Below are 166154 nucleotides of genomic sequence, written 5' to 3' on the forward strand. Positions count from 1 at the left end.
CGCCTATTATGCGGCCTTCGTCGCCGTGACAGCGCCGGTCGCTCTTGCGATGGGCAGAAAGGAGCTCCGGTGGCCTGAGGTAACAAGCCTGATCCGAGCGGTTACCCTCCCCGGCATCCTCAACGGAGTCATGGTCGCTACCCACATGGCGGCGATAAACATGACTAACGTTGCCTACATGATCTCCGTCAAGCGCTGCAGTCTGCTGTTCGGCGTCCTCTTCGGCCACATGCTGTTCGGAGAAAAAGGACTGCGGGAAAGATTGGCCGGAGCCGCCCTCATGGTGGCGGGAGCGGCGCTGATCGTCCTCTGGCAGTGACACGTTCCGACGCTTGGTCCGGAACTTTCTACGGTCAGCGGGACATCCAGTTTTTCCTTGCCCCTCCCCGGTAAAAGGTGTATCCAGTTATGCCTCATTTTCAGAAGCAAAGGAGCACCAGCATATGGGCATTCTCTCCAACACCGTCAGCATCTGCCAGTTCCGGGCTATCGGAGAAATACCGGGCCATCAGGAGCTGTTTGAATGGGTTTCGGAACGTCTCTCACGCAACGGCTTCCGGTCCATCGAGGATTCCGCCGAGGAGGTCTCCACCGGATGGGTCCAGGTGGACGACCACAGCGACAGTTCGTTTTCCTCCCCTGCCGCCTTCTGGAGGGACCACTACCTCGTCTTCACCCTGCGCCGCGACCAGCGCCGTATTCCGGCCCCCCTCCTCAAGGCGTACGTAAGGGAAGAGCATGACCAGTTCCTGGCGGCAAACCCGGGGCTCAGGCGAGTGCCGAAACAGAGGCGGGAAGAACTCCTGGAAAAGGTTCGGCTCTCCCTGCTCGTCCGGACCCTCCCTGTCCCCTCCACATTCGACGCGGTCTGGGACACCCGGAGCAACATCGTAACCTTCACGGCCCTCGGCGCGAAACCTGTCGAGATCTTCGAAAACCTGTTCAAGAAGACCTTCGACGGCGTCCGGCTCGTGGCGGTACATCCCTACTCGCGAGCCGCCGACGTGATCGGGGATGAGCTGCTCCCGGCCCTTCAAAAAGCGAATCAGGCCACCACCGACGCAGTGCTCGACCTGATAAAGAGCAATCAGTGGATAGGCAACGACTTTCTCCTCTGGCTCATGTACCGGTCGATGAACGGGACCCCCTCCTGCATGGTTAACCGCCCCGGCCCCGGTGATGCCGGAACCGGCTTCACGGCCTACATCAACGACAGGCTCGTGCTTGTCGGCGGGGGGGAAGAGGGGATGCAGAAGGTGACCGTGGCGGGCCCCCAGGATCATTTCACCGAGGTACGCACCGCGCTGGCGGGCGGAAAAAGGATCAGCGAGGCAACCATCTACCTTGAGCAGGACGAGCACGCGTGGCGCCTGACCCTGAAGGGAGAGCCGTTCCATTTCGCCTCATTCCGGGCTCCTGCGGTGAAAATCGAAAAGGGTGACGATGTGGATGCCGTGAGCGAGCGGGAAGCCGTCTTCTTCGAGAGGATGTACCTGCTGGAGCGGGGACTGCAGCTGTTCGACAGCCTTTATTCCGCGTTCCTGCAGGAACGGCTCGGAGCGGAGTGGCCCGGGCGGGAAGGGGAGATAGGCAACTGGCTTGAGGAGGAACTGCCGCGAAAGTAGCGGAAAAGGGGGAAGGAGCGGCCGTCTCGGAGAAGCCCCGCTCCTTGTCAGGATTTATGCAGGGGGCGGGAGGGTTTCGCGAAGTGCGGCGAGAAGCCGCGAATTCTCTTCCGCCGTCCTTACAGCGATTCTGAAGAACCTGCCGTTGAGGCCTTTGAAATTGCCGCAATCCCGTATCAGTATCCGGGACGCCAGGAGCCGGTCTCGCAGTTCCGCAGCAGATGTGCCGCCGGTTATCTCAACAAGGATGAAGTTTGCCGCGGAATGAAAGGGATTGAGCCCAGGTACGTGTGCAAGCCCCTGCTCCAGAGCAGCCCGTTGCTCCGCCACCAGCGCAAGGGTGTTCGACCGGTATTCTCCATCCCCCAGCGCCGCGAGGCCTGCCGCCTGGGCGAGACTGTTCACGCTCCAAGGTTCACGATGGGACGCGATCCGGCTCACGAGCTTCGCCTCGCCCAGGGCATAACCCAACCGCAAGCCGGGAATTGCGAAGAATTTGGTGAGCGAGCGGAGCGTAATTCCTCCCCCCTCTTCCGCCACAAGCCCCGCCACTGAATCCTTCTCGCAGAAGTCGATGAAGGCTTCGTCGAGAACGAGCAGCGTTCCGGCATCCCGGCAGAGACGCAACACCTCCACAACCTCCGCCCGCGAAAGAAGTTTCCCCGTAGGATTTCCCGGATTGCAAAGGAAAAGAAGATCCCATCCTTCCGCAAGCCGCTCCTCCAGCGCACCCGCCGAAAGAGCGAAACCCTCCTCCCCTTTCAGGAGATGATACCCGACCTCCCACTTCTCCCGTGCCAGGGCGGCCGCATACTCCGCAAAAGCAGGCCCCACAATGAGCGCTCTTCCACCTCCGGCAACACGGGGGAGCAGATAGATCAATTCGGTGGAGCCGTTGCCTACCACCACCTGTTCCGGTGACACCCGGTGAAAGGCCGCCAGCGACTCCCGCAGTTCCACCGCTGAGTCGTCCGGATAATGCACGACACGGTCCAGCGCCGCAAGAACGGCATTCCGCACCAGGGGAGACAAACCCAGGGGGTTTATGCTCGCCGAGAAATCGAGAAGGTCCTCGGGAGCGACTCCGAGTCCTCGGGCAACGGCAAAAACGTTGCCCCCATGGGTAAAATTACCTGCCACGGGCAAATTCCCTCAAAAGCAGTATTTACAGGTGACAGCTACAACCAGTAGCCACCCGACGAGCAGGAGCCCTTCCGCCGCGTACATCAACCGAACGGCCCCGCGGTAGGCCCGCGGTGAAAGCGGAAGGTCCGGGTCTCCGATGGTGGGCTTCGCCACCGGAACACCGCCGTACCGGTTGGTGCCCCCAAGCTGCACCCCGAGGGCGCCTGCGGCGGCAGCCTCCGGAACCCCGCTGTTTGGGGAGGAGTGATTTCTTCCGTCCCGGAACATCATCCTGAGAGCCTGCTTTCCCGAAAGCCCCACCAGCGGTGCCGCCATGACCATCAGGAAACCGGTGATGCGAGCCGGCACATAATTGACGACATCGTCGAAACGGGCGGAAGCCCAACCCAACTTGAGGTACCTCTCGTTCCTGTACCCGACCATCGAGTCTAGGGTGTTCACCGCCTTGTACCCCAGCGCGAGCAACGGCCCCCCTAGCATCAGGAAAATGAGGGGAGCGACGACTCCATCTGAGGTGTTTTCCGCGACGGTCTCCACCAGCGCCCGCCATATCTCCGGCTCCGAGAGATCCTCGGTGTCCCTTCCGACGATGAAGGAGAGGTGGCGGCGCGCTGCAGCCAGGTCCCCGCGCTCAAGAGCCCTGGCGACTAGCTGCGACTCGCTGTGAAGGGACCGGGCGGCTAGACAACTCCACGCAAAGAAAATGGAAAGGGCGACGGCTGCCCATGGATGGACCACCCGCACCGAATTGGTGAGGGCAAAGGCCGTCCCGACCGTCATGGAGACTGTGCCGACAAGGAGAAGAACCCCGGCGAAACGCTCCGGCAGCCTTAATCTCCGCAGCACGCGTTCGAGGAGCTCGACAATTTTTCCGATGTAGACTACCGGATGGGGCATCCACCTGGGATCTCCAATGATGAGATCGAGGAGGACGGCCGCCGTAACGACAAGGATGTCCGGAGCGAACAGAAGCATTACATCCCTCCCATGTCGGGCAGACCGCAGATAGCGAAGAGACGCTCCATATCCAGGTGCCGCTCCAGGTGTTCCGCAAGAAGATCGAAGGAATCGGGTGCGGAACTCCGCGCCTCCTGTACCGGAAGCCCCTTGGCGGCCCTCAGCCGGTTCAGCAGCGACCTGCGGAAGCCTTCGTTTTCGAAGATCCCGTGGAGGTAGGTACCCACAACCCTGTTATCGGGTGATACGGCCCCATCCTCAATGCCGGCCTCACTCCCCGAGCGGGTGGCGATCCTTGCAAAGGGGCGGGCGCCTGCACCGAGGGCAGTATCCCCCATGTGGATCTCGTAGCCGGCCAGGCCAGGCTCCGCGTGCGGGAACGCCTCCAGTCCGGCATCGAGAAGATGCGCAGTCACCTGGTGTGTGGTCTTCTCCGGCAGCATCACCGTCTCCGCATCGAGCAGTCCCAGCCCCCGCGCCTCCCGGATGTTGGATTCCACGCCGTGGGGATCGAGCACACGCCGTCCAAGCATCTGATACCCTCCGCAGATCCCCATGATCGGTCCCCGGAAATCTCTGATGGCGTCGTAGAGCCCCCGTTCCATCAGAAGATAGAGATCCGCTACCGTCGTCTTGCTTCCCGGAAGGATGAGGAGATCGAGCCCTTCCAGTTGCTGCCGTCCCTCAATGTAGCGGACCTCCACGTCGGGCTCCGCATCGAGAGGGTCGAAATCGGTGAAATTGGAGATCCGGGATAGACGGACCACTCCGATGACGAGAGATTGCTTACGGGCCGGGATGGAGACTACCTTCTGCCGCTTCTGAAGCGCCACGCTGTCCTCGTCGGGGATATGGAAGCCGGTGAAGCAGGGAATTACCCCGAGGACGGGTATGCCGGTGCGCCTTTCTACGAAATCGATACCGGAACTGAGGAGGGTGGGATCTCCGCGGAACTTGTTGATGATCACCCCTTGAACGCGAGCCCGCTCCTGAGGGTCAAGCAGCTCCACCGTCCCCACGATCTGGGCGAAGACCCCTCCCCGGTCAATGTCCGCGATCAGTATAACCGGACAGTCCGCCATTTCCGCCACCGCAAGGTTGGCGATGTCATGGGCCTTCAGGTTTATCTCGGCTATGCTTCCCGCCCCTTCTATGACAACGAACCGGTATGTGTTCCTGAGTCTGTCGAAGCTTTCCCGCACTCTGAGGAATGCCTCCGGTTTGTACCTGTTGTACTCGGCCACCGTCATGTGGCGAACCGGCTTCCCCTGGATGATGACCTGGCTCCCGGTGTCCGAGCTTGGCTTGAGAAGAACGGGATTCATGTCGGTATGCGGCGCGAGTCCACACGCCTCCGCCTGAACCGCCTGAGCCCTGCCGATCTCTCCCCCTTCGGGGGTGACGGCCGAGTTGAGCGCCATGTTCTGGGACTTGAAGGGAGCCACCGCAATTCCGCGGTTCTTCAGAATCCGGCAAAACCCGGCGGTAATGACGGATTTACCAACATCCGACGCGGTTCCGCAGAACATGACGGCAGCGCCGGAGGATTGTCCGGGAAGCGGAGCCGTCGTGTCAGCTTTTGCCCCTGAAGCCCCACCCTCGGCGCCGGTTCGATACCCCCGCGGCGTGATTATTCGGCGGCCGGCGTCGAGGTATGTTGAGGAATTGCCGATGATGACGACGGAGAACATGTCTACGTGGCAGGAGAGCATATCCCCCAGATTGGTGACCGTCTTCTCCTCGCCGCTCCGGCAGGCGTTGCGGACAATCCCGACTGGCGTGCCTGCAGCCCGGGTGGAGAGAAGGATGCGCTGCGCTTCTTCCAGATGCCGTACACGTCCCTTGCTCCGCGGGTTGTAAAGCGCGATGACGAAGTCCGCATCTGCCGCCGCCCGCAGCCGCCGTTCAATCAGGTCCCACGGAGTGAGGAGGTCGGAGAGGGAGATGACGGCGAAATCATGCATTAGAGGAGCGCCGAGTACGGCAGCCGCAGCCTGCAGGGCGGAGACCCCCGGAACGACGACGATCTCCGGAGGTGCTCCGTTGAAATCGGGTTCGGCAGCCAGCTCCAGGGCGAGTCCAGCCATACCGTATATACCCGCATCACCGCTCGATACAAGGGCGACCTCTTTCCCTGAAGCCGCAAGCTGGAGGGCCCGACGGCAGCGCTCGACTTCACGTGTCATGCCGGAAGAAACCACATCTTTACCGGACAGGAGGGGCTCAATGAATCCGAGGTAGGTCTGGTACCCGACGACGACCTCGGCGCGGGAAATGGCCTCCCGTGCCTCCAGGGTCATATGATTCAGGCCGCCGGGACCGATGCCGACGACGAAGAGTGTGGACATGAAAACCTCGGGATTAACAGTACTGGGCTATAGGGACAAGCTGGCGAACTAGTTATTCCGTTTCCGCAATGGCCAGAGTAACGTTGCCGCTCTTTACCTTCTTCAGCAGCAGATGGCCACCTTCCGCCGCCAGCAGTGCAGCGGGTTCGGCTACGCCGGCGGCTCCGATGGCATTGATGGCGTGGAGCGACGGGGGGGACGGGATTTCCACCAGATTAAGCTCGCGGCTCTCGTAAAACAGTACCGGCACCTGGTACTTGGCGGCGAAAGCGAGCAGCCCCTCCTCTCCCCGCTTCGCCTCCGCTGTGGCGATGCACCTTACGCTTCTGATCGAAAGAAACAGGCGCTTCAGCTGGCTGCACGCCACCTGCTCGATCTCATCCGCAGAGGTGCCGCTGTTGCAGCCGATTCCGAGGACCAGGTTTCTCGGGCGAAGCACCAGGAGCCGCTCGGTGCGGATCTGTGGAGGAAGGTGCCGGTTCGTGACGAACACGAATCCTTTCGCCCCGCTCTGCAACGCCTCCACGAAAGTCTCGTGGAAAGTGAGGCGCCCCCGTCCGTGAAAGTAGGGGCGAACGGTATCGGAAAGATCGACCACCGCGATCTCCTCCCCGTCGAGAAGGAGAGCGTTGAGGACCTTAACGCGGGAAAGATCGTCGATGTTCCACCCCGCCTCTTTCGCAAGCATGTCGAAGGAGGGGAGGCAGTTGGCGTCGGTGGCGGTGGTAATGACTTCGCGGGCGCCGCTCAGGAACGCACAGCGGCAGGCCAGTTCGTTCGCACCCCCCAGATGCCCGGAGAGGAGCGAGATTGCGAAGCGGCCGGCATCGTCCATAACGACCACCGCCGGATCCCGTTCCTTCCCCTCCAGGAGAGGCGCCACCAGCCTGACGACGATTCCGGTCGCCATGATGAAGACGAAGCCGGAGACCTGCGGCCACAGCCGCGCCACAACCTCGCCAAGCTCGCCGTCGAAGGGGAGGGCACCTTTCCCGGCGGGACCCGCATACCTGCGCAGCACGTGCAGCTCCGCCCCCGGAAGACCTTCCCGGAGCCGCGCCGCCAGATGAGCCCCGTTACGGGTTATGGCGATGACGGCTGTCTTCATCCCGTCCTGCAAGCCCCCCGGCTCCACCGGGTGTCATGTGATGATTCCATCCCGGAAGCCGTGGCTGAACCCCTTGTCGTAGAGGAGTGACCTGGCCTTCATCCCCTCCCGGCGTGCCCGCAGCACTTCCCCCACGAGTATCACCGCCTGCTTCCCGATTCCCGCTCCGGCCGCTTTCTCAGAAATGTCTGAGAGGGTCCCTTCCAGTACCAGCTCGTCCGGCCAGGAAGCGCGGGCGACCACAGCCGCTGGAGTATCTGCCGAATACGCACCCTGAAGGAGTTCTTCGACAACCCGCTCGATCATGGAGACTGAAAGGTATATAACGAGGGTGGCCCCAAGGGCTGCTATTTGGGAAAGGCGCTCCCGCTCCGGCACCGGCGTTCTCCCCTCCATCCGGGTTATCACCACCGTCTGCGAAACCTCAGGCAGGGTCAGCTCCTGCCTGAGCGCCGCCGCTGCCGCAAAGGCGCTCGTCACCCCCGGAACCACGTCGTAGCAGATCCCGAGCCGGTCCAGTTCAGCCATCTGCTCCTGAATGGCTCCGTAGACGGATGGGTCACCGGTATGGAGCCGTACTACCCTCTTTCCGTCCGAAACCGCCTGCGCCAGCACCCGGGTCGTCTCCTCAAGGGTCATCCCTGCAGAGTCGTGCACCTCCGCGTGCGGCGCGTGAACCCGCACGAGTTCCCGGTCCACCAGGCTGCCGGCAAAAACGACCACCTCCGCCTCCCTCAGAAGGCGGGCCCCCTTGACCGTGATCAGCTCGGCATCCCCGGGTCCGGCACCTACGAAATGAACATTTACTGCCTCTGAACGCATGAGCTTCCTTATTGCGCGTGGATTACCGTCTTCCGCACGATCACCATCGACAGGTAATCGAGCTCCTTTCCCACGAGACTCGCCAGATCGAATACGACCTCCTCGGCGCTGGAGCCGACCCGGCGGATGAAGACGCCCCGATCGGCCAGCCCGAGCTCCTTCAGAACTGCATAGAGCCTGTCGAAGACCCGGCTCACTTTCATCAGGACAACGGTGTCGAAGTCTTTCAGGGTCCGGCGCAGTTCCTCATCCTCGTAAGCGGCCGGCAGGATCGCTATCCGCTCGCTTCCCATCCCGAGCGGCACGCCGGAGGCGGCAGCAGCAGCGCCGATACTCGTCACCCCTGGGACTATCTCGACGGGAATGCCCGGATATTTTGCGATAAAGATGCGATAGAGATAGAGAAAGGTGGAATAGAGAAAGGGATCTCCTATGGTGATGAAGGCGACATCCTGACCGCGGGCGATTCGGGCGGCCACCTCCTCCGCAGCCTTCTCCCAGTATGCATCCAGCCCCTCCTGGTCCATGCGCATGGGGAAGACCTGAACGAGCACCTCCTGCCGTGAACGGTCGATGAACTGCTCGACGATGGAGAGGGCATAACTGGACGCCTCGGCGGCGCCCGTGGGACAGCAGATCACCGGCACCTGCCGGATGATCCGCTCAGCCTTGCGGGTCAGCAGGTCAGGGTCGCCGGGGCCGATGCCGACGGCGTAGATTCGGGCAGATGTTATAGCGGGCACAACGGTATCCTTGAAAGCGAGTAACAGGGGAGACTACTCATCTCCCTTAGTGGCAGCAATGACGTAGACCGGGTTATGGGCCTCGAACATCTTGTATTCTGTAAGCCCCCTGGTCCGGGCGATGTTCACGCAGGTGACCTCGACGGTATAGCCATGATCTTCGAGGAATTCGACAGCCTTGGTGAGCGTATCGAGGGTGACGGCATTGATGACTATAATCCCTTCCGGCTTTAGGCGGCGGTCCACCGCCTCGATGATCTCTTCCAGCATGCCCCCCGACCCTCCGATGAACACCCGATCGGGGTCGGGAAGGTCATCTAGCCCCTCCGGAGCGAATGCCTCGATAAGCAGGACATTCCGGGCGACAAACTTCTTGAGGTTGTCACGAATGAAGGAGAGATACTGGGCGTTTTTCTCCAGAGCGAAGATCCGGCCGTTCGGCATGAGGTTGCTGGCCTCGATGGAAACCGAGGCGCTTCCCGCGCCGATGTCCCACATGACGAGGTCGTCCTGCAACTGCAGCTTCGCAAGGGTTATGGCACGCACTTCCTGCTTGGTGATGAGCTTCTTGGCGGTGGCGAACTCGTCGTCCGCGATGCCGATCAGCGGGTACTGCTCAAGGTTCGGCTCCCAAGTCTTGATGAAGATGAGTATGTTGAGCTCGGAAGCAGCGAGGTCCGCCAGTCCGCGCACATCGGTCCTGGTGAACTTTTCGCCCGGCAGCCCCAGGTCCTCGCACAGATAAACATCGTAGCCGTCGGCGCCACGCTTTATCAGCTCCCGGGCTATAACGGCAGGCGTGTTGACGTTGTCCGTCAGGACGGCCGCTTTCTCGGCGGCGATTATCCGGTCGATTGCACCTTTCAGCCCACGGCCGTGGACGGAGACGAAAATTGCATCGTCCCACGGCTCCCTGATCCTGGCAAAGGCGTACTGCACGCTCGTGACGTTTGGGAATATCTCGATCCGGTCCTTTGGAAGGTTACGCATAAGAAACCGCGCGACGCCGAAGAAGTTCGGGTCTCCTGAACCGAGCACCACCACCCGCTTGTCCGTGCCCTTCAGGAAATCGAGCATCGCGGAAAGCTCGCCAAGCACCTGCTTTTCCCCTGCAAAATCGGGAAAGATGTCGAGGTGCCGCTGATGGCCGATGAGGACGTCAGCCTTGCCGATGACCTCCAGCGCCTTGGAGCCGAAACCTTCCCAACCTCTTATTCCGGCACCGACGAGATAGATTTTCTGCATTCGTCCCTCCGTAAACGCGCAGTGCTCCCTGCGTCATGCGAAATATAGCACTTCATCCCGATACCCCGCCATAAAAACCTTGACGGCAAGCCCCGGCGCAAAATGACGGACTGCCTTCAGGGCACGGTGGCAGACAAGCGCGACGAGCCGGGGGTCGTAGCCCGACTCTTCCAGTACCTGGCGCGCCGTATTGGCACTTGTAACCAAGGATCGCAGCTGACCTATCCCCGGCTCCTGCGTAACCCAGTCAGCCAGGGTGCGCAGGTCCAGATCGGACGAACTGACATGGGTCTGTTCATGGCCGCAGGCTATCTTCAGCAGCTTGGCGAACTGACCCGCGAGAACAAGCTGCCTGACCCCCTTGCGCAGACAGGAACGTACCGCATGCCCGACGTGGTCCCCCATCATCACATACGCCTCTTCGGGCAACTGCTCACCTTCTGCTGTAAAATGGTGCTGCACCGCAAGCTCGCTGGATCTCCCGGTGGAGAGGACGACGGTGCCGCTCCCGCAGGCGAGAGCCACGTCGATGGCGGTATCGATGGTGTCGGTCCATGCCTGCGCGGAAATGGGCCGCACAATCCCGGTCGTGCCGAGGATGGAGAGCCCGCCCACGATGCCCAGGCGCTCGTTGAGGGTTTTTTTTGCCCGCTCCGCTCCGTCGGGGATGCTCAGCGAAACCGTCAGGGTCGCCGGAATGCAGCGCATGGCGAAGACTTCCCTGAGGGCGAGATGGATCATGCGGCGGGGGACCGGATTGATGGCCCACTCACCCACGGGAACGGCAAGTCCCGGTTTTGTGACACGCCCGATCCCCTCTCCCCCCTGGATGATGATCCGCCGGGGCGCGAGGAATTCGATATCGACCCGCGCGTGAACTTCGGCTCCATTGGTCACGTCCGGATCGTCTCCGGCGTCCTTCACCACGAAACAGGACGCTCCGCCGGCCTGAAGCTGCTGGCCGTGGAGTGGAAACAGCGCAGTCTCTCCCGTCGGGAGATTGAGCTCGACCTGGTGAACCAGTTCCTGGTCGCGGAGCATCTGCGCGGCCCCCTTCACGGCGGCGGCAGCGCATGCGCCCGTAGTATATCCGTGCCGCAGTTCCCGGTTCGCCATCCGTCAGTCGAGTACTAGCGGCAGGGTAGTCCCGGCTGTGAGAGCGGCCTCGATCAGCGCCTTGTGCTGGTCCTTGCCGAGGTCCTCCTTCCCCGAAATCTCGTCGATCTCGATGCGAACCACAGTTGTCAGCTCCAGCTTTTCCTCCAGGTAAGGACCGTAGCTTCCCTCCGGCTGGTATTTTGCCATGAGGCAGTCGAGCCCCCGCCTGCGCTCTGCTGGATCGGTTACAATAGTGGCCCTGCCGCGAATTATGACGCTCCGGTAGAGATATGAGGCCCGGCAGGGGTTCTCCCCGGTTCCCCTGACGTAGGCAAGCGGCAGGTCCACCTCGAAGCACACCCGGTTGTCGCGCCGGATTTCGTCGAGCTTCTCCCCGTCGTTGGCACAGTGAACATAGATGCGCCATTCCTGGTAGGCAAAATTAAGCGGCTTGATGTTGGGCCACCCGTCCCGCCCGATGGTCCCGAGGTGTCCCACATGGCACCGGTTTAGAAGGTCGAGTATCGGCGCCATGTCAGTGATTCGTTTCTTTATCTTGCGCATAGAAATAACCCCGCCCTTGGTACGATTGAATGCCCCGCTTCGCCGACCTGGGGCTGGGCCTATGTCGGTCGGGTATTGAAGCGATTAACCAGAACTATACCCGCTCCTCCGCCATGATCATGAGCGCGTTCACCACGGCTGCGGCGACATTGGAGCCCCCCTTCCGGCCACGGTTGGTGATGAAGGGGACCTCCGGAAACTCCTCCTCCAGAGCGAGCAGCGCTTCCTTGCTCTCCGCCGCGCCGACGAATCCGACCGGGAGTCCGATTATGAGGTCCGGCCGCACCCCCTCCTCCCGGACCTGGCGGAGCAACTCGAAGAGCGCCGTCGGTGCATTGCCGATGACGAAGATGCCGTTGCCGCTGTCGGCGGTTGCCTTTCGCATGGCGAGAATAGAGCGTGTCACACCTTGCTCCCGCGCCTGCCGCGCCACCTCATGGTCAGCCACGAAACACGCCGCCGGAATCCCGAATTTAGCCAGGCGCGGTTTTGAGATACCTGACAGGGCCATGGTGGTGTCGGTCACGATCCCTCGCCCCTTTTGCAGCGCCTTCACGCCGCGGGAGAGCGCCGTGGAGGAAAAGACCATGCTGCGGGCGTACTCGAAATCAGCCGCGGTATGAATAACCCGCCGGACCACAGGCCACTCGGCAGGAGACCAGGGGTGAGGCCCCACTTCCGCCTCTATGAGCCGGAACGACTCCGCCTCGATCTCTTCCGGCGAAAGGTGAACCGACATCAATGCCACCCAGTTGCCGTCAGCGCCTCGGCCACCCGCTCCACCGCCACTTCCGCGAGTTTGCGATGAACGCCAAGATGCTTTCCCATGGCAAATTTCACTCCCGGATGACGTTTCTTCGCCTCCTCCATTTCCGCGGGCAGGTCTTCCTGCACGTGGGCTCCGACAAACAGGAAGTAGGGCATGAGGAGTATCCGCTCCGCCCCCCTTGCCACGCAGGCATCGACTCCATCCTGGATGCTCGGTAGGTGCTGCTCCCGGAACGACACCTCTACGATGTCGTACTGAGTGATTTCCTGAACCATTGCCGCAATATCCCGGACAGCGTCGTTCGCCTCCGAAATGCGGCTGCCGTGGGCCATCAGCAGTACTGCTGTTTTCATCTGAGCTCCTAAAAAAGATATCTGTCCGAATACAACTAAACGGTTACGGGTGACAACACTACGTACGCCCTAACAGATGTCGCGCGAACTGGGGAATCTGACGACAGAGGATATGGGTGTTTTCATGGCCGCTCCCAAAGAAGAAGCCTAAGGAATCTGCAAGTTTTTTCAGGGTATTACCCGAATATATAGAAACATGACCGTTCCGCGGAGAGATGTAATTCCAGTTCACTCCAATATTCGCCATATCTTGTGGTTGGATTACAGTTGTGAAAAGCGCCATTCCTTCAGGACTCACAAAGGACGTAAGTTCTTCAAACGTCGCTTTTGGGTCTACTGTATGCTCTGCTACTTCAATGCTAATGACCAGATCATATTGCCTACTAGGCCTCGTCAGAAATTCGGCAGAAAAAGGGTCGTAAGTATCAACACACTGGAAGCCATAGGCTTTCATCATCTTGGCGAAAGTACCGTTCCCACCGCCGTAGTCCAAAATACTTAACGATCTGTATTCGCCAAACATCCCCGCGACGTTTTCGGCTGTTCTTGAGGGCCTTATTTGCGCATACTCCGGATCCACCAGGACATAATCTTGATTGTAGATATGGGTTACAAAATCCTTATGACTGAAGTTGTCGAACGCCGTGGTAAATATGAAATCACAATGCGCACATTTGTAATAATAAATAGGTATACCTGATACTGCAAACGGCGCAGCGGTCAGCTCAGAACAATTCTTGCTAAAATCCACAACGCCATACGGACTTGCAGCTCCACCGCAACACTTACAATGGGTAATGTTACTTACAATGGGCTTAAGCATACGAACAACCTTCCTTCACCTTCTACCAGAAGTTTCCTTGCATGCATTTCCGGCAGCTCGCGACTTGCTGTCGGCAATCATGGAAATCTCGCGCCGCGCCTCTCCGATAGTGAGGGGGACACGGTCAAAGGCGATACCATCCTCGTGCTTCAGTCGCCATATCAGCTCCGCAACATGAGGGAGTCTGAGCTTTACGTGCTCCATCTCATAAGGGGTTGTGAATACCTCCTCAGGTCGCCCTCCTCGAACAATCCTTCCCTTACTCAGGATATAGAGCCTGTGGAGGAACACGGGAACAAGATCCACACAATGGGTTGCCATCACGACGGTAACTCCATTTTCCCGGTTAAGCCGCATGAGGAGTTCCATCATTTGGTATTCACCCATGGGGTCAAGGCCTGCAGTGGGCTCATCGAGAAGAAGTATCTCATGTCCCATCGCGAGGAGCCCGGCAATGCAAACTCTTTTCTTCTGGCCGTAGCTGAGATGGTGGATACTCTTTTTGGCAAACTCACCCATCTCCACGGCGGCCAGCGCCCCACCAACCCGCTCATTCACCTCCCCCTCCCCTATACCCATGTTGCGAGGGCCGAAGGCGACATCCTCGTAAATGGTATGGGCAAATAACTGATCGTCCGGGTTCTGGAAGATGAGTCCCATTTTGCGGTAGATATCTTTCGGGTGTAGCTTTCGCACATCCTGGCCGTCAAGGAGCACCTGGCCGTCATATTCCTTTATGAGGCCATCCATGATCTTCAAGAGCGTCGTCTTACCTGAGCCGTTTGATCCAAGAATGGCGGCAAGCTCGCCTTTTTTTATATCAAGACCTATGTCAGAAAGTGCGACGGTTCCATCTGGGTATTGAAAGCTCTTTAAATCGATCGATAGTCTTATCATGGCAGTGAGTTTATCATTGATGGACAGGTTTTACAGGATATCCATCAGGTTTTCCATATAAATCCCATCATCAGCAGGAAGGCACAGCACCACATCACTTCGGCTACCCTGAAGGGCTCGTGCTGCAACAGCGGCAGCTTTCCATCGTATCCCCGTTGCATCATGGCCGTTGTTATAGTCTGGCTGTTGTCGAAAGCCTTGATGACAAGGGAGCCGGCGAGCGTCCCGAAGGAACTGAGGCTTCGCCGGTAACCGGTGTAACCGAGGCGGTTCTTCTGCGCCTGGTAGATCACCATGCCCTCCTCGTAGAAAAGAAACAGGTACCGCCATGCGAAGAGCGCCACCTCGATGAGAACCCTCGGCACCCGCATCCAGGAGAGTGCGGCCATCAGGTCGGTGAAGGAGGTGGTAAGGCCGACCGTCATCACTACCGACACCGCCCCGGCGATCCGGGTGGCGATGAGCGTCCCCTCCCGCAGGCCGTCGGCATGACCGGCAAGGGTTATCCCGAAAAGCGAGAGGGAAAAAAGCGGTTCATGGCCGGAGAAAAGCTTGAGGAGAAGCACCACCAAAGCAATCACCATCGGCTGGAGAAACCGGAGGAGCAGCAGCCGGGAAGGCACGCGTAGACATAGGCATCCGGCAACTCCCAAAGCGCAAACCATGGCGGGAAATACCGGAGTGGGGCAACTCAGAACCATCAAAAGAAGAGCCACTGCACAGAGGAGCTTAAGGCGGGCATCGATTCCGCTCAGCAGGTTGTTGCTCGGCATAGTATCCTGAAGAGCATGACGCATCCGCTACACCTTTCCTCTCTCAGTATCACCGGGAACCGCAGTGCCTTTACGCTCAGATACGAGCATGCGCCAGTAATATCCTCCGGCAAATCCCGCTACGCCTCCAGCCAGCAGAAACAGGAAAAGAAGCATGTCCCCCTGGGCTGCATCGAAGAAAGCGGTCTTTGCCTCTCTGCCATGTTCCAGAGCGATCTTCTCCACCACCGTTTCGTCCACTCCCGGCCATTTTTCCGCTCCCAACGCACTGGCTCCTATCCGGCTCATGGCGCCGGAAAGAATCAGAACCAAAGCTGGCAGCAGGAACAGGTATTTCCGGCTACCCCTGATCAGTTTGCCCTGTTTCTCCTCACGCACTTGCCGTAACCTCCCGGGCATCGATCACCCGCATTTTCACCAGCAGATCAGGGCGCTTCTTCCGGAGGAGCACCACCATTCCCGCTGTCATCGCCCCTTCTAGAACACCGAGGGGAAGCTGGGTCGGTACGAACGCGACGATGATTTTGCCCACCAGCGGCCAGAAGGGTGAGCTGCCCCGAATGCCGGCCGCCAGCTCGATGGAGGTGGTCATGTAGGTGGCCCAGTCGGTGAGGACGCCCGCTGCGAATGCAGCTGCAGCCAAACTCGCACCCATTCCACGAAGCCCCCGGAAGACAAGCCAACCGGTAAAAGAGCCGACCACTCCCATTGAGACTATGTCGGCTCCGAGGGTGGAGAGACCCCCATGGGCAAGGAAGAGCGCCTGGATGAGGAGCGCCACCGCCGTGATCGTGACGCTGACGAGGGGGCCTACAAGAATTGCGGCGATGGCAGTGCCGCATGGATGGGCACAGGTGCCGGCTGTCGGGACGGGAATCGGCATGCAGGAGATGATGAAGACAACTGCTGCCATCAGGCCGACGAGAGGCTTCACCGACAGATCATCCCGGGACAGGACCGTCACCCGCCGTATCCCAAGGGCCACGAAGGGGGCCGCCACCACGAACCAGAGCGCCGCCCAGGGGAGGGGTAGAAGCCCTTCGGCGATATGCATGGCATGGGCGGGAGAGACGGATACCGCCGAAAGGAGAATCCAGAGACACAGTGCCGCAACAAAAGGCCCCGAGCCGGAAAGCTGCTTTCGCCGGATTCTGCTTAGTATGGCAAGTCTACTCCTATAACACATTTTTTCCGCCCGTCTCCTGTCCTCCGTGTCTCCGACGCGGAAGCCTATATCTTGTCCCCGCGCAGGTCCCCGGCAAAAAGCTTTCCTGCGCCGCGTGAAGCACAAAAGTCGCCGCACATGGTGCAGGTGGCCTCGTCCTCAGGGGTCCGGCTGGCACGAATTGCACGTGCATCTTCCGGAAAAAGAGCCAGCTCGAACTGCTTATCCCATTTCAGATCGCGACGCGCCTTCGACATCTCCATGTCCCGCTGCCGTCCTTTTTCCGGGTATTTGTTCATGTCGCCGATATACGCCGCCACCTTCGCCGCCTTTACCCCCTGGCGAACGTCCTCTTCATTGGGAAGCGCCAGGTGCTCGGCGGGGGTGATGTAGCAGATGAGGTCGGCGCCGAAGCGGCTTGACTGGGCGGCGCCTATGGCGGCGGTGATGTGGTCGAACCCTGGAGCGACGTCGGTGGAGATTGGGCCGAGCATGTAATAGGGAGCTCCCCCGCTCATCCGCTTCTGGAGCTGGATATTCCCCTCTATTTCGTCCAGCGGTACGTGCCCGGGGCCCTCCACCAGCATCTGGCACCCCATCTCACGCCCCATTTCCGCCAGCTCGCAGTTGATGAGCAGTTCCTGAATCTGCGCCCTGTCGGAGGAGTCGTGGATGGCACCCGCACGCAAGCCGTTGCCGAGAGAAAGAACGGTATCGTACTTCTTCAAAATGGATACGACGCGGTCGAACTGTTCGTAAAGCGGGTTCTCACGGTTGTTGGCCAGCATCCACCCTACCATGCTTACCCCCCCCTTGGAAACGAGCCCCCCGTAGCGGTACCCCTGCCGCTTCAACCGCTCTACAGTATAGAGGTTGATGCCGCAATGTACGGCCATGAAGGCCATGCCGTCGGCGCACTGCCGCTCGATGAGTTCGAACAGCATCTCCGGGTCGAGCCGGTTCGGGTCGCCGTATTTACGGGCCGCCTCGCAGAATGCCTGGTAAAGGGGCACATTCCCCACCGGCAGATCGACGGCAGCGATGACCTCCCGCCGTACCCGGTCAAGGTCCCCACCCACCGAAAGCTCCATCAGGGTGTCCGCCCCCGATTCCTGAGCAGCCTTGGCTTTCCGCACCTCGGCTTCGTAATCCACGATGTCCGAGGAAGTGCCGATGGAAGCATTCACCTTCGTACGCAGCCCCTTCCCTATGCCCACCGCCCTCGGCTTTCTCCCGTGGTTCCACGGAATGACTATCTTTCCCTCGGCCACCATGCATCGTACATACTCCGGAGCGAGTTCTTCGTAAAAGGCAACGGCCTGCATCTGAGTGGTGATGACACCCTCACGGGCCAACTCGACTTGCGTTTTCATCGGTACTCCTTGAAAAAGAGATAGGAACATATCAGGTTCTTCTGGGAAACTTCCTGCAACTCTCGACAAATGCCGCTGCCATCGCCGGATTGCTGCCGAAATGGAGATGGACGTATGAAGCAAGACAGTTATGACGTAGATAACCTTCGCTGCCCATATCCTCTCCTCTCCGGGAAACCCGGTATGCCTGCCCTACCTCCGGGGGCATGCCCTCCATCTCGGAATAATGGAATTCGTGCCCGCGAGCCTGCATGCCGGCGGGTCCGAGGACCGTTTCCGCCGTCGTAGTTATCTCGCGGTAGCCGAGCGCTTTGCGCTGGGGCAGCATCTTCGTAGTAACGGGATAGATGCCGACGAAATGGCGGACGCCGGAGCTGCCGGTCCTGCGCCGCGGCGCCAGTCCCTCCGGCTCAAGTACCCCTCTGGTCAGGTAGATGAATCCGCCGCATTCGGCATAGACCGGCATTCCCTGCTCGATGGCGGCCCGTACAGCATTTTTCATGGCGAAATTGGCCGCCAGGGGTTCGGCGAAGAGTTCCGGATAACCCCCGGGAAGATAAAGCCCCGCCGCATCCTCAGGAAGTCTGCTGTCGTTTATCGGCGAGAAAGTCTCCAGTTCCGCTCCAGCTTCCCGCAGAAGACGAAGGTTGTCTTCATAGACGAAGCAGAAAGCCGAATCGCGTGCCACCGCAATCGGCACCCTGGCTTCCACGGAGACAACAGGCGCCATTGCCGGCTGTGCACGAGTCGACTCAGCGAGCCGCAGCAGCAGGTCAAGGTCTACCCCCCCTCCGACGAGTCTCGCCAGATTGTGCAGATAGTAGGGAGAGAGAGGATTCTCGTCCACAGTAACGAGCCCCAGGTGCCGGGAGGGGAGGAGAATCTCTTGCTGGCGACCGATGGAGCCGACTATCTCGACGCCGGGACAAGAGGAACGGATTGCTTCCCGCAGAACTCCGGCATGGGCGGCGCTACCCACATGATTGAGAATGACTCCGGCAAGCCGGACATCGGGATCGAATTCAGAGAAGCCTTTGACGAGCGCTGCAAGGCTACGGGCCTGGCCCCGGGCATCGACAACGAGAATCACCGGCACGCCGAGAAGCTTGGCGATCTGAGCCGTGCTCCCCTCATCGGAGTTGCCGCCGATCCCGTCGAAAAGCCCCATCACCCCCTCGATCACCGCCACATCGGCATTTTTCGTGTGGCGTGCGAAAGTTTCCCGCACGAAGTCCGGGCCGCACATCCAGCCGTCGAGGTTGATGGAGGGGCGGCCCGTCACCGCGCGATGGTAGCCTCCGTCAATGAAGTCAGGCCCCACCTTGAAGGGGGCGACAACGAACCCGCGTCTTTTCAGGATTTCGAGGATGCCGAGGGTAACGGTGGTCTTTCCCGAGCCGCTGTGGGGTGCCGCTATGATGAAGGCTTTCATATTGAAATCCTTAAGTGAGTGCCGGATCCAAGGGTGACCCTGGAATGCTGTTCCTAACCGTTCAGAAGCGTCACGACCGTCTTGCCGTCGGCGTAGTAGTCGATGATGTTGAGACAGCAGTAGGTCTGCTCTATGTTGAAGAAGGAAGTCAGCGGCGCACCGATGGCATTGAGGAGGATCACTCGGTTAAGCCCTCCATGACCTACCACTAGCACCTCTTCTCCACGGTGTTGCCGCACGATGCGCTCTACGACCGGCAGTGAGCGAGCCTGAAGATCAAGAAGGTTTTCCCCCTGCGGAACCCTGTAGTTGACGATGTCATTCAGCCGCGCCTGCCACTCCTTCGGGTAACGTTCGATGATGTCTCCCCAGGTCATCCCTTCCCATACCCCGATATTCAGCTCCCTCAGGTCCCGTTCCGCGGTAGGGATGCAACCCAGGTGGGCGCCCAGGATATCGGCGCCTACCCTGCAGCGGGTAAGGTCACTGGAATAGCATGCCGCTACGCGGCTTCCGGCAAAGCGGGGTTTCAGGTCGTGGTACATCGCCACTCCGCGTTCTGAGAGGCAAACGTCGGCATGGCCGTTATAACGTGGGGTGCCTGCACCTTCGACCTCGCCGTGGCGGATCAGGTAGAGTCGGGTTTTCTCCGTCATTTCATTCAGCTCCCATAAATCCTGCCGGCCCACACCAGAATTGCCAACAGGCATAGCATCTCGTTAAATTCACTGACACAGCCGATCACGTCGCCGGTGATGCCTCCGAGCCGCCGGTGAAACCATAATTTTGCAAGCCAGGTGAACAGGTACGACACAATGCTGATGACTATCCCCGCCCCCCCCAGCAGAAGGTACATGATAGAAACTGTAAGGGCGTACGCAATGAATAACTGCGCCGGCCCAGCCCCCCCGACGAAAAGTGCCCCCAGTCCGTCGCTGCGGGCTCGCTGCGCTCCCACCGTGAGCTGGACCTGGCTGTATCGGGCGAGCATTGGAAAACAGAAGAGCGCCTCCCGCCGAACCTCCTGTGGAATGAACGAAAGCGCCTGGTACTTCAGGAGGAGGCCAATGACAAGGCCTACCGCACCTACCGCACCTATAGCCGGGTCTTTCATCACCGCGAGAAACCGTTCACGCCCCCCGCGGGCTGCTAGCCCGTCACAGACGTCCGCCAGCCCATCGAGATGGAGCCCACCCGTGACCGCCGAGAGCAGTGCGATAAGAAGAACGTCTACCACCTCGCCGGGAAACCATGGCTCGATGAGATAGTCGGTCCCCGCAAGGAGAGCCCCTATGGTGAGGCCGGCAAGGGGGAAAAATGCCATAGACCGGCCGAGCTCGTCCTCCTGCCACCGCCGCGGAAAAGGGATGGGAACGATCGTCAGAAACTGTAGGGCGACGAAATAGAGCCGCATGCTCCTCCCTTTGACGTTACTGAAAAAATCATGGGGTTCAAGAATAAACAGATTGTCGCACCCGCAGAAACCCCCACGGATGCGTAGCAGCGCTACGCCGCATCGAAGACGCCAGCGGCGGCGCCTCCGCTCCTAGTATTCCCCTTCCGCCACACCCGCTTCGGCAAATGTAGCCATCTCATTCAAGATCTTGACACCGGATTCTATGAGCCCCATTGCCAGAGCGGCGCCGGTTCCCTCCCCCAGCCGCAGTTGAAGATCGAGGATGGGCGAGACGGCGAGGCGCTCCAGCATGAACCTGTGGCCGATCTCCACCGACTCGTGAGCCGCGAATATGTAATTCCGCACCACCGGATTGAGCTCTGCAGCGATAAGTGCGCCTGCGGTGGAGATGAATCCATCCACCACCACCGGAAGGCGATGAGCGGCGCAGCCCAATACGAGCCCGGCGATGCCTGCTATCTCCAGCCCCCCGACCTTCGAGAGGACATCCAGTGGAGACGTGGGGTCGGGACGATTCATCGCGATCCCCTGCTCGATCACCCGCACCTTGTTTTCCAGCGTCGCATCCGATATGCCGGTCCCGCGATGGGTGACCTCCCGCACAGTGCGCCGGGAGAGAACAGCAATGATTGCCGAGGAGGGGGTCGTGTTGCCGATCCCCATCTCACCGGTGCCGACCATCGCTACACCGTCTTCCTTCGCCTTCCGGGCAAGTTCTATCCCGACTTCGATGGCTGCAACGGCCTCCTCACGGGTCATTGCAGGCTCGCGGGTGAAGTTCCTGGTGCCGCGCGCCACCTTATTTATGATCAATCCGGCTTGCGGAGTGAAATCGAAATCTACACCTACATCCACCACCCTCACCTCCGCCCCGACGTGACGCGCGAGGACATTGACGCCTGCGCCGCCACGAAGGAAGTTCAACACCATCTGCGGCGTCACCTCCTTCGGAAAAGCCGAAACTCCTTCCTCAACGACGCCATGATCCCCCGCAAACGTGAAGATAACCTTCCTGTCCGAGCGGGGGGTCATGGTACCGGTAATGGCGGCAAAGCGCCGTGCGAACTCTTCCAACCTGCCGAGAGAACCCAAAGGCTTTGTTTTGTTATCGAGACGTGCCTGTGCTTCGGCAATCAAAGCCGTATCAACGGGACGAATCGCGGCAAGAGTCTGGTCAAGAAGGTTCATTCATGGCTCCTTGGTGATAATATTCAACATCATCTTATTCTAACCCTTCAGTTTAAGCGGAAGTCCGGAGATGGTCACATATACCTCATCAGCCGCAGCAGCGAGAATCTGGTTCGCTTCGCCGGCGAGGTCTCGGAAGAGACGCGCAAGCCGGTTCTCAGGCACTATTCCCATTCCTACCTCATTGCTAACCAGAATGATGGGGGATGAAACAGCCGAAAGCTCACCCGTCAATTCGTTGACCCTTCCAAGGACAAGGGATGAGTCGTCGGTGTCGAGCAGCAGGTTGGTTAGCCACAAAGTCACGCAATCGAGAAGGAAAGCCTTGAAATAGCCGTCGTGCCCTCTGATTGCCGAGACTACGTCAAGCGGCTCTTCAATCGTCTGCCACATCGGGCCCCGGCGCTCCTGGTGGGCCGCTATCCGGGAAGTCATTTCCTCCCCCTCCCTCCTGCCGGTAGCTATATACCCGAGAGGCTCACCGTACTCCTCGACCAGTTTTTCGGCAAACCGGCTTTTACCGCTACGCGCCCCACCCGTCACAAGAATCAGTTTCCCCATAAAAAAAACCCTGTCTCCTCTGGAGAGACAGGGTTGAAAATCTGCACCGGCAAAACCGGATGGAATTTCGGCCCTCTCTCACGGAGGATCCTCTTCCGGCCGTCCAAGACGGCCTGTTCACCGGCAGGTTTCCTGACTCATGGGTCACTTTACTCGCCGCGCCTTCCCGATGTATTCAGTGGCTTCGTGCGGCTTTCATCACCATTCACAGTTGCGGGACAGCGAAGGATTCGCACCTTCTTCCCTTTTAACTCCCTGGGGAGCACCTGGTGAACTTCATGTAGATTGTAGCGAAACTAGTAACAGAGGAGTACGTAAAAGTCAAAGCCTAATCCGCCGGTACAGCAGCCTCACCTTCATCCTCCGACCGGAAGAGCGTCCCTTCAAGCTCCTGCCATATCCGTTCTTTGCCTTCCTTTGTTAGTGCGGAGAAATAAAGCAGTGAATCCCCAGGCACCCCCATGGCACGGGAGATCACCCCCGCTTGTCGTGCACGCTCGTTTTTTGAAACCTTGTCGCACTTGGTAACGACAATCAGGGCAGGCACGTGATAAGCCTGAAGCCACGCGAGCATCTGCCGGTCCTCGTCACTCGGGACCCTCCGGATGTCGAGAATAAGCACGACCGCACGGAGCAGAGAGCGTCCCGACAGATACCTTTCGATCATCGGGCCCCACTGTGCCTTGATGGCAAAGGGCACTTTGGCGAATCCGTAGCCCGGCAGGTCGACCAGCATGAACTGCTCGTTGACCTCAAAGAAGTTGATGAGTTGGGTCCTGCCGGGAGTCCCGCTGGTGCGGACGAGGTTCTTGCGATTCACGAGCACGTTGATGAGGGAAGACTTTCCAACGTTGGACTTCCCCGCAAACGCTATCTCCGGAAGATCCCCAGGAGGATAGTGGGCCGGTTGCACTGCGCTTTTGACGAATTTCGTGCTCCTGATCTCCACGTAAATCTCCTTGATGTGCAACAACGAATGGGAAACACAACCACAACAAATCGGCAACAATTCTGGACAAACTGTGGGAGCTTTAAACTCCGGCTCCGACGTCTTTTAGTTTTATATAGGAGAACTAAAGATTTGGCAATCGCAGCCGAAAAGAGAGCAGGATGCCGAAGAGGCAAAAGCCACGGGGAAGAGCAATGAACAGGGAACTTGAACAATCCATCATGGCGGCAGGGGATTTGCCTACAATCCCGCTGGTTGCCACTAAAGTCATGGAACTTATCGAAAGCGAAGCCGCCACGGCCGAGGAGCTCGGACGGATCGTCGCTGCCGACCCGGCGGTAGCCGCACGGGTTCTCAAGATATCGAACTCCTCTTTTTACGGGTGCCAAAGGCAGATCCAGTCCCTTTCGGTCGCCATTGTAATTCTCGGCTTTAATACCCTGAAGAGCCTTGTGGTAGCAGCTTCGGTGAAGCAGGTTTACAAGCCCTTCGGGCTTACTGAGAAAATGCTCTGGGAGCATTCCTTCGGAGCTGGCCTCGCCGCGCGGATCATCGCCGCGCATACGCGCCTTGCCAACGAGGAGGAGGCATTTCTGGCCGGCATGTTCCACGACATCGGAAAGATCATCATGAACACGCTCGACCGAGACAAGTTCCATCTCGTAATGCAGCGCTGTTACAACGAGGGAATTCCCTTTGAAGAAGCCGAAACGAGCGTGTATCCCTATCGACATGATGAGTTAGGGTCATGGGTCATCAGGAAATGGAATTTCCCGGAAGTGCTTACCACCGCGGTAATGCAGCACCACCGGATGGAAATCGAGGAAAGCGACCCATATGAGGTGAATCTCACGGCTATTGTAAGCTTAGCCGACCTGTTCTGCCGTCAACTGGGGATAGGTACGAGGGAACCGCTGGAAATCGATCTCACGGCGAGTATACCTGCTAAAATTTTGAAGCTTCACCCTGAGCGGGTTAACCTCCTACTGGAAACCTTTGGAGAGACATTCGAGCAGGACAAGGATTATTTTTCCTAGTTACGGGTTTTTTTCCGACTGGGATCCTTCCGGCGCAACCGACGCAATACGTTCCCTGGCTTCAGCGGATATGGTGACCTTATCTTCCTTCTGGCCACGGCGGAAATTCCGGCCTTTCTTCCGGTCCCGGTCTGGGCTCCCCTGCTCCCTGTGAACCTTCCAGACCCCTCCAATTTTTCCTATGCCGTAATCCATCGAATCCTTACCGCTGCCAGTGGGTTTTGTGCGGTTTAAGCAGAAATCATGCCTGCTTGCGAATAATCAGCCCCTGCAGCGTATCGATTGCTTTCGCGATCTGCAGCATCTCCTCGGATGGGATTTGCCGGATGACCTCCCCCGTTTCCTTTTCTATCACCTTTACAACCGTCTTACCCGTTTCCTTGTCCACCGAAAATTGAAGGGTGCTGGATAGACCCTTGACGAATTCGTTAATTTTCTTAGTCGCATCTTCCAGCTGCTTCTCTTCCTGGGCTGGAGAAAGCTCCCTTATCGCTTTCATCGGAAGCTCGACAGGTACCGCATCCTTTGTTGCCGCCCCGAACGTTGCCTGCTTGGGAGAGACCGGCGACACTTCACCCGGCGCAGGTCCTGGCTGGACAAGCCCCTTGATAGAATCGATGCTCATGACGTAATCCTCCTTTGCAGTGGTCGTGCGTGAGGGTTTTATCGGCAATGTGGTGGGGAAACTTTAAGCTATTTTTCTTCATGTCCGGAGACGTTAAGGCAGAACAAGTGACCCCGGATGTCAAATATCCGACCAATCTCTAATAGGCAATCCTGTGCATTAAGGGTTATGAGGTCAATAATTGCCTTTCCTGGAAAAGGAATTGCGCCTAAAAATTTAGGCATTTAGAAGCTATCACTCAAGTCATTATATTGGCGCACGCACGGAATCCAGACATTACTTCCTGACAAAACAGGAGATTATTGGATGGCACGGCAGTTGCTCATCCGTCCGTTACGCATCTTTTGATCGGGCCATACAAATGCACGTGCAGCAATTTTGGATGGTTATTGCCTCACATCTCATGCGAGCGGCATGTCTTTTCAACGCATTCTTTAGGACCTTTTCTCCCCGAGCCTTGGAGACTCTAGATGAAAGCTAAAGCATATCTTGATGACATAAACAGATTCGATTCTTCACACCTTGATAGATTGAGCATGGTGCGTCTCGATCGAAACGAGCGGGTTACGGCGTGGGAGCCCGAAGCCTGGGAGGCGATTCGGCAAGTAATTACTCCGGAAGTCATTCTGTCGTACCCGGAGTTCGGACCGGTTTACGAAAAAATGGCGGCGCACCTCGATGTAAAGCCGCATAATCTGCTTCTTACCCATGGTTCGGATATCGCCCTTCGCTCAATTTTCGATGTCTACATCAATGCCGGAGATGAAGCAGTAATGGTTACTCCTACCTACGCCATGTATCCGGTATATGCTCAAATCGTTGGAGCCAAGGCAGTCGAAGTCGGTTTTCGAAAAGACTTGTCTCTACCATTTTCGGACATTCGAAATGCGATTACCGAGCGAACGCGGATTGTCTGTCTGCCCAATCCGAATCAGCCAATCGAAAGAGTATTCAATCCAGAAGAAATCGAAGAAGCAGTTCACCTGTCTGAGATGCACGACTTCCTCCTCGTCATCGACGAGGCATACTTTTACTTCCACCCGCATACGTGCGTACCTCTCGCCATGAAGCACGCAAATGTCATCGTAACACGTACGTTTTCAAAAGCTTTTGGTTTGGCCGGAGTACGTGCAGGCCTTATCGTTGCAGACAAAAGCCGTATAGCTGAAATCAAGAAGGTGAAACCAATTTCGGAGATCAACCATGTGGCGGTCAAGTTGATCGAGCTCCTTCTCGACAATATTGATTGGGTTGATCACTACGTCGAGCAGGTAAATGCGGGGCGGGAGGTCGTGCTAAAGCGTGCAGGCGCCATGGGAATTCAAACTCATGGGGAATCAGGAAACTCCATCCTGCTGAAGCTGAACAATGAAGAGCAGGTCAGAAAGATTGTCTCTGGTGCTAAGGAACAGGGTTACCTGATAAAGGGTCCATTTGAATACCCGGCTGATCACCATGTCAGAATCACACTTGGACCGCCGGAAATAATGGAGCGTGTAATGAACATACTAGAAAGGATCTACCAATGATGGAAAATCATCCGGCCTGGAATATAGGCGCCGCGGTTGAGTACTACAAAAATTGCCGGAATCGGCCAGAGGATATTTACGAATCGGAGCGTCAGTTTTTCTTCCCCTTGATAAGGAACAATAATTCCATCCTCGACGTTGGGTGCGCTGCAGGCGGAATTTACAACATCATCCGGGCCGTGAACCCAAACATGAAATATGTCGGCACCGACGTATCCGAAGATATGATTGTGGCCGCACGTACTCTCTTCGCTGAAGGGGACTTTCGGCTTGCTGCAGGGCTCCCTTTCGACTTCCCCGATGATTCGTTTGATGTTGTTCTCGCCCTTGGCGTATTGAACCACGTGCCAGATTACCAGACCTTCATTCGGGAGTGCTTCCGTGTAGCCAGACGATACTGCCTGCTCGACCTTCCCCGACTCGTGCCTCACGAGCACGCTTTCAGCATCGACAGCTCTTACATGATCCTGCACAGCAGGTTTCATGAGTCAGGCAATGAAAGCGTGGCGACAAAAGTGCCATATGTAATAGCTGATGCAGCTGAAGTTCTCAGCTTTTTGCAAACGGAATTTGCTGCGTCTCGAATTCTTGCAAAAGGGTATTTCGGCGCATGCGACCCTTCAGTGACTATGCCTTTCGATAAGGTTTGCTTTACGGTTGCATGCATCGACAAGAACTACGGATCGAGCGACATGGTAGTCGACCTCCCTGGAACTGTCCTGAAACGCCTGGAGGAACAGGGGGTATGCCACACACCCGTTTTCGAAAGGTTGCTGGGATGAATGGATTTATGGGGAAACGGATCTGGATAGTCGGCGGAGGAAGTGGCATCGGAAGAGCCATTGCCCTCCAGATGATCCGTGAGGGCGGCCAGGCCGCTATTTCGGGACGACGCGTCGATGCCCTTCGTGAGACTTTGAAATTGGCAGGAGAATTTGATAACCGACTCATAATAGCACCTTGCGACGCAACCGATCCCTCCTCAGTGGAAGCCACCGCAGATTATGTACGGCAGGCGATGGGGGGAATCGACATTCTTGTAGTATCTGTAGGACGTGCTGTGGCCGGCTCACTGCTTGATACCTCGTTAGAAGACTGGAAGGAGCTCCAGAAGGAACATCTTGATGCTCCTTTTCTTTGTTGCCGGGCGGTAGTAAACGACCTGGCCGACACTATAGATGGCAACATACTTATCATCGGGTCGATTTTCGGACTTCGTGGTTTTACAAACCGTCTTGCGTACACGGCGGTAAAGGGAGGACTCGCCAATTTTGTCCGTTCTCTGGCACTCGATCTGGCAGGGAAAATACGGGTGAACTCCATCTGCCCCGGGTGGGTCCAGACCGAGATGAGCCTGTCGCTCGTTAATGCTACACAGGACCCTGAAGCAACATTGCGACAACGACACGACTGGCATCCAATGGGGCGAGGCGGCACTCCGGAAGAGGTGGCCGAATTCGCCTGTTTCGTCACCTCAGAAAAGGCCAGTTGGATGACCGGCCAGAACCTGGCGCTGGACGGCGGGTTTACAGCGAAATAAGCGGGAAGGGACCGTACATGTCGCCAAGCAATCAGTCATGGTGGAGTCGGTCGGGCAAGTCCCTGCAGGGCCACTTTCTCGGCAACCTCGTCCTTGAAGAGGATTCTCCTGAAGAAATCCGTATCCAGAAAATCCGCCACCTTCTCCTGAATGACAATCAGCAACAGTTATCATTAAGCCGCGCAAGACTGTTTACTGAAGCGTATCGTCAGCACGAGATCGAACCTCCGGTTATTCGCAAGGCGCTGGCATGCGCACATGTCCTGAGGAATATCCCTATTCCGGTCATCGACAACCAGCTGCTCATGGGAACTCCAGCCGCTTTTTACGGAGCGATAGAGGTCGATCCGGAATACTACGCCGGCTGGCTTCTGTCCGGGGTGGAAGGCAATGACGTCACTGAACTTCAATACCTGCCTTTACGGGAATCGATGCGTGTCCATGTTTCCTCGGAAGATCTGAAGGAACTGGAGGATGAAATACTCCCGTACTGGGTGAAACGACATGCGGGAGCACACGTTAGGGCAGAGATGGAGCGCCTGTGGCCTGATGCGCTCGATTACATGTCTACATCCCGGGTATTTCTCCCCAACTTCGGCAAAGGCTTCTCGCATACCATCCTCGACTTCAAAAGTGTACTGGATAAGGGACTGGCCGGCCTCAAAGAAGAAATCCAACAAGCACATAAAAAACTCCTTGGCAGCCTGTCAAGCCACGACGATCTCGAAAAGCTGCACCACTACCAGGCTATGCTCATCTGCGCCGATGGCGCGATCGAGTACGCACAACGGTGTGCGGAGCGCTGCGAAGAGGAAGCCAGGAGCAATCCGGAGCGGGAAGAAGAACTGCGCTTGATGGCGGAGGTATGCCGGAACGTGCCGGTGAATCCAGCCAACTCATGGTGGGAAGTACTCCAGTCGATCCACTTCATGCATATGCTGACATACCTCACTGATGGAGGCGTTTCACATTCGTTCGGCAGGATGGATGTCTACCTCTATCCCTACTACAAGAAATGGGTCGGGGAAGATGATACGTCCCTAAAGCGGGCGCAGGAACTTATCGAGTGCTTTTTCCTGAAGTGCTTCGAGTACCAGCCTGTCCGTGACGCCAAGTCGGCCCGTGGACTGGCAGGCGACCGGAGCAACGACAAAATCACGCTCGGCGGCGTCGATCAAGAAGGTGAGGATGTCACAAATTACCTAAGCTACCGGTTTCTTGAAGCTCTTGCTCACGTACACCTCAAGGAGCCTAACGTCTCTATCCGTGTACACAGAAACAGCCCTGATGAATTTATTGCCAGCGCGCTGGAGGTGCTCCGCCTCGGGGGCGGGCTCCCTCAGTTATTGAACGACGAGACAATCATTCCTGCCCTGCTAGGGAAGACGCGCGTCCGGCTCGAAGATGCCCGTCACTATGCCGATGTCGGATGCACTGAGAATTACACCGACCCGAACAGCAGCCCCGGAGCCGACACTAACGGTCATAGCAATGCCGGGTATTTCAATCTCGCAAGGGTCCTCGAGCTTACGATGTGGAATGGTGTGGACACCAAAACCGGCAAGCAGGCAGGCCCTAAAACAGGAGAACCGACCTGCTTCGGCAAAATGGAGGATGTAGCCGCAGCCTTTACTGTGCAACTTCACCATGCAATTGCCATGAACGTGATGATGAACCACGCCATTGAGTACCATTTCGCCCGCACCTTCCCAAATCCGTATCTCAACCTGATGCATCCCGGACCTCGCGAAAAGGGGATCGACTACGTGGGAGGCGGCTGCCGATACAACTGGATCGGAGCAGCCGGTGTAGGGCTCGCAACTTGTGCAGATTCGCTGATGGCGATCGAGGAACTGATCTTTAACCAGAATGCCTGCTCTTGGGAGCAGCTCCTGCAAGCCTTGCGGCAGAATTGGGAGGGGCATGAAGCTCTCCGAGATAAATCACTGAAGCTTCCACGCTACGGTGCCGGCGGCAAGCGCGCTGAATACTGGGCGCGGTGGCTCGTCAACCGCTTTTGCGACGGCTATGAAAGCCACCGCGCGCTCAGAGGCGATGAAAGTTGCACTTTCGTCGCAGGCTTCTTCTCGATGGGCATATACCTTGTTCTCGGCGAGGATGTCGGGGCAACGCCGGATGGACGGCTTGCCCGGGAGATGCTTGCGGGTTCAACAGGCCCGAGCCTGCTTGCGCAATCGGCCGGTTTCACCGCAACACATGCCGCTGTCGCGGCCCTTGACTCATACCGGCTACCGAATGGGGTGACGTTTAATCAGGTTGTCCCCGCAAGCACTGTAGCCACGGAAAAAGATCTGCACAAATGGGCGGACCTGGTACGGACCTACTTCGACCTAGGAGGAATGTCGGTTCAGTATTCGGTGCTGGATGCTGACGACTTGCAGGCGGCACAAAAGGATCCTCTGCGATATCCAGACCTGATCGTTCGACTTGGCGGTTATAGTGCCAGGTTCGTCGACCTTACACGAGAAATACAGGACGAGTTCATCGCCCGGCTTTGCAACCGATGATCGGCAGGATCTTCAACTACCAGCGGTACTGCATTCATGACGGACCCGGCATCCGCTCGGTTGTATTTTTCTCGGGTTGCACATTGCGCTGCCAATGGTGCTGCAATCCTGAATCATACATGCCGGAATCGCCACAGCACTACGAGGTTTCTCTCGACCAGCTCTTTGACTTGATTCAAGAAGATAAAGCCTTTTACCGGAAGTCACAGGGCGGGGTTACCTTGTCGGGTGGGGAACCTCTTCTCCAGCCTGATTTTGCGGCTGCACTCCTGGAAAAGTGCCGAGACCAAAATATCGGAACTGCCATCGAAACTGCCGGGGACGTGCCGTGGGGTGCTCTGTCAAGAATGGACGGGCTGGTGGACTGGTACCTTTATGATCTCAAGGCCATCGACAATTCAGTGCATTTCTCATGTACCGGCACCGACAATACGCGCATCCTCGCCAACTTTGAGAAACTTTGTGCGAAAGGAGAGCAGGTGATCCTGCGGGTACCGCTTATTCCAGGGATAAACATCCATAGCGCATTTGCTCATAGCATCGGCAGATTCGTCAGTCGACTTTCCGTGCAGGAGATACATCTTCTGCCCTACCATAGAATGGGTGAGGCGAAGTACCGGCAACTAGGGCTGAATTATCCTCTAGAGGGGCTTGGGGATGCCTTGATCGAGCCTGGGGGACGCAACGAATCTGTCGAAGAATTCAAGGTACTGCTTCAGAACTACCACTCCAACATTCTTATCGGAGGATAAATAAAACATGATTGTCACGATGCTGTCAGGACGCAAGGGAAGCAAGGGTGTTCCGAACAAGAACGTTTTCCCGATGCTGGGCCGTCCCCTATTCTGGTATCCACTTCAGGCAGCAAAGCATTCGAAGCATATTGAGCGGATCTTTATTTCGACAGACTCTGATGAAATCTCGGATGCTGGCAGAATAGAGGGCGCCACGGTAATTCAGCGCCCGCCCGAGCTTGCAACGGACGAAGCACTGCTCGAGGACGTTCTTCTTCACGGCTTTCAGCAGGTATCGGACCACCTCGGCGAACCGCCGGAGATGTTCGTCATCCTATTGTGCAACGCAGCAACGATCAGAGCGGAAACCATCGACAGGGCGATCGAAATGCTGCGTGAAAATCCGGATGCAGACTCCGTCGCGACAGTGGCACTGATGAACCAGTATGGGCCGGTGCGGGCAAAGAAGATAGTGAACGGGCTGATGGAGCCGGCAGTGGATATGAGTCAATTCAAGGATCTGTCCTGCGACAGGAAATGCCTCGGCGACATCTTCTTCTGCGATGCCTCGCTTTGGGTCCTCAGGCCACAGTGCATGGACTATTCGCAGGGACAACCCCCGTTCAGGTGGATGGGAAAAAATATCCTTCCTCTTGTGCAACAGGGAGGACTGGACGTCGATGATGAACTCGGGTTGATTCTTACCGAGTACTGGCTGAGAAAAAACGGTTTCAGCGAGACCAGTACGCCATACGGGGCATCTAAATGATAAACGTGAATCCTCTTCCGTTGTACCGAAACCTTTACGGACGAAGCCTTTTTCAGAACCCGGACTCCCGCTTCCAGGAGTATCGCAAAAGGTGGGAGACTCAGCCTCTGGAGTTTGCTTCCGGCGATTTCCCGCTCTTCCTCGATATCGAAGTCACAAATATCTGCAACCTCAGATGTGCCTTCTGCGCAACCACATATTTCGGCCCGGAAGTAAAGCGGCAGCTAATTGACGACGACATCGTCTACCGCGTCCTCGACGAAGGCAAGGCGAAAGGCTTGTACGGTGTCAAGTTCAACGATAGGGGAGAGCCGTTAATTCATCCCCGGCTGGCATCTTATGTGAGGTATGCAAAAGAATGTGGGCTTGTTGACGTCTACTTCAATACGAATGCAATGCTCCTTACGGAAGAACGCTCCGCCGAGCTCATAGATGCAGGCCTTGACCGCATCAGCATTTCCATAGAAGGAGCGACGGCCGAAATATATGAAAAACATCGTCGAGGAGGGATTTTCGATACTGTCGTGGCCAATGTGCGCTCTCTGCATGGCTTGCGCGAGCGCCGCGGTTCGAATTTTCCAAAAATAAGGATTCAAACCGTTGCGCTGCCGGAGGTCGAGGCGGACCTCCAAACCTACATCGACTTCTGGAAGCCTTACTGCGACGAGATTGCCGCCATCGATTTCAAGGAGGAGTCTTCCGAGGAAAAACGGCTGCTGGACTACCCCTTCCCGTGGGCATGCCACCAACTCTGGCAAAGAATGGTCGTCTGGTGCGACGGCACCATTCTCCCATGCAACGAAGATGACCGCGGAATGCTCTCGTTGGGTAATGTAAAAACTACGACCATCGGTGATGCCTGGAACTCGTCAAGCCTGCAGCTGTTACGTAAAAACCATTCCATGGGAAACGCCCATGTAAGCAAACCATGTAACGGTTGTTACCTTCGTGACTCGCAGATAAAGAAAATACGGAGCATGGAAGCATCTTGACCCCCTCCTGAACTTCCGCCTCGCCAACTAACCCCGGTTATTTCTGGTTGAGGTTAGCAATCTGAATACTTTACCTGTGGCAACGGAGACTGAAACGGATATGACTCGATCTTCAATAAAAATCGCCGCCACATCGCCTTCTTTTTCAAAACATAATGCTCTTAGGAAAGAACTACTTGATCAGTTCCCCCAGGCGCTCCTCAATGTGACGGGAAACCGACTCGAAGGTGAAGATCTTTGCGAGTTTATCGGCGATGCGGATGGCGTAATAGTCGGCCTGGAATCCATCGATGACAGAGTGCTGTCTATGCTTCCCCGGCTGAAAATGATTTCTAAATACGGAGTTGGACTCGACAATATCGACTGTGACGCTTGCATCAAGCGTGGCATTCAGATCGGCTGGACTGGCGGCGTGAACCGGCTGTCTGTGGCAGAGATGACTCTCGGGTTCATGCTGGCCCTGTGCCGGAACATATTTGCATCGTCATTCCAACTTAAAAGTGGAACCTGGAACAAGCAAGGAGGACAGCAGCTCAGCGGAAAGACGGTCGGCATAATTGGTGCAGGCTACATCGGCAAGGAAGTCATCAGGCTTCTGAGTCCCTTCAACTGCCGGGTCCTCGTCAACGACATAGTCAACCAGGATGAGTTTTATAGGGAAGCAGGCGTCGTTGAAGCGTCAAAAGAACAGATCTTCCGGAACGCCGACATCGTCACCATCCATACGCCATTGACCTCTGCCACTCGTGCCATGGTGAACCTAGATACCCTGAGAATGATGAAGCAATCGTCGTTTCTCATCAATACGGCCCGGGGACCTATTGTTTGTCCAGAAGATCTGAAGCGGGCACTGCATGAAGGGTTGATAGCCGGAGCCGCAATTGATGTTTATGATGAAGAGCCCCCCAGCGATGAGGAATTGCTGGCCCTACCGAATCTGATCTGTACCCCGCATATCGGAGGGAATGCAGAAGAAGCCGTTCTGGCTATGGGAATGAGCGCCATTTATCACCTACGGGAGTTTTTCTATCATGAAGAAGGCAGTGGTTTTTGGAGGGGCAGGATTTCTGGGTAGCCACGTGGCTGATGCCCTTACCGACGCCGGTTATGGCGTAACCGTTTTCGACATCCGCCCGTCCCCCTGGCTTAGAGAAAACCAGAAGATGATTGTCGGGGATATCCTCGACGCGGAAAAAGTAGCCGAAGCAGTCTCTGGTTGCGAAGTCGTCTACAACTTCGCCGGGATCGCCGACATCGATGAAGCACGCCGACGCCGACTCGACAGCATCAAATGTAACGTTCTTGGGAACGCCTCTATTCTTGAAGCCTGTCACCAAGCTTCCGTCTCCCGCTACATCTTTGCCAGTTCTCTCTATGTCTACAGCAAGTCCGGCTCGTTCTACCGGAGCACGAAACAGGCTTGTGAGCTGTTCATAGAAAACTATCATGACCTCTTCGGAATTCCATATACGATCCTCCGCTACGGGTCGCTCTACGGCCCACGTGCCGATAACGGCAACTTCATCGAGAGCATCCTTAAACAGGCAATAGAAGAAGGGGTAATCGTTCGGGAAGGAAACGGAGAAGAAATCCGCGAGTACATTCATATTTTCGACGCGGCGCGGTTCAGTGTCGACATTTTGGCACCTGAGTTCGCCAACGAGCATGTGATTATCACAGGGAACCAGCAGATGAAGATCAAGGATCTGCTCCAGATGATCCAGGAACTGATGGACAACCGTGTCAAGGTCAAGTACGTCTCACCAAAGCATACCTATCACTACCAGATTACCCCCTATACTTTCGCACCAAAAATCGCACGGCGACTTGTAAGTAAAAGCTACCTGGATCTTGGGCAAGGGATACTTTCAAGCATAGAGCGGATTTACGAGGAATTGAATCCTCCTTCTCCTTCGTACCGAATTGCTGAAAACCTCAGATGACTGACGTGATACTTCTGTCGTGGCCAATCAGGCCAGGAATGCCTGCTTACCCCGGGACCCCCCCTGTAGTGATCAACAATGAAAGATCAATGGCGAACGGGGACTCCTGCAATACCTCCATTGTGACGCTCTCCAGCCACAGCGGCACGCATATCGACTTCCCGCGGCATTTTGACCCTAGGGGAAATACCCTCTCAGACTACAGCGCCGTCGACTTTATATTTCGGTCGCCACTCCTGGTTGACTGCCACAAGGGACCCGGCGAAGGTATCACCGCAGACGACCTGGCAGAGCTGAGAAAGCATCCTGAAACCGATCTTCTCCTTATTCGAACGTGTTTCCAGCGCTTTCGGGACACTGCCCCGGAAGTCTACTGCAGCAACGGACCTTGGCTGACGCCTGGGGCGGCAGGATGGCTGCGTCAGGAATTCTGCTCCCTACGTGCTCTCGGAATTGACTGCATCTCTGTCGCCTCCCCGTTCAAACGCGAAGAAGGAAGAAGGACCCATCGCACCCTCCTCGCCACTTCCGTAAAGATGCCGCTCCTCATCATCGAGGATATGTGCCTGCCCTGCGAATGCCGGAAGCTTAAGTCTGTTATTGTTGCACCCCTTCTTATTTCTGGTGCGGATGGCGCTCCCTGCACGGCATTTGGAGTCACAGGTGATTAAAGCTATTATCTTCGACTTTGACGGCGTGATTCTTGAATCGGTGCACGTGAAGACGAAAGCATTCATCACGCTTTTCAGTAACTACCCCGAGCAGATCGACCAGATTAAGGAGTTCCTCCTGAAAAATGGAGGAATGAACCGTTTCGAAAAGTTTGAAACCATCTACCGGGATATTCTTCAAACTGAGGTGGCTACTGAAGAGATTGAGCTCCTCGGGCAGGAGTTTTCGCAACTTGTATTTGCTGAAGTCACCAACGCACCTTTTGTTCCAGGCGCTAAAGAATTTATCGAAAGCAACAGCAGGAAATATTCCCTCGCTATAGCCTCGGCAACGCCTGAGCCTGAACTAAGACGTATTGTCGAATTAAGGGGGCTGTCACAGTACTTCTCGTCAGTTCTTGGTGCACCGGCCAACAAGGCACAGAACCTTCTCAAGATTCTGTCCCGGCACCAAGTTAAACCCATTGAAGCAATTTTTATCGGGGATTCCCGTGCCGATTACGAAGGAGCTCGCAAGGCCGGCATCCCATTTATCGCACGGGTCGTACCGGGATCAGACGTTTTCGATGGCATCCCCGTCCTTGGAGCCATAGAAGATCTGAAGGGACTTGATGCAATTCTTCGAACTTGTTTATGACACAGCCCCTGTTGCAGAGATCGACAAGAAGACCGCCTGTTTAAGCAGGAGACATGCATGACCAACTGTAAAAATGTTCTTATGTACATGATCGGCAACGGGGTTTTCGGCAACCTTCCTGCTTTGCTCGAAGAAAAACGGAAAGACGAAAGTGACTACTGCATTCTGTTCGTAGACGATTATTTCCGAGAATCCTCAATTCTGCTTCCGCTCAAACTCAACCCGCGGGACAGGATCGTTTTTGTGCCTACGGTGCACGAGCCCAAGACATCCTACATCAACGCCGTTTATGACGAGTTGGTGTCATCCGGCTTATGTTCCCCATGTACAATAGTTGGCATAGGTGGCGGAATTACTTTGGACACAGCCAAGGCCGTTGCCAACCTCCTCACCAATGGTGGCCGCGCTGAACAATATCAGGGTTGGGACTTGGTGAATAAGCCCGCTATATACAAAATCGGAGTTCCTACTATTTCAGGTACAGGCGCTGAGTCAAGCCGAACTTGTGTGATGACCAATGTTACGAGCGGACTTAAGCTCGGCATGAACAGCAACTACACCATCTACGACCAGCTAGTACTCGACCCTCAGCTGACGAAGACTGTCCCCCGCGACCAGTATTTTTACACCGGGATCGACTCGTATATTCACTGTTTCGAGTCGCTGGAAGGAAGGTACCGCAATGTTATTGGAGACGCATTTTCCGACCAGGCCATAAAACTCTGCCGTGACGTGTTCCTCGGTAACGACATGATGAATGACGATAGTCGAGAGAAACTCATGATCGCGTCCTACCTTGGAGGATGCGCCATAGCCCACAGCTTTGTGGGTGTAGTTCATCCCTTCTCCGCCGGCCTCAGCGTGGTCCTGGGCATTCATCACGGGGTAGGCAACTGCATAGTCATGAGAGGAATGCGGGAATTCTATCCAGAGAACTATGAGGAATTCTGGAGGATGGTGCGTACGCAGAAAGTCCATATACCCGAAGGCGTATGCGATGCACTCACTGACGAGGATTATCGTCGGTTATATGAAGCAACCATAATTCATGAAAAACCGCTCTCTAACGCACTGGGAGATAACTACAAAAACATTCTCACATATGAGAAAGTTCGTGAGATCTTCAAGATGCTGTAACGGCAGCTAACGCGTCAACGGATAGCAGTGACTGACAAATCAGGCCCCTTCGCGGGCCCTTTGTAAAAAATGCAAGGACTGATCAATGAGGATACTTCTAGTAGTATATGACAATGAATCGCACATCCATTATTTTCCTATCGGCCTTGGATACATAGCAGGAACATTAAGGGCCCACGGACACGATGTGGTTATATATAACCAAGACGTGCACCATTATCCTGAACGGCACCTGACACAATACCTTGATAAAGAACATTTCGACGTAGTGGGGCTTAACTTTATTGGGGGCTACTATCAGTACAAGAAAGCGCTGAGAATTTCCGAGGCAATAAACCTGTCAAAAAACAGACCGTTCTACATGATCGGAGGTCATGGCCCTTCACCCGAGCCCGCTTTCTTTCTTGAAAAGACAGGTGCGGACGTCGTCGTAATCGGTGAAGGAGAAGAAACAGTCATCGATCTTCTCAACGCCATAGTAGAAAAACGTTCCTTTGCCACTGTAAAAGGCGTCGCTTGGCGTGAAGGCGACAAGGTTGTCGTGAATGAACGCCGACCGCTCATAAAAGATATCGACAGCCTTCCACGCCCTGCATACGATCTTTTTCCCATCGATCACTACAGATTGATGCGTGAGCCCGGAGTAAGCAACATTGACTTCACTATGCAAATGATTTCGGGAAGAGGTTGTCCTTTTACATGCAACTTTTGCTATCGAATGGATGAAGGCTTTCGCCCCCGCAGCAATGAAGCAATTATAGAAGAGATGCAGCTTCTCAGGAAAGACTACGGGATCACTTACATATTCTTCTTCGACGAGCTTCTTATGACCGGAGTAGAACGCATTGAAAACCTTTGTAATGATCTTATTAGTGCAAGATTGAACATTAAATGGAGCTGTAGCGGCAGGTTGAATTTCGCGCGGCCGGACCTACTGAAACTTATGAAGAAAGCCGGGTGCGTGTTCATCAATTATGGCATAGAAGCAATGGACGATCGCATCCTAAAAACAATGAACAAGGCGCTGACGGTAAAGCAGATAGAACAGGGGATCGAGGCCACTCTGGCGGCCGGAATCAGCCCCGGATTCAATATCATCTTCGGCAATATCGGAGAGAACCGCGACACGCTTCGCAGCGGTGTCAACTTTCTTCTGAAGTTTGACGACGGCGCGCAAATGCGAACTATTCGGCCGGTTACACCTTACCCCGGTAGCCCTCTCTATTACCATGCGATTGATAAAGGCTTGATCCTAGACTGCAGAGATTTCTACGAGAACAAACATCTCAATAGCGACCTTCTTACTGTAAATTTCACTGACTTGTCTGATGAAGAATACTATGATGCATTATGTGAAGCGAATCTTACGCTCTTAAAGAATTTTTCTGAGAAGAAATACCAAAGCATGATCACCCAGACTAAACGCTTGTATTATGAGAAAGATGTCTCATTCAGAGGATTTCGTCATACATAAAGCAGCATTAACATAATATCTGCAGAGGACTAGCAATGTCAGAAACTAATAAGTTTAACGTTATGCTTGTAAGCGTTAACGATAGAATGCGTACACTCATACCTCTCAATCTTTCTTATCTTATTGCCGCTCTCAAGCAGGCCGACTTCCATACCTGCGTCTTCGACACATCTTTCTATGTCGAGCAGGAACGACTACAGGATGAGCGGAAAAAGGAGGAAGCGGGCATCTTTATGCCTGTCGATTATGAATCCATTGGTGTGCGACTGAAAACGACGAGCCTTGTTGACGATCTCCTTGAGTTTGTTCGCACTAAACGTCCTAATTTAATCGGATTCACCGTGTTTTCGCAGGCAAAAGATCTAAATTTCCGTTTGGCGTCAGCAATCAAGGAGCGGTTTCCCGAAATACCCATCATCATGGGGGGCATCCACATCAATATTGAGCCGACAGAAGTACTGCAGGAAGCTTTTGTAGACTACATTTGTGTTGGAGAAGGCGACGAAGCAATTGTAGATCTTGCCACAAGACTGGCGACGGGAAAGTCCGTTACGGATTGTCCCAATATCTGGGGTAAAGCAGATGGTGCGATATGGAGAAATCCGCCAAGACCACCATTGGGGATGGATGAGCTCCCGCTGCCCGACTGGGACTCTTTCGATTCGTACCACCTGTACGGCCCTTTCAGGGGAAAGCTCTACAAGATGGGAGTCGTGGAATTTTCGCGCAACTGTCCTTATCGATGCACCTATTGCGGTAACGACATCATGCGGGCGGCTTATCGAGAAGTCAATATACAGCTGAAGTACCGGCACAAATCGCCCAAACGGTGGGTAGAAGAGCTCAAGATAAGAAAAGAAAAGTACGGGATCGAGATGTTCTATGTCGCAGATGGAACATTCCTCGCCGCCCCGGACGCGGTGATAGAAGAACTGGCTGATCTTTATGCTAAGGAGGTGTCTCTCCCATTTTTCTGTGACGCCACTGTTCACTGCATTACTGACAGGAAAGTTGCTGCACTTAAAAAAATGGGTTGTATCTGCGTTCATATGGGAATGGAGTCAGGGAATGAAGCTTATCGAAAAAAATTTCTCGACCGGAGCATGACAAACGAAAAAATCTTGAAGGCCTTCTGGACGGTACGCGATGCCGGCATAGAAACCAGGTCATACAACATAATCGGGCTCCCCAACGAAACCCGTGAAGACATAATGAAGACTATTGAGCTGAACCGGCAGGCAAAAGTTGATTCAGTATCGCTGGCGATCTTCACCCCATATGAAGGAACCAAGCTTCGTCAATTCTGTCTGGATAACGGCCTGCTCGACCCAGACCGGCAACTGGTCGGGGATGCCACAGATCCAATGATTCACAATCCCCTACTCTCGGATCAGGAGCTAGTGGGACTCTATAACACCTTCGCACTCTATGTCAGCGCACCGGAATCCTATTTTCCTCTTATCCGCCAAGCGGAAGAACACACCGCTTTCGCAAATGAACTGCGAAAAAGCATAGCCCAAGCCATCGCTGACCTGCAGTCACCTCAAAACCGTCCGAAGGCTTAGCAGAGGGAGCATTTTTCCTGAGTCGCCGGGCTATCGTGCGGGTAGAGGAGTTTGTTTATGAGCGGATATCACCGTTATGTTTTTGACACAACCGAAAGGAAATTTGTCGGCAACTTCGAACAGATGTACAAGAATGAATCGTCGCAGGGTTACGACTCGTGGCATCAGGAAGACCAGCGGCAGATTCACAGAGTTTTTGATCTTGTGCTGCTTCGGGACTACAACTTTGACACCATCATCGACATAGGCTGTGGCAAAGGTTCCTTTACCCACCAGTTAAAGAAGAAAAATAACCGCGTCATTGGGATCGACATCTCGGAGACGGCGATCCAAACTGCAAGAGAACGCTATCCTGATGTTGAATTTGCAGCCGTGGATCTTGCTGTCCCTTCAAACTTCATTGAAATCAGTGAGAAAATAGTCGGAAATGCGAAAATTGATCTGGTTCTGGCATGTGAAGTGCTGTCGTATATCGAAAACTGGCGTGATCTCGTGGCAGCAGTTGCAGATCGTGCAGAATTCCTGCTTCTCAATCTGTTCATCCCGGAGGATGCTATCGGATTCGTTAAAAGCGAGCAGGAACTTATGTACGAACTGGAAAAGCATTTCGAAGTTATTGAATGGATCACGGTCCGTAACCGCCGCTTCACGCTTTTCTTTGGAAGGAGCAGAAAGTGACGTTCAGAATACCCTTCAGCGGAAGAGCCCATTATTATTCTGATGAAGAAATAGCTGTTGTCATCAATGCAATGCAAACTGCAGATCCTTTGACGCAGGGGCACTTCCGAACTAACTTCGAAAGCTCATTCAGCAGCTATATAGGAGTGGATCACAGCTTCGCCGTATGCAACGCCACTGCAGCCCTGGAAATGGCTGCTCAGCTCTGTCAGTTTGAGGATGGGGATGAAGTTATCATACCTTCCCACACATTCACATCCTCTGCCTATCCCTTCGCTAAATGGGGTGCCAAAATAGTCTGGGCTGACATAGATCTGCAGACACGAGTCGTCACTGCTTCAACGATCGCTGAACGCCTTTCGGAACACACTAAAGCGCTAGTAGTTCCGCACCTATATGGATATTGCGCCGATATGCCTGCAATAATGGACCTCGCAGAAAACAAAGGTCTTATTGTCATAGAGGATGCAGCGCAGTCGCTCGGCACTGAAGTTGATGGTCATAAGTCTGGATCCTTCGGAGATTTAGGCATCTTCTCTTTTCATTCGCACAAGAATATTACGACTCTTGGAGAAGGAGGGATGTTAACTGTAAAGAACAAGTCTTTTGCAGAGATCATCCCGATGCTTCGCCACAATGGCCACTGCGGATTTGGGTTTGATCGCGAAGATTACTGGTTACCTGCAATGGGCAATCTCGATTTTCCCCTTATAAACGGGGCGCCTCTGTGGCCAAGCAATTACTGCCTGGGAGAAGTCGAATGCGCGCTGGGCACAAAACTTCTTGAAAGGCTCGATGCGATCAATGAACAGAAGAGACGTCGAGCCATTGCATTTATAGACAGGATGTCCGATTTCCCTGAACTGAGATTCCACCGAGTAGACAGCCCGCGCCACAACTACCACCTCCTCACCGCAATGTTGACGAACGGGAAGAGGGACGAATTCATAAGAAAGATGGCTGCGGAGAAACAAATTCAGTGCGTGGTGCAGTATTATCCACTGAACCGTTATCCTCTTTACGACAGACTCGGCTTCAGCAAAGCAGATTGCCCTAACGCTGATTTTTTCTTTGACAACATGGTTTCCTTCCCCTTTCATCATTGGCTGTCTGACACAGATGCGACGTATATGATTGACGCCACCTCTGAAATTCTTCGAGCTCTGCGTAAATGAATAACTTCTGCGTTATCATACTGGCTGTTAAAAAGAATGTAGCTTTTGCTGACGACCTCGTAAAAAAGCTTGACGGGATACCTCTCGTACAACGTGCGATAGACAAAGCCAAGTCCGTAACAGAATCTTCACATATTTTTGTAGTTACTGATTCGGAAGAGATCTCCACCATTTCTGACAGAAGTGGTGTCAATTGTTACTATGACAAGCTCCTTAAACTTGACTCTCAGAGCTTGTTGAATTGCCTCAATGTGTTTTTGCTTCAGGTTTCTGCCACATATGAATCAACAATTCTTCTTTCAGCTTACACGCCCCTTGTTGCTGCAGATGACATCATAAATGGTTACGCTAAATTCGTTGAAAGCGGATGCGATGCGCTCGTTACGATCAAACAAGAAGCTATACAAATGTATCGGGCAAGAGGTGTTAATTTATTTAAATTTATTCTTCACTTTAACAAAGAGCCTGTCTTTGTAGAATCTAGAGCTTTTTTTATTATTAAATCAAGGTACATTCTGGATTTTAACGGTCACGATATCACTGTCTATCCATATGTACTCAAAGACAATGGAATCGAAATCACTAACTATACCGATTGGTGGATCTGCGAAAAACTGCTTCGCCGGCGCCGGATCGTATTCCGGGTCATCGGAGATACCGCAGTAGGAATGGGACATATTTTCAGAGCTTTGACACTTGCTCACGAAATTACTGACCATGAGATAGTTTTTGTTTGCGATGAGAGGAGCAGCATTGCCACCAATACTATCGCGGGCTACGACTACCTGGTGAAGACTTTTCCGGAGGAAGAAATAGTTGACCAGATCATAGATCTGCAGCCAGACATGGTAATAAACGATATTTTGAGTACGGATGCGGCGTACATACGTAGGCTCAGGGAGCGTGGGATCAAGGTCGTAAATTTTGAGGATCTCGGAAGCGGTTCGATGCTTTCGGACCTGACGATAAACGAGCTGTATGACAAACCCAACAGCTCTACCAAACCAGTTCGATGGGGACATAACTATTATTTTGTACGGGATGAATTTGCTACTGCCAAAGCCCACAAGTTCAGCAAGGACGTTACCGGTCTGCTTATTACTTTTGGAGGAACGGATCAGAACAACTACACGCTTTCGTCACTTCGCGCAATCCTCGATATCTGCAAGAATGCCAACATCAAGTTATACGTAGTGGTGGGGGGAGGCTACCAGCACGCTCCTGCTCTGCAAGAATTCATCAGGCAGGCGGACTATACGAATATTGAATATACCTCTGCAACCGGTGCTATCTCTAAGATAATGGAAAAGACACAAATAGCCATCACATCCAATGGGCGGACAGTTTTTGAACTTGCGCACATGCATGTTCCTTCCCTGGTAATTGCGCAGCACTCACGCGAGGCAACCCATAGTTTTGCTTGCCACAACCATGGCTTCATCAACCTTGGGTTATACGAAACAGGAACTACGGAAAGGATGTTGACGGAAGCCCTGTCGCGACTGGTCCACGACTCAGATTACCGCAAGGAACTATTTGACAACATCAAACGCTTCAATTTTTCCCAGAACAAGCAGAAGGTAGTAAAGCTCATCCTTGGACTCCTGGAAAAGGCAAAGAGCGATGCGTAACGATTCACCGCAACGCAAGGTGGTAGCTATCGCTCAAGCGAGGATGGGTTCAGCACGCTTACCGAACAAGATGATGCTTCACCTGCATGGTTTTCCGATTGTCGAGTGGGTATACCGTCGGGCATCAAAAGCATCCACCATTGATGCTCTTGTCTTTGCCATCCCCGACACTCCGGCAGATGATGCTTTAGCCATACAACTTTTGCGTGCAGGGGCAACTATATTTCGTGGAAGTGAAAATGATGTTTTGAGCCGGTTTTATTTGGCGGCCATGGAGCATGGTGCAACCGATGTTATGAGGATCTGTTGCGATAATCCACTGGTATCCCCGCTCGAACTGGACAATCTCGTAAACTTCTATTCCAGCGTGCGCTGCGACTACGCTTACAACCATATCCCCCGTGGGAACAGCTACCCCGATGGACTCGGAGCAGAAATCTCTTCATTTGCTGTTCTGGAGACAATGTTCAAAGAAGCCGTCCTGCCATCACACCGCGAACACGTCTTCAATTTTTTGTGGGAGAACCAGGAACGGTTTGTGACGGCAACGTTCAACCCGCCGGACGTCCGACTGCAGCGTCCTGATATCAGGCTAGATGTAGATACCGAAGAGGACTACTGCAGACTGCTACAGATGGACATAACGCCCGAACTCGATGGTGCAGAGATCATGTGCCTTTTTGGAGAGAGACAATGAAAAAAATCCGTGATCTTTTTTCCACTTCCAACAAACCCCACACTCTCGACAGTCCATATGTAATTGCAGAAATCGGTGTCAATCATGAAGGTAACATGGACTTGGCGAAAAGGCTCATAGATGAAGCTCAAGAAGGAGGAGCCGACGCTGTCAAGTTCCAGACGTATAAGGCTGAGACAATTGCATCAGTAAATTCTCCGGCTTATTGGGATACTACTAAGGAACCCACCCCCAACCAGTTTCAGCTTTTCAAGAAGTACGACAAATTCTGGAAGACGGAATTTGAGCAGCTTAAAACCTACTGCACCTGCGCAGGTATCGAATTTATCAGCACTCCTTTCGACGTGGAATCAGCTATGTTCCTGAATGATCTGATGGAGGTTTTTAAAATATCTTCCTCAGACATCACAAACAGGCCTTTTATTGAGCTTATTGGATCCTTCGGAAAGCCAATCATCCTCTCTACTGGTGCATCTTTCCTTTATGAGATTGAAGAAGCCGTTGCCTGGATCGAGCGATCAGGAGTCCCCCTTGCACTCCTTCACTGCATTCTTAACTACCCGACTGACGATGCCAACGCCAATCTTGCAATGATTACCGACCTCAGATTGAAGTTCCCCCGACACATAATTGGATATTCGGACCATACCCTACCAAAAGACATGAAGACGCTCGAGATTGCAGCACTTCTGGGGGCCGTTATCCTGGAAAAACACTTTACACATGACAAGACGCTACCCGGCAATGATCATTACCATGCGATGGATAAGAGTGACCTGAAGCTGTTTCGAGGCAACCTCTCCAGGGTGGCGAAACTCCTCGGGAGCGACCGGAAACATCCTCTTCCGTCAGAAGAGCCTGCACGACAAAATGCCCGAAGGAGCCTAGTAGCCGCCACGGAGATCCCCGCTGGGAAAACAATCGAGCAATCAGATCTGACATGGAAACGACCTGCTTCAGGCGTAAGCCCCCGGCTCCTCTCGGACATTGTCGGCAAAAAAGCTCGCCGCACCATTGTATCGGATGAAATCATCACCTGGTGCACGCTCGAGGAGTAACGGGAGTTACAACCTCTCATCTTGTTTTACATCAGGAGCAAAAAAGATATGTCAGTCAGTAAAGGTGTTTCCGTACTTATAGTGGAAGCTTCTCAGGATATCGATCTCCTGCGGGAGCACTCTGGCCATCTTAAAAATAAGATGTTTCTGGCAATGTCGGCAGAAGCGGATCATGCTTGTCATAGCGAAGGCGTGCCGTATGTAACAGTAGAAGATTTTTATTCAGAGCAGGAACTTTTCAAAGGTGCCAAAGATATGTACCGGCGGCTGGAAGAATTCTGCTCCATATTTGACAGTTACTTCCAAAAGATATTCGTCCACACTCCTTTTGAATTTACCTCAAAGCATTACCGGCACCAAGTCAAGGCCCTCCTTGATTCGCTGTTCTTCAGGTTCTACAGCCTGTCTCATGCTATCGAACAGCTACAACCGAAAGTGGTCGTTTACCTGAAATCCCCCGCTCTCCCCGTCGAGGACGACCTGTATTTTCTCCGGGACTCGTTGACAGCACGAGTCCTCCCATGCCTGGCGAAACAAAAAGGCATACAAGCTATCGAATTTTCACGTAAATCCTTGACGTGCGGACCGGCTGAGAGTCACAAAAAACATCTACAGTCACCTCCTCTTCCAGATCTTGAGAAGCCGACAGTGCTGATTGGCAGCCTCTGGACAAACAGCGAGATTCTAATAGAACTGCAGAGGTGCGGGATTCAGATAGTCGATATCAAACCCTACCTCGATAGCGGCGACATATCTGTGCCAGAACTCGATAAGCTATGTACTAAACTTTGGAAATCTTTATCAGACGATTCAAGATTGACCAGCTTGTTTAACTTTGGCGGCGTGGATCTTTTCTCATCAGTTTCAGATCGCATTTCCCATCTTGTCACGAACCTAGTCAGCCGGCACATCGTATTTCGACTTAAAGCAGACCTTCTTTTCAGCCATTTCAAAAGATCAGTCTTGCTTAGCAACAGCCCCGTCAGCCCGATGGATATTGCAGCCTTTGCTTCCGCACGGGCTAAAGATGTCCCTAGTATCGTGTACCAGCATGGCATCTTTCTCGGAAACCCGGACTACCTCTACGCGGAGACGCAGTTTCCTGACTACTGGCTGAACTACGGTCCAGGAGAAACCCAATTTGCTGAACAGCATGGCTGTATCGGAGAAAATGTAACTGCCCAGCCTGTTATGGTTGGGTGTATCGACTATGACAGACTCGTACAAAGGTATGCTCTCGACAACAAAGAAAAAAGCACGGACAGCTGCACGATCCTGTACCCCCTCGCAACTCTGCACGGTGACTATCGACCGCTGAGAAACCAGAACCAGGCAGACATAAGCTATTGGCGCACCATCAAGGAAACCATTCAGCTATGCTGCAGCTTTCCCTTTGTCACCTTGGTGGTAAAAACTTTTCCGCATGAACATGTACTGAATCCGGTCGCGTTGTGGGTGAAGGAACAGGGTATTACAAATTGTGTGGTAATTGATCAGCCTTGGTTCGCAGAGCTGGCACCTATTGCAGACGTCATCATTACCGACATCGTCTCCTCACCCATGATTCAGGCTACCGCAACACGAAAGCACCTAATAACATATGCCAACCCAGACCATTTTCCCCAAGCATTCCCGGCAGAAGCACTAAGGTTGCTGAGTAAGCGGGCTAGTGTCGCCTACACTAAAGACGATTTTTTTCAGAAAATAAAGGAGACACTGGTAGAGAAGACGTGGCTCTCGACGCCTCCTAACAACAATGAATTCCTCATGGGGCACGGAACATACCTCAACGATGGCCGATCTTCCGAACGTGCGGCAACTTTCATTTCTGAGCTGATACATTCTCCGGCCATTGGAACTGGGGAAACGTACTCGTGTGAAGAATGGCTGACCGACACCCAGAGGCTTTCCTACTCCGATTACTGGAACGATGAAAATATTGAGAAAAGCAAAGAGTGGTGGATTCTTGACGGCAACTTCGAAAAAATGGAGGAGTACCTTCATAGCACCGGGTTGCCAGCTTTGCTGGAAGAAGCGGTCAAAGCAGCAAAGGCTTCTTTCGGAAAGGAGATAACCGGAATCGGCTGTGACCTCGGTGCAGGCAACCTGTGGGCAGAACCCTTTCTATTCAGGCATGGGCAACCGGATAAGGTGTACTGCATCGAGTACTCACGCCACCGATTATTCAAACTCGGACCCGCAGTTCTCTCTCATTACGGCATATCACCGGCAAAGACATCACTTGTCCTGGGCGACTTCCACCAGCTCCATTTTTCTGATGCATCACTCGATTTCCTGTTCCTTTCCCAGGCGTTCCACCATTCTGACAAACCCGAATTGCTCCTCAGCGAGATGCGCCGCGTTCTGAAGCCGGACGGTTTCATCCTGCTCATCGGTGAACACTACCCGCCCGACGAATCCGCAATACAACCATTTCCGGTGGATTCAGTCACCGGTGACCACTACTATACTCTAAAGCAATATTCGGAGATGTTTTCCGCCGCAGGATTCGAGGGATGCAATGTAAGAATCAGAAACTCCGAATTTCAGGCGTTTGTTCTAGTTCCTGCACGCAAACTAGCTCAAAATGCCACAGAGAAGATCACCATTCTTCAGCCTAACGAAGCGGCATGCCCTCTTCCAGGCAACCCGTCGCGCTGGGCCTACCTTGGCACAAACGCACGCTTTGCACTCGAGCTAGAAGCAGGTTGCCTGAAGGATATCCCCCGTATCCAGACGGGCTTAGAGCTCCAGCGATCGGCCGAGCGCGTCAGGCAACCGTTTATCAAATGGCTGGATGATTTAAACAGTGAACGGGGAGGCTCCGTGGCGTGGTGGGCCTCCCAGACATCGTCTAAAAAACCCTACAGTCAGCTATTCCCTTCCCTCTGCTTTCTAGATCTGGCCATTAGGCTCCGGCAGATGTGTCAGGACGAACATCTCCTCCTCGTAGTAGAAAACGTCGGCCTGCGGCGGCAGCTGGAAAAGTTGTGGGGCGGCTCATCCTCGGCAGCTCCATGGGACACCGCTGCAGGGCGAATGGCAATCCAAGCGCATGCACAAGCGGTACACACGCAGCATTACCGCCACAAAGTGGCAGAACTGGAATCTGCAGCCGCGCTACCACCATCAGCCTCTTCACCGGTCGAAATTGCAATTCTCACGTATGTAGATGATGGCGTTCTGGACGAAACCGGCAACCTCCGCGACCGCTACTTTGGTGTACTCCCGCAGTGGCTCAGAGCACAGGGGCAAGATGTAGCCTGGATACCATTCATCTACCAGTGGACAATGACTCCCTGGGAAGAGGCTGTTCGCAGGGTGCGTTCGTGCCCAGACCCTGTCATTTTCATGCATGACTACCTGACACCCGATGATGTAGCCCGAAGCATAACAACGGCAGAGACAGACCTCGTTCCCTGTTGGGACGCTACGTCTCAATCCTGTGCAGGCCTCAGGGTAGAAGAGCTGCTGAAGGAAGAAGAAGTAAGGGCCTGGAGCGGAACCGACGTCCCGTCTCACCTGCTCTTCGTGCCGTTTCTGCGCCGGTTAAAGGAGAAAAACCCGGACATCACCACCTTTATCTACCCTTTTGAAAATCAACCTTGGGAAAAGGTGTTTTGTCTCGCCGTGCGGCAGTTCTTCCCGAGGGCTCGGCTCATCGGCTACCAGCATACGATGGTCCAGAACATGTGGCTACCCTACTTCCCGGAAGCTACAGAATGGACGGCAGGTCTTCTGCCTGACCAGGTGGCATGTGCAGGGGAAGCATCTCGGCAGATTTTCAAAAACAACGGGTTTCCCGAGAAGATGCTGAAAATTGGAGGTGCTCTCCGTTATGCCGGACTTCTAGGCAACTTAGAGAAAAAAGTCACGAAGATTTCAGTTGGAAACCGGATTCTGGCGACCCTACCAATCGGAGAAAATGATTCTGCTGCACTTCTTCACCAGCTCGTCGTAGCATTCGCCAATAATGCGGCAGTTTCGGTCAGGCTCAAGCCACATCCCACCCTCCTGCCACCGGAGCGTATCCACACACTGCTGCCTGGATCTTCATCATTGCCGGATAATTTTGAGGTAGTGACCGGTACGGCGGACGAAGCTCTTGCAGATGCTGATCTGCTCGTTTATTCCAATACCACTACTGCACATGATGCCTTGGGACGCGGTCTCCCACTGATTCACGTCATACCTCAAACCGTCATCTCCCTGGATTCCTGGTCATCACTCATCGACTTGCCCGGTTTCCGCTCCGTCGCAACACCAGAAGAACTGGCAGCTGCTGCTAATGAAGTTCTAAATCTTTCCACCACTGATCGAGATAAACATGCCCGGATGGCCAGAGAAGCGGTCGCTCGTTCATTTTCTAAGATTACGGATGAATGTCTTAGTACGTTCCTTCCCGACACCCCGCCCACCATCTCCGTCATCATCCCCTGCTACAACTACGGCAGATATCTCGGTGACGCAGTCTCCAGCGTCCTAAACCAGACATACCAGAACTTCGAGATCATTATCGTAAATGACGGCAGTCCGGATGATACGAAAGAGGTGGCTGAGAAACTGATCGCTGATAATCCCGGCCATCGGATCACACTGCTGAATCAGGAAAATTCCGGCCAGCCGGCAATCTCGCGTAACAACGGAATCAGGGTCGCAAAGGGTGAATACATCCTCTGCCTTGACGCCGACGACATCATTGCGCCAACCATGCTGGAGGAGTATCTCAATCTGCTGAAGGAGCACCCGGAAATATCTATCGCATACGCGGACTACGAGACATTCGGAGCAACTGAATCAAACATCTGCCACCTGCAGGAATACAACCTGAATGACCTTCTGACGACCAACCACATGATTTATTGTGCTCTTTACCCCCGCAAGGTGTGGGAAGAGGTCGGGGGGTACAAGACCAATGTCAGAGGCTACGAGGACTGGGACTTCTGGATTGCATGCGGTGAGAAGGGCTACTACGCGAAACGGATTGCAAAACCGCTGCTTAGTTACCGCATACACAGTGGAGGGTTGTACAACAACGCTCTGGACCGGCACCAGGAGCTTATGGCCAACATCATCCTCAACCATCCGAGCCTGTACGATCATAAGAGCTGCTCATGGGCCGGCGAGTTTGTGAAGTCAAAAAGAGATGAAAACACAACCTCTACGGCAGCATGTGCCGTCAATCAGAAACCGCTTTCACCCGAAGACGGGATCTGCAGAAACTACCCGCGCAACGTACACTTCCTGCTCAACGACAAGTGCAACGCCAAGTGCGTGTTCTGCGGAGGGGACTACTACCGGAGCAAAAGCGGCAAGGCGATCACTCTTGAAAAGTTCAAGAAGATGGCCAACAACCTGCACCTCGAAAATTTCGCCACCATATGCCTTGCAGGTGCCGGCGACCCCCTTCTGAACCCCGACTTCATGCCTATCGTCCGCTATACAAATCAAAATTATCCGAACGTTGGCATAACGGTCACTACCAACGGCATCGCACTTACGCCGGAACTTTCGGCGGAGATCATGTCGTCTGGCATTTTCCTGGTAAATGTCTCGATCAATGCGGCTACGCGTGCAACCTACCATCGGCTCATGCAGGTGGATCAGTTCGAACGCGTCTGCGCAAATGCCGCCGCTTTTACCGCGCAACGAGAAAAGAGCGGAGCTAGAGCTGCCCTGCAGCTGTCCTGCGCCATCAGCCGGATCAATATCGAGGAGTTGCCGGAGCTTGTAGAACTGGCAAATTCACTTGGCGTCAGACACATCAATCTCATGTACTGCCGGTTTTATCCCAAATCGCTACGTCACCTCAATATCGAGTCTAACGAATACCTGCTCAAAGATGAAGAATCGCTCTTTTTCCACCAGGAACTCTCGGACCGAAAGGTTCTCGAAGCAAAGGAACTTGCGGAACGGTACGGCATCTCCATCACTCACGAGCCGCTTTTCAGAGAAAAGGGGACGCCAAGACCGTGTACATGGACGACTACAGAACTGATGGTTGGCTTCGACGGAGAAGTCTTCCCGTGCGGAGGAGGCGAGCTTCACTTCAAGAAAAAAGTTAGAGATGGAGTTTACCACTTCGGGAATGCTCTTGAAGAACCTCTCGAAACCTTTTGGAACAACGATTTCTATCGAAGACTTCGCATCTCCAGCAAGAGAGCAGACGAGTGCTCGATCGAAGAATGCCGCTTCTGCGCAAACCTGATGCAGCACGACGACGTCCGCTCGCATATCATGGAGTGGAAGGAGTTCGATGCTGAGAGCACCGACCGACGACCGAACACCGCCCCCCCCCTGGTCTCTGTAATCGTTCCGACCTACAACAGACCACACCTGCTCCCTGAAGCTCTGCGAAGCATCCTGGACCAGAAGTATTCGAACATTGAGATTATTGTTGTAAATGACGCCGGAGAGGATGTCGAACGGCTCGTGAGTTCAATAAGCCCAGACATCGTCTATCTGCGTCATGACAGGAATAAAGGTTTGGCCGCAGCTCGCAACACGGGTATCCGGCACGCGCGCGGAAAGTACATCGCATACCTTGACGACGACGACCTCTTCTATCCGGACCATGTCGGAACACTCGTGGAATTTCTGGAGAGAAACAACTCCCAGGTAGCGTATACCGACTCCCAACGCTCTTACCAAATTCTTAGGGATGGTCGGTACGAAGTGGTCAAAAGAGAGCCTGCCTATGGCAAAGACTTCGACTACGACGAAATTATGGTCGACAACTTCATCCCAATCCTATGCGTGATACATGAAAAGTCTTGCATCGGTGTCGCAGGCTACTTCGACGAAAGCCTATGTAGACATGAGGACTGGGATCTCCTGATAAGGCTGTCCCGAAACTTCCGCTTGGATCACATCCCGAAAATAACCTGTGAGTTTTCATACCGCATCGACGGCAGCGGAATGACTCCGGGGACATTTCCGCTGTTCCAAGTCACAAGAAGTGCAATACATGCAAAGTACGACAGCCTTCTGTCTCCGGAACTTCGCAGACGGCAGCGCATCGCGACTTGGCATTTCATGACCGCAGTGCATTCCTTCATAGAAGAACGGGTAAAGCCGCTTCTGCCGCTTTTTCTGCAGGGCAGGGATGCCGAAGGAGAGCAGCAGCTTGCCAAGCTGGAGACAACCGGCGCCACAAAGACACAGCTTCGCTCGGCTCTGGCATTCCTGTTAGGCATGGAAGCCATCCGCAAGAATGATATCGAGGAGGCCGCCCAGCAGTGGGAAACCGCAGCAGCGATCGATCCGATGAATCCAACAGCTGCACGGCATCTGGCCGTGCTTTATGAAAAACTCGGGCGGCAGGCAGAGGCAATTCTTGTATACGAGCGTATCCTCTCCCACGACGATATCGACATAAACTCTCTTCTTTCTATTGCTGATCTCTACAGAAAGGAGGGAAGAACTAGTGAGGCTATAATGTCCTATCGAAAAGTTCTCGAACTGGATCCAGATAACGCTGGAGCTTCGGCGGCATTAGATGAGTTGCCAGGAAGATTTTCCGCCACAGGTACTATGTGTAATGACTCGCCGGACAAACCTCTAGTTTCCATCATCATTCCTCTCTACAACAAGGTGGAGTATACGAAGCAGTGCCTGCAAGCTCTGTCCCTTAACACTGATCCGCACCCCCCATATGAATTGATTATTGTTGATAATGCTTCCTCGGATGGGACTGCTGAATACCTTAGAACACTCTCCGGAGACGTGACAATAGTCGCCAACGTCAAGAACCTCGGTTTTGCGAAGGCTTGCAATCAGGGGGGACGGCTGGCGCAGGGACGCTACGTCGTCTTCCTGAACAATGATACGATTCCACACCCCGGATGGCTTGACGCTCTCGTCCGTGGTGTTGAGCAGGATGGAGCCGATATTGTCGGCGCAAAACTGCTTTACCCAAATGGACGCGTTCAGCATGCAGGGGTAGCCTTCAACGAACAGTCGATCGGCTACCACATCTTTAACGGGTTCCCCGCTAATACTCCGGCGGTCAGTCGGAAACGCTTCATGCAATGCATCACCGGCGCCTGCATGCTTATGCGTCGTGAGCTCTTCTCTGAACTTGGCGGCTTCGATGAGGGGTATGTGAATGGCTTCGAAGATGTTGACCTCTGCCTGCGGGCCGGACAGCGCGGCCGCCGCATCCTATACACCCCAGAGAGCATCCTAATTCATTTCGAGGAAACCAGTGAGGGACGTAAAGACCATGATCAGCCGAATATCAGGCGTTTCCTCAGTCGATGGCAAGGCAAGGTCCGCTGCGACGATATGGATATCTACCAAAGAGAAGGCTTTGGCTGTGAAAAGATGCCGGACGGCCGTATCCGCCTTTTCCCGACTCAACAGGTACAACCTGCAATTAAACAATATTCTGCCGATCAGCCAATAGTTTCTGGTAATCCTTCATTAGGCTCCCCGGCAACGCAACACGAGAAGCAGTCCGCGCTTGCATTAAAGGAAAAGGGACAAATCCAGGAGGCCCTCGAGTCACTTCTGAACATATCCAAAAGTGGGGACACTTCCGTGCTTGCAGACATAGGAGACTGTCTGGCAGCTCTCGGACATAATAACGAAGCAGCAGCGGCGTACGCGGAGGCATGTTCCGTTGACCCTTCTAATGTTCAGGCTTATGTGGGATTGGGAGTAATCGGAATTCTGGGTGAGAGCCTTTCGGAAGCCGAGGATGCTTTTCTGACTGCACTAAAATATGAATCGCGTTCCGTAAAAGCGACGTGCGGACTTGGCCTGGTTCGCACAGCGCAGGGATGCAGGGAGGAGGCTTTCGACCTTTTCATAAAAGTCCTCGATATCGACCCTGAAAATCTTACATCTCTGCACGAACTGGTCAAACTTGCGTATTCCCTAGGGCGTTTTGACCAAGTTGCGCAGTCTCTTGAGCGATATCTTCTATACCATCCAGGTGATACCGACATGCTCTTCTCTTTGGCTGGACTGTACTACAAAGACGGAAATAGAGAAAAAGCCGGCGAGGCAATCGAGCGAATTCTCATCCTCTGCCCTGACTACGAGGGAGCTGAGGAATTTCGCGCAAAGCTTCATGACCATCCGATACCGCCTGTCCATGAGGTAGCAGGGGCAACGGCTGATGACAAACGCAAAAGAAGTCCCAAGACTAGGGCTGAGGATCCGTTGAAGCTGAAAGATGCCGGGAGGTTTGAAGAAGCACTCGTAGCTTTCACTATGGCGCGAACTGAAGGCGACCTTTCAGTACTTACGGATATGGGTGACTGCTGTGCAAACCTTTCCAGATTCGAGGACGCCGCTCAACTCTACAAGCAAGCTCTTCAGGTGAACCGGAAGGACATCCGGCCGCTAGTAGGGCTGGGAGTAACAAGCTTGGTGCAGCAAAAATTAACTAACGCAGTAACATGGTTCAATAAAGCACTTAGAATAGACCCTGACAATGTCAGCGCCCTTTCCGGTTTAGGAATGGTGCGTAATATGCAGAACAAGTCGGCAGAGGCGATTGAGTACTTCAAACGTGCTTTAAACGCGGATGCCGAGAATCTAACCAGCCTTCATGAACTTATCAAAGCAGTTTATGCGACTGAAAAGTACCATGAAGCTCTGCCATATCTTGAACACTACCTTAAGTATCATCCTGCCGACCTCGACCTGCTTTATGCACTAGCGGGACTTCAGTTCAAGGCTGGACGACATTTAGAGGCCATGAACCATATCGAGAAAGTGCTAATGCTCTCCCCTCAGTACGAAGGCGGGCAGGAGCTCTGGGAAAAAATCAGGGAGGCGGCATAGCGGTAACAATCGAGAATACCCTCGACTATACCTGCACACCACATGACCCATTTCGAACGAAACATATCAGCATTAAAACGCCAGAATGCAGCTTTGGCAAAAAAAGTTATAGCGACTTCCCCATCTCCGGACATCATCGTGGAACCGGCTAGGAATGGGGAGGTAACAGCGAAGGTCCAAGACATATACCTTCACTCTTCATACAACCCGTCTCGCGAGGCTGACGAATGGGTTCGGCAGCACTGCTGCAAATCCTTGCCCAATACCCCCATTACCGTCATCGGCTTCGGCCTTGGCCATCACCTGCAGGTATTGGCGCGGCAGGGACAAAAAGGCTGCGTTATAGAGCCGAATTCTGCAATCATCAGAGCGGCGTTCGAAAACACTGACCTAAGCGAGACGATCGGCAAGTTTAGTCTACTGGATGGATCCAAAGATGTAATCTGTCGCCGCTATCATCAGCTCCTGAAAGAAAGAGTAGCTGTTCACCCCGGCTCCGCTCGAGTTAATGAGGCTCTCGCGCGCCTTGGCAAGCATGCCGAAGGTCTGAAAGTAGCAGCGAAAGGTGGCTTACGTATACTGTTGGTGAATCCAATCTACGGGGGTTCCCTCCCGATTGCCCACCACTGCGGGCATGCCCTTCGCAGCCTCGGGCACCACGTCATTCCATTCGACAGCGAACAGCTTGCTGCGGGAATGGAATTCGCCAAAGGGTTCCGCTACAACCAGAGCCGCCGTGCATTTAACACAGGCCTTGCGCAGCTCCTCTCGCAGGCTGTGGAAATACGGGCACGCGAGGTGCGCCCTGACATGATCCTTGCGCTCGCCCAGGCACCTCTGATGCCGGAAACGATGCTTCGGCTCGATGCCCATGGCATCCCCACTGCCTTCTGGTTTGTTGAGGACTACAGGGTTCTGCCTTACTGGAAAGAATCGGCTCCAGCGGCGTCTTGGTTCTTTGGGATCCAGAAAGAAAATATCGCCTCAGAATTATCCAAACTCGGTGTCGCACGTTACTCCTATCTCCCCACATGCGCTGCACCGGAAGTACACCGCCCTCTCGTATTGAAAAAACATGAGCGGGACGAATTCGGAAGCGATGTCTCTTTCGTCGGCGCCGGATACTTCAACCGGCAGATATTTTTCAAAGGATTGACCGATTACAACTTCAAGATATGGGGAAGCGACTGGCCGCTCATCTCGCCACTTACCCCCTGGATCCAGCGGCGTGGGGAAAGGATTGATACAGAAACGTGCGTCAGAATTTTCAACTCCTCCCCAATCAACCTGAATCTTCACTCATCGACAACCTGCGATGGGGTTAATCCTGACGGGGACTTCGTCAATCCCCGCACGTTCGAAATCGCTGCCTGTGGGGCGTTCCAGCTCGTTGATCGGCGCAGCCTTCTTCCCGAGCTTTTCGAGGAAAACGAGATTGAAGTTTTTTCGAGCCTCGTTGAAGCCAGGGACAAGATCGACCGGTACCTCCGCAATGCAAACGCACGGCGAGAAGTCGCAGAAAGGGGACAATTACGGGTTATCGCTGAACATACCTATGAACGTAGAATGGAAGAACTAGTCGCCACCATGGTTGCCGAATTCCCTAATGTTGCGGATCGCGTACTAACACGAATTCAGCGGCGCGAGGAGATTGAGGCGGACCTTGATCGTCATCCGGGACTGCCAGAACTCCTGGCGAAACTTCCGGACAAGCGCTGGTTCGCGTTGGGAAACGTACTGGGCGGAATCGTCACCGGCGAAGGCAAGCTTTCGCGTGCAGAGAAGATATTCCTCATGCTCCAGAATGTTGAAATCACATGGGATAAGATACCAGAATGAAGCGAATTGCAATCCTTGCCATAGCGCGCTACGGTGACATGATCCAGGCCTCACCCCTCCTGCGTCAGCTCAAGCATACTTATCCCAAGGCGGAAATAACTGTAGTGGTGGAAGACCGTTTTTCCGGCATTCTCCCCCTTATGCAAGGGATCGATCGGACGATTATCCTTTCGAAACGGGAGCTCGCCTGGGAGATTGCAACAGGGGACTCCCCCCTGACAGCATACATGCAAATGGATACGTTCGTCCGAAAGCTGGAAGAGCGTTCATACGATCTGGTAGTCAATATAACGTGCTCAGGTCTTTCCGCCTTTCTTGCGTCAGCTATGAAAGCTGCTGAATATTCCGGCTTCTTCGCAGATGATACGGGGCAGCGGGTTATCCGCAACCTCTGGGGGCAATACGTCTTCAGCTGGTTTAATGACCATATTAGGAAGTACAACCCCATCAACCTCGTCGATATCTTTACCCGACTCGGTGGTGTAGTGCCCGATGGAAAACGTGTCGAGCTTGTTCCTACGACAAAGGGAGAAGAAGAAGCCTCCCGAATAATTCAGGAAAAGAGGCTCACCGGAAAACGGCTTGTAGGTCTTCAATTAGGAGCCAGCGAGGAAAACCGGTGCTGGCCCGTGGATCACTTCGCTCGCCTCTCAGACCGTCTCCAAAAGGAACTTGGTGTAACGACCATCCTTTTCGGTGCTCCCAACGAAAAGGAATTGGCGGATAAAGCTCTTGCGGCCATGGAAATCCCTGCCGTGGACGTTGTCGGTGAAACAGGGATCGAATCACTTTTTTCCTTAGTAAGACGCTGCGAGGCTCTCGTTTCCAACGACACCGGCACAATGCACTTTGCAGCCGCGGCCGAAATCCCTGTGGTAATGCTTTGCATCGGCCCTGCATTCTTTCGCTGTACAGGCCCATATGGCGAGGGTCATCTTGCTCTCCAGCCAAACATCCCTTGCTCCCCATGCCCCTATAACCTGGAGTGCGGCGACCCCTTCTGCCGTACAGCCATAACTACTGACTCTGTTTTCAACGCCGCTCGACTTCTTATTGACGAGGGATATGAATTTTCTGTCAGTGATTTTGCGGGTAGTAAACTTTTCAGGAGCAGCTTCGCCTTAGATGGTTATCTAACTTGGGATGACTTATGCGATGCAGATTCTCAATCGGAAAAACTCACGAAGCGACGCGAAAAGATGTGGAAACGCTGCTTCAATGATAATGATCCCGGGATGGCAAAACCCACAGATGCAGTTCTCGGTGAGTTTTACGAGCTTATGCATCAGGGAATAAAAGTCACCTCACAAATCATGTCCACTGCCCGCATAAACCCACTGCAGGTCTCTAAACTTAAAGATCTCGGCGAAAAAGAAGCAGCCGTAGAAGCAGAGGTGAAGCTGATGGGATACAGCCATGAAATTCTGGCTCCTATAACGAGTTTTCTCTCTCTTATGCGCGAGAATATCGTGGCCGGTGAAATTTGCGATGTCGCCGCTGAAACAGCAAATATCTATCGATTAGGAGCTGCACTCTCAGCCAATCTGTAATGCTTGCAGCGCCTTTTTCGCTAAAGCAAATCGCGCATCACACCGAATCTTAAAAATATCAACACTTAAGAGGATCGATGCCATGATAAAACTCACACGACTGGACGGATCCGAGATATTCCTCAATGCAGATCTGATAGAGGTAATAGAGGAAACTCCCGATACCCATCTCACCCTTTCTAACGGCAATCGTTACCTCGTTCTTGAACCTGCAAAGGTCGTAATTGACAAAATAGTCAGGTTCAAGGCCCGTATACTTCTGAAGGCCGGATCGGACCCATCGGTGAAGTATCTAGCCAAGCGACGCAGAAACGACTATAGACCTTTCTGTCGATTGTAGTTTTGGGGCACTAATATTCTAGGGAGCACAAGGTAGAGCATCTATGGATATAGCAACTATAATCGGTCTCATAATGGGTTTCGGCGCAGTAATCGGCGGCCAGATCCTTGAAGGCGGGCATGTCAGCGCCATCATTCAGCCGACCGCTGCAATCATTGTTCTGGGCGGTACATTTGGGGCCACTTTCGTAAGCTTTCCGATGCCGACGATCATCCAGGCAGTCAAGGATGTCAAGAAAGCTCTGTTTCCACCGGCAACGAACCCAGAAATAATAATCAAGGATATGATCGGGTATGCCGCCAAGGCAAGGCGCAACGGGCTTATATCTCTTGAACAGGAAGCACAGACAATCAATGATCGCTTTACCAAGAAAGGCATATCTTTGGTTGTTGACGGAATCGACCCTCAGAAACTGCGTGAAACAATGGAAATAGAACTCGCCTCCTACGAAGAGCATTCTAAAGCAAGCGCTGAAGTCTTCGAGTCTGCCGGCGGTTTCGCTCCGACTATCGGCATTATCGGTGCTGTACTAGGCCTCATTCATGTCATGAATAATCTGTCTGATACTTCCAAACTCGGAGCAGGTATCGCCGTCGCATTCGTAGCAACAATCTATGGACTTATGGTTGCCAACATCCTCTGCATCCCTTTCGGCACCAAGCTTAAACAGAGACTTAAAGCAGAGATACAGCAGAAAGAAATGGTCATTGAAGGGTTGATCTCGATCCAGAATGGCGAGAACCCCCATTTCATCGAGCAGAAACTACGCGCTTACATGCACGATGAAAAGAAGGGTAAGTAGATGGGGAAGAAAAAGAAGGGACACGAGAAGGAACCAAACCACGAGCGTTGGCTGGTTTCGTATGCAGATTTCATAACGCTTCTCTTTGCAGTATTTGTCACCCTGTATGCAATGTCGCAGACGGATAAGAAAAAGGTTGAAGAAGTAATCGCTTCCCTGCGCGAATCCTTCGGCTACAGCAAGACCTCTCCCGCAAGCAAACCGAACGTCATTGACGCCGGAAGCATTAACATAATTCCCAGCCTCGAATCGAGAGTCGCTCCCCCTCCGAAAAAAACCGGAAGAAGCGGAAAAACTCATGCCGAGGAAGTTGATTTCAAGGCAATAAAAGCCGCTATTGAAGCATATCTTTTGAAAAATGGAGCTCAGGAGAAGGTAAGCGTAGAGATTAATCGTCGAGGATTGGTAGTAAGCCTCAAGGAAGCAGGCTTCTTCAACTCAGGAAGTGCAACAGTCCGTCAGGATTCTACTCAACTCCTTGCGAAAGTTGCCGAAGCTCTGAACAACTTTACAAATCCGATACGAGTTGAAGGTCATACGGACAACATGCCGATCAGCTCATACAACTTCCCCTCCAACTGGGAACTTTCCACGGCCCGGGCAACCAATATCGTCCAGTACTTCATCCGGCAATACAACTACGAGCCAGCCAGCATATCCGCCACCGGCTACGGTGAACACCGTCCTGCGGCAGATAACGGCACTTCCGAAGGACGGAGCAAGAACCGGCGCGTTGACATTGTCCTTCTCTCGCACGATGGAGAGCGCGGCGAACCGTAGCCTGCGCAACCAGCATTACTACCTGAAGACTTCCTCAAGGACCTGCTTCATGCGATGCCGATACGTGTGTTCAGTTTTGACCCGGCGGCAGGCCTTTTCCATCATTGACTGCCTCAATAGCGGCTTGCGCCTGTAATATTCCATCCGATGCGTCACATCTTCATGGCTGTCATAAACAGCAATCTCGTCCTCATCGAAGATCTCGAAAAGCGCCTCCTGCCGATCGGTGAGTAAAAACCCGCCGCAAACAGGCACATCGAACACGCGCTGGTTAACGGCCCGCGGCATCTGAAAGCTTGTAACATTTACAGTAATGTCGGAAGATCGATAGACACAAGGCAACTCGTGGAAATAATTAACATCAGGACGGGCATCAATCTTCCCACCGAATATTTTTTGCCATCCCTCCGGGTCACCGAAGAAAACCAGATCGTACGGAAGAAGTTTCTGCAATACTGCAGTCCTGTAGACAGTAGTTGCACCGTGTAGGAGGTAGGCACGCCAGAATAGATTCTGCTCGGGGTCCTTAAACGACTCTCTTCCCGTCGCCAATTCTTCCAGGACCTCAAGCTGTCTTCCCCGACACCCTATCAACCTTGAGATCGCCTGTTCCGCCATATGTTCGGTCTCACCGTTGATCGGAAATTTGGATACCAGCCTGGCAAGGAATCCACTCGCAAGAGAGTTTCCTACAAAAGCAAGAGGCGCTTGGAAAGCCTGCTTTAAAACTGCCGCACCTCCCAGATCCGCATCGGCAGCAAGAGGAAGATACGTTGTGTTAAACCCTCTGGAAGCGGTCTCCGAAATGTAGCTTCTGTCCCACATGAAAATGCTGCATATTTCTTTGGATGGCAGGTGCGAATGAGGGAGAATAAATTCCGGAGAATCGACGAACCAGAATGCTACGGGTAGCTGAAGTTCACTCATGATCCCGGCCATGATCCCCCGCCCATCCATCCCTCGCATATTTACAGAAAAAACAAGATCGGGAGGAGTATCCAGCAGGATTTCACGAAAAGAACGAAGTATTTCCTCCTCACTGCGCCTGTATTCGAATGGAATGACATGATGGCCCAGTGACTGAAACCCTCTTATGCACTCGTTCTCGGCATAATACGCACCGAAAGGAACCAGAATAGTGCGGCACTCTCTGCTACCGCTCCCAAGCCACCAAGCTTTAGATCCACAAGTTGTCACTTTGGCATGAATGCGGGAGTACCAGGTCGGGTTAGCTCTAACAGAAGGAGGATGAGAGACAACGAAAAGATCCCTGGCATCCAAGTCGGCCGGGAGATCTGGAGGAGCACCCGGCTGATCGCCAGATGACGTAACTATATCTACTGTGATTCCGCTGCAGGCGCAGCCATGTGCCGCTAATGCTGCGAGGGAGGGATAAATTTCGACTAGGATGACGCGGACAACTTGAGGGTTTTCATTTAAGGTAAGAGGAATGTGGTATCCGAGCCCTGTACCGAGAAAAACCAGAGTGCTGGCCTTTACCGGTCCCGGGACGAGAGCAGCAGCCTCTGTAACAGGATCGTAAGCTGAATGAAGATAAATTTCTTCAGTAGTCTCACCCAGCACCCGTGCCGTCAGATGCCCCCGCCGCCCTTCAATTATTTCCGCTTCGAACGCTATGCAGGTAGACACAACCCCGTCACCTGCCTGTTGACTTCTTCATTTTGAGTTCGCGGCGTTGCTCATTGAACAGAAAAGAGATAACCTCATCCCTGTCCTTTTCATTGATTAGGTTGAATTTCATCGCTGACATGAATCTATGGTCTTTACCCCAGAAGAGGGTTAGTTCTTGGCAGCGAAGGACTTCAGCGATGACACTAATAGGGCGGGGTATTGCAGCGGGAATGAATAGTAGGAGAGCGACCTGCGTCCCGGGCTTGACGTACCAGGGGATCCGCATGCTTAGCCCACCTCCACTGAGGTTGATTCGACAGGGAAGCACCTCTGAATGTCCGCCCCACCGAACCAGCTTTACCCCTTTTTCATATGGTTGAAGAACGGGAGGAGTTCCTTTTTGTGTATCAGCTCTCAACTCCTGCCACAGAGCTTCTAATGAACGAAAATCCTGATCTTCAGGTACAGTTAGAACAGCCGGAAGCATCACATCGAGACGGAAGTATTCCCTCCGCTGCTGTTCCTTAACCTCGCCGACCAGCTTCAGAGAGATCGACCCACCTCGGTTCAACCCCGACAGCAGTGCCGGCACACGATACAGAACTCCACCCGTCCAGGCAGAAAGAGCGGCTTCTGCCCCTGACTTGATGGCAGCCATTTCCGGAAGTTCTTTATCGTAAAGCTCCAACTCGACGAGATCACCCTGTATACATGCTATAGAAGCTGTTAAATTAAGAAAGTCCTGCTCTGAACGCCGCAACGATACAGAAGCGGACTGAAGCTTTTCAAAAAAATGATTGTAATCAAAGGATTGAATGCTCATTTTCTTCTTCAATGTTGTTATGGCTAATGCTTCGCAAGATTGTTGATTACCTTGTCCCAACAGTTCAGATGATCTGCTAGTTCATACTCAAGGAGATCCGAAAGGAAGACCCAGTCTTTCTTTTGTTGAGCCGTTACTATCGTATTTAGATGTGAATTGAATTCTTCAACGAGCAATGAGAGGGGCTTCATACCTCCAAGCACGGCGTCACTTTTGAGGTCAAGTACCTTCCATATGCAATCCAGCGTTGCTACCAGGAGATCAAGGCCGGTCACCACTTGTAAATACAGATCTTTCGCCTGTTGCTCGTGCCCTGTTCTGAATAGTTTGGCTGTCTCAAGGGTGGCTTGACGGAGCTCGGTCAGATGTGTAATAGCGTCCTTTAGCACTTCATCAACGAGCACAGTATCAGGCGAGGAGGCTTCCACCATGCTACCCACCGTTGCGTTTCGGTCAACCGCTAGCTGATTCATCGGTACTCCTCCTGCTGTTGATTATCTTCGTCACGCGCAAACTGCCTCCACGCTCTCCGACTACGCCTTTCCGTTAACCTGTTGAGGTTCGCTCCTCCTGGGAGGATCATAGCCCTTTCGAAGAGTCCTCCCGTCAGAAATGGCCGTAAAATCCTTTTGCAACACAGCCAACTTTTTGTTGGCGAGAGCCAAAGAAACAGCATCCAATTCCAGGATTCTCTCCGTCAGTTGTTTCTGCTGCTCACGGAAATGATTGATATGCAGTCCATCAACAGTTTTGCCTGTTTCTCCTCGTGAAACCTCTGAAGTGATCATGTCGTCAATTCTTTGAATCTCCTGTACTATTTGTTGACGACGAATCATTACAGCCTCAAGGTCTTCCACCGTCAGAACGTCAAGCTTTTCCAGCAAAAAGGACGCGGCTTCAAGAAGCTGACGGTACAGTTCTTCACCAACCCTAAGAGCAGCTTCTATTTCTTTCCTATTCACAACTGGCTCACATACGCAGCTTGAGAAACCTGCGGTGCCGCTGCAATAGCTTTCTCCTTCTTCCATATATCGATAGCTTCGACCCAAGTATCACGAAGAATGGTCAGAATTCGGATTGCGTTTTCTAGAGGAACTGGAGAATTGTTAATGTTTGCTTCAAGGTATTGATCTATTACATAAATGTACAGTTGCTCGAGGCGTCGGCTTATCTCTCCACCAACCTCATGGTTCAGTGAGTTCATCAGCTCTCCTACGATAGCTTGCCCCTTGCTTATGAATCTCCCTTTCCCCGCTCTGTCACCCTTAGCCATCATTTCCAATGCGATCTTGGAAAAATTCAATGCACCGTCGTAAAGCATCAACATTATTTTCTCAGGGCTAGAGGTACTAACCTGGGTATTCTGGTACTGATTGTAGGGCGTCTGCATCAATTTCTCCTCCAGCTGTCGCGGGTTTTCGGAACAACGTGTATATGCCTACTGCCTGTAAAGAATGTTTAGAAGGCTACTCCCCTGACCCTGCAAGTTGCTAACCAATTTTTCAAGGGCGGAAAATTGCTTCTTCAAATTATCCTCTTTTTGCACCATTCTTAGCTCCATTGCATCTATTTGGTCGTTGATATTTTTAATGGTATCGTTCAAGCCGCGTATTCGGGTTGAAATGAGACCGTTTGCCGTAGAGGTTGGCCCCTCATAAGCATGCGTTAAATTATCAATAACAAGTTTATACTGTTCCGCCACACCATATTCACTTGTTTGAAGACCGCTGACACCCCCGTTTTGGGTAAACAGCTTAACAACATCATCAAAGTTGGAATTCAAAGCTGATGATAGTTGAGTAGAATCCAAGGTGAGAGTTCCATCAACATAGTTTGTCTTGATGCCTATCTCCGCCAGAATAGAATATTTTCCAGTGATACCGGAAACAGGTGTAGTCAAAATATTCTGGAGTTTATCTTTTATAGTTCTAAGCGTAGAGTCTCCAGAAAGTACGCCACCTTTTTTTGTTGACGCGTTATAATCTGTTTGCTTGTCAATTTGTGACATTATGCTGTTATATGAACCGATAAATTCGTTTATTTTTTTTGTTACTCCTGCGATATCGTTACCAATTGAAATATTGGTTGTGGCACCCCCTTCTTTTAGGAGCGTAAAAGTTACACCCGGTATGACATCACTGATAGTGTTGGAAGTTTTTGTAATAGCTACACCATCAACTGAGAAGACAGCAGCGCTCCCTGCCTGATAAGTAGGTCCAGCTTTGATAAAAGATGGATTGACATAAGCTGGACCGTTCGGAGCGACGGGTACTGTTGTCAGTCCTGAGAAATCTACGGCATAATTGCCAGTATCTTTCCCAGTAATTACAAGCCTATACGGGCTGCTTGTGCCGTCATTAAGAACCGATGCTGTTACGTTAGCTCCAGAAGAATTTATGGCCGCCGCGATTCCACTCAGGGAATTCTGTCCTTCTGCAATAGTTACATTTACAGGCAATGCCCCACCGGTAATGACTATAGTCCCGGTATTCAAATTCAAGTCGGTTGCACTGTCATAACCGGTCTTTCCGTTAATGGGAGTATTGTCTGAAACCTGCCGCTCTGACTTCGCAAGGGTCGTCACTACTATGTCATGAGCACCTGTGGCCGCCGTACTTGCTGCAGTCGCCGTCAATACAGTGCCGTCTCCGACAGAGGAGGTTTTTCCAATGAAACTCGTGGGAGTATTCATCCCGGCAACAATAGATTTAAAAGAACTCAACAAACTGTTGATTGTGGTGAAGGCGTCAACCTGCCCTTGGACCTTATCCCGCTTGCTGGCAAGAATCTGTTGCGGCCGGCGCTCCAGCTTCATCAGTTGAGAAATTAGCGTTGTAGTATCGATCCCAGTTGCAAGTCCACCTATGGATAGATCTGCCATGACGTTTCCTCCTTTTGCCGTTTAAGCAAGAATTGCTCCAGTCAAGTTTCGTACTAATCTAAAGTCATTCAAAGCAAAAAGGGGAAGGCAGCAAAGCCTTCCCCTTTTCAAGACAACTTCCAACTACTACCTGAGGAGCGACAATGCTGCCTGCGGCGTCTGGTTTGCCTGTGACAGAATTGCGGTGCCGGCCTGGGTGAGGATCTGGGCCCGTGTCATCGCAGCCGTCTCGGAAGCAACGTCTACGTCACGGATGCGAGACTCCGCTGCGCTCAGATTCTCGACCGATACCTGCAGGTTGTTGATCGTTGACTGCAGGCGGTTCTGAACTGCACCCAGCGTACCACGGATGTTGTTGACGCTGGTTATCGCTGAGTCGATGGATGAAAGAGCTGCTGAAGCAGCGGCGGTGGTTGACCCAGAAACGCTGGCAGTGCCGACACCAATACTGGAAGCACCCGCAGCATTTATGGTCACGGCAATAGTGTCGTTTGTAGTTGCACCCGCCCCGACCTGGAAGGAAACGGCAGTGCCACCCGTAGCTGTAAAGAGGCTGGTGCCGTTGAACTGGGTCGCGCTGGCGATACGGTCGATCTCGTTCTTCAGCTGATTAAACTCGTTGTTGATGTAGCTCCTCTGGTCAGAACTGACGGTTCCGGTTGCTGCCTGGGTAGCGAGCTCACGCATCCTTACGAGAATGTTGCTCACCTCATTCAACGCACCTTCAGCGGTCTGTACGAGAGAGACGCCGTCGTTCGCATTGCGCACCGCCTGGTTCATGGAGCGGATCTGCGAACGCATCCCTTCCGAGATGGCAAGTCCGGCGGCATCGTCGGCGGCGCTATTGATCCGGAGACCTGAAGACAGCCGCTGTAGCGATTTCGAGAGTTGGCTCTGGGTGATGGTCAGGTTTCGCTGTGCATTGAGTGACGGGATGTTAGTGTTAACTGTAAGTGCCATGATCTGATTCCTCCGTGAGTTGTTACAGGGCTTCCTTACCCTGCATGTTGATTGCTACTTCCGCGGGTTTGGCATGAAAGGTTTCGCGCCTCCTTTCTTCCACGTGTGGTTGAGCCAAGTCTCCACGTTAAGGTACGTATCGGCCGGAATGATCTCATACTTAAGGACATTTTCGGGGCAGCTCTGTAGACTCTTTACCCTGAGAATTGTCCTCATCCTCTACTTAATCGAATCAAAAGCCGTCCCCCGTAAAAAAAGGGGGAAGCTAAGCCTCCCCCTCGTTATGGATTAGAGCACCGTACTTCTACCTGAGGAGCGACAATGCTGCCTGCGGCGTCTGGTTTGCCTGTGACAGAATTGCGGTGCCGGCCTGAGTGAGGATCTGGGCCCGTGTCATCGCAGCCGTCTCGGAAGCAACGTCTACGTCACGGATGCGAGACTCCGCTGCGCTCAGATTCTCGACCGATACCTGCAGGTTGTTGATCGTTGACTGCAGGCGGTTCTGAACTGCACCCAGCGTACCACGGATGTTGTTGACGCTGGTTATCGCTGAGTCGATGGATGAAAGAGCTGCTGAAGCAGCGGCGGTGGTTGACCCAGAAACGCTGGCAGTGCCGACACCAATACTGGAAGCACCCGCAGCATTTATGGTCACGGCAATAGTGTCGTTTGTAGTTGCACCCGGACCGACCTGGAACGAAACGGCGGTGCCACCCGTAGTCGTAAAGAGGCTGGTGCCGTTGAACTGGGTCGCGCTGGCGATACGGTCGATTTCGTTCTTCAGCTGGGTAAATTCGTTGTTGATGTAGCTCCTCTGGTCAGAACTGACGGTTCCGGTTGCTGCCTGGGTAGCGAGCTCACGCATCCTTACGAGAATGTTGCTCACCTCATTCAACGCACCTTCAGCGGTCTGTACGAGAGAGACGCCGTCGTTCGCATTGCGCACCGCCTGGTTCATGGAGCGGATCTGCGAACGCATCCCTTCCGAGATGGCAAGTCCGGCGGCATCGTCGGCGGCGCTATTGATCCGGAGACCGGAAGACAGCCGCTGTAGCGATTTCGAGAGTTGGCTCTGGGTGATGGTCAGATTTCGCTGTGCATTGAGTGACGGGATGTTGGTGTTAACGGTAAGTGCCATGGTGAATTCCTCCGTGATGTTTTTTTACAGGGTGTCCTTACCCTGCGTTATAACTACTGCTCGATTTTGGTCTGGTCGGTCCCGCTAAATTTCTGCGCCTCCTTTCTTCCATGTGTGGCAAGAGTCAGGCTGCCGACGTTAAGGTCCGTATCGGAACTTTTCCAGCGCAACTTGAGAAAAAAAACAAAAAAACCTCCGTCCCTAGTGGGAGGAGGTTTTTCACAGCCTTCATGGCACCTTTATCATGCCGCCGAAACAGCCTCCATAGTTTTCCCCCTAGCAGCTATCTGTTCTGCTGCTTCCAGACCTGATCTGTAAAAAAGCGGGTGACGTGTGCTGTAATTTATCCCGTCAAGGACTATCTGCTTTGCCACCATCTTATCAGGATTGAGGGCTATGGGGCCCTGCAGATTCACTGTTATATCCGCAGGATCTGCTGCCATGGTTACCACCGCCAGCAGCAATAACTCCCCACCTTCATGAACCTCCAGGGCAGCCAACTCTTCAGCAGTAAGCTTCACACAGTAACCCTGGTTGAAATCAGAAGGATCGACAACCACAAATGCCAAATCAGGATTGTCCACAGCCTGAAACCAGCAGAAAGGTCCCATGTTCGGTGGAGTCAGTATGATGAAATTAGTTTCTCCGAACCCGAGCACCCCCTCCGGCATGCGGATAAGCTTGCTGTCATCTATATCAAGTTCTCCGAAACGTGTCGTCTTTACCCGCACGAGTTACTCCTTTTTCTTGGTTCCTATGGCACTCACTGCTTTTTCAAGGTCCGCTAGGTTCCACGCAGCTGCGTTGCGATTTTCCTCCTGCACCTTCTGATAAATCTCTTCCCTCAGAATGCGCATTTCCTGCGGAGCTTCGATTCCCAGCCTGACTTGGCCCCCTTTGACTTCTACAACCCTAACAATAATTCGATCCCCAATAGCGATCGACTCACCAAGTTTTCTCGTCAGAATAAGCATGGACGCGCCCTCCCTGGCGCCAAAAAAGCTTTACTACCTTAGGTAATCGAGAAGTGAAACTTGAGATATCTTTGCAGAAGCAGCAATGGCAGCTTCGAATGCAGTCTGTTGCTTTGTGAGATCACTCATCACTTGCATATAATCAACATCCTGCTTGTCCGACATGATTTTCGTAAGGCTGAACTTCATGTCGTCAATTACCTTACGTGCACTTTCAAATCTGTTTATGCGTGCTCCAGCATCTGTCCGAGACGCCAGAATCTGTTCAAGCGAACTTGTTAAATTCGGCAGTTCAGCTCTGGCTGCAGTGGTATTGTTTGCATTCAGAGCGGTTATAATATTGTCGACAGCACCTATGACGTCGGTCCCGGTACTGCCGGGAGGTGTACCTCCCCGCAGTAGATTACCTCCCGAATAATTTATTGGAACAAAAGCACCTCTATCTATCTCAAGCTCGACATTATCGTCAGTTCCCCCAAAATTGCCCGCGGCATCAAAGGGGGGTGTATCATTCATAAACCCGCCAAAGATGTACCTCCCATTCAGCTGCGTGTTTCCGAGCAGAACCAACTGCTCCTTAAGCTGTGTCATCTCTTTGACCGTAGCGGCTCTGGAAGCATCATTGTTTGTACCGTTGGATATCGCGATTGTGAGTTCTTTGACACGGGAAATCACATTACCCATTTCCGACATGGCCCCTTCGGCCATTGTGAGCCAAGACACACCATTGCTGATGTTGCGGTCATACTGTTCACCGGCGGAGATGAGTCCCTTCATATAGAGTATCTGCTGAGCACTGACGGGATCATCCCCGGGAGCACTAACCTTCTGTCCGGTAGAAGCATACTGCTCCAACTTTTCCGTTCGTTGCCTGATGACCTGAAGACTGTTAAGCACCATATTGGCGGTGGTATTCTGGGTTACACGCATGGCTCCTCCTATCGAACAAGACCAAGTACCGTATCCATCATCTCGGCACCGGTGTTAATAACCTTGGCTGCACCTTCGAACGCTTTTTGGTATTTGATCAGATTTGCCAATTCCTCATCAAGGGAGACCCCCGAGTTCGATTCCCTCTGGTTCTCAAGCTGCTTCAGAATTCCAGCGCTCAAGTCCGCTCCGCGTTTCGCTTCCTGCACCGCCACACCTACTTTACCCACCAATGAATTGTAGAAGCCGGACAATGTCATAGTCCCTGCAGACATTGGCAATAATTTATCGTAGAGGCTTGCGATATTCTTCCCGTTTTTGTTGTTGCCCGTCCCTCCCAATGCAGGATCGGCATCTGCGGCAGCTATATCGTTCGCACTCGCAATGCCGAGGGAAATGCCCCCAGGGCCGCTGTAGCCGGCAGGAAAAGCCGCAGAGCTGAAAAAATCCAGACCGGTGGATCCGTTGAGTCCAAAACCGGTAGAATGTAAAGTGTTCACTTCGTTGGAAAGTGTAAAAGCGAGTTCATCAAGGTCATTTAGGAAGCCATTTACAAGGGTATCTCGTACATGCAGCACCCCTCCCATCTCCCCAAGGCTGTTGTTCGCGCCACCGACCACGGAAGTGATGTTGACCGCTGTACTGCCGCCCGGAGACGTAGCATGAATGTCGTAGAAGCTTCCATTGAGTGGATTAGGAACAAGAGAGAATACGGCGGCTTTGTTCCCATCCACCAGCGGCTGCCCTGAAACAAGACTGACATTTATCGTCCCATCCGTCTGCTCGAGATAATTCACTCCTATCTTCTGGGCTAGTTCACGTATAAGTAAATCTCTTCTGTCGCGCAACTCGTTCGCGGAGCCACTTGAAAGTTCTATCTGTTTGATCTGGTCGTTCAGAGAAGCTACCTGCGTCAGCTTGTCGTTAATGTCCGATGTAAGTCCTTCTAGAGTCTGGTTTGCATCACGCTTAACATCACTGAGATAATTATTCAGACGGTGAAAATCTTCTACCACCTGCTGTGCCTGAGACAAGACAGCCTGCCGTTCAGGCTGCCCTTGCGGATTCGCCGTCAGATCCTGCCAACTTTTGAAGAACTTTTGCAGAGATATTCCTAGTCCGTCTGCAGATAGATCGTTGAACAGTTGCTCTACTCTGGTCATGGAAGATAGTTGTGTCTGGTTCTTCCCGAAAGTTGAATTTTCTGATTTTAGCTGTCGCTGTAGGAAATCATCATACGCTCTGCGCACCTCTGCAACATTCACCCCGCTTCCGAGAGGAAAACCTCGTTCCAGTGAAACCGGTGCCGTCTCTAGGACAGTCGTCTGGCGAGAGTATCCTGCGGTATTGACGTTTGTGATATTTTCGCTGGTGACTTCGAGGGCGAGCCGCTGGGCATTGAGTGCGGTCTTTCCAATATCGAGAATGCTGAGAATACTCATTCATATCTCCTTGCGAATGATGCGGGCATTGGCAGTTGCCCCAACCATCTGACCGCCAAAGCCGTAAGTTGCACTCCGGCTAAAGAGGTTCCTGAAGAACTCAAGAGAACGAGAGACGCTATTGAATGCACCCTGCAGAAGTTCACGGTTCCGCGCTACAGTTGAATCAAGATTTTCCTTCAGCTCCAAAATCTTGCGCTGCAGAGCTTGCAGAGACTCACGATGCCCCGACGGTAGCTTTTCCAAGATAACCGACAGCGATGTACTGTCAGTTATCTGCAGCTCTTCCCCCACTTGACGGATGAGCTGGCGGCAAGTGTTGGATGAAGTTTCAAGCTTCACGAACAGCTCCTTCTTCTTTTCTCCTATATCTTCGAGCCGCTCAAGGTCGAGTCCCGCTATGGAAGCTTCCTCCAGTTCAAGAAGCCGGATAAGCTCTTCTATCATTCCTCGCTGTGCCGATAGCTCGGCTACAAGATTAGGTGTTGTTGCACTCATGCTTCCTCCTCGCGGGTTTCACCTCTGACCTGCCTGCTACCGTATCTCTACCCCTTCGGGACGAACCATCCCCTCCCCCTTCTCCTGCCGGACCAAATGGTTCTCAATAGTGGCCGCTACCCCCAATGCACCGCTCTTGGCCGCCGCAGCAGCGAATTCCTGATCGAGAAGCGAACGGTATATCTCCTCTCCCTGGCCCCCTCCGGTCAACGTATCCTTCCCGACAGTGGAGCGCATAGACTTAAGCATCATTCCTACAAACATAGCCTCGAATTCCCTCGCGGCTTTCTTGACGGCAGCGCTTTCCTTATCGGCCACCCTTGCCTCAGGCTTGAGGCGCTGCTGTAGCATTTTTTCGTTGCCCAACACCGGATCTGGCTGAACTCCCGTCAACTGCATCTGTTCACCTCTCTGGTCAAATAACCGTCAATTCTGCCTGAAGGGCTCCAGCTGCCTTTATGGCCTGCATGATCCCGATGAGGTCCCGGGGTGTTACTCCTAAAGCATTCAGTGCGCGCACGACCTCCCCTATTTCCGCCCCCTGTCGCAGAACAGCCAGCCCTCCCGGGCTCTCCGTCACGCTCACAGAGGTCCTTGGCACCACAACCGTCTGCCCCGTGCTCAGTGGTTGAGGCTGTGAAACCTTAGGTGTCTCCTTGATGAACAGCGTCAGATTCCCATGGGATACCGCCACTGTGGAAATTCTGACATTCTCTCCCATGACAATCGTTCCAGTCCTTTCGTTGAGGACAACCTTTGCCAATGTGTCAGGCTGTACCTCGAGACGTTCAAGCTCCGCCACGAATTCTACAGTCCTGCCCTGAAAGGGCGTGGGTATCGTGAGAACTATTGTTCCGGGATCGCTGCAGAAGGCCACTCCCCCCTTGAACTTGTCGTTGATGGCAGCAGCCACCCGGGAAGCCGTTGTAAAATCGGACTGGCGGAGATTCAGTCTAAGCTGGCTCCGATCCGCTAGAATGTTCGGCAGTTCTCGCTCGATGAGCGCCCCTTCCGGCACTCGTCCCGCAGTCGGATGGTTCTTCTGCGCAGAAGCAGCCTGTCCGCCGTAAGAAAAGGAATTCGTCAGGATTCCCCCCTGGGCGACAGCATATACCTGGCCATCAGCGCCCTTCAGAGGTGTCATGAGGAGAGTTCCCCCGGCTATGCTTTTGGAATCCCCCATGGAGGAGACAAGCACATCGAGCTTGCTTCCCTGCTTCGCGAACGGAGGCAGAGTTGCGGTTACCATCACGGCCGCCACATTCTTAACCTTGATTTCCGATCGATTAACCGTGACACCCATCCGCTCAAGGACGTTAACAAGCGACTGGACAGGAAAGCTGGTCTGGTCGCTGTCTCCGGTGCCGTTAAGACCTACGACAAGGCCATATCCGATCAACTGGTTGTCCCTGACACCGTCAAAGCTGGCCAAATCCTTGATGCGTATCGCCATAGCTGAATTGGGCAGGAGCCCCAGGATGCATACGATCAGAAGTTTCTTTAGTAAATGCTTCTGCATGCTCATCTCCTCGCGCAATCTAAAACGGCCAGACCGCGTCGAGTATGTTCATCAGCCACCCCGGCCTCTGGCGGTCGCTGATGATCCCTTTCCCGGTATAGGTAATGCGGGCATCCGCAATTGAAGTCGAATAAACCACATTGTCGAATGTAATATCCCTCGGACGCACCATCCCCTGCAAAAGAATGATCTGCTCCTCGTTATTTACCCGTACATTCCGACGACCTTCGATGAGGAAATTGCCGTTCGGAAGTACGTCTATTACGCGAGCAGTAATAGTAGCGTTAAGGTCTTCTCTTCTCGTAGTTGAGCCTGTTCCGTCGTACGTGGAATCGGTGCTTGCATTGATGAGCCTGCTTAGGTCCATCCAGTTCTTGATGCCGGTCATCTTGGTTTCCAGCCCCAGCAGATTGGGAATACCTGCGGAAACACTTGCACTCCTGCTGGTGCCGGTAGTCGCCTCATTACTCGCACTCGCCTGCTCTGCTATAACCACGGTAAGGCTGTCACCTTTTTTCCGGGCTTTCATATCCTCGGCAATTCCTCCCGATGACGCCTGCCAGATTGAGCCGTCAGCATAGGAACGCCGTGGCGCCTCTATCTCGGCATAATCGGGTGAATCCCTTATATCGCTTCGAGGCGCGGCACATCCAGCGAGGCACAGCAGTACGAGGAAGGCAATTTTACTGGCAGCGTTACTCATGCATGTTCCTTAAAAATCGACTTTCACTGTCTGGGAATCCACCACCCTTGCCTGGATCTCCTTCTGGGACACAAGGTTCTGCACAAGAACCACATCCCCTTCCGCACCGGCGTTCTTCACTCTTCCGGTCGAAGTAAGACGAAGCAGATCATTTTCAAGCAGGATCGTCACAGTCTGTCCACTTTTGACGAGGGGCACCTTTTCGAGGTGTTCCGGGCGCATAGGGGAATTCACGCGTACGGCAGTGCGCACTCGCTTCCCCACCACATCCTCCGGCTGTCGGTACCATTTTCCGTTGACTGCCGCCAGATCCCGCTTTTGAAGCACCACATCCCCTATCCCCAGAACCTCCCCCCTATCGAGAGGACGAGCAGCAACCACCACATCTGCAAGAGCTTCGACTTCGACCGGAAGCTGAAGATTCCGCTCGACCCGCTCGTCAACACGAATGATAAGCGCGAGATTCCCCTTCCCCCACCCTTCCCATTGCCGCGGCGCAATGACCTCGAAGCTCGTCTCCCCTTTGGGAACCCTGACGCCTCCGCCGTATCCGAGTTTCTTTACATTAAGCTCAACGCCTAGATTGGCTGTCCTCTTCCTGAGAAAGTCGGTTACCACCTGCCGGACTTCCCCTTCGGTCACGACAACCGTTTCCCTAGCCGAACAAGGAAGGACCGTCAGCAGAACAAACCCTGCTATGAGCACCAATCTCCTCATAGTTACCTCACCCGCCCCTTATGCCTTAGCGGCGAAGGTTGTTTGCCTGCTGCAGCATGTCGTCAGCAGCCTGGACCGCTTTTGAATTTATTTCATAGGCTCGTTGGCCAACAATCATGTTAACCATCTCTTCGACTACACTCACGTTGCTCATCTCTAGGAATCCTTGACTTATGGTACCAAGGCCGTTCTGGCCGGGAGTGCCGGTAGTGGCATTGCCCGAGGAATCGGAGGGCTGATGGAGATTGTGGCCAAGACTGATCATCCCGGACGGGTTCGAAAAGGTGGCAAGCTGGATGTTGCCAACGGTGGTCGCATTGTTCTGGCCGGCCTGCGTTACCGCTACAGTTCCATCGTTCCCGATGCTGACCTTGGTTGCGTTATTGGGAATGACGATCTCCGGAAGGATTGGGTAACCATCCGAAGTCACCACACGCCCCTGACTGTCCCGCTTTAACGCCCCCGCACGAGAATACGCGGTAGTGCCGTCCGGAAGCTGCACTTGGAAGAACCCGTCCCCCTCGATTGCAAGGTCCAGTTCGTTGCCGGTCTGGTTGATAGCGCCGGGAGTGAAAACTTTTGTCACGGCAGCGGCCTTCGACCCAAGCCCTATCTGGATACCCGATGGAATCTCGGTAGACGTCGTCGAAGGTGCTCCGGTCGTCTTGACGTTCTGGTACATGAGGTCCTGAAAGTCGGCCCTGCTCTTCTTGAAGCCGTTGGTATTGACGTTGGCAAGGTTGTTCGAAACGACATCGATATTGAGCTGCTGTGCCTGCATTCCCGAAGCAGCGGTCCATAATGCTCTGATCATCTGTATCCCTCCTCGCGTTTACGCTTTGTATTTATACCTTGCCTAATTCGTTGGCGGCCTTCGCCGTCATATCGTCATATCCCTTTACAACTTTTTGACATGTTTCAAAGTAACGGTTCGCTTCGATCATGTTTGCCATCTCCAGAACCGTGTTGACATTGGATTCCTCCAGCGCCCCTTGGGCCACCAAGGTTCGAGCCGCCGGTTGCGGCGCAGCCTGGTTTGCAGGTATGAACATCGCATTCCCGATCTTCTGAAGCGCATACGGCTTCGGGAAATCAACCACCTGAAGCATGCCGACCGGCTCTCCGTTCACAACCACGGCGCCTCGTGCATCGATATCGACCTTGCCGATGCCGATATTTATTGGGCCGCCGTTTCCAAGCACTTCATGGCCGTCTATAGTTACCAGCTTTCCACCTGCGTCCCTCTTAAAATTCCCCTGCCTGGTATATGCCCTCCCCTCAGGGGTGTTTATGACAAAAAATCCTTCCCCTTCGAGTGCAAGGTCGAGAGTGTTACCCGTCTGTCGCTGAGGGCCTGCGGAATAATCGGTATAGAAGCGCTCCGCCGAAAGAACCGGTGTGTCGGTCAGCCTCGCCTGCTGACCGCCGTTCAGCAAGCTCTCGAACTGGAGCCGGTCTTTCTTGAACCCTGCAGTGTTGGCGTTGGCCAGATTGTTGGTAACTATCTCAAGACGCCTCATGGCCGAAATGTTGCCGGAGAGAGCTGCATAGAGACCGCTGTTCATGGAACCTCCTATTTATGGTGCTTCATCTTCGTGCGCAGGCGCATGATCGCCTGGCTGTGGAGCTGGCATATCCGCGATTCGGTGAGGCTCAGCACCTCCCCAATCTCCTTCAGGTTCAGCTCCTCGTAGTAATACAGTGTTACGACGATTTTTTCTTTTTCGGGAAGCGTATCTATGGCCTCCGCAAGGATTTCTATCATTTCCTTGGCCATTATCTGCTTCTGGGGGTTCTCTGTCCCCTTGTCCTCAAGCACATCGAGAAGACCGAAGGGGCTGCCATCCTCGTCTTCCCACGAATCGTCCAGACTTACGACGGATAGAAAATGAACTTCTTCGAGCAGACGGAAATAATCTTCCAACTCCATTCCCATTGCGCTGGAGACTTCTTCACTCGTCGGGTGGCGCCCGAGCTTCTGTTCCAGGATGGAGAACTCATGCTCCAGCCTCTTGAACTTCTCTCGCAGAGACCTGGTCAGCCAGTCCTGGGAGCGCAGCTCATCCATTATGGTCCCTCGAATCCGCTGCTCGACAAAAGTCTTGAACTGAACTCCCCGCGTCGGGTCGAAACGCTCTGCCGCAGTGATCAGGCCGATAACTGCCGCACTCATCAAATCTTCTCTGTCCAGGTGAGGAGGAAGTTGTGCGGCGATCCTGCCGACGAGGAACTTCACCAAGGGAAGATGGGAAACTATCAGTTCGTCCCTTTCCGGAAGAGGAACCCGTTGTGTTTCTTGTTCATAAGCTTTGAGAAGGCAATTCATAAGCTCTCCATTCCCAATGCAGGAGCGAATCTCTGCCTGAAGAAAAATTGGATGTTGCCTTTGGGTCTGTTTTCTGCCGAATGTGTGTCCACCTTCCGCGCAAGATTGGCAAAACAACGGGATGCCTTCGCGTCCGGGAAAACCTCGCATACCGCCTTCTGCCGCTTTACCGCCTCCACAAGCTTTTCATCCCAGAGCACGCAGCCCAGGTAGTCAAGGGAGATGTCGAGAAAACGGCTTGTGGCGTTGGAAAGACGTGCGAAAACTTCGAGGGCGTCATTGCTGTCGTGTACCATGTTGACAAGGATCTTGAAGCGGTTCTCGTTGTAGCGGGTCGCCAGAAGCTTGATAAGCACGTAGACATCGGTGATCGAGGTCGGGTCCGGGGACACCACCATGACTATCTCCTGCGCGGCAGTGTTGAAGTAGGTGACATTCTCGGAAATCCCGGCCTCTGTATCGATGATAACGACATCGAGGTTTTCCTCCAGACGGTCCAGTTCATTCAGGAGCCTCAGCCGCTCGTGCTGCCCTAGATTTGTATACTCCTGGATACCGGAACCGGCCGGCACCAGCTTGATGCCCCCCGGTCCCGAGACTATCACCTCATCGAGGCGCATCTCACCTGAAAGGACGTGGTTGAGGGTAGCCGTGGGAGTGAGGCCGAGAAGGACGTCGATATTGCCCACGCCGAGGTCGGCATCAATGATAAGAACCTTTTTTCCCGTCTTCGCGAGGGATATGGCAAGATTGGCGACTACGTTGCTTTTCCCGACCCCCCCCTTTCCGCTCGTAACCGAAATGACCCTGACGCCCTTCCGCTCGTACATTCCTTTCCCCGAAACGGGGCTTTGCTTCCGCTTGTTCGAAGACCTCGCGAGCTTGCGTAGCGAATTGGCCTGATCCGTCTGAAAACCCGTCAAGTTCATTAACCGTTCTCCCTCATTACCAGGTTAGCCAGCTTTCTCGGTGTCGCCACCACGATGTCCTCCGGTACCATCTGGCCGTTGGTAAGGTAGGAAAGGGGGAGCTTGCTCCGCATGTGGGCGTTTATGATCCCTCCAAGGCTCTCGCTCTCGTCGAGCTTAGTGAAGAGGAGCCGCGAGATGGGGAGTATGCCGAACCTTTTCACGATCTCGTAGAGATCCTTGTCCTTTGTGGTCGCCGCCAGGCAGAGGTGGGTCTCAATGGCCGGGCTCGATTCAAGAAAAGCCTTGAGCTCATCAAGCTTCTCCTGGTCCTTGGGGCTTCTGCCCGCAGTGTCTATGAAAATAAGATCCTTATCGGAGTGGCTCTCAATTGCCTTGGTCATCTCCTTGGGGCTTGAGGCTATCTCCAGCGGAACCCCCATTATCTTGGAGTAGGTCTTAAGCTGCTCGAACGCACCCACTCTGAAGTTATCAGTCGTGATGAGTGCGACATTGGCTCCCTTGTTTATAGCGTACATCGCCGCAAGCTTGGCGGTGGTAGTCGTCTTGCCTACACCCGTTGGACCAACGAGAGCGATGACTCGCGGCTTCCCCTTTTTTGTCTTTATAGGCCCAGTGCATTTGACAAGGTTGGCGAAAGCTTCCAGAAGCGAGTAGCGCAGCTCGTCCTTCTCTTCCCCCTGCTCGGCTGCAGGCTTGATGTATTCCAGAAGAATTTCGACTCCTTCCTCCTCGATACCGCACGAGCGGAGCTCTTCAGACAGTTCAGTCAACGAGATGAGGGAATCGTCTTCACGTTGTTCTGCGCTAACCGCAATCTTCTCCTTCGCCTCGTCGCCACGCGGGAAGACATAAGGAGCCGGCGCGGTCTTTTCCCGTGCCACGACAGCATTGAGGAGGAATTTTTTTAACTCTTCCATATCCTCCTTCGGCAGGTTCTTCATCGACACCGGTTTTTCCGCCGCTGGCTCCGCAGGCGCCCGGGCAGCCTGTGCCTGAAAATCGGGCTGCTCCGGCGGCTTGTTCATCAGGTTATCCACCTTTTCCCGCAGCGCTTTCAGCTCCCTCGCGATCGGCCCGAGCATCGAATTCTGGAATTCTTCGCGGGTCGACAGCATCTTCTCCTCCCTCTCCTGATAAGGATTGGGACGTGGAGCCGGTTTGGTTTCGAGTGCCGCCGTCACCTCGAACACCGGCTTCGTGAAGAAGCCGAGGATTCCCGGACGACGCTCCTTTTTGGAAGAAAGGATCATGGCGTCCGCACCCATTTCGACCTTGATCATTTTCAAGGCCTCCGACATATCGCCTGCCTTAAAGGTTCTGACTTGCATTGAGCTCGACTACCCCCAGTGATTGAATTTTGATATGAGGTGGTATCTCGTTGTATGAAAGGACCGTGACGTTCGGCATGAACCGCTCAGCAAGCCGTTTTATGTGCCTGCGTATATTCGGGGATGAAACCATGACGGGGGTGGCTCCGTACTGGTCGAACCTGTCCATAAGCTGCCGTGCGCTGTTCAGTATCCTCTGCGCCATGGCAGGATCTATGGCAAGATAGCTACCCTGCTCCGAGTGCTGGACGGCGTCCCCCACCGTTTCTTCCACATCCCTTGCGAGAGTGACGATATGGAGAGTATCGTCCCGCATCTTGTACTGCTCGATTATGTAACGGCCGAGGTTCTGCCGTACGAACTCAGTCAGCATCTCCGGGTCTTTGGTAACCCCGCCGTAATCCGCAAGGGTTTCCAGTATCGATCGGAGGTCCCGGATAGATACTCCCTCCTTGAGGAGGTTTTTCACTACCCGGAGCACGGTACCCAGATTGAGTAGAGACGGCACCAGCTCTTCCACAACCTTCGGAAATGTCGCCGCTATGTTGTCCAGAAGCTGCTGAAGTTCCTGGCGCCCCACCAGCTCGTGAGCGTGCTTCTTGATGATCTCGCTGATATGGGTCGCCATTATCGTGGTGTTGTCCACAACAGTGTAGCCGTAAAGCTGTGCCTGCTCCCTGTCCGCCGCCTTGATCCAGAGTGCAGGAAGATTGAATACGGGCTCGGTCGTATGAATCCCTTCCACTCTCCCGGTGGTCGCTCCGGAGTCCATCGCCAGATACTGGCCGTTGAGCTCTCCCCCTCCGACCTTAGCGCCTCGGATCAGGAAGTTGTATTCGTTCGGCTTCAACTGAAGGTTGTCATGAATATGGATAGGGGGAACAACGAATCCCATCTGCTGGGCATACTGCTTCCGAATGGAGCGGATACGCTCCAGCAGTTCCCCTTCCTGAGAAGCGTCAACCAAAGGCACGAGACCATAGCCGACCTCCAGCTCCAGAACATCGAGAGGCCGTATCGTGCTCACCTGCTCGGTGGCTTCATCGGCGCTGCGCTGCTCGCCTATATCCTCCTCGTCCACCGTGGAAAGCTTCTCCCTCGACATGCGCCCGACCAGGTACGTAACACCCGAAAGAAGGAAAAAAGCGAAGTGAGGAAGGCCCGGAATCAGGCCGAAGACAAAGAGAACGCCCGATGAGACGTAGAGGGCTTTCGGGTAGTTGAGGACCTGCCCTGACAACTCGTGCCCGAAATTTTTCTCGTCGGCAGAACGGGTGACTATGATACCGGCGGCGGTCGAAATGATAAGCGCGGGAATCTGGGCAACCAGACCCTCACCTATGGTAAGCAGGGTATAATTGGAAAGTGCGGTGTCCAGAGGCATCCCCTTCTGCCACACGCCGATTATAAAGCCGCCGATAATGTTGACGAGTGTGATAAGAATGCCGGCGACGGCATCTCCTCTCACGAACTTGCTCGCACCATCCATGGAACCGTAGAAGTCGGCTTCGCGGCTGACCTTCAGTCGGCGCGCCTTCGCCTCCTTCTCGTTTATCAGCCCACTCGACAGATCGGCATCGATCGCCATCTGCTTCCCGGGCATCGAGTCAAGAGTGAATCTTGCAGCGACCTCGGCAACGCGCCCCGCGCCCTTAGTTATGACGACAAAATTGATGATTACGAGAATGATGAAGATTACCGCGCCTACAACATAGTTCCCGCCTACCACGAACTGTCCGAAAGCCTTGATGACGCTCCCTGCTGCTTCGACCCCCTCATTTCCGTGGAGCAGGATGAGACGTGTCGATGCTATGTTGAGCGACAGCCTGAAAAGCGTAGTTATAAGGAGCACGGACGGAAATACTGAAAAATCGAGGGGCTGGGTGGTGTAGAGGGCTACGAGCAGGACCGCCAGAGAAATGGTTATGTTTGCCGCCAGGAAAATATCAAGAATGAAAGCCGGCAGCGGAATGATCATCAGTGCCAGGATGCCGATAAGCACCAACGCCATGTAGATGTCGGAGTTCTTCCTGAAAGATGTCAGCTCGAGAGCTTCTGCGGCGGAATTTGCCATTGAATCCGGACCTTGAGGATATCTGGGATCTGCAGCACATCTCTTTGTGCAACCGTTGTGCCAGTAAAACCTCGGTCACCGTGGAGCCTTTTGCAGCCAGCTTCGGCAAGATCAAAGGGTGAAAATGAAGGAGTTTCGGGAGAGAAAACCGGAAGGGATATGCTAGAACAGCGTCATTTTGATGATAAGGGGTCAATGCTTTGACAGGCAGGAAAAGCATTCTTGAAGCGGCTAGCGATGACAGTCATCAGGAGGCCGACGTCGCTGCCGGACTAGACTTTCCCTCTGATGCTGTAGACATATGCAAGCACCTCGGCAACCGCCGCATAAAGTGATTCCGGAATCGGCTCCCCTTCCTTTACGGTTGCATAAAGTTCACGGGCGAGAGGACGGTTCTCAACAAGCATCACCTTGTGCTCCCGCGCCATCTCCTTGATCTTCTGGGCCAGAAAATCAATTCCTTTGGCTATGACGACCGGCGCGGCCATGGTCTCCCTGTCATATTTGAGGGCTATTGCATAATGGGTGGGGTTAGTAATGACAACGTCGGCAGTCGGAATGATCTTACTCATCCTGCGGCGGGCCTGCTCGAACTGCATCTGTTTGATCTTTCCCTTGACCTGCGGGTCCCCCTCGGCATGCCTATGCTCGTCCTTGACCTCCTGCTTGGTCATCTTCAGGTTCTCAATGAACCGCCACCTGACGAATGCGAGATCCACAACAGCTAGAATGAGCATGACCCCGCAGGTGTGAAGCACGATCTTGTAGGACAGGTGACTCACGAACTCGACGATCCCCTGAATATCGCGCTCCACGAGGTAAATCACATCGTTCACCTCTTGTTGAAGGATTCGATACGCCACATATCCGACTATCGCGATCTTGACGAACGACTTCAGGACCTGGAATGCGGATTCCTTGTTGAGCAGTTTCTTCATTCCATTGAGGGGGTTCAGTTTCGTAAGATCGAAGGCCAGTTTCTCGGTGGAGAAAATCAGCCCTCCCTGTGAAATGGAGGAGACGATTCCTGCGAGCATGACGATGAGGACAAATGGCCCTAGGACTATCAGAAGAATAAGGAACTGCTTCAGCATGAGGCTGTACGCACCTGCTGAAGTCACTTCGTAGGTCCCGATGTTGGAAAGGATATCGCGGCTCATATTTTTAAGAGTGGAAAACATGAACCCACCGCTGGAATAGAGGGTAACAATGGCGGTGAAAAGCGTGATGGTAGTTGTCATTTCCGCGCTTCGCGGAATGTTCCCCTTCTTCTTCGCCTCATCGAGCCGTCTTGCTGTGGGTTGTTCTGTTTTGGAGTGTTTGTCTTCTGACATGGGCCGAACCTACGTGCCCAGCAGCTTGTAGAGCGCCTTGATGTGCTGCCCTACGCCGCCGAAGGCATTCTGCAGCGTGTGCAGGAAGACGAGGAGGGAGAGTCCGAGAATGAGGAATCCAACCCCGATGTTCAGTGGCATGCTCACCATGAAGATGTTCATTTGTGGAAACGAGCGCGCCATGATTCCCAGCACCACACTCGTCGCAAGGAGCGCCACCATGACCGGAGCCGCAAGCTTTATTCCTAGGATGAAGACATTGCCTACGCTATCGATGATAAAACTGACAAGTTCGCCGCTGATGTGCCACCCCCCGATGGGGATCAACTGGTAGCTCTCCACAATTGAGCGGATGAAGATATGGTGCACCCCCAGCGTCATGAAGAGGAGCATCGCCAGAAGGTTCTGAAAGGCCGCCATGGTGGAGACCTGATGTCCCATTGTCGGATCGAACATCGTTGCGATGGTCAGACCCATCTGCATCCCGATTACCTGTCCGCAGAATTCAACTGCCGTGAAGATCGTTTGCGACACAAGGCCAAGGGCAAGGCCGATCAGTGTTTCGCAGACAACGAGAAGCACGAGGGAGATGGGATCGGTGGGAAGAGTAGTGTTTCCCAGCCGCAATATCGGGTGGAGTGTCAGGGCCATTGCCAGGATGACTGCCATCTTGATCTTAGCCGGAACCGCCTTTCCGCCGAAAAGGGGGATCGCGGTGAATATGCCGGCCATGCGCCCGAGAATGAGTGTGAAGAGCGTAAACTCGTTGAGCGTTGAAAAGGGGAGCGTAAACCCCATGGCGTCAATGCCTCATCGAAGCTATAAAGCTGTAAATTTCACGTGTGAAGTCGCTCATGTAGCTCATCATCCAGGGAAAAAAAATGACCATGGCAACCATGACGGCAACAATCTTCGGCACGAACGCCAGGGTCGCCTCCTGAATTGAGGTCACCGCCTGGAAAATGCTTATCAGCAACCCAACCGTTAAGCTAAAAATGAGTATGGGTGCGGACAATATAAGGGTCGCTTCGAAACTCCTTCGGGCCAGTTGGGCCACCAGTTCGGGAGTCATTGTTACCTCCGGTTACTTAAATACTGTTCAGGAATCAGCCGAAGCTTTTCACGAGAGAGCCGATGACGAGGCCCCAACCATCGACCAGGACGAAGAGAAGTATCTTGAAGGGGAGCGAAATCATCACCGGCGGCAGCATCATCATCCCCATCGACATAAGTACGGATGCGACGACCATGTCCACTACGAGGAAGGGGATAAAAATCAGGAAACCGATCTGGAAAGCTGTGCGCAGCTCCGATATCATGAAGGCGGGGATCAGTGTCAGCGTAGGGATGTCGTCCGCGTTCTTGGGCCGAGGGTGCTTCGACATGCTCAGGAAGAGCGCGATGTCCTTCTCCCGCGTCTGTGTCAGCATGAACTTGCGCGCCGGAGCGACTGCCCGCTTGAGCGCTTCCTCCTGGCTGATCGTCTGAGCCTTGTAAGGCTGCAGGGCCTCCTTATTTATCTGCTGCCAGATAGGGCTCATGATGTAAAAGGTGATAAACAGCGACAGGCCTATGAGTATCTGGTTGGACGGCGCCTGCTGTGTGCCTAGAGCAGTACGGAGAAATGAGAGAACGACCACAATCCTGGTGAAGGAGGTTGTCATGATCAGCAACCCCGGCGCCAGGGAGAGAACCGTCATCAGGAAGAGTATTTGCAGGACTACCGATACGTCTCCAGGCTTGGTCGCTTTGCCGACACCGACACTGACTGTTGGCAGACCGAGAGGCTCTGCCAGCGCCGGCACGGCGGAGAGAACGGCAATGACGCAGAGGAGCACTATGGTGAATGCTCTACCTCTCACAGCTGCGCACCGACTTTTTTTCCAGGCACCTGCTGCGGTTTGAATGCAAACCGCCCCGCAAGCTCCGTCACCCTTTCCTTCATCCCTTCGGGGACGAACTTCGCCAATTCCGGCGTCGAGACTATTTCAATTTCTTCGATCATATCGATCTGCTTGATAAATTGCATTCCTTCTCCCGAGCTGCCGAGGAGGAGATACTCACCACCCACTTCAACCAGCATTAGTGACTTCTTCGGCGCCAGGTAGCGGCTCTCCACGAGGCGGATGTATCTGGCCCCCCCCGGGCTCTGCCCCAGGCGAAGCCACCGGTTGGAGATATAGCAAACTACCAACATCACTCCTATGACGACTGCAAGGGAAGCGATCATCTGGAGAAAGCTCCCTGCGAGACTGAAGCCCTGATCGGCCCTCGCCACGCCGGAAAATACCGGGAGCATCGCCACTGTAAGGAGAATTATGAGGCCCCTGCCGGGTCTGCCCATCACAGGACCTTTTCGACCCGTTCATTGGGGCTGATGATGTCCACGAGACGGATGCCGAACTTCTCGTTCACCACCACCGCTTCCCCGCGAGCGACCAGTTTGGAGTTGACGAACACATCCAGCGGCTCTCCCGCGAGCTTGGTCAGTTCCACCACCGATCCCTGATTGAGCTGGAGCACATCTTTCACAAGCAGTTTTGTTCTCCCCAGCTCCACCGTCAACTGCAGGGGTATATCGAGAATGAAATCGAGGTTTTTCTGCTCGGTGCCGACCTCTTTTATTTCCTCAGCTTCGTTACGCTCGCTCACTGCACGCCTCCCCTGTTCAATACTCCACTGATACGTGCTGCCTTGTTGCCGTTACGCACTCCGGCGATCCCTGAAAACTTGTCCACTCCCGCTACTTTTACCGTCAGTTCGTTCTGGTTCGGCCGATCCTCCAACAGAATGGTGTCGCCAGGCGCGAGGTGGAGGAGTTCCGCCATCGTTATTTTTGCCCTTCCCATCTCAACCGAGACATCGAGAGGGGCTTCCGTCAATTCGGCAGACAGCCGGTACGACCACTGCGGATCTACCGCCAGCAAATCAAAATGGGACCCGCTCTTCAGCTTGTCCCGGATCGGGTCTATTGTCATATAGGGCACGGCAAAGACCATGGTGCCAGTGGTGGCTTCTACCTGAATTTCAAGCGACATCGTTATGACCTGGTATTCCGAGGGAACAATGCTCACCATCCGGGGGTTAACTTCCATCTTCAACAGGTTCATGCGTGTGGCGTGAAGAGGTGCCCAAGCCTTTTCCATATCGGTAAGCATGTCTCTGACTATCTTTTCCATAAGCCGCAGCTCGATGGATGTAAACAGCCTGTTGTTTTGTGGAATATTCGGCTTTCCCGTCCCCCCCAGGATGCTGTCGACGATCGTGAAAACGAGAGTGCTGTCCATTGCGATGAGTGAGGCACCCTTGAGAGGATCGATTTTATAGATCGCCATGCAGACCGGTGAGGGAAGCGTCTGGAGAAAATCCTCGAACTTGAGCACCTTCGCCCCTACCTTCCGGTATTCCACCAGCTTCCGCAGACGCGCCGACATGTTACCGCGGTTGTAGCGGATAAAGCCGTCGTAGATTATGTCCAGATTGGGGACAAAGCCCTTGTTCGGATCGGTGGAGAAGAGATTGTAGTTGGATACTCCTCCTCCCTCCCGCGCCAGCTCCTTTTCCGGGTCGATCTTCCCCTCAAACACAGCCGACAGAAGGGCTTCTATTTCTTCCTTGCTCAGAATGTTTTCCATGGCCATGCCTCTTAACGCACCTGCTGGTTTACTGGACTACGAAATCGGTGAAGTAGACCCTGGTAACCTTACCCGGGGGAAGAATCTTGTTGGCCGCTGTAAGGATCTCGTCACGCAACTGGTTCTTCCCCTGCAGGTCCTGGATGTCCTGCATGGTCTTTGTCGTGAGCAGCACAAGGATTGCGTCACGCAGAGGCGACTGCCTAGCCTCGACTTCCGCTTTGGCTTCAGCGCCGGCTGTCTCGAACTCAACCTTCACCTTCAGGTACCTCATCTCCTGGCCGTCATAAACGTTGACTATAAAGGGTTCAAGCGCATAAATATTTGCAACCACGCCCTTTTCACCCGGCTTTGCCTCACCGTGCCCCGCCTTCGCCTCCGCAGGTTTTTCCTTCTCTTCCCCCTTCTCTCCCTTCCCGCCGGAGAGAAGAACGGCGACCACCACCGCCACGACAACCACCGCTGCTGCGATGATGATGTACAGCTTCATCTTATTGTCGGCAGGCTTGTCGTCCTTGGCCTGATCGTCTTTTGCCATCCCCGCTCCTCCTGTTGTGTGTAGTAATGCGTACCCGTCGGCCATTGCAACGTGAGTGCCAGACCTCACAGCCTCCTGAAACCGCAGGCCAGATGCGGACTCACGTCAATGTGCGTTTGAAATAAAGGTAGAATCGATCCGCGCTATGCGCGGTACTTTTGACAGAATCATCGTTCGCTGAGGGTAAATGCGGTATTTCAGCTCAATGAAAGGTCGATATTTTGACGTTTATATCCAGGAAGAAGAACTGCAGCCTCTTCTGGGAGATACACATATCCGAAAAAAAAACCCCAAGCCGGAGCAGCTTGGGGTTTTTCAGGTTAGCGCACTGATACTCTACCGTTTCAGATTCAGGACCTCCTGCATCATCTCGTCGGTAGTGGTAATGGTTTTTGAGTTGGCCGAATACGCGCGTTGGGTCGTGATCATCTTCACGAACTCTGAAGCCATATCCACGTTGCTCTGCTCCAATGAGTTGGACAGCACCTTGCCGACCCCGGGTGTGCTTGCGCTCGATATCTGCGGCTGTCCGGAGGCAAGTGTCTCCTCGAATAACGAGCCCCCGACCTTGGAGAGACCAATTGGAGCAGTGAAGCTCGCAAGCGCTACCTGGGCGATTTTCTGCAACTGCCCATTGGAGTAGGTACCGCTGACGAAGCCTTTATCATCCACGGTTACTTTGACGAGGCTTCCCTGGTAGTAACCGTCCTGAGTCTGCTGGTTTATGATAGACGCGCTTGCATACTGGGTGGAAGCACCGATTCCCATATCGAAGGTGATCGGCTGCGGAGTCGTTACCCCACCGGGAAATCCTATGTTTTGAGCCGCACCCGCCGCAGGTACCTGGGCCGTCAGCGCACCGGCAGCATTGAACGTGAGGCTGCCGTTGATCTGATTCCCCGGAACTCCATTGACAGTAGTGGCATCGGGAATGATCGTGTGAGTATCCCAGGCGTTGGCACCGGTCTTGCGAAAGTAGGTGGTGGCAGTGTGCGGATTGCCCTGGGAATCGTAGACAGTAAGGCTAGTGGAGAAGTTGGAGGTAGCGACCGGATTTGCCGGATTGAAGGCGGCTGGGACGGTCGCGGTGGAGTCGAGGTTGAAGTTCATCTCAACCGAAGAGGTGAGCCGTGGCGGCGTCGTCGCAAAGTTGGTGAGGTTGATGGGTCCGAGAACGCCGTTGGACTGCCCAGTTGCCGGAATGATGCCAGTCCCGAGCACCTGCATGCCCTCCGGATTCACCAGAATGTTGTCCCTATCAAAGTGGAAAGCGCCGGCCCTGGAGTAGAAGCGCCCTGAAGGGCTCTGCAGCATGAAGAAGGAATCTCCCTGGATGGCAAGGTCGGTACTGCTCTGGGTGCTTTCGAAGGACCCTTGGCTAAAAAGATTCTCCACACCTTGAATCTGCACGCCGCGCCCCACCTGTGATCCTCCCGAGATGGTGCTGGAGAGGACGTCGGAGAATAGCATGCGACCCGACTTGAATCCGGTCGTGTTGACATTGGAGATGTTGTTGCCGATGACGGTCATCGCTTCGCCCTGGGCGGCGAGACCGCTGATGCCTGTGTAAAGCGCTGAAGTAATACCCATGATATGCCTCCTAGCGGACAGCCATATTATCGGCTGCCGGGGTTGTCGGGACGCGTCTGTCGGTCGGCGTCCCCGGGCCCCCTGAGAAGGACCGGCCCGTTAATAATTGTCAGATAACCACCGCAGAATCTATGTTAGTAAAAACATTTCCCTGCATGCTTCCTCTGTCCATTGCAGTAATAACTGTCCGATTCTTGACACTGACCACCAGAGCTGCATCGCCAAGCATGATGAGTGATTCTCTCCCACCCTTCTGTGCGACGCTTTCCACTGCTCCCTGTAGCTGCTTCATATCGGTTTCGCTCAAGCTGATTCCGCGTGCCCGAAGCCGTTCCTGGGCATGCTGGCTGAATTTCACCTCTCCGGCAGGCAACTTCTGGCCGAGAATGTTGGCGAAATCCGGGTTCTGCTCCCCGGGACGCTGCGTTTTCGCATTGGGCTTCTGTGCCTGCCCGATGGTTAACGGTTCGGGAAAAAGGATTTTGTCGATCATGCTACGTCGCTCCTTTCACCGACAACACTGTTGAAAGTGGCACGTCCATCCCGCTCACCGTGAGCATCGGTTCGTCCCCTTCGAGAGTCACGGCCTCAACCCTGCCGGACATGAGCGGCTTTCCGTCAAACTTCTTGTCATCGCTACCTGTTGCAGTGACGGCATAACCGTATGTCCCCGGAGGAACGGCCCTGTTGTTGCCGTCTTTGCCGTCCCAGCTAATGACACCGTCTCCTGCCGGTGTCGTGCCCGCGGTGAGAGTGCGTACGAGCTTCCCGGCGACATCCCGAATCTCGACGAGAACTTTTTTGGCCTGTGCGGGCAGACGGAAGCCCAGAGTCGGGGTATCCCCGGTTTTAAGGCTGAATCCCCCACCTTCTGCGACGACGCTCTTGCCTATAAAGGAAACAGCTGACATTTCCTGTGCTCCATTAGCTGCGGCAAGCAGTTTTCCCAAGTTAGTGTTGGTATTGTAGGACTGTTCCACCTGGGTCAGCTGCGCCAGTTGGCCGATAAACTCCGAGCTGTCCTGAGGCTTGAGCGGATCCTGGTTTTTCAGCTGCGTTACGAACAGCTGAAGGAAGTCGTCCTTGTTCATTCCCGTCGCCTTCTTCATGGCGGCCGCTCCAGCCGTTGCGCTGGTAACTGCTGTTGCATCGTTCACCATCCTGCATCACCTCCCATCGCTATAATCTTAGATCAATCAACGAGCTTCCCCTCGCCTTCCAGTGGGTTGCCACTGTTGGCGCATCGTCCGCTCCGGCAACTCCAGTCGCCGCGTTCAGAGAGGGATAGGAACGCGTCCTGCCGGTACGTTTCCCCTCCCGGAACCCCTGCTCGGGGCCTTGGCCTCCGGTTGAAACAGCGAACCTGTCCATGGTGATGTTTTGGCGGGACAGGGTTTCACGAAGGGTGTCCATGTTCTGCATGAGGGCATCCTTCACCGTCTGGTTCTGCGCGACGATTTCCACCTTGAGCACCTGATCCGCCATCTGCAGCCTGATCTTCAGCTCGCCAAGCTCCGCCGGGCGCAGCTTCAGGGTCACCTCTCCCTGGTCCTTGGTCATCGGTTGGAATTCGAGCTGTTCCTTCACCTGCGCCATGATCTGCTCATGGTCTACCGGTCCCTTCTCCGTCTGGAGCTGCCGTGCCTGTACTTCGGTCACCTTCTGCATCTCTGGAAGCACCGGATGCGCCGTTTGTGCCGGGGTCTCCGGCACCTGTTCCGGCGTGTGTCCGGCCATTCCCACAGCTTCGGGTGCCTTCGTCTCTGTCGCAGGCACTTCCACCGTGATTTCCATAGGAGCGGCACCCTGCCCATCATTACGTAACAGGCCCGAAGCAACCGCCGCCTGATCCCGCTTTACCTCAGGCCCCTGGACCTGTCCGTCCACAGGAGGAAACACCGTGGTGGTGTTGCTCTTGGCCTGTGATGCCGTTACTGCCGCCGAAGGTTCTTTCTGCATGCTGACATCGACCGGCTCCTGGGTCTGCCGACCCTCGATACCGCCCGTTGCTGGTCTGCCGGTTACGACTTTCTCATTTCCTGCCTCCGGCTTGTAATTCGCATGCAGGCTTACCTCTGCCGTTTCGCCTGATTGCTGCGTCGGCTTCTGCTCAAGCATCCTTTCTGCCGGAAGATGAGTATTGGTTTCTATCTCTTCCGGCTGTACAGCGGGTGCTTGGGACATGGCTGTTGAAGCGGCTTGTTGTGCAACCTCACGATGCGTGCCATTAAAAGAAGGCTGGGGTACCCTCTCCCCTGCGACCTCCTGCTTCCCCTGTTTCCGCTCTTGAGCTTCGACAGGCACAGAAAGAATGGATTGCTCCCCTTCAGCGGGAGCGGCTGCAGCAGATACTGTAGTCGCTCCGGTAGCGGTTGACATGGCAGCCACAGCAACGTCCGCCCATACTTCCAAAGGGATGGCTGCCGTTAAAGATTCTTCCGACGACTGCTCATCCTTTACGGGCTCTTCTGCTTGTGACGACCCGTCTGCCGCGAGAATCCCAGCCTCTCCTTTTTCCTGCACCAGCTTCGCAAAGAGGAGATCGAACAGCATCTCTCCCTTCTCCGCAATCCCAGAGCCCACTGCAGGCGCCTGCACTGCATCCTGTCCAGGCAGAACCGGCAATTGCGGCATCATTTGCATCATTATCTCCATTGATTTCACCTCCTTTCCAGTGAATTTGACTCCTGAAAGATTATATAGCTGCGTTATCTAACCTGCAGGTTCTCCTTAACCCACTTGACGACTCTTGGCTGATTAAGGTGCGGGATGAGCTTCACCGCCGTCTTCTGATCCATCCTGTCGAGAAAGTCGATGGCTATATCCTCGTCGAGCTTGTCGACCAGCTTTGCCGACTCTTCCGGCTTCAGCTTCTTGAAGAGCTTGAGCATCTTCGTGTAACGCTCCCCGCTCTTTTCAGCTTCCGTCTTTCTTTTGGCGGAGAGGGAGTCTTCAAGCATTTTTTTGGTGTTATTTATCTCCCTGATCCTTGCATCAAGCTGTTCCGTTAATTTTTTGAGCTCCTGCTCCTTTGCAGCCAGGGCCGCCTCCTTCTCGGCAAGCTGTTGTCGCCGCAGCTCCAACCCCTCCGCCTCATCCTGCGGAGCCTTCTGAGTGGCAGATCTGGAAGCAGTGGCTGGTGTCCTTGCCTGCCCCCCGCCAGCCGGAGCGCCTGCTGCAGCTTCCGACTCCTGGACCTGCGAGGTGCCGTGAACGGAAACCAGCATGTTCCATAAAATTGCCATGCATAGTGCTTTAGATATCTTTTTCATCACTTAGCGCGGTTTCTCTGGATAGCTATTTCATCAAGAAACGCACGCTCCTTCTCCGACAACTCCTGCCGGTGCGCCGTCAGCTTCTTGTCCTTGAAGGCCTCCAGAACCTTTTTATCCTTCGCTGCCTCGAGCAGCGTCTCTCGCTTCTCGGTCACGTTGCGGTCAAGACAATGGAGGTTGTGCCGCTGGAGCTTGATGTCCACGCTCTTCTTGCTTGAAAAGTTGGCGTAGAGCTGCAACTCCGATGCAAGCACCCCCGCCGATTGCTTGCCTGTAAATTCAAGCGCCAGCCGGTCGGCTTCCTCTTCTTCCCGCTTAAGGCGCTCCTCTGCGCGCTTATATTCATTTCTCGCCGCATTGAACTCCAGCTTGCGGACCTTCTCGATTTCCTGCCGAAAATTCAGAATCCTCTCCAGCTCAAATCCTCGCTTCTGCATGAGCTACCTCGCTGTTGCCTTACTGTCGTCCGAAGACTGATTCCAGTCCCGCCACAGCCTGATCGAAACTGACCGCATCGTGCACTCCCTGCCTCTGATAGGCCATCATCTCTTCCATCTTCCCTATGGCCTCATCTATCTTTGGATTGCTTCCAGGCTTGTAGGCACCGATGTTGATAAGGTCTTCCGACTGGCGGTAGGTCGCCATCAGCTCCTTGAACTTTCCGACAAGTTCCTGCTGGCCCTTTTCCGTTACATCCATCATGACTCGGCTGGCACTTGCAAGCACGTCAATCGGTGGATAAATGTTCCGCTCAGCCAGGTCCCGGGACAGCAGGATGTGGCCGTCCAGAATGCTTCTCATGGCATCGGAGATCGGCTCGTTGAAGTCGTCCCCCTCCACGAGCACGGTGTAAAGACCCGTAATGCTCCCCTCACGAAAGTTTCCGGACCGCTCCAGCAGCTTCGGGAGAGCCGCGAAAACCGATGGTGTGTATCCTTTTGTAGTAGGAGGCTCACCTATGGCGAGCCCAACCTCTCTCATGGCCATTGCGAAACGGGTAGCCGAGTCCATCATTAGCAGGACCTTCTTTCCCTGTGCCTGAAAGTACTCCGCAATGGTAGTGGCGATGAACGCGCCTCTCATTCTGACGAGGGGAGGCTGGTCCGAAGTTGCCACGACCACGACCGATTTCTTGAGCCCCTCCTCCTGCAGGTCCTTCTCTATGAATTCGCGAAGTTCCCGGCCACGTTCGCCGATAAGGGCGATGACATTGACGTCGGCCTCTGTATAACGCGCTATCATGCCGAGAAGCGTCGACTTACCCACTCCGGAGCCTGCCATGATCCCGACACGCTGCCCCTCTCCGCAGGTAAGCAGGCCGTTGATTGCGCGGATGCCGAGATCCAGAGGTTTTCTGATGGGGGCACGCTTCATCGGATTGACCGGTGTGGCGTAAATCGGGTACTCCTCGTTGGCTATGACTGGTCCCCGCTCATCAATGGGGGCACCAAGCCCGTTCACCACTCGTCCAAGCAGTCCCGGACCTACCTTTAGTGTCGCCTTTTTCCGGCGCACAGAAATAAGACTCCCCAGCCCTACCCCCCGCAGTTCACCGAGAGGCATGAGGAGGGTCTTGTTATCTCTGAATCCGACAACTTCCGCAGGAATAGGGCTTCCTTCGTGTGGGTGGACTTCGCAAAGGGTCCCCACTGCCGTGTCCGGGCAGTATCCTTCGATGACCAGTCCTACTACCTGCGTCACTTTTCCGAGGAACCGTATCTGCCTGACAGACTCGACACCGGGCATGTACCGGGACAGGTCAACTTTTTGCGTCATCATTCTGACTATCCTCTATGGTCGACGGCACCCCGGGCATCCCCCGCTCTTCCATGAATTTCCGGTAGATTTCTTCCAGTTGAACGTCAATGCGGGCATCTATGGTCCCAGTGACCGTCTCCACCATGCACCCCCCGGAAACGATGCTTTCATCGGGAGTAAGGGTAATGCGGGCATCGCTTCCCGTACCCGAAAGATAGCGCTCCCGGTCAGCGATCACCAGCTGGTAGTCGTTGGGATTCAGGCGAATGTTGATCTTGTCGAGTTCAGTGCATACACCTATGGCCGCTGAAATGATATTGGCGAGTATTTGCGGATCATGACTGATCTCCTGCTGGATGATCTTTCTTGCAACCATGATGGCGAGCTTTAACAGGTCGTCTTCGCTCTCTCGCAGCACCTTTTCGCGCAGGCCGGTAATTGCTGCAATCCCTTCCCGAAGAGATTTGAATACATTGGCGAGCCCACGCTCCGCGGCCTGGCGACCTTCATCCACCCCTCTCTGATAGACCTCCTGCAATCTCTGCTGCAGCTCCTGTTCGACAATTACAGCCATCTCTTCCGACGAAACTGCAGGGTCCGCAGAAAACTGCTCCTGCGCCTCGGGAGCTGGTTCCGGAACCTCACCTGCAGGAGCGAAAAGGAGCGGAATGAAGTCGTCTTCACAGGTTCCTCGGACAGTAGACGTTTCGCTGGAAAGTACCGCGTACATGACACTGCTGATTGCGTGCTCCGCAAGCCGTTCCGACTTGATGACCTTAGACGAGGACATCATCCGCTCCACGGCCTGCCAATACAACCTTCCCTTCCTCTTCCATCTTCCGCACGATCTTGATGATTTCCGTCTGTGCCTTTTCCACGTCAGAGAGCCGTACGGGACCCATCACCTCGATGTCCTCTTTGATCATCTCCGCCGCACGGCTGGAGATGTTGCGGAAGACCTTCTCCCTTACCTCTTCGCTGGACGCTTTTATGGCCAGCGTCAGAGTATCGTTGGAAACCTCGCGCATGATCCCCTGGATCGTGCGGTCGTCGAGCTTGAAGATGTCGTCGAAGGTAAACAGGTGCTTTCTGATTGCCTCGGCAAGAGGCGGGTTCATCACGTCGAGGCTGTCGAGGATGCGCTTCTCCCTGCTCCTGTCCAGGTGGTTGAACATCTCGACGACCTTTTCGACGCCACCGACCTTGAACCGCTGAATCCCTCCCATGGCGGTCAGCTCTTTCCTGATTACATCGTCGATGTCCGAAAGAATCTCTGGTGAAACCTGGTCTACATCTGCAATCCGGATAACGACCTCGGCCTGGAGCTCCTGGGGAAGATGGCTGATGATCTCGCTTGTCTGCTTTGGGCGGAGCTTGGCTACAATAACTGCTATGGTCTGCGGGTGCTCCTGACTCAGAAAGTTGGCGATGGTCTTCGGGTCCATGTTCGCAAGGATGTCTTCCAGATCGCCGAAATTGGAAGTACTCAGCTCCTGTAGGAGCATCTCCGCCTTCTGCGGACCGAGCGCTTTCTCCAGAATCTTCCGAACGAATTCGTCCCCTTGGGAGAAGAATCCGGATTCAGGATTTGTTATCTGTGTGAACTCCTCCACAACCTCCTGTATAACAGGCAGAGTCACGTGGCCAAGATTGGCCATTGCCTGGCTAATCTTCTTGATCTCGCTGTCTTCCATGTGCTGAAAGACCTTGCTCGTAGCTTCAGTCCCCACATATAGAAGGAGGATCGCTGCTTTTTCGGTACCTGTCAGAGTGGAAACATTCACGTTAGATCCATAAGGAGGCTAAATTGTGACTCGAAATGCTGTTCATGCGGCGGCTTCTCTAAGCCTTGTTCTTGCTCTCGATCCAGTTTTTCAGGACCTGCGATGTCTGATAAGGTTCCTGCTTCACCTTCTCAATAAGTTCGAGCTGGTTCACCGACTGGCTAGCAATTTTCGCTTTTTGAGCTGCGAGCATTTTCTGCACCTGCTCTTCCGGCGACTCCAGCGGCTCGAACTGCGGCAGACTTTCAGGCCTCAATGCCTTCAGAAGCGGCCTTACGACGAATAGGAGCAGCGCAAGGAATCCGAGGCCGATCAGGCCGTTTTTCAACAGTGACACGAACACTGGAGCGCTCCACCAGGCAGGAGAGGTTTCACCTACCTCTTCCATCTCCTGGAAGGGGATGTTTGCAACGGTGACCTGATCGCCGCGTTCAGCACTGAATCCGACTGCGCTTTTGACGAGCGCTTCGATCTTCTGCAACTCCTCCCCCGTCCTGGGCTGGTATTTCAGCTTTGCCGCGGTTGCGCCCCCCTTTTGGGCAGCAGGAGCTTCATATTTCCCATCCACGAGGATAGCCACCGAAACTTTGGAAAGCGTTCCAACAGGTTCGATAGTGCGAGCCGTGGAACGGCTAACCTCGTAATTGAGAGTCTCGTCGCTCCGTGAACCGCCACCTGTCATGCCGGAGCCCGGGGCTGTTCTGCCCAGGTTGGTTTGTACTCCCGGCACTCCAGCGGCGACATTGGTCCCGCTATCCTTTTCCTCGCTTCGCTGCTCGCTGCGCACTGCCGCAGAATCTGGGTCGTATCTCTCCTCGTACTTCTCGACCTGCTTGAAATCGAAGGTCGCCGATACCCGTGCAACTGACCTTTCTGCTCCGACAACCTTGTCCAGCAATGACTGCAGGCGCTCTTCCATACTTTTCTCGTAGGCGCGCTGAGTCTCCTGCATTGTGCTCGTCATCTTGCTGGTTGCATCGGAGGGAGAAATCCTGCTCAGAACTTTGCCGCGTCCATCTAGTACGGTGACATGCTCAGGCTCAAGCCCCTCCACCGAAGATGCCGCAAGGTGAACGATCCCCTGTACGTCGTTTTCTCTAAGTGACCGGTTAGCTTTCATCTTTAGAACTATGGAGGCTGTCGCCGGTTTTTCGTTTTCCATAAACAAGGATTTTTCGGGAATGGCAAGATGTACCCTGGCCTGTTCGACCCCGGAAATCTGGGATATGGTTCGTGCGAGTTCCCCCTGAAGAGCTCTCTGATAATTCAGTTTCTGCACGAACTCCGTCATGCCGAAGTTTTTCCGGTCAAAAATTTCGAAGCCTATTCCACCTCCCTGGGGAAGTCCTTCCGAAGCAAGCGAGAGCCGCAGGTCGTAGACCTTGTCAGCAGGCACGAGGACGGCCTTGCCGTCAGACGCAATCTGAAACGGGATCTTCTGTTCCTTCAGTTTTTTGACTATTTCGCCGGCATCTTCACTGGTTAGGTTGGCAAACAGCGGCTTGTAATCCGTCTTGTTGGCAACCATGATCATGACAGCGAAAGCCACGACGGAAAGAGCTACTACTCCGCCAACAATCCAGCGTTTCGCCGGAGGAAGGGCCAAAAATGGTTCAAATAATCTGCTCAGACTCTCCGGCATTGGTCTCCACCATCATACATACGTCACCTGCAAAAGTTCTTGATCAGCACCAGTTGCCTGGAGCTACCGCAATAGCCTCACGATCAAACCGGCATTCTCATTATTTCCTGATAAGCTTCAACCGCTTTGTTGCGAACTTGCGTGAGAAACTGGAAGGATACGCTCGACTTCTCCATGGCTATCATGACCTCGTGGAGACCCTTGGCCTCCCCTGTCATGAGCTTCTGGATGGCACCGTCGGCCTCACGTTGCGCCGAGTTAACTTTGCCTACCATATCACCGAGAAACTTGCTGAAATCCTCGGTCGGAGAAGTTGGCTTTGCTGTCCCCCCGCCGAGTGGCAGAGCCTGTCCGAGTGCTGCGCCTTCTATTTGATTGATCATTCATTTCCTCCATGTACCGTGCGGAACTTTTATAACTACCTGCCCAGTTCGAGTGTTTTCAGCGCCATGTTCTTGGCAGCCTGCGCGGCAGTCACATTCGCCTCGTACGCTCTCGTAGCTGAAATCATGTCGGCCATTTCTTCAATGACATTTACATTCGGAAGTGCAACGTATCCTCGCGCATCCGCATCAGGGTGTGAAGGGTCGTACTGCATCCGCGGTGGATTCTTATCCTCTGTTATCTGCACCACCTCTACGCCTGCAGGCCCCTTACGGTTTGCCCGCCTCAGAGCATCACTGAAAGGTTCGGCAACAGGAGACGCGGAAAACACCACATCTTTCCTTTTGTAAGGCCCGCCTTCGGCCGTTTTGGTAGAATTGGCATTCGCAAGATTGCTGGAAATCAGGTTCATTCGGGTGCGCTCGGCTGTCAAAGCGGAAGAACTGACATCCATTGCGGTAAAGAAATCCATTAGTTACCTCCCTTGATGACCTGCTTGAGCCCTTCGAATTTTTTTGCAAGTATCTGCACCGAAGCGTTGTACATTATCTGGTTCTCCATCAGCTTCGACATCTCGTTCTCAAGTTCGACGGCGTTGCCGTCTCGACCGATGGCCGACGCGGGAGTATCGACCACCGTTCCTTGTACCCCCTGAATATCGTTGGCCCTGCCCTTTAGAGGAATGTGCCGGGGATGAGTTATCGCAGGAGTAGCACCCGCTTTTCCGCCCGCTTTTAATGCCTGCTTAAGTTCACCCTCAAATGAAAGAGTCGACGGCACATATCCTGGTGTCTCCGCGTTGGCAACATTGGCCGAAAGATGATTATGATTTCGGGCTCGCAGGTCCAGGCTCTTCCCGAGAAGATCTACGGTAGTACTGAATATACCTTTCAACGGCATGTCGACTCCTTTCCACCCCATGAACAGCAATTCCTGTACCAGGAGACATTACCCTGTCTTTTCGGTAGCATAGACATGCGGAGACAATAACAGGAGGTGTTTTGTATTTCAGCCACAGTCATTTTTTTGACGTAAGTTGCTGACGTACATTTTTCTCCACCCGTTCCCGCCACTCGACATCTGCCAGGCATTCCCCCGCAAGCTTCTGCCAAACCGGGTCCGAACCCTCCTTGACGCTCTTTTCCCAATAACTTCTGGCTTGGTCATGAAGCCCCGCCTGCTGGCAGAGCTGTCCCAGCTTGTAGAGGAACTGGTCCCGCTGCTCCGGCAGTGCATCTTCTAGCCCCTCACGTAGCCACCTGATGGCGCCTTTTCGATCTCCGGCAGCAACTCTGGACGACGCACAAACATAGTAGGCATCGGCAAGAGTCGGAAATCTGGCACCATCCCCCCTGGTCTCTGAAATGAAGCGTGCCATCGCCTTCTCGGCTCCCGTCCATTTACCCGTATCCGACAAGGCTTTTCCAAGGAAATAATGGCTCTCGGGGGAAATGGCCTTACGATGCTCTCCCAGTAGCGGTGTGAGCTCCGCCACTACCCCGTTCATGTCCTGTTTCCTGTAGCAGAGTCCACCGAGTATTTCTCGTACAGCCGGTGCCGCAACATCCTTGGGAAAGCGATCGAGGAATTCCCGGGATTTGTCTTCTGCCAAGGGATAATCGGAAATAGAAAGAGCATTATCGATGATCCGCCTGAGCATGAACGGCACTCCCACTGCCCATTCGCGGGAACTGAGATCGGAAAAGAGAGAATTTTGATTTTTTATCGTGCCGGCAGTGCGGAAAGCAACGTCGAGCCGTAGGGGAAACTCGGCATCCGTGAAGCATCGGGAGAGGTAATCCTTGTGATCAAGAGCCAGCGCTACGAGTCCTGCCTGGTCCTTGGCTTCATGCAGTTCACGGCCGCGGATGAGTAGAAGTTCTTCCCGCATCGACTTGGCTATATTGGTGAATACGCCCCGCGGGTACCTTTTCTCGTAGCTCACGACGAGGCTCAGGCCATTGTCTGCGGGTCCATAGAGCGACTGAAGTAGTGCAGCTTTGAAAAGCGCCTCTTCACGGATGGAAGCGTCCCCGGCCTCGACCGAAAGCTTCTTGTATTCTTCGAACAGGGATGCGTAGGTGTCGATCGTAACGCCAGGGAAGCGCCTGTCTGCTAACTTAAGCGCGGCGTGGTTGCCCGCTTTTGTTTTCGGAAAATGCTCGTACACAGTGCGATAAATCGCCACCGCCTCCTGATCATGCCCCTGCCTGCTGAGAATGTCGGCAAGACGCACAAGAAGCAAGGGGGCATAGTATTTGTCGGCCACAGAGCATATCATGCGGCCCAGCATCTTCCTGCCGCCGGGAAGATCGCCGCTTCGTACCATGCTGTCCCCGTAGTAGAAACTCATGGATGGATTCTGCTCCATGTATTCCGGCCAGAGCCGTTCCCCCCGCCGGAATGCCTCAAGAGCCTCGGAATACTGCTGAAGCACATAGAGGGCCTCTCCCAGACGGTATGTTGCAAGCGCCCGGACCGGTGTCTCTCGCTCGGTGAAAAAAGAGAAAATCTCCTTCGCCTGAGCTGCATTTCCCTTATAAAGCGCCGCTTCCCCGGCCAGGACCAGGTTGGTCTCCTCCGGAGAGAGCAATGCGAGAAGTGCCCGCCGGTCCGTCGGATGAAAAGGAAGGTTAGCCTTCAGCGGGGGATCGAAGTTGCGGACGAGCTCTCCGGCCCCTTTCCATATGTTCTCCCGGCCGGCAGGAAGCTCCGAGTACGTGCGTGCCGCCACTGCAGGACCCACATCAATCACAACGCGGGTCATCTCAGTGTCCCATATCGTACGGTAGACAGGAGTGCCCTTGGCAGGTATGACCACCCGTACATCCTCACCGCGTGTCGATATCCGAACACCTGCTATGTTTGAATCCGAGTAATGGCGCAGCTTCTTGTGGGGCGAAGAGACGGTGTTCCTGAAAGTCAGACTGATACTTCCCTGCGGAAGCACAGCAAGGCTGTAGTTCGGAACTCTATCGAACTGGAACGAAATGCGGGTATGTCCCGATCGCGGACGAACCACAACTTTCGTGACGGATGCAGGGTCTTCAGCCGCTGCAGTTTGTAGCGGCAGCATCGACAGGCAGAAGGCAAGCGGTAAAAATGTTTTGCCCCTCAAAAAATTAATAATTGGGACCACAGGCATACTTCTTCCTCGCGAGCAGGCAATACTCCAGCCCTCACAACGCAAATGCCATGCCACACATCACGCCATAAAAAGTTTGAAGTTTCAGGAGGTTATATATACAAAAAGGGGGCCGTTACGGATAAGTCAAAATAAGGGCACGCATATGGGGGGTATATTTGACGCTTCAGGCAGCCTTTATCAGCCGTGTCACCTTTGTAACCAGTTCTTCTGCACTGAAAGGTTTCATGATGATATCACGGGCTCCATACTTAAGGGCCTTCAACACCTTGAGCCGCGTCCACTTATGGGCGCACATTATGATAGGAACCGGAGCGTCCTGACATAGTGCATTTATTTTTATGCAAAGAGCAAGATCCTGATCATCGGGGTCAGACACACCTATGACTGCGACTTTTGCCTCATTCTGGCTAAAGATTCCCTTTATGTCTTCCTGTAAGGATCCATCGACAAGCTTTAGCCCTGTACTCGCTAGAAAACTCTTTACATGCTGCCGATCAAGTTCGTCGTCATCCAGTATAATTACCGCAGCTCCACTTTCAGCGGCGGATTCTTCCAGTTCCGATGCGGGAGCAGCTTCCTCTTCAGGGGCTTCTGTTTTGTCAGCCTCCGCCGTCTCCTCCACAACCGGGTCGGGCATCAGGAGGTTCGCAAGGACTATCGGAATCAGAATGTTCAACTGGTCCATCTCCAGCCCGTCCATCTGCAACTGGGAACGAAACATGATGTACTCGCCGGTTGGGATGGGCTCTTCATCCGAAAGCTCGTCAACCCCCGGAATGAATTTCTTCGGGGCCAGCAGCTTGAGGTGAAGCTTGCTCGGAAACTTGGGCTGCAGGACAGAATTGAAGGAGCCGATAACCTGGTTCATGATTTCTCCGAACGCATCGGCATCATCCGGCTCCATAATGGCCAGCTTACGTTTTTCTGAAATACGGGCAGGTGGAATGCCGAGCAGCATGCTGCTCAACAGTATCGCATCTCGCAGCGAGAAAATCATGTAGAGCTGGCCGGGATAGTCTTCCCGCGACTCCACACCCACAGCGAAGATGGCATCTTCCATCCCGGTAAAGAAACTCTGCTTGTTAGTATTTACCGCGTCACAATCACGGATTTCGAGTCCCTGCCCGAGTAGCAGACTGCTCTCTTCACCAGCCTGCTTCATTGCTGCATTCAGAACTTCTTGCAGTTTCCCGACGTCTGCCATGGTGGTCCCGTTATGCTTCCTTCTTTAGTTTGAGCCCGACGAGGAAACGCTCTCCCTCGTTAACGAACGGAACGATTGTACATTCAGATTCCGACATGGCATTTACAGTGTATTCCTCTCCGGAGATTACCGTGGGGATGGAGAGGTTGATGTCGAGACCACCTTTTGAAAGGATCTGCTTGACGTATCCACCGAGCATGTTGGCGATCTCGCCGAGAGCATCGTTGACATCCTCGCCTACTTCTTCCACATCCATTCCCAGCATGTTGGACGTGATCCGCAGGGCAAATGTCTGAGGACAATGGATCGAAAGGATACCGGTGTAGGTACCGGCAAGTCCGACCATGCCGGTTACACTACAATGAAATTTGGTAACAGGTTCTTTAAGGGGATACGAATCCTCCAGGTCCATCATCACCATTGTCCCAAAGACTTCCTTAGTGGCATTGATGATGTATCCAGCGAGTTCATCTTCGTTGATGTCAGCGGAATTCGAGACCGCGGCATTAAGGGTCATCATATCAACCCTCCCAGTTTCTCGTTGAGCTGTTCAGGGGTGAACGGCTTCTTGATGCTGTCACTCGCACCGTTGCTCATTGCCTCCTTGAGGATGTCTTCTCCCCCCTCCGTCGTAATCATCACGATGGGAACCTTGCTTCCATTGGCGCGCACCTGCTTGATGAACTCAAGGCCATCCATGTTCGGCATGTTGATGTCCGACAGGATCAGATCAACTTTGTTGGCACCGAGAGCATTGAGTCCCTCGATCCCGTCTCCCGCTTCGAAAATATCATCGACTGGCAATCCTGCCTGACGGAGCGAGCGGGAGATAATCTTCCTCATGGTCGAGGAATCGTCTACGATCAATACATTTGCCATTGCATCTTCCTCCTTCGTTTTGCTATTTCGATTATCACGCAGCCTTCAGGCGCCGCACCAGCTGCTCAACCTCAACAGTGGCACGGGCCGCACGGCCGGCAAGTTGTTCCACCTCATCCATTCCTGCTGAGGCATCAGTTTCATCTTCGAGACTTTTGAGAGCAAGCTCCAAGGCCAGCAGGTTCGCCTGCTCGACCGTTTCTTCAAGCTCCGCAATGATCTCCTTAAGAACTGCAGCGTCCAATACCTGGCCAGTCATATTCCCTCCCTGGATGTTAACTCTTTCGAGTAGCCGCGGCTCCCTGATTGACGACAGCGGGCAATGCACGTACCGTTCCCGTAGCCTTCAGACAACACCTTTGCCGTTCAGGTATGGTCCATACTTCTTGTCTTCCCCTTGAATGTGCTTTACGAGCCACTCCTTTAGAAAGCTCATGATGTTTTGTGTAAGGGGAGCACTACCGTTCTGCAGGTTCTTCTGTATATCCAGAACCTGCATTACGAGCAGGTTATGCTCCTTCTTGTGGTGTTCGTAATCGGGGTAGTTGTGCAGCTTCATAAGCTTTTCTTCTGTTGCAAAATGGCTACCGGTGTAATCGATGAGCGACTTGAGCACCTCTCCGAGCACCTGGCTTCCTTTACCAACCTTCATTGCATCGTGCAGCGTGTTGATCATCTCAATGAGTTTTTTATGCTGATCGTCTATCTGCTTGATGTTGACACGATAACTGTCGCTCCAGGAAAGTAGGGCCATAACTCCTCCGTACGAATGGGATAGTTCGATCTATCGGCGTTAAATGCCGTTTCTTGAATCAATCAGGCCGCAAGCTTGAAGCGCCCCACAAGCCTCTGCAACTCCGAAGCAAGTCCGGCCAACCTTTCCGCTGCCTGGGCACTGTCTTTGGCACCACGGGAAGTCTCTGAAACGACCTCCGAAATCCGTTGCACGTTCTGACTTATCTCAGCGGTTGTCGCTGTCTGCTGTTCCGCCGCCGTCGCTATCTGGTTAATCTCCATCGTCACCGAGTTTATCTGGTCAAGTATCTCCTGTAGCGCCTCTCCGGATTTAGCCGCATCGCCGGTCCCCTTTTCGACCTCGCGCACACCTTCATCCATGGATGCGACCGCACCCTTTGTCTCCTGCTGAATGGCCTTGATCATCTCTCCGATTTCGCGCGTCGCCTTGGTCGTCCTTTCCGCCAGCGCCCGCACTTCATCGGCCACCACAGCAAAGCCTCTTCCCTGTTCACCGGCTCTGGCAGCTTCGATCGCAGCATTTAGAGCAAGCAGGTTGGTCTGGTCAGCAATGTCTTCTATGGTGCCTATGATCTTGCCTATCTCGTCGGAACGGGCTCCGAGTTGTTCCACCGTTTGCGCCGATTCTTTGACTCTGGCAGCAATCCGGCTCATAACCCGCACTGTCTCCTCCACTACGGCAGTACCTGAAACCGCTTTCTCGTTGGCTTTTTGAGAGGATTCGGCAGCCATCATGCAGTTTTGAGCGACTTCTCCATATGTTGCAGCCATCTCTTCAGTTGCAGTCGCGACCGTTGTTGCCTGCTCGGCTACCGTAGCCGTTCCGGATGCCATATCTTGTGAAACTGCTTGAACCTTTCCCGCCGCAGAAGCTACTTCCTGAGCATTCTCCGCAACCTGCGAGATGATCACCTGCAGTTTCTCTACAAAGGTGTTGAAGGAGTGCGCAAGGTCACCGGCTTCATCATCTCGGTCGATGGGAATACGCCGCGTCAGGTCCCCTTCTCCTGCCGCTATTTCATGGAGATTGTCACGAACCCTTTTCAGGGGACGTGTGATCCCGAGGCTCACCGAAAAAGCCAGAAGAAGCGAGACCGCGCCAAGGAGCAGGGTCGCCAGAACAATACCCCAACGAAGCCGTGCAACACCCGCATGCACGTCATCCACATAGATCCCGCTGCCGATGATCCACCCCCACGGGCGGTAGAGCTTGACGTACGAAATCTTGTCAACCGGTGCATTTTCTCCCGGTTTAGGCCACATGTAGTCGACGAAGCCTTCCCCTTTCGCCTCGCATACCTTCACGAACTCCCGGAAAAGGTATTTACCCTGAGGGTCTTTGTTAGTATTGAGATCTTTGCCGTCCAGCTCCGGTTTGGTGGGATGCATGATCATCCGGGGGGCAAGGTCATTGATCCAAAAATATTCATTGCGCTTGTAACGCAAATCCTTGATGTCAGCGGCGGCCGCTTGCTGGGCCTGCTCCAGGGTAAGTACCCCCGTCTTCACCTTCTCCCCATAGTCCTGGATGATATGGTAGGCGACCTCGACTACTTGTTGCGTCGCCTGCTTCTTTTCCTCCATCAGATACTTTTCGACCAGAGGAAGCAGGTAAAACATCGCAGCGGCAACGATCAGCAAGACGCTGATCAACGTGGTGCTCATGATCTTCTGAAGAATCCCCCAGTTTCTGAACCTTCGAATCTTCATCACATATACCTTCCATAGTAGAATTCGCCCTTAAAGGCGTCACAGCAACAAATCCACTTGAAGGAGAAGCTTCCGGAAAGGCCTTTCCTCGCTCCAAGCGGTATGGAATTATTCAGCTGGAAGAATGACGGTGAAGCGGCTGCCGGTCCCTTCACGACTTTCCACTTCAATGGTGCCACGATGGGCCTCGACGATCGCCTTGCTGATGGCAAGACCAAGACCTGTACCCTTGTAGCCCCGGGCGCTGCTCGCCCGGTAGTACTTGTTAAATACCCGGTGGAGATCTGCCTCGGGAATGCCTATGCCGGTATCGGCTACCGTGACCGCGACAGTTTCACCCCTTCGCTCTGCCGTAAGGGACACGCTTCCTTTGCGGGGAGTGAATTTAATTGCATTTCCTACAAGGTTAGAAAAAACACGTATGATTTGCTTCCGATCCACGCGAACTGCAGGTATATCAGGCTTGATAACGGACGAGAACTGGATCCCCTGAATCTCCGCCTCCCGCGCCAGATCGCGACAGCAGCTGGCGAGAACTGCCTGAAGATCGGAAAATTCCTGATTGACCGAAACGAGTCCGACTTCGAGACGGTAGGCATCAAGAACATCGTCGATCATCCCCAGCAGCCGGTAAGAGTTCCGGTCCAGCTCCTCCAGGCACGACTGGAGAGATTGATCTACCTTGCCTAGCATCTCCCCCTTCATTGCCTGAATGTAACCCATCATGACTGTAAGGGGAGATTTCAGGTCGTGGGCCATCATCGCCACAAACTCCTCTCGCTGGCGGCGCTCGCGCTTCTCCTCGGTAACATCCCTGAACTCCACAAGTTCAGCTGAAACTCCGTTCTCCAGAACCACTTCCGTAGATCTTACGAGCAACAAGGAGCCGTTTACCGCAAGCTCCTGCGGCATCTCCCGACAGTTCTCGCTAAGCACTTTGTAGAGGGGGGTACGCAAGGGAAGCATGTCGACCCGCTTGCCTAGAACCTCCTCCTTGGTCACTTTGAGCAGTCTTTGACCTCTGCTGTTAATGGACCTGATGATACCGTCATCCCCTACAAGAACGACGCCTATGGAGACAAGATCGATAAGATCCTCGGCCCCCATTGCGCCATCCTGATATTCGACAAATTCATGCTGCCATGCAGCCGTCAGAGGTACGTTTCCCATGGTGTAGATTATCGGGGAAGGAAGTTGTGACTTTAGGGTTTTTTGCTGCAGAAAGGGTGCTGTATCGGGACTGGTTCGAAGTAGGCGGAGAGCTGCAGGCTGAGTAGGTATTTTGGGGAGTGTCAGGGGTGGGGGTTGATTTCGAGCATCTTAACCATCTGAGTGATGAGATCGGTACGTAGGGAGTAGCAGACTTTAGCTCCCTCGCGCCTGGCCACCAGCACGCCGTTCTGCTTCATCACCTTGAGGTGCTGGGAAACGATCGCCTGGGGCATCCCGAGACACTCCCATATCTCTTTCACGCATGCGCATTTGTTGTTGGCGAGACCGGCGGCAATACGCAGCCGCACCGGGTGTCCCAGCGTCTTGAAGACCAGCGACATTTCCTTCAGTTTTTTCTCCATGTCCATCCGTTACCTTTCCACCGGGAAACCGTTTCGAAACCAGCCGACGATCCCGTCGCTCATGTTGTAAACTTCACCATACCCTCTGCTTGCGAGAAAACCCGATACGGGAACTGAACGAGAACCGACGGCACAATAAACCAGTATCGGAACGTTTTTCGGCAATTCGGTATAGCGCCGCTCAATGCTGCCTACGGGAATCAGCTTCGCTCCGGCTATTCGAGCCTGGCGGTATTCCTCTGGTGTCCTCACGTCAAGGAGCACGACGTCCGGGCGCTTTGCCGCCAACTGCCTTGCCTGACCCGAAGTAATGTTACGATACGCTGCAGCAAGCGCCGCAGTTGCAGCAAATACTAATAAGATCACTGAAAACGATATAATGCAGTTTTTCACTGTGCCCTTCCCGCTCCCGCTGAACGGCCGACTCCGCACGCAAGAGTATCGGCGTACTATACCAGAAGCTTGATCAAATTTCTAAAGTAAATCCTACCTGGGCCGGATGGAAATGCCCCGGGAATTCACGAGACAATCGAGCCGCAGCGGCAAACCCGGTACAGTGGCTCCCGCAGATTTTCTTTATTCGGTAGCCGTGGAGCCTCTTCACCGTCTCATCCAGCTGGAGAGATGAGCAGAAACCAAGATGTGTGCCCCCCACCACGGCATATATGTCATTCCTCCCCAAGGTGCGGGTGACATGTTCCAGGGTGTTGATGATTCCGGCATGGCAACAGCCGAGCAGAAGAACGATCCCTTTATCGCAGCAAATTACCAGGGATTGATCATCGAGAATATGATCCGGCTCGCATCCAGCTTCGTCACAATAAAGACCGCTGTCGCCATGTTCGAATGAAGTAAGTCGGGGGATGTAGCCGGTCACAAAGATATCGGCACCTATTTCCCGAAATTCCGCCGAAAGATCGAAAACGCACCCCTTCCGTTCCAACTCCTCCTTCTTGTAAGGCATACCAATGGATATCCTCTCCCCCGTATCCTTCACGCGATATCGATCGGTGAAAATTCCCGGATGAGCCGCTACCACTTTTCCCCCGCACTCCGTCAGAAGGGGAAGAAGGCCTCCGGTATGGTCGTAGTGGCCATGGGAAAGAACGACTCTTTGTATAAGGCTCAACGGCCGGTTGAGGCGTCTGGCGTTATGCAGAAGCGTCGCGCCCTGGCCGCAGTCGAACAGAACCGCTTCAGCCTCACTTTCGATCAGCGCCGCGAACCCATGCTCGCCAAGCGTCCCGGATATGGCGCCTACGCTGTTTTCACATAGAATCGTGATACGGCGTTTCATGCCTGCATTCGCTGGCCTGGAAACCTCGGCACTCCTAGCTTTTCCAGAAATGTAATCATCGGGCACCAGTTGCTAAAGCCCGACTGAAAAAGGTTGAGTCCGACGAACGCCGTGAACCACAACCACTTCTCGCTGTGCATGTGTGCGAGGATGAGTGAGATCAGTATGAACCCGCCCGCGATGATCCTCAATAACCTGTCGATATACATGGCCATCTCCCAATGCCGATCCGGCTCATCCTCTCCGCAGCAGTTCCGCCACCTTCCCAGCCACGCTCCCCGTGAGGGAAGGGCATATTTTCTTCCCGCCCGTTGTAATGATCCTGCAACAGGTAGAGCCGTACCGCTCCTTGAACCAAATATGAAGTTCCCTCGTCAGCACGTTTACCTTCTTCTTGTCCCCCCCCAGGACGAGACCGATGGCCATCGTCCCTCCACTCACCGCTCCACATATGCATCCGGAGCCGGAGCCACCCCCGAAACCTGCTGCAAGCCTGACGACGTCTTCCGGCGTCTCCGGTGAAAAGTGGTTGCGGATGGTGTAAAGAACGGCTTCGGCGCAATGCATCTTGCCGGTTCTGAAATAACCTTCCGCGTCAGCTCCCACGCGGGTTGGAAAATCAGTTTCCGCCGTGTCTTCCGTCTCTGCCTTTCTTCGCCACAAGAACATCTTTACTCCTTTACCCCACCGGTGCGGCCTCATGCCGCTGCTTCCACGACTGTACCATATAGTAGAGAATGGGAATAGTCACCCGCGAAAGGGTGGTGGACGCTATTTCGCCAAACATGAGCGCCAGGGCGAGCCCCTGGAAGATCGGGTCGAAGACTATAACGAAGCTTCCCACTATCACTGCCGCTGCCGTTAATAGCATCGGCCTGAAGCGGACCGCTCCGGCATCGATTATCGCTTCGTCCAGGGGCATCCCCTCACGGCGCCGCAACTCGGCGAAGTCGATGAGAATGATCGAGTTGCGCACGATTATCCCTGCGAGAGCAATGAAACCGATCATGCTCGTGGCGGTGAAAAACGCACCGAACAGTGCGTGCCCAGGCAGGATGCCGATGAGCGTAAGCGGGATCGGTACCATTATGACCAGGGGAGTCGTAAAATCGCGGAACCAGGCAACCACCAGTATGTAGATCAACACCATGACCGCCGCGAAGGCAAGCCCCAAGTCGCGAAAGACTTCGTAGGTTATGTGCCATTCACCGTCCCACTTGATCCCGGGGCGATCCTCGCTCCAAGGCTGGACAGCGGCCCGCTGATCGATCCTGTAACCTCCTGGAAGGGGAATCCCGTCGATCTCCTTCTTCATTTTAAGGATCGCATAAACAGGGGCCTCGATCTCTCCGGCAACGTCACCCGTAACATACACGACACTGCGCAGGTTCTTACGGTAAAGACTCTTGTTCTCCTCGCCCCTCACCACCTTCACGAGCTGGGAGAGGGGAACGGGGCCTTTGGCTCCCGGCAGATAGATAGCTGAAAGAGATGCCAGCGACGTCCGCTGCTCCACTGGGAGCCGGATATTCAGGAACACCGGCTCCTTCTCCTTAGGAAGGTGGAGAAGTCCCGCATCCGTCCCGCTTACCGCAAGCCGCACGGCGTCGACCACGTCCCCTGCCGCAATGCCGGAGAGGGCCGCCTTCTCCCGATCTACGGCAAAGGTATATTTTTCCCGGTCCTCCTCCACGTACCAGTCAGTATCCACAACCCCAGGAGTATTTTTGAAAATTTCTCTCGTCTGCCTGGCTATGGAGTGACGGCTCTCCTGATCGGGGCCGTAGACCTCCGCCACAAGAGTCGAAAGGACCGGCGGGCCGGGTGGTATTTCCGCAATCTTGATGCGAGCCCCGTACCGGTCGGCGATAGGTTTCAAATGGACCCGTATGCGTTTCGCGAGGTCGTGGGACTGGTCGCTTCGCTCCTTCTTGTGGACGAAGTTGACCTGAAGGTCGGCGACATGCGGAGCTTGCCTGAGGTAGTAGTGCCGGACGAGCCCGTTGAAGTTGAAGGGAGAGCTGACACCAACGTATGTCTGGAAATTAACCACCTCCGGAACCTTCTGGAGTGCATCCCCGAGTTCTGCTGCTATCTTCGCCGTATCCTCCAGCGGCGTGCCGTCGGGGGCGTCGAGGATCACCTGAAGCTCGTTCTTGTTGTCGAAGGGGAGCATCTTCACCGTTACGAGCCTGAAGTAGAGCATCGAACAGGAAAGAAGGAGAAGTAGCACCACTGCCGTCAGGAACGAGTACCGGAGCCTTCTGCGGTGAATGAGGGCTCCCATCATCTTTCGATAGAAGCGGGTAAGCCTGGAATCTTCCGGTTCCGCGGCATCGTCATGCGATGCCCCCTTCATCAGCCGGTAGGCATAATAAGGAGTGACGATGAACGCTATGAACATCGAAAGCAGCATCGCCGTGCTGGCGCCGATGGGAATGGGACGCATATAGGGGCCCATCAGCCCGCCGACGAACCACATCGGAAGGATCGAGGCGATCACCGCAAAGGTGGCGAGTACCGTGGGATTGCCGATTTCGTCCACTGCACGTATGGCCGCCTCCAGCGGCCTGAACCTGGTGGTGGTGAAGTAGCGGTGAATGTTTTCGACAACGACGATGGCGTCGTCAACCAGTATACCTATGGAGAAAATGAGGGCAAAGAGGGTTATCCGGTTAAGGGTATACCCAATCAGATTGAAGACCAGCATCGTAAGGGCCAGGGTGACCGGAATGGCTATTGCCGCCACTGCGCCGGCCCTCCACCCCATGAAAAGGGTGATGAGGATGGTCACCGAAATAGCCGCGAGAAACATATGGAAGAGGAGCTCGTCGTTCTTCTCCTTGGCAGTCTCTCCGTAGTTCCGGGTTACCGTTACCTGGACCTCCCCCGGGATCACTTTTCCCCTGACGTGCTCCACCCGTTTCAGGAGAGCCTCCGCCACGCGGGTCGCGTTCGCTCCTTTCCGCTTGGCCACCGATATGGTCACAGCCGGATACCGGGCTTCGCCATCTGCAGCCGCAGACAATCCACCCGCTGTATGAGATTTCGCAGCAGGTCCTGTCGAAAAGAAGACATAGTCCTTCGGCTCCTCCGGGCCATCCTCAACGGATGCGACATCGGAAAGATGCACAGGCTTCCCGTCATGGACAGCAACCACGAGCCGTTTCACCGCATCGGCATCAGAAAGAAAATTCCCGGTATCCAGGAGGTAGTCCCGATTGCCGACAGCGACGGAACCCGCAGGAAGAACCTTGTTTCCCTTCTGCAGAGCGCCCACCACCTGGAGGGGGGATAAGCGGTAGGCTGCAAGCCGCCCCGCATCCAGCCGCACCCGGAGCTGACGGGACAGCCCACCTTTGATTTCGGTTTCCGCGACATCCTGCTCCTTTTTCAGCTCGTCGCACAGCTCAGCCGCAACACGGCGCAGTTCATAATGACCATAACGTTCGGACCAGAGGGTGAGGGTAACGATCGGAACGTCGTCGATCGATTTCGGCGACACCATCGGCTCCCCTGCTCCCGGGGGGAGCAGAGTCCGATTGCTCATCACCTTGTTGTAGAGCTTTACGAGCGATTCCTCCATGTTCTGGCCTACCAGAAACCTGACCGTCACGATTCCCATGCCAGGCCTGCTCATGGAGTAGACGTATTCCACCCCCTTTATCTCCCACATCTTCTTCTCGAAGGGGATGACCACCCGCTCCTCGACCTCTTTAGGAGTGCTTCCCGGGAGAGGGAGGTAGATGTCCACCATGGGCACGGAGATCTGTGGTTCCTCCTCCCGCGGAGTAGTCGTCACCGCGTATATTCCGAGGAGAAGCGACGCCGCCACAAGAAGAGGCGTGAGTTTGGAGTCGATGAACGCGCGGGCTATCTTCCCCGCGAACCCTAGGTTCGTCATAGCCTGCTCCTGCCGCTGAACAGGTTTTTCATTGTTGCACCCGGGCGCCTTCCGCCACCTTTTCACCTCCACCGGTGACCACTCTCTCTCCGTGGGCCAATCCGGAAACGATCTCAACCCGGCCTGCCAGCTCACGCCCCGTTTTTACAAGCCGCAGCAAGGCTGAGTTGTCGGTTCCCACGACCCATACATAGGAAAGCATTCCCCGCTCCAGAAGCGCTCCTTTCGGGACGACAATGCCGCTGCTCCTACCCACTGCGATTCTGGCCCTCCCGAACATGCCGGTGCGGAGCCCGTTCCCGGTGATATCTATCTTAACGGTCGCCGTCCTTGTGTCAGGATCGGCCACGGGAGAAACCTCCACCACCCTCCCATGCAACGCATCCCCTACACCGTCCACCGAGACCTCCAGCTCCTGCCCCAACCTCAGCCCCGAAGCAAGGTTGTCGGGAACCGACGCTTCGAGGCGGTAATGCTTCTCCTGCTCTATGGTAACGAGTGGGGTCCCGGGAAAAACCGTTGCGCCCGTTTCGACCGCTTTTGCCGTGACAATGCCGGTCATTGGAGCTGTAATTTTCGAGTACCCGGCTATGGTGCCTGCCGCCCTAGCCTGCTCTCGTGCCTGAGCAAGCCGAGCCTCGGCACGCGAGGCACCCTGCTCCGCTACGTCCCGCTCCGTCAGTCGGGTCTCGTACTCCTGCCGCGTCACTGCCTGCTCAAGGTAGAGTTTTTCGAACCTGCGGAAAGTATCTTCAGCAAGCTTGCGTCGGGCCAAAGCTTCTTTCACTCCCAGACTGGCCTCTTCCACGGCAGCAGCAGCACCTGCTGCACCGGAAGCATTCTCATCTGCCTGTACAGTTACGAGGAGCTTTCCCTTCGAAACGCGTTCCCCTTCCCTGACGTGCACAGCCGTAACAGTACCCGCAACACGGGCAGCAACGGACGCGACGACAGCCGACCTGACGGTACCGGTGGCGGCGAAGAAATCGGTGATCTCCTCCCGACCCACCTGCTGGATGGCTACACCCCGCACCGTCGGAGGTGCTGGCGGAGGAGCATTGTCGTGTTTGCCGCTGCATCCCGAAGAGGTCAGCAATACTGCATAAATGCCCGCCACAGCGGCTCCGGCCGAAAGCCTTTTCACCTCATCACCTCCTGAAGAAAGATCCCAGCGGCCCTGAGAACTTGGGCGGATGCCAGGATCGCACCGTTCTCAGCGTTGACTACCTGGGTCCTCCCCCTGTTAAGGGAGCTCTGTGCATCGAGGAGGTCCGCCATCGTTGCCAAAGAGTTCTCGAACCTGAGGCTCAAGAGCCTGACCGCCTCCTCAGCATCCCGTACCGCATGCCGGGCTACCTCCAGGCGCTGCCTCGCCTCCTCTCGCCGCAAGAGCGCCTCCTCCACCTGGAGGGCAGCTTCCCGTCTCAAATCTTCAAGAGAACACGCCGCGGCATTCCGCAACGCCTTCGCTTTGGAAAGTTCCCGGTAGCGGCGAAACCCGTCGAAAATTTCCCAGCGAAGGGTCAGTCCTGCCGCCCACGAGTCGTTGTCGCGGCCGAAAGGGTAGTCCCGGTCGTTCATCTGGAATGCGGCGTTTGCGTACAGCGTCGGAAGATAGGTTTTAAAAGCGAGATCTACCCCCGCATCCGCCAGCGCGACTGCCGCCTCACCTTCCTTTAAGTCCACCCTCCGGTCCAGTGCCGACTGCAGCAACTCCTCTGCACTCTCGGTGGCGACGGCAAACTCGGCGATATCATGCACATCGACCAAAACCCCGGGCTTTTCCCCCATCAGACGGGCGAGGCCAAGCTTTGCGAGTCTGACGTTGTTTCTTGCCGAAAGCCGTAGCTGCTCCATTTCGGAGAGAAATGTTCGGGCCCTCAGTTCGTCCGACTTCAGTCCAGTTCCGGCAGCGCTCCGCGCTACCGCGACGCGGTAGTGCTCCGAAGCGTTCCGCACCGCATCTTCCGCCGAAGCGGCCAGGGCCTTGGCGAGCCTGATTTCGAGAGCTGCACGGTACGCCGCAAAGACAACATCCTCCCGCCTCCCGGCCAGCTGAAGATCGTGCTGATCAAGTTCCTTATCAGCCAGTTCGACACCACCTGCGATACGCGCATCAAATAGAGGCAATTCCAAGGAGACTCCGGTGCGGAAATCGCCATGAGAAGAGGGATTATTGAGATTGTCGATTATAAAATCCTGCTCGGTGAAACGTCCCTGATCGAGCTTCATCATGAACGTCCGGGTCGGGGCGTTGGAGACGGATCCGCTCTCTTCGATGGCGATGCTCGGGTAGTAGCGGCTGCGCCGGCTGGCCGCTGCATGCTCGGCGGCTGTTCGCCGATGGCCAGCCGACCGAATTACGAGGTTTCGCTCCAGTGCGAGGCTGATAGCCTCACGGAGAGTTACGGTGCGCTCCGCGCTCCACGTAACGGAGGGGGGAACCAGCGCCAAAAATAGAAGAACTGCCGCTGCTGCCTGATTCATCGTCGCCTCTGGCTGACAAATATATAGCGAAAAATATATATATGAGCGTCGCTTGTCAAGCAGTTTAATTATACCTGCTGCAGCACAAGTTGAAACCGCTCCGGAAATTAGGTCCGAGAAACCTTCAGCGGAGCCGTTCCATAGATACATGGAACATTTGACAAAGACATGAACGGCACTTAGACTGGGCAAAACTTCCGGAGGTGGGTATTGCTGAACAAGGAGCAGTGGAAAAAGAGGGCGAAGGAGATTCTTTCTCTGGACAGCCATCCCGGACATATTGCCGCGGGATTCGCGGTGGGTGTCTTCATCAGCTTCACCCCCTTTTTCGGCTTGCACACCCCTATGGCTGTCGCCGCTGCCTTCATCTTCCGCCTCAACAAGCTGACCTGTCTGACCGGCGCCTGGATCAACACCCCCATTACGGTAGTGCCCGTTCTCGGGATAAGCTATAAACTCGGAAGAGTCATGCAGGGTCTTCCTCCAATGGAACTGAAGGTCAGGGGGCTGGAATGGCAATACCTGAAGGGGCATGCCGCCTCCCTCATCCTCGGGTCATCGGTCATCGGGTTCATAGCTGCGATAGCTGGATACTTCGCATGCTACTACATAGTAGTAAGGTTCAGGCAGAAGGATGAGGCGCTTGCGGAGTTGACGCAGGAAATGGAAGAGGTAGGAGAAGAACTGGACGAGAAATAGCGGAAGGAAAAAGGGAGGCAACCGCCTCCCTTTGCTATCTGCCGAGGAGCGGAGCGAGCACGCTGTATGTGATGAAAGCCATCAGCGCGGAAGCCGGAATGGTGAGTACCCATGCCCAAAGAATGCGATACGCCACGTTCCAGTTAACGGCGGTGAGACGTTTGGACAGACCTACGCCGAGAATGGTGGACGTGATAATGTGAGTGGTGCTGACCGGCATTCCTATTGAGGATGCACCGAGAATGACACCCGCCGAGGCTGTCTCTACGCAGAAGCCATGGACCGGCTGGAGCTTTACGAAGTCTTTCCCCACCGTCTTGATGATCCGCCATCCCCCGGCGGCAGTCCCGAGCCCCATTGCAAGCGCGCATGCGAACTTCACCCACATCGGTACCGCAAATACCGGAAGAGCCCCGTAACTTACTAGTGCCATAGTGATGACACCCATCGATTTCTGTGCGTCCGCCGTCCCGTGAGAGAACGCCATGAAGGCCGCCGACATGACCTGCATTTTGCGGAAGTGGTTGTTGAGGGCTCCTGGCGCGTGGTTTCGAAAAGTCCAGAGAAGCAAGACCATTACGGCGAAACCGATTATGGTACCGACTACCGGAGAGAGAACCAGCGCAAGAACGATCTTCTTGAGCCCCGCCCAGTGAAGAGCCGCCACTCCCTTGTGTGCTATCACCGCGCCCATTATGCCGCCGATGATCGCGTGGGAAGATGAAGAGGGAAGACCATAGTACCAGGTTATGAGGTTCCAGATTATGGCACCCATTACACCTGCGAATACGACCATCTGCGTTACGTTGTCCTTGTCGACGATCCCTTTGCCGATAGTGGCAGCTACCTTTGTGGAAACCATGGCGCCGGCAAAGTTCAGAATGGCGGCCATGAAGATGGCGGCCTTGACTGTGAGCGCCCGCGTCGACACGCAGGTGGCGATGGCGTTGGCAGTGTCGTGAAAGCCGTTGATATAGTCGAATACCAGCGCCGCCAGAATGACCAGCACTAGCATCAGAAATGCGGTATCAGGCATTCTTTACCACCACGCTTTCAAGGATGTTAGCCGCGTCCTCGCATTTGTCGGTGGCGCGTTCCAGCGTTTCGTATATCTCTTTCCACTTGATGAGCTGGATCGGGTCCTTCTCTTCGTCAAACAGCCTGCTTATCGCTTCCCGGCAGACCCGGTCGGCTTCGTTCTCGATGGCGTTGACCTCCACGCAGTGCTCGTAGATGTGCTCGAATTTCCCACCCAGGTGCGCAACTGCCTTCTCTACTGCACGGCTACCCTGAAGGATGTGGAAGGCCAGTTCCTTCGCTTCAGGAGTAGGCTTTTCCACGTTGTACATGATGAACCGCTGGGATGAGGCGTCTATAAGGTCGAGAATGTCGTCGAGGGCCGATGCCAGGGCGTAGATGTCCTCGCGGTCCAGAGGTGTAACGAAGCTTTTGTTCAGCTTCTTGATTATCTCATGGGTCAAAGAGTCCCCACGATGCTCCACATCCTTGATCTTGCGCTGGCTTGCCTGCGGGTCATCGTAGTTGTCGAGCATATCCTTGAACAGTTCAGCGCCTTCGATTATGTTGGCCGCCATTTCCTTGAACAGCTGAAAGAATTTTTCTTCCTTCGGGATCAGTCCGAACATGAGTTTCCTCCAAAAACATTGGGGCTATTGAAACCTGTCACTCATAGCACAAATCACCCCTCATTCCCATAAGAAATATTACCCGACAGATCATGAAGGCTCTTGCGATACCCGGTTTTATCTTGATTTAGCTTCATATATCGCATATCTTCCTACCGCATTCTGGCCGGCGCAAGCGGCCCATTCCCGCATCCCCTGAGAGGCTGTATGAACCTCTTCCATGCCGCATTTCTGGGTGCCCTGCAAGGCCTCACCGAGGTCCTCCCAATCAGCAGCTCGGCACACCTGATCCTCGTCCCCTGGCTTCTCCGATGGCCCGCGTCGGGACTGACCTTCGATGTAGCTCTCCACCTCGGAACCTTCATTGCGCTCTCCATATACTTCCGGCGCGACATCGTCGAACTGGTGGGAAATTTTTTCAGGTCCATCCGGGAAAAAAAAGCAGATTCTCCCACTGACCGGCTCCCTTTCTACATTATCGCCGGAACTATCCCCGCCGCAATTGTGGGCAAAGCCCTTGAAGGCCACATTGAGGAAATTTTCCGGAAAAGCCCGGTCCTGATCGCGTGCTTTCTCATCGTATTCGGCCTGATCCTCGCCCTGAGCGACTCCAAAGGCACTAAACGGCTCAGCCTCGAGAGAATCACTCTCAAGGCTGCGATGATTATCGGGATTGCACAGTGCCTGGCGCTCATCCCCGGAGTATCCCGCTCCGGAATCACCATCACCGCTGCGCTCTTCATCGGCTTCAACCGTGAAGCGGCCGCCCGCTTCTCCTTCCTCCTTTCTCTCCCGATCGTTGCAGCCGCGGCATTCCTGGAGCTGGGCGACCTTGTACGCAGCGGCATCCCGGAAGGGGAGACAGGCGGGCTGGTCGTCGGCATGGCATCATCGGCCATCTTCGGCTATATCAGCGTCGCTTTTCTTCTGAATTTCGTTAAACGCAGCTCCCTCTATCCCTTCGTCTGGTATCGAATAGCGGCAGGAACGGCATTGCTACTGTTTCTTACAGCTTCCTGATCTGTGACCGATAAACGTACGGACGAACAATGGGGAGGGATGATGGGAGGAGGAATCAAGAATTGGCCCGAGGAGGAGCGTCCCCGGGAAAAATTCGTCCAGCGGGGTCCCGAGGCACTTACTGACGCTGAATTGCTTGCGCTCATCATAAGAACGGGGGATTCCGTCGGAAAGCGGAGCGCCATCGACCTTGGACGCGCGCTCCTGCAGGAATTCGGCGACCTTCGGACGCTCGCGCTGACCGGCGTCACCGAAATTTGCCGAATTCCTGGAATGGGTACGGCGAAAGCCGTGTCGGTCAAGGCGGCCCTGGAACTGGGGAACCGCTTCGGGTCGAAACGCCTGGAGAGCTTCGAACGCTTCACGGCGCCCTCACAGGTGTTTGAGCACTTTCACCACGAGTTCCGGGACCGGCGGAAAGAGTATTTCCTCGCTCTGCTGCTGGACGGAAAGAACCGCATCATCAAGCGCGTTCAGATATCCGAAGGGTCCCTCAACCAGAGCATCGTCCATCCACGGGAGGTGTTCAATCCAGCCGTACGGGAATCGGCAGCCGCAATCATCCTCGTACACAACCACCCCTCCGGCGACCCGACCCCCAGCAGGGAAGACCTGGACATAACCCGCCGCCTGGCGGAAGCGGGGGAGCTGATGGGAGTAAAGGTGCTTGATCACATCATCATCGGTGACGGAACCTTCATGAGCTTTACTGCACAGGGCATGCTGTAGCAAACCTGGGTGGCACCCAACACTCACGTAAGGAAATTCACCACTATCCCCTTGATGCGGACTATCTTGCCGGTAATGGCAATCCGGTCCTTCTGCTCGCTGACGATAAGCCGGTACAATTCATCCGCCTCCCGATCGATAACCGCTACGAGCTCGTGCTCGTGAGGTGTTATTCCTGAGCTCCTGACCCGCTCCACGCGATAGGCCTGGCTGCTGGCCTTCTTGGCGAAGGAGCTCAGAAGATCGCGAAAAGCGCGGAAGTTGGCGACTGTCGGCTCCCGGTCGAGAGTTACGGCGGCCCGGTCTATTTCCTCCTTCAACTCGTGCAGTTCAAGCCCCACGTCCTGCAGTTCCGCCACCCTTGCACTTAGGCGCGTTGCAAACAGAGATCCGGCATTGTCGGCTCCTCTGGAAGAGGCTTTTGTCTTTTTCTTCTTCTCCACTTCGGTGGAAGGAAGATTGTCGTTGATCCGCATCCCATTCTCCGAACGGCTGCACTTCATCGCTCAAGGCGGTGCAGCCCATGAATATTCGAGCGTAGCTGTCAATGGCCCCAGTATCAGCAGATTCGCGGCAGTTGCTCCCCCGCCAGCATTTCAACAGTTCGCAGCCCCCCGACGGTAGTCCGCATCTGAAGGGTTCCCTCTCCTTTGCCGGTCACCTCGCCTATAACCGCTGCGTCCTTTCCCAGGGGATGGGCGTGCATCCGGGCGAGCACACGCCCGGCTGCTTCAGGAGAAACCAGTGCCAGAAGTTTACCCTCGTTGGCTATATACAGCGGGTCGAGGCCCAGTATGGCGCAGACACCCCGCACCTCCGCGCGAAGCGGTAGCGCCGTTTCCTGCAGGACCATCGACACCCCCGACTGGAGCGCAATCTCCTTCAGGGTGGTAGCCACACCGCCTCTCGTAGGGTCGCGCAGCACGTGAATCGCCGTCGCTTCTTCGAGCATGGTCTCGACAAGGCCATTCAGAGGCGCGCAGTCGCTCTCGATTTCCGTTTCCAGTTCTAGACCCCCCCGTGCCGCCAATATTGCAACGCCGTGATCGCCGATGGTGCCGCTGACGATAATCCTGTCCCCGGGCCTGGCCCTGCTCCCGCTTATCGTCAGATCGTGGCGGAAAGTGCCGATGCCTGAGGTGTTTATGAAAATCCTGTCAGCCTTACCACGCGGAACCACTTTCGTGTCTCCCGTTACGATGGTCACACCGGCCCGCTCGGCTGCCTCCCGCATCGAAGTGAGGATGCGGGCGAGGTCGATCCGGCTGAATCCTTCCTCGATGATCAAGCCGACGCTAAGACAGAGCGGTCGAGCTCCCATCATCGCCAGGTCGTTGACCGTACCGTTGACCGCCAGGGCTCCGATGTTTCCCCCCGGGAAAAAAATCGGGTCGACCACGTAAGAATCGGTGGTGAATGCGAGACGCACCCCTTCATGCCGCACGATGGCCGCGTCGTCTTGGCCCGCGCTTCCCCCTGAGAGAATAGGGATTATCATCTCAGACAGCAGCTGATGGGAAAGCTTCCCCCCGCTTCCATGGCCAAGAAGTATCAGATCGTTGTCCACACGGGCTCCTTGCATAATGCTCCGTAAACTACTCTACCCCCCATACTTGTACGCGGCGGCGCAGCTTCCCTCGGATGAAACCATGCACGCCCCAACGGGCGCTTCGGGGGTGCAGGCAATGCCGAAAAGAGGACATTCTCGGGGGGATGCCTTCCCCTTGAGGATCTCGCCGCAGAGGCATCCCTGAGGCTCCTGAGGCTCACCTACCTCCACCGGCACCGTGCGTTCGGCATCGTAGCGCCGGTAACAATCACGGATTGCAAGCCCGCTGCCGGGAATGGAGCCGATGCCGCGCCAGGCTGCGTCACAGGGGGTAAAGACCTTGGAGATCACATCCCTCGCCTTCCGGTTTCCTTGCCGCCTGACGACCCTGCTGTACTGGATCTCCACCTCGGCACGCCCATCCAGCACCTGGCGGGCGAGCATCTCTACCCCGAGCATGATGTCCAGAGGCTCGAATCCGGTAACGACACAGGGAATTCCCTTCCGTGCCAGTGGAATGAACGCGTCTGCCCCGATGATCGCACTCACATGGGCTGGGCAGATATAGCCGTTGATAGCCAGTTCCGTATCGGATGCCAGAATCTCCATCGGTCCCGGTATTGTCTTGTGGCTGGCAAGGACTGCGTAGTTGCCTAGTCCGAGACGATCTGCTTCGATGATGCTGGCCGCCACGGTGGGTGCCGTAGTTTCGAACCCGACACCCAGAAACACCACCCGGTGCTCAGGATGGCGCCTGGCTAGGGCGACAGCATCCAGAGGTGAATAGACGACCCGTACATCGGCACCCCGGGCCCGCTCCTCCAGAAGGGAGGAAATTGAACCGGGAACCCGCAGCATGTCGCCAAAACTTGCGATTATAGTCCCGGGAAGGCGGCTGCAGGCGATGGCCCTGTCCACATAACCTATATGAGTGACGCAGACGGGGCAGCCGGGACCCGAGACAAGCCGGACCTGCGGAGGGAGCAGAGTCCGCAATCCGAACCTGCCGATAGCCATGGTGTGAGTGCCGCACACTTCCATGAAGGTGAGGGACTTGGCGCTACCGGACAGCAGCCGCTGAAGGCGCGAAGCCACCCCTGCCACGGCGGCCCCGTCACTGAATCCGGCAAGGGGTGCGCTCACGCCCCCTCCCCTCGCAGTGCCTCGCGCAGAAGGTCGAGGGTCTGCCGGGCGTCATCCTCGTCTAGCCGGGATATGGCGAATCCGGCATGGATGATCACATAGTCCCCCACTCGCACCTCCTCGTCCATGAGCATCAGGCTCGCCTGCCGCTTCACCCCGTCGATCTCGGCCACGGCATCCGTGCCGTCAATAGCGACAACTCTCATGGGCACTCCGACGCACATTTAGTTTTCCTCCATCTGGCGGCAAGCAGCCCCCGAGAGACTTGCAAATCTGTCATATGAGCAGCGTATTCCGCAGGTCAATGCTATCAAGCGGATCACGCACAAGTCGAACCGCGAAGATCAGCGCATAGATTGCGGAAAAGACGCGCCACGAGCGGCAATGACGGCTTGGCCGAGTGCGATTCCCCCATCGTTCGGCGGGACGAGCCGGTGAGTGAATACACTGAAATCCTTCTCTTCCAGAAGCCGGCAAAGCCGTTCCGTAAACAGCCGGTTCTGGAATACACCTCCCGAAAGGACGACCCGATGGAGCCTGCTTTTTTCCCGCACCCTGTCGCACATTTCCGCCGCAAGCGCTGCAAGCGTCTCGTGAAAGCGGCGGGCGAGAGTCGCCGGCGGCTCCCCAGCCAAAAGGCCTTCCACAAGTGCAGCAACCGGAAGCACCCCGTCCGCGACCAGTTTATTCTCCCCCGCCTCGATGACATAGGGAAAATTCCAGGTCGCCGGTGCCTGCTCCGCACTTGCTTCAAGCTCCATTGCCGCCTGCCCCTCGAACGTTACCCGGGTACGCAGGCCGAGGAGTGCGGCTACCGCGTCGAACATCCGGCCGCAGCTGGAGGTAAGGGGAGAGTTCAATCCCCCCTCGATCATCCGTTGCAGCACATTGCGCTCCACCGGTCGAAGCTCTCTGATGAAAGGGAGCGGCAGATCCCACATCCGGTTGCCGAAGCACGCATGGCAGTATGAAAGAGCCATCCGCCATGGCTCTTTAACTGCCGCATCTCCTCCGGGCAAGGGAAGCTGGCGCAGGTGACCGGCACGGCTGGCAGATTCATATCCCCCGACGAGAAACTCTCCTCCCCACACCGTGCCATCCGGCCCAAAACCGGTCCCGTCGAAAACGACCCCTATGACATCCCCTTCCAGGCGGTTCTCGGCCATACAGGCGGCCATATGTGCATGATGATGCTGGACCGCCACCCTCGGAACACCCAGAGCCTCGGCAAATCGGGTGGAGAGGTAGTCGGGGTGCATGTCATGTGCGACCAGCTCAGGCTCGACGCCGAGTATTTCCCGAAGGTGCACGTCGGCCTGCTCCAGCGCTGCCAGGGTTGCTGCGTTTTGAAGATCCCCTATATGCTGGCTCAGGAAAGCGGTGCCGCCTCCAGCGAGGCAAAGGGTGGATTTAAGCTCCGCCCCGACCGCGAGTACCCGTTTCTGCATTTCCGGGATGGCGATCCCCCGGGGCGCATACCCCCTGGACCGGCGAAGGAAAAGAGGGGCTCCCTGGAAAACCCGGATGACGGAATCGTCGACACGTGCATGGATGCGGCGATCATGGAGCAGGAAGTAATCGGCGACATCCGCAAGCCGCCCGCGCGCATCGTCATCCGCATATGCCATCGGCTCGTCGCTGAGATTGCCGCTCGTCATGACCAGAGCGGTAAAGTTTCCGCGCAACAGCAGGTAGTGGAGCGGAGCCGACGGGAGCATCACCCCGAAATAGCCGTTAAGCGGGGCCACGTGATGAGAGAGAGCGTGCCCTTTCCTTTTCCGCAGGAGGATAATGGGGCGCTCGTTTCCGAGGATCAGCCGTTCCTCCAACTCCCCCAGCTGTGCGAATTCTCTGACCTCCTCGACCCCCGGAGCCATGAGGGCAAATGGCTTCTCGTCGCGATTCTTGCGCCGCCGCAGTCTCGCGACCGCTTCGTCGTTAGCCGCATCGGCCGCCAGATGATATCCTCCGATACCCTTGACCGCAACGATAGCACCCTCTTTCAGCAGACGGACCGTCTCGGCGAGCGCATCCCCGGGAACCGCCCCCCCCTGCGCCGAAATCAGGCGCAGACTAGGACCGCATGCGGGGCATGCGTTGGGCTGGGCATGGAAACGTCGGTTACCCTGGTCGTTGTATTCGGCGAGACAAGTTTCACACAACCCGAAATCCTTCATGGTCGTGCGGGTGCGGTCGTATGGAACTCCGGTGATTATCGAGTAGCGGGGGCCGCAGTTGGTGCAGTTGATGAACGGGTAACGGTATCGGCGGTCGGAGGGATCAAACAGCTCCCGCAGGCACTCGTCGCACACATCTCCGTCAGCCGCAACCTGTGGATTTCCTTCCCCCCCCGCACTGGCGATGATGGCGAATCCCTTCTCACCGGAGAGCTCCTGCTCATGGAAAGAAATCGAGCCGATAACCGCCAGAGGTGGAGCCTCTTCCCGTATGGCGGCAACGAACAAACCGACTGCGGCTGCCTCCCCTTCGGCTTCGATCTCGACTCCGCCCAGAGTGTTGCGGACCCAGCCGGAGAGTTGGTGCCGCTGCGCAAGGCGATAGATGAACGGGCGAAACCCCACCCCCTGGACGATTCCCCCTACCTCCACCGCCACTCTGCGCCGCAGCAGAACTTCCCGCGAGGGATTACCCATAGAGCCCTTCCGTTTGGGCAATGCGTGTCACCGCCCGCCCCCCCCTTTTTTCGCTCTCTCAATTCCTGCCGATAGCCAGCGGTACCATGAGTCGATCCCCTCGCCACTGGATGCGGAAAGCTCCAGTATTTCCATGCGAGGGTTGACCGAAAGCGCCATGCTCCGGCAGGCTTCAGCATCGAACGCCACGTAGGGAGCCAAGTCTGACTTGGTTATGATCATCAGTTCCGCAGCGCGAAACATTTGCGGATACTTTACAGGCTTGTCCTCCCCCTCGGTTACGCTCAGCATTACCACCTTATGGTGCTCTCCCAGGTCGAACGATGCGGGACACACCAGATTTCCCACATTCTCGATAAAGAGGAGATCGAGCCCCTGCAACGGAAGATCCGCCGCGGCATGGCCAACCATGTGCGCATCCAGGTGGCATCCAGCCCCCGTGTTGACCTGTTTCACAGGGACTCCGGTGGCGGCGATGCGGACGGCATCGTTGTCCGTCTGCTGGTCCCCCTCGATAACCGCGCACCGCACCCGGTCTCTCAGGTCCGACAGCGTCCGCTCCAGCAGGGTCGTCTTGCCCGAGCCGGGAGAGCTGACCAGGTTCAGAACGAATATCCCGTGGGCGGCGAAGCGCTCCCGGTTCGACCTTGCAAAGCGATCATTCTTCGCGAGCAGGTTGGATTCCACCAGAATGCGTTGCTTCCCGTCATGGTGATGGTGCCCGGCTCCTCCATCATGAAGGTTGTGATCCTCTTCGCAGCCGCAGGTGATGCACATCTTACGCTACCTCCAGTTCCCGTACCTGTAATTCTTCTCCCGCGATCAGGGCGATTTCATGGCTGCCGCAAGCGGGGCACGGCTCGTAATAAGCCTTCGCGGGGAATTCAGCTCCGCATGCATCACAGCGGGCGACACCGCAAACCCGCTCGATCAAGAGGCGGGCATCTTCCAGCAGGGTTCCCTTGCTGCAAGCTTCGAAACAGAAGGAAATGGCCTCAGGAAGCACCCCCGACAGCTCACCTATGACGATAGTGACTGAGGTAACCTGCCGGCCACGGGCTTCGGCTTCGCAGATCTCAACCATATTCTGGACGATGGATAGTTCGTGCATGGCCTCTCTTCAAAGCCCACAGCAGATTGCATTAATTATGCCGCAGGTCTGGCGGTATGCCAGTCGGAGTCGTGCGCAGGGGACGGAGGGGCCATCATGAAGGCCGGAAAGAGCCGCGCATAGATCTTGTGCAAGCCAATACGCGCGTGTATAATCGGCCGGTCCAACGGGGAAGGTCAACGCATGAAGCTGAACACAAAACTCGTCATAATCATGCTCTCCCTCCTCATCATCGCCATCCTCATGCTCTTCGTTCTCAACCAGCACAGCCAGAACGAGCTGGTCAACGAGATCCAGGAAAGCTCCACCGAAGTCACCAAAGCCGTACAGATGAGCGTGGAAGATCTGACCTCGGAGGTCGAAGCGGAACCCGCTCGCCTCAAGGAGTACCTCAAGGAAGCGAAGGCAAAGGGAATAAACGAAATCAACATTATCAGCAACGAGGGGGAGATCATAAGCTCCTCCGATCCCGACAAGGTCGGCAAGCGGCGGGAAATCAGAAAGCTGGAAAAAGGGCTAAAGGCCTCCCCGGGCAGTCACGAATCTTCGAAGGTTCACCCGTACGATCTTCTGGTGCCCGTCATCGTTGGTGACGAGCAGCTCGGCTACGTGCAAATAAACCTGCTTCTTGACAACATCCGCAACATTCAGCACAAAAATCTCGTCAATCGCGTCGCCGTGACCTGCCTGGTCTTCATGCTCGGCATCATCCTCACCATCTTTCTCGCACGCAAATACACAGATCCGATACACCGGCTGGCGGAGGGGGTTAAGAGGGTAACGGAAGGAGATCTCTCCGTTACCTTTCCGGCGGGTTCCAAAGATGAGATAGGCGAACTGGCCGAGAGCTTCAACGACATGGTGAGGCAGTTGCGGGAGCGCGAGCACCTGGAAAAACGCCTCTACGAAGCGGAACACCTGTCCAAGGTTGGGCAGCTGGCGTCGGGCATCGCCCACGAAATACGGAATCCGCTCAACTACATCAGCCTAGCCATTGACCACCTCAAGAGCGAAATCGTCCCCATCTGCCCCGAGCGGCAGGGGGAGATCGAGCCTCTCGTGGAGAAGATAAAGGAAGAGGTGCGGCGAGCCAACTACATGGTCGTCAATTTCATGAACTACGGACGGCCGCTCAAGCTCAGGCGCAAGGAGATCATGTACCGGGATCTGATCGACCGGGCGCTTCCCGTGCTGGAAGACAGGCTGGCAGAGCAGCGGATCAGGGTGGTTACACAGGCAGCTCCAGAACTCCCACCGATGCATGTGGACCCCGAACTTCTTCGGAATTGCCTCTTCAACTTTCTCACGAATGCGGCGCAATCGATGCCCGATGGGGGCACCATCACCCTTGGCGCATCCTACGACCCCGACGGGGAGTCATTCCTTCTTACTTTCTCCGATGAAGGGGGAGGGATTCCGCCGGAGGACATCGAAAAAGTATTTCGCCCCTATTTCACGACCAGGGAAGCCGGGATCGGCCTCGGCCTGGCCATCACGGAGCGCATAATCAGGGAGCACGGCGGGGAGATCAGGGTGGAGAGCACCCTTGGAGCGGGGACAGTCTTTACCGTACTATTGCCGCGTGGCGACGGAATTCTGACACAGGAAGAACCGGATGGAATACGGGCCGTGGGACAAATTTGATTCTGGGCGACTTCATCCGGCAAAGACGAAGACGGGCGCTGGGGTATCGATGAACGGAAAAATTCTCGTGGTGGACGATGAAAAAGGGCAGAGAGACATCCTCCACGCCATTCTAAACAAAGCGGGGTATGAAATCGCTGCCGTTCCGGGAGCCCGGGAAGCCCTCCAGCAACTCGATAAGGCAGAGTTCGACATCATCCTCACCGACTTGAAGATGCAGGGGCTGTCGGGAATGGACCTTCTCGACCAGGTGCTCGACCAGAACCCTCACCAGTGCGTGGTCATGATGACAGCTCACGGAACCGTAGACTCGGCAGTCGAGGCCATGAAAAAGGGCGCCTTCGATTACCTGGAAAAGCCGCTGGAGCGGCAGGAGCTCCTTCTCACCCTGCAGAGAGCCATGGAACACGTTCTACTCCTGAGAGAGAACAGGGTGCTTCACAAGCAGCTATCCGAGACCTTGAGCATACCCACCATCATAGGGGACCACCCGAAGATCAAGGAGGTCTTTCGGGTCATCGGCAAGATCGCGCCGACAGGTTCGACGGTGCTCATATCCGGGGAATCGGGCACCGGCAAGGAGCTTGTAGCCCGTGCGATTCACGACCTGAGTCCACGCAAGGAGAGGCAGTTCTTCGCCATCAACTGCGCGGCCATTCCCGAAACCCTCATCGAATCCGAGCTCTTCGGACATGAAAAAGGCGCATTCACCGGCGCCAGCAGCCGCGAACTCGGACTCTTCGAGGCGGCTGACGGAGGCACCCTCTTTCTCGACGAAATCGGAGAGATGAACGTGGCCATGCAGGCGAAGCTCCTGCGGGCCATTCAGCTCAAGGAAGTACGGCGCGTGGGTGGGAAAACGCCGATTCCGGTGGATGTCAGGATCATATCCGCAACTAACAAGGACCTGGAGACGGAAATAAGGCGCGGAACCTTCAGGGAAGACCTCTTCTATCGCCTCAACGTGATCCGGATCAACCTTCCGCCCCTCAGGGAGAGGGGAAGCGATATCGCAACCCTCGCGGAATTCTTCGTCCGGAAATACAGCTCTGAAGCGAGTCTGCCGGTAAAGGGCCTATCGAAAGGCTCCCTCAAGATCCTTATGAACTACAGCTGGCCAGGAAACGTGCGTCAGCTCGAATCGGTGATAGAACGGGGAGTGCTGATGGCCGAAAACGAGCTGATCGAACCGGAAGATCTCCCCGGAGAGGTCCATGGAGACTCGACTTCCGGAGCGAGGATCCGGTTCGACCTCCCACCGGAAGGTATCTCCTTCGAAGAACTGGAGCGGGATCTGATCGTGAAGGCCATGGACCGTTCCGGATGGATCATCAGCAAAGCAGCTCCCCTCCTCGGCATGAGCTACAAGACCCTTCAGTATCGATTGGAAAAGTTCGGCATTCAGAAACCCTAGCGAAGCCACGCGGAAAAAGCCCCGGCTCCTCCCCGGCCGGCAAAAAGCCGACCGATGGTCGAATCTTCTCCTTCTACGGGTACACTTTATATAAACGAATGCCTTTTCGAGAAAATAGATGCGACCCATGCACCCATACCTCATTATTTTGCTTATACTCACAGTCCTCCTGAGCGGCTGCACAAACATGGTACCGCGCAAGAAGCTGCCTCCTCCCCTGACAAACGACCAGTTCGACGACCAGGTCAAGGTCGTGACGATACCTCTACCCGTTTTTGCTTCAAGTCCCAACGAAGGAATCACGTATGGTGCGCTCACGGCATTCCTTCTCCACAACAAGAAGGATGAGGTAAGCACGCTGCTTGCCCCCCAGGTAAACCTGAACAAGAATTTCGGCACGACCTTCAGCCTCTTCGGAGCAGGTTACCCGTCCGCAAGCCGCAGTTGGGAGTTCAATCTTTCACGCTCCACAAATGTAAATGAAGACTACGAACTCAAGCTGCGAGACAAGACGTTCTTCAACGAGAAACTGGAGACGAACCTCTTTGTTTTCGGTTTGACCGACGGCTCTGCCCGCTTTTTCGGTTTTCAGTCCAAGAGCCGCAAGGATGACGAAACCAACTACGGGGACCGCGAATTCGGCGTCAACCTCTCCCTCGGTTACGATCTTGCGAAAAATCTGCAAGTGGTCGCCGGAAACAGGCTCAAAAGCGTATCAATCGTTCCGGGTGCAGTGAAGACTCTCCCATACATACGCGACCGGTTCACCCCCCAGGACGTTCCCGGGCTCGACGGATTCACGGTGCATGCGCAGAGGCTTTCCCTGGTCTACAGCACGCTGGAGCCCCGCGACCTCCCCGAGGACGGCCTCATGGCGCGGGGCACCATCGAAATCAGCTCACCCATGCTTGGAAGCACTGCGGGTTACCGGCATTACGAGGTGGAGGTAAAGAAGTACCTCCCCCACAACAACGGCCGTTTTACCGGCGTGGGCCGGCTCAGCTACAACCAGACCCTCGGCAGCAACGTCCCCTTTCTGGAGCGAAGCATTCTCGGGGGGGAAACCACTCTTCGGGGGTATGGAAGAAACCGTTTCATCGACAGCAGCTACGTCCTCTGCAACCTTGAGGAACGCATCCGGCTCTTCCGCTGGGCTGTCTTCGACGTCACCACCGACTGGGAAATCGCTCCCTTTGTCGACCTGGGTGCAGTCATGGAATCCTTCCCCGAAGTTTCATCCAAATCTTTTGAATTCAACCCCGGGATCGGCTTCCGGGCCGTCGTCCGACCCAACATCGTAGGCCGGGTCGACCTGGGGGTAGGCAAGGAGGGGCCGGCCGTCTTCGTCGGCCTCGGTTACCCTTTCTGATTACCCGTTCAGCAATTAACTACAAAGGAGAGAACATGAAGGTTGTTTGCTTGCTCGGGAGCCCACGCTCCCGGGGGATAAGTGCGACTATAGCCGGCCGTTTCATGGAGACCGCCGCCACGCTCGGCGCCGAAACCCGCAGCTTCGAGCTTAACCGGCTCACGTATCGGGGGTGCCAGGGATGCTACGCCTGCAAGAAGGGCCTCGACCGGTGCGTCCTCACCGACGACCTGGCGGAAGTGCTGGGAGCGGTGCAGGAGGCGGACGTGGTGGTTCTCGCGTCTCCTGTCTATTACGGTGACGTGACCGCACAGTTGAAGGGGTTTATTGACCGGACCTTCTCCTACCTTAAGCCGGACTACATCACAAATACCCAGCCGAGTCGGCTCGGGCCGAAAGAACTGGTCTTCGTTCTGTCGCAGGGACATCCTGACGAGGCCATGTTCGCAGATATATTCCCTCGGTATGAAACATTCTTCAAGTGGATGGGTTTTACGCAGACCCGTCTGATCCGCGCCTGCGGGTACGGACCTTCCACGTCCGATACCGTTCCAGCAGAAATCCTTCAGCAGGCGGAGGAAGCGGCGCGGGAAGTTGTGGGAAGGTAGCAGCCGTGCAACAGGCGCCGTCTGCAAAGGAGAATGAATCTGTCAGCGGGGGATAGAATGCTGGAAGCGGCGATTCGGAAAGAGATAGAAGGTTTCGTGCGGGATAGCCATGAGAATCGCTTCCTGGAGGACGGAGGACCTTTCTTCGCCGAACCACTTGTCGGATTTGCCGCAGCGGACGACCCGCTCTTCCGCGAGTATAAAAACATCATTGGAGCATTTCACCAAACTCCGCAGGATGTAATGGCAAAGGCATTCGGAAATGACGTCCGTGCACAAACCGTCATTGTCTGGGTTCTCCCGGTTGTGCGCACCACCAGCGAGAGCAACGGAAGGGAAGAGCGGTTCCCTTCCAGGGAATGGGCAGTAACCCGTGCGCTGGGGGAGAAGTTCAACAGCGCCCTGAGGCGCCACGTTACCTCCTATCTTGAAGGCCTGGGCCACCGTACCGTGGCGCCCCAGCTTGCCTCAGGGTGGCGGCAGCTCGATGATGAGACCATCGGCCTCGCATCTACATGGTCCGAGCGTCACGCCGCCTACGCCGCCGGACTCGGCACCTTCAGCCTCAACGACGGGTTCATAACCCCGAAAGGCATTTCCCATCGCCTTGGATCAGTCGTCACCACACTCTCTCTCGCGCCGACCCGGCGCATCGCCCCCGATCACCTGCACAACTGCCTCTACTACCGTGAAGGGACCTGCGGAGCCTGCATCGGCCGCTGCCCCATCGGCGCCATCTCCCGAAGCGGTCACGACAAAGGGAAGTGCCGTGGCTACGTCTACGGAACCGTTCCCGAAGCGGTTGGAAGTTGCTATGGCGTCAAGGAAACCGGCTGCGGCCTGTGCCAGACGCGGGTCCCGTGCGAGGGGATGGTGCCGCCGGGGAAGAAACAACATGGCCATTAGAGAAGGTGCATAATTATTCACCTGACCAGAAACGCAAGCATTCTCCAGCGACTCCTGATAGCTATTGTTGGCAATTCTTAAAGGTAATTTTTTGCAGTTAAAAATGCGGGATTAAGGCTAAAAGTAGGGCTTAAAATAACTTTAAATCCTTGCATATTAACTGGTTATCTTGGTCCGACCCTTGGATGGGTGGGCCCTTAAAGGTATTTTTTTGTAGTGAAAAACGCGGCTCTAAGGCCAGAAGTAGGGCTTAAAATACCTATAAATTCTTGCATATTAACCGGTTATCTTGGTCCGACCCTGGGATGGTGATGGTGGATGGGTGGTTCTCATTAATGGCGAACACTGCGACTTCTCCTTGAAACTCCGCGTGGATATGCGGTGACCTTCCCCCTGAAACTCAGGGGGGAAGGTCAATCAATGGTTCTCCGGTCCTTTCCAGCTTTCCATTACACGCGATCTGGCCCAGTTCATAGAATTACTTCCTGACGAAATCCCGGCAGTACAGGATGGGATTGGAAGCTCTTTTTGTAGCAGTCCCAGAAATTGATAGAATCTTTTTTTAATGGCAGCTACCAACGAAAAATTTGGCAAATATCAGATATAGTATTTCTAACTTTTATAGCCGTGTCGCCTGTACCACCAGGAACACCACAGAGTGCGTCAGATACAATCTTAGTGCCTCCTTCGAATAATCTTTCCCCTGCGTCGGATATGGCTCCCCCCAGATCACAAACAACTCTGTCAATCCCGGCAATGAGATCATCACCTGCTGCACCCCAGACCACGGAACCTACCACGAGAGCAAGACCGACACCAGGGACTGCCGCGGCCGCTGCCGCATAGCCTGCTGAAGACAACGCAGAAGCGGCTGCTGTTATTGCCGCGTTATATGCTGCTCCTGTTACCCCTCCCATCAAACCTGTTTTTGTTATTTCAGCAGCAGCCTCCGCGGGGGTCATTGTCCCAGCCGCAATTTCAAAAGAACAGCAGGCTACCGAAACAGCTACACCGAAGGCCGCTCCTGTAACAGCACCAGTTGATGCGGCGTCTACTATCTTTGCCCCTAAGGTTCCATAACCGAGTCCAACTTTACTGGCCAATGCGTCCATGTACTGAACTGGATAGGGCATAGCCTCCAACCTGGCTGGATCAACGCCCTTTTTTATCAATCCTTCTCGCATATCATAAGGAATCACAATCTTATCATTACCATAATCGCCCTTAAGAATGCGCTTTGCAGCCTTATTAATTGCAGCATTATTGCTTAATGCTTTGCATTGAACTGTATGACCACTGGCAGACACGAGGTCAGCGGCGGCATGTCGGTCTGCCGCAGGAGCCCAAACTTCCATGCCTTTCATGGTTTTGATCATCGATGAAGTCGATTCATGGATGAACCCTTTTTGATTTGCACATCCCGAATTCAGTTCCATTGACTTATATACAGCCCAGGATTCTAGTGTCTCGCGAGCAGCTAACGCCTTTGTTACATTATTCTTTTTGGTACTCATTATTGCCCTCCCCCTCCAGATTTGTCTTTCTAATTCCCTTATCGGTCTAGCAAATCGATACCGTAGAAAAGTTTAACCTAACACCTCGGTGCCTGAACAAGGGAGTCAGGAATTTACAAAAAAAGCAGTTTATCCGTCGCCTGCACGAAAAAATGTCTGCCCTATTGTCATAAAGTGGCTTGTCGGTGGGGTTGTCGGTGGGGTCGGACCAAGTCAACCTATTGAACTCACAAATAAATACGCCAAAATGGACTATTTTTTGGGCTTAAACGCATATTTTTGGCATCAAAAACGAACTTCTTATTCTTTGCCACGGCCATTCTTAAAGGTAATTTTTTGCAGTCAAAAATGCGGCTCTAAGGCCAAAAGCAGGGGCTAATACCTTTAAATTCTTGCAACTTGGTCCGATCCTGGGATAGAAAGTCACGGCCGGTAGACCGCCCAGATCGACGGAACCTAAGGGGACGTAGTTGATTTGTTGACTAACTTCTCGATTTGCTCCCAAAGCGGCATCCCTTGTGCTGCTATCTTCCCGCCACGTAATGCTCCACGGCAGACACCGGAACGGGTAATGCCAAGAGCTTTCGCGACCGCCTCTCCGCTGTAGCCAAAGCGCCGAGTGGCAACGTAGCAGATTATGCTTTTGGCCTCCGACAAACCCCCTCCACGTCTGCGTTCACAAAAAATCTCCCGATCGATGCCCGATGCCTCAGCAATTTTTTCTATCAACTGCTCCAATGGCAGGCACGCCTCAAGCTTCTCCGATAGGCCTTTTTCCTGCCTCAACTGCTCCACGAAATCTCCACTGCCAAGTATCCTGTCGTCGTAGGCTGAAATGAAACCCTCTCCTGCCGCTTTAAGGACACGTCGCAGGCCTCCGCCTACAAGTTCTTCTCTTTTCCCGCGCCCGACACCATCGGCCAGGAAAACCTCGTATTTTTGCCTCGCCGACTTCTGCTTCGTCGAGAAGTGCAGTAGCACCTCGTCCATCTTCTGCCCTTGCAGCGCTCTTGTACCCATCAAGACAGCATGACCACTCCAGGGATAGCGTTTCAGCTCTTCAATACTGCCGACCAATCCGGCTCGGAGAGGATTTAAGTGAATATAACGAACCAGTTCAAGAAGATAAGGATCTTCTTCACAGATGATCGATTTGTACCGGTTTTGAAAGAGATGGCCGCTCCGGTGGTGCCTAAGATTGAACATCACCGCATGACCCGTGAGGAGTCGCCGCATAAACTGCCCGAGATTATCTTGGGACGGCCGCAACAACAGGTGAACGTGGTTGGACATTAAGGCCCACGCCAGACATTCCATTCCCATCTGCTCCATCAGTTTCGTGAAGCGATCGACAAAGGATTGTCGGTCTTGGTCATCCAGAAAGATATCTCGACGTTCAACTCCCCTCACTATGACGTGTTGAAGAACGCCGGCTATGTCGAGTCGTGCGGCCCTCGGCATGTATAAACTCTTACCTCCAATCCTACGCTAGTCAACTAATCAACTACGTCCCCTTAGCCGTCACGTCCCCTTAGCCGTCAGGCGATCGCCGTACAATTCCAGGAGCTTCTTTGTTCCCTTTTGACCCGGCTTAAGGCTCAATCGCGATTTCATCGCACTCCCTGAATAAAGCAAAAAACCACCAGCCGCCAACTCAACTCTCTCCAATGAGCACGCACTATATTCTTCCTTCTCGCCAATGTAAAGGCCGTCATCTCGTGTGCCGCCCGTTCGGTACCTACCGGATGAGTTGAAACAACGTAACTAAATTCCCCAAGACAAAAAAAGCCGGGGCAGATTCCATAGTCTGCCCCGGCTCCATCGATACTCTATAAAGCTCCTTCAACTCCCATCGAACGCAATGGCCAAATTTCCTGAACGGACCCTCCACCCTTCATATGCCAACTGCAGCCGAATCCCGCCATCGCATCGATGCCAGCGCGTCCTACACCGCAGGGAAATAAACAGGGACACTCCCCATATTTTTCCAGTTGCCGCCGCGGCCCTTCAGAACCACCCGAAACCGCGTGCCGCGTTTAGAGGGCTGGACTCTCTGTGACATATTCTGTCCAGGTTGTGCGATAACCTCTTCACCATGATCACCCTACCCATCGAACAGCGCCTGGAAATCCTGGCGGACAGCGCCAAGTTCGATGTTTCCTGCTCATCCAGCGGCAGCAATCGCGCCGGCAAAGCGGGTGCCCTCGGCAGTACCGCGGCCAGCGGCATCTGCCATACCTGGACCGCCGATGGCCGCTGCATCTCGCTGCTGAAAATCCTCCTAACAAATGCCTGCATCTACGACTGTGCCTACTGCCTGAACCGCCGCTCCAACGACATCCCCCGCGCCGCCTTCACTGCCAATGAAGTTGTCGACCTGACGATGAACTTTTACCGCCGCAATTATATCGAAGGATTGTTCCTCAGCACCGGCGTTATCCGTTCCGCCGACTACACCATGGAGCAGCTGATCGCCGTGGCGCAGCGGCTGCGGGAGGTGGAACGTTTCAATGGTTATATTCATCTGAAACTGGTTCCGGGGGCGGATCCGCTCCTTATTGCCTTAGCAGGGCGCTATGCCGACCGGGTGAGTATCAATATCGAACTACCCACTCGACGGAGCCTGGCGCTGCTGGCGCCGGACAAACCGCGCGAATCGGTGATCGACCCCATGCGTCAGGTCAGCACCCTGCTGGTCGAGGCACGGGAAGCCCGCACACAATCCCGAAAATCGCCACGCTTCGCTCCGGCCGGCCAGAGCACCCAGCTGATTGTCGGAGCCACGCCGGAGAGCGACCGCGAGATCATCACCCTGACAGAGGGGCTGTACAAAAAGCTGGAACTGAAGCGGGTTTATTACTCGGCCTATATTCCGGGATCAAGCGACCGCCGCCTGCCGGCGCTCCCTACGCCGCCGCTCTTACGTGAACATCGCCTCTATCAGGCCGACTGGCTGCTGCGTTTTTACGGCTTTGCCGCCCACGAACTGCTGGATGAAGCGCGTCCCAATCTGGACATGCGTTTCGATCCGAAAAGCGACTGGGCGTTGCGCCATCTGGAGCTGTTTCCGGTGGAGGTCAATCGGGTCGATTATGAGGTGCTGCTGCGGGTTCCGGGGATCGGCGTCCGCTCCGCCCAGCGCATCGTGCAGGCCCGGCGCGGTGCGCGGCTGGGGGAGATGGAGTTGAAAAAATTGGGGGTCGTGCTGAAACGGGCAAAATATTTTCTGACCGCCGATGGCCGGTATCTGGGGGGCATCAGGCTGGACGGGCCGCGTCTTATGGAGCTAATGCTGGCGCCGACGCGCCGGCCGGCGCGACTGGACCAGCTGGAGCTGTTTGACGCGCTGCCGGATGCGTCCGCACTGACGGGAGAGTTGTGATGAGGGTCTATCGCTACGACGGCAGCTTTGAAGGCTTTATCTGCGCAATTAACGACGCCCTGGAGGCGGGGGAAAGGCAACCGGAGTTTGTGGGGGGTGGCGACCATCTTTCCTTCGGGCTCTTTGCCGGTGAAGTACACCAGGTGGCAACGGTGCGGGAAGCGGCACTGGCATTCCGGAAACGATTTATCGAAGCGGTTTCCCGGGAGGCCTTCGCCACCGCCCGCTATGCTTTTCATAGCCGGAGAACGGGGATTGAACTGCTGGTGTGGCGCTATCTCGTAGCGGGACTTCAGGTGGGAAGGCGTTTGTGCGCGATGCTGGCGGAGGACCCGGTGCATTCGGTCAATCGTATTGCCCGGCATGTGGCGCATGAAGCCCACAAGTACAAAGGGTTTGTGCGCTTTCGTGAAGTTGAGGCCGGTTTTCTGTATGCCCGGATCGAGCCTGAAGCAGACATCCTCGCCTTCATCGCTCCCCACTTCGTCGGGCGCGTCAATGATCGGCCTTGGATGATTCATGATCTCTGCCGTAATCAGGCGGCGCTGTACGATCTGACGTCATGGTGTTTGATACCGGATATCGAACTGACCACCGAACCGGCACTCAGTGCGACCGAACATGACTACGCCGCCCTGTGGCAGAGCTATTTTCAGCGCCTCGCCATCGCAGAGCGGCATAATCCGAAACTGCAGCAGAAGCATGTGCCGATGCGTTTTCGCAAGCATCTGACGGAGTTTTAATCCAGCATCGCCAAACCCCTTGCTTCTCATCTTTCCCCTCGTTATAATCCTGGTATAACAAAAACCAAGGGAGCATCGTATGCGTCGAAAGATTTGCGCCATCGGCAACAGCCGGGGGGTGTCGCTTCCCATCGAAGCGCTGGAGAAGCTGAAACTGGCAGTGGGGTCGGAAGTGGACGTGCAGGTGGACGAGGAGCAAGGCTGCATCGTTATCGAGCCGGTGCGCACTGCTGCCTATCCCGAGGGGGTCGATGCCGAGTTTGCAAACCAGGTGAACGAGTTCATAGAACTGTATCGTCCAGCCCTGAAGAAGCTCGCCGAGTAGGTCGTGACAGAATACCTTTCGCCGCAGCAGATCCTGTTCATTCACTATCGCCTGATCGAAATGACCGGTGGTACCCACGGCATCCGTGACGTCGGTGCCCTCCAATCGGCCGCAGCCCGGCCTCAGGTGACCTTCGACGGCAAGGAGCTGTACCCCGATCTCTTCACAAAAGCAGGGGCGCTGTTCGAATCGCTGGCTAAAAACCACCCTTTTATCGACGGCAACAAAAGAACCGCTGTCAGTTCCGCCGCACTCTTCCTCCGCAAAAACGGCTTTTTCCTCGAAACTACCCAGGACGACCTGTACTCGTTCGCGATCACTATGGCGACAGGTGCTGCCGGGGCACGGGAGGCGGCAGAATGGCTGCATGAAAAGTCGCGGCCCCTCCTGAATGAATGAAAAGGCAAAGAGCTCGCAGTTGCCGCAATGCAAATCGGGTTACTTTTCTATCACATACTCCCGTTGCATGGTGTAAAGCATCCGCAGCAGTTCATACTCGAAGGGAGAACCGGTCTGGCGGTAGCGGAAGGGAACACGGTGCCGCCTGTCCACGGTGGACGTTCCTGAATACGCCGTGGCTGCGCTGCTGTCATCGATCCAGGCGATGGGACCGACGATCCCGAAAGCCGCTGCGTCGGCAACGAGGCCGGTGGTGTCGCGGGCATTGGAGGGCCCCAGGACAGGCAGGACCAGATACGAGCCATCCCCGACACCGTAATGGCCGAGAGTCTGGCCGAAATCTTCCGGTTTGCGATTGAGCCCCCAGCTGCCGGCTGGGTCCCAGAGGCCGGCGATGCCGACCGTGGAGTTGATGACGAAGCGGCTCAGGGTAATGCCGGCATTGGCGAACTTGAGCTGGAACAGGTTGTTGGTGAAGTTGCCCAGCTCGTTGATATTGTCGAGGGCGCTGGATATCCGATCCTCCGCATAATCGGGGAGGATGAACTCGTAGGCGCGCACGACGGGGCGGAAAACATACTCGTCGAAATGATAGTTGAACCGGTACGTGCCCCGGTTGAACCCTTCTATGGAGTCGGGGACGTCGAGCATCGGCGGCTGCCCCCCCTTCACCACCTTTTCATAGGTGCGTAGTGGCGGTGCCGTATCAGGACCCGTTTCGGGAAGAGTACTGCACCCGCACACCTGAAGCAGGACCGACAGAAGTAGAGCCGCTGCGACATTCCGCTGAGAGACCACTCCCATGGTCATTTCTCCTTTCCGGTCAGAAAGCCTGTCATCGAAGAAATCACGTCGGGATGGAACATGTTTCCGATGTGGCCGCCGGTAGGAAAGATTTGCGCGCGGTGGCCGAACACCTCCTGAAGGTAGTCGATGTCCCCAGGCGCGAGGATTATGTCGTCCTCGTTGTGGAGCACACCGATCTTGACCGCGCTCCTAAGGTAAGCCTCGATGGAACGCAGGCTCAGGCGCTCCACAAGGGTTTGCCGCGTCAGGCTCGGGTCGCGCTTCCGGCAGCTGGGAAAGAACCACTCCTCGAAGTAATCGACGAACCTGGTGTTGTACGAGACTACGGCGTAGCGGGTTAGTGAGGTAGTGGCGGTGAGTTGTGCGTTTCTCGGGACGATGTAGCCGCCGCCGTTCATGACGTCCGCGGTGAAAATCATGTTTGCCGCATTCATGCGGAAGGTAAGGCCGATCAGGGCGGCCAGACTCTCCTCGTTAGGGGGAAGCCGTTTGTAGGCCCTGTACATGAATTCGCCGCTGAGCCCACCCGGTTCGACCCTTCTGGTGACGTCGGCGAATTTGACATAGACGCTGCGCAACCATGGCTCGAAGTTTTCCATGCCCCCCGGCACGTTCTCCACCAGCAACCGGTCGAGGATCGAGACCGATTCGTAGAGGCTGACTGGAGGGTTGATCAGCAGGACCTTGCGGAAATTGAATCGTTTCTTTTCTTCATCGATCCTGGCGGCAAAAGCCGCATTGAAGGCGCCGAGGCTGTAGCCGGTGAGGGCGAAGCCGGAAACTTCGATATCGTCCCGAACCTGTTCGTAGGCGAGTTCCATGACGCGGTAAAGGTCGGCCGCATCGCCGAAGGAATCCCCCGGCAGTCCCGACGAGGCGTTCACGACGAAGTCCATATGAGTGGGGGAGGTGAGGGAAATGACATGAAACCCCGCACGGTGGAAAGCCTTCTGGAGCTTCTGCATGCGCGGTGTGCTGTAATTGGAGCCGGTGCCGGCGATGACGAAGATGAGCGGCGCCTTCTGGTCTTGGTATGCAAGGGCGCAGGGTAGGCCATCCTCGTACCAGAAGACCTTCGGGATCTCGCGCCGGGGAAAGGGGCGAACGGTGAATTCCTTTACGGGGACCTTTTCCGGCAGCGTTACTTCGAGCTCTTTCGGCAACTCCATCACGGTCGCCTCGTAAGGATTGACGAAAGGATAGAAGTAGGCCTCCCGTACGGCCTCAGCCGACTGCGGCGCAACGCAGCAGATCATCATCAGGAAAACGGGAGTGAAGAATCGCTTCATGCTTCCTCCAGATCCGGCGCTCGAAAGGTGCTCTGGCGTGACTTCAGTGAAGAAGACCGGCCTCTCTGAAATAACGTGCTGCGCCGGGATGTAGAGGAATCACCTCGGCGTCGGCCGCATCACGGGGAATCATGTCCTGCAGGACCGGATGCTGGCGCCTGAAGAGATCGAAGTTTGTCATGATCTCACGCACGAGACGGTACACGGTTTCCTCATCCAGGTCGGAGCGGGTGAAGAGAACCGACCGGACGCCGAAAGTAGGGACGGATTCCCTGTTCTCCAGGCCGGGATAGAAAGCTGTGGGAACTGCCGTCGGAAGCAGAAGCGGGTTGCTGCCCGTCACCTGCCCGATGACCTCCTTGTCGAGAGGAACCAGCAGCACCTTCCGCGCCCCGGCGGTTGCTTCCGCGATGGAAAGATTTGGATGACCGACTGTGTATATGTATGCGTCGATCTTTCCTTTCTGGAGCAATTCGGAAGCTAGGGCTGCGGACTGCTCGGAAAAGGTCACATCCGTGGGGCTCACCCCCGATAATCCGAGAAGCTTCTCTCCGAATTCGTAACTAGTGGAGCCGGGTGCACCGATGTTCACCCTCTTACCCTTGAGGTCGCCGAGTTTCATGATCCCGCGATCGGCGGCCGCGACCACAGTCACCGATTCCACATGCAGGCCGAGGACTGCACGCAAGCCCCTCCTGGCTCTTCCTTCCCACAACCCCATTCCTTTTGCCGCCTGCTGAAGAATGATGGATTCGCCTATCCCAAACGCGGCTTTTCCCTCCGCAACACTCTCGACATTGGCAACCGAGCCTTCGGATAAGGCTGTGGCAAGGCGCACGCCGTAGTCAGCGCTTCGGCGGTTGAATATCTTTGCCAGGGCGCTGGATACTGCATAGTAGGACCCGGTAGTGTTTCCGGAGACAACGGACAGGGATTGCTGGGTGAAAGCGGAAAGGGGAGCGGGCATCGCAAGAATGATCAGTGCCGCTGGGAGCCAGATAATGCGCATAAACCGGAAAAAAGGGATCATCGGCAAAGTCCTCCCAGGAGTGTAGAATCGGAGGCCGCTCATGCGGCGTACCTGTCCGGATCCAACAGTCTGTAAGAGTGTATCACCCTCTTTTTTACCTGTCTCGGTTGTGGCTGGAGGATTACCTGGAGGTTCGGAAGGATCAACGCTTGTGCGCAGGTAAAGCAGGCTTATCGGAACGTCAGGTACTGCTTCTGGAGGAATCTACAAGGGTGGGCTTTGAGCGGGGTTGCTCCCCTGAACAGCCCCGCTCATTCTACTTCACCCCGCCTCCCAGCACCTTGTAGAGCGTCACCAGGTTGGCGAGCCGTGCTAGGCGGACGCTGATCAGGTTCTGCTGGGCGCCGTAGAGGGTGCGTTGGGAGTCGAGGACACTGAGGTAGCTGTCGACTCCCTTCTCGTAGCGCGCCGTCGAGAGGCGGTGGGTCTCGGCGGTGGCGTCGGTCAGTGACTGCTGGGCCGCCACCTGCTCCTCTATGGTTCCCCGCTGGGCCAATGCGTCGGCTACTTCACGAAACGCGACCTGGATCGCCTTCTCATATTGCGCCACCGCTATCTCCGTATCGACCTCCGCAGCCTTAAGGTTAGCCCTGTTGCGCCCCCCCTCGAAAATCGGCACCGTTACCCTCGGTGCAAAACTCCAGGTAAAGGACCCACCTTTGAAGAGCCCGCTGAGCTCGTCACTGCCGAAGCCGACTGACGACAGCAGGGTGATGCGTGGGAAAAATGCAGCCCTGGCTGCCCCGATGTTGGCATTGGCCCCCTTGAGCACCCCTTCCGCCTGGAGAATGTCGGGACGGGTAAGAAGCACATCCGACGGCAACCCCGGAGTCAGGTCCTTCAGCGCCGTAAGTTTTTCCGAGAGCGCCTGGGGGAGCAGCTCCGCCGGAACCGGCCTGCCCACTACAAGATTAAGCAGGTTTTCGTCCTGGGCTGCCAATGTGGTGAACCGGGCGATGTCCACACGCGCGGCATCCACGCTCGTCCGGGCCTGCTGAAGATCCAGGGCTGATGATATCCCGGCATCGAAACGGCTCTTGGTCAGCTTGTACGATTCCTCCTGGTTCGCCAGGGTCTCCCTTGCGAGCTTCAGGCGCTCGCGGTCGGAAGCCAGCGTGAGGTAGGCCGTGGCAACCTGGGAGACAAGTGCGATCTGCACGCTTCTCCTGGCATGCTCCGTAGCCAGATACTGCTCCAGTGCCTGGTCCTTCAGGCTCCGCACCCTGCCGAAGAGGTCGAGTTCGTAATAGCTCATCCCGAGCCCCACATCGTACTGTTCCACGGTTCGGGCTTCGCCGGTGGCGGAAAGATCTTCGGGGACCCGCTGGAAACCGGCACCGGCGGTTGCAGCTATATTGGGCACCAGGTCGGCACGCCTGATCTGGTACTGGGCCCGGAAACGCTCGATGTTGAGCACCGCGACGCGAAGATCCCGGTTGTTCTCGATTGCAAGGCCGATCAGGTTCTGCAGCTGCGGCTCGATGAAGAACTCCTTCCAGGGAATTTCCGCAAGGGGCTTCTGCTCCGGCTTGACGGCCTCCGCCTTGTAGGCGGGACCGCTCGGCCATGCGGAAGCAACAGGAGTTTCAGGTCGGGTATACTTCGGTGCCATCGTGGAGCACCCCGCCAGCAGCAGGGATGTCACCAGGGAGAGATATACGAGCTTTTTAGTCCTACACATCTCAATGCACCTCCGGGGCATTGGTTGCAGCAACCGGTGCCTTCTTTTTTGCGAAAATACGGGAGACCATCACGAAGAAGAATGGAATGAAGATCAGGTCGATGAAGGTCGCAGAGAGGAGACCTCCGGTTACCGCCGTGCCGATTGCGTTCTGGGCGCCGGCGCCCGCCCCCTTGGTGAGGGCCAGCGGCAGTGTGCCGAAGAAGAAAGCCAGCGACGTCATTATGACTGGACGCAGCCGGATCTTCACCGCCATCAGGGTCGCCTCCACCAGTTCATGCCCCTGATGCAGCTGGTCCTTTATGAACTGGATGATAAGGATCGCGTTCTTGGTTGAAAGTCCAACGGTGGTAAGAAGGCCGATCTGGAGATATATGTCGTTGGGAAGCACCCGCAGGCTCACGGCGGTGACCGCTCCGACGAGACCGAGCGGCAGCATCAGCAGGTTGACGAATGGGATCGTCCAGCTTTCGTACAGGGCCGCCACCGCAAGGAATACGACCAGAAGCGAAATCGCGTAGAGCGCGGGAGCCTGCTTTCCCGCCTGCTTCTCCTCATAGGAGAGGCCCGTCCATTCGTAGCCGATGCCGGGGGGAAGCTTCGCTGCCATCTGTTCCATCTCCCTCATCGCGTCCCCGGTGCTTACCCCCGGCGCCGCCTGCCCCATGATCTGCCTCGACGGAATGCCGTTGTACCTTTCCAGTCGGGGCGAGCTGTATTCCCAGCGGGCTGTGGCGAAGGAGGAGAAGGGTACCATCTCTCCGCGATTGTTGCGGACATACCACTTGCCGATGTCTTCCGGTACCATGCGGTATTTTGCGTCCGCCTGGAGATAAACCCTCTTGACCCGCCCGTTCTCGATGAAGTCGTTGACGTAGGAGCTCCCCCAGGCAGTGGTGAGCACGCTGTTGATGTCCGCCAGCGAGACCCCCTGTGCGCCGGCACGCACATCGTCGATTTCGAGCTTGAACTGCGGTGTGTCGTCCTGTCCGTTGGGGCGGACGGCGATGAGAGCCTTGTTCTGGGACGCCATGCCCAGCAGCTGGTTGCGCGCCTCCATCAGCTTGTCGTGCCCGACGCCTCCGCGGTCCTGCAGCTGGAAGTCGAAACCGTTCGCCTGTCCCAATTCGACAACCGCCGGGGGAGAGAAGGCGAAGGCCATTCCGTCCTTGATCTTGGAGAACGCGCCCATTGCGCGTCCGGCGACTGCAGGTGCCTTAAGATCCGGGGTCTGCCGAAGCTTCCAGTCCTTCAGCTTGATGAAGGCAAGACCCATGTTCTGCCCCCGGCCGGCAAAGCTGAAGCCCGCTACGGTGATGAGTGAATCCACCGTCTTCTTCTCGTTCGTCAGGAAGTGCTCCTCGATCTGCTCTATGACTTTGAGGGTCCGTTCCTGGGTCGCGCCGGCCGGCAGCTGGACCTGGCAGATGATGAAACCCTGGTCCTCGTCCGGGAGGAAGGCGGTCGGCAACCGGAGGAAGAGCACGACCATCACCGCCACGATTCCTCCGTATATAAGGAGATAGCGCACGGGTTTATTGAATGACCGGCCGACGATCCCCTCGTACTTCATCCTGCAGAAATCGAAAACCTTGTTGAACCACCGGAAAAACCCCTTGAACCACCCGTACTCGCCGGGCATGTGCCCCTTCGGCACCGGCTTGAGCAGGGTCGCGCAGAGTGCTGGAGTGAGGATAAGGGCCACGAACACTGACAGGATCATCGCCGAAACGATTGTGATGGAGAACTGCCGGTAGATGACCCCCGTGGAACCGCCGAAGAAGGCCATCGGCACGAAGACCGCCGTCAGAACCGTGGCGATCCCGACGAGAGCGCTGGTGATCTGACCCATCGACTTGATGGTTGCCTCCCGGGGCGAAAGCCCCTCCTCGGACATGATCCGCTCCACGTTCTCCACGACTACAATGGCGTCATCAACGAGCAGGCCTATGACGATGACCAGCGCGAACATGGTAAGGGTGTTGATGGAGAAGCCGCTGGCCAGCAGGACCCCCATCGTCCCCAGCAGAACCACCGGTACGGCGATGGTCGGAATCAATGTCGCCCGGATGTTCTGGAGGAACAGGAACATGATGATGAAGACGAGGAAGACCGCCTCCATGAGCGTTTTCAGGACCTCCTCGATGGAGATCTTTACGAAGGGAGTCGTATCGTAAGGGTAGACAACCTTCACTCCGGCAGGGAATGATTTTTCCAGCTCCGCCATCTTCGCCTTGACCCGCTCGGCGGTATCAAGCGCATTGGCCCCCGCCGCCAGTCGAAGAGCCATGGCCGCGACAGGCTGGCCCTTGTATCTAGCGAGGATATCGTAATTTTCCGTGCCGACCTCGCTTTTGGCAACATCGCGCAGCTTTACGGTTGAGCCGTCACTGTTGGTGCGAAGGACGATTGCGTCGAACTGCTCGGGTGTCTGCAGCAGCGTACGTGCGCTGATGGTGGCGTTCAACTGCTGGCCCGGAGCGGAAGGACTTCCCCCGAACTGGCCGGCGGAAACCTGCGCATTCTGTGCCTGAAGCGCGAGGATAACGTCATTGGGGGTCAGCCTGAAGTTATTGAGCTTGTCCGGGTTCAGCCAGATGCGCATGGCGTTCTGCGAGCCGAAGACCGTGACCTCGCCTACCCCCTGGACCCGGCTGATGACGTCCTGGATGTTGGACACCATGTAATCGCTCAGCTGGTGGCGGTTCATGGAGCCGTCTTCCGAAGCGATGCCGACGATTATCAGGAAGTTACGGGTGGATTTCACCACCTGCACCCCTTGCCGCTGTACGACCTGCGGCAGGAGCGGCGTCGCCAGCTGCAGCTTGTTCTGCACCTGGACCTGGGCGATATTCGGGTCAGTGCCGGCCTTGAAGGTCAGGTTGATGGTGACGGCCCCCGCCGAATCGCTGGTGGAGGACATGTAGAGCAGGTTGTCTATCCCGTTCATCTTCTGCTCGATCACCTGGGTGACCGTATCCTGAACGGTCCGGGCGGATGCACCCGGATAGACGGCATTTATGGAAATCTGGGGAGGCGCGATGGGCGGGTATTGGGATACCGGGAGCGCCTTGATCGCCAGGAGTCCCGCAAGCATGATGGCGATGGCGATGACCCAGGCAAATATGGGCCTGTCTATGAAAAACCTGGACATGGTTACTCTCCTAAGAAATGCTTGCCACAGAGACACTGAGGCACAGAGAAAAGCAAATGCTTCTCAAGAAGCTGAGGGGGAATCCCCAGAGTTAATGCGCCCCCTGTGGCTGAATCGGATCAGGGCTTTTTTGATCCTGCCGGTTGCGCAGCTGCCGAGGGGCCACCCGGAGCGGCGCCGGGCCCACCCTGCTGCTTTGTCCCAAAGGGGACCGCCTTCACCGGAGTCCCCGGCCGCGCCTTCTGTATCCCTTCCAGGATCACGCGGTCGCCCGGCTTGAGTCCCTCGCTCACCAACCAGCTGTCGCCGACTGTCCGGGCCACCTGGAGTACCCGAGGCTCCACTTTTTCCTGTTCACCGACAACCATGACCATGGCTTCCCCTTGCGGGTTCCGGGTCACACCACGCTGCGGCACAAGTATCGCCTGCTCGTTTATACCCTCCTCAACTATCGCCCGCACGAACATCCCTGGGAGCAGTGTCTGTTTCGGGTTCGGGAATATCGCGCGCAACGTGATCGAGCCGGTGCTTTGATCGACGGTCACTTCGGAGAACTTCAGGGTTCCCGGCAGCGGATACCGGGTTCCATCTTCCAGAATCAGCTTTACCTGTGCCTGGTTTCCCCCATTTTTCCTGATGATGCCGCTGGCCAGGCTCTGCTTGAGCTTCAGCAGGTCCGCACTTGATTGGGTGACGTCCACATACATCGTGCTGAGCTGCTGGATCGTCGCCAGGGGCGCCGCCTGATTTGCGGTTACCAGAGCACCGTTGGTAACGGTGGACCTGCCGATGCGTCCTGAAATAGGTGCGGTCACACGCGTGTATGCCAGGTTGATTCTCGCAGTCTCGACTGCGGCCTTGGCGGCCTCGATGTCTGCTTCCGCATTCTTGAGGGCCGCTGCGGTATCATCGGCGTCCTGCTTGCTCACCGCGTTTATCGCAACCAGTTCCCGGAATCTCTCCGCTTTGAGGCGTACGGGAACGACGGCCGCCTCAGCCTTCGCAAGTGTTGCCTTTGCGCTGGCATAGGCCGCCTGATAGCTTGCCGGATCGATCTGATACAGCACCTGGCCCGCCTTCACGTCGGAACCTTCCGTGAAAAGCCGCTTCTGGATGATGCCTCCCACCTGGGGACGCACCTCTGCCACCAGATATGCGGAGGTACGGCCTGGCAGCTCCGTTGTAAGCTCTACCCGCTGCGGCTGCACCGTAACCACGCCCACTTCCGGGGGTCCTTGTGGGGGAGGGCCTGCAGCCTGTTTCTTCCCGCACCCACTCACAAACATGCCGCATGCCGCGACGGCCACGGCGAACATCGAAATTCTGTTGCTCATCTGCATGAATACCTCTCCTCGTGGAGTATGAGTGACTTATATATAAGGGATGTATTACCGCTGTTTACGCCGGATGATGGCTCCTGCGACGATGCATGCCCAGCAGAGGACGATGAAGGCTACAAATGATCTGGCAAGCACCTGCTTCTCCTGAAGTTACCACTCCGGATGCCCTCGCCTCTCACTGCCGCACCGCGTCCCAGCACGCTTCAGCTGCCTTCAGCGACAGTTCCTCGTTCAGGTCTATGAAACCTAGAATGTGATCGCGGCACATGTCGACCAAGGGACCGAAGGTCAGGGCGAAAAGCATCACGAGAGGAAGGTCCTTCACGATCCCCTGCCCTTTCCCATCTTCGAATATCTCGGTGCAGATGTCCTTTTCCTGCTTCCCGAACACTTTCTCCCGGCGGTGAGCCGCGCCGTAGGGAGAATTGTGGAACTGCTCCGCAAACCGGAACTCCATCGGAGAAGCGATGAAGTACTTGATCAGGATGGTGGCTAGATGGATATATCGGTCACGCACCCCCTTCCGTTCCGGGTACCCCTCCATTACGGCAGCCACCAGCCGCTGCTCGAACGCAGCGTATGTCTCGGTGATGAGTGTGTCCTTGTTCTCGAAATACCGGTAAATCGTACCGGCACCGACCCCGGCGCGTTCGGCCACCATGGCCATCGGTGCTCCATGAAAGCCGCACTCTGCTACAAGCTCCAGCGCCGCATTTATGATCGCTTCACGCTTGTCGGACTCACTCATTTCTGCCTCCGGAATGAACGTTCATTCCGTTATACGCCAAGCTTTTTCTCATGTCAAAGCTTTTGTCTTACCTGCTCAGGGTTGAGCCTTGGCCCGTTCCCCGGCGCTCAAGCTCGACATCTATGGCATTGAGCACCTCGAACTTGGCCAGGGACCATAAGGGGGCAACCAGGTAGTCCCGGTGCCCGTCACCTGTCAGGCGCTGCACGATGATTCGCGGGTCCAGCCGCTCCAGGAAGTCGCACACGAGCCCCACATACTCGTCCCGGTCAGGCAGGCGCACCTCCCCCCGCCGGTACATCTCCGCCAGCTTCGTATCCTTCAGGACATGAAGGAGATGAACCTTCACCCCCTCCACCCCCAGATCGTTGAGAATTCCGGCGGTCTTCAGCATCTCCTCCCGCCTCTCCCCCGGCACCCCCAGGATCACGTGTGCGCATACCCGTACTCCCGCCTCACGGCATTGACGGACGGCGGCGGCAAAGGCGTCGAACGAATGTCCCCGGTTGAGGAGCTGCAGGCTCTTTTCCCAGGGGGACTGGAGCCCCAGTTCCACCCAGAGATACGTACGGCGGGCGTAGTCGGCTAGGAGGTCCACAACAGGAGGGGGTAGGCAGTCGGGGCGGGTGCCAATGATCAGCCCCACCACGTCGGACACTGCCAGCGCCTCGTCATAGAGGGCGCGAAGCCGCTCGACCGGGGCGTAGGTATTGGAGTAGGGCTGGAAGTAGGCAATGAACTTCCCCGCCTTGTATTTGCGGGTCATCACTTCTTTCCCCTGCTCGATCTGTTCGGCCACCGACTCCCCCCGGGCTATCCCTACCGCGCCGGACCCGGCGCCTCCGCAGTAGATGCACCCGCCGATGGCAAAGGTGCCGTCACGGTTGGGGCAGGTAAACCCTGCATCTATGGAAATCCGGTGCACGCGGCAGCCGAACACCCGCTTCAGCTCGTCGGAAAATGAATTGTATCGTTTCTGTAGCATAGATGAGGTTCGTTAAAGTCGGAACAAGGTTCAGGGAGCTCAGCGGTAGAGTGTTAGGAAATAGAGAAAACTCAGACAAATGGCAAGAGAAATGGAGAAGGATTTTATAACGGCAAAGCAAACCCTCGAGGCGGGTCCCGACCCAGCAAGGAAGGACCGACCCTGCAACAATTCTCGAATTTTCAGTAGGATTGACTTCACCACCGTAAGAGATACACTATTCCCACATTAATTAGGAGGAACCGGCCATGTTCAAGGAATTCAGGGAATTTGCGGTCAAGGGGAATGCCCTCGATCTGGCTGTCGGCGTGATCATCGGTGCGGCTTTCGGCAAGATCGTCACCAGTCTCGTCAATGACATCCTCATGCCGCCACTTGGGCTCCTCACGGGCAAGATGGATTTCAGCAACCTCTTCATCAACCTTTCCGACACCCCTGTCGACACCGTCGCAAAAGCTAAAGCGGCCGGCATTCCTACCATCAATTACGGCCTCTTCTTCAATAACATCATTGATTTTCTACTCGTTGCCTTCTCGGTTTTCATTCTGGTCAGGCAGATCAATCGCCTCCGTCGGCCGGAGACACCACCGCCTCCTGCCACCAGACAATGCCCCTTGTGCCTTAGCGCCATCCCGATGGCTGCATCACGGTGTCCACACTGTACATCGGCTGTGGATCCGGTGTCGCAATAGAAGTTCATTTCACTGCACTGAAGGAGGAACAACATGAAACTACTCAACCCCATGCTGCTGATGGCCGGAGCGTTGCTGATCACCCTGGGAACAGCTTCGGCTGAAGGAGTCCGCCCGGGCGCCTGGTATCTGTCCCCCATCGTCGGAGGGTATACCTTCGACGGGAAACAGCACCTCGAAACACAGCCTGTCGGAGGCATCAGGGCGGGTTACAATTTTACGAAACATCTGGGGGTGGAAGCGCTCTTCGACTATACCCGCACCGAAGGGACAAGGAGCCCTGCCAAGACCGACTTTTACCGGTACGGCGCCGATGCCCTGCTCCATTTCTTCCCGGACAACCGGCTTGTCCCGTACATAGCTGCCGGTTACAGCGGCATGAGCCTCGATGGAGAAAACGGCACGCTCACCCGCGGCATCTTCGACTACGGCCCCGGCGTGAAGTATTTCCTCTCCGAAAACTGGGCATTGCGTGGTGACTTCCGCCATCTCATCTTCAGGAATGATGACAGGTCCTACAACAACTATGAATACACGATGGGCCTCGCCTACTCCTTCGGCGCTCCCAAGGAGCCTGTTCCCGCAGCGAAGGCAGTGCCCGCCCCGGCTCCGGCCCCGGTACCTGCACCAGCCCCGGTCGCAAAGCCTGCTCCTGCGCCGGCTCCTGTCGTCGTGCCGCCCCCCACCCCCGCCGACTCCGATAAGGACGGCGTCATCGATACTGTCGACAAGTGCCCCGACACACCTTCAGGTGTGCAGGTGGACAAGGATGGCTGCCCGCTCGACTCGGACAAGGACGGTGTTGCCGATTACCTCGATAAATGCCCGGGCACTCCGGCAGGGGTGAAGGTCGACAAAGACGGCTGCCCGCTTGATTCTGACAAGGATGGTGTTGCCGATTATATGGACAAATGTCCGGACACCTCTCAGGGGACAAAGGTCAAAGCTGACGGTTGCCCGGAGCTTGAAACCCTAAGCATGTCCCTCAACATCCAGTTCGCCACCGGGAAGGACGAGATCCAGCCGAAGTATGCCGACGAAATCAATAAGGTGGCTGAGTACATGCAGAAATACCCGGAAGTCAAAGGGGTTATCGAAGGACACACCGACAATGTCGGCTCAGCCGCCGCCAACCAGAAGCTCTCTCAGCGCCGTGCAGATGCTGTTCGCAATTACCTGATCAAAAAGCAGGGCATCGCCCCCGAGCGCCTTACCGCCAAAGGATATGGCCTGACCCGCCCTGTGGCCGACAACGCCACCGAAGCAGGAAGGCAGCAGAACCGAAGGATCACTGCTCTCCTTGATTCGGTCACTGTCGAAAAGAAATAGCCGTTTTTGCGTCCACCGAAAAAGAGGACCGTCGCCCAGGACGGTCCTCTTTTGTATTGGTAGATGAGTTCTTTTTAGCCCCGCGGCTTGATATTCTGGTTTACTCGGAACAGGTTCCCCGGATCGTACTTGGTCTTGATTGCGACGAGGCGCTCGTAGTTGTCGCGGTAGGTGGCCCTGATCCGCTCCTGCCCCTCTTCCATCATGAAGTTGATGTAGGCGCCACCGGCAGAGAAGGGATGCATTGCGTCCCAGTACTCCCTCGCCCAGCCGATTATCCGCTCCTTGTTGGCAGGATCGGGGTCAACGCCGACGATCACCTCCGCCCAGTTCGACTCACGGAAGCTGAACGCGGTGTCGTTTCTGCCTACTCTGTGGGCCGCACCGTTTATCGGGTAAAGGTGCATCGTGGATTGCATTGTCGGAATCGAGGAGCCGAATTTGAGGAAGAGGTCGATGGCCTCGTCGGAAAGTTCGTTGAAAAAATCGGCCTTCCAGTACCACTGGTGCCCGGGGGGGTAGAGGGTGTCGAACATGCTCTGCACCGCCGTGTGCGGCAGCGGGCCGACGAGGTCGAGGAGCGGAGGCTTGAAGCGGCGAATCGGAGCGAATGCCTCTTCCGCCTTTTCGAGCGCCCCGGCGTAGTACCAGACGATACCGCATACGTTCCTGCCATGGAGCTCCTCGGGGAAAGGCGGCCCCGGCGGCACGACCAGGAAGGCAAAAAATCCGGTCATTTCTTCGGGTGCCTCCATGATGAAGTTGCGGTACCAGCGCATCAGGTCTTTCGCCTGATCCAGCTCCCAGAGCATCGGCCCGGCATAGACGGTATGCACCGGGTGGAGCCGGAACAGAAACGATGTGACGACGCCGAAGTTTCCCCCGCCCCCGCGGATCGCCCAGTAGAGGTCATCGTTTCTTTCGGCACTGGCGGTGACGAGGCTTCCGTTGGCCAGCACCACGTCCGCTTCAATAAGGTTGTCGATGGTGAGTCCGTGGCTGCGGGTCAGATGGCCGATGCCACCCCCGAGGGTGAGGCCGGCAACCCCGGTGGTCGAGATAAATCCACTGGGGGTGGCGAGGCCGAAGGCATGGGTCGCATGGTCAACATCGCCCCAGACGCACCCACCCTCGACCCGAACGGTCCGCGCCTCGGGATCGACCCTGATCCCCCTCATCCGCGAGAGATCGATGACGAGACAGTCGTCGCACACCCCGAGTCCCCCCGCATTGTGCCCACCTCCGCGGATGGAGGGGGTGATCCCGTTGTCCCGGGCGAAGTTGACGCACGAGATCACATCCGCCACGTCTGCGCACCGGACGATCATGCGGGGACGGCGGTCGATCATCGCATTGTAGACGGTGCGGGCCTCGTCGTAATGCACGTCGCCGGGCTGTATGAGCTCCCCGCGCAGGGCGAGCCGGAATTTTTCAATGGATTCAGGATTTAACAAGGTTGCCTCCTTTACGTACCGTGTGGGAAAGCATACCTTTTCGATATCAGACAGGGGGTGTTTGTCAAGGCAAGGAGTGAACGGATGATATACCGCGGAGCACCGGCAAATTAGCAAGAAAGTTGGGCGTGACGTACCCGCAAAGTATGTATGACAGGCACCTGGCAACAGATGGCAGATTCGATGTGAAAATCAAACAGGTACTTCTGGCTATACTGGCCAGGCACAAGCATTTGCATCGTCAGCCTAGAACCAGGTTCGTATCAATGCCCCCGCTGCGATCTCCCCTCGTCAGTAGAGTCCGCGCCACCATCAGCCGAAAGAGATCCTCAAGTCCCGTCTGCACAGCCGGCGACTCCATGATGCCAAGAGCCCGGGCAATGGCTTCCAACGTCGCCAGCCCAGCAGGATGAGGTTCATTTCGAATCCCCCAGGAGGTCTCGGGTCCTGGAGGCAGTCGGACCATTTCGGCATGCTCCAATCCCGGAAGCCGCCGCCTCATTTTGGCAGCCTGGCGCCAACTGCCGTCCGGAACCACGAGGGTGACTGGCCGGCTGTCCTGCTCCAGAAACCCTCGGGTGAGAACAGGAGCGTCATTTCCCGGATATAGGAAGAGAGTCCTTCTTTCCGGGGTATTGAGGTCGCTGAAATCCAGAGGGTGGTCCTGATGGCCGTGAATGCGGATTTCACTGTTGGGGAGTGCTTCCAGGGCCAATGGACCTGTAGCCGTGGTCTTGATATTTTCACGATAGTGCATGACGAGAACGACGCGGGTTTTCAGAGGGAAACTGGGGATCGATCGGCAGATGCAGAGATGGAGATGCATCCGGCAGCGGCTACAACGTTCACTTCGTTTTGAGCGGGAACCCATGGTGTTATCGCCTTTATTGATGGTGATTCTATTCCGGCTCGTTGCAGTGATGGGCAACTTTAGCCTGTGAAGATGAAAGTCTTCAGCTCTTATGCCTTTTCAGGAGTACCGGAACCCGCACAGCTCTCATCTACCCTGCCAAGTATGACGCTTCCGGCAATGAAGAGGAGGAGGATGCTCAGCACCCCGTACCGCGATGATCCGGTCATCTGGGCGGTGATCCCCATCAGGAAGGGGCCGCCCATTGCCGCGAACTTGCCGAAGATGTTGTAGAAGCCGAAAAACTCACCCGATTTTTCCGGGGGAATGAGTTTCCCGTAGAAACTGCGGCTGAGCGCCTGAATGCCCCCCATGGCCGAGGCGACCAGGACTGCGATTACCCAGAACGTCGCTTTTTTCAGGGTGGGATCGGGTATGGCGGGAATCATGAAGGCAATCAACGTGATGATGCAATAGACTGCGATCCCGGAAAAGAGGAGCGGCTTCACCCTGAATCTGTCCGACAGCTTTCCCCAGACGAGGGCAGCGGGGAAGGCCACGATCTGTATGACGAGTATGACGAGGATGAGCATGTCGGGCTTCAGGCCTACATCGACACCGTAGGCGACCGCCATGGTGATGACGGTACCGACGCCGTCGATGTAGAAGAAGTAGGCGAGGAGAAAGAGGAATGCATTGCGATGGCGGCTCACATCGCGGAAGGTGTCGGTCAGGCGGCGCATCGATAGCCGGAAAGCGCCCGGCTCTCTCGGGTAGCCATGCTTCTGGCTGACGTTCCTCAGAAGCGGAATTGAAAAGAGCCCCCACCATGCGGCGACGATGAGAAAGCCCGTTCTGGCGGCATCTGGGGGAATCCGTCCGCCTGCCTGATCCTTCCCCGTGAGAATCAGGGCGATGACCGCGAGAAAAGGGATGACGCTCCCAACGTATCCCCACGCGAACCCGGAGGCGGACACCCGGTCCATCCGTTTCAGTTCTGCCACGTCCGGCAGAAAAGCGTCGTAGAAAAGATTCGTTCCTTCCCATGCGGTGCGGGCCACTACGAAGACTGCAAGGCAGAGGATGATTTTCCCCTCGCCGGTCTGCGTAAGGAGAACGGTTGCGGCGAGCCCGACGAGCAGACAGATGAGGAGCAGGCGCTTTTTCCAGCCGGAATAATCGGCAAAGGTCCCCATCACCGGAGCAAGAACGACCATCGCCATTGCGGAGATCGAGTTGGCGTACCCCCACCATGCCGTTGCGAGTTGTCCGGGAATGTTGTGGGCGACAACCTCCTTGAAATATATCGGCATGATCGCAGTCACGATCACGAGGACAAACGCAGAGTTCGCCACGTCATAGAGCACCCAGCTCTTTTCGGCCTTCGTCATCCTTCAGTCTCCGTATCCGCGGATCGCCTCCAGGAATTGCGCCCCGTACTTCCCGAGTTTGTGCTGCCCGACGCCGCTGATCTTCAGCAGCTCCTCCGCCGAACGGGGGCGATGTGCCGCCATCTCCACGAGAGTCGCATCGCCGAAGACCACGAAGGGGGGGACCTGCTGCTCATCCGCCAACTGTTTCCGCAGGACGCGCAGGGCCTGGAAAAGCCCCTCGTCGTACTCCAGCTTCCCTCGCCCCTTTTTCGGCTCCTTCTTCGCCGCAACCGTCTTCACACGGGGCCTGGCGAGGACGAGCTGCTCCTCCCCCCGCAAAAGGGGCTTCGCCGAAGAGGAGAGCCGCAGGATGGAATAGTTGGCCATGTCCTGCTCCAGGTAACCGAGGTGTATCAACTGACGGAAGAGGCTGCCCCACTGATCGGTGGAAATCTCCTTCCCGATCCCGTAGGTGCTCAGCCGGTCGTGCCCCAGCTGAAGGAGGCGCTGCGTTCGCGCGCCACGCAGCACGTCGATGACGTGCCCCATTCCGAACCGCTGTCCGACCCGGTATACGCACGAGAGCGCCATCCGTGCCTGCTCGGTGGCATCGTAACGCTCGGGAGGGGAGAGGCAGATGTCGCAGTTGCCGCAATCCTCGTCGAGTTGCTGCCCGAAATAGCCGAGGAGCACCCGCCGGCGGCAGGTGAGCGCTTCCCCGAACCCGACCATGGCGTTCAGCTTGTGGAGCTCGATCCTCATCTGATCAGGGTTGTTTCCCGCCTCGATTATACCACGGGCCACCGCCACGTCCCCGTACCCAAAGAGGAGTAGCGCCTCCGCGGGGAGCCCGTCTCGGCCTGCCCTGCCCGTCTCCTGATAATAGCTCTCTATGTTCTTCGGCATGTCGTAATGGACGACGAACCGGACGTTGGGCTTGTCGATCCCCATGCCGAAGGCAACCGTCGCCACCACCACCTGGATGTCGTCCCGCAGGAAAGCCTCCTGCACCCGCTGCCGCTCACTGTCGGCCAGCCCCGCATGATAGGCGGCGGCTGAGACCCCCGCTTCCTTGAGGCGCTGGGCGACCTCCTCAACCCTTTTGCGGCTGAGGGCGTAGACGATTCCCGCCTCCCCCGAGTGGAGCGCAAGAAATTCGGCGAGCTGCTCGGCCGGTTTCCGCTTCTCGCCCACCAGGTACCTGATATTGGGGCGGTCGAATCCTGTAACGAGACAGCAGGCTTCGGAGAGGCCGAGGCGGCGGATGATGTCGGAGCGGGTCTGGGGATCGGCGGTGGCTGTGAGGGCGATCACCGGCACCTGAGGAAAGAGACGGCGCAGCCGCCCGAGCTGAACGTACTCTGGGCGGAAATCATGCCCCCACTGGGAGATGCAGTGGGCTTCATCGATGGCAAAGAGGGAGATGGGGATGCCGGAGAGCCGCTCCAGGAAAGCTTCGCTCATCAGCCGCTCCGGGGCCACGTAAAGAAGGTCGAGTGCTCCTTCGTGGAGCTGCGCCAGTGTCTGCCGCGCCTGCTTTTCGGTCAGGGTGGAGTTGTAAAAGGCAGCGTTCACGCCGTTGGCAACGAGGGCATCCACCTGGTCCTTCATGAGAGAGATCAGGGGGGAGACGACGATCCCCACGCCGGGGCGGTGGAGGGCCGGGATCTGGTAGCAGAGGGACTTTCCCCCTCCTGTGGGCATCACGACGAAGATGTCGTTCCCGCCGACGAGGGAGTCGATGATCTCCCGCTGATGGGGGCGGAACGAGGTATAGCCGAAGACGATGCGGAGTATATCGGAGGGGGAGTTGGACATCAGTACCTTTAACAGGTCGCTGAAAAACAGCCATCTCGCCACTGTCCTCGAAAGCCACCTTGTGCGGCGTAGCGCTGCTACGCCTCCGCGGGGCTTCCTCCGGGTGCGGCGATCTGGCCGTTTTTGAGCAACCTGAGTTTTCAACAACCTTGAAAAAGGCCGTGCTTACGCCGATTCCGCAAAGCAGATCGGCCCCGCAGTAGTTTTTTGCTGGCTGTCAGAGCTCACGCACGACGCGGAAGCCCAGATACACATACTGCCCGTCCGGCGCGCCTCGCCCGCGGGCGGAGTTTCTCACGTAGCGGGGCTTGCTGCCGAAGGAACCGCCTCGCTGCACCCGACGCTCGTCACCCTTTACGACCCAGGCGCTGCCGTCAGCAGGCGCGCCGTCGTAGCTTTCGTGCCAGCTGTCCTGGCACCACTCCCAGACGTTGCCTGAGGTGTCGAAGAGGCCGAAGGGATTGGGGGAGAAAGAGCCTGCCGGGGCAGTCTTCCGGTTATCCCACTTGCTGCCGCACCCCTTGCAGCTCGCCCGGTTCTCCCCGACACTGAACCCCCACCAGTAACGTTCAGCGGTGCCGCCGCGAGCGGCGTATTCCCACTCCGATTCACTGGGAAGACGGTATTTTTTGCCGGTACGGGCAGAAAGCCACTGGGTGTAGGCAACCGCGTCGAACCAGGTTACATTCATGACCGGTCGGTTGTCGCGCCCCCACGAGCTAAACGGGACGTAGTGCCTCCCGTCCTTCGGCTTTTCCCTTCCCGTCGCCTCGCAAAACCTGTCGTACTCGGCGAAGGTCACCTCGAAACGGCCGATAGCGAAAGGACGCGGTATGATCACCTCGTGGACAGGCTTCTCGTCACTATCTCCCCCTCCCTCTACTGCACCCATACGGAAACGTCCTGCCGGGACCACCACCATTTCCGGAGCAAGGCTGCCATCATCGAGCCGGTCGCGGAAGACTGTCCCGGAAGCCGGGACGGCGAGTTGGGACCTCGCAGTGGAATGTGCAGGACGTGTAGCTGTCTTACCCGCCGCCGCCGGAACGAAGGCAAACAACCACGGCGTCAGAAGCGCTACGGTAAACAGTGCAGATGTGAACGACGACGCATGCACGACATCTCCCTCCGGAGTCGGCTACTATAGCAGGTTTGGGTGAGGGGCTGGCAATGAAATCTGATCCGTGAACATGAAAAAAAAGGAGGCCGGTAATCCGGTCTCCTTTATATAAGCTCTCCACTTTGCCGTTGGTCTAGGGACCTCACAGCGAGTAACTGTAAAGGTGGGCCACTTATGTGTCGCTTCAGGCAATTCCCGCAGAGGGGCAGCACACCACGACCTGAAAAGTTCCCGTTCGATTAACATTCCGCAGGGGTTTTACAACCTCACGCACAGAGCAGAGAGAAAACAGTGATTGCAGTGTATACATCATCCCGGGAGAAATCAAGCGTAGTTTTCCACTTTTCTTACCCCCGGGAAAATGCGTTACACCTTGGTATATGCGTCATTGCAGCCTTAACCGCTACATATGCTTCTGCTTCTTCTCGGCCCCCTTCTGTCCTTCCTTCTCCACCTTTTCCACGTCTACGCCGAGCTTGGAGGCAATCCCCTTCGCCTGCTCCAGGTGCTGTTCGAGGATCGGCTGAGTCTTGCCAGCCCATGCCTTCAGGTCCGGGTCTTTCGCCTCCTGGGCCGCCTTTTTGAATGCAGCCACGTCTTTGGTGTGATCCTTCACCATCATACGCATGTAGGCTTTGTCGAAATCCGCTCCCGAAAGTTTTGAAACCTTGTCGATCATCGACTTGTGATGACGGGCCATTTTCTCCGGCAATGTAATGTTTTTCTGCTGCGCGAGGCTTTTCAGTTCCTCGTTAGCCTTGCCGTGATCGGTCACCATCCGTGCTCCGAAATCCTTCACCTCCTGGGACTGCCCCTTTTTCTGCGCCAGTTCGCCTCCCTTAACCTCCATCAGACCTCCGCTCGCCGCCTCCATGACAAACTTCTTGTCCTTACCGGAGATGCCTTTATCCGCCGCGAACGCGAATGTTGCGACACTTCCGAGAGCAAACAGACTGAGAACCACCATGAGCGATAGTCGAAGTTTCATTGATGCCTCCTTTTCTCTGTTTTGAGTCGAGCACATTGGGCGACTTTCATTTAACTTAAAAGGTAGCTCTCCCCGTGCCGATGTCAATTCATCCCCCTTCACTCGCATGCTTTCCAGGATGGATTGGCACCGCTCAGTAATTTGTTACGGGAGAGCTTCGCAACCGGCAATCCTTATAACGGCCTCAGGCCTCTTCGCAGGATCGAGCCACTGCAGCATCCGCACCATATCGGCTTCGGCTGTGGCCACACAACCGGCAGTGGCAGTATCCGGATCCCGCCAGATGTGGAAGAAGATGGCACTTCCCGCTCCCGGAACTATCGTTTTCGTGTTGTACTCGACAACGGCTCCGTACCTGTAGAGGTGGTCGCTGCGTCTCATGATCTCGTGGGAGACCCCTTCGCCTTCGCTCCTGGATACGAGCGTGTTGTAAAGAGGGGACTTGGGGTCGTCGATCCAGATCATGTCCGGGGTGAGGACGATGTAGGGCAGTTTCGTCTCCAGGAACTCATAGCCGAATCCGCGTTCGAGAGGAAAGACACCCGAAGGGGTTCTACCGTCACCCTCAAGTTTTTCTCCCGGAGGCGCAAGCCCGTTTCTCCCCGCCACACCGTCCATAGAGGCTCCGGCCTGTTTCCATCCCTTTTCGGTCTTCTCGAAAAGCCGAACGGTAACGTCCTTGGCAGAGGGGGCAGCCTTCGGCGTCACAACTACCGCCTGCCTCGTCTCCTGGGACAGACCGCCGAGACATGAAGATGAAGCGGCCTCGCGAACATTGTGGGCGCAACCGGAAATTACCACCAGCGCAACAAATAAGAAAAAGTGCCCTCTCATGACTCTTCTCCTTTAGATCCTAACCGCCAAACATTGCCCGTTGTCAGCCTCGTTACGAGCATGGCGGCCACATTGTCACCGGTGGCGTTAAGCAGCGTCGCCACCGGGTCTATGATAACGCTTATCGCCGCCAGAAGCGGCAGCGTTTCCGGTGGAAACCCGAAGACCGAGAGGATGAGCATCTCCCCCATCATACCGCCGCTCGGAATGGCTCCTACCACGACCCCTACCAGTATGGAGACGCCGATGACTACGATCATACGTTCGAAGGTGAGCGCCTGCCCGAACAGGCTCATGGCGAATAGCACCTTGAGAACCCCGCCTATGACCGACCCGTCCTTGTGTAGAGCAGCCCCGACCGGAACGACCACGTTCGAAACGTCCTGAGGCACACCCATCTTCGGCGCCGCCTCCAGGTTCACTGGCATGGTTGCCATGCTGGAGCAGGTGCCGAGGGAGGTAAGGGAAGGATTGAGCATGTGGGCCCAGAAGCGCCGGACGGCGGCGAACCGCCCCGCGGCAAAGGCGTAGAGGGAGAACCCCCCGATAAAATAGAGGGCCGAAAATGTGTAGTAGACGACGAACACCTTGAAATAGGCGGAGGCAAGGGCGTCACCGGTATCGACCACGGTAGCCGCGAACCAGGCGAGAAGCCCCACCGGAGCTACGTACATCACATAATCTATCAGCCGGGTGAAGACCTGGGCACCGCTGGCAAGGAAACCGGCGAAGGGGACACCTGCCTCCTTCCGGGAAAGAGTCGCGAGTCCCACCCCGACAGAGAAGACGATGAGGGGCAGCATCGACTTGCGTGAGATCAGCTCCGGGAAATCGGATGCGGTAAACGCCTTTACAACCTGCGCCAGGAACGATGGAATCTCCTGCGCCGGCGGATGCTCCAGGTGAATTCCGGCACCCGGAGTGGGATGCACGAGGAGCATGAAGCCGAGAGAAGTAACCGCTGCAACTACACTGGTGGAGAGGAATACCAGGAGCATGTTCCATGATACCCTTGAAAGGCGATGTGTAGATGCGCTGGAAGCTATGCTGGAAGAAACGGTGAAGAACACCAGCGGCACGATGATCATGAAAAGAAGGTTGAGGAAGAGGTCGCCAAGCGGACGTATGGCACGGGCAGTCTCCGGGAAGTAGCTTCCAAGAAGCAGCCCGGTGACGATGGAAAGGATCAGGAGCAGAGAGAATCCGTATGTTTTAAGCAGCTTCATGATTTGACCTTCCCCCGCTACACTGCAAGTTATTTCTTACGATACATTGCACACCATAGCTCCGGTTTCCACTTTGCTGATCGCCTTGACTTAGTCAGGCAACCTCCCCTCGCCACCCGACAAGCGTCATGAAAAAGGATGTCAACATCTTCGTTAGCCCTTTGAACTTGAGGCTCAAGCTTGCTTTTGCATGGTTAAGGACTATACTGGAATCAGGGGAGAGAAGGAGTTCTTTTGCTCTTTTGCGCTCAAAATCAGCAAAGGTTCAGCCATGAACGATAGAGGAGAATAGCCATGAGATCTGTGAAAAGGGTCATCTTTACGGCAGTAGCTCTCGTTGCGCTATCAGGTTGGGCTTACAGTGGCAGCAGCGGAAGCCTCGGCGGCACTTCCGGAACTACGGGTTCAAGCTCCGGCAGCATGGGAACAGGTAGCGGAACGGGTGGCACCACCGGCGGAACAGGAGCCGACATCGGTACCGGAACAGGCGGGTCAACCGGGTCCGGCACATGGTCCGACACTGATACAGGCACAGGAACCGGCGGGACATCCGGTACGGGCACCGATATGGGTACCGGTACGGGAAGCGGAACAGATACAGACACCGGCGTTACAACCGGCACCGGCAGTGACACGGGCACAGGCACCGGCGGCACGACAGGTTCCGGTATCGACTCCGGAACAGACACAGGGACCGGTACGGGCAGTGATGTGGGAACCGGGACAGGCGGCACGACAGGTTCCAGCCCTCCGGACGACATGGACACGGGTCCGGGACTGACCCCGGGAACGGACATCGAAACAGACAGGAACGGTAGCGATGATGTCGGTACGGGCACAGGGGGAACTACAGGGAGCGGAACTGGAATGGATATCGGAACCGGCGGAACAACCGGATCCGGCACCGGCGGAGCTACGGGAACAGATCCGGGTAGCGACGTCAACGGCACCGGCAGCACGTCGGGCACAGGCACAAGCAGCGGAACACGTTAAACCCGTTACTGACCTGCGGCAATGGGAATTACCATTGCCGCTTTTTTGTCTTCCTGCCCGCCGCGCCAGAGATGCCAGCGGACGGAACCTCATTCGCGGAGCAGACGATGAAGCCTACGGAAAGGGAAAAGGCGAGAAAACGCCTCGACAGGCTGGCTTGGCTCACAGACAATTCCATTCCCCTACCGGGGCTCGATGCCAGAATCGGATTCGAACCCGTGATCGGCCTAATCCCCTGGTTCGGTGACGCCTTAGGGGCTATCCTCTCAGGTTACATCATTTCCGAAGCAGCCCGCCTCGGAGCGCCTAAGTCGGTCCTACTCAAGATGACCTTTAATGTTGCTGTCGATACACTGGTAGGTGCGCTCCCCGGACTCGGAGATCTCTTCGATTTCGTGTGGAAAGCCAATCAGCGCAATGTCCGTCTTCTTGAGAGGTACATCGAGAGGCCACGAAAGACGGTCGTCGCCAGCCGTCTATTCATGGCTTTTATCATTCTGCTCCTGGTGGCGTTAGTGGTGCTTACGGCACTGGCGGGGTTCTGGCTCGTGCAGGCACTCTGGCGGGCAGTTACCTGAAAGCCCGTCACTGAATAATCCACCCGCAGGCGGTGTCAGTGATGAAAAAGCAGCTCTGCAAAACACCCCAGCTTACCCGGACGGCCCGCTGAAGTGCCTCAGAGGCTGGAGTCCTGCTTGCCCGGCGCAGGCGACAGGCGGTGAGGATGCTGTTCCTGTTGAAGTTTCTGGGGCTGATTTGTCCTGCGAAGCGGCATCGTCCCCTCCAACTCCGGGCTTGTATCCGGTTCGAGGAGAGGAGCGGCGGGAGACTGGGCCGGGATTTCGCCGCCATGCTTCGGGCAGTAACCTGTCGGCTCCGTACCCGTCAGGAAGAATTCATCCCTTTTTTCCGAACACTCGGGAGCAGCAAGATAGCCTGTAGCCGGGTCGATCGTGGCGGTAACGACCCCCTCAGGACGTGTGAAGTCGGCAGCGGGTTTTCCGGCCAGTGCGCCCCGCATGAACCGCTCCCAGATCGGAGCGGCGACTGCCCCCCCAGTGAATCCCTTTCCTCCCGGCCTTGGTTTGTCGTAGCCGACCCAGACCCCCGTGACGACCTGCGGGGTGTAACCGATGAACCAGGCGTCGCGGTAATCGTCGGTTGTACCAGTCTTGCCTGCGGAGGGGCGCTCCCGGTTGAAGTTCTTGAGGCTCTTGGCAGTGCCGTGGATCATCACATCCTCCAGCATACGGGTGGTTACGTAGGCCGCCGCCGGGGAAAGGGCAGGTGTTTTGGAGGCAGGATTTTCCGTCCAGGTCTTCCGGTGGGTATCGTATATGCGGATGATGCTTCTTCCTTCGGTCCTGATGCCGCCATTGGCAAGCGGGGAATAGGCGGAAACGAGGTCGCTGAGGGTGACGTCCTGGGTTCCGAGGGCAAGCGAAAGATCGTAAGGAGCGCGAGGGGAGAGACCGACTCTTTCAGCCAGATCGGAGAAATCCTGCACCCCTACCGCCTCCAGCAGTTTCACCGCGATCACGTTGTTAGAGTAGGCCAGAGCCTGCCTGAGAGGAAGGTCGCCGTAGAGCTCCCGCCCGTAGTTCAGGGGCTTCCACGACTGGCTGTTCCCCCGGCTGTAGCTGACAGGGGTATCGTTCCAGATGCTGCCGGCAGTGATCCCCTTTTCGAGAGCAGCGGCATAGATGAAGGGCTTTATTGCTGAGCCTGCCTGCCGCCGGGCGTGAAATGCCCGGTTATAAGGATTCCTGGCGAAGTCGGTGCCTCCGACGGCCGCCAGAACGTCCCCGGTAGCCGGATCGAGACACAGCAGCGCCCCCTGTACATCGGCTGAGACACGCTTCAGACCGTCCCGCAACGTCTTCTCCGCGAGCTTCTGCAGGTTCAGATCAAGGGCCGCGGTTACTTCCAGCCCCCCCTGCTCGATAACCTGGGGACCAAAACGTTCGATCAGCTTGTTCCGGATGTGGGCCACATAGTACGGGGCCTGCCCCTGCCTTATAACGGAAGCCGGATGAGACCGCACCTTCTGCTTCTGCCGCGCGCTTAGCATTCCGACATCGACCATGCGGCTGAGGACGATATCCCTGCGCCGGGCTACCTCCTCCGGCTTTCCGAGGGGATTGTACCTGCCGGGGTTCTTGGGAATACCGGCAAGGATCGCACATTCGGATTCCGAAAGCTCCTGGGGGCTCTTGTCGAAGTAAATGCGGGCGGCCTGGGCGATTCCCCACGCGCCGTTCCCGTAGTAGATCTCGTTCAGATACATCTCGAGGATCTGTTTCTTGCTGTATTTGCGCTCGTACTCGAGGGCCATGCGGCCTTCGGTAAGCTTCCTGTCGATGGTCTTGACGCCGGAAAGGTGCCTGTTCTTGATGAGCTGCTGCGTGATGGTGGACCCCCCCTCCACGAGCTTACCCTTAACCACGTCCTTCACGAGCGCCCGCGCGATTCCGCGGATGTCGATTCCGTTATGCTCGTAGAACCGTGCGTCCTCGACGGCGACTACTGCATTCAGCAGAAAATCGGGAATCCGCTGTATGGGGACCCAGTACCTTTTCTCCGGGATGATCCGCCCGACAAACCGGCCTTCCCGATCGAAGACCTTGATGGAGGAGTACCGTGCCGGAAGTATCGGATGCGTCGCCACCGGCTCCTGGGAGACCCCCGACGAGGCTAGAAGAAGAAGCAGAACAAGGCAAACGGCAGCAGCTGAAATGGTTCTGGAACGCGATCGGAAACATGAGGCCAAGAGTTGTTACTCCACTTACTGATTGTAAAAGGGTGGACACAGGGGACGATCAGGCGTATCGGCTTCTGAGGATACAACGTTGTGCCAGACAGGTCAATTCGTTCAGTATGCCTGTCGCAGGGCCTACCTCAGCGCCTACGGTTCCAGGTACCCCTGATCCTGCAGCGCCGCAGTTGCTGCATGGTACCCGCACATCCCATGGACACCCCCACCCGGAGGGGTGCCGGAAGAGCAGAGATAAACACCCTTCAACGGTGTCCTGTAAGGGGAGAGGAGTGTCGGCCTCGCCAGGAACTGGCGGAGGTCCTGAACGCCGCCGTTTATGTCTCCACCTATGAAATTGGGGTCATACCGCTCGTACCCGGCGCAGTTCCTCGTGTGCCTGGCGATTATCAGCCTGCGGAATCCCGGAGCAAACCGCTCCACCTGGGCTTCTACCCGATCCGCCATGTCGAACGTTGAACCGTTTGGAACATGACAGTATGCCCATCCGACGTGCAGCCCCGCCGGCGCTCGGGTAGAATCCAGAAGAGAGGGCTGCACAAGGAGCACGAAGGGTCGTTCCGGATGCACTCCCCGCCAGACTTCCTGTTCACCTCTCGCCACCTCTTCCGCCGTCCCACCCAGGTGAACCGTCCCCGCCTTCCGGCACCCCTCCGCCGTCCAGGGAATAGGGCCGTTCAGCGCCCAATCGACCTTGAAGACTCCCGGGCCGTACCTGTACCGCTGCAGCCTGCGCCGGTAGCGTGGCGGAAGGAGAGTCCCGGCAAGCTCTGCCAGTTGCCTGGCCGTTACGTCGAGCATGACGACCTGCGCAGGCGGCAGCTCCCTGACTGATGTAATTCGCGCATCCGTGACAATGGTGCCGCCCAGGCTCCGCAAATATGAAGCCATCGCCCCGGTGACCGCCCGTGATCCCCCCTTTGCAACAGGCCACCCCGCGGTGTGCCCCAGAGAACCGAGTAGCAGTCCAAATGCAGCGGTAAGGAGCTGGTTGAGCGGAAGGAATGAATGCGCCGCCATCCCGGTGAAAAGTGCGCGCGCCGGCTTAGCCCGGAACGCGAGGCGGGCGAATAGCATTGCGGGGAGCACCGCTTTCATCCCGAAGAGAGCGAACTGCAACGGATAGCGTGGGAAATGGAGCGGAGCAAGGAGATCCGGAGCGAGGTGATCCCACTGCCGGGACAGAGGGTCCATAAGGCGACGGTACATCGCACCATCTGCACCCAGGCCTGCAGCAGTCTCGTCAATATCTCTGCAGAGAATAGCCGCCGTCCCGCCGTCCAGCGGATGTGCAAGCTGTACCTCGGGATAGACCCACTCCAGCCCATGCAGGTGAAGGGGAAGCGTGGCAAGAAAGGGGGATGCCACCGCTAGGGGATGAACAGCGGAACAGACATCGTGCAGGAACCCCGGAAGCGTCAGCTCCTCAGTCCGGGTCCCCCCGCCGATGCCGGGAGCCCCCTCCAAAACGGTTACCGGCATTCCGGCGTGCGCCAGCGTGATTGCAGCGGCAAGCCCGTTGGGTCCGGAACCGACAACAACTGCATTTCCAGCGGGACGAGCCGACATCGTGCTCCTCTCTTCCAATGGCGGTTAGTTCAAGTCTAGCAGAGTACAGGAGTTATCCGATCAAGCCGGTAAATAAGTAAATTAAAATTTTTGACGGATAATTGTCGCATAAAAAACCGGTGATATACTTCCTCCCTAACAACGGCAGTCCTGACGTCAATGATATGACTTAAGCTTTTATCCACCAAAGGAGGGTTCCCATGAAAAAATTCCGTACCTTGCTGCTCTCGGCAGCCGCTTCGGCCAGTATGGTCCTGGCCGCATCGGCCGCCCCACTCACCCCAGTTGAAGAGCTGGGGAAAAAGCTCTTTTTCGATCAGGGGCTTTCGAATCCGCCAGGTCAATCGTGCGCCTCGTGCCATGACCCGTCTGTAGGGTGGACAGGCCCTGATTCGGCAGTAAACTCAGCCGGCGCAGTCGAGCAGGGGGCAATCCCTACACGGTTCGGAAACAGGAAACCCCCCGCGTCTGCCTACGCCGGCTACAACCCCGTCCTTGCCTGGCACGGCGGCATGGGTGGCGGCGGCATGGGTGGCGGCGGCATGGGTGGCGGCGGCATGGGTGGAATGGTTCCCGGGTTCGTCGGCG

158 protein-coding genes, 1 other RNA gene, 1 pseudogene and 1 riboswitch (1 of these 161 only partly in view) are annotated in these 166154 nt (G+C 55.3%); of the genes and pseudogenes, 45 read left to right on the top strand and 115 right to left on the bottom strand.

What is annotated here, in order from left to right; genetic code table 11:
- Together CFB04_RS11915 and rdgC are read left to right on the top strand one after the other, a co-directional pair.
- Positions 1-319: the 3' end of an EamA family transporter gene (locus CFB04_RS11915; RefSeq protein WP_172825491.1), read on the top strand. Its footprint begins 560 nt before the window's first position; the window shows 319 of its 879 coding nt (coding positions 561-879); its start codon lies beyond the left edge, outside the window; it ends in the stop codon at positions 317-319.
- A gap of 124 nt (positions 320-443) precedes the next feature.
- The gene (gene rdgC / locus CFB04_RS11920) at positions 444-1625 is read left to right on the top strand and encodes a recombination-associated protein RdgC (RefSeq protein WP_088535480.1); all 1182 of its coding nucleotides are present in this window, start codon (positions 444-446) and stop codon (positions 1623-1625) included.
- 54 nt (positions 1626-1679) lie between these two features.
- Here rdgC and cobD read toward each other — a convergent pair whose 3' ends face one another.
- From cobD to yihA, 23 genes and pseudogenes are all read right to left on the bottom strand, one after another.
- A complete protein-coding gene (gene cobD / locus CFB04_RS11925; RefSeq protein WP_088535481.1) occupies positions 1680-2765 on the bottom strand; it encodes a threonine-phosphate decarboxylase CobD in 1086 nt (361 codons plus the stop codon).
- 12 nt (positions 2766-2777) lie between these two features.
- On the bottom strand, positions 2778-3746 hold the full coding sequence (gene cbiB / locus CFB04_RS11930; protein WP_088535482.1) for an adenosylcobinamide-phosphate synthase CbiB: 969 nt from the start codon (positions 3744-3746) through the stop codon (positions 2778-2780).
- On the bottom strand, positions 3746-6076 hold the full coding sequence (locus tag CFB04_RS11935) for a cobyric acid synthase (RefSeq protein ID WP_088535483.1): 2331 nt from the start codon (positions 6074-6076) through the stop codon (positions 3746-3748). The genes cbiB and CFB04_RS11935 overlap by 1 nt, the downstream gene beginning before the upstream one ends.
- A gap of 52 nt (positions 6077-6128) precedes the next feature.
- On the bottom strand, positions 6129-7184 hold the full coding sequence (locus CFB04_RS11940; RefSeq protein ID WP_088536808.1) for a cobalt-precorrin 5A hydrolase: 1056 nt from the start codon (positions 7182-7184) through the stop codon (positions 6129-6131).
- A gap of 33 nt (positions 7185-7217) precedes the next feature.
- On the bottom strand, positions 7218-8006 hold the full coding sequence (gene cobM / locus CFB04_RS11945; protein ID WP_088535484.1) for a precorrin-4 C(11)-methyltransferase: 789 nt from the start codon (positions 8004-8006) through the stop codon (positions 7218-7220).
- A gap of 8 nt (positions 8007-8014) precedes the next feature.
- Positions 8015-8749, bottom strand: a complete 735-nt coding sequence (cobI, locus tag CFB04_RS11950) for a precorrin-2 C(20)-methyltransferase (RefSeq protein WP_231934168.1) — start codon at positions 8747-8749, stop codon at positions 8015-8017.
- Positions 8750-8782: 33 nt separating this feature from the next.
- Positions 8783-9994, bottom strand: a complete 1212-nt coding sequence (gene cbiE, locus CFB04_RS11955; protein ID WP_088535485.1) for a precorrin-6y C5,15-methyltransferase (decarboxylating) subunit CbiE — start codon at positions 9992-9994, stop codon at positions 8783-8785.
- Between the two features lie 33 nt (positions 9995-10027).
- Complete coding sequence (locus CFB04_RS11960) at positions 10028-11110, bottom strand: cobalt-precorrin-5B (C(1))-methyltransferase (protein ID WP_088535486.1); 1083 nt, start codon at positions 11108-11110, stop codon at positions 10028-10030.
- Between the two features lie 3 nt (positions 11111-11113).
- Entirely contained in the window at positions 11114-11656 is a 543-nt protein-coding gene (locus CFB04_RS11965; RefSeq protein WP_088535487.1) for a pyridoxamine 5'-phosphate oxidase family protein, read from the bottom strand.
- 94 nt (positions 11657-11750) lie between these two features.
- Positions 11751-12395 (bottom strand): precorrin-8X methylmutase, encoded by a 645-nt coding sequence (locus CFB04_RS11970; protein WP_088535488.1) that lies wholly within the window; start codon positions 12393-12395, stop codon positions 11751-11753.
- Positions 12395-12778 carry a sirohydrochlorin chelatase gene (locus tag CFB04_RS11975; protein WP_088535489.1) on the bottom strand — a complete coding sequence of 128 codons (384 nt, stop codon included), beginning with the start codon at positions 12776-12778 and terminating at the stop codon, positions 12395-12397. Before CFB04_RS11975 ends, CFB04_RS11970 begins: the two co-directional genes overlap by 1 nt.
- Before the next feature lie 58 nt (positions 12779-12836).
- Positions 12837-13601: a class I SAM-dependent methyltransferase gene (locus CFB04_RS11980; protein ID WP_088535490.1), complete on the bottom strand. Its 765-nt coding sequence runs from the start codon at positions 13599-13601 to the stop codon at positions 12837-12839.
- 15 nt (positions 13602-13616) lie between these two features.
- Positions 13617-14495: an energy-coupling factor ABC transporter ATP-binding protein gene (locus CFB04_RS11985; protein ID WP_088536810.1), complete on the bottom strand. Its 879-nt coding sequence runs from the start codon at positions 14493-14495 to the stop codon at positions 13617-13619.
- 47 nt (positions 14496-14542) lie between these two features.
- Positions 14543-15295, bottom strand: coding sequence for a cobalt ECF transporter T component CbiQ (gene cbiQ, locus CFB04_RS11990; RefSeq protein WP_088535491.1), 753 nt, complete (start codon positions 15293-15295; stop codon positions 14543-14545).
- Positions 15296-15298: 3 nt separating this feature from the next.
- Positions 15299-15529 (bottom strand): annotated as a pseudogene (locus tag CFB04_RS11995) (cobalt transporter); the annotation flags it as partial.
- 112 nt (positions 15530-15641) lie between these two features.
- Positions 15642-16325, bottom strand: coding sequence for an energy-coupling factor ABC transporter permease (locus CFB04_RS12000; protein WP_088536811.1), 684 nt, complete (start codon positions 16323-16325; stop codon positions 15642-15644).
- A 176-nt stretch (positions 16326-16501) separates the two neighbouring features.
- Positions 16502-17809 carry a phosphomethylpyrimidine synthase ThiC gene (gene thiC, locus CFB04_RS12005; RefSeq protein WP_088535492.1) on the bottom strand — a complete coding sequence of 436 codons (1308 nt, stop codon included), beginning with the start codon at positions 17807-17809 and terminating at the stop codon, positions 16502-16504.
- Positions 17810-17840: 31 nt separating this feature from the next.
- Positions 17841-19241 carry a cobyrinate a,c-diamide synthase gene (locus CFB04_RS12010; RefSeq protein ID WP_088535493.1) on the bottom strand — a complete coding sequence of 467 codons (1401 nt, stop codon included), beginning with the start codon at positions 19239-19241 and terminating at the stop codon, positions 17841-17843.
- Between the two features lie 53 nt (positions 19242-19294).
- Positions 19295-19897, bottom strand: a complete 603-nt coding sequence (gene cobC / locus CFB04_RS12015; protein ID WP_088535494.1) for an alpha-ribazole phosphatase — start codon at positions 19895-19897, stop codon at positions 19295-19297.
- Positions 19898-19902: 5 nt separating this feature from the next.
- A complete protein-coding gene (gene cobS / locus CFB04_RS12020; RefSeq protein ID WP_088535495.1) occupies positions 19903-20655 on the bottom strand; it encodes an adenosylcobinamide-GDP ribazoletransferase in 753 nt (250 codons plus the stop codon).
- Between the two features lie 132 nt (positions 20656-20787).
- Complete coding sequence (gene cobT / locus CFB04_RS12025) at positions 20788-21846, bottom strand: nicotinate-nucleotide--dimethylbenzimidazole phosphoribosyltransferase (RefSeq protein ID WP_088535496.1); 1059 nt, start codon at positions 21844-21846, stop codon at positions 20788-20790.
- Positions 21847-21885: 39 nt separating this feature from the next.
- Positions 21886-22407, bottom strand: a complete 522-nt coding sequence (gene cobU / locus CFB04_RS12030) for a bifunctional adenosylcobinamide kinase/adenosylcobinamide-phosphate guanylyltransferase (RefSeq protein WP_088535497.1) — start codon at positions 22405-22407, stop codon at positions 21886-21888.
- Between the two features lie 104 nt (positions 22408-22511).
- A riboswitch (cobalamin riboswitch) is annotated at positions 22512-22692 on the bottom strand.
- Between the two features lie 43 nt (positions 22693-22735).
- A complete protein-coding gene (gene yihA, locus CFB04_RS12035; RefSeq protein WP_088535498.1) occupies positions 22736-23356 on the bottom strand; it encodes a ribosome biogenesis GTP-binding protein YihA/YsxC in 621 nt (206 codons plus the stop codon).
- A gap of 194 nt (positions 23357-23550) precedes the next feature.
- Between yihA and CFB04_RS12040 the strand changes: the two genes are divergently transcribed.
- Positions 23551-24393, top strand: coding sequence for an HDOD domain-containing protein (locus tag CFB04_RS12040; RefSeq protein WP_088536813.1), 843 nt, complete (start codon positions 23551-23553; stop codon positions 24391-24393).
- Here CFB04_RS12040 and CFB04_RS12045 read toward each other — a convergent pair whose 3' ends face one another.
- Both CFB04_RS12045 and CFB04_RS12050 read right to left on the bottom strand, forming a co-directional pair.
- Positions 24394-24588 carry a hypothetical protein gene (locus CFB04_RS12045; protein ID WP_088535499.1) on the bottom strand — a complete coding sequence of 65 codons (195 nt, stop codon included), beginning with the start codon at positions 24586-24588 and terminating at the stop codon, positions 24394-24396.
- Between the two features lie 46 nt (positions 24589-24634).
- Positions 24635-25018 (bottom strand): flagellar protein FlaG, encoded by a 384-nt coding sequence (locus CFB04_RS12050; protein WP_088535500.1) that lies wholly within the window; start codon positions 25016-25018, stop codon positions 24635-24637.
- A 470-nt stretch (positions 25019-25488) separates the two neighbouring features.
- On the opposite strand from CFB04_RS12050, the gene CFB04_RS12055 reads away from it, so the two are divergent.
- The 25 genes from CFB04_RS12055 (at position 25489) to CFB04_RS12175 (ending at position 60882) form a co-directional block, all read left to right on the top strand.
- The gene (locus CFB04_RS12055) at positions 25489-26547 is read left to right on the top strand and encodes a histidinol-phosphate transaminase (protein WP_088535501.1); all 1059 of its coding nucleotides are present in this window, start codon (positions 25489-25491) and stop codon (positions 26545-26547) included.
- Positions 26544-27329, top strand: coding sequence for a class I SAM-dependent methyltransferase (locus CFB04_RS12060; RefSeq protein ID WP_088535502.1), 786 nt, complete (start codon positions 26544-26546; stop codon positions 27327-27329). The genes CFB04_RS12055 and CFB04_RS12060 overlap by 4 nt, the downstream gene beginning before the upstream one ends.
- 8 nt (positions 27330-27337) lie before the next feature.
- Positions 27338-28087: an SDR family NAD(P)-dependent oxidoreductase gene (locus CFB04_RS12065; RefSeq protein ID WP_157698788.1), complete on the top strand. Its 750-nt coding sequence runs from the start codon at positions 27338-27340 to the stop codon at positions 28085-28087.
- 17 nt (positions 28088-28104) lie between these two features.
- On the top strand, positions 28105-30615 hold the full coding sequence (locus tag CFB04_RS12070) for a pyruvate formate lyase family protein (protein WP_088535504.1): 2511 nt from the start codon (positions 28105-28107) through the stop codon (positions 30613-30615).
- Positions 30612-31367 carry a glycyl-radical enzyme activating protein gene (locus tag CFB04_RS12075; protein ID WP_088535505.1) on the top strand — a complete coding sequence of 252 codons (756 nt, stop codon included), beginning with the start codon at positions 30612-30614 and terminating at the stop codon, positions 31365-31367. The genes CFB04_RS12070 and CFB04_RS12075 overlap by 4 nt, the downstream gene beginning before the upstream one ends.
- A 7-nt stretch (positions 31368-31374) precedes the next feature.
- Positions 31375-32118 carry a cytidylyltransferase domain-containing protein gene (locus CFB04_RS12080; protein ID WP_088535506.1) on the top strand — a complete coding sequence of 248 codons (744 nt, stop codon included), beginning with the start codon at positions 31375-31377 and terminating at the stop codon, positions 32116-32118.
- Positions 32115-33110 (top strand): radical SAM/SPASM domain-containing protein, encoded by a 996-nt coding sequence (locus CFB04_RS12085; RefSeq protein WP_088535507.1) that lies wholly within the window; start codon positions 32115-32117, stop codon positions 33108-33110. The genes CFB04_RS12080 and CFB04_RS12085 overlap by 4 nt, the downstream gene beginning before the upstream one ends.
- A 100-nt stretch (positions 33111-33210) precedes the next feature.
- A complete protein-coding gene (locus CFB04_RS12090) occupies positions 33211-34185 on the top strand; it encodes a phosphoglycerate dehydrogenase (protein ID WP_088535508.1) in 975 nt (324 codons plus the stop codon).
- Entirely contained in the window at positions 34142-35053 is a 912-nt protein-coding gene (locus CFB04_RS12095) for an NAD(P)-dependent oxidoreductase (protein ID WP_088535509.1), read from the top strand. Before CFB04_RS12090 ends, CFB04_RS12095 begins: the two co-directional genes overlap by 44 nt.
- Positions 35050-35724, top strand: coding sequence for a cyclase family protein (locus CFB04_RS12100; protein WP_088535510.1), 675 nt, complete (start codon positions 35050-35052; stop codon positions 35722-35724). The genes CFB04_RS12095 and CFB04_RS12100 overlap by 4 nt, the downstream gene beginning before the upstream one ends.
- Complete coding sequence (locus tag CFB04_RS12105) at positions 35717-36361, top strand: HAD family hydrolase (RefSeq protein ID WP_157698789.1); 645 nt, start codon at positions 35717-35719, stop codon at positions 36359-36361. Before CFB04_RS12100 ends, CFB04_RS12105 begins: the two co-directional genes overlap by 8 nt.
- Positions 36362-36418: 57 nt before the next feature.
- Complete coding sequence (locus CFB04_RS12110; protein WP_088535512.1) at positions 36419-37498, top strand: iron-containing alcohol dehydrogenase family protein; 1080 nt, start codon at positions 36419-36421, stop codon at positions 37496-37498.
- 85 nt (positions 37499-37583) lie between these two features.
- On the top strand, positions 37584-38972 hold the full coding sequence (locus CFB04_RS12115) for a radical SAM protein (RefSeq protein WP_088535513.1): 1389 nt from the start codon (positions 37584-37586) through the stop codon (positions 38970-38972).
- Between the two features lie 35 nt (positions 38973-39007).
- Entirely contained in the window at positions 39008-40537 is a 1530-nt protein-coding gene (locus CFB04_RS12120; protein ID WP_088535514.1) for a radical SAM protein, read from the top strand.
- A 57-nt stretch (positions 40538-40594) separates the two neighbouring features.
- Positions 40595-41215, top strand: a complete 621-nt coding sequence (locus tag CFB04_RS12125; protein WP_088535515.1) for a trans-aconitate 2-methyltransferase — start codon at positions 40595-40597, stop codon at positions 41213-41215.
- Positions 41212-42390: a DegT/DnrJ/EryC1/StrS aminotransferase family protein gene (locus CFB04_RS12130; RefSeq protein WP_088535516.1), complete on the top strand. Its 1179-nt coding sequence runs from the start codon at positions 41212-41214 to the stop codon at positions 42388-42390. Before CFB04_RS12125 ends, CFB04_RS12130 begins: the two co-directional genes overlap by 4 nt.
- Positions 42387-44021 (top strand): cytidine 5'-phosphate N-acetylneuraminic acid synthetase, encoded by a 1635-nt coding sequence (locus CFB04_RS12135; protein ID WP_088535517.1) that lies wholly within the window; start codon positions 42387-42389, stop codon positions 44019-44021. Before CFB04_RS12130 ends, CFB04_RS12135 begins: the two co-directional genes overlap by 4 nt.
- On the top strand, positions 44014-44718 hold the full coding sequence (locus tag CFB04_RS12140) for a cytidylyltransferase domain-containing protein (RefSeq protein WP_088535518.1): 705 nt from the start codon (positions 44014-44016) through the stop codon (positions 44716-44718). Before CFB04_RS12135 ends, CFB04_RS12140 begins: the two co-directional genes overlap by 8 nt.
- Positions 44715-45776, top strand: a complete 1062-nt coding sequence (locus tag CFB04_RS12145; protein ID WP_088535519.1) for an N-acetylneuraminate synthase family protein — start codon at positions 44715-44717, stop codon at positions 45774-45776. The genes CFB04_RS12140 and CFB04_RS12145 overlap by 4 nt, the downstream gene beginning before the upstream one ends.
- A gap of 963 nt (positions 45777-46739) precedes the next feature.
- Complete coding sequence (locus CFB04_RS12150; RefSeq protein WP_172825495.1) at positions 46740-55571, top strand: glycosyltransferase; 8832 nt, start codon at positions 46740-46742, stop codon at positions 55569-55571.
- 93 nt (positions 55572-55664) lie between these two features.
- Positions 55665-57410 (top strand): glycosyltransferase, encoded by a 1746-nt coding sequence (locus CFB04_RS12155; protein ID WP_231934170.1) that lies wholly within the window; start codon positions 55665-55667, stop codon positions 57408-57410.
- On the top strand, positions 57407-58960 hold the full coding sequence (locus CFB04_RS12160) for a glycosyltransferase family 9 protein (protein ID WP_088535522.1): 1554 nt from the start codon (positions 57407-57409) through the stop codon (positions 58958-58960). The genes CFB04_RS12155 and CFB04_RS12160 overlap by 4 nt, the downstream gene beginning before the upstream one ends.
- Before the next feature lie 82 nt (positions 58961-59042).
- Entirely contained in the window at positions 59043-59300 is a 258-nt protein-coding gene (locus tag CFB04_RS12165; protein ID WP_088535523.1) for a flagellar FlbD family protein, read from the top strand.
- Positions 59301-59343: 43 nt separating this feature from the next.
- A complete protein-coding gene (locus CFB04_RS12170; protein ID WP_088535524.1) occupies positions 59344-60102 on the top strand; it encodes a flagellar motor protein in 759 nt (252 codons plus the stop codon).
- The gene (locus CFB04_RS12175; RefSeq protein ID WP_088535525.1) at positions 60103-60882 is read left to right on the top strand and encodes a flagellar motor protein MotB; all 780 of its coding nucleotides are present in this window, start codon (positions 60103-60105) and stop codon (positions 60880-60882) included.
- Positions 60883-60900: 18 nt separating this feature from the next.
- Here the strand turns inward: CFB04_RS12175 and CFB04_RS12180 are convergent, their stop codons facing one another.
- From CFB04_RS12180 to CFB04_RS12475, 60 genes are all read right to left on the bottom strand, one after another.
- On the bottom strand, positions 60901-62532 hold the full coding sequence (locus CFB04_RS12180) for a glycosyltransferase (protein ID WP_088535526.1): 1632 nt from the start codon (positions 62530-62532) through the stop codon (positions 60901-60903).
- A gap of 7 nt (positions 62533-62539) precedes the next feature.
- Entirely contained in the window at positions 62540-63337 is a 798-nt protein-coding gene (locus CFB04_RS12185; RefSeq protein ID WP_088535527.1) for a PilZ-like domain-containing protein, read from the bottom strand.
- 23 nt (positions 63338-63360) lie between these two features.
- Positions 63361-63810, bottom strand: coding sequence for a hypothetical protein (locus CFB04_RS12190; protein WP_088535528.1), 450 nt, complete (start codon positions 63808-63810; stop codon positions 63361-63363).
- 60 nt (positions 63811-63870) lie between these two features.
- A complete protein-coding gene (fliT, locus tag CFB04_RS12195) occupies positions 63871-64299 on the bottom strand; it encodes a flagellar protein FliT (protein ID WP_088535529.1) in 429 nt (142 codons plus the stop codon).
- Positions 64296-64727 (bottom strand): flagellar export chaperone FliS, encoded by a 432-nt coding sequence (gene fliS, locus CFB04_RS12200; RefSeq protein WP_088535530.1) that lies wholly within the window; start codon positions 64725-64727, stop codon positions 64296-64298. The genes fliT and fliS overlap by 4 nt, the downstream gene beginning before the upstream one ends.
- Before the next feature lie 48 nt (positions 64728-64775).
- Complete coding sequence (gene fliD / locus CFB04_RS12205; RefSeq protein WP_088535531.1) at positions 64776-66218, bottom strand: flagellar filament capping protein FliD; 1443 nt, start codon at positions 66216-66218, stop codon at positions 64776-64778.
- A 126-nt stretch (positions 66219-66344) separates the two neighbouring features.
- Positions 66345-67178, bottom strand: a complete 834-nt coding sequence (locus tag CFB04_RS12210; RefSeq protein ID WP_088535532.1) for a flagellin — start codon at positions 67176-67178, stop codon at positions 66345-66347.
- Between the two features lie 304 nt (positions 67179-67482).
- Positions 67483-68316, bottom strand: a complete 834-nt coding sequence (locus tag CFB04_RS12215; RefSeq protein WP_088535533.1) for a flagellin — start codon at positions 68314-68316, stop codon at positions 67483-67485.
- 242 nt (positions 68317-68558) lie between these two features.
- Entirely contained in the window at positions 68559-69047 is a 489-nt protein-coding gene (locus CFB04_RS12220; RefSeq protein ID WP_088535534.1) for a flagellar assembly protein FliW, read from the bottom strand.
- A 3-nt stretch (positions 69048-69050) separates the two neighbouring features.
- Positions 69051-69290 carry a carbon storage regulator CsrA gene (gene csrA, locus CFB04_RS12225; protein ID WP_088535535.1) on the bottom strand — a complete coding sequence of 80 codons (240 nt, stop codon included), beginning with the start codon at positions 69288-69290 and terminating at the stop codon, positions 69051-69053.
- A gap of 33 nt (positions 69291-69323) precedes the next feature.
- Positions 69324-70220 (bottom strand): flagellar hook-associated protein FlgL, encoded by an 897-nt coding sequence (flgL, locus tag CFB04_RS12230; RefSeq protein ID WP_088535536.1) that lies wholly within the window; start codon positions 70218-70220, stop codon positions 69324-69326.
- Between the two features lie 8 nt (positions 70221-70228).
- Positions 70229-71662, bottom strand: coding sequence for a flagellar hook-associated protein FlgK (flgK, locus tag CFB04_RS12235; RefSeq protein WP_088535537.1), 1434 nt, complete (start codon positions 71660-71662; stop codon positions 70229-70231).
- On the bottom strand, positions 71663-72160 hold the full coding sequence (locus CFB04_RS12240; RefSeq protein ID WP_088535538.1) for a flagellar protein FlgN: 498 nt from the start codon (positions 72158-72160) through the stop codon (positions 71663-71665). It abuts the gene before it with no gap.
- Positions 72161-72196: 36 nt separating this feature from the next.
- A complete protein-coding gene (locus tag CFB04_RS12245; protein ID WP_088535539.1) occupies positions 72197-72559 on the bottom strand; it encodes a rod-binding protein in 363 nt (120 codons plus the stop codon).
- Positions 72560-72575: 16 nt separating this feature from the next.
- Positions 72576-73679 (bottom strand): flagellar basal body P-ring protein FlgI, encoded by a 1104-nt coding sequence (locus CFB04_RS12250; RefSeq protein ID WP_088535540.1) that lies wholly within the window; start codon positions 73677-73679, stop codon positions 72576-72578.
- A 19-nt stretch (positions 73680-73698) separates the two neighbouring features.
- Positions 73699-74382: a flagellar basal body L-ring protein FlgH gene (locus tag CFB04_RS12255; protein ID WP_088535541.1), complete on the bottom strand. Its 684-nt coding sequence runs from the start codon at positions 74380-74382 to the stop codon at positions 73699-73701.
- A gap of 9 nt (positions 74383-74391) precedes the next feature.
- Positions 74392-75099 (bottom strand): flagellar basal body P-ring formation chaperone FlgA, encoded by a 708-nt coding sequence (gene flgA, locus CFB04_RS12260; RefSeq protein WP_088535542.1) that lies wholly within the window; start codon positions 75097-75099, stop codon positions 74392-74394.
- A gap of 25 nt (positions 75100-75124) precedes the next feature.
- The gene (flgG, locus tag CFB04_RS12265; protein ID WP_088535543.1) at positions 75125-75913 is read right to left on the bottom strand and encodes a flagellar basal-body rod protein FlgG; all 789 of its coding nucleotides are present in this window, start codon (positions 75911-75913) and stop codon (positions 75125-75127) included.
- A 31-nt stretch (positions 75914-75944) separates the two neighbouring features.
- Positions 75945-76664 carry a flagellar basal-body rod protein FlgF gene (gene flgF, locus CFB04_RS12270; RefSeq protein ID WP_088535544.1) on the bottom strand — a complete coding sequence of 240 codons (720 nt, stop codon included), beginning with the start codon at positions 76662-76664 and terminating at the stop codon, positions 75945-75947.
- A gap of 8 nt (positions 76665-76672) precedes the next feature.
- Positions 76673-77425 (bottom strand): FliA/WhiG family RNA polymerase sigma factor, encoded by a 753-nt coding sequence (locus tag CFB04_RS12275; RefSeq protein WP_088535545.1) that lies wholly within the window; start codon positions 77423-77425, stop codon positions 76673-76675.
- The gene (locus tag CFB04_RS12280) at positions 77422-78354 is read right to left on the bottom strand and encodes a MinD/ParA family protein (RefSeq protein WP_088535546.1); all 933 of its coding nucleotides are present in this window, start codon (positions 78352-78354) and stop codon (positions 77422-77424) included. The genes CFB04_RS12275 and CFB04_RS12280 overlap by 4 nt, the downstream gene beginning before the upstream one ends.
- On the bottom strand, positions 78354-79637 hold the full coding sequence (gene flhF, locus CFB04_RS12285; protein ID WP_369833133.1) for a flagellar biosynthesis protein FlhF: 1284 nt from the start codon (positions 79635-79637) through the stop codon (positions 78354-78356). Before flhF ends, CFB04_RS12280 begins: the two co-directional genes overlap by 1 nt.
- Positions 79638-79665: 28 nt before the next feature.
- Entirely contained in the window at positions 79666-81759 is a 2094-nt protein-coding gene (gene flhA / locus CFB04_RS12290; protein ID WP_088535548.1) for a flagellar biosynthesis protein FlhA, read from the bottom strand.
- 272 nt (positions 81760-82031) lie between these two features.
- On the bottom strand, positions 82032-83093 hold the full coding sequence (gene flhB, locus CFB04_RS12295; RefSeq protein ID WP_088535549.1) for a flagellar biosynthesis protein FlhB: 1062 nt from the start codon (positions 83091-83093) through the stop codon (positions 82032-82034).
- A gap of 9 nt (positions 83094-83102) precedes the next feature.
- On the bottom strand, positions 83103-83891 hold the full coding sequence (fliR, locus tag CFB04_RS12300) for a flagellar biosynthetic protein FliR (protein ID WP_088535550.1): 789 nt from the start codon (positions 83889-83891) through the stop codon (positions 83103-83105).
- Positions 83892-83895: 4 nt separating this feature from the next.
- Positions 83896-84165 carry a flagellar biosynthesis protein FliQ gene (fliQ, locus tag CFB04_RS12305; protein WP_088535551.1) on the bottom strand — a complete coding sequence of 90 codons (270 nt, stop codon included), beginning with the start codon at positions 84163-84165 and terminating at the stop codon, positions 83896-83898.
- Between the two features lie 34 nt (positions 84166-84199).
- Positions 84200-84955, bottom strand: a complete 756-nt coding sequence (gene fliP / locus CFB04_RS12310; protein ID WP_088535552.1) for a flagellar type III secretion system pore protein FliP — start codon at positions 84953-84955, stop codon at positions 84200-84202.
- On the bottom strand, positions 84952-85437 hold the full coding sequence (fliO, locus tag CFB04_RS12315) for a flagellar biosynthetic protein FliO (protein ID WP_231934171.1): 486 nt from the start codon (positions 85435-85437) through the stop codon (positions 84952-84954). Before fliO ends, fliP begins: the two co-directional genes overlap by 4 nt.
- Positions 85437-85745, bottom strand: coding sequence for a flagellar motor switch protein FliN (gene fliN, locus CFB04_RS12320; protein WP_172825498.1), 309 nt, complete (start codon positions 85743-85745; stop codon positions 85437-85439). The genes fliO and fliN overlap by 1 nt, the downstream gene beginning before the upstream one ends.
- Positions 85742-86728 (bottom strand): flagellar motor switch protein FliM, encoded by a 987-nt coding sequence (gene fliM / locus CFB04_RS12325; protein ID WP_088536816.1) that lies wholly within the window; start codon positions 86726-86728, stop codon positions 85742-85744. The genes fliN and fliM overlap by 4 nt, the downstream gene beginning before the upstream one ends.
- Positions 86729-86756: 28 nt before the next feature.
- Positions 86757-87266: a flagellar basal body-associated protein FliL gene (fliL, locus tag CFB04_RS12330; protein ID WP_088535553.1), complete on the bottom strand. Its 510-nt coding sequence runs from the start codon at positions 87264-87266 to the stop codon at positions 86757-86759.
- A gap of 336 nt (positions 87267-87602) precedes the next feature.
- Entirely contained in the window at positions 87603-88856 is a 1254-nt protein-coding gene (locus CFB04_RS12335; protein WP_088535554.1) for a flagellar hook protein FlgE, read from the bottom strand.
- 109 nt (positions 88857-88965) lie between these two features.
- Positions 88966-89349, bottom strand: coding sequence for a TIGR02530 family flagellar biosynthesis protein (locus CFB04_RS12340; protein ID WP_088535555.1), 384 nt, complete (start codon positions 89347-89349; stop codon positions 88966-88968).
- A gap of 1 nt (position 89350) precedes the next feature.
- Positions 89351-90016, bottom strand: a complete 666-nt coding sequence (locus CFB04_RS12345) for a flagellar hook assembly protein FlgD (RefSeq protein WP_088535556.1) — start codon at positions 90014-90016, stop codon at positions 89351-89353.
- 19 nt (positions 90017-90035) lie between these two features.
- Entirely contained in the window at positions 90036-91511 is a 1476-nt protein-coding gene (locus CFB04_RS12350) for a flagellar hook-length control protein FliK (protein ID WP_088535557.1), read from the bottom strand.
- Between the two features lie 53 nt (positions 91512-91564).
- Positions 91565-92128 carry a hypothetical protein gene (locus CFB04_RS12355; protein WP_157698790.1) on the bottom strand — a complete coding sequence of 188 codons (564 nt, stop codon included), beginning with the start codon at positions 92126-92128 and terminating at the stop codon, positions 91565-91567.
- On the bottom strand, positions 92128-92568 hold the full coding sequence (gene fliJ / locus CFB04_RS12360; RefSeq protein ID WP_088535559.1) for a flagellar export protein FliJ: 441 nt from the start codon (positions 92566-92568) through the stop codon (positions 92128-92130). Before fliJ ends, CFB04_RS12355 begins: the two co-directional genes overlap by 1 nt.
- A gap of 19 nt (positions 92569-92587) precedes the next feature.
- Positions 92588-93910, bottom strand: a complete 1323-nt coding sequence (fliI, locus tag CFB04_RS12365) for a flagellar protein export ATPase FliI (RefSeq protein ID WP_088535560.1) — start codon at positions 93908-93910, stop codon at positions 92588-92590.
- The gene (locus tag CFB04_RS12370) at positions 93891-94682 is read right to left on the bottom strand and encodes a FliH/SctL family protein (protein WP_088535561.1); all 792 of its coding nucleotides are present in this window, start codon (positions 94680-94682) and stop codon (positions 93891-93893) included. The genes fliI and CFB04_RS12370 overlap by 20 nt, the downstream gene beginning before the upstream one ends.
- Entirely contained in the window at positions 94666-95658 is a 993-nt protein-coding gene (gene fliG, locus CFB04_RS12375) for a flagellar motor switch protein FliG (RefSeq protein ID WP_088536817.1), read from the bottom strand. Before fliG ends, CFB04_RS12370 begins: the two co-directional genes overlap by 17 nt.
- Before the next feature lie 73 nt (positions 95659-95731).
- The gene (fliF, locus tag CFB04_RS12380) at positions 95732-97315 is read right to left on the bottom strand and encodes a flagellar basal-body MS-ring/collar protein FliF (RefSeq protein ID WP_088535562.1); all 1584 of its coding nucleotides are present in this window, start codon (positions 97313-97315) and stop codon (positions 95732-95734) included.
- Positions 97316-97398: 83 nt separating this feature from the next.
- The gene (gene fliE / locus CFB04_RS12385) at positions 97399-97698 is read right to left on the bottom strand and encodes a flagellar hook-basal body complex protein FliE (protein WP_088535563.1); all 300 of its coding nucleotides are present in this window, start codon (positions 97696-97698) and stop codon (positions 97399-97401) included.
- A gap of 35 nt (positions 97699-97733) precedes the next feature.
- Positions 97734-98171: a flagellar basal body rod protein FlgC gene (gene flgC, locus CFB04_RS12390; protein WP_088535564.1), complete on the bottom strand. Its 438-nt coding sequence runs from the start codon at positions 98169-98171 to the stop codon at positions 97734-97736.
- Positions 98171-98599: a flagellar basal body rod protein FlgB gene (flgB, locus tag CFB04_RS12395; RefSeq protein ID WP_088535565.1), complete on the bottom strand. Its 429-nt coding sequence runs from the start codon at positions 98597-98599 to the stop codon at positions 98171-98173. Before flgB ends, flgC begins: the two co-directional genes overlap by 1 nt.
- 118 nt (positions 98600-98717) lie before the next feature.
- The gene (locus CFB04_RS12400; protein ID WP_088535566.1) at positions 98718-100844 is read right to left on the bottom strand and encodes a tetratricopeptide repeat protein; all 2127 of its coding nucleotides are present in this window, start codon (positions 100842-100844) and stop codon (positions 98718-98720) included.
- Between the two features lie 166 nt (positions 100845-101010).
- Positions 101011-102051: a response regulator gene (locus tag CFB04_RS12405; RefSeq protein ID WP_088535567.1), complete on the bottom strand. Its 1041-nt coding sequence runs from the start codon at positions 102049-102051 to the stop codon at positions 101011-101013.
- A gap of 10 nt (positions 102052-102061) precedes the next feature.
- Positions 102062-102568, bottom strand: a complete 507-nt coding sequence (locus CFB04_RS12410) for a chemotaxis protein CheX (protein WP_088536818.1) — start codon at positions 102566-102568, stop codon at positions 102062-102064.
- On the bottom strand, positions 102568-102930 hold the full coding sequence (locus tag CFB04_RS12415) for a response regulator (RefSeq protein ID WP_088535568.1): 363 nt from the start codon (positions 102928-102930) through the stop codon (positions 102568-102570). Before CFB04_RS12415 ends, CFB04_RS12410 begins: the two co-directional genes overlap by 1 nt.
- Positions 102931-102964: 34 nt before the next feature.
- Complete coding sequence (locus CFB04_RS12420) at positions 102965-103189, bottom strand: hypothetical protein (RefSeq protein ID WP_088535569.1); 225 nt, start codon at positions 103187-103189, stop codon at positions 102965-102967.
- Between the two features lie 87 nt (positions 103190-103276).
- Complete coding sequence (locus CFB04_RS12425) at positions 103277-103684, bottom strand: bacteriohemerythrin (protein ID WP_088535570.1); 408 nt, start codon at positions 103682-103684, stop codon at positions 103277-103279.
- A gap of 62 nt (positions 103685-103746) precedes the next feature.
- Positions 103747-105396: a methyl-accepting chemotaxis protein gene (locus CFB04_RS12430; protein WP_088535571.1), complete on the bottom strand. Its 1650-nt coding sequence runs from the start codon at positions 105394-105396 to the stop codon at positions 103747-103749.
- Between the two features lie 108 nt (positions 105397-105504).
- Entirely contained in the window at positions 105505-106566 is a 1062-nt protein-coding gene (locus CFB04_RS12435) for an ATP-binding protein (RefSeq protein WP_231934173.1), read from the bottom strand.
- A gap of 122 nt (positions 106567-106688) precedes the next feature.
- Complete coding sequence (locus CFB04_RS12440) at positions 106689-106970, bottom strand: helix-turn-helix transcriptional regulator (protein ID WP_088536819.1); 282 nt, start codon at positions 106968-106970, stop codon at positions 106689-106691.
- A gap of 9 nt (positions 106971-106979) precedes the next feature.
- A complete protein-coding gene (locus CFB04_RS12445; protein WP_088535573.1) occupies positions 106980-107363 on the bottom strand; it encodes a rhodanese-like domain-containing protein in 384 nt (127 codons plus the stop codon).
- Positions 107364-107436: 73 nt separating this feature from the next.
- Positions 107437-108267, bottom strand: a complete 831-nt coding sequence (locus CFB04_RS12450; RefSeq protein WP_088535574.1) for an MBL fold metallo-hydrolase — start codon at positions 108265-108267, stop codon at positions 107437-107439.
- Positions 108264-108476, bottom strand: coding sequence for a DUF2892 domain-containing protein (locus tag CFB04_RS12455; protein ID WP_088536820.1), 213 nt, complete (start codon positions 108474-108476; stop codon positions 108264-108266). Before CFB04_RS12455 ends, CFB04_RS12450 begins: the two co-directional genes overlap by 4 nt.
- Before the next feature lie 25 nt (positions 108477-108501).
- Positions 108502-108936, bottom strand: a complete 435-nt coding sequence (locus CFB04_RS12460) for a C-GCAxxG-C-C family protein (protein ID WP_088535575.1) — start codon at positions 108934-108936, stop codon at positions 108502-108504.
- Between the two features lie 10 nt (positions 108937-108946).
- Positions 108947-112171, bottom strand: coding sequence for an efflux RND transporter permease subunit (locus CFB04_RS12465; protein ID WP_088535576.1), 3225 nt, complete (start codon positions 112169-112171; stop codon positions 108947-108949).
- A 28-nt stretch (positions 112172-112199) separates the two neighbouring features.
- A complete protein-coding gene (locus CFB04_RS12470) occupies positions 112200-113315 on the bottom strand; it encodes an efflux RND transporter periplasmic adaptor subunit (protein WP_231934174.1) in 1116 nt (371 codons plus the stop codon).
- Positions 113312-114658: a TolC family protein gene (locus tag CFB04_RS12475; protein ID WP_088535577.1), complete on the bottom strand. Its 1347-nt coding sequence runs from the start codon at positions 114656-114658 to the stop codon at positions 113312-113314. Before CFB04_RS12475 ends, CFB04_RS12470 begins: the two co-directional genes overlap by 4 nt.
- 210 nt (positions 114659-114868) lie before the next feature.
- Here CFB04_RS12475 and CFB04_RS12480 point away from each other — a divergent pair, with 210 nt between their 5' ends.
- A complete protein-coding gene (locus tag CFB04_RS12480) occupies positions 114869-115357 on the top strand; it encodes a DUF2062 domain-containing protein (protein ID WP_088535578.1) in 489 nt (162 codons plus the stop codon).
- A gap of 34 nt (positions 115358-115391) precedes the next feature.
- Here CFB04_RS12480 and CFB04_RS12485 read toward each other — a convergent pair whose 3' ends face one another.
- The gene (locus CFB04_RS12485; protein ID WP_088535579.1) at positions 115392-116393 is read right to left on the bottom strand and encodes an inorganic phosphate transporter; all 1002 of its coding nucleotides are present in this window, start codon (positions 116391-116393) and stop codon (positions 115392-115394) included.
- Positions 116386-117003: a DUF47 domain-containing protein gene (locus CFB04_RS12490; RefSeq protein ID WP_088535580.1), complete on the bottom strand. Its 618-nt coding sequence runs from the start codon at positions 117001-117003 to the stop codon at positions 116386-116388. The genes CFB04_RS12485 and CFB04_RS12490 overlap by 8 nt, the downstream gene beginning before the upstream one ends.
- A 207-nt stretch (positions 117004-117210) precedes the next feature.
- Here CFB04_RS12490 and uppP point away from each other — a divergent pair, with 207 nt between their 5' ends.
- Both uppP and radC read left to right on the top strand, forming a co-directional pair.
- Positions 117211-118023, top strand: a complete 813-nt coding sequence (gene uppP, locus CFB04_RS12495) for an undecaprenyl-diphosphatase UppP (RefSeq protein WP_088535581.1) — start codon at positions 117211-117213, stop codon at positions 118021-118023.
- A gap of 42 nt (positions 118024-118065) precedes the next feature.
- Complete coding sequence (gene radC, locus CFB04_RS12500) at positions 118066-118752, top strand: DNA repair protein RadC (protein ID WP_088535582.1); 687 nt, start codon at positions 118066-118068, stop codon at positions 118750-118752.
- Between the two features lie 23 nt (positions 118753-118775).
- Here the strand turns inward: radC and CFB04_RS12505 are convergent, their stop codons facing one another.
- The 7 genes from CFB04_RS12505 to hypA all read right to left on the bottom strand — a co-directional run bounded on the left by CFB04_RS12505 (position 118776) and on the right by hypA (position 125209).
- Positions 118776-119228, bottom strand: coding sequence for a YaaR family protein (locus CFB04_RS12505; RefSeq protein ID WP_088535583.1), 453 nt, complete (start codon positions 119226-119228; stop codon positions 118776-118778).
- An 83-nt stretch (positions 119229-119311) separates the two neighbouring features.
- The gene (hypE, locus tag CFB04_RS12510; protein WP_088535584.1) at positions 119312-120319 is read right to left on the bottom strand and encodes a hydrogenase expression/formation protein HypE; all 1008 of its coding nucleotides are present in this window, start codon (positions 120317-120319) and stop codon (positions 119312-119314) included.
- A gap of 33 nt (positions 120320-120352) precedes the next feature.
- On the bottom strand, positions 120353-121444 hold the full coding sequence (hypD, locus tag CFB04_RS12515) for a hydrogenase formation protein HypD (protein ID WP_088535585.1): 1092 nt from the start codon (positions 121442-121444) through the stop codon (positions 120353-120355).
- Positions 121441-121668: a HypC/HybG/HupF family hydrogenase formation chaperone gene (locus tag CFB04_RS12520; RefSeq protein WP_088535586.1), complete on the bottom strand. Its 228-nt coding sequence runs from the start codon at positions 121666-121668 to the stop codon at positions 121441-121443. The genes hypD and CFB04_RS12520 overlap by 4 nt, the downstream gene beginning before the upstream one ends.
- 120 nt (positions 121669-121788) lie before the next feature.
- Positions 121789-124098: a carbamoyltransferase HypF gene (gene hypF, locus CFB04_RS12525; RefSeq protein ID WP_088535587.1), complete on the bottom strand. Its 2310-nt coding sequence runs from the start codon at positions 124096-124098 to the stop codon at positions 121789-121791.
- Positions 124099-124125: 27 nt separating this feature from the next.
- Positions 124126-124875 carry a hydrogenase nickel incorporation protein HypB gene (gene hypB, locus CFB04_RS12530; protein WP_088535588.1) on the bottom strand — a complete coding sequence of 250 codons (750 nt, stop codon included), beginning with the start codon at positions 124873-124875 and terminating at the stop codon, positions 124126-124128.
- Position 124876: 1 nt separating this feature from the next.
- Positions 124877-125209: a hydrogenase maturation nickel metallochaperone HypA gene (hypA, locus tag CFB04_RS12535; protein WP_088535589.1), complete on the bottom strand. Its 333-nt coding sequence runs from the start codon at positions 125207-125209 to the stop codon at positions 124877-124879.
- A gap of 183 nt (positions 125210-125392) precedes the next feature.
- On the opposite strand from hypA, the gene CFB04_RS12540 reads away from it, so the two are divergent.
- The 5 genes from CFB04_RS12540 (at position 125393) to CFB04_RS12560 (ending at position 131150) form a co-directional block, all read left to right on the top strand.
- Positions 125393-126853: an ATP-binding protein gene (locus tag CFB04_RS12540; RefSeq protein WP_088535590.1), complete on the top strand. Its 1461-nt coding sequence runs from the start codon at positions 125393-125395 to the stop codon at positions 126851-126853.
- Between the two features lie 49 nt (positions 126854-126902).
- Positions 126903-128267, top strand: coding sequence for a sigma-54 dependent transcriptional regulator (locus CFB04_RS12545; protein ID WP_088536822.1), 1365 nt, complete (start codon positions 126903-126905; stop codon positions 128265-128267).
- A gap of 187 nt (positions 128268-128454) precedes the next feature.
- Positions 128455-129636, top strand: coding sequence for a BamA/TamA family outer membrane protein (locus CFB04_RS12550; RefSeq protein WP_369833134.1), 1182 nt, complete (start codon positions 128455-128457; stop codon positions 129634-129636).
- Positions 129637-129671: 35 nt separating this feature from the next.
- Entirely contained in the window at positions 129672-130244 is a 573-nt protein-coding gene (locus tag CFB04_RS12555; protein WP_088535592.1) for a flavodoxin family protein, read from the top strand.
- Positions 130245-130304: 60 nt separating this feature from the next.
- Positions 130305-131150 (top strand): epoxyqueuosine reductase, encoded by an 846-nt coding sequence (locus tag CFB04_RS12560; protein WP_369833295.1) that lies wholly within the window; start codon positions 130305-130307, stop codon positions 131148-131150.
- Positions 131151-131722: 572 nt separating this feature from the next.
- Here the strand turns inward: CFB04_RS12560 and CFB04_RS12565 are convergent.
- Entirely contained in the window at positions 131723-132664 is a 942-nt protein-coding gene (locus tag CFB04_RS12565) for a hypothetical protein (protein ID WP_088535594.1), read from the bottom strand.
- A gap of 456 nt (positions 132665-133120) precedes the next feature.
- Positions 133121-134125, bottom strand: coding sequence for a transposase (locus CFB04_RS12570; protein WP_088535595.1), 1005 nt, complete (start codon positions 134123-134125; stop codon positions 133121-133123).
- A gap of 634 nt (positions 134126-134759) precedes the next feature.
- Between CFB04_RS12570 and CFB04_RS12575 the strand changes: the two genes are divergently transcribed.
- From CFB04_RS12575 to CFB04_RS12590, 4 genes are all read left to right on the top strand, one after another.
- Positions 134760-136046 carry a putative DNA modification/repair radical SAM protein gene (locus CFB04_RS12575; protein ID WP_088535596.1) on the top strand — a complete coding sequence of 429 codons (1287 nt, stop codon included), beginning with the start codon at positions 134760-134762 and terminating at the stop codon, positions 136044-136046.
- Positions 136046-136789 (top strand): TIGR03915 family putative DNA repair protein, encoded by a 744-nt coding sequence (locus tag CFB04_RS12580; RefSeq protein WP_088535597.1) that lies wholly within the window; start codon positions 136046-136048, stop codon positions 136787-136789. Before CFB04_RS12575 ends, CFB04_RS12580 begins: the two co-directional genes overlap by 1 nt.
- Positions 136790-136868: 79 nt before the next feature.
- The gene (locus CFB04_RS12585; protein WP_088535598.1) at positions 136869-137114 is read left to right on the top strand and encodes an AbrB/MazE/SpoVT family DNA-binding domain-containing protein; all 246 of its coding nucleotides are present in this window, start codon (positions 136869-136871) and stop codon (positions 137112-137114) included.
- A gap of 3 nt (positions 137115-137117) precedes the next feature.
- A complete protein-coding gene (locus CFB04_RS12590) occupies positions 137118-137513 on the top strand; it encodes a type II toxin-antitoxin system death-on-curing family toxin (RefSeq protein ID WP_088535599.1) in 396 nt (131 codons plus the stop codon).
- Positions 137514-137552: 39 nt separating this feature from the next.
- On the opposite strand, the gene CFB04_RS12595 is transcribed toward CFB04_RS12590, so the two are convergent.
- From CFB04_RS12595 to CFB04_RS12630, 8 genes are all read right to left on the bottom strand, one after another.
- Positions 137553-138317, bottom strand: coding sequence for a VacJ family lipoprotein (locus CFB04_RS12595; RefSeq protein ID WP_088535600.1), 765 nt, complete (start codon positions 138315-138317; stop codon positions 137553-137555).
- Between the two features lie 2 nt (positions 138318-138319).
- A complete protein-coding gene (locus tag CFB04_RS12600) occupies positions 138320-139609 on the bottom strand; it encodes an alpha/beta fold hydrolase (protein WP_088535601.1) in 1290 nt (429 codons plus the stop codon).
- A gap of 43 nt (positions 139610-139652) precedes the next feature.
- Positions 139653-140639 carry a TAXI family TRAP transporter solute-binding subunit gene (locus CFB04_RS12605; protein WP_088535602.1) on the bottom strand — a complete coding sequence of 329 codons (987 nt, stop codon included), beginning with the start codon at positions 140637-140639 and terminating at the stop codon, positions 139653-139655.
- A 256-nt stretch (positions 140640-140895) separates the two neighbouring features.
- On the bottom strand, positions 140896-142320 hold the full coding sequence (gene adeC / locus CFB04_RS12610; RefSeq protein WP_088535603.1) for an AdeC/AdeK/OprM family multidrug efflux complex outer membrane factor: 1425 nt from the start codon (positions 142318-142320) through the stop codon (positions 140896-140898).
- Position 142321: 1 nt separating this feature from the next.
- A complete protein-coding gene (locus tag CFB04_RS12615; RefSeq protein WP_088535604.1) occupies positions 142322-145474 on the bottom strand; it encodes an efflux RND transporter permease subunit in 3153 nt (1050 codons plus the stop codon).
- A gap of 119 nt (positions 145475-145593) precedes the next feature.
- Positions 145594-146814 (bottom strand): efflux RND transporter periplasmic adaptor subunit, encoded by a 1221-nt coding sequence (locus CFB04_RS12620; RefSeq protein WP_088535605.1) that lies wholly within the window; start codon positions 146812-146814, stop codon positions 145594-145596.
- A gap of 175 nt (positions 146815-146989) precedes the next feature.
- On the bottom strand, positions 146990-147562 hold the full coding sequence (locus tag CFB04_RS12625; RefSeq protein ID WP_088535606.1) for a TetR/AcrR family transcriptional regulator: 573 nt from the start codon (positions 147560-147562) through the stop codon (positions 146990-146992).
- Positions 147563-147629: 67 nt separating this feature from the next.
- Positions 147630-148547 (bottom strand): TIGR01212 family radical SAM protein, encoded by a 918-nt coding sequence (locus tag CFB04_RS12630; protein WP_088535607.1) that lies wholly within the window; start codon positions 148545-148547, stop codon positions 147630-147632.
- Between the two features lie 248 nt (positions 148548-148795).
- On the opposite strand from CFB04_RS12630, the gene mscL reads away from it, so the two are divergent.
- Both mscL and CFB04_RS12640 read left to right on the top strand, forming a co-directional pair.
- Positions 148796-149239: a large conductance mechanosensitive channel protein MscL gene (gene mscL / locus CFB04_RS12635; protein ID WP_088535608.1), complete on the top strand. Its 444-nt coding sequence runs from the start codon at positions 148796-148798 to the stop codon at positions 149237-149239.
- Between the two features lie 33 nt (positions 149240-149272).
- Complete coding sequence (locus CFB04_RS12640) at positions 149273-150568, top strand: OmpA family protein (protein ID WP_088535609.1); 1296 nt, start codon at positions 149273-149275, stop codon at positions 150566-150568.
- A gap of 74 nt (positions 150569-150642) precedes the next feature.
- Here CFB04_RS12640 and CFB04_RS12645 read toward each other — a convergent pair whose 3' ends face one another.
- The 9 genes from CFB04_RS12645 to CFB04_RS12685 all read right to left on the bottom strand — a co-directional run bounded on the left by CFB04_RS12645 (position 150643) and on the right by CFB04_RS12685 (position 160231).
- Positions 150643-152022, bottom strand: coding sequence for an FAD-binding oxidoreductase (locus CFB04_RS12645; protein WP_172825501.1), 1380 nt, complete (start codon positions 152020-152022; stop codon positions 150643-150645).
- 241 nt (positions 152023-152263) lie between these two features.
- Positions 152264-152893, bottom strand: a complete 630-nt coding sequence (locus tag CFB04_RS12650; RefSeq protein ID WP_088535610.1) for a tRNA-uridine aminocarboxypropyltransferase — start codon at positions 152891-152893, stop codon at positions 152264-152266.
- 89 nt (positions 152894-152982) lie between these two features.
- Complete coding sequence (locus CFB04_RS12655; protein WP_088535611.1) at positions 152983-154263, bottom strand: MFS transporter; 1281 nt, start codon at positions 154261-154263, stop codon at positions 152983-152985.
- A gap of 3 nt (positions 154264-154266) precedes the next feature.
- Positions 154267-156063, bottom strand: a complete 1797-nt coding sequence (gene recQ, locus CFB04_RS12660) for a DNA helicase RecQ (RefSeq protein ID WP_088535612.1) — start codon at positions 156061-156063, stop codon at positions 154267-154269.
- A 217-nt stretch (positions 156064-156280) separates the two neighbouring features.
- Positions 156281-157180 (bottom strand): formylglycine-generating enzyme family protein, encoded by a 900-nt coding sequence (locus CFB04_RS12665; protein ID WP_231934177.1) that lies wholly within the window; start codon positions 157178-157180, stop codon positions 156281-156283.
- Between the two features lie 113 nt (positions 157181-157293).
- A non-coding RNA gene (gene ssrS / locus CFB04_RS12670) (6S RNA) lies at positions 157294-157470 on the bottom strand.
- Between the two features lie 116 nt (positions 157471-157586).
- Positions 157587-158171, bottom strand: a complete 585-nt coding sequence (locus CFB04_RS12675; protein ID WP_172825502.1) for a DUF4142 domain-containing protein — start codon at positions 158169-158171, stop codon at positions 157587-157589.
- Positions 158172-158315: 144 nt separating this feature from the next.
- Positions 158316-159005, bottom strand: coding sequence for a L,D-transpeptidase (locus tag CFB04_RS12680; protein ID WP_088535613.1), 690 nt, complete (start codon positions 159003-159005; stop codon positions 158316-158318).
- A complete protein-coding gene (locus tag CFB04_RS12685; RefSeq protein WP_088535614.1) occupies positions 159002-160231 on the bottom strand; it encodes a dicarboxylate/amino acid:cation symporter in 1230 nt (409 codons plus the stop codon). The genes CFB04_RS12680 and CFB04_RS12685 overlap by 4 nt, the downstream gene beginning before the upstream one ends.
- A gap of 294 nt (positions 160232-160525) precedes the next feature.
- Between CFB04_RS12685 and CFB04_RS12690 the strand changes: the two genes are divergently transcribed.
- Together CFB04_RS12690 and CFB04_RS12695 are read left to right on the top strand one after the other, a co-directional pair.
- A complete protein-coding gene (locus tag CFB04_RS12690; protein ID WP_088535615.1) occupies positions 160526-161224 on the top strand; it encodes a hypothetical protein in 699 nt (232 codons plus the stop codon).
- Positions 161225-161331: 107 nt separating this feature from the next.
- The gene (locus CFB04_RS12695) at positions 161332-161802 is read left to right on the top strand and encodes a DUF4112 domain-containing protein (protein WP_088535616.1); all 471 of its coding nucleotides are present in this window, start codon (positions 161332-161334) and stop codon (positions 161800-161802) included.
- Between the two features lie 98 nt (positions 161803-161900).
- On the opposite strand, the gene CFB04_RS12700 is transcribed toward CFB04_RS12695, so the two are convergent.
- Entirely contained in the window at positions 161901-163961 is a 2061-nt protein-coding gene (locus CFB04_RS12700; RefSeq protein WP_088536826.1) for a transglycosylase domain-containing protein, read from the bottom strand.
- A 168-nt stretch (positions 163962-164129) separates the two neighbouring features.
- Positions 164130-165566 (bottom strand): NAD(P)/FAD-dependent oxidoreductase, encoded by a 1437-nt coding sequence (locus CFB04_RS12705; RefSeq protein WP_088535617.1) that lies wholly within the window; start codon positions 165564-165566, stop codon positions 164130-164132.
- A gap of 200 nt (positions 165567-165766) precedes the next feature.
- Between CFB04_RS12705 and CFB04_RS17920 the strand changes: the two genes are divergently transcribed.
- On the top strand, positions 165767-166154 hold a 388-nt coding region (locus CFB04_RS17920; protein WP_197692512.1), incomplete at its 3' end, for a cytochrome-c peroxidase.

Source organism: Geobacter sp. DSM 9736, from assembly GCF_900187405.1.
In the GTDB taxonomy this organism is placed as follows: Bacteria; Desulfobacterota; Desulfuromonadia; order Geobacterales; family Geobacteraceae; genus DSM-9736.

Coding starts and splice junctions, on each gene's coding strand:
- CFB04_RS12250 (WP_088535540.1), bottom strand. CDS start 73,679: ATGCAGAAGCATTTACTAAAGAAACTTCTGATCGTATGCATCCTGGGG.
- fliD (WP_088535531.1), bottom strand. CDS start 66,218: ATGGCAGATCTATCCATAGGTGGACTTGCAACTGGGATCGATACTACA.
- thiC (WP_088535492.1), bottom strand. CDS start 17,809: ATGAAAACGCAAGTCGAGTTGGCCCGTGAGGGTGTCATCACCACTCAG.
- CFB04_RS12640 (WP_088535609.1), top strand. CDS start 149,273: ATGAAACTACTCAACCCCATGCTGCTGATGGCCGGAGCGTTGCTGATC.
- hypF (WP_088535587.1), bottom strand. CDS start 124,098: ATGGGTAATCCCTCGCGGGAAGTTCTGCTGCGGCGCAGAGTGGCGGTG.
- CFB04_RS12675 (WP_172825502.1), bottom strand. CDS start 158,171: ATGAAACTTCGACTATCGCTCATGGTGGTTCTCAGTCTGTTTGCTCTC.
- CFB04_RS12400 (WP_088535566.1), bottom strand. CDS start 100,844: ATGCCTGTGGTCCCAATTATTAATTTTTTGAGGGGCAAAACATTTTTA.
- CFB04_RS12595 (WP_088535600.1), bottom strand. CDS start 138,317: ATGGGAGTGGTCTCTCAGCGGAATGTCGCAGCGGCTCTACTTCTGTCG.
- CFB04_RS11970 (WP_088535488.1), bottom strand. CDS start 12,395: ATGTCGGTTCACCTTTCGCCGGAAGAGATCGAGGCGGAGTCGTTCCGG.
- CFB04_RS12465 (WP_088535576.1), bottom strand. CDS start 112,171: ATGACGAACCTAGGGTTCGCGGGGAAGATAGCCCGCGCGTTCATCGAC.
- CFB04_RS12140 (WP_088535518.1), top strand. CDS start 44,014: ATGCGTAACGATTCACCGCAACGCAAGGTGGTAGCTATCGCTCAAGCG.
- CFB04_RS12625 (WP_088535606.1), bottom strand. CDS start 147,562: ATGAGTGAGTCCGACAAGCGTGAAGCGATCATAAATGCGGCGCTGGAG.
- CFB04_RS12650 (WP_088535610.1), bottom strand. CDS start 152,893: ATGGGTTCCCGCTCAAAACGAAGTGAACGTTGTAGCCGCTGCCGGATG.
- flgF (WP_088535544.1), bottom strand. CDS start 76,664: ATGAACAGCGGTCTCTATGCAGCTCTCTCCGGCAACATTTCGGCCATG.
- CFB04_RS12425 (WP_088535570.1), bottom strand. CDS start 103,684: ATGGCCCTACTTTCCTGGAGCGACAGTTATCGTGTCAACATCAAGCAG.
- fliM (WP_088536816.1), bottom strand. CDS start 86,728: ATGGAAAACATTCTGAGCAAGGAAGAAATAGAAGCCCTTCTGTCGGCT.
- CFB04_RS12415 (WP_088535568.1), bottom strand. CDS start 102,930: ATGGCAAATGTATTGATCGTAGACGATTCCTCGACCATGAGGAAGATT.
- CFB04_RS12040 (WP_088536813.1), top strand. CDS start 23,551: ATGAACAGGGAACTTGAACAATCCATCATGGCGGCAGGGGATTTGCCT.
- CFB04_RS12460 (WP_088535575.1), bottom strand. CDS start 108,936: ATGTTCTTGTGGCGAAGAAAGGCAGAGACGGAAGACACGGCGGAAACT.
- uppP (WP_088535581.1), top strand. CDS start 117,211: ATGAACCTCTTCCATGCCGCATTTCTGGGTGCCCTGCAAGGCCTCACC.
- CFB04_RS12275 (WP_088535545.1), bottom strand. CDS start 77,425: ATGAATTGCCTTCTCAAAGCTTATGAACAAGAAACACAACGGGTTCCT.
- fliI (WP_088535560.1), bottom strand. CDS start 93,910: ATGATGACGCAAAAAGTTGACCTGTCCCGGTACATGCCCGGTGTCGAG.
- cbiQ (WP_088535491.1), bottom strand. CDS start 15,295: ATGCGTCATGCTCTTCAGGATACTATGCCGAGCAACAACCTGCTGAGC.
- CFB04_RS12620 (WP_088535605.1), bottom strand. CDS start 146,814: ATGCAGATGAGCAACAGAATTTCGATGTTCGCCGTGGCCGTCGCGGCA.
- fliS (WP_088535530.1), bottom strand. CDS start 64,727: ATGCAGACGCCCTACAATCAGTACCAGAATACCCAGGTTAGTACCTCT.
- CFB04_RS12490 (WP_088535580.1), bottom strand. CDS start 117,003: ATGTTCGGACTGATCCCGAAGGAAGAAAAATTCTTTCAGCTGTTCAAG.
- CFB04_RS12335 (WP_088535554.1), bottom strand. CDS start 88,856: ATGGGTATTACTTCAGCGCTTTACACAGGCATCAGCGGTCTCGCCGCC.
- cobM (WP_088535484.1), bottom strand. CDS start 8,006: ATGCGTTCAGAGGCAGTAAATGTTCATTTCGTAGGTGCCGGACCCGGG.
- flhB (WP_088535549.1), bottom strand. CDS start 83,093: ATGTCAGAAGACAAACACTCCAAAACAGAACAACCCACAGCAAGACGG.
- CFB04_RS11965 (WP_088535487.1), bottom strand. CDS start 11,656: ATGCGCAAGATAAAGAAACGAATCACTGACATGGCGCCGATACTCGAC.
- CFB04_RS12115 (WP_088535513.1), top strand. CDS start 37,584: ATGAGGATACTTCTAGTAGTATATGACAATGAATCGCACATCCATTAT.
- CFB04_RS12600 (WP_088535601.1), bottom strand. CDS start 139,609: ATGAAGCGATTCTTCACTCCCGTTTTCCTGATGATGATCTGCTGCGTT.
- flhF (WP_369833133.1), bottom strand. CDS start 79,637: ATGATCAAGGTCGAAATGGGTGCGGACGCCATGATCCTTTCTTCCAAA.
- CFB04_RS12705 (WP_088535617.1), bottom strand. CDS start 165,566: ATGTCGGCTCGTCCCGCTGGAAATGCAGTTGTTGTCGGTTCCGGACCC.
- fliR (WP_088535550.1), bottom strand. CDS start 83,891: ATGGGGTTTACGCTCCCCTTTTCAACGCTCAACGAGTTTACGCTCTTC.
- CFB04_RS12165 (WP_088535523.1), top strand. CDS start 59,043: ATGATAAAACTCACACGACTGGACGGATCCGAGATATTCCTCAATGCA.
- CFB04_RS12540 (WP_088535590.1), top strand. CDS start 125,393: ATGAAGCTGAACACAAAACTCGTCATAATCATGCTCTCCCTCCTCATC.
- CFB04_RS12050 (WP_088535500.1), bottom strand. CDS start 25,018: ATGAGCATCGATTCTATCAAGGGGCTTGTCCAGCCAGGACCTGCGCCG.
- flgC (WP_088535564.1), bottom strand. CDS start 98,171: ATGGATTTCTTTACCGCAATGGATGTCAGTTCTTCCGCTTTGACAGCC.
- CFB04_RS12075 (WP_088535505.1), top strand. CDS start 30,612: ATGATCGGCAGGATCTTCAACTACCAGCGGTACTGCATTCATGACGGA.
- CFB04_RS12680 (WP_088535613.1), bottom strand. CDS start 159,005: ATGAGAGGGCACTTTTTCTTATTTGTTGCGCTGGTGGTAATTTCCGGT.
- CFB04_RS12615 (WP_088535604.1), bottom strand. CDS start 145,474: ATGTCCAGGTTTTTCATAGACAGGCCCATATTTGCCTGGGTCATCGCC.
- CFB04_RS12690 (WP_088535615.1), top strand. CDS start 160,526: ATGAGATCTGTGAAAAGGGTCATCTTTACGGCAGTAGCTCTCGTTGCG.
- CFB04_RS12125 (WP_088535515.1), top strand. CDS start 40,595: ATGAGCGGATATCACCGTTATGTTTTTGACACAACCGAAAGGAAATTT.
- CFB04_RS12090 (WP_088535508.1), top strand. CDS start 33,211: ATGACTCGATCTTCAATAAAAATCGCCGCCACATCGCCTTCTTTTTCA.
- fliJ (WP_088535559.1), bottom strand. CDS start 92,568: ATGCAGAAGCGAGGATTTGAGCTGGAGAGGATTCTGAATTTTCGGCAG.
- CFB04_RS11960 (WP_088535486.1), bottom strand. CDS start 11,110: ATGGCGAACCGGGAACTGCGGCACGGATATACTACGGGCGCATGCGCT.
- CFB04_RS11935 (WP_088535483.1), bottom strand. CDS start 6,076: ATGTCCACACTCTTCGTCGTCGGCATCGGTCCCGGCGGCCTGAATCAT.
- CFB04_RS12485 (WP_088535579.1), bottom strand. CDS start 116,393: ATGCCTGATACCGCATTTCTGATGCTAGTGCTGGTCATTCTGGCGGCG.
- cobS (WP_088535495.1), bottom strand. CDS start 20,655: ATGCGGCTCTATTTCGTCGCCCTACAGTTTCTGACGATCGTTCCCATC.
- cbiB (WP_088535482.1), bottom strand. CDS start 3,746: ATGCTTCTGTTCGCTCCGGACATCCTTGTCGTTACGGCGGCCGTCCTC.
- CFB04_RS12185 (WP_088535527.1), bottom strand. CDS start 63,337: ATGAGCATTCAATCCTTTGATTACAATCATTTTTTTGAAAAGCTTCAG.
- cobT (WP_088535496.1), bottom strand. CDS start 21,846: ATGAACCTTCTTGACCAGACTCTTGCCGCGATTCGTCCCGTTGATACG.
- CFB04_RS12135 (WP_088535517.1), top strand. CDS start 42,387: ATGAATAACTTCTGCGTTATCATACTGGCTGTTAAAAAGAATGTAGCT.
- CFB04_RS12655 (WP_088535611.1), bottom strand. CDS start 154,263: ATGACGAAGGCCGAAAAGAGCTGGGTGCTCTATGACGTGGCGAACTCT.
- cbiE (WP_088535485.1), bottom strand. CDS start 9,994: ATGCAGAAAATCTATCTCGTCGGTGCCGGAATAAGAGGTTGGGAAGGT.
- CFB04_RS12565 (WP_088535594.1), bottom strand. CDS start 132,664: ATGAGTACCAAAAAGAATAATGTAACAAAGGCGTTAGCTGCTCGCGAG.
- cobU (WP_088535497.1), bottom strand. CDS start 22,407: ATGGGGAAACTGATTCTTGTGACGGGTGGGGCGCGTAGCGGTAAAAGC.
- hypB (WP_088535588.1), bottom strand. CDS start 124,875: ATGTGCATCACCTGCGGCTGCGAAGAGGATCACAACCTTCATGATGGA.
- CFB04_RS12045 (WP_088535499.1), bottom strand. CDS start 24,588: ATGGATTACGGCATAGGAAAAATTGGAGGGGTCTGGAAGGTTCACAGG.
- CFB04_RS12695 (WP_088535616.1), top strand. CDS start 161,332: ATGAAGCCTACGGAAAGGGAAAAGGCGAGAAAACGCCTCGACAGGCTG.
- CFB04_RS12010 (WP_088535493.1), bottom strand. CDS start 19,241: ATGAAAGCCTTCATCATAGCGGCACCCCACAGCGGCTCGGGAAAGACC.
- fliO (WP_231934171.1), bottom strand. CDS start 85,437: ATGGGCAGACCCGGCAGGGGCCTCATAATTCTCCTTACAGTGGCGATG.
- CFB04_RS11940 (WP_088536808.1), bottom strand. CDS start 7,184: ATGAAGACAGCCGTCATCGCCATAACCCGTAACGGGGCTCATCTGGCG.
- CFB04_RS12175 (WP_088535525.1), top strand. CDS start 60,103: ATGGGGAAGAAAAAGAAGGGACACGAGAAGGAACCAAACCACGAGCGT.
- CFB04_RS12605 (WP_088535602.1), bottom strand. CDS start 140,639: ATGATCCCTTTTTTCCGGTTTATGCGCATTATCTGGCTCCCAGCGGCA.
- CFB04_RS12000 (WP_088536811.1), bottom strand. CDS start 16,325: ATGCATATCGCCGAAGGGCTTCTACCCCTCCCCTGGGCGGCGCTCTGG.
- flgB (WP_088535565.1), bottom strand. CDS start 98,599: ATGCCGTTGAAAGGTATATTCAGTACTACCGTAGATCTTCTCGGGAAG.
- flgA (WP_088535542.1), bottom strand. CDS start 75,099: ATGAGGAGATTGGTGCTCATAGCAGGGTTTGTTCTGCTGACGGTCCTT.
- flgG (WP_088535543.1), bottom strand. CDS start 75,913: ATGATCAGAGCATTATGGACCGCTGCTTCGGGAATGCAGGCACAGCAG.
- CFB04_RS12120 (WP_088535514.1), top strand. CDS start 39,008: ATGTCAGAAACTAATAAGTTTAACGTTATGCTTGTAAGCGTTAACGAT.
- csrA (WP_088535535.1), bottom strand. CDS start 69,290: ATGCTTATTCTGACGAGAAAACTTGGTGAGTCGATCGCTATTGGGGAT.
- CFB04_RS12475 (WP_088535577.1), bottom strand. CDS start 114,658: ATGAATCAGGCAGCAGCGGCAGTTCTTCTATTTTTGGCGCTGGTTCCC.
- CFB04_RS12145 (WP_088535519.1), top strand. CDS start 44,715: ATGAAAAAAATCCGTGATCTTTTTTCCACTTCCAACAAACCCCACACT.
- CFB04_RS12370 (WP_088535561.1), bottom strand. CDS start 94,682: ATGATGTCCTCGTCTAAGGTCATCAAGTCGGAACGGCTTGCGGAGCAC.
- CFB04_RS12065 (WP_157698788.1), top strand. CDS start 27,338: ATGGGGAAACGGATCTGGATAGTCGGCGGAGGAAGTGGCATCGGAAGA.
- fliF (WP_088535562.1), bottom strand. CDS start 97,315: ATGCCGGAGAGTCTGAGCAGATTATTTGAACCATTTTTGGCCCTTCCT.
- CFB04_RS12440 (WP_088536819.1), bottom strand. CDS start 106,970: ATGGAGAAAAAACTGAAGGAAATGTCGCTGGTCTTCAAGACGCTGGGA.
- CFB04_RS12060 (WP_088535502.1), top strand. CDS start 26,544: ATGATGGAAAATCATCCGGCCTGGAATATAGGCGCCGCGGTTGAGTAC.
- CFB04_RS11980 (WP_088535490.1), bottom strand. CDS start 13,601: ATGCTTAAGCCCATTGTAAGTAACATTACCCATTGTAAGTGTTGCGGT.
- CFB04_RS12505 (WP_088535583.1), bottom strand. CDS start 119,228: ATGCGGATCAACGACAATCTTCCTTCCACCGAAGTGGAGAAGAAGAAA.
- radC (WP_088535582.1), top strand. CDS start 118,066: ATGGGAGGAGGAATCAAGAATTGGCCCGAGGAGGAGCGTCCCCGGGAA.
- CFB04_RS12430 (WP_088535571.1), bottom strand. CDS start 105,396: ATGAAGATTCGAAGGTTCAGAAACTGGGGGATTCTTCAGAAGATCATG.
- CFB04_RS12585 (WP_088535598.1), top strand. CDS start 136,869: ATGCGTCGAAAGATTTGCGCCATCGGCAACAGCCGGGGGGTGTCGCTT.
- hypA (WP_088535589.1), bottom strand. CDS start 125,209: ATGCACGAACTATCCATCGTCCAGAATATGGTTGAGATCTGCGAAGCC.
- CFB04_RS12550 (WP_369833134.1), top strand. CDS start 128,455: ATGGTACCGCGCAAGAAGCTGCCTCCTCCCCTGACAAACGACCAGTTC.
- CFB04_RS12570 (WP_088535595.1), bottom strand. CDS start 134,125: ATGCCGAGGGCCGCACGACTCGACATAGCCGGCGTTCTTCAACACGTC.
- CFB04_RS12410 (WP_088536818.1), bottom strand. CDS start 102,568: ATGACCCTTAATGCCGCGGTCTCGAATTCCGCTGACATCAACGAAGAT.
- fliQ (WP_088535551.1), bottom strand. CDS start 84,165: ATGACTCCCGAACTGGTGGCCCAACTGGCCCGAAGGAGTTTCGAAGCG.
- CFB04_RS12240 (WP_088535538.1), bottom strand. CDS start 72,160: ATGAGTGCAACAACACCTAATCTTGTAGCCGAGCTATCGGCACAGCGA.
- recQ (WP_088535612.1), bottom strand. CDS start 156,063: ATGTCCAACTCCCCCTCCGATATACTCCGCATCGTCTTCGGCTATACC.
- CFB04_RS12455 (WP_088536820.1), bottom strand. CDS start 108,476: ATGTATATCGACAGGTTATTGAGGATCATCGCGGGCGGGTTCATACTG.
- CFB04_RS12280 (WP_088535546.1), bottom strand. CDS start 78,354: ATGAACTTGACGGGTTTTCAGACGGATCAGGCCAATTCGCTACGCAAG.
- CFB04_RS12160 (WP_088535522.1), top strand. CDS start 57,407: ATGAAGCGAATTGCAATCCTTGCCATAGCGCGCTACGGTGACATGATC.
- fliL (WP_088535553.1), bottom strand. CDS start 87,266: ATGGCAAAAGACGATCAGGCCAAGGACGACAAGCCTGCCGACAATAAG.
- CFB04_RS11975 (WP_088535489.1), bottom strand. CDS start 12,778: ATGAAAACAGCAGTACTGCTGATGGCCCACGGCAGCCGCATTTCGGAG.
- flhA (WP_088535548.1), bottom strand. CDS start 81,759: ATGGCAAATTCCGCCGCAGAAGCTCTCGAGCTGACATCTTTCAGGAAG.
- CFB04_RS12190 (WP_088535528.1), bottom strand. CDS start 63,810: ATGAATCAGCTAGCGGTTGACCGAAACGCAACGGTGGGTAGCATGGTG.
- CFB04_RS12095 (WP_088535509.1), top strand. CDS start 34,142: ATGAAGAAGGCAGTGGTTTTTGGAGGGGCAGGATTTCTGGGTAGCCAC.
- CFB04_RS12355 (WP_157698790.1), bottom strand. CDS start 92,128: ATGAAAAAGATATCTAAAGCACTATGCATGGCAATTTTATGGAACATG.
- cobC (WP_088535494.1), bottom strand. CDS start 19,897: ATGACGGAGAAAACCCGACTCTACCTGATCCGCCACGGCGAGGTCGAA.
- mscL (WP_088535608.1), top strand. CDS start 148,796: ATGTTCAAGGAATTCAGGGAATTTGCGGTCAAGGGGAATGCCCTCGAT.
- CFB04_RS12405 (WP_088535567.1), bottom strand. CDS start 102,051: ATGGCAGACGTCGGGAAACTGCAAGAAGTTCTGAATGCAGCAATGAAG.
- CFB04_RS12580 (WP_088535597.1), top strand. CDS start 136,046: ATGAGGGTCTATCGCTACGACGGCAGCTTTGAAGGCTTTATCTGCGCA.
- CFB04_RS12545 (WP_088536822.1), top strand. CDS start 126,903: ATGAACGGAAAAATTCTCGTGGTGGACGATGAAAAAGGGCAGAGAGAC.
- CFB04_RS12210 (WP_088535532.1), bottom strand. CDS start 67,178: ATGGCACTTACAGTTAACACTAACATCCCGTCACTCAATGCACAGCGA.
- CFB04_RS12085 (WP_088535507.1), top strand. CDS start 32,115: ATGATAAACGTGAATCCTCTTCCGTTGTACCGAAACCTTTACGGACGA.
- CFB04_RS12080 (WP_088535506.1), top strand. CDS start 31,375: ATGATTGTCACGATGCTGTCAGGACGCAAGGGAAGCAAGGGTGTTCCG.
- CFB04_RS12420 (WP_088535569.1), bottom strand. CDS start 103,189: ATGACTGGCCAGGTATTGGACGCTGCAGTTCTTAAGGAGATCATTGCG.
- CFB04_RS12055 (WP_088535501.1), top strand. CDS start 25,489: ATGAAAGCTAAAGCATATCTTGATGACATAAACAGATTCGATTCTTCA.
- CFB04_RS12340 (WP_088535555.1), bottom strand. CDS start 89,349: ATGATCGACAAAATCCTTTTTCCCGAACCGTTAACCATCGGGCAGGCA.
- fliE (WP_088535563.1), bottom strand. CDS start 97,698: ATGATCAATCAAATAGAAGGCGCAGCACTCGGACAGGCTCTGCCACTC.
- rdgC (WP_088535480.1), top strand. CDS start 444: ATGGGCATTCTCTCCAACACCGTCAGCATCTGCCAGTTCCGGGCTATC.
- CFB04_RS12245 (WP_088535539.1), bottom strand. CDS start 72,559: ATGCAGTTGACGGGAGTTCAGCCAGATCCGGTGTTGGGCAACGAAAAA.
- CFB04_RS12215 (WP_088535533.1), bottom strand. CDS start 68,316: ATGGCACTTACCGTTAACACCAACATCCCGTCACTCAATGCACAGCGA.
- CFB04_RS12450 (WP_088535574.1), bottom strand. CDS start 108,267: ATGAAACGCCGTATCACGATTCTATGTGAAAACAGCGTAGGCGCCATA.
- CFB04_RS12345 (WP_088535556.1), bottom strand. CDS start 90,016: ATGGTGAACGATGCAACAGCAGTTACCAGCGCAACGGCTGGAGCGGCC.
- CFB04_RS12350 (WP_088535557.1), bottom strand. CDS start 91,511: ATGGAGATAATGATGCAAATGATGCCGCAATTGCCGGTTCTGCCTGGA.
- CFB04_RS12435 (WP_231934173.1), bottom strand. CDS start 106,566: ATGGGAAACGTACCTCTGACGGCTGCATGGCAGCATGAATTTGTCGAA.
- adeC (WP_088535603.1), bottom strand. CDS start 142,320: ATGTGTAGGACTAAAAAGCTCGTATATCTCTCCCTGGTGACATCCCTG.
- CFB04_RS12685 (WP_088535614.1), bottom strand. CDS start 160,231: ATGAAGCTGCTTAAAACATACGGATTCTCTCTGCTCCTGATCCTTTCC.
- CFB04_RS12255 (WP_088535541.1), bottom strand. CDS start 74,382: ATGAGTAACGCTGCCAGTAAAATTGCCTTCCTCGTACTGCTGTGCCTC.
- CFB04_RS12630 (WP_088535607.1), bottom strand. CDS start 148,547: ATGCTACAGAAACGATACAATTCATTTTCCGACGAGCTGAAGCGGGTG.
- CFB04_RS12110 (WP_088535512.1), top strand. CDS start 36,419: ATGACCAACTGTAAAAATGTTCTTATGTACATGATCGGCAACGGGGTT.
- CFB04_RS12170 (WP_088535524.1), top strand. CDS start 59,344: ATGGATATAGCAACTATAATCGGTCTCATAATGGGTTTCGGCGCAGTA.
- CFB04_RS12555 (WP_088535592.1), top strand. CDS start 129,672: ATGAAGGTTGTTTGCTTGCTCGGGAGCCCACGCTCCCGGGGGATAAGT.
- flgK (WP_088535537.1), bottom strand. CDS start 71,662: ATGAGTATTCTCAGCATTCTCGATATTGGAAAGACCGCACTCAATGCC.
- CFB04_RS12100 (WP_088535510.1), top strand. CDS start 35,050: ATGACTGACGTGATACTTCTGTCGTGGCCAATCAGGCCAGGAATGCCT.
- flgL (WP_088535536.1), bottom strand. CDS start 70,220: ATGCGTGTAACCCAGAATACCACCGCCAATATGGTGCTTAACAGTCTT.
- CFB04_RS12575 (WP_088535596.1), top strand. CDS start 134,760: ATGATCACCCTACCCATCGAACAGCGCCTGGAAATCCTGGCGGACAGC.
- CFB04_RS12520 (WP_088535586.1), bottom strand. CDS start 121,668: ATGTGCGTCGGAGTGCCCATGAGAGTTGTCGCTATTGACGGCACGGAT.
- CFB04_RS12070 (WP_088535504.1), top strand. CDS start 28,105: ATGTCGCCAAGCAATCAGTCATGGTGGAGTCGGTCGGGCAAGTCCCTG.